We start from the raw sequence: 230686 nt of genomic DNA on the forward strand, positions 1-230686 counted from the left end.
GATGTTTGCTACCCCATTTGATCAGTTTAAACTCAGGGGTAATGATCCGAAATACGTGATGATTAGTAAACAGGCTGTTGATGCATTTTTTGCCACAGTAAGTCCCGTTAGAAATATCGCCTCTCAGAGTACATACAGTGCTTATTTTTCGGATGTATTTAACATCACACCAGATTTTATGGCTATGGCAAGCCTAAGGGTTGACCATTTCAGATCGGGTGGATCGTATGATGTTGCGGCAGATACGACCACTGGAAAATATGATCAGACCAAATTATCTCCGAAATTAGGACTGGTTTATCAGCTTATTCCTGAAAAGGTATCCTTATTTGGGAATTATATGAACGGATTTGCTAATAATGCGCCTGTAATACAACCAGATGGAGTAAGAAATGCTTTTAAACCCAGCAATGCAAACCAGTGGGAACTGGGTTTTAAAATTAACCTGTTGGAGGGTAAACTGAATTCAACCTTCAGTTATTATGACATCAAGGTCAATGATATGGTACGTCTTGATCCCATGCGTGCTGGATTTAGCATCCAGGATGGCGGACAAATGAGTAGGGGTTTTGAATCTGAGCTGATTGCTAATTTTGCGAAAGGCTTCAATGTGATTGCAGGTTATGCTCATAACAACGCTTATACGATAAACACAGATGCAGATATTGATGGATTGAGACAATGGACAGGACCAGCAGACATTGCTAATTTATGGGTCAACTATGCCTTTCAGGACAAATTGCTGAAAGGTGTATCACTGGGAATCGGAGGAAATTACAACAGCAAAAATTACATCAGTCAATCCCGTAAAAACGGGGAGTTTTATATTCCGGCCTATACTGTATTAAATGCGGTAGCGGGATATGACAGCAAAACTTTCCGTTTGAGTTTCAAACTGGATAACTTGATGAATAAAGTATACTGGGGAAGTTATGTGAACCAAATGATGCCACGCAGGTTCAGTGTGAATGTGGCGGTTAAAATATAGCTTTCCAATCGCTGGAGAATTAGAATAATCAAGTATTAAATGCGGGTGGGTACATCCGCATTTTTTGTACTTTAGCAGCTCAATTATGACTGTATTGCTGACGATCGGGATTTTTATACTCACTTTGTTGTTGATCCTGCTTCGTCCGGGAGGTTTGCATGAGGCATGGGCAACGGTAATTGGAGCAGCTTTAATGCTGTTGACCGGTTGTGCCACTTTTGCGCAGGCGGTAGCGGTTACTGCCCGGGGCGCAGATGTGCTGATTTTTTTGTTTGCCCTGATGCTGTTGTCACTGCTGCTGGATCGTTCGGGCTTTTTTGAATGGGCAGCCATCCGGGCCGCCCGCTGGGCAAAGGGAAATGGGCGGAACCTGTACCGGAATGTGTTTGTTCTGGGTGCACTGACCACGGCCCTGCTTTCGCTGGATACCACCGCAATCATTTTAACCCCAATTGTATTGTCCTTTGTACGCAGGCTGAAGCTCCGGCCGCTGCCATTTTTAATGGCTTGTGCTTTTGTTGCAAACACGGGGTCCTTATTGTTGCCGGTGAGCAACCTGACCAATTTGCTTTTTCAGGGAAGCTTTCATTTTTCTTTTGCCGCCTTTGCATTAAGAATGCTGGTTCCCCAGGTTGTTGTGCTGGTGCTGAATTATGTTTTTTTTAAGTATCGCTATAAAAAAGAATTGCCCCTGCATTTTGATATAGAAACGCTGCCCCAGCCAATGGAAGTGGTTCCGGACCGGGGCTATTTTAACATGGCTGTTGGGGTGATGGCCGGGGTAACCATAGGTTATTTTGCAGGTGCTTTACTGGGGGTCCAGCCTTATGTGATTGCTTTAAGCGGTGCCTTAGTGCTACTTGGCTATGGGCTGCTGAAAAAGCAAATTGGTTTTTCTTTGGTTAAAAGTATTTCCTGGTCGCTTTTTCCTTTTGTTGCCGGGTTGTTTGTTGTCATTCAGGGGGTTGAAAATCTTGGGCTGGCAGGTTATGCTGCCCGTGCAATGGTTTCAGTGCAGCAGGCGCCTGTTTTTGTTCAGTTGCTGGCGACCTGTTTTGGAACGGCCCTGGGTGCCAACATCATCAATAACATTCCAATGGCCTTATTGTCTATATCGGTACTGACAAAGGCACATGCACCAGATCTGATCCGTTTTGCGGCCCTTATTGGTTGCAATGTTGGCCCTAATTTAACGGTGGCCGGATCTTTGGCAACCATGCTGGTGATCAGCACTGCCCGCAAAAAAGGGGAAGACATCGGGGCAATGGATTTTTTTAAAACGGGATTATGGGCCATGCCCTTGCTTCTTATAGGGACTGTTGTGGCTTTGTACGCAGTATCCTTTCTGTTTTAACAGCGTTTAGGGCATAAAAAAACAGCAGAGGGTTTATTTTCTGCTGCTTCCTACAGAGGGTGATTACGGGTATTGTCGTTTATTTCTTTTTGACCAGGTTCAGGGCAATTTTTCCTTCTTCCAGGCCCTCGAGGTTCTTGTCTGCAAAAAGTTCTTTTGCATCTGATTTTTGAATGAGCTTTAACAGGTCTTCTGAAGAGCCCTCATGCTGGACCTGCAGGGTTGATCCACTTGCGGCATATTTTATTTTGGTGCTTTCCACACCTTTACATTTCTGAATGTGTTCATTAAGGGTTTTCAAAGTGCTGAAATCAATGCCATTGATGGTAATCAGTGTATTGTTTCCTGCGGCCGGATCCCCCGGCTTTTTCTTTTTGGAAAGGAAACCAAATAATTTGTCACCCGTTCCTTTGGCCTGGTCTGCGGTATTGGCTGCTTTATCAACCTTGTTTAAAGTGGCGTTAATTTTATCAAATACATTTTGTGCTTTTGATACCGTGCTGCCAAAAATGAAGATGGCGAAACACATTACTGTAATGGTTTTCATGGTTTTTGGGTTTAACAATTTGTTTGTTGTTGTTACCCAAAATTATCAAGGAAAAAACAAGGGATCAATACCAGAAAACAAGGCTTTATTTCTGCCGGTTTTCCAGTAGAAGCCTTTGTTCCACAGTGGCTTTGGTTGCTGAACTTCAAATAGTTTGTCGTCGTGCTTTTTAAGAAAGGGCCATTTTCTGAATTAAAAAATCCTGGAGTACCAGGGCATGGTTGTACTGCTGTTCCCTTGCAGCATAAAGAAGGGTCATGTTGGGGTGTTTTTTGTACGCATCCACCAATTGTTTTACGGCTTTGTTTGTTGACAATTCCTGTGTATAGGAGTTTTTAAAAGTAGCCCATTTTTCGGCTTCATGGTCAAACCATTTACGTAATGCAGCTGAAGGTGCAATTTCTTTTAGCCAAAGTTGGATCTGGGCCTGTTCTTTTTTTAATCCCCTTGGCCATAAACGGTCTACCAGAACACGGAACCCGTCGTCTTGTGAAACTGCTTCATAAATTCTTTTGATCCGGATCATATATTTTATTGAAATGATATTAAAAATGACTTCAGGGGATGGTCATAAAGAAAGGTATGGAATTTATTTGTTTAAAGCGCCTGGTATTGCGAATTTTACGTTTACAGGTGAAATTAACAAAAGCTTAACGCCACAAATTATTTATTTATGGACTTTAAGCTTAAAATTGGGGCCATTTTAATCAGATCGTTTTATGTCCAGCCGCAGGTTTTTTTTAAAAAGTAGTTTAACAGGTTTAGTATTGGCAGGTGTTGCGCCCGTTGTTTCGGCCGTAAGCCCTATAGCGCAGGACCTGCTCCCCCAGCCGAGCGGGAAGCTTAAACTTCGTCTGGCAATTGCTTCCGATGGTCATTATGGACAGCCGGGTACTCCTTATAAAAGAGATCATGAAAACATGGTGAAATGGTTAAACCAGGCCCATGAGGCCAGCCCGCTTGATTTTGTGATTATTAACGGTGACCTGGTCCATGATCAGCCAGAGCTCCTCTCAGAAGTGAAAAAGGATTATTACGACCACTTGAAAGTTCCTTTTTATGCGATTCCCGGAAACCATGACCATGCCGATACGGCCCGCTGGAAAGCGGTATTTGGCTATGAGGATAATTTTTCTTTTGAAAAAAATGGCATTGGCTTTATTCTGGCCAACACTTCTGATACAAGTGGAAAATACCTGGCGCCCAATGCAGATTTTATGAGCAGGGAACTGGAAAAATTTAAAGCCTTGAAAACCGTGTTTGTGGTTTTGCATATTCCGCCACATTCCTGGGTCCCGGAAAACCCGTTTGTAGATTCTCCGGAAACGATTAGCCTGCTGCACCGTTACCCAAATGTGAAAGCTGTTTTTCATGGACATGACCACAGTCTGGATGCGGTATTTTACACCAGTAAACTGCCCCATTTTTTTGACGCCCATATTGGTGGCAGCTGGGGGACCAGCTACAGGGGCTACCGCATTGTAGAGGTGGACCAGAACGATAAGATCAGGACTTATCAGGTGAAGGCCAGCGCGGAACCTGTGCTGAACCAGACGATGCTTTAGGCCCCTGTACTTCTGTACAGCCGACTGTTCAGGCTTAATTTTGTCCGCTTCAAAGTAAAAACGTTTTAAACAGCTGGCGTTGCTGCTCATTTTCGTGGAAAACCCCAATAGATGAGAAGTTTAGTACTGCTGATACCCGTTTTTGGAATGTCCATCGCCACACGTGCACAGGACAGTCTGAAAAAAACTGTTCCCAAAATTTATCCTTTGGTCCGTAACCTGAGCATTCAGAAAGATTATTTTGGAGACTCGGATTACAAATTGTATTCGAAAGATGGAGATGTACAGGGGGAAGGGCGTTTTTCTGAGCAGCGGCTGAGGATATCTGCCGCTTTACCGGTCTATACAAAAAACCGCTGGTCGATGACTGCCAGTCTGAACTATACGCGGGAAAACTTTAGGTATTATACCAAAAGTGGGGAAGACCTGTACCGTAAATCGGATTTTAACAGCAATAATTTTGATGCCCTGTTTTCTGTGGGCTACAGAAATTTTTTGTTTAAAAAACCGGTCGTCTATACCGCAACGCTAATTGCCGGGAGCAGGAATTTTTTTGATGTTAAAAAGCTGAGTGGTATGGTATCTGCCTCCCTTATTCTGAAAGCGACGCCGGTTACCGTTTCTACTTTTGGACTTTTGGTGAATATAGACCAGTCGAGTCTTTTTCCGTTTTTTCCGGTGTTTTCTTACTGGCATAAATTCAGTGGCAGTGCCTGGGAAATCAATACGGTAGTTCCACAGAAGGTCATTTTCAGAAGACCAGAGGTACTGCATGGCTGGCTGAGCGGGGGGATTGAACTGGGGGGCAATTCTTTTTTTACCGGCAGCACACTATCCGGGCAGCAAGGGAATTACCAGTGGGTGGCCAATGAAATGTACAGTCATGTGGGCTATGAATACCTTTTTGGAAAAAGTGTTTTACTGGGGGTAAAAGGCGGATTTAGAAATACCATCAGCAACCGTCTGGTCAAAGTCAATGAACGCATTACCAATTATGAGTCCAGAACAGCAGTCTCTTCTGCTTTTTTTAACCTGAACCTTGGTTTTATCCTTCCGGGTTCTAAAGCGGCGACCAGAAGACGCTGATCTGTTTCCAAAAGACAATGTTAGGCCAATACTGAATATATTTGCAGCGTATGAAACCGAAACCTCCTCTTAAAAATATGCTGAGGCTGAGCAGTTATTTCTCACTGGCCATTGCACTTTTTACCTTTCTGGCTTCTCTGATGGAAGAGGGGGCACTTGATGTTTCCCTGTATAAATTTGTGTTTTCCTTTCTGACCATTGGTCTGCTGAGCGGGATGAACATCGTTTTGATGGTGACTTTGAAAGAGAAAGATCCCCAGGATGCGGGAAAATGTGGTCCCTGGTTTTATGTGTGCAGCTATCTGGGAAGTATTGTGGTGGTGATACTGATCAACAAAGTCCAGAACTATCTGGTTGCCAATGCCTGGATCGGTCCGGTGGGGACCTTAAGAGTAAAAGGAGACATTGTGTATCTGTACCTGAGCCTGCAAACCCTGTTGATGAACGGGGTGGTGCTGCTGTTGCAGAATTTTATTATTGTACAGGATGCCAACAACAAAACACAGCTTGAAAATTCCCGTTTAAACGCCAGCAAATCCGAGGCAGTGCACCAGCTGCTGCTCCAGCAGGTACACCCTCATTTTCTATTCAATGCCCTGAATATTTTAAAATCACTGATTAAAAAGGATCCCCCGGGGGCAGAAGAGTACCTGGTCCGTTTATCTGGTTTTTTGAGGGCCTCCCTTTCCAGTCACAAAAGAGAGGTTGCTACCCTGCAGGAGGAGCTAAAACTGTGCAGGGATTACCTGGAAATGCAAAAAGTAAGGTTTGGTGAGGCACTGCTGTTTTCCTTCCGGGTTTCCCAGGAAAAGGAAAATTCGGGCGTACTGCCACTTTTCTCTTTGCAACCTTTACTTGAAAATGCCATTAAGCACAATGAACTGACCCCGGCCAGTCCCCTGCATATTGAAATTGGAGTGTATGATGGCTGGATCAGGGTGCTGAACAACATCCAGATGAAGGCGAGCACAGAAGATTCTACGGGAAGTGGCCTGGCCAATCTGGCCGAGCGTTACGCCCTGTTGTCGGGTGATGAAATTGAAATCAAAGATGACGGGAATACTTTTTCGGTCAGCCTAAAAATATTAAACCATGAAAATCGTAATCATTGAAGACGAGAAGATCACGGCAGAAGACCTGGCCGAACTGATTACCCGCTTACAACCGGAGGCACAGATTGTTTGTTGCCTGGGTTCGGTAAAGGAAGGGATTGAATATTTTAAAAACCATCCTGCCCCCGATTTGATTTTCAGCGATATACAACTGGGGGACGGCTTGAGTTTTGATATTTTTAAAGCGGTGGAGTTGAGTGTTCCCATTATTTTCTGTACAGCCTATGATGAGTATGCTTTGAATGCTTTCCGGACCAGCGGAATTGATTATTTGCTCAAGCCTGTGGTTTCTGATTCTGTAGAGCAGGCTTTTCATAAATACCACAGCTTGCGTAAAGGTTTTTCAGGTGCACAGCAAGTGTCTTATGATGCCATTCTTGATCTTTTTGCAGCCCGTGTACCGCAAAAGGCCTCGTCGATTCTGGTGAATTATAAGGATAAAATTATTCCGGTTAAAATGGAACAGATCGCCATGTTTTACATTCGCAACGAAGAAGTCAATCTGCTGACTTTCGAAGATAAAAGTTACCTGCTCTCCAAAAAAATGGATGAGCTGGAACGGATTTCAGGGGATGATTTTTTCAGGGTCAACCGCCAGTACCTGCTCAACAGAAAAGCGGTGAAAGATGCATCTCATTTTTTTTCCAGGAAACTGGTGGTCAACTTGTCCGTGCCCTTTAAAGAGAACATTACGGTAAGTAAAGAAAAGACCCCTTTTTTTCTGAACTGGCTGGCCAGTAAATAGTTCGGATCAAATGGGTTGTTTTTACCCTCAAAAAGATTTAAATGCGCTTTTTCGGACCCGGTCAAATGATTATCTTGCGGGGACATAAGAACAACATGGAAATACCTGCCCACCGAAAAAAGATTGCCCATACTGTAACCCAGGCGATAGGTATTGAGCCCAGCGTGCGGACCTATCTGGATGAAAAGGAACAGCATTCTATTGACCTGCTGAGCCTGACGGACCCGGAAACACGGGCTATAAAAATTTATTGCAGTATTGGCGTTTCTGAAAGCAATAACCTGGTCAGACAACAGGACGGGAACTTTAAAAATGTGCCTGTTGAATTGTTGATGACCGGTTATGAGCCCTTTGATTCTATTCCAAATATTCTGGTGACCTGTGGATTTTACATCACCAAAAACCAGTGGGTTTGCCAGCCGGGTGCGGTGTTCCGGAAAATCATTGAAATTTACCACGGGGATAAGGAAATGAAGCACGTCATGTTTGTGCCGCCTTTTTTATGGGGGGACAGGCTACCTGCAGTGGAACAGGAAGACAAGACGGTTTATTTTTTGCTGGCCGTTCCGATTTCTGATCAGGAACTGGAATACCTGGAGCAGCATGGCAGCCAAAAGCTGGAAGCCTTGTTTGAGCAGCACAATATAGACCTGTTTGACCTGGACAGAAAATCCATATTGTAAATGGTCCGGGCCGCTGTATTTAAGGACAGGGACCAGGACCATCCAATCATTTTACTTTAGGGCCGGTCCAAGGGTTTCCTCAATGGTCCCGCAATTGAGCATGCTTTCTCCAAAATAAGGATTCCGGATTTCCGGGGTATTGCTTAACCAGAGGGCACCCTGATCATTCATGGCCATAGGACAATGGGCAATGTAAAGCTGACCCCTGTCCAGCCCGGTTTTTTTAAGCAGGCCAATAAAATCATTACTGAGCGTTGCAAAAAGCTGTCTTTGGCTTTCAATGTCTGTTGCTGCAGCGATTTTTGAGGCCGAGCTGGCCAAAGTACGGCTGTGTTTCATTTTTTCTGTACCGGCTTCTATGGCCAGTGCTGCAATTTTCGCTTCGGACAGGTTTCCATCGGTCAGTGCAGTCGTTAAATGACTGTACTGCTGATAAAGTGCATTCAACTGGTCATCTTTTAAATGCGGGTTTATTTTTGTAGCATGAACCTGCAGACTGTCTTTTGAGCTTTGCTGCTTTTTGGCCGGGGGAGTGCTGCTGTTGCAAGCGCTTAGCAGCAGGGCCAGACCTGTCATAATAAGTGGACTGATGATTGTTTTCATTTGTTTACCGCTTTTAATGGTTAGATCATTTTTAATCCGGTCAGTGGATTTTTTCCTTTTTTAAGCACATACTCACTATAAAGCAGATAGGCTCCACTGACCACTACCCGTTCTCCCTGCTGAAGGCCCTGGGTGATTTCTACCTGGTCTGCACTTTCTGTTCCGGTTTTAACCAGTCTGGGCTCAAATTTTCCTTTGGATTGTTCTATCCAGACATGGCTGCCTTTTCCATCGCGGATCACCGCATCTACAGGGAGGCTCAGTACGTTTTCCTGTTGTTTGACCGGGACAAAAATATTGGCCTGTAAACCGGGCTGCCACTGATCTGAAGGATTGGTAATGGCCCCTCTGATCTGCAGCAATTGGGTGTTTTGCTGTAGGGCAGGGTTGCTGAACTGCACTTTTACAAACTGGGCCTGGTCTTCCCAGCCCGGGACCACCACTTTTACCTGTTGTCCTTCTTTGATGTTGCCTGCTTCAGCTGCATAAATATCAGCTTCTACCCATAAGGAATGATACCCTTCCAGGCGCATAATGGGGCTTCCTTCGGAGACGTACTGCCCTTCACTGACAGATAACTCTGCGACTGTTCCACCGGCCTGGGCATTATAGGTGATGTAAGGACTTGTTTTTTTGCTGTTTTCCAGTTGACGGACCTGTGCATCGGACTGACCGTATAAAACCAGTTTCGCCCTGGAAGATTTGAGAATTCGTGCGAAAGTCTGGTCTTGTGGAAACTGAGCGGCCTGGGCAATGGCCAGCAGGTATTCCTGCTGCAGGCTGGCCAGCTGCTCGGAATAAATTTTGTACAAGGGCTGGCCTTTACGGATTTTTTCTCCGGTTTGGCGAACATATAGTTGCTCGAGTCGTCCGGCGATGCGGCTGGACAAAAAGGTTGTGCTTTCGGGGTTAACCACCAGGCGTCCGTTGAGCTGTTTAAAGCTCTGCATGCCATGTGCCCCAATAGCGATTACACTAATGTTGGCCAGGGCCATTTGACTTTCATCAAGGTGCAAAACGGCTTCTGTAGCATTTTTTTCAAAAGGGACCAGGTCCATCCCGCAAATGGGGCAGGTACCGGCCTTATCTTGTACAATTTGTGGGTGCATCGGGCAGGTATAAGTTTGTGTTTTTTGCCCGGCCCCTTTCTGGCCTTTGTTTTTACTTTCTGTACAGGCCGCAATAAAAACCGAGGGCAGGAGTGCTGCGATGGCAAATTTTCTGATAAAATCTTTTCTTTCCATAAAATTAAACGCCTTCTTTGGTGGTTTTAATAAAACTTTCGCTGTCAATCAGGTAATAGGCATTTTTAGCCAGTTCCCAATTTTCGATTTCATCCAGGATCTGGATCTGTCCGTTCTGAACGATTCCGGTTTTAACGGTCCTGGGCACAAAAACCTGGTGCTCTTTTTTAAAAACAATGGAGCGGTTGCCTAAAGAAAGTACCGCCTGCTTAGGAAGCCAGGTTGCATTTTCAGGGCTTACAAAGGGAAGTTGGCCCGTAAGCAGCTCGCCTACCTGTAGGTCTTTGCCTTGCAGGTATACCCTGGCCAGCACAAAGTTTTCTCCGGCATTGAACATGGGCTGGACCATGCCGATCCTGCCGCTGAGGCTTTGTTCTGGTTGGGCTGTTCTTTGGACAATCACCTTTGCGGTTTTGCTGAGCCTTGCAGCCTGCTCTGGCCTTAAGGCAAATTCTGCAAGCAGTTCCCCGGCACGGTAAATGGTAAAAATACTTTGTCCGGCGCTCAGGTACTGGCCTTCCCGGAGCAGAACAGGTACAGGGCCGGAAGCCTGGGCCACATCCGGAGAGGGGCTTGTGGGGGCAGCCATACCACCCATCCCATCACCTGTGGCCGCTGCAGCCGCGCCAGGTGCAGCCGCCACAGTTGTGGTATTGCCTTTTTCAAGGATATAACCCGAGGCATTACTGTATACGGGGATCCGGTAAGAAATCTTTCCGCTTTTAAGCACTTTTTGAATTTCTGCTTCGCTCATGCCCATCAGGGCCAGTCTTTGTTTGGCCCGGCCAAGCATTTGCTCAGTGTCCCCTGTTCTTTGGATGAGCAGCAGCTCCTGCTGCGCAGCGGCAAGTTCGGGCGAGTAGAGTTCTAAAATCAGTTGCCCCTTTTTTACAGGCTGGTAATTGTATTTGACATATAATTTTTCGATCCTGCCGGCTGTTCTGCTCGACAGGCTCCGTTCATTTCTGCTGTCATAGGCAGCCCTTCCCTGAACCTGCTCAATGTAAATCCTGGAGCCTTTTTCTGCGCGGATGAGCGGAATGCTGGCAATAACCTGCTGGTTTACCGGCTTGAGCAAATAGTTTAAACTGCTGTCCTGCATTTGCTGTCCGGAATGGGCGGTTTTGTCCTTTGTTTTGTGTTCAGAAGGAGCAGCTTTTTGCCGGCAGGCAGCAAAGGTGCCCAGCAGCAGGACCACCAACGCTTTAACGATATAATTCCTTTTCATAATCCACAATCATCTGATATAACTTCATTTTTTCATCCAGTACATTGGCCTGCATCATGGTTAATGCTTCCCAGGAGCCAATCACTGCATTGATCTGTAATTTGTTTTCCTGGTAGTTGGCAAAATCTGCATCGAGTGTCCTTTTTAGGGCAGGTACAATTTTGTCTTCCATGGCTGCGAGTCTTTTTTGCATGCTCTGGATTTCGTATTGCATCCCATACAGCATACCCTGACTTTCCTGGAGCATACCAGAACGCTGTTTTTCCATGGCTTTGATTTCATAGTCCATGGCCTTTACTTCCGACTTATACATTTTGGAAGCCCAGGGCGCAATCGGGATACTGATCATGCCCATTACACTATAGGCTTTAGGCATCATGCCGCCCAAAGGGGACATGTGGTCAAAACGGAGTTTAAAATCGGGCCTGGCCTGGGCCTGCATGGCCCCGATGCCCAGTTTCATAGAGCGGATGTTCTGTTCCATCTGTACAATGTCTTTGCGCTGGGTGGCCAGTAAAGCCGTGTCCAGCGTAGCCTCCGGAATAAAACGCGGTACATAAGCCGAATCGATTTGCAGCGGCTGATTGCCGGGAAGGTTCATCAGGCTGTTGAGCCATGCCCTTGCTTTGGCGATTTCACCTTCCTGCATACGGATCATGTTCTGGTTCTCTTCAATTTTTGCCCCAGCCCGGAACACGCCCGACAACTGCGACTGGTTATAAGGATAACGGATCTGCTCGATCTTTTTCATCATTTGCATGATCTTGTCATTTTCCTTCAAAACCTGTATGCGCTGGGTGGCAACGATCCAGTTGTAATACAGACTTTTTGCCTGGGCCTTAAAAGTGTTCATGGCAATGCCCCGTCCGGCCAGTTCTACATCGCCCTTGGAAGCAATGTAACGTTTCTGGGCATTTAATTTTGACGGGTTTGGAATATCCTGTTCCAGCTGCAGCATAATGGAACCTTTGTCTTTTTCATCCATTACTTTTTGTCCGGGATAGGGGGTCATAAAGGTCCCTGCCCCAACCATGGGTGCCATCCAGGCAGTGGCTGCCCTGGCTTTATAGGTATAACTTTCGGCCTTTAGGGCATAGGTTTGCAGTAAAAGGTTGTTTTGCTCAATGCGCTGTAAAATGTCATCGAGCGAAAGCGGCTTGTTTTGTGCCAAAAGCTGCATGGGCATCAGCAGGAGCAGCAAGGCTGTTTTTTTAATGATGGACATCATGTACCTCCAGTTTTCCATATTTTTTCAGTTCGTATTCTTTTGCCATTAAAAAGATCAGCGGGGTCACCAGCAGGATATGTGTTGAGGAAGTCAGTACACCGCCAATCATGGGTAAAACAATGGGTTGCATCACATCTGTACCTACACCTGTGGCCCAAAGGACCGGGATCAGACCAAAAAGGGAAACACATACGGTCATCAGTTTTGGACGCAGCCTTTTGGCGGCTCCACGGATCACATATTCCCGGAGGTCTTCCTTGCTGATGGTTGTACTGGAATTGCCTTTGAGTTTAATGAGCTGGGCCATGGCATCGTTTAGATAAATGACCATGACAATTCCGGTTTCCACAGCGATACCAAATAAGGCAATAAAACCAACTGCAACCGCTACCGATAAATTTACCCCCCAGAAGTAGATGATGTAAGCGCCCCCAATAAGGGCAAAGGGCACAGTGATCAGACTTAAAAAGGCTTCCCTTAAGGATTTAAAAGCAAAATAAAGGGAGAAGAAAATGATCAGCAGTACAATAGGAACAATCCACATCAGGGTTTGCTGTCCGCGGATCAGGTTTTCATACTGACCGCTCCATTCCAGAAAATATCCTTCAGGAAGGATGCCCCGGGAGCTGTTGATTTTATCAATGGCTTCCTTAACGGTACTTCCCAGGTCTCGGTCCCTGACATTAAACATCACGGCCCCCCTCAACAGGGCATTTTCGGAATTGATCATGGGCGGGCCATCTTCAAAACGGACATCGGCTATGGCAGAAAGCGGAACTTCACCCATCGTGGCCGATTGCAGGGGAATGCGCTTGATCCGCTCTACACTGTTGCGGAATTCCTGGGCCAGGCGGACGCTAATGGAAAAACGCTGACGCCCTTCGATGGTATTGCCAATATTGGCTCCACCGAGCGCAAATTCAACAGTTTCGTTGACCTGGTCTATGCTCAGCCCATAACGGGCAAGGTCATTTCGGCGTACCTCAACCGATAAGTATTTACCGCCTGTAATGGGGTCTACATACAGGTCACTAATGCCTTTTGTCCCTTCCAGGGCCAGCTTTACCCGTTCGGAAACTGCGGCCAGGGTATCCAGGTTTTGGCCATATACTTTTATACCCACATCTGTCCGAATTCCGGTGGCCAGCATATTGATGCGGTTAATGATGGGCTGTGTCCACCCGTTCACCACACCTGGAATTTGCAATTTTTTGTCCAGCTCGGTGATGATGTCTTTTTTTGTCAGCCCCTTGCGCCATTCAGATTTTGGTTTGAGCATGATGATCGTTTCGATCATACTGATGGGAGAATTGTCTGTTGCTGTACTGGCGCGTCCGGCCTTGCCCAGAACTTTATCTACCTCAGGTACCGATTTAATGATTTTGTCCTGTACCTGCAGAATGCGTTTTGCTTCGTTATTGGAAACATCGGGCAGGGTAACGGGCATAAACAAAATGCTTTGCTCATCCAGGGGGGGCATAAATTCACTGCCCAGGTTTTTGAGCAGGGGAATGGTGATCAATAAGGCGATGACATTGATGGCAATGGTGGTTTTTCTCCAGTTCAGTACCGTTCTGATCACCGGCTCATAAAAACGTTCCAGGAAACGGTTAATGGGGTTGGCATTATCGGGCCTGAACTTTCCTTTCATAAAAAAGGAAATCAGTACCGGGGCCAGGGTAAGCACCAGCAGGGCATCCACAATCATAATGAAAGTTTTGGTATAGGCCAGTGGATGAAAAAGTTTGCCTTCCTGCCCGGTGAGCATAAATACGGGCAAAAAGGAGGTGATGATAATAATCGTTGCAAAAAATACACCTCTTGAAACCTGTTTGCTGGATTTCTCTATAATTTGCAGCCTTTCCTCTTCTGAGATCCAGGAAGGGCTCTTTTTGAATAAATTTTTAAACCAGGTACTCATTGTTCAGTTGTTTTTTGTGTGTGGTTTTGCCATTGTTCGTAGCGTTCGGAGAGGTGTTTATAAGCGTTTTCGCTCATGACAATGCCATTGTCAACAATGACACCTATGGCCAGGGCAATCCCGGTAAGGGACATGATGTTGGAAGAAATGCCGAAAGCATTCAGCAGGATGAAACTGGCTGCAATGGTAATTGGAATCTGGATAATAATACTCAGGGCACTGCGCCAGTGAAACAAAAATATAATCACGACCAGTGAAACCACGATCATCTCTTCGATCAGGGTATGTTTAATAGAGTCTACAGATTCCTGAATCAGTTTACCCCGGTCATAGACGATGTCAAACTTGACGCCGGCGGGTAGGCCTTTGGAAACTTCTTTCATTTTCGCTTTCACTTTTTCAATCACATCGGCTGCATTTTCTCCGTAACGCATCACCACAATACCACCTGCGCGTTCTCCTTTGCCGTCCTGGTCAAAAATACCCAGACGGGTTTCTCCGGTCATTTGTACCGCGGCAACATCGGAAACCCTGATGGGGGTGCCCCTTTGGTTTTTAATGGGGATGTTGCCGATTTCTTCCAGGGATTTTAAATAACCGGAGGTTTTTATAATATAACCGATATCGCTCATTTCAAATTTCCGCCCGCCCGATTCGTTGTTGTTGGCACGCACGGCAGCAATCACTTCGGGGACAGACAATTTATAATAAAGCAATTTATTGGGGTCAATGGCAATCTGATATTGTTTCTGGAAACCACCAAAAGAGGCGATTTCACTTACACCGGGAACATTTTGCAGGGCAAATTTGACATACCAGTCTTGTATGGCCCTTTGTTCGCCCAAATCGGTATTTGGGGCATCCAGGGTATACCATAAAATATGTCCAACGCCTGTCCCGTCCGGTCCAAGCTGTGGGCTCACGCCGGTTGGCAGGGAGCGGGTAATGGTGCTTAACCTTTCCAGAACCCTTTCCCGGGCCCAGTAGGTGTCTACATTATCCTCAAAAATGACATATATAAAGCTCATACCGAACATGGACGAACCTCTTACGTATTTGATTTTCGGAATGCCCTGCAGATTGGTGACCAGGGGATAGGTAATCTGATCTTCTATCAGTTGCGGTGACCTGCCCATCCATTCTGTAAAAACGATCACCTGGTTTTCGGATAAATCGGGGATGGCATCGATCGGGTTCTTTTTGATGGAAATTACTCCCCAGACAAAAAGACCTGCCGCCAGTAACAATACGATCCAGCGGTTTTTTAAGGACCATTCTATAATTCTATGTACCATTTTATTTTTTTTCAAAAGCCGGTGTCCTTTTGCTCAGGACACCGGCAGGATGTTAATGTTTATGCGCGTTTGCCGAAGGGGCTTTGCCGGTCCTGTCGTACTGGCAGCAAGACGGAAGTTTTTCATAAGCGGCTTCCGTTGCCTTGAATTTTGGCGTGTCATAACCTACATCGGCTACTTTTTTCTGAACCTGATCGAGGTTGATTTTGGATGCGTCGTAGTTTACATTTAACATTTTGGTTTTTACATTCCAGGCTGCAGAAGTAATTCCGGGAACTTTTAAAGCACTTTCAATGGTTTTTTTACACATGCCGCAGTTGCCCGATACTTTAATGCTGTCTGTTTTGGTTTGTGCGGATGCCGCAGTTCCCAGGAAAGCCAATACGGCCACCGCTAAAAATCTCAATGATTTCATTGTTGATAAAATTGGGTTTGAAAAAAATGGTTATATAAAATAGGGCGCAGGACAAGGTCCGGGCCGGTACACGAATGTGCAGGGTATTGGAAAGGAAATCTTAAATTCTGTAGTTACAGTTGCGGATAAAAATAGGAATGTCTCCTGTTAAGGGGGGCGCATTGCTTAAAGCCGCTTTACCTGTTTGTATAGGCAGGGCAACATATTCGGCATTCCTTAAGTTTGTATTTAAATCCAGGCAGGCAATTTGTTTAAACTGATAAACTGAAGCGGCTGTTTTTTGTGCTTTGTCTATTTTTGCCTGTTTGTAATCGTCTTTGCAGCAGGATTTGCCGCTGGTTTTTTTTGGGGTTTTGCAGAAACCGCAAATGGACTGGTCGGGTTGGCTTAAACTCCACTCCACCAGTTTTCCCATACAGTAATGAAAATGCACCGTCATCCCGCTGGAGGTCCCCAGGTAAAATATGGCCAGGATGGTGAGCAATGTTCTTTTCATCGAATGGCAAAGATTAAAAATCGGCACGAGAAATTTTTATATAATTCTGATTATTTTTTATATCTCTGTTTTTGAACGCAGGAAAAGGGGATAAATTTATATCTTGGGTATATTCTGTTTGAATATGCATTATTCTCTGACTCTTTTTGATCTGGTGGTGCTTGCCGGGATGGGCCAGGGACTGATATATGTAATTGCCATTTGTTTTTCAAGGCAGAAATCTGCAGGCAGGACTTTGTTGGCCATGCTGCTGCTGACACTGGTCCTGTTAAGTTTTAAGATTTTACTGCATACCATGGGGTTTTGGGAATACCCGGCTTTCCGTTATTTTCCTTTGGCTATCGACTGTCTGGTACAGCCCCTGATTTATTTATATGCATGTTCGTTAACCAGCAAAGTCTTTAGGTTCCGATCTAAAATGCTGAATCATTTTATCCTGCCCGGCTTGTTCATGTTGCATGCCATTGTCGTTTATGTAAAGACGATGGGGCAGCAGGGCAATGTTTTAAAAGATGCAGTTGCGCAAGGTTTATGGTACAACCCGGTTAAAAGGGCAGAGGACATCGCCGCCCTTTTAACGGCGTTGATTTACTGGTTTATGGCCTTTAAAAGGATTAGAGTGTACCGAAGATGGTTGTTTGAAAGTCAATCTGACACGGCCATTCCCGAGTTGTTGTGGTTAAAGAACCTGCTTGTGGTCACAGGCCTGCTGGTGCTCAGCCTTGCGCTTTCTTCCTTACCTCAAAATATACTGGGCGTCCGCTCTTTTTCATTTATTTATACCCAGGTATTTTATCTCTATCTGGCTTTTCTGACCTGTTTTCTCGCTTTTAAAGGATATTGGTTGGAAACGTGGGCAGGGAGGCAAAGGACTTTAGCTGAAAACGAAATGTCTGTTGAGGCGGCGATTAAGCCTCCTTCAAAAGATGTTCCTTATGCGTCCATCCAGGCAGCCATTAAAAAAGCGCTGGAGGAACAGAAAGTTTATCTGGATCCGGAACTGAACCTGCAGCAGCTGGCAGCTGTTATTGCTTATCCGGTGGCGCAGGTCTCAGCAACAGTTAATCAGCATTTTGCACAGAATTTTAGAAATCTGATTAATGGCTACAGGGTTAATGAAGTAAAGGAACGCCTTAAAAATCCGGCATACGCAAATTTGACCTTAATGGGAATTGCGCTGGATTGTGGTTTTAATTCGGAAGCCAGTTTTTACAGGATTTTTCGTCAGCATTACGGGGATTCTCCCAAAAACTATATGAAGTCCTTTCAAAAAGACTTTTAATTGCACTCAAAACTTGTTTTGAGTGGTCCTTTGGTATTTCCTTACAGTTCTTTGAGCAAAAAAGTATATGAAACGAAATGTTCTGTTATTACTATGCCTGATGATATACAGCCGGCATACTGTGGCCCAGTTGAGTGAAAAGCAAATTGCGAGTCAAAAACCTTTAGCCCTTGCAGGAAATTTTTTATTAAAGACCAGTTGGGACCAATGGGGGATTTATGCAAAATACAGTCCGGAAAATCAGGTTTTGGGTTGCTGGAGCACTGCATTGGCTCAAATTCTGTATTACCACCGGTTAAAACCACATGGCATTGTTGGCTACACCTGTAGTAAAGGTTATCAAATTAAGGATACTTTGTCTAATTATTACATGGACTGGAGGGACTTTCAACCCCTGATCAGCCAAAGCAGTGCCGCTAAAAATATAGAAGCCGTGAGCCGCTATTCTTATTTAACTGCAGTTGCGATTGGTAAAGATTTTGGTACCCCAAGGTATCAGGAAATGATCAATCCCGGGCCGGTGGCAGAGCGCCACTTTGATTGTGTAACTGAATTTTATGCCTGCTTTACAGGGGACGTCCCCTTTTCAAAGGAGCAAATGATGGCCATCTCCAGAAAAGAACGCATCAATCATATTGTTAACCAGAACTCTATTCAGGACCTGATCAAAAAAGAAATTGACCAGAAACGTCCCGTCTATTTTCATATGGGAAATTTTGGCAGCTATGGGCACTCAACGGTAATAGATGGTTACCTGATGCGTGATGAATCTTTTTTTGTGCACATCAATTATGGTGCAGGGGGTTTCCGTACCGGATGGTACAATTTATTTAAAGCAATTGATGTGGATGACGACATCAGGCTGCGGGCTTTTGTGACGGTCCGGCCTAATGGGAAGTAAAGACTTTACCATCCGATGCCGTAATCCTCCCCATGGTTGCTGGAACCGCCCCAGAGACTGCCGTGTTTCCAGTCAAAATAAACGGCATTAATTGGGCCGCTGGTCCGGTCACCGAAGCTCAGGATATAACCCATTTTCTTTAATTGTTCACGGGAAGCCTCTGTGGTGTTGCTGTTGAGTAGAATCTGACCGGGTTTTGGCCTGCGGTCTTCTGTTTTGGTGCCGCCAAGGGAAAGCCAGAGTTGGTTGGTGTTAAAATTAGGTGCTTCGGAAGCTTGTTGTACATTCATGCCAAATTCGGCCATATTTAAAAAAAACTGCAAAAGGTTTTGGTCCTGGGTATCGCCACCCTGTACAGCAGAGGCAATATAAGGTTTACCATCTTTTAGCGCCAGGGAAGGAGATAAGGTTACCCTCGGTCTTTTACCTGGTGCAAGTACATTAAAAGGGTTTAAAGCCGAATCCAGTACAAAACTTTGCATCCTTTGGCTCATACCAATTCCGGTATTTCCTGCAATGCAAGCCGGCAGCCAGCCACCGCTTGGGGTAACCGAAACCACCCAGCCTTCTTTATCTGCCGCCTCAATAGAGGTGGTGCCCAACCAGAGCCTTTCCTGGTAAAGTTCAGCAGGACTGGTGTTGATCATACCAAGATCATGTTTGGGCGCAAAATTTCTTTTTGTGGTATCCATGCTGTACCCTCTTTTTTTCAGCAGGTCCAGGTAGGGGTTTTTTCTGCCTTCAAAGGGATATGGATCGCCCGGACCGATATCGGCATCGTTTTTCTCGTAGCCGATCAATCCGGCACGTTGTTTTGCATAATCCTTGCTCAACAGGCCTTTAATGGGGCCTTTTGTTCCCGAATAAGGATCGCCGTAATAAAAATCACGGTCAGCAAAAGCCAGGTTCATGGCCTGATAAACAGTATGGATGTATTTGGGACTGTTATAACCCATGGCTTTGAGGTCAAAGTTTTCCAGAATGTTCAGGGCCTGCAGCATAGAGGGGCCCTGGGTCCATTGTTGCAATTTATACACATCAATACCTTTGTAATTTACAGTCAGGGGTTCTTCTTCAATGGGCTTCCATTTGGCCAGGTCTTCCAGGGTGATGAGCCCGCCTTGTTCCTGACAGCCGCGCACAAATTCCTTTGCAATGTCTCCGGTATAAAAACGGTCATAAGCAGCCATAAGGGCCTGTTTTCTGTTTTTACCCTGTTTTAAAGCTTTTCTTTCTGCTTCCACCATTTTTTCAAGGGTTGCCAGCAAGTCTTTTTGCACAAAAATTTCACCGGCCTCTGGAGCTTCTCTTTTTTCACCAGGGTGGGTAAGCAATACTTTTTTGCTGTAAGGCCACTGTTTGATCTGGTTTTTTCCGCGTTCAATGGTATTGGCGGCCTGGGCTTCTATCGGATAACCGGCAGCCATTTCCATAGCCGGTTTAAGCACTTGTTCCAGGCTCATGGTCCCGTAATTGACCAGCATATAAATCAGCCCGCCAGGAGTTCCCGGGGTAGTAGCGGCTAAGGGGCCATATTCGGGCGGAAAATTATAGCCTTTATTTTTAAAGAAACTGACTGTGGCGCCGGTTGGGGCAACACCCATGGCATTAATGGCAATTACTTTTTTAGTTTTAGGGTTATAGATGAGCACCTGCGTTTCCCCGCCCCAGCTTAAGGTATCCCACATGGTGCAGGTGGCAGCGAGCATGGCGCAGGAAGCGTCTATCGCATTTCCGCCTTGCTGAAAAATCATGGCCCCGGCGGTTGCAGCCAGTGGCTTACCGGTAATGGCCATCCAGTTGCGCCCGTGCAGCACGGGTTTTTGGGTTTGCTGGGCAGATAAGGAAAGGGCAGAAGCTGCGAGGAGGCAGAGGGCTGAGATCAGGTGTTTCATCTGTGGTGGTCTAGGTTGCCTAAAATTAGTTAAAAATACAGCTCCACCCAAGGGGATTTTGGGTGGAGCTGTCACAATGTGGATACCGAATGCAGCATAATGATAAATAAACGGGATTCTTTTTGGTGGCTTTTTTTATAAAATTGCCATGTGAACTGAAACGAATTTTAAAAAGTAGTGTCTTATATAGAGAATTTTGAATTATGTCAGAAGGAACGGCTGTATTTTTAGGGGAAACTTATTTTATGAAGCCTGCGCAGGGTTTTCAGGTTGCCTTTAATGGTTATTCTGGTAATGCTGCATTTGAAGAGTGGCATTCGCATGAAAATCCCAGCTTTAGCCTTCTTTTAAGCGGTACCTATGAAGAAGAACTGCATTTAAAACATTATAAACGTGTTCCCGGTGACCTTAAGTTTGTACCTGAGAACGAGGTTCACCGTTGTAGTCACTATGTTCAGGGTACCCGTAAAATAAATCTGGAACTGAGCCGGGAATGGCTACAGCAAATGGAAGTTTCTCAGCAGCAGCTGGACCTGTTAACCACTCAGGCCATGCCTACCAAATTCAACCTGCTGAAAGTGTTTCATGAAATGCAGGATCCTGGTGAGCAGTCCAAAGCCTCTGCGGAATTGCTGTTGTATGGTTGGCTGCAGGGGCAGCATGCCTTACAAAAGACCGCAGTCAGAAACCCACCGGCATGGGTAGGCTTGCTCAAAGAGTACCTTCACGACCAGTGGGATTCTAAGTTTGTACTGGAGGTTATTGCCCGTGAGGCAGGGATACATCCGGTAAGTTTATCGAAGTATTTTCCCAAGTATTTTTCCGCTACGCTTGGAAATTACATCAATCAGATTAAAATAGACAAGTCCCTGTCTTTGATCAGAACAAGCTCCGGCTCTTTAACGGATATTGCCTATCGCTGTGGTTTTGCAGATCAGGCCCACTTTACCCGGACTTTTAAAGCGGTTACCGGTTATCTGCCAAAAGACTTCCGTAAAATTTAAAGCGGTTAATCTGGTTCAATTTTAAAGCTGTGGTCCGGATTAGTTTTGCCTTAAGTTTTTAATTTTATTTTGATGAGAAAAAAAATAGCATTTCTGGTACTGAGTTTTGTAGGGACCTTTTGTTTTGGACAGCAATCTTTGTATTTGCAGCAACTAAAACTGGCTGGTCATTTTACAAAATCCGGAGACCATAAGAATGCCGCTTTGGCCTATACCAGGGCCCTTAAACTGACAGAAGAAATGGATGCAAATGACCAGTATAATGCAGCATGTTCCTGGTCACTGGCCGGCCGCCCGGATTCTGCCTTTTATTTTCTGGAGCAAATTGCCGGAAAAAGTTATTTTGATCTGGAGCATTTAATAAAAGATAAGGACCTGGAACTATTACATAGGGACCACCGTTGGGGCGCTTTAGTGAACAGGATTAAAAATGTGAAGCTTTACAGGATGAAAAGTGAGGCTCTTTATCAGGATTTTGACCTTATGGTTTCTGCTTTAAAAGAAGCGCACACGGGCTTGTACTGGTACAACACCAAACCCGCGTTTGACAGCATCTGTGTTCAGCAGCGGGCTAAAATAAAATCAGGCATGACTGCCCTTGACTTTTACAATGTTCTGGCCCCTGTTGTAGCCTTTACCAAAGAAGGTCACAGCTTCCTCAGACTGGACAAAAGGAGCCAGGCTTACCTTAAATTTAAGGGGAGTTTTTTTCCCTTTTATATAAAAGTCCTGGACCATAAAGTTTATCTGATCAATGACCTGGGAAATCTTAAAACCAGAGGCAAGCTTTTGTCAAAGGTTAACGGAAACAGTATTGAAAGTATTATGGAGAAATTTCTGAGCTATGAGCCCTCAGATGGTTTTAATACCACGAGCAAATACCGCTGGATAGAGGAGGAAGCTAAATTTAACATTTATTATAGCAGGGCCTATCCTCAAACGGCATATTTTGACATAGAGGTCACAGATCCTTTAAATGGTCAGACCAGCACCTATAAGAATATTCCAGCCGTAGGATCAAAAGAATTTAATGACAACTATAAAAAGGTAGGCAGCGCCATTCAAGGAACATTTTATACCGCTCCGATCATTTTAAAAACAGACAGTATCCCAAATACAGCCTTACTGACCATTAACTCTTTTTCTGAAAAAAAATACAAGACGGCCAAAATCAATTTTAAACAGTTCATAAAGGAGGCTTTTGAGCAAATTGATAGAAAGAACCTGCAAAACCTGATTCTGGATATTAGAAATAATGGTGGGGGGAACGAAGGTTATGAAGAATATGTGATGTCTTATCTGATCGAAAAGGATTATAAAAAATACGATTATGTACAGGCTTCTGCATTTTCTTATTCCTTTTATGCAAATTCTGATTACAAATACGACTACCAGACACTGGATAGCATTATGGTGGCCGAACATTACAGGGCCAATGATGGCCGTCTGCTTAGGAAAGAAGGGGTTTTGCCGCATTACGGCCCCCGGGATAAAGCTTTTAAAGGGAAAATATTTGTGTTGACCACTGGCCTGACCTATTCGGGCGGGGCGGAGTTTGCAACCTTGTTGAAAAACTATACCAATGCAGTTTTTATAGGAGAGGAAACAGGTGGCGGTTACTACGGGAACACAAGTGGTATTCGTATTACGCTTAAACTGCCCGCTTCAAAACTTGAAATCGGGATACCATTGTTAAAATTTGCGGTGCACACAGAAAACCAAAGCCAGGCATTTGGACGGGGCTTAATACCGGATTACAAAATTGAACCGACTATTGTCGAGTATTTAAGCGGTTTTGATCCCTTAATGCAAAAGGCTTTGGATTTGGTCCGATGAATGTGTGTTGAAACACCCCTGGTTTTATTTGGCAGGGCTCAATTGGCCCTGCTGCTTTCGGCTTGTCCGGTCTGTTTATTTCTGAATGCCGAATTTTTTAGACGTCCAAAACGATAGGTGACCATTAACCTGAAATAGTTGGTGCTGTAAGTGCGGTTAAAGTAAATATCTGTTTGCCCAACACTATAATTTCCGGCGGCATTGGTGCGATGAAAGATGTCGTTCACTGTAAAACTGGTCTTCAGGCTATGGTTAAAAAAATCTTTTTCCAAGCCAGCAGTGACCGTAGAGCGATGGACATTATAGTAGAGGCCATAATACCTGTCACCAAGGTACCAGGCCATCAGCTGAATTTTAAACCAGTTCCTGATGTTAAAGGTATTGCTGGAGTATAAATAAACCTGTGGTTTTGGTTCCATTTGTACAAAATCGAATTTGTTGTCTATAGATCTGCTGTAAGTCAAATTGACTGTGTTTACCGAATTCCACCAGGAGGTATTAAATGAGGCAGAGAGTGCCGCATACCAGGTATGGTCTTTGTCGAGATTGATCGGCTTAAGCACATAACTGTTCGGACTACTGCCCCTTAACGCGGCTGAGCTTAAAGGATCGATGGTATAATTGTACCCCACTTTAAAGTCAAAGCTTTTATAAATGGCGCCCAGTTCAAAAGAATGAACTTTTTCGGGAACCAGGTTTGGATTGCCTTCAATGGTGGTAAAAGGATCCTGATAAATGACAAATGGGTTGAGCGCCTGATACCTTGGTCTTGTGATTTTGGAAACATAAGAAGCCCGGAGTTTAAACTCTGGTGATAAAGCAGCGCCCAGAAACAGATTTGGAAACAGGTTAAAATAATAATCACTTAGCAATTGTCCTGTGCCAACGCTTGTATTGAGCTCATAGCTTGTCCATTCACTTCTTAAGCCCAGACCATAACTGAGCTTTTCATTAAAGGAGCCATTGTAATTAAGATAGGCTGCAGGGATTTTTTCCGTGTATTTAAAATCATTTGATAAAACATTATTGCGTTTAAAATCACCTCCATTTTCTGCAATGAAAAATTCTGTTGCAGAATTGGTCTGTACATAGCTGAATTTAGCACCCATTTCCAGTTTGGCCCTGGACGGAAATACTTTTGCGTAATCGGCCTGGGTGCTTGAAATGGAAAGTTTGCTTCCGACATTGTTCTTTAAAAAACGATACGCCTCCGAAGCGTTAATTTTGCTGTTTTCATTTATAAAGTCATGAATATCGGTATTGTAACGGGAGTATTGGCTTCCGGCAAAAAAAGAAGAGCCGAGACTATCTATGGTCCTGTTGTAGTTTAAGATCAGGGAATTGTTGTACCTGAGGTCATCTTTGGCAATGTTACTGGTATAAAAGCTATTGTCTTTTTTTGTGGTGATGGCATTTTGGCTTTCCTGACTGCCGCCCAGATTTTCCAGATTACCCGAATAAGCAAGGGACAGGTTACTGTTTGAGTTGAACATGTATTGGGCACCAAAGCCATAATTGGAAAAATTATTCATTTTCCGCATCCAGTTGGTGGTCAGTTCTGAGCGTAGGTAATCGGTCTCTGCAGGCCGGGTCCTGGTGGTGTACAAACGTTCCCTGGTTCTTCCAAGCTGCAGGTTGTAATTACCGGCCAGAGAAAACTTACCTTTCATATAATTCAGGTCCATCATGCTTTGTTCATTTTTTCCTCCGAATTTCGAACTGGTGAGATACTGGCTTATGGACCCGATTATGCCTTCGCTGCTGTTCACTTTGGTGATGATGTTGATGACTGCTTTTCCTTCGGCATCGTATTTTGAAGATGGATTGGAAATGATCTCTACTTTTGCAATCTGGGCACTGGAAACCCCCGCCAGCTGTTCGTAAGTAATTTGTTTGCCGTTCAGATAAATAATGGCGTCTCCTTTACCAAAAACAGAAAAGCGGCCATCGGTTACGATTACGTTCGGTGCCCTGCTGAGCAATTCTGTAGCAGAATTGCTGCTGGCAAGAATGGTGTTGGCCACATTGACTTCAATGTTTCCATTGCTGGTGTATTTTATCTGGGGTTGCTGACTTCTGATCTGGACTTCAGCCAGCTGATATTTGTTTTCCCGGATCGTAAGAATGCCCAAATTGATGTCGGCCTGACCATTGTATTTAACCTTAATAAGGGTGTCGGGAAAAAGCAGGGAGCTTAATTTAAGGAGTATTTCGGAATGATGGAGGCCGGATAAAGTAAAGCTTCCGTTTGTAAAACTGACGGCCTGGATTCTGCTGGAATCTGTTACTGATAAAGCAAACGCATTGCCCATCAGGGCTTCTTGCTTTACATCGAGTACTTTTGCAGAGATGCTCTGAATGTTTTGGGCAAAGGTTTGGGCAGTGCAAAAAAACAAAAGGATACTGCAGATAAAAAGGGAAATGAAGGTTTTCATAAAACGGTTCAGGAATTTGATTGGGTTCTTTTTTGACAAAAGTCCGGATCAAAGTCCAGCAAGAAGTCCCGAAATGCGAAATCAGGAGTACGGATTTATAGATTTGTACCTGCCGGAACTACTTTAAGCGCGTTTTGCTGGTAACTTAGGGGAGTGGTGCCGGTTTGTTTTTTGAAAGCAGCAAAAAAAGTAGACTTGGAATTAAAACCGACTTCATAACCTATGGCCTCCAGGGTAAGCCGGTCATCGGAAGCAATGATCTGGCAAGCTTCGTTTATTCTGAATTCATTGACAAAGGTGGTGAAGTTTTTGCCCATATTGTCATTGAGTAACTGCGACAACTGGTGGGCCGAAACATGAATGCTTTTGGAAAGCTCATTTAATTTCAAGTCTGGGTTCTTATAAAGTTCCTGTCCCTGCATCAGGCTTTCCAATTTTTTGATCAATAATGCAGCTTCTGTATCAGATAATCTTTTACCAACATATTTGACTTGTCCGAAAGCAAACAGATCGTCTGTTTTTTTTCTGTACAATAAAATCGAAATGACCAGATACAGGATCAAAGAAAAAACAATACAGCTCATGATATAGGGATAGGAGCGAAAGCCTGCAAAAGTTAGAAAGTAAGAAATCATGATCAACAGGTTCCCCAGAAATATAGCCAAAAGCCATATCTCGGAGGTCTTTAAAGGATTTTTCCTGCTAAATGATCTTTTAAAGATCCCTCTTAAAAGAAAGGCAGAAGCCAAAACATACAACAACCATTCAAAATAGATCAGGTTGACCATACGATGGTTCCAGAACCAGGGATACTGCTGGAAAGGATAGAGGATTCCGGCTGCGGCAATAAATATAAACAGCAACAGCAAGACCGGTTTCCAGGAGTTGCTGATCCTATTTTCGGGGCTAAGGGAGGATTTGAAAAAATAGTAAAGGAATGGGCCTATAAAAAAGCAGGCCGATAAGCCAATCTGAAGATAAACCCGTGGCAGGTCGTGATTAAAATAGATAAGAACAGATTTTCCGACACGGATACTCAAGGAGAGGAGCAGGGCACCCAGGAAATAATTGGACAGGTGTTTTTTTTTCGTGAAAAAGAGAAAATAGGCACTTAAAACCAGGCCGTTAAAAGCACCCAATGCACTGAAGAAAAACAAAACCTCCCTGTGGATATCCATAAATTTATAAAACTGGTCTGTTTATTTTTTTGACCTAAAGATAATTAATTGCAAGAGTTAACTGGAAATAAAGGTGTTAAAAAAACAGGGACATCTTTTTTACTTTTTTAAAATCAGTTTTTCTACAGCTTCTTTGAGTTGTTTTTTATTTTTTCCGGTTTTTTTGACGAGCATCTCCAGGAAGTTGTTGCTTGTAATTTCAGGATCATAATACAGTTTGTAAAAATAATCAAGGCCGTAATTTTCAATTAGATATTTACAGAAAACAGCTGCAAAGGTATAAGTAAGGCTGCTGCTATATTGTTGTTTTACTTTTCTGAAATAAAGGTCATCAAAGCTGTATTTTTCAGTTTTATAGCCCTCACGAAGTTCTTCCAGTCCTTTTTGATAGCTGATTGCTCCTTTGTTCATTCCGCCATATAAAGACGCGATGCCTTCCTGCAGGAAAAAACAATTGGCACCTTGGCCCAAAATAGCATGGATAAATTCGTGGGTATAAATGGGGTTGTCATTTATGGCCACTACATACGCTTCCGGAATATTTGTAAAGCCCCCCAGCCCGCCATCCCAGATAACAATGTTAGATAGGTTGTTCAGCTCTTCTTCGCTGGAACACATATAGTAGGCAATAGGTTTTTTAAGGTTCGGGCGTTTTAATAGGCTATACATTGTATCCAGAACTTTGCTGGCTGCTTCCATTTTATTTTTTTCAATTTTATAAAAAGGAGAAATATAGAATTCGAGGTTTTTAGTACTATAGCGCCTAAACCGGTCTGAGTCATATTCCTTGCAATTGTCCAGATAATAGGTGTCACCGATTTTTACAATATAGTATTTGTAGACATTACAGTGGCTGTTTTGATTTTTGTCAGATTTGCTTTTTGTTGAAATTTTGAAATAGGAAAGGGTGTCGTTAATACATTGAAGTTCTGATAACTCTATGTCAAAGCGTTTACTGATTTGTCTGGGTGTAAATTCTCCCCAGGTCCAATCCATCGTATAGTCATGTATTTTTCTGTTTTTATATTTAGGGTGCCACATTTCATTGTTTATCGTATCCTTTTGCATATATGCATTAATGAAATTGTAAAGGACTTTGATCTTTTGTTGCGAAGTATCAATTTTAACTGGTACCCTGACCTGGGCAAAAGAAGAATGATGGAGCAAAAACAAACCCATCAAGACACAAAATGTTTTGATGTTTCTGAAGATAAATGCGAAAAATGAATTTTTAAAAAGGAAGGTTGTGCCCATCTTCGAAGATAGAAAATGTTCCGTAAATGGATTAGATTTTAATCTGTATTGTTGATCTGCTGATGAATTGTTTATTCTTTGCTGATCCGTACCTTTCTTATACTTCCTTTATCGTCTTTTAAGGTTAAAACAGCCGCTTCTTTACCATAAAGTACCGGATGATTTTGCATCAGGTTGCAAATGTTAATTTCCGAATAGTCTTTGTCATCTATGGCAAGAATTTGCTCACCTGCTTTAATCTGATCGGTCATTTTATCCCAAACTAAGCCAACGATAAACTTTTTACCGCTGACGGTTGGTTGAATAGGCCATTGTTTTTCAAACATTTCATTTTTTTCCTGTTTGGCATCAAAGTAAAATTTACCATGTATGAAATCGAGCGTCACTATTCCATACTCCAGCAATTTGGCTCCTACTGCTGGAATAGCACCTTTGTCCGTTGAGGTGATGACCTCGTTAAAACGTGCATCGCCGACCTGGATAAAAGGAATTTTGATCAGGTATTTTTCGGCATTTTTTTGAAGTCCAAAAACACTAATTGTACTTGAACCATAACCTTGTTGCAGCACCTGGTAAACATTTAGTTTGCTTACCCTTTTCATAAGCTCCTCGGACATGCGCAGAAAGGTATTGTCTCCGGTATCGAAACCCAGGGTCAGATTGACTTTATCTTTTAGCTTGATCTGGATTTGCGGATCACTCTGATAATTGGTTTTTGTGATTAGCGGGATTGCTTTTTTAGGGTTTAGGTTTAGTTTTTCGGGCTGATCCGTGAAAATGATCAAATGCCTGGAAGCATCAATCCGGACAATGGAATTCCGGAGTAAATTACTTCCGATAACACCTTCAATACCCCAACACCTGTAAAAATCAGGAAAGATGTCTATGGCAGGAATACCCATAAAACGGAGGTCGCCAATTTTGATTTCATCGACCAGAACCGCCGAGAGCGAATCCTTATCTCCAACGGCATCCCTGACCAGGTCTTTATGAATAATGGTAGCGTTTAATTCGGAGACCAGTTCCGGACTTAAAGCACAGGGGGCCCCTGTATCGAAAAGAAATTTATGCGTTTTACCGGCGAGCTCAACTTGTAGAAATATTTTTCCGTTGATGCTTTCATAAGGTATTTCCTCATAATAGTTACTCACCTGCAAACCACCCAGGTTATAGCTGAAGCTTTGGGCAAAACAAGTAACTGTGCTGAAAATCAGCAGGACAAATAAAAGGCTGGAGCGTTTCATAACAGGGGGCTTCTTTAAAAATGCAAATTACTAATTTTTCTTAAAATGAGTTTTTACCCGATTTTTTAATAAAACATTTGCATGCCTGATGCTTTCCAGGCCAACATCTTTTCCTGTAACGTAATTAAAACCTGTATAACTCCAATAAAGGGTTGCAATTGACCAGCCGGTAATTTGACATTTCCAATAAAGGGGCAGCAGGGGTTTTTGATTCATTTGCCAGATCCTATCAGCAGATCAAAGCAACAAAATTTATAATTACTTTAAAAGGAAAAGTACAGCAATGCCCAATTTTTGGGGACCAGTACCTGTAACAGCTGATCTTAAGATCAGCTGTTTTGAATTCGGTCATCGACAAATTTTCCGATTTTCAGGACAGTTTCACTGTCCAGCGATTTGTTTGCTGAACTGGTTGACCATTCTCCGAAGAAATCTTTTTCCATGGTGTAACGATCACCGTAGTGGCTTACTGTAACACTCAAAGGGTTTTGTTTTTTTAACGCCACAGTATATACTGCGTTTCCAGCTCTTAAATTAAATGGTTCCATAGGTAGGGATATGTTTTGATATACAGTTGTTTAACAAAATTCCTGCCTCTTTTTGGAATTTTACTATAAGCATTGGATTTTAATTTCAGGGAAATCGGCCAGGTGATATTTTATTTTTAATATTCTATTTTAGCTATGAAAATTGTTAAAGAGCCATTATGCCGGTTATACATTTAGAAACTTTTATAGAAGCAAAACCGGAAAAAGTTTTTGATCTGGCCAGAAGTATTGACATGCACGTGATTTCTACCCAAGGTACCGATGAAAAGGTTGTTGGGGGTAGGTCGTCGGGCCTGATTGAACTGGGTGAAAGTGTTACCTGGCAAGCGCGGCATTTGGGGGTAGTTCAGCGCCTAACCAGTAAAATCACCGCATTTGATTATCCGCAATATTTTGTTGATGAAATGCAGCAAGGGATTTTTAAATCCTTCAGACATGAACATCTGTTTTTACCGCAGACCGGTGGAACATTAATGACAGATGTGTTTACTTATGTGTCTCCCCTTGGGCTGCTTGGAAAACTTGCTGATAAATTGTTTTTGTACGGCTATTTAAAGCGTCTTTTGATCAAAAGAAATGCGGTGATAAAGGCTCATGCAGAAAACTCAATTTTTTGAAAAAATACTGGTATTTTTTGTAACTAAATAAAGTTTAAGTATTCCAATGGTGTAACCTGCTGAATCAGCCGTGTTTATCTATATTTAAATAAAACCTAAAAACTAATGAAAAAATACCTGTTCTATTTTTTACTTCTGGCTGGAGCTAGTCCGGTTTTTGCCCAGAAGAGTACCACTTCTTATCAATACAGCCTTGATTTGAATAATGTAAAGGAGGATAAATTAGAAGTGACCTTACTGACACCAAAACTGAAGACGGCCGAAACAACTTTTCATTTACCTAAAATGGTACCCGGCACTTATGCGATTTATGATTTTGGACGTTATGTGTCTAACTTTAAGGCTTTTGATAAGAGCGGCAAGGAGTTGAGTGTTGTTCAGGGAGATGTAAATTCCTGGAAAATAGCTGACGCAACAAAATTGGCAAAAATTACATATCTGGTAGATGATAGCTGGGACAGTCCGGAAATTAAAGGGCCAGAAATTTTTCAACCGGCAGGAACGAACATCGATAAGGATAAAATGTTTGCGATCAATAATTTTGGTTTTTTTGGTTATTTCGATGGACAAAAGAGTGTGCCCTTTGAAGTAACGATCACCAAACCGGCAGATTTTTATGGCTCGACCTCTCTTAAGGCAAAACATGTAAATGCGACAACTGATCAATACCTTGTTCCGGATTATTATAGTCTGGCAGATGCCCCGATCATGTACAATAAACCGGATACAACAATTTTACACATTGGTGGTGCTGAAATTTTAATTTCCCTTTATTCCCCTAATCATAAGGCAACTTCAGCAATTATTGCAAAAGAACTGAAAAGAACAATTGAAGCCCAGAAGGAATATCTGGGAGGTAAATTGCCTGTGGATAAATATGCTTTTATCATCAGTCTGACTGACAATCCTAAAATAAGAAGTTACGGGGCCCTGGAGCATTCTTATTCTTCTTTTTATTTTCTTCCCGAAGGATTTACGCCTGAAAAACTGGCGCAAACGGTTAGAGAGACTGGTTCTCACGAATTTTTTCACATCGTGACCCCTTTAAGTATCCATAGTGAAGAAATTGGTAATTTTGATTACGATCATCCTAAAATGTCTGAACACTTGTGGATGTATGAGGGGCTGACTGAATACGCTGCCCATCACATGCAGGTTAAATATGGTTTGGTAGATTTTAAGGATTATTTGAAAACACAAGGCCAGAAACTGAACAACACCAGACGCTATAACGATACGCTGGCTTTTACCAGGATGTCAAAAGGAGTTTTAGACACTTTTGAAAATCAATATGGCAATGTTTATGAAAAGGGAGCATTGATCGGACTTTGTCTGGACATCAAACTCAGGGAATTATCGAAAGGTAAATATGGCACCCAAAACCTGATGAAGGATTTGTCGAAAACTTATGGAAAGACAAAATCATTTAAAGATGAAGAGCTTTTTGCAACGATTACCAAATTAACCTATCCTGAAATCGGAGCTTTTTTAAATACCTATGTGGCTGGAACAAAAAAACTCCCTTATAAAGAAGTTTTTGCTTCAATAGGAGTGGATTATGAGCCCGTTGTGAACATAAAAAGGGCAAATATGGGAGATGTTCGGATGGGCTATAACCCGGCAACAAAAAACCTGTTCGTTGCCGATACAACAATGAACAGTTATGGTAAAAAATTGGGTTTCCAGAAAGGAGATCAGATTCTTGCCATTAACGATGTTAAACTTCCTGAAATATCACAGGTACAGCAATTTTTAGATAATGTAAGGCAGAGTGCAAAAGCCGGAGATACCTTTAGCGTACTGGTGTTAAGGAAAGATGCAAACGGAAATTCATCTGAAGTGAAACTGAGCCAGCCAGTAGAACTTCAGGATGCCAAACTGTATAATGTTTTAAAGGAGTTTCCAACATTAACTGAAGATCAGAAAGCTTTACGGGCAGCCTGGTTAAATACAAAGAACAACTAAAAAATTGAATTCAAAAAAAAGCGCGGTTTATAAAAAACTGCGCTTTTTTTATTTATAGGCCTGAAATAATTGTTCCCGGTTTGAATTTTAAGGGTAGAAAAAGACAGGTGGGTTTCTTTTTTAGAGATAAAATTAATATTTTTAAAACAGGAGGATTGCTGAACATAATTTATTAAACATATGACAGATAAGGAAACCACACAATACATCATTTCCCATTACGGAACGCTTTTTAACATCAACGAAAAACTTGCTTTTAAACATCAGCAATCACTATTAAAGTTAGATGACCCCAGTGGTGGCTTATCTGAGGTTCAAAAAGAAAGAAGAAGAGACTTGTACCTTCGTCAGGGCTGGCTCACCAACAATGCAGAAATTTTGAATTTACTACAAAATGGTTATGAGCATTTTGAACTTAAGGTGGCTTCCAGAATATTGACAGAGCATAAAGACCAGGTGTTTTTTAACTTTTGCCCTCAATGTGCGAAACTGGCCAGGACACCACAGGCCAGGCAATGCAGGCATTGTAACCACGACTGGCATTAAGCGGCTGGAATCAATTTAACCGTTGTGATTATTCGTCTTTTATAGCACTATACTGTAGCTTTGCGTAAAGCACTGTTTACAGGACCATGAAACCTCAAAAGAAACCAATATCCCCTCAAAAAACTGCTGCCGGTAAGGAGTTGTCTGTGCGCAACAAATACCTGCGGAGCAGAATTGTCATTTTGATTTTAATTCTGGTTTTGTATGGAATTTTACTTGTTGACAGCAAAACCGGATTTATCAAGTCCTGGGTTGGAGATAAGACAATTGAAATCCCGGTCCCAAAATGGCTGAAGAATATTATCGGCTAAGTGTTTTGATGGCCCTAAAGAAACAAATCCTTTTTATCAAGCTGCTCTAACAGGTTTGCTGAAGGATGGTTGGCAGGATCAATAAAACGGTTCATTTCGGGATTTTTATCTACAAATAAAACATCAAAACTTAAACGGTCATTGCCATAGATACCCCGATGGATCAGATTTGCAGAAAAGACCAGTAAGTCAGACCTGTTTAAGGAGATTTGTTTCCCCCTGCTGAGCGGGTCACTTGGGTTTTTACCATTTAAAGACATCCTTACGTCGTATTCTTCAGCAAGGTCCCAGTTGTTATGACTGCCTGGAATGAGTTCTATACCCTTTTCTGCTTTTAATGGGATCCTGAAATGAATCACATTTTGTTTTTTGATGGCTTTTTTCTGGTCATCCAGGCTTAAGCCAGTATATTGAATGTCACGGTGCCAGTAATTATGCTGGCTCTGGTTAAAAGGATCAAAAAATAATTGTGTGTTTAAAAATACAGCTTCAGACGGAAAAATTCTGGTCATGATCTGGTATAGGTTATCACTGGAAATAAAGTTAAACAATTCCAGTTTTTCCTTCTGATGAAGCGTATTTCCTGAAGTGAGACTATGACTATTGATGAGGCCATTTTTATAATAAGCTTCATTTTCTGCCAACCAGATTTTATGGAATTTTAACAGGATGTTTTCGAGCTTAAGCAGCGAATGTTCATCAAAAAAATTCTGCAGCAACAGGTAGCCTTGCTGTTCATATTTATCTTTGATTTCCTTTAGGTACCGCATATACTCAATTTTACAAAAATTAAACCATAAAGAAGTGTGTAATCGCTTTTAACTTGTTATTTTCGTGCATCTGACAAATCAATTATATATCAACTACAAGATGAACAGAAGATCCTTAAAAATAATAGGTTTGGTACTTATACTTGCTTTTACCGCTTACGAAGAATTGAGTTTAAGGCCTTATCTGTTGAAACATAAGGTGCAGCCCGAGTTTATAGGGGGCTCATTACCAAATTTTCTTGCAGTACTGATTGTTGCCTTTCTTTTTTCTGTTCTTAAGGACGGAACGGTTAAAGGTTCTGCATTAAGGGTAAGTATTCAGGGCACTGCAGCCATGGTCCTTTACGAAGTGGCCCAGCTTTGGATGCCCCAAAGAACATTTGACTGGCTGGATATCGCTGCTTCTTTACTGGCCGGTCTGGTTTCATTTTTTTTATTAAGCATTATTGACCATTCGGACGTCAAGAAACCTGTAAAATGAGGATACTTTTTTATAGTTTTTTAATAACTGCAGCGGCAATTTTTAATTGTAGTGCGCAGGTGACTGGCAGGCAAAAATTTATAGCCTATTACATTACTGATGGCCGTAATGCCTCTTTTAAACTGCGTGATATTCCTGATGGGGTTGATATGGTGATTTTATTTGGGGTGAAATACTGGCAATACCAGGATACACTGAAATACCCGGCCGGTCAGGGCATGATGGGCAGTTATAAATCTTATGGGGCATATTTTAAGGATATAAAAGCCTTGCAAAAAAGGGGGATTGCGGTTTTACAGAATGTCGACGATGCGGCGAACTGGCAACAGGCAAAACCAGATGGATACGCTAACCCTGAAGTCTGGGCATCTAATCTGCAAAAAATACTCGTTGAACAGTATCATTTGGATGGGATCAGTTTGGATATTGAGCATTCAGGTAAGGCGCCGGACCTTATCCCTTCCTTTCCCAGGTTTGAAGAGATTGGATATCATGGATGGTACAAGGGTGCTATGGAAGCAAACCCTAATTTTCTTTCCTGTATAGCGGCCCTGACTAAGTATTTTGGCCCAAGGTCTGGTACAAAAAAACAATTGCAAACAGCAAGCGGCCTTGATATTTATTCCTGGGATAAAATAGCCACCCATTTTGGAGATGCTTTTGATTATTTTCAGATTCAGTCTTATGATAGATCTGTCTCCACTTGTCAGCTGATGATGAATTATGTTTTTAATGTGAATAAAATACCCGCTTCCAAAATGATTTTTGGAGCATATCCGGAAGGGCATAAATCTTTACTTTCAGATATAGCCCTGGCAAAATGGAAACCGGTACAGGGTGTTAAAGGAGGAATCATGGTTTACACTTTTAATTCTGACCTGTCTTATTCCAATGCTGTTTTAAAGGCGCTAAGAGCTGCCGAGTAAGTTTGTTCCTGATTCTTTTTAGCTGGGCCTTTTTCTTTTGGATGCTAGATACTCCAGGCTGGCGGAAAGGACGATTAACAAAAGCACGTCGGATAAAAGTGCTGAGAAATTAAAGACAGTACGGTTTTGTGGTTCGGGATCTCTTTTACCTCCAAGATATTCGTAAAAAGTAAATGGAAAACCGATGGTGTCGTTTCCGTCTGAAGGGCTGTTATAGGAGCATGTTGCAATACTGGTTACAAGAAAAAGAATGATTAGAATGCAAAGAAATCTGACAGGTTTCATAACAGATGTTTTGTATGCAAGGTAAAACCTTTGGTTTAACCTTGCATTTCCCTTACTTCAGCGTAACCGCCAAACTGGTATATAGGGCAGGATAATGCAATGCGTACCGCCTGGTTAAGGTCTTCGGCCTTTAACAACAAAAAGCCCCCCACAATTTCTGTCCCGTTCTGGTGGGTTCCGGAGCTGATTTGTTTACTGGGGCTAATGACAGCACCTTCAAGGCTTAAACCACTTCCTCCGGCCAGTTTGCCTTCTGCACTCCATTTGCCAAACCATTCTTTCCAGTGTAGCTGATGGATCCTGGTTTCTTCTTCACTATGTTGTTGTTTTCTTCCGTCTGGTTCACGGAAAATGACAATAAAATTTTTCATGATGTATGGTCTGGCTCTATTTTAACTTCATTTCTATCGTTTGCCCGTCACGGGTAATTTCTACAAATTCTTCAATCCGATCGGTATAATTATTTACATACCGCTGCTGTTGGTAATAATCTGTTCCACCTCCATAACCATTACGGTCCGAGCCGGTATATACATTTCTTGTCCCCTCTATACTATAACTCGCCATGGCTTGCAAAAAATATTTACCAGGTTTCATGTTGTAAAATTTAAAACGTCCATAATTGTCTGTACGAACAACTACCCGCCACCTGAAGGCTTCATTGGACATAAATACACTAGTGTTTTTACCCTCCTTCTTTTTTCTGAGGTTATACCATTCGGTAAAGTAAGTAGTAACAGGAAAGAGGGTTACGTCGGTATTTACGGCCAGGACCTTTCCAAGTATGCGCATCCCATATCCATTTTTTTGTCTGGTAAAGGCAACGCCTTCTATAGTGGATTTACCTACGCCAAGCATATTTTTAGCTTCCAGGGAATCAAAGGGCACCTGTGGGAGTAGTTCTGTTTTTTGTGCTTTTACTTTAAGAAAAGCGCAGGTTAAAAAAAGGAGTAAAAAGAATAATTTTGATGTTTTCATGGCAGGGTAATTGTTGTTGTCAAAAAAGTAGGTGATTTATAGTAAATTTAGCTTGAAAGTATAAAAAAATGAAAAAAATTGCAACCCTGGTATGTTTTGTTTTATATGCATTGACTGCATTTTCGCAGAAAGAAAAACCATTTGGCTTAAAGGATGGATTGCGTGAAGGAACTGCTAAAAATTTTTACGGTGATGGGAAAATAGAATCTGTGATTAATTGGAAAAAGGATAAGCAGGAGGGGACCTCTACTTTCTATTTTCAAAATGGGAAAGTGAAGGCGGTTGGGAATTTTACCAAGGGGGCTAAAAATGGAGTTTGGAAATACTACTATGAAACTGGTGAGCTGGAGGCCGAGGAATATTTTGTTTACAGGGATTTTATGCAGATTAAGGAAGGGGTTTTTAAGAAATTCTATGCCGATGGTAAACCTAAGGAAAGTTATTCCTATGTAGATGATAAATTGGAAGGCCCGTATGTCCGGTATTATGCAAGTGGGGCTATCGATGAGAAAGGACAGTATCTTCATGATCAACCCGATGGAAATTTTATAGCCTATCACCCCAATGGAAATGTCCGGGCAAGTTCTACTTATGTAAATGGAAAAAGAGAAGGGGAACGGATCCTGAGAGATGAAAATGGAAAGATTACATCGACGGAACTTTATAAAAACGGAGTGAAGATTAAATAGCTTAAATCCCAGTATTATACTCAGGTTATGACCCCTTTTAGAATTTGTTAATTTTCCTATATTCGTAGGGAAAAATCTCCATGCGTTACCTGTTGTCCTGTTTATTAAGTCTTGTCTTTTTTTCTGCTTTCAGCAAAGTGGAAGTTATTGACATTGACCAGCAGCCTTATGAAAATATAGGCCGGAAAGTTGGCATACTGAAGGATAAGGATGCGCTGATGACGTTGCAGCAGGTGATGAAACTGGACCAGGCTGGTCAGTTTCGGCCTTCGACGAGTGAAATTCTTAATTTTGGAAATACAAAGTCTGCCTTCTGGATAAAGGTAAGCTATCTGGCCCCGGTTAAAGACGAGGCTTATCTGATTGCAGATATCCCAAATATAGAGCAGATTGATTGTTATGTTTTAAGGAAGGATGGGGGCGTTTTGCAGATGCATTCGGGAAGTTTGTCCCCGCCTGAAAAAGGTGTTACGGCGACAAACAGTTACAGATTTCTTTTACCTGATCAGCTCAGGTCCGAAGGCCCGCAGACCTTGTACCTTCGTATAAAGTCGAACAACATTATGCTGCTCCCCTTAAAATTGGTGAATAGTGACCGGCTTTTAGAAGATAGTTCAAAATTGCAGCTGGAAAGTGTTTATATCGGGGTCATTTTGAGTTTATTTCTTTTTAACCTGTTTCTGTTTTTCAGTCTTGGGGATAAAACTTATTTGTATTACAGTCTGTACCTCTTTTTTCTGTTTGCCTATGTCGTTTTATACCTCAGGGGCTATAGTTATCTGTTTGGCTATCAATTTCGGACCTGGTTTAACTTATACCCACATATTTTTCATAGTCTTTCAGCGATTTCAGCGATTTTGTTTTCAAGGAAGTTTCTTAACCTTAGGGTAACGGCCCCTTCCTGGTTAAAGGTGTATAATTTTGCTTTTGCCCTGTGTCTTATAGAGCTTGTGATCAGTGCGCTGGGTTATAAGTCTTTGGCTGCTTCCTGTGCCCAGAACCTTGGTTTTATAGAAACCGCGGTACTGGTGGTTACCGGTATTGTCCTCTGGAGAAAAGGACTCAGGGCGGCCAGATATTACATTTATGCCTGGGCCATCATGGCGGCCACAATTTTCATCTTTACCCTTAGCCTGGGCAATGTACTGGTGACCAAAGATTATAGCTTCCACCTTTTGCCTATTGGCTCTACAGTTGAGCTGTTGCTCCTTGCTTTTGCCCTGGGTGACCGTTACCGGAGCCTGATGGTGAGCGAACGCAAAGCAAAGGATGAGAATTTTAAGATGATCAGAAACCACAATGAAAATCTGGAGCGTGTGGTTAAAGAACGGACCATCCGGTTGAATGAAAGTATTGCGAAGCTGGAGGCTTCCAATGAAATGAAAAACAAATTGTTTTCCATTGTTGCGCATGATTTAAGAAGTCCTTTTAACAGCCTGGTGAGTATTTTTACCTTAAGCGATATGGACATGCTCAGTTTGGAGGAACTTAAGGAACTTTTAAATGCAAGCCGTAAAAATATAGATGAAATCCATCATACCCTGGATAATTTATTGTACTGGGCCGCGAGCCAGATGGAATCTTCAGGAAGTAATTTTTCTGTATTTGACCTTAAGGCCACCGTTGAAGGTTTGCTGCCGGTTTATGAACCCCTTGCTGCCTACAAGGCTATAGTTTTAAAAGTGGTCACCCAAGAGGTTGGAATGGTGGAGGCAGACCAGAACCAGGTCCAGCTTATTCTTCGTAACCTGATCGATAATGCAATTAAATTTACGCCGCGCAAAGGGACAATCCATTTGCGCTTAACAAAGGAGGGTGATCAGGTGCGAATCGGAATACAGAATCCGGTTATTGATCCTCAGGTTATAGACCTGGAAGCTTTGCGTTCCACGCACAGCCAAATCAGTACCCCGGGTACGGCCGATGAGCGGGGCATTGGGCTGGGTTTACAACTTTGCCATGAGTTTGCAAGGATGAATGGAAGGAAACTGGAAGTGAAGCTGGAGGAAAATGAAATTGAGTTTTACTTTTTTCTGAGATCTTCCGAATAATTTTTTTTCTAAAAAACCGGTTGCCTTCAACGCAACCGGTTTTCAGATCTATTCGCTTAATTTAGCTTTTGGCCCTCTTTAATTTCATCATTTGCCTGCTTAACCAACGCGTCTCCGGGTCTCAAATCCCCGAAAACTTCTGTGGAATCTTTAGAAATCAAACCTTCTTTGATGTTCACCAGTTTAGCCCTGCCGCTTTTTACAAGAACCACATACTGGGCTTCGGTAGAACGGACAATTGCCGTGTTTGGAACCAGAAGTGATTTTGCCCCCGATAAAAGAGGAATTTTAACTTCTGCATACATTCCTGGTTTTAATTGATTTTTTTCGTTGCGAACATCAATTTCTATAGCTTCTGAACGCATGGAGCCAAGTGCATTTGCCGAGCGGCTGATTTTTGCCTGCTGCACCAGTGAAGGCATGGCATTAAAGGTAAAACTGACCGGTTTACTGAGGTCAACTTTATCTACATAATTTTCCGGGATGTACACTTCAAGACGCATTTTTTTGGTGTCCTGAAGGACAAGCATGGGTTGATCTGTGGATTTACCTGGTGAAACCAGGGCACCGGGAGAAACGTTCCGTTGAACAATGGTGCCATCAAATGGTGCATAAATATTCAGATAACCCTGTAAAGTTCTTACGGATGAAACATTGGAGTGTTCGGATAGGGAAATGGCCTGATCAGCCTTCATCCGGGAAAGTGCATTGTCAAGTTCCAGTGGGGAAACTGCACCCGGTTCTTTGGCGGCTTCTTTCAGGCGCTGGTATTTATCCTTACTGGCGGCAGCATTTTCCTGGGCCTGAACAAAACGGGAATTGGCTGCCTGTAGTTGGGATTCCATTTCAGGGGCTTCCAGACGGAGCAGCAGTTGCCCCTTTTTCACTACAGAACCGCGGTCTGCATAGATTTCTTTTACAAAACCATTGGCCCTGGGGAAAATATTTACTTCATTATAGGCCTTTAGGTTACCAGATAAGCGGATATCTCCGGAAAGTTGTTTTTCGCACACCTGACTGAATTCTCCTGTTTGTTTTTTTTGATGGGCTCCTGTCAGATCTGCTGGTTTTTCAGTACCCGAGCAAGCGGAAAGAAGGCATGCAGCCAGAATTGCCACAGCTATATTTTTATAATTCATGATTGTCAGTATTTAAAGTTTGAACGTTTTTATGGGTTTGGTTATCGGGTTCGGGCATTAAAGAAGGGGACTGGTAACCTGTTTTTTGTTGTAACCAGGCAAAAACCTGTGGAAGAACAAATAATGCGGCCAGTGTAGAGGCAAAAAGCCCACCAATGACGGCTCTACCCAGGGGGGCGGTTTGTTCTCCTGCTTCACCCATTCCTGAAGCCATTGGGATCATCCCGGCCATCATGGCCAGACTGGTCATAAGTATGGGCCTCAAACGTATGGATGCACTGGTAATCGCGGCCCTGGACGCATCCCGGTAATCCAGCCGAAGGTTTTCTGCATTGGTGACAATGAGTATGGCGTTGGCCACTGACACCCCGGTGGACATGATCATTCCCATATAGGATTGCAAATTTAGTGTAGAGCCTGTTAGCATCAGGGCAGTCAGTGAACCCAGAATAACCGCAGGTACGGTTGATAAAACGGTTAAACTTAGTTTTACGGATTGATAGTTTGCCGCCAGGAGTAAAAAAATCACCAGAATAGCAAACAGCAGTCCATTTTGCAGGCTGGATAAGGTTTCTGTTAGCAAGCTGGACATTCCTTTCATTTCCACAACCAGACCTTTAGGCTTTTCGCCAATAGCATTAATGGCTTTTTGAACATCACTGCTGGCTGTTCCCAGATCTTTTTTATAGATGTTGGCCCCAACGGTCAGGAACCTTCTGGGACCTGTCCGGTCATATTCCCCGGGTACATATTTTATCTTAAAGTCGGCAACATCGCCAAGAACAGGGCTGCTTTGACCGCGCAGTAAAGGAATCTCCCTCAGTTCGTCCATAGTTGCCATTACATATTCGGGAACCTGTACCTGTACCTGGTAAGTATAGGATTTATCTTCGTCGAGCCATTGGTTTTTTTCGGTGAAACGACTGGATGAGGTGCTGGCCGTAACAGAACGGGCAATATCACTTACGTTTAAACCCAATTGGGCTGCTTTGATCCGGTCTATACTGATGGCTACTACAGGCAGTTTTAAAGGCTGGGCAATTTGAACGTCCCTCAGATAGCTGATCTTTTTAAGTCTGGAAAGCACCTGATTAGCATAAGCTTCAATCTGGTTCATGTCTTTTCCAGCTACCCGGACTTCAATTGGTGCAGATGCACCCTGGCTCATGATCTTTTCGGTCATGTCTATGGGTTCAAAAGTTACCTTGAGCTCCGGCAGGCGATAGGCAATGTTTTTTCTGAGTACATCTTTTAACTCATCCATATTCACTTTGTAGTGCTCGTCCAGATTTACCTGGAGTACTGCTTCATGGGTACCGGTATTAAACACATACAGATTACTGACCCCATAGCTGCTGGGAATTAAACCAACATAGGCAGAGGTAATGGCCACTTGCTGATGTACAGTGCTGTCAATGATACCAAGTACCTGTTTCAGTTTTTCTTCTGTTCTTTCCAGTCTGGTTCCGTCGGGTTCTTTAATCCGGATCTGGAACTGTCCGTTGTTTACCTTGGGCATCATGTCTTTACCTATGAATACAAAACCAGCACCGGCAAGAAGCAGGACCAGAAAAAGGTAAACAGGCACAATAGTCTTTTTATAGGGCATCCAGGCGCTGATCAGCTGCATGTAGCGGAGTTTAACCTTTTCAAACAGGTCGTTTTTTTCCGGTTGTTTTTTCTCTTGCTGAAGATGTTTTTCAATCTGACCTTCTTCCTGAGCATCCAAGGCCTCTCCGGCATGAGCATGTATTTTCCCATGTTGGTAGTGCTGGTAACGTTCTGCCCTGATCATCCAGTTGCTTAGAATGGGGACCAGGGTTTGCGCCAGAACGTAAGATACAATCATGGTAAAACCTATCGACATGGAAAGTGGCAGGAACATGGCCCTGGGTACTCCGTTCATCATAAAGGAAGGTGCGAAAACAGCCAGTATACACAGCAGGATCAACAGCAGTGGAAAAGCAATTTCCTGGCAGGCTTCATAAATGGCCTGTTGTTTTCCCTTGCCCATTTCCAGGTGCTGGTGAATGTTTTCTATGGTAACAGTGGCCTGGTCAACAAGAATACCAATGGCCAGGGCCAGACCACTCAGGGTCATGATGTTAATGGTTTGTCCGAACAGGCCCAGCAACATGACCCCAATAAGAATGGATACAGGAATGGTGATGACGACAATCAGACTGCTGCGCAGGTCCCTTAAAAAAAGCAAAACCATTAAACCAGTGAGCAGTGCCCCAAGGGCCCCTTCGGTAATCAAACTTTTTACAGCATTTACCACAAACACGCTTTGGTCAAATTCATAGGATATTTTAACATCGGGGGGCAACAAACTCTGCATTTCCGGCAGCTTGCTTTTTAGGGTTTGGACCACCGACCAGGTGGACGCATCTGCAGTTTTCACAGCAGGAATATACACCGAACGTTTACCATTGATCAATGCGTAATCTACCGTAATGTCTGCGGCATCACTGACCCGGGCAATGTCTTTGATCAGTACAGGAATGCCGTTTTTAACAGTTACAGGGATATCCTTAAACTCATCTGCCTTTTTAACAAGGGAATTCATAGTGGTCACAAACATCGTGTTGCCCATACGCAGGTTTCCTGATGGGGCCATCACATTAAATTTTGCGAGGGCCGATACCACCTCATCAGGTGTTAAATTGTAGCTGCGCAGTTTACTGGGATCAATGTTTACCGTAATGGAACGGGAATTGGCTCCAAAAGGTGGAGGGGCAGAAAGCCCAGGGACACTTGCGAACATAGGTCTTACCCGGGTTGCTGCAAGGTCGTAGATTTCCTTGAGACTTCTTGTTTTGCTCGACAGGACCAGCTGGCCTACAGGAAGGGAAGAGGCATCGAAGCGCACCACCTGTGGAGGCAGGGCACCCGGCGGGAAAAACTTCATTGCCCGGTTGACCTGTAAGGCAACCTGGGCAGAGGCTTCGGCCATATTGGTGCTTTCATAAAAACTGAGCTTCAAAAGGGTTAAACCCTGAATGTTTTTACTGCTGATATTTTTAACTCCATTCACGTAAAGGAACTGGTCTTGTAAGCGGGTAGAAAAAAAACCTTCCATTTGTTGTGGTGACATTCCTCCATAGGATTCAATCACATAAATGGTGGGCAGGTTAAGCTGGGGAAAAATATCTATAGGTATTTTGATTGCACTAAGCACTGCGAAAATCAGCAAGCTTAAAGTAATCACAACTGTTGTGATTGGCTTTTTGAGTGCGGAGGTGACCATTGACATCGTTTTTAGTTTAAAAGTTTTAAAAGTGTACTGACCTGGTTCTCCATGGCTGCTTTTTCAAATAAAGCCCTGCAGTAGGTATTTCTGGCAAGGGCAAAATCTGTTTCCGCCCTGTACAGAATATTCAATGCGGCGTTGAGTTCTATAATGTCTGTCAGTCCGTTTTTGTACAAAGAGAATTTTTGACGATAGCCTGCATTGGCAGCCTTAAGTTGATTTGGAATTTCCTTCAGCCTTTGTCTGGCTGTACTGAGTTCAGTGTCTGCCTGTCCATTGCGTAGAGAAAGTAATTCCTGTTGTTCAAGGTATTTTTTTCGATCATAACTGGCGGAAACCTGTTGTGTATGAAGTTTCAATTGCCTTCGTTTCAGGTCTGTGAGGTTATATGAAACACCTATACCCAGCAAATAATTGTTCCGGTCAAAACCCCAGCCAGTGGACAGGTTACGGAACTGATCTTCGGCGGTGATGCTGGACCCTCTTCCCCAAAAGGCGGCTTCCAGCAGGATTTTAGGGTTATATTGTTTTTTGATCATTTCCTGTTTTTGAAGGGCGTTTTGATAGGCGGACTGATAGTAGCGCAAAAGCGGATGAGACAGACTGTCTTTAAGCCCGGAGCTTAATAAACCAGATTGTTGTAACAGGATAGATTCTGCAGTGGTATCTGGCTGAATGGTGTGATAAGACAAACCTGTAAGCGCGCCCAGTTGTAATTGTACCTGCTTCATTTGGTTGGAAAGTTCCAGATAATTGAGTTTTGCCTTGGAAAGCTCTGCTGCTGCGATGCTAGTGTCTACCCCGGCCCGGACACCACTTTTAGCCAATGCGCGGATGGAACGCTCAATATCCTGGTTTCTGTTGATATTGGCCTTTTGGATCTGGAGCAGGTCGTGGTCGAGCATTAACTGCAAATACTGGTTGATGGTTAGAGTTTGCAGTTGGAATTTGGAAAGCTGGTATTGGTTCTGCTGAACTTCGACAGCTGAATTTGCCGTTTTACGTTCGGCCGAATAGGCGCCGAAATTATAAATTTCCCAATCCAGGGCAGCGATTCCCAAATTGGATAAGGAAGCATTGTTGTTGCTTTGGCTCCGCACGCCCCTGGAATTAGAAGGGATTAAACCAAAGCCAAAATAGGGACCGGCAACATTGTTGTTTGAACCCAGGTCGGCCTGGTAGTTGAGTTTAAGATTGGGAAGCCAATTGTTTCTGGCTTCAAGGGCCTGGGCCTGACGGATCAGGATGGCAGCTGAATCTGTAATCAGTGATGGGGCATTGTTCTCCAGCCGGTTTAAAATTGTATTTAAAGAAACGGGGTTTTCCTGAGCGCAGGCATTAAAGACGACAAACAACAGTAATGCCATACAGAAGCCCCTTTTTAAAAGCAGCATAATAAAAAATGTTAAATGATCGGAATGAACAGGATAAAGGGGGAGTCCCTTATCTGTTCTGACAACTAGGGTATTTGGGTTGCCGGGATCAAATGATCAGCTGCCTGGTATTCAGGTAAGTATCCTCTTTGTGGAGCAGGATACAGCACACCTGTTCAAGGACTGTATTACTGAGTTTGCAGAGAAGTTTTGATAGGGCAAAAAACAAGGCCAGGAAACCTGTAAAGGTAAGAACAACCCTGCCCGGATTGGATAATTGCTCTTGTATGGCGATGACTTCAATCAGATCTTCTTCCAGGTACTCCTGTTTGCGTTTGCTAAATAGTTTTTGGAGCAGGAAGACATTAATTTCCTGATGCTGACGGTTCCGGTCAAAGATGTTAAAGCCCAAAAAGCTTTTCCCCGCAAATAATATTGCGGCCATAAAGAACAGAACCCGGACTATTTTAAACATGGATTGATCAATAACCTTAGACAAAGCAAATTTTGCAAGAAAAATTTAAGATCCGTGGAGGTAACAAAAAAGTTGCAAAAACAGTCTTCAGCTAAAACAGGATGTGACATTTACTTTTTCTGTGGCGAAAGGTCTTTAACTGCAATCCTTTGCATTTCTACATCCATTGCATAGAAAAAACCATTGGCATTGCCCGATATGTTTCCTTTAACCTGCCCTGGAACAGTAGATAATATACCCCTCCAGTCTGTTTCCTGAAATACGTTGTACAGAAAGGTCGCATGAGCAGGTGATAGGGAAAATTTGTAAATGCTCAAACTGTCTTTCAGATCGGTCGTGATGATGGTATTTTGTTCGGTTAATGGGTTCAGGGCATTAGGGGAACCAAAAGGATGAGAGTAGCTGTAAGGATAACTTTCGCCAAATTTACCTGGTGTCCACAACCTTTTTCCATTCATGATTAGCCATTGTTGTGCAGAAAGTACGCCGAATGTATGTTTCGGAATGGTAATTTCCGCTTTGTTCTGATTGACCTTTATGGAAAGTGGGATATAGCGTTCACTAATAGGGAATACCTGTTGTAAGGTATCATTTGCGGTATACTCCTTTTTATTGTAGATAATTTTTAAGGTATAAACGCCATCATAATTTTTGTTGTTTTTCATGCTGGCCGTATAGATACCAGTTTTGCCAAGCTCTTTGAAAGGAATATCACTTTCACCATCGTTTACGCTCAGTACCGCACCGTTTATGGGCTGGGGAGCACCTCCGCTAAGCAATACAGGTTTGGTTAGCCGGATATATTGCTGTGGGATAAAGGTATTGATACCACCCTCTACAATAAGGTCATAAGGCACAGGAAGGGCGCTTTCCTGTTTTTTGCAGGCAGAAAGTACCAGGCTGAACAAGAGAATTAGGGTATACTTTATATTTGTCATTTTCATCGCCTTAAAATTTAAAGTTATAAGTGATTGCCGGTGTAATTCCTGGAAAGGCTTGTTCTTCAACAAGGTAGTCTGTTGCAGGGTTTTGGTTGACCCTATAAAAAAGAGAGTTCTTTTTGCCATATACATTATACACACCCAGGCTAAGGCTGCTCATCCAAGGCCTTTTGCGGTTGGTAGCCGGAGAAAGATCCCAGGATACGCTCAGGTCCAGACGGTTATAATCAGGCATTCTTGAGGAGTTCCGGTCTTTGTAAATGGGAACTTTTAAACCTTGCTGCAAAAAATAACCAACAGGAAGTGTTACCGGCCGGCCAGTTGTATAAGTGAAAAAAGAGCTAAAGAGCAGGCGGTTTGTAATCTGATAATTGAGGCTAAGTTTTAGTACATGCGGGATGTCATAATTGGCCCTGTACTGTAAACTGTTGTTGATCTGGTTGAATTTACGGAATGCCCTGGACCAGGTATAAAAAAGAGTACCCCGAAGTCTTCCGATGTCTTTTGAGGCCATGAATTCAATGCCGTAAGCGTCGGATCGCCCCGAACGGAGCTGATCTTCTATAACGGGGTTTAAAATCACCTGAGCATGATCTATGAGCTGCAACTGGTCAAGCATTTTTTTATAATAAGCACTGAGTGAAAAGGTCCAGCCCAACACCTTACGTCTGTATTCCAGGGAAAAAAGGTCTGATTGCTGAGGTTTAATATTCGGACTGGAAGGAATCCAGGTTTCCAGGGAAGAAAAAGCAAGTTCATCATTTTGTACCAGCTGAAGGTACTGATAGTTCCGGTTATAGGTAAACTGCAGGTAAGCCTGCGGCTCAAGAGCATACTGTATGGTCATCCGGGGTTCCAGTCTGAGATAACTTTGATAGCCTTCTTTAGGATCTTGTCCCAGCTCAGCAGCAAGAATGTCATCGTCTGGTGTATATAATCTTACTTTAGAGATGTTTTGAAGCATGCTCGCGCGAAGCCCATAAAGTAACCGAAAATGCTGTCCAAGGGAGAGTTTATGACTGGCATACAAACCATACTCCCAGGCATTGGCTTTGGGGATACTGGAGGAACTTGTCGTATTGGATTCACCAGGGGTAAAAATGTGATTGGTTCCATTAAAACCAAACTGAATTTGACTGTGCGGTTTCTGGTAATAAATAAAATCGCCTTTTAAAGTAAAATCCCGGATACCAGTGATCCATTGATCCATACCCTCAGAAGCATCAGCGTTAATGTTGAGTCTGTTTTTATAATTGCTATAAATGGCTGACAAGTTTGAAAATAGCCTGGCATTAAAAATATGATTCCATCGTAAAGTAGAGGTTTGGTTTCCCCAACTGTTAAAATAACCATTATTGGATTTTAAACGGTCATTTCCAAAATAAGCAGAATAATATACCCGGTCTGAGGCACCAAATTTATAATTGACTTTGAAATTTAAGTCATAGTAACTTGCGCCGAGATTAAAGAGGTTAAAATTTTTGTTTAGAAAATTAAGAAGACTTTTACGCCCTGTAATCAGAAAAGAACCTTTTTCTTTGACTATTGGTCCCTCCAGTGCAAGTCTGGCTGCCAGTAAGCTTGCTCCTCCCTTCACATGGAAGGTTTTATCGTCCCCGTCTGCCATGCGGGCATCGATTACAGAGGACAGACGCCCTCCGAAATTTGGGGGGATCCCATCGGTATAGATTTGGATGTTCTTAAGGGCATCGGGATTAAATATAGAAGTCAATCCAAATAAATGCCCGGGATTATACACGGTTGCCTCATCAAAGAGGATCAGGTTTTGATCTTTGTTTCCACCTCTGATGAACATATTGCTACTCTCTTCGGTCATACCAAGTATGCCATTCTGCATTTGGAGGGCTTTGATCACATCTGGTTCTCCTTTGTAATAGGGCTGTTTTTTGATTAACTCCCATTCCAATGCCTGTCCTGGAAAAGATTGCGCGGTAGAATCGGTACTGTTTTGGGAATTTACAACAATTTCATGCAGGTTAATTTGCTGTTTTTCAAGCTCTATTTCCTGTGACTGGGCCGAGAACTGCAGGTCGATTGTTATTTTTTTGGAAACATAGCCCACATGGCTGATCCATAGTTCATAACTTCCGGCCGGAAGGGTTAAGGAATAAAACCCATAGTTATTACTACTGATTCCTTGTTTGAGTATGGGAATGTAAATACCGGCCCCAATAAGGTCTTCGCCTGTTTTTGCATCATGTACATGTCCGCTAAGGCTTACCCTTTTAATTTCCTGGGGAACAATGATGATTTCTTTGTTAATGTATTTGTAACTTAATCCGGTTCCTGAAAGTAAAAAATCAAGTATTTCTGTAAGTGGTGTTTTGGAGAAATTCCTGTTGATTTTCCTTTTGAGAGAAACCAAAGAGGGGTCAAAGGACAGCAATATCCCTTGTTCTGTTGACAATTGGGAGAGGGCCCCCTCAATGCTGCTGTTTGAGAAATTAATACTTAGTTGCTGGCTGGGAACAATATTTTGGGCATGCGCCGGACCGGATCCTGTAAGGAACAAAAAAGTCAGTATGATAAAAAGACAGGTCTTTCCGATGGCTGGCATAAATTATTTATACAGCACAAATGTATCGTCTTTTTTGGTAACCTGTAGTTGTAATGAAGCTGCAATAATGCGGATAATTTCTTCTTCGCTTTGCTGATCAAAATAAGCACTTAATTTCCGGTTTTTTAGATCGGCATCCTGAAGAATAACTGCTTTTCCAAATGCATCTTCAAGGTCCCGTGCAACCTCTTCAAGCGGTGTTTGTATAAACTGAAGTTTGTGATCGCACCAGGATTTGTAATTTAGCCAGGTGTTTTTTTGTGAACTTAGGGTTTTGGTTTTTCTATTGAATATGCCTTTGTCCTTTTCGGAAAGGAGCAGGCTTTTTGATGTGACCGAGTCCACTTTGGAAGAATTGGCTTCTAAAGCAACTTTTCCAGAGTTAACAATGACCACGATTTGTTCCTGTTCAATTTTTAAATTGAAACTTGTGCCGATGTCACGGACATTTACTTCATCCATTTTGACCAAAAAAGGATGTGCTTGCTGGTGTTTAACTTCAAAAAAAGCTTCACCTTTTTGCAAATTTACTTTCCGGTTCTTTAAAAAAAGCCAACTGTTGTAAGAAAGAGTGGTGTTTTCGTTCATGTTGATTTCAGAACCATCCGGAAGTATGACTTTTTGATACTCGTTTTTTGCTGTACGAATGGTTTTGATCCCGGTAAAGAACTCAGGTTTGTAAAAATATAATATGGACAATACTATAGCAGCTGCGGCAGCCCATTTGTAATAGGTTGTCAGCTTTCTGACGGAAGATTTCGGTGACTGTTGCGTGGTGTTTTCCAGTGAGGGCGCAAAATTTTCCCATGCTTTTTGCGGATCAATATGTTTGGAAAGGGCAAGCAAACGGAGCTGGTCCTCCAGTAGAAGCAGCTCATTGTATTTTTTTAAATGCTCAGGACTGGTGTTTTTCCATAACTCAAGCTGCTCAAGGCCTTCAGCAGAAATATTTCCTTCTGCCTGGTCAGCAATGAGTGAATAAGGGATATTATGGAGATGATTAATATTTGTCATGGTAATTATAAGACAGCGTTTAAATGGATAAGTCCTATCTGAACAATTGATTAAAAAATAAAAACAAGAGAAATACCTGTTCCTTGCTAAGTATTACCCTTATTTTTTCATAGCCCTGGGTCAGGTGGTTTTTAACGGTTTTAATAGAAATATTCAGTCTATCGGCAATTTCCTGTTGTTTGAATTTATCAAATTTACTCATCATCATCACTTTTTTACATTGGGGCGGAAGTTGGTCCAAAGCCATTTCCAATTGCTGGAGCTGTTGTTCCAGTACCAGCGCTTCATCACTCTGATGTTCTTCCTCCTGAAAGCCCATCAGAAACTGTTCCTGTTTCTGATGCTGTTTTTTTTCTCTGGAAATCAGGTTCAGGGCATTATTGACGATGCATCTTGACAAATAGGGGCCGGGAGACTGTATCTGATTCAGCAGGGCCGGGTCCGTCCATATTTTAAGAAAGACATCATTGACCACTTCCTGAGCCGTTTCTTCCTTCCTAAGGTATTTAAAGGCCAGAAGATACAATCTTTTGTAATAAATTTTATATAGTGTCTCAAAGCCTTTGCTATCCTGTTTGCGGACCAGCTCTATTAGCTCTTTATCTGTCATAAGGTTTTCGCTGTGATAAAATTAGCATTTATATCCTTGAGGCGTTGACTTAAATGTTTTTCAGCGTATAAAACCATCCTGTTTTAAAGAACATTTTCTGATCTGGTGCGAGGTAGGCAGATTATACATTATAGTTTAAGACAATATATACGCGCAATAGTCCTATGTGGTTTTGACTATTTTTTTTAAATATTTTTTGTGTAGGACCTTTTAAAAAAAAGGCTGTCTTATTAGCAAAAGCCTCACAATGACCCCGGGGACAGGATGTAGAGATTGGCTTGAAAATTAAATACGTAAAATTTATGAAAACATATATTTTTTTAACAACGGTGGTGCTTTTTACGGCTTCGCTAATATCCTGCAGTAAAAAGGAGGAGCAGCCACCACAAAAGGTAAGGTTTGATGTAAGCGCACAAATGGATGCCACTGGAACGGGATCGGCTTCAACAGCAAAAGGTAACCTTTCGGCAGAATATTTAAGCAATACCAGAAAACTAACCTATACAATTACCTATACAGCAATAGATGCAGACCAGGTTAATTTGCATCAGGGGACAGCCCAGGTGATTGGTAACCCCATCGTAACCCTTAAACCCACAACAACCAAGTATAGTTCGCCTGTAAAAGGTTCCATAACCCTGGATGCCGCATCGGCAGCAGCCCTTTTTAAAGATCAACTGTACCTGAATATTACTTCTTCCAAATTTCCAAAAGGAGAAATCAGGGGACAACTCCTTGTAAAAAAGTAAAAACGTAAAATCACATAGTAATTAACAATTAAATTAAATCAATTATGAAAATCAATTTTAAATCCGCTGCTTTAGCTCTTGCTTTTTTGAGCTTTACTGTTGCAAGTGCTAATGCACAAAATAAACCTGCTCAGCATCCTGCAAAAAAGGACACTGTAAAAAAAGAAGCTGCTAAAGACAATAAAGCAGGTAAAAAAGACCAAAAAGGAGGAGTACAGCCTGCTGCTAAACCAGCTAAAAAGTACTAAGCATATAATGTAGAGGTTATAGGAACAGGGGGCTGAATTTCAGCTCCCTGTTTTTTTATGACATTTTATATTGTGAATTTGTCTTAATGGGCGTAAATTAAATTTTTTAAAGACCAATTATGATCAGTGTTAAAGTCACCTATACCGTAAAAGAAGAGTTTTCTTTGGAAAACCAACAGAACATTAAAACATTTCTGGAAGATTTCAGACAAATGAACCCCGAAGATTTCAGGTATTCGATTTATAGGTTAGGGGATAAAAAAACATTTGTGCACATCTCCCAGTATAAAAATGAGTTTATACAGCAAAAGATACTGCAGACTGGTTCTTTCCTTTATTTTCAGAAAAAGAGGGATGAAAGCGGGCTGGAAGCTGCACCCCAAATTGAAGTGATGGAACTGATTGGGGCATCGGCAGATTTTTAAAAGTAGAGAATTAAATGTTAATCAGGTACATTCGGAAACGGGATGGGCCAGAGAAGAATAAAAAAGCCTGGACAGATTGGTCCAGGCTGAATAGAAATCACTTATTTTGATTGTTCCAGATAAATATCTGCTGGTTCGCTTACCTCAATTTCTGGTTTGTCTTTGTATAGCTGGGGTATTCCTGAAACGGAAATCCTTTTGCCTTTTAAGTCTTCAGGGTTTAGTTTAATTTTAGAACCTTTTAAGGCAACAGTGAGAATTTGCTGCGGATAACGGCCTCCAATGTTTAACAGGGTAAGGTTATTGTTAATGACCTTGTAATCAGAAACCACATCGGTTATGGTAACAGATTTACCCATATAATTGACAACATCGGCTGTATTTTTTAATTTAACAGATCCGCTTTTATTTTCTGCCGTAGTTTTTTGATCGTCTTTAATTTTTGGCTCTGGTTTGTAATTTTTTAATACTTCGTTTAAAATTCCGGCAAGTCTAATTCCGCCCTGTTCTAAACGCAGTTGTACTTCGGGAAGGTGTTTTGTATAGTATTCTTCAGATAGTTTGCTTCCGCTTTGAACCTCTGCATAAAGTTTGGAACTAATCTGATAGCTTTCAAACAGCCATTTAAGGATGGGGTCTTTCTGCCACTGAAGGATTTGTGCCGGATTTGTTTTGTTAAATTTTGTGGCCATTTCATCGGCTGTCAGGCCCTGGGCATCCAAAAGCTTTCCATCCCATAAGGAATGGAGATTGGTGCCCTTTCCATTAAATTGAACCTGAATGGTATTGCCACCTTTGTCTTCAGCACGGCTAATGTGCATGGGCTGATGGGCGTCTCCTACCAGGTGGACCATAAATTTCAGTGCTTCTACTTTTTGGGCCCTTGAACTTGAAGGGTCTGAAAGCGTTTTTCCGCATTTAAGGATTGCAGTATAAATATTGTCGCCGCTAAGCCCCTTAACTGTTTGGGTAAATGAATTGTAATCCAAACCATCTGGAAGGTTCAGGAAATGCCAGGAAGAGGTATACCTGTATTCCGGCTGGGACCTGACCTGATCTGCCCAGCTGCTGATTTGGGTTAAAGATTCATCAGGAAGTAAATCTTTAACTGCCGCTTTGGCCCGGATGTTTAAATTATTCTCGGCAATTTTTGCGACCGTTTGGTGTCCAATTACACCCCATGAACCCAGTAAGATGGCAACAGGGATAAGAATGGTAATAAGAATATTTCTTTTCATGAGCGCAAAAATACTGTAGTTATGTAAACTGTTTCTACCCGATTGGTAAAAAATTGAATACCATTATAAAAAAATAAAAAGTAGATTTTTTTTGCTTTAGCCCACTAATTAAAATGGATATATAGAAAAGAAATTATCAAATTGGGGTTAAAATTGACATTTATGAAAGTTAAGCGTATCGTTTCCAATATTTATAGTCCTGAACCTTTAAGGGCAAAAAAATTTTACCAGGATATCCTGGGCCTTGATCTGCTCATGGACCATGGATGGATTATAACCTATGGCAATACTGAAAAAATGAATGTCCAGATTAGTTTTGCAGTAGAAGGTGGTTCAGGTACAAGTGTTCCGGATTTGTCCATAGAAGTTGATGATGTGAATGAAGCTTTTTCATTAATGCAGGAAGCTGGTTTTAGGACCGAATATGGACCTGTTGATGAAGCCTGGGGTGTCAGACGTTTTTTTGTCAGGGACCCTTTTGCTAAACTTGTTAATATATTGCAACATATTTAATGAAAAAGGCCTCATAAAAGAGGCCTTTTTCATAGGATAGATGTTTCTTATTAGAGCGCAAGAAGAAAATCAGCATAAAAATCCGGTACTGGACTATCTTTTATGCCTTGTACGGTTTCCATAACGTTATATTTTACTTTTCTGATCGATGCCTGTATTTTAGAGTCATTTTCAAATAGGTTTAACTGGAGGTAACTGGCCTTTTGGTCTTTTTCTTTAGTTCTTCCTACAGAACCGGTATTGATAATCAAGGTTTGTTTTGATGAATCGGTTCCCTGGAGCTCACGGATATAAGACAGGTGTGTGTGGCCGGTAATCAATACATCGGTTTGATATTCTTCCATCATTTTCAAAAGAACATTCGGGTTATGATCTTCATAGAGGTATTCGTCATTGCTGTCCGGACTGCCATGTACCAGCATAAAATGCGAATCCTGAAACTGGAACCGGATAGAGGAAGGTAGCTTGGCAAGAAACTGGCGATTTGTATTAGTTATGGTAGATTTTGTAAAGTTAATTGCTGCCAACCTTGCTTTTTGTTCGGCTGGACTGTGTTTGCTTAGTGGCAATACCGGAAGATCAAGCGCAATGCGTTCATCATGATTTCCCATAAGGGTAGGAATAGCAAGACTTCGGATCAGGTCAATGACCTCATTGTGCCACGGTGCTGCATCGGTAAGGTCTCCCAGGCAATAAATGTGTTGTGCACCAAAGGCTTCAATATCTTTTAAAACCGCTTTTAAGGCGGGCAGGTTACTATGGATATCACTAATCACCGCTATTTTGCTCATAGGGCAAAGTTATCAGGTGTATTTAAGAGCCGGATGGTGTTTTTTATTGATTAAATGGTATTAATCAATGGTATAGTTTAGGTTTTTAAGGTTTTTTGCTTGTTTTGAAGCATTGTTAATGCTTTATCCGCCCTTGTTTTTCTGGTGGTTTCCTGTTTAGCAGAACCCACCCAGTCACAATAACCTTGTTTATAAGATTTGGCCAGGCTGTCAAAAAATAGTTTAGCCTCTACATCTGCTTCAAGCAATATCTGTAATTCCCCGGGTATTCCTTCAATATGTTCACCTTTTTTTAGCATTCTAGTATAATGTTCAAATGAGAGGGCAAGATAAATAATTATTTAAAGTAGGGGGGCTAGTTATTGTTGATAAATTTTAACTGTGCCGGACTATTGACTTTCAATACACTTTGCTGGCGAAAGAGCTGAATATATTTCAAAGCAACACTGTCCAGTCTGAGTGTTCTGGCTTTTGTGGGCCGGCCAATAAAAGTGACTACTTTTGTTGGCTCGCTTATGGTTTGTTTGGTGCCGGTATCACGCCATTTTCCAGTAGCGTCCCATTCGGTGTAACCTTCAGGAAAATACGGGGTAATTACACTGTCTGTAAACATTTTCCACTGTTGCTGGGATACCTGTCCGCCTCCAGGAATATTCATGCCAAAATAAAGATCTGTTCGGATCGCTTTGGCGCAGGAAAATAATAACATACAGCAAAAACTAAACAGGATAAGGGTTTTGAAGTTTTTCATCGGACTGGAAATAGAACTTTAGCAGATCCAATAAAATTATAGAATTTACGCAAAAATCCGGTAAACTCTCTTGCAATTTACCGGATTTTAATTTGTTGGGCTCAACTATTTAGATTTCATATCTGTTATTGTAATACTTTTTCGCTGTACGGTGTGGGCAGAAAAGAATCCCCTTGCACCACCACTGATGTTGCTGATCGGATTGGAAGGAGCAGCGCCGTTATCTGCACCACCAGCCCCTAGAAGGGTAAACAAATAGGTGTAAACAGGGGCCTCAATACTGTGCATTTCGACCATCAGCTGATCTCCTCTTTTAAAATCGAGGTTGCGGTTTTTGGTTTCATTGTGGTAAACCAGATACTCGTTGACTTCCTGTCCGGGCGTAAAATCGTCATTCATCACCTTGTATTCTTTTCTGATTTTACCATTAAGGTATTGCTGGAACCAGTAATAGTTCTTCTGGTCCAGTGGATCTTTATATTTAACCTTGGGGGTAACACGAATGGAATCGGCATCTTCACGTTTCAGGCTTAGGTCTAAAAAAGGAACCGGCTGTGGCATGGTACTGGATGCGGTAAATTGTTTTCCTTTAATGTCTACACTCAGTTTATAAGTTTGACCCGGCGTGCCATTGATTTGAGTAGTGGTATAAAAACCAGTACTTTGCTCATTGAGTAATGTAGTTTGGCCGTTGTTTTCTATTTTAACGATTGCCCCGCTAATGCCGTTAAATTGGTTGTCATCACTGAAGTTTTTTGTTTGGCTAATGTAAACGGTGCAAATACCCGTTTCATTGGTAATTGTTCCTTCAATGACATATTTAGGTTCATTGTCTTTTAATTTAAGGTCAATTGCTTTCTCGCAGGAACAAAGTGTTGAAATCAGAGCCAGAAAGACTAAATAAGGTATTCTTTTCATAAATTAAAATTTAAAATTGTAAGTAACAGACGGTACAAAGCGGAATAAGGTCGTTCTGACGGCTTCAGTCCTGTTTGGATCCGAAGGGTTGTCCCTAAAAGTAATTCTATAGGCATTTTCGCGTCCATAAGCATTGTAAAGACTGAAATTAAGCTCGGAAGAGAATTTCTTGGTTTGTTTTAACAGGCGTGTTGCCCCCAGGTCCAGGCGGTGATAGCTTGGCATCCGGTCTGCATTACGCTCGGCAAAGTCAAAATAGCTGTGTCCGAGTAGTTTGTATTTCCCAACAGGAAAGGTTACCGCATTTCCTGTGGAGTATACCCAGTTTGCAGAGAGGGTCCACTTACTGCTCAGCTGGTACATGGCAACAATAGAGATGTCATGTGTTCTGTCCTGTCTGGCATTGTACCAGTTATTGTTATTGATCCCATCAATTTTTCTTTCTGATTTGGAAAGGGTGTAACCAATCCAACCTGTAAGTCTGCCTGTTTTCTTTTTGAGTAGAAATTCTGCTCCGTAAGCCCTTCCTTTCCCGAATAAAAGCTGTGTTTCTATGGGTTCATTGGTAAATACATCTGCTCCGTTCCGGTAATCGATCTGGTTCTGCAGATTTTTGTAATAGGTTTCAACGGTCAGCTCATAAGCGCCTTCAGCTAGGTTTTTGTAATAGCCCAGAGAGAACTGGTCACTGATTTCTGGTTTAATGAGATTGGTGCTGGCTACCCAGCGATCTGTAGGGGAAGAAGCATTAGAGTTGGAAATCAGATGGAGGTTTTGTGCGTTTCTTACGTAAGAAGCTTTTAGGGAAGTGCTGTTGTTTAGTTGGAAAGAAGCGGCAAGCCTGGGCTCGAGGTTAACATAAGTTTTTACAATTTCACCACTTTTATAAGTTGTTGTGCTGTTTACCTTGCCGCTTTGGTCCAGGGTGTAGTAATCTCCTTTTCCAAGAATACTGAAGGCCGAAACACGCAGTCCGTAGGTGAGGCTGAATACATCGCTCGCTTTCCAGGTATTGCTGACATAGGCCGCATTTTCTAAAGAAAAACGATTTTGCAAACTCTGGGAAATTACGCCGGAATTGCCCGTTGCCCGGACTTCTCCTGGTTTAATCGTATGGTAAATGGAATTGATCCCAAAACTTAACGTGTTTTTCTCATTGGCATACCACTGCAGGTCTTCTTTGAAATTCCAATCTCTGATTTGAGAGAAAAGGCTTAAAGAGCTTTCCTCTTCGTTAGATTGGATGGTATAATTGTAATTGCTGAAAATAATGGAGGTATTGGAAAATAACTTACTGTTGAAAACATGGTTCCAGCGTAAGGTAGAAGTGGCATTGCCCCAGTTGATGCCTGATAATTTATCGCCTGCAATTACATCTTTTCCAAAATAACCGGATAAGAACAGGCGGTCTTTGTCTCCCAGTATGTAATTGAGTTTTGCATTTACATCGTAAAAATAGAGTTTCGCATTTTTAGTACTGGAATCTTTAGACAATTTAAGAAACATGTCTGCATAGGTCCTTCGGGCAGAAATCAAAAAGGACGACTTTTCTTTTTGGATAGGGCCTTCTACATTAAGCCTGGCAGCGATCACGCCAACCCCTCCGCTTACCCCAAATTTTTGGTTGTTTCCATCATTCATTTTCACATCCAGAACAGAAGAAAGCCCACCGCCATATTGTGCGGGCATTCCTGTTTTATATAGGGTTGCATTTTTTACGGCATCTGAATTGAATGTCGAAAAGAAGCCGAGCAGGTGAGTGGCATTGTAAACAGGGGCCTCATCCAAAAGGATCATGTTTTGATCGGCACCACCACCACGAACAAAAAATCCGCCCGAACCTTCACCTGCCGACTTGACACCAGGTAATAGCTGCATGGTTTTAATTACATCTTTTTCTCCAAGTAATACTGGAATATCTTTTGTTTCGGCTATACTAAGCCGTTCCATACCCATTTGAGGGTTTTCCAGGCTTCTTTTTCCTGTACCCGCACTTATAGTTACCGTTTCCAGCTGGTTTTCATTATCTTCCAGAGATAGGTTCAGTAAAGTGTTTTTTTGAAGGTCTACCGTTGTTTTAAAGGGTTTAAACCCTACCGCACTCACATCGAGGGTATATTTGCCTGTTGCAAGGGTTAAAGAGTAAAAACCATATTCATTGCTAATGGCTGCTTGTTTTGTGCCTGTCACCCTAATGGTGGCCGCAATTAGTGTTTCACCGGTTTTGGAAGATTTAACCGTTCCGCTCAGTGTGTGTTTCTCCTGACTTTTTGCACTAAGCGGAAATAGGCTCAGTCCGGTTAATAGTAGGGCAATAAATGCCTGGAACCTTATAGGCTCGAGTTTTTTCATGCGAATGTGTCGTTGATTTGATGGGCCCGCGAACGCTTACCCTTAATAAAGGTGTATTTTAAGCAGGCAGGTTACAATTAGTGAATATGCACCGGAACTTTATGCCATAAGGTATCCGGTTAAGATGTTCTTGAATTGCTGAGTTTAGATGAGCATATCATTATCCTCCATTTTTGTTGCTTTAAGCATTATGTTTTTGAATTATTTAGGTAATCAGGTTGTGCACTCCTTTTAATTATAATACAATTGCGGACAAGACAGGGACTAGTAGGCGGGTAAGTATTTTTTTTAAACTCTCATTTTAATTACAGAATTTGCATTTTTTTGTAGTGCTCGGTTAAAATTATTGCCGATTTAAACTCGCTAAAATGGAATTAAAAGCGAAGTATTTGATAAAGGAATAAAACAGATCGTTTTTCGGGGTTTGGAATAAAGAAAAGGAGGCTTTGGATAATATTTTTAATCTAATCGTTTTCCATGTTCATATTGCCTCAGATTTATGGTTAACATTAAATTTTATAGCAAATGAAATTAAAAATACAATTCCTGGCAATCTTATTATTGCCATTTTTGGTTCGGGCACAACAGCCTGATCCCGCAGATAGTGCGAAACGTCTTGTTGATACCGTATTGATATTTTCTAAAAAAAACTCTATGTACCGGAACAAAGTGAACTGGACAAAACTAGAGGACAGTGTAAGGATTAAATCTTCCAGAGCCAAAACGATTAAAGAGGTCATCCCTGCGATAAAGTATTTGTTTGAAAGTCTCGGTGATCATCATGCCTTTATCACGGAAGGTCGCAGATATCATTATGGAAATTTTCCTAAAAAAAAATTGGATACCGCTATATATCATAATCTGTTGTTAAAACTAAAGGAAAAAAACACGGAAGCAGTGGCGCTGATGCTGGAAAATGACTATGGGTATTTATTGGTCCCACGGAACAATCCGACAAGGAAAGGTGATAATGAACGTTTGTGTAAGGCTCTTCAGGATTCCTTATGCAAACTTAAGCCGGGAGAACTTAAAGGACTGATCCTGGATTTAAGATTAAACTCGGGAGGAAACATGAACCCGATGATTGCTGGGCTGGCCGGTTTACTGGCAGAAGGAAAATTAGGGACATTCATGGACCCGGTAACCAAAACCGGTGAAACCTGGTCCTTGAGGAATCATGGGATATACAGCAACGATGACCGTGAATTTGAAATTACAGGTACCTGTAAAGGAAATCCTGCACTTAAACTTGTGATCCTGATCGGACCGGTTACAGCAAGTTCCGGGGAAGTCACTGCAATTTCTTTTAAAGGACGTAAAAATACCTGGTTCATCGGAGAAAATACAGCGGGCTACACCACAGCCAACATTTCTTTTCAGTTCAATAATCAGATCGGAGTTTTCTTGTCAAACTCTGTAGAAGCAGACCGTAACGGTCGTCTTTATGAGGCTTTTGTAAGTCCGGATGAATTTGTTGAGGGGGGAGATAATTTTGAGAATCTTCATAAAGACAATAAAATTATTGCGGCCTTAAAATGGTTGAAGAGTAAAAAGCACTAAGCCGGAAAGGGTTGCATTTTTCCGCAGGAGCAATTGCATTTTTCTTCCCGGACCCCCAATAGTTTTAAAAAGTGCAGGTAAAAATCTATTCTGTTTTTCATGGCTGGGAGTGTTTCCCCTTTATTGCACTCTATGCTTCCGTTAATGATGTTAATGGTCATACCAAAGCCGGGTTTATAACCAGATTTGATTTCCTTTTCTGAAGGTTTCCAGTTACCTGTCATTACAGCATGAGCAGAAGGTTTAAGGCTTTGTGGGGTCATCCAAAAATAAATCGCTGTTTTAAAAGCCAGTACAGGATCTGTTACTAAAAGGGAGGGCTTTTCGAGTAAAATGTTTTTATCACCCAGGATACAGTCTGAAGCGAATCCGTAATTTCCATTATAACTCAACTGTAATGGCCCTCTGCCATAATATTTTTCGCCTTTTGAGGGCGGATAAATTTTATTAGGAATAATATAAGGGGAGTCTGTGTTTAATTCCTGTTTAAGCATTAAACCATCATCAAAACGGCCGTTGACTCCATTTCGGGTCTCATGCGCGATATGTGCAAAAAAAGCGGCTGCTTCTTTTTTATTTTGAGCAGGGTCTTTTCCATTGCAAAAGTCTGCATAATCTATTTGAATCAGGGTGTAAGGCATAACTTTTGCCCAATCGGTTTCCCAATCGGGATCCTGCCGGATAACGGTTGTTTTGCCAGTTCTCAAATCCGTTCTGCTGAGTTTATAAATCCAGTTTCCCCTTTTCTCAATTTTAACTTTAATGAGGGACATTTCTTTAATGGCTTTTTGAAAAGCCGTATAATTAAAAAAAGGATCATGTTTTGGGAAAAAGGCATTGAATTCTTTTTCCGAAAAAAATGACAATATGGAAGCATGACTTGCTGGTAACAGGAACAGGATCAGGGAAACGGTAAAACAACAGGCCCTGGAAAACTGGGATTTCATATTTCTATTTTAAGCAGATAACTAACAATAGTTGTGCCTGTAAACTTAAGAAGATTTCGTTCGATCACCCGTTAAATTCGAAAATTAATTCGAGCTGATTTAAAAAAATAAGATGTTGGTTTTTGTACTTTTATGGTGACGGTTCTTGTAAACTATTCCTACACCTTTAGGGTGTACAAATCTTTTTTAATTGCATCCGAGAAAATTAGCGTGATTGATGGGTACCGTTTTTTTTTGAAAAATGTACCTTTGGAAATCCCTTTGGGTGATGTTTATAAAAGTACTTTTCTGGAACTGATGAAAAAAAAGATGATGTAACCCATAACCCCTTTGAACATGGAGATCCGCTATCAAAATATGACGCCTGAAATGGCAACAAAACTATCCGATATTGACCGTTCTGAAACCATAGAGCGGCTTTATGAATTAAAAGATGACCGGTTAGTGGAAACAGAGACCCTGTTGGAAAGTAAGGGTTGGTCTGCCCAGGAGTTGAAAGAGATCGAGGACAGATATCTTTTGAATTTAAAAAACGGAGCGGCCGCCGCAGGTGCATTTTATGGCGAACGTTTAATTGGCTTTGGTGTTTTGGGCTATGAATTCCTGGGTAAGGAAAAAAATCAGCTGGCACTGGACCTGATGTATGTTTCCAGGGATTTCAGAAGGAAAGGTATTGGGGCAGCTCTTTTAAAAATACTGGAAACAGAAGCAAAAAAGAAAGGAGCGGTATATTTGTATATCTCCTCTTCAGAGACACAATCTGCAGTTTCCTTTTACAAAAAAAGTGGAGGTGCTGTAACAAAAGAAGTGGATGATGAGCTGTTCAAAAAAGAACCCAAGGATATTCACATGCTCAAAAAGATTGATTAAGCGCAGCAAATGAACCGGATAATTATAGCTCTATTTTTGTAGCCTTTCCGGCTTTTTCAAAGGAAACAGCCTGCACATCAAGTTTGGCATCAAAAGTAAACGCCTTGGAAGGAATAGTGGTAAAAGACCTTTTTTCTGGTGACTGTTTTACAGAGTAAACGATGTGCAATGTTTTTTCATGCACATAAGTGCTGTCTATCCGAATGTCGGTTTCGAATACCGTTTCGGGCAACACAATAGCTGCTGTTTTTCTGGTGTCGAAGTTGATGTCCGTCAAAGGGCTCCCCATTGTTCGGGCCGGATGAAAATTTCTGCTGAAGGAAGATTTGTTTAAGATCAGAACGGTGTCCTGGGCAGGTTTCAGACTAGAGAAATAGCCTTCAACTTCACCAAGCTGCACCATTCCATGAGCCATTCCGGACTTCTCTTCAGAACCAAAATTGGTTGTTTTGGAAGAGCAGGCAAAAAGTGTGCTGGAAAGGGCAATTAAACAAATGGATTTTCTCATTATATTTCCTCTGTAACAAAACACAATTTACGGAAATTAATCGGCATTTGTACAAGATGCAGATCGTCAAATGAATGTTAAAAAATGTAAATGACTGTGGTATAGATAAAAAAAAGACCTTCAACAGAAGGTCTTTTTTTTAAAATTTATAGGTCAGGCCGGCTCCGAAAATTTGTTTGACCTGCAAAGCCTTTTTCGTTTGAGGATTACCTGCATTGTCTTTATATGGAATTTTGGTTTTATCATCATAGATCAGCTGTACTCCGGCATTTACACTGACAAATTTGTTAACCTTCATAAAAAGGTTGGCTGTATAGTCTGTGTAGATGTTTCCAGGTTTATCCAGGTAATCGGAATAGAGTTTTAAGATGTTCTCAAAGGCAATGTTCTCCATCAGGTTAATTTTGTAATAGGCATCCAGGGAAGCACCAAACTGGTACTTGATGTTTTTTCCGGCATCCACTCCAAAAGATGGAGCTAAGCTGTCGTTTCTGACAATAATGATCCTGGAGGCAAATGGCGAAATATTGACCCTAAAATTGTCTGATTTTTTATAGGCGAAACCAGGTCCGAAAGTCAGATAAGCTGGGGCAAGGAAATCTGAAATTAAAGTTCTGGAGTTCCCGCTATAGGTATAGCCTTTTGCGAACTGGGTCTGGAAATTCATGTAAAAGGTGTAAAGCCAGTACTGTGCAGCCTTATAACCGAGTAAACTATTTAAAATAATCCGGTCATCATTTTTACGTACACCAACATCTTGCTGTTTACTTAAGCCGTAACCCAGAATCACTTTATTGTCCCAGCTCCATTTATCCAGTTTATAATTAAAGTCATAATTGAACAGCAGGTTTCCTGCAACAGAATTGACCCCTCCGGAGGCCCAGTTGGAAAAGGAGCTTTGATTGATTAAAAAAGTGTTTTCTCCATGTATGGTCCACCTCTTTGTGGTGTCTGCGGTGGTTTTGTCCTGGGCATAACCAATAAGGCCCAGGCAAGAGAGTGCCAAAGTAAATAAAGTAGATTTTTTCATTAGGGTAGGGTTTAAAATGTACTCAAATATCATTATTTATCAGAAGAACAGTTAAAGAACAGGCTTTTATTTCTATTAATTTAAGGATTAATTCTCAAAATGAAAATTATTTTACACTGCAATCGCTCTATTCTTTAATCATTAACACCTTGCTTTGTTTATCTTTATGTGATATATCTATAAAAATATGTTTACAGAAATACCCGCAGTCTTATCAGAAAGAATGGCTTACCTGGAAAAATTGGATCAGAAAGACCGTAGCGATGGGACACCCCGAAACAAAAGACTGCGTCAAATCACCAGGGATACGGGTAAGTTTCTTTCCCTGTTAACGATCAATATACCAGAAGGCGAAATTATAGAAATTGGGACCAGTGCAGGTTATTCTACCTTATGGCTGGCCTTTGCAGCAAAGGAAAAAGGAAAAAAAGTGAAAACTTTTGAACTCGATGAGGCTAAAATTAACCTTGCAAGGGAAACATTCCGGATTGCGGGTCTGGAAGATACAATAGAGCTGGTGCAGGGGGACTTTCTGGATTATGGCCATCAGCTTGGACAGGTTGCATTGTGCTTTCTTGATGCCGAAAAAGAGGTTTACGAAAAATGTTTTCGCCTGGTATCTGGCCACATGGTAAGAAACGGACTTATTGTTGCAGACAATGCGATTGATCATTATGAAGGGATTAAACCTATGATTGACCTGGCTGAACTTGATGAACGCTTTGACTGCCTGATGGTTCCGGTTGGTAACGGGGAATTTATCTGCAGGAGAAAATAGATGAGCTGAAACTAAATTAAGGTTTAGATGTTGTATCAGCAACAACTGATAAAACAAACCTGTTCCATGAAAAGACTGATCGTTTTTGATCTCGATGGCACATTGGCCGAAAGCAAAGCTGCCTTAGATAAAGAAATGGCCCTGTTGCTGAGTACCCTGTTGAAAGTAGACAGGGCTGCAATCATTTCTGGGGGTGACTGGCCACAGTTCGAAAAACAAGTCATTTCCCAGCTTCCTGAAAAGGCCAAACTCGCTCATTTATCTATTCTTCCAACCTGTGGAACCAAATTTTTTAAATACGGAAGTACCGGCTGGAAGAAAATATATTCTGAAGATTTTACGACCCAAGAGCGTAAACAGATCATTTCGGCTTTAGACAAGGCCGTTCTTGAATCTGGTTTCAAAGCTTCAGAAACCTGGGGTGCGCAAATTGAAGACCGCGGCAGTCAGATCACTTTTTCTGCACTTGGTCAGCAAGCTCCTTTGGAACCTAAAAAAGCCTGGGACCCTGACTTTGAGAAACGAAAAAAAATTAAAATACTGCTCGATAAAATGATCCCGGATTTCTCTGTCCGTTTAGGGGGAGCAACTTCTATTGACGTAACCAAACCCGGAATTGATAAGGCTTATGGGATGTTTAAGTTGCGGGATATCCTTGATATTTCTATACAAGAGATGCTTTTTATAGGAGATGCCCTTTTTGAAGGTGGGAACGACTATCCGGCCAGAACGACCGGGGCCGATTGTATTCAGGTAAGAGATCCTCAGGAAACAAAAAGAGTGATTGAAACTATAATTGCTTTAAATAAGGATAAACATGGAAAAGTTTAAATTAAAGCGTCTTGGTGTAATTATGGAACCCGAACCGGGTAATATTCAGGAAGCTGGAGGGGTATTAAACCCGGCTGCTGCCAGGGGCAAGGATGGAGAATTGTACCTTTTTCCACGTATAGCAACAAAGGAGAACTATTCCAGAATAGGCATTGCAAAGGTGAAGTTTAACAGCAAGGGTGATCCGCACAGTGTAGAGCGACTTGGAATTGCCCTGGAACCGGAGATGCCTTATGAGAAGCGTCCAGATGGGGCTGGGGGTTGTGAAGACCCCCGTGTCACTTACGTAGAACCTTTAGGACATTATATAATGACCTATACCGCATTTTCTCCTGAGGGGCCAAGGATTGCCATGGCGCGTTCTGCAGATCTGCTAAACTGGGAAAGATTAGGCCTGGTGAGTTATTCCCCTTATGAGCATATCGAATTTAATGGTATAGATAATAAAGATGCCAGTCTTTTTCCGCTGGCCATTCCAAGTGCCCATGGAAATGCTTCTTTAGGCATGTTGCACAGGCCTCTTTTTCCAGGCACAAGACCGGAAGAAAAAAGACGTAGGCCCTGGGACAAAGAACTTGATTTGCACCGGGAAAGCATATGGCTTTCTTACAGCCATATTCACCCCGAAGCGAAAGAAATTTGTCATGAAGCTAAATTCACTTCCCATCGCCCCCTGGCAATACCTGCAGCAACCTGGGAAGCCCTAAAAATAGGTGCGGGGACACCGCCTGTTTTGACCAGGTTTGGCTGGATGTTTCTTTATCACGGAGTTCAGGAAAGTGAAAGGCCTTCTTCCGGGGGTAAAAAGCAGTTGTGCTATGCAGCAGGTTTAATGATCTTGTCTGAAAAAGACCCCTACAACGTTCTTTACAGAAGTCAGGAACCTATACTAAAACCCGATTTGCCTGAAGAAAAAGTGGGTGTGATAGCCGATGTGGTTTTTCCTACAGGCATAGACCGTAGGGATGATCTGGGACAACCGGAACGTTTTGACGTATACTATGGAATGGCCGATGACCGAATAGGGGTTGCCCGTCTGGACCTCCCTAAAGAACTTTAGGCCCGTTGCTGCAGGCTAAAATAGACCTGTATGGCATCAGAGATCTCTTGTGGAAATTCGGCCGCTTTAAGGTGCTTAAGGTCATACTGTCCGGAATTGTATTTGGCGATATAAGTGCCTTCGGTATTACTGAATTTTAAAAAGCCTTCAATAAAAAACCTTTCTTCCAGTACAGAAGAAGAATCCATGGAACGGAAAGTTAGTCTTTGAATCTCCTTACGTTCTTTATGATAGATCATCCAGAAAAAAACGTCTTCCAGAGGGCTGTTTAGCGGCTGGTCCAGTCTTTTAATCTCAAAAATGGATAGATCCGGGGAGTCCAGAAAATAAAGAGGCTCAAAATTGATCTGCATAGTTGTTTTGTGTGTGCGGACAAATTTAAGCTTTCTGTTTAAAAGATAAAGACCAGATCTTTTAAAAAATGTTAAACTGTAAAGCTATCAGGACTTTATTATTTAAAAAGGGCAAGCCGCAAGTGGCCTGCCCAAAACATTACCAATCCATTTTATGACAATCATAACCGCAAACCCTGATCAGTGTGGTCACCTCAAAGCGTAAAAGGGTATCGGTTTCTACTCTGAGAACTTTTTCCTCATCAGTCAGGTCTACGGTCCAGTTAATAATGTCCTGATTATGGTCCAGGTAAGGTTTTAACCGGTTGATGTCTCTTTTTGTATTGATGTTGGTCACGAAAATAAAAACAGCCATTCTCTTTTTCCGTTAAATCAGCTTTACCAGTATTTAACTCCGGTTAATCTGGCCATTTCCACTCTGGCAAGACAAAGCTGATATTCATATTGTAATTTGGTTAATTCTGCTTTTTGCACATTTGTGCTGGCACTGGTCAGTTCCAGATTGGTCCCAATGCCGTTTTTATACCGGCTTTGTGCAAGCTTTTGTGCTTCTTTGGCTTCTGCAACCTGAGCAGCGGCATGGACCAGACTGGAACGGTTGCTGGCCATATCGCTCAGGACCTGCCTGATGTTGCTTCTGAAGGTGTTGTTCAGGCTTTCACGGGCAAGCCTGCTTTGCTCTACCTGGCTTTGTGCAAGTCTGACTTGTTTTTTTGCTTTCCCTCCCTGGTAAATCGGGATACTTAAGGTAACCCCGGCGGTATAGTTATACCTGAACTGGTCAATATCGGGTGCATAACCATTGGTATAACCCGTTCCTGCATTGAGGCTAAGAACAGGTTTTCCTCCTGTTTTGCTAAAGGCAAGTTCAGTTTCTGCCTGTGCAATTTTATCTTTTAACAATTTAAATTCAGGATTATAATTCCAGGCCTGTTCTAGAGCCTGTTCTAAACCATCTTCCAGCCCTTCTGCAGGAAAGTTAAAACCTTTGGGCTCTGTGATCATTTTTGTCCCGGTGGTATATTCCATTAAAATATACTGTTTATTAAGACTGGTCTGCAGGTCAATTTTCCGGTTGCTCTCCTGATCAATGCTCGATTGAATAGAAAGTACATCATATTTTAAAGCATCCCCGTTTTTATATTTGATCTCTGTATCCTTTTTATTGCTTTCCAGAAAGTCAATGACGCTGTTCTGGATTTGTATGGCTGCTTTGAGGTAGGTAATTTGGTAGTAGATACCCGATACCTGTGCGGCCATCTGGTTCCGGTTGTAATCCAGATTGTCTTTTGCATACTGCAAGCCTGCTTTTGCCCGGTCTACACTGGCCTTGACCACACCGAAATCCAGTAAAGTATAACTGCCGTTTACCGAAGCCTTATAGTTACTTTTAGGCATAATCTGGAAGGCTGGTCCTGCGGGCAATGAAATTTCTGAGACTGGATTAAGGTAATTGTAACTACCCGTAGCCTGAACAGAGGGCAGTCCCGCAGATTTAGCCAATAGGATGCGCTGTTGTTCTACATCTATGGCCTGGCCCAGTTCTTTAAACTGTGGAAAATAATTAAAAGATTGCTGAATGAGTACCGGAAGATCTCCGGGAAGCTGCTGGGCCCGTAGGGCAGGGGCAGCGTTGAAAATAAAAAGTATGATGAATAAACGTTTCATGATGTTCATTTTTAATAATTAATGGGCAGCAGCAGCCACTTTGGCCCTGGTTTCTGCATCCATTGTTTCGTTTTTAAGCAGAAGCATAAAAGGGATGGTGCACACAAAAAAAATAGCGATTAAAAGAAAACCATCCAGGTAAGCCTGCATCTGTGCCTGATTGGATAAACTATGGTCTAAAACCCCATAAGCGGTTTGTTTGGCGGTGATGGGATTGACCCCTTTGGCAGCCATTGCCTGACTGATCCCGTTGAGCCTTTCGGTTAACATGGGATTGTTGGCCTGCAGGTTAGAAACCAGGTCTGAACGATGAGTGGCGTAGCGGTTGGTGGCATAGGTATTCATAATAGCGATACCAAATGCGCCTCCAAGCTGGCGGAACATATTGTTCAGAGAAATTCCATAAGGCATGTCCTGCGGCTTTAGGCCAACCACAGCCTGGCTTAACAGGGGCACGGTTAAACATCCTGTGCCTACACCTCTGAAAATCTGTGGCATACTGAACCACCAGTTGTTGGCATCTTGTGTGGCGAGTGAAGAAGTATAGCCATGCAGGATAAAAAGAATAAAACCAAGGATAACGAAATAGATGGGTTTAATTCCTTTACCAAGGCCGGCACCTATAAAAGGCATGGCAAAGATGGTCACCAATGCTCCGGGAACCATAGATAAACCGGCCTCAGTTGGTGTATAACCCATTACCCGCTGGACCATAACCGGAAAAAGGTATACAGAACCAAACAATCCGAAGCCACAGACAAAAGTCAAAACATTGCTTCCAATCAGATTTCTGTTTTTCATTACCCTCAAATTAATTGCGGGATTTTTGGTATGCAGTTCCCACCAGATAAAAAAGCCCATTCCCAATACCGCTGCTATAGTCAGGTAACGGATGGAGGCCGCCTGGAACCAATCGTCTGATTGTCCTTTTTCTAAAACATACTGCAATGCACCTACACCAATGGCGAGGGATAAGATGCCCATGTAGTCAATTGGAATTGTTTTTTTATTGATGTTGTATTCATCTGGCTTTTTATCTATAAATTTCCAGGTCAATAGGGCTGCCGCTATGCCGATGGGGATGTTAATATCAAAGATTAAGGCCCAATGGTAATTGTCTACAATATAACCGCCCAGGATGGGGCCTATGGTTGGCCCTATAACTATACCCATTCCGAATATCCCACCGGCAATGCCTTTTTCTTCGGGTTTAAACTGATCAAAAAGAATACCCTGGGATACCGAAAGCAGTGCTCCTCCACCAATTCCCTGTACAAAACGCCAAAAGACCAGCATCCATAAAGAAGAGGAACTTCCACACATATAAGAGGAAAGGGTAAAAAGGATAATTGAAGCCAGATAATAGTTTTTCCGTCCAAAATAACGGCTTAAAAATCCTGTCAGGGGGATAATGATGACGTTGGCAATGGCATAGGCCGTAACCACCCAGGAAGCATCTTCCAATGTAGCACCCAGCGTGCCACTGATGTTATTTAATGCAACATTCACAATGGAGGTATCAATAAGCTCCATAATGGCTGCGGTAATCGTGGTGATCACAATGATCACTTTTACGAATTTATTGTTGTTTGCGGCCATGAGAATGGTTTAATGTACTTTTACATCGGCCTCTACACTTAAGCCTGCTTTTAATATTCCGGCATAAGTTTCGGGGCGGTCTATTTCTATGGTAACGGGGACCCTTTGAGTGACCTTTACAAAATTCCCTGTAGAATTATCAGGAGGGAGCAAAGAGAATTTAGCTCCTGTAGCATCACTGAAACCGGAGATTTTACCTGAAATTTTATGGTCAGGATAACCATCCACTTTGATTTCCACATGCTGACCAATTTTCATGTGCTCGATCTGTGTCTCTTTAAAATTGGCCACAATCCAATACCTGTCATTGCTGATCAGGCTGAACAAAGGCTGTCCGCCCTGAACATACTGTCCTTTTTTTAAATTTGTTTTGCCGATTTTGCCGCTGGCAGGCGCAATAATATGCGTGTAGGAAAGGTTTAGCCGGGCTTTAGCCAGAGCGGTTTCCTTTGCAGCGACTGTTGCCCGTGCTTTTTCAATTTGCGCCTGGGCTGTACCAGTTTGTACGCCTGCCTGGGTAACCTTACTCTTACTGGAAACCACCTGTTTTAATGCGGTTTGATAAGCCGACTCGCTGTTTTCATATTGACGCTGGGTAATGGAACCTTCTTTGAACAAGGCGGCATCTCTGGCCACATCTCTTTTTGCCTTTTGCAAGGCTACTTCTTCCACACTCAGGCCAGCAGAGGCCACTTCTTTATTTGAGCCAATGGTGGGAATCTGGGATTCTGCTGCGGTCAGGTCTGCTTTTGCGGCAAGCAGGTCAGCTTCGGCCTGTTTAACGGCAAGCACATACTCGCTGTCATCAATAAGGGCAAGTGTATCGCCTTCTTTAACCAGTTGATAATCGGAAAGCGTAAAATGATCTATGTAACCAGCAATACGGCTTAACACAGGTACTGAATTCGTTTCTATTTGGGCATTATCTGTACTTTCAAAATTCAAGGCATGATTGACCTTGTTAAATGCAAAGTAACACACCACAATGGCAACGATGCCTATACCTCCAATTTTTGCTGTCCTTACAGCTGACGATTGTTTTTTTTCTTCTTTTTCCATGACATTATTTATGGGTACAAATGTAAACTAAGTTGACTATATTTGTCAACTTAGTTTACTAATAAAATTATCCAATAAAAGAAAAAGACATTGTATTGACAATTTATAATCTCTAAAAAAAACTTAATTTTACCCTTATGGAAAACAGAGTGAATGAAAACGAGCGGGTCCTGTTCAGGTTATTATATCTTTTGAAACGTTTAACAGACAAATGGGTGTCCAGGAATCTTTCGAAAATTGCTTCAAAAGAGTTCAACGCGACTTTTCTACCTTATTTTATGAATATTGGCGCTTCTGGTATTTCTAACCACGAATTGGTTAAAATGATCCAGGTGACCAAACAAGGTGTAAGCAAAACGATAAAAGAACTGGAAAACCTTGGCCTGGTTTATACCGTGAAAAGTGAATCCGATGCCAGGTCAATTATGATTTACCTGACTGATGAAGGAAAGGTTTTATTTAAGGAAACAAAAGGTTACGCCGATGACCTTCATGAGGAATATAGAAAGGTGGCGGGGACGAAGAATTTTGAACATACCCTGGATACACTGATTAAACTGATCGCTTTTCACGAAAAAAAAGAAGAAGAAGAGGGATGAACGCTGTCCGTATTGCGCTGGTCGGGCGAATCCGGACAGGTTCCCAAAAAAAAGATTAAGCCAGCCCGATTTCTTTACTCAGATAAACATCCTGTATGGTATGCAGAAAATCCACACCTTCTTTAAAAGGTCTCTGGAAAGCCCTTCTGCCAAGAATCAGTCCTGTTCCGCCAGCACGTTTGTTGACGACGGCATTTTTTACAGAGTCTGCCAAATCAGAAGCGCCTTTGGATTCACCGCCTGAATTGATGAGACCTGCCCGCCCCATATAACAGTTTGCAACCTGGTAACGGCAAAGGTCTATTGGGTGTTCTGTACTAAGTTCCGTATACATTAGCGGGTCTGTTTTTGAAAAGCCTATTTTAGTGAAACCCCCATTTACGTTAGGCATTTTCTGTTTAATAATATCTGCCTGTATGGTTACCCCGATATGATTGGCCTGCGCAGTAATATCTGCTGAGGATTCGTAATTTATACCCTCTTTAGTGAAAGCGTTGTTGCGGCAGTAACACCACAGCACAGTAGGCATTCCAAGCTGGTGGGCTTGCTCAAATGCTTTTGCAACTTCAACAATCTGACGGTCCGATTCTTCAGAACCAAAATAAATGGTTGCCCCTACTGCTGCGGCCCCCAGGTTCCAGGCTTCACGTACAGAGCCAAACATAATCTGATCATACTTGGTTGGATAGGTAAGCAGTTCATTGTGGTTTAATTTGACAAGAAAGGGAATTTTATGGGCATACTTCCGGGCTACACTGCCCAAATTGCCAAAGGTAGTGGCTACTGCATTTGAGCCCCCTTCAATGGCCAGTTTGATAATGTTTTCGGGGTCAAAATACATCGGGTTTTTAGCGAAAGAGGCCCCCGCTGTATGCTCTATTCCCTGATCAACTGGTAAAATAGAAAGATAGCCTGTTCCGGCAAGCCGGCCATGGTTAAACATGGCCGAAAGGTTCCGTAAAACCTGTGGATTACGGTTACTGTCTATAAAGACCTGGTCGATGAAAGAGGGAGAAGGGACGTGGAGCAATTCCCTGGAAAAGGTATGACAGCTGTGATTTAACAAATGGTCTGCATCATTACCCAGCAGTTGAAGTATTTTTTGAAAAGCCATGTTTTTGTTTTAAATGATAAACCAAATTAAAGAGAATTTGTTTGTTGGGTTTCACCCTTAAAATTTAACTGCAGATTTAAAAGCATTTAGCTTCCGGACTAAACAAATTATTAGATAAATTTCAAACTTTTCTTAAATTGGTAGAACTAAAAAAGAAAGGATATGGCTAAAGAACATCAATATCAGGCAAACATTATATGGACAGGTAATAAAGGTTCAGGTACAATGGATTACCGGTCTTATGACAGAAGCTATGTGATTTCTGTAGAACATAAAAGCGATATACAAGGTTCATCTGATTCTGCCTTTCTGGGAGATAAAACCAAACATAATCCGGAAGATTTATTGGTTTCTTCTTTATCATCATGCCATATGCTTTGGTATTTGCATCTGTGCTCGCAGAATGGCATTGTTGTATTGGACTATAAAGATACAGCAATTGGAAAAATGACTGAAGAAGCGAATGGAAGCGGGAGGTTTACAGAGGTATTGTTACAGCCAGTAGTGACCATTGCTGATGCTGCCCATACAGAAAAGGCAAATGCCCTGCATGAACAGGCGAATAAAATGTGTTTTATTGCAAACTCCTGTAATTTTCCGGTTAAACACCAGCCCAGCTGTATTGTAGAGCGCGATTAATTTTTCAGATGAAAGAAGAAGATATTTTAAATATTAAAACCAGCAGAATGGCTTCTAATGCAGCCATTGCAAATAAAGATGTAGATGGGGTGTCTAAATTCTGGCTTCCTGATTTTATCCAGGTCGCAGGTGATGGCAGCCATACGGTTGGTAAAGCCCGTATCGCTGCCGACTGGAAATATATGTTTTCTAAAAGCAGCCCTGTTTTTGAACGCTTACCAGACGAAGTACTGATCAGTGACAGTGGGGACCTGGCCTGGGAAAAAGGAAAATGGTTTTATAAAAATGAAATGCACAGGGGAAATTATTCGGCCATGTGGCGTAAAAAGAAAGGGCAGTGGCTTACCCAATGCGAATTGTACGTTTCTTTAAATTAAATCCTCAGATTTAAAAGATACTGCTAAGGACAGCGATTACAGGAAGTATCAAGATTAATGCGGTCCACCAGTAAGCAGCCTGGTGTGCATAGTTTAATGTCCAGCCAAAACCGTAGCGCTTTGCTACCCAAACTGCGGGGTCGCTAGGGTTGTTGTAAAGAATGCCCCACTTCCAGAAATCCTGATTATCCCTGTCAAATTGATCCATATTCTAAATGTAAGTAATTATTTTTTCTTTTGCCAGACCACCTGCTGAAAAGACTGATGCGCTTTTCCGATGATGTTTTTGTACAATTCGGGGCGTCGGGCATTGAGGTAACGAAATCCCCCTGCCTGTTGTAATTTTTCCCTGGTCAGAACGGCTGTGACGACCTGATCACCAAGCGCCCTGCATTCTGAAAGCACGTCACCAAATGGATCGATGATCATGGAACATCCATTTTTAAGCTGATCGTCGTCCATCCCAATCGGATTACTGAATACACAATAAATGGCATTGTCATAAGCCCTTGCAGGTAACCACTTCATCAACCATTGACGTCCTTTTAAACCATCAAATTCCATGCGTAAAGAATCCGGGTCATTTTTACGATTTTCCCAAAGTTTAGGATCGACAAAACCTGCACCAGGTCTTGTGGAAGGTGTACACATGGTGACATGAGGCATAAAAATAATTTCTGCGCCCAAAAGTCTTGTGGCCCTGACATTTTCAATGATGTTATTGTCATAACAAATCAAAATGCCACATTTCCAGCCCTGCAGGTCAAATACGCAATACTCCGTTCCGGCATTTAGATGAGGATTGATAAAAGGATGAAGTTTTCTGTATTTTGCAATAAGTCCATCAGGGCCTACGCAGACATAAGCTTTGAAGAGTTGGTCATTTTCATCCTTTTCAAAAAGACCGGCAAGTATGGTGATGTTGTACTTGCCTGCAATTTGGGTAAGCCTTTTTATGCTTGGTCCATCAGGAATATGCTCTGCGAGATCCAACATTTGGGTTTTAGAAAGCTTTTGGGCAAAAGTATAACCGGTAATGGAGCACTCGTGAAAAGTAACCACCAAGGCCCCATCGGCCGCTGCTGTTGCGGCTAGTTTTTCTATGACAGAAAGGTTGTAGTTTTTGTCTCCGCTTTTGTTTTCAAATTGTGCAGTAGCAATTTTTAAGTTATCCATTCTATTGTCGTTTTAATAAAACAAAAATAGCCAGGTATGCAGTCCAGAAATTGTACAATTCCGACTTTTACGCTTACAGTACTTTCAGGAAATTGACCGCAAGGGTTGTACCCGCGTTTTGATACTGGGAGGGGGTAAGTCCGGTAATCTTTTTAAACTCCCGGATCTGGTGGCTTTGATCGTAATAGCCGCTGCTGTAGCCCATTGTAGTGAAATGATGATCTGGTAAAGTATTTCGCAGTTGTTTGATAAAGTCGTGCAGCCTGATGATGCTGCAGAATTTTTTTGGACTCAGGCCAATATATTCGGCAAATTTACGCTCTATTTGACGTTCCTGATAACCGGTAAAACGGGAAAGTTGCTCAGAACTGAGCTGGCCCCTTTTTTGAACAATCAGTTGAACGGAAGCTTCAATAAATGAAGGGGAAGAGTGATTTTTTGCTGCCAGTTTCAGGAGAAAACTTTCCAGGATAGGGATGAGCTGAGGAATTTTACTTTCTGACAAACTGTCCTGAAGTTCTTTTCCTGCAGGACCGAATAAAAATTCAATGGGAATGATTTGACCGTGGAGTTCCTGGGCAGGTATTCCGAGAAGTTGTCTGATGCCATGGGGATGAAAAACAACAATTAGCAGAGCTGTTTTTCCACCACTGTACAAATTCTGGTAATTTTCCAGCTGTCCGTATAAAAAGGAACCAGGCAAAAAGTTTTGTTCAGTGGCTTTTTTTTCTTCTGAACGCAGTCGGTTTTTAAAGGAAAAAACAAGGCCTGCGCTGCCATCAGAAAACAAACGGAGTTTTTTTATACCCGGATCATCACTGTCCAGGAACAAATAATGCCTGATATAGGGTGATAAGGGAAGGGATGGCAGAATTTGCATACGGAGTGCCAAAGTTACAGCTTGTTTGGATAAATAACGTATCTGGCTCTGAATTTGTTATCTTTATGACTATGCAAAAACAGGTACAAACAGGCTTTGAGATGAAAATCCGGCAATTATGGCCTGTAATGTTATTGCTGCTTAATTTTTTTACTGTTGCTTTAGGGCCCGGTCCGGCCATTCGGGTAGAACAACAGGCATTAAGCATAGGGGCAAAGGCTGCCGTATATACCAGCCGGAATACCCGTATCTATTACAAAAATATATATAGCAGACTCAGGGCCCTTCGTTTTTTTTGTGATTTTTTAAAATCATCTCTTGCCCAGGTATTGCAGGGTGTCAGCGCTATTCTCCAGGTACAACTCCATGCAAACAGACAATTGTGCCTGAAGCTGAATGCTTTAATATGGTGGCCAATTGTAAGTGCTCTTTTTCCGCTTTCGCGCGGGCGCATCATTTTTTCCTTAACCTGATTTTTCAACAGGTTTAATTCATTTTTTATACAAGCATCGGGAACCAGTTTCGGGTGCTGCTAATTTTTGCACGATGCGTTTAAAGAAAATTTTAAGGACGACCGGAATGGTTTTTCTTATCCTTTTGGCTTCTTTTGGAATTGGAATTGGCGGAGCACCGCCAGTACCGCCCAGGGGAAGGGAACAATCACCGATTGAATGGGTAGAAAATAAAGAGGAAAAAGAAGAAGAAACAGAACAGGAACTGTTTAAAACATAAAGAAAAAAGCCGGTACCTAATGGTCCGGCTTTTTTGCAGAGATCAAATTTAACTGTTGCTTCCGCCATCAATGGTGAAAAGGGCTCCTGTGCTGTAATCTGCTTCTGGTTGCGCCAGAAAGGCCACCATATCTGCAATATGACGGGGCCTGCCGAATTTAGGAATGGCCATCAGACTGCGCTGGTAATCTGCATGTCCGGAGTTTTCGGGGTTCATATCTGTATTAACAGAACCAGGTTGTACCAGATTGACCGTTATGCCTTTGGGGCCGAGGTCTCTGGCAAGTCCTTTGGTTAAACCAATTAAGGCCGATTTGCTCATCGCATATAAGGTGCCTTGTGCAAAAGGAAGCCTTTGGGCCATATTACTTCCAATGTTTATGATTCTTCCTGAGGAATTCATGTGTTTTGCGGCTGCAAGACAACTTTCAACAACTGAACGAACATTGACCGCAAAGATCTGATCATAATCTTCCAGTACATGTTCTTCAATCGCTTTACCAATATAAATACCAGCACTGTTGACCAGAATATCAAAAGCTCCATGAGTTTTAATCAAAGTCTCAATGACCTGACCGAGTTCCCCCGCTACGGCATTATCTGCCTGTACGCCTTGTACTATTAAACCCTCTGCTAGCAATTCTTTTTCCAGGGCCTGGGCAGCTGCCTTTCCTTTTACATAAGTAAAGGTTACGGTTGCACCATCTTTTGCTAAACGTTTTACAATTGCAGCGCCAATGCCCCTGCTTCCCCCGGTTACCAGGGCAATTTTATTTTTCAGTGTTTTCATGTTTTAAATGATTTAATGGCACGAATGTAAAGTCAAAGCCTTAATTTTGTCTATACCGATAAAATTGTTAAGTACTCACATAAATGTAAGTTATGCGTAAACTGACTTCCAGAAACCTTGAAAATGAAATGGCCATCAATGCGGGCTGTGGAATGGCCCATACCTTAAACCTGATTGGCGGACGCTGGAAACCTTCTATTCTTTGGCGCCTGGTGAAAGAAACACTGCGTTACAGTGAACTCAAGGCGTTGCTTCCCGCCATTTCAGAACGGATTTTGGTATTACAGCTTAGAGAATTGGAAAAGGACGGCTTGATTTTTCGTAAAGTATACCCGGAAGTTCCTCCTAAAGTAGAATACAGTTTAACTGCGCTTGGGGAAAGCCTGAAAACTGTTTTACAGGTGTTGGCAGAATGGGGGGATGAACACAGGGAAGACGATGGGACCTTGCTGCATGAGCAAACTACTCAGTTGTGATCCCTGTGTTTAATTTAGTTTTACTGAGCTCTGGTTTTAAAGCTGATCACATAAGGCTTTAAGGCATAACCTTCGTCAGATTTGAAGCCCCGGCCTGTAACCACAAATTGGTACTCCTGATTGGGTTTCAGATCCAGATTTAAGGTAATTCCCATTTTATCTTCAGAGAATTTACCGGGAGTGCCCAGGGGAAAATGATTTTTACCTTTTTCACCTAAATCGAAAGAATAACGTTCGGTACTCATTACTTCCGAAAAGATAATTTTCATCTGCTTAAGTCCCGGATCAACATCCTGGTCTCCGTTTTTAAAGGGTTCGAGCTTTGATACGGTCGGTTTTTTGTTTTCAAGGGCAGCAAGTAAGGTGGTTTTGTCAAACCCTTTCGGATAATAACCAGACCTGGTCAAAAAATCTTCGACCTTGTTGCTGTCGGAGTAGTCCAGTTCAATAATGTCTTTGATGGCCTTTTGTTTGTCTGCTGCATTTTTGTAATAGGATTTACAAATGGCATAGCCCATAAAATAACCCAAATCGACTACCGTTTTTGTGGTGGAACCATTGTACAGCCAGCGGTTATAAGCATTACTAAACATGTCTTGCTCAAAAGCCCTGGCAACTTCGGCCTGGTGTGCCAATCCATAATCGATGTAAACTGCTTTTAAGGGTTTTCCCATTACCAGCTCTGCAATAAAATCACAGGAACCCTCGCTGATACACTTACTCAAAACGTCGTAGGAAGAGCCCCGCTGTTGCGTATGCACGTACTCGTGGATGTTGAGTGAAACCAGGTTATCCAGGGACTGTACTTTAAATACGTTGGGTAGCCAGCTGGACTCAAATTCGGTAACATTGGTGGATGGGGTACCGGTTGCAATTTCGGTACCGATCAGGACCATGTTGCCTTTTACTGTTCCTCCCGAACGAAGTCCGCCCACGGTAAAATACATTTTTGCCTCCTTGAGTTCCGGATACAACTGCTGGAACCTTAGGATGCTCTTGTCAATTTCTTTGCCCTTTGATTTCACGGACAGAGTATTTGCCCGGATGGAATTCCAAAATTTTGGGTACTTGCGGATCAGTTTTACCCATAAGGGAGCGGAATAATCCCTTGCAACCATAAATGCTTTTAAACCCTCAGAAGCTTTATCTACGTATAGGGTCTGTATATAATTTAATTGTTTAAGGCTATCGGTTGTGCTTAGGCTCATGTCGTAGGCCTTCCAGAAGTTATCGACATCAGAAGTGAAAACTCTTTGGGTATTGTTTTGGCCATAAGATGCCCCGGTTATGGCCAGCATAAGAGCCAGGGTAGAAGAGAGTTTGGAAAACATATAAAAAGGTTTATTTATCAAACGAATATAATACAAAAATCCCGCTGATGTTTTCAGCGGGATTCTTAAAAAACAATTATTTATTTGCCAGATTTGCTGCCGCTACTTTTAACATCATCATTGTTAATGCTGCGCTGATTTTTCTTGATTGCATCTTTCAGTTGCCCGAATTTCCAGTTTAAACTTACATTCCAGCTGCGGTTGTAGTTCTCGCCCAGGTAGGTCTGTTTAAAATTAGCACCTTCTGTGGTCAATCTGTAATAACGGAATTTTGAAAATGGATTACTGATCCCGGCAGAAAGGGTGAGTTTATCTTTAATCAGTTCCTTGCTTCCGCTAAAATTACAGTACACATAGGTGTTGGATTGTCCCTGCAGCATGACCTGTGGTGCGCTAATGTTGAAACTTCCATTTGCTTTCCAGCCATGTTCAAATTTATAGCCCGTATTCATATAAGCATAGCCCGTGAAGCCGCTATTTTTAACAATACTGCCATCAATAGCACCTTGAATCCATTTGTATCCTACATTTCCGCTAACCGTCAGGTTCCATTTGTCTGAAATTGGGTAGTTCACGTTAAAATTGGAAATCAGGGTCTTGTCCTTACCAATATTCAGATAAGTAGAGCGGGTTGTTCTGTCCTGCTCGTTGTAAACCGAAACCTGCTGAATGGTATTGTTGGCAAAATTATAGCTGGCACCAACTGTAATGGAACCCTTTTTAAAGGTGCTATAGGTCAGGTCAAAGTTATTGCTCAAGACTGCTTTAAGGTTCGGGTTACCGGTAGATTCTATATTCGGAATGGAACGGTCTACAAATGGGTTCAAGGTCTCAATATCTGGCCTTTGAATCCTTTGGGTAAAACCAAAATTAATGCTGCTGGAGTTTTTAAACTTTTTGCTAAATGACGCCGTTGGAATGACATTAAAATAATTGGTATTGACATTAGAGCCGGTACTGACAAAATTTGCTTTTACAATGGTTCCTTCTGCACGTACACCGGCTTTTAAATTCCAGCTTCCTAGCGCATAGGAATAGGAGTTGTAAGCACCAATTACATCCTGATGGTTGTCAAAATTATTGGTCCTGCTGGGATCCGTTTCATAAGCACCTGTAGCAGAATTAAAGCTCTGGTACTCAAAATTACTGGAGTTTTTTCTGAGGATCCCTTTCAAACCACCTTCAATGTTCAATTTTTTGACCGGATGTACATAATCGACTTGCATGGTTTGTTCCAGGGAACGGCTCACGTTATTTTGTATATAATTCGGATCCGTAAAGTTTTCCCTGTTGCTGAAGTTCAGGTTGTTTTCCTGAGGATTTCTGGAATTACTGTATTTATAGGAGAAGGTCAGTAAGTGCTCTTTATTGTCTTTAAAACCATGCTGATAATTGAAGGACGCATCAAAACCGCCCCAACCAAACCTGTTTTTACTCAACAGGTCGTAATTGGTGTGTTTTGTACCATCAAACAACCTGGAAAACTGTGTCACGGTTTGTTTATTGTAGCCACCATAAGGATTTAATTCTGCATTTAATAAATTCAAGGTATCGATCTCATAACTTAATTCGGTACCGCCATAACGGTAGTTGTTGTTGAATTTTCTGTTACCATCATTAAAAAGGGTGGTTGGAGAATCTCCTGTGGTGACCCTGGTGGTGGTCCTTTGCGTTGCCGGGGAGCTCCAGAAACCTGTTCCCCCATAAACGGTTGCCCCAAATTTACCTTCTTTAATGGTTGCAAAGCCACCTATACCCGGCCCTCCGACGGGGCCCTGCATTCTCAGGTTCAAGCTGCCATTATAACCGTTGTCAATCTTTTTGTTGGTAATGATGTTGATGATCCCCGCCAGTCCTTCACTGTCGTATTTAGCAGGAGGGGTGGTGATGACTTCTATTTTTTGTATGGAAGACGCCGGCATACTTTTTAAAATATCTGCGGGATTTCTCGATACCATCCCGGAAGGTTTCCCATTGATGAGAATTTTATAATTGCCACTTCCTTTAAGTTTGATGTTGTCCTCTCCATCTACCGAAAGCAAAGGAACTTTTCGCATCATGTCCAGTGCGGTGAGGATTTTATTTTCCGGATCGGCCTGTATGTCATAAGAAATCCGGTCAGATTCCTGTTTAATGATTGGCCTGTCTGCTGTAATGGCGACTTCTTTCAAATTGTTAACCTGCGGTGCCACAGAAATGCTTCCCAGATCGGCAGGGTTGTTTTTAGCGCTGAGCTCTACAGGTACATGTTTTGCATTATAACCAACCGCCACTGCAGTGATGGTATATTTTCCGAAACTGATTTTATTAAAGTTAAATGTTCCATTGGCCTCAGTAACGACCGTTTTGATAACAATGTTGTCTTTTTTAAGGGCAATGGTCATGTAGTCTGCAGGTTTTTTAGTCAGGGAATCGATAACGGTTCCTTTAAGACTTCCTTCACTGTCCTGAGCAACAGCCTGAAAAGCTGTAAAACTGAAAAGTAGGGATAGGAGCAGTAAAAGTTTGTAATTTTTCTTCATCTGGTTCTGTTTGTTTGCATGTAAATTCTAAAATGGTTCGGGTCCTGCTATTCTTCTGTTGTGTATGTAGGTAAGCAACAGAAAACTGATCTGCTAGCCATAAGACAGTAGAATTTTTAGATTGTTGCACAGAGTGAAAAAGAATTTTTCAGGGGCGAAAAACAGAAATTGAACTTAATGCCAGTTCACGTCAAGGATACTGATGTTGTTTTTTGAGGAAGAACTAACGGCTATACCATTTAAAAGATTCGGGCTTAGGGTAAAACCTTCCAGTTCATCGGCTTTGTCCAGGTCCACCGTTTTTAACGTTTTTTCGGTTCCACTATCCAGGGAGGCTTGAAGGTCCAGAAAGCTTAGTCGCCATCTGCGGCCTTCTACCTGGTTTCGGATAAGGACCAATATTCCCTTTTCAGGTATCCAGAGTAAATTCTGTACCCAGGGCGAGCAGCGGAATTTTTTAAAAAGCACTCCTTTTTCACTGGTTTTAGAGGCTTTCAGGAGCATCTGAGGGTCATATAACCTAACTTCATTTGCTTTATTGCCATAATCGGCTGTGGCTACATAGTATTTGTTTTGATAGCGGACGTATTCGGGCCTGGTTCCCTGTATGCAGGCATCATCTTCAATGGTCCGGATCAGGTTGTGGTCCAGTGTTCGGGTTTTTAGAAAACCTTTCCAGTCTATCGCATAAATCATGGCCTTCCAAATGGTTCCCGCTGCATTCTGGCGAACTGAATTTCCAATGAACACCGGTAGGTTCTGCTGATAAGCAATGCCAGTGGGATGTTTGATGATATTTTCTCCTGCAATGGTAAAACGGTATTCTTTATGTTGATAAAACATTGAATCTCCCTGGAAACGGTATTCCCGCATCACGCCCACTTCCCGGTCCCCGTACAGAAAATAACGTTCTTTTTGTCTGGAAATGCCCTGGCAGGCACCAAGGGAGTCGAGTGTGAAGTTTTTTCTGATCCTGACTTCAGGTTCTTGTCCCTGAAGAAACAGCAAGGGAAATATCAATATGAATACTGGTAATTTCATGCTTAAGGATCTAAAGGTTCATCAAAATCAATTTGTAAGGACAAGCTGCCCGGATAAAACTCCAGTTCAGTATCAGATAATCTTTTGCCATTTTTATAGGGCAGGTAACCGAGTTCCTTTTTTGAACGCTCGGGGACCAGCTCACTGATGTAATAACTTTGGGATTTGCTGGTGGAGGTAATGGCTGCTTTGTCCATAGGGAAGCCATACCTGAACATCAGGCGTGCAGCATTACGCATGTTTGTTGTGGTATGGCGTGCATGCGGTTCCATTAGTATTGCAGACTCTGGAATATGCAGGGTATGCATGAGAAATTTTTTCATTTCATAGGCCTCACTGTACTTGGTTTTGTAAGGGTGTACCCTTCCGCCAGAAACCATAATGAAAGGGGCAAGACCCTTTTTGTATTGGAGGGCCGCCAGTCTGCAACGCAACATTCCGCCTGCACTGAGTTCTGTACCAGATTCCTCAGGACCTTCTCCAGGTACCAGGATCAGGCTGTAACGGTAAGCAGGCCAGTTGGTCTTTTTTATCTGGATTAAAGCCGCTTTATTTACTGTTGTGGCCATAGGCTCATAATCGGCGGCATCGTTTCTTTCATTCATTTCCAGGGCCTGCAGGGCAAAGGTCATTGAAGGTTCAAAAAATAAATCGGGTTGGCCGCTAATGCTCAGTCCCGCACTGGTGGCCAGCAGTTCAGGATAAGCCTTATCCTTTATGTTAAAGCTAATGGAGTCAATTTTAGGATAATTTGGCTTTTTGCCTTCTGCATACACTGCAATGGCATAATTAACCGCTTTGGCATCTTGGGCCCATGCTTGCAATAAAGTTTCTTCAGGGCCTTGGGAAGTGTACAGACTGTAACAGCCCGAAGGCACCAGGTGCCGGCTGACCAGTTCTTTCAAAACGGTACCGGATTCAAATAATTTAGCCAGGCGCTGGCTTACGGTACTGATCTCGTTTTCTGAGAATTTCAGTGCCTGGGTATAACAGCTTACATCTGTTGCACAGTTTTTTAAAGCAGCAGAAATCTGAAGCTGTTTATTGCTTAGTACGGTCTTTAAAATGGGGTCTTCTTTAATCAGTTTTCTGACCGCAGGCAGTTCCTGAAAAAGGGTCAGCAGGTAATAGTTTTTGTACTGAACATAACCATTAGGGCCAGTGATGAGGTGGTAGCTGGGATCGGGTGCATTTTTTTGGGCAAAGGAAAATTGCGCATAAGAGGCAACGAGCAGCAGGAGGAACAAACGTTTCATCTGTTAATATTTTTACAAACTAAAGGTAACACGTTTAAGTGAATGTTAAGCCGGTATTATGTCTGTTTAGTCTTACTTTCTATGGACTGAAAAAGGCCTTGTATTATTGTTTTAGAGTTAACCTTCAGGACACATAGTGTTAAAGGTACACCTATAGCTTTGCCGCCATACAGAATTGAATTTTGCAAGCTGTCCTGGTTAATGCCCTCCCTTATAACCTAAATCTGTTCATTATTAGAAACTTTTACAAACAAAAAAATGAAATCATTTCTTCTAGGAGCGAGTACGAAGCGTATTTGCCGGAAATTGCTGTTGCCACTCGGTCTTGCAGTATGCTGTAATGTGCCTGTAAAGGCCCTGGATGGGCATCAAAAATCCATAACCCAGTTGGCTGAAAAGGCAGGTATGACCATTCGGGGAATGGTGGTAGACGAAAAACAGCAGCCTTTGCCAGGGGTAAGTATTCTGAACAGGCAAAGTAAAAAAGTAACCATATCGGATTCAAACGGAAAGTACAGCATCGAGGCTGAAGAAGGTGCCGTATTGACTTTTTCCTATATCGGTTATCAGAGCCATGAAGTAAAGGTAGGGTCCAACCAGATGATTAACGTTGTGCTCAAAGAAAACAACAATACGCTGGAAGAAGTGGTTGCCATTGGCTATCAGAAAATCAGAAAATCGGATGTTACCGGGGCCATCAGTAGTGTTAAAGCCAATGAACTCAATTTAACCGCGCCAACAGTAGGACAGGCACTGGTTGGAAAAGTTGCCGGTGTACAGGTTTCCCAAACCAGTGGCGCACCTTACTCCGGAACCAAGATCCGGGTAAGGGGTGTAGGTTCTATCAATGCAAGTTCAGATCCCTTATATGTCATCGATGGCTACCCAGCAGGAAATAACGTTTCCATTAACCCTGAAGACATTGAAACCATAGACATTTTAAAAGATGCAGCCTCTGCAGCAATTTATGGTTCCAGAGCTTCCGGAGGAGTTGTACTGATTACCACCAAAAGAGGAAAAGATGGGAAAGGAAAGTTTGAATACGATGTCCAGGGCGGGATTTCACAACTGGCCAAAAAAGTTAAATTACTGGACGCCAATCAGTTTATTCAGTTGCTGATTGATGGTCGGAACAATGCTTATAAGGACCTGGTGGTCAATGCCGGGAAACCCTGGAACGATGCCATGTTTTCGGACAACAATGCGACCAGAATAGCCAATGTCGGAAACGGCAGCAGTGTAAGTATTCCAACTGATCTTTATGATTTTAGCAAACAACAGGCGATTCCTGCCGCTTACAATACCGACTGGCAAAATGAGCTTTACAGAAATGCAGCATTTCAGCGTCATAACCTTTCTTTTTCTGGTGGAAATCAAGACGTGCGTTATTTTATGAGCGGCGGTTACCAGAACAATGACGGTATTGTACGCAGCACCGGTCAAAAAGTGATCAATTTCAGGGCAAATATTGATGGTAAGGTCAGTGAAAAACTACGGGTAGGCGCAAACATTTCCTATACGCAAAATGACAACAGAGAGGTCGAAGAGGGCCGGTATAACCTGAGCCCAATGATGTCTGCTTTGTTATATGCACCTTTTCTACCGGCAAGAGATGCGAATGGTACGCCTATACAATTTGGTATGGGAAGCCTCGCATCAGCTTATGGTTTACAAAATCCTGAAAATCCGCTGGCTACCGTAGAGCAAATGAAAATTACCAGGAAGGGCAACAGAAGTACCTATAACGCCAACGCCACTTACGAAATTATTAAGGGGCTGGACCTGAAAGCCAATATTGGTACCCAAACCTATGATGAAAAATATGACTATTACCTGCCCACAAGTTTAAGTAGCGGGAATACCCCTCCATATTCTCCACCCTCGCTGGCTGCAGCGAATGCCATAGCACAAACCCTAAAGCAGGTAGATCAGCTCGGTGAGCTGACCCTGAATTACAGTAAAATGTTTGGTAAACATAAAATTGATGTATTGGGTGGTTATTCTGTACAGAAAACAACCAGCGACCTGATCAGGGTTTCGGCCAAAGGGTTCCAGAACGACTATATCGGGGAAATTACCGATAAAGGAGCAGATCCGAGTTTTTTCTCCCTTTCGGATAAAACCGCTAAATCGGTAACCACTTTATTGTCTTATTTTGGACGTTTTAGTTATAACTATAATGGAAAATACTTTTTAACGGGATCCTTTAGACGCGATGGTTCTTCCAGATTTGGACCAGTGAACAAATGGGGGAACTTCCCCTCGGTAGCTGCTGGCTGGAATCTTTCAGAGGAAGATTTTTACCATAGTTTTTTGGGGGAACAATCGACCGTTAAACTCAGGGCCAGCTGGGGCTTGAGCGGAAATAATAATATTCCCAATTACCGGACCGAACAAGTAATGGGTACACCATCGGGCGTGGTTTTTGGTAATACCATTACCACTGGAATCTCTCCGGGCAACCTGATGTACAATAAGCTCGGTTGGGAATCTACTTCACAATATAATTTTGGTACAGACATTACCTTGTTCAAAGGCCGCATGTCGGTAATTGCCAATTACTATTTAAGCTATTCCTATAACCTGCTGTTCAACCAGCCGGTCTCTGCAATTTCAGGAACTTCTTCGGTACTGGTCAACCTGGCCAACAGTAAAATCCAGAATAAGGGTTTTGACCTCCAGCTGGACGGCAGACTGATCCAGAAACAGGATTTTACCTTAGGGTTGAGCGGAAACATCTCGGTAAACCGCAATAAAGTATTGAATATGGGCGGAGCAAGTACCATTTTAACCAATGGAGCAGAACGTTCTTATATTACACACATTACCCAGGAAGGACAACCAGTAGGTATGTTTTACGGGTTTAAAGTACTTGGCCGGGTAACGGCAGAAAATATTGGCAAGGTTGCCCCTTCCGCTTCCTCTACAAACCCACTGAAAGTAGGTGACCTTTATTTTGAAGATGTTGACGGAAATGGTATTGTTAACGATAACGACAAAAGGGTTATTGGTACTCCTTATCCTAAATTTACCTACGGCTTTGCCTTAAACACAAGTTACAAAACATTTGATTTCAGGGCTTCTTTTAATGGTTCTTACGGTAATCAGGTTCTGGACGGACAGGATTACTACCTGTTCAATATGGAAGGTTCGGGAAATCAGTATGCAGAAGTGGCCAATCGTTATCGTTCTCCGTCAGAACCAGGTTCTGGTTTGATTTACAGGGCTTCCCGTGCAGGCACGCAAAGCAACAGTACCCGGTTATCGAGTTTTTACATTCAAGATGGATCTTACTTCAGGTGTACAAATATTACCCTGGGTTACACTTTACCTAAATCTGTTTCTGAAAGCATTAAGGTTAGCGGTATCCGATTGTACGCCAGTGTAGACAACGCTTTTACCCTGACAAAGTACAAAGGGTATAACCCGGAAGTGGATTACAGTGGTGGAGCAAACCTGACCCCTGGTGTGGATTATGGCAATTATCCATTGGCCAGAACCTATAATCTTGGTCTTAAACTTACTTTTTAAAATTCTGATGATGAAGACATATATTTTTAGATTATTTGCTATGGTGGCCCTGTTTTGCATGTCTGCCTGTAAAAAAGATTTTTTGGGACAAACTGATCCCAATGCGGTTAGGGTTGTTGATTATTACAAAACCGAAAATGACATTCTGCTTGCTGTAAACGGAACTTATCAAGCCTTAAGAAGCAGCAATACTATGGGCGAGAACAGCGGGCTTTTTACCGATGAACGCTCGGATGACACCGGTAGGAATGATAACCAATCTAATGCCGGAGAACCATTTCAGTTTAACGATTTCTCCCTGTTGCCAAGTAATTCCTATTTAAAGGCACATTGGCTGGCTCTTTTTCAGGCCATTTCCCGGTGCAACCTGGTTATTGGCAGTATGGATAAAGCAAGCTTCAGCAATCCGGCCAACAAAATTCAATACACTGCGGAGGCCAAATTTATAAGGGCCATTATGTATTTTGAATTGGTCCGTAAATGGGGCGCAGTACCACTGGTTACCCAACCACTGCCTACATTGGACGATGTAACGGCCAATACCTTCCGGGTAGGGGAAGCAGAGGTTTACAAACAAATTGTAGCCGACCTGAAAGATGCACTGGGCAGTAACCTGCCTAATTTTCAGCCGACCGGGACTTTAGGCCGTGCCTCAAAAGCAGCTATTAATGCTTACCTGGGAAAAGTATACCTGACCATGGCCAGCACCCTGGCAGATGGGAAAACCGAAAACCTGAATAATGCAAATACCTATCTGATGGCCGCTTACAACATGCGGACCTTTGGCAATTTATCGGAAATCCCTTATGCAGACGTTTTTGATGTTAAGAAAAAAACAAGCTGTAAAGAGTTGATTTTTCAGATTGCCAATAAACAGGGAGACCTCAATTACAGTTCCAGTATTGCAGCAAACAACCAGGCCAAAGGGGAAAATATCAATTCTCTTAAAGTATCAACGGGAATAGGTGGAAATGTGAAACTGGACCTGATCAATGATTATGAAGCGGCTGATCCAAGAAAGGACTTTTCGGTTAAATTTGCCAATGATCCTACGGTGAAAGACTGGTTTATCACCAAGTTCAGGGACAATAGTCCGGAGGCAGGCGTAAATGGTTATGGCGGTAACGATTGGATCCTGATGCGTTATGCGGATGTGATCCTGATGCTCGCTGAGGTAAATAATCTTCAGGGCAATGACCCTGTAGCGATACAATATCTGGATATGGTCAGGGCAAGGGCAGGCATGCCATTGTATGCCGTGGCCAGAGCAGATGCAGGTTACAATAGCAAATATCCAACGTTAAAACTGGCTATTCTTCACGAACGACGTGTGGAGTTGGCTTTTGAACACCACCGTTGGTTTGATCTTTTGAGGGCTTTTAATACTACAGAACTGGTGGCTTATTTTAAAGCTAAACCGCAAGCATCCTATGGAAATGCAAAACTGGCCAACTTTAGTACCAAGGACAGGTATTATCCAATTCCATTTGATGAGGTTAAGCTGGATCCTGTTAAAATGTACCAGAACCCTGGTTATTAAATGACATAAAACAGAGGTCAGGGGTGGGTGCCGGAAGGATACCTGCCCCTGACCTGTTATAGAATAAAAATGAGAAATCATAAGATATTTAATACTTTCGTGCTTCTGAGTATGGCATTACAGCTCAGCGCGCAACAAAAACCAATGCAGCATGAACCCGGTCCTGCCGGACAAGTTAATGTATTTCTTGGCGCTTCGGGTGACCACGGACAAATGTCACCGGCAGCATCTTATCCCTTTAGTATGCTGAGCATTGGACCTCAAACCTATCCCACTACCCATATGGGCTACGAATACCTGGCCAAAAAATTTCTCGGTTTTACACATAACCGCTTTGAAGGAGTAGGCTGTCAGGGCAGTGGCGGGAATATTCTGATCCGGCCCTTTTTAGGAACAGAACCATCGAAGTCGGTCCTGATGAAAACTGCAGATCGAGGTGAACCGGGTTATTATGAAGTTGCTTTTGAAAACGGGATTAAGGCACAGTTTAGTGTATTGGGCAATTCCGGTAAACACCTTTACAAGTTCCCCAAAGGAGAAAAAGGAATTTACATAGACCTGAGCCATTGCTTTGTGAACCGCTTTGTGGCCGAGGCGCACCAGATAGAAGGGAACAGTGTTAGCGGGTGGATTGAGGCTAAAACCACCTGCAATGCCGGTAAGTATAAATTGTATTATTATCTGGAGCTTGAGGGAGGTGGAACCTGGAAAAACACTTCTGCGCATGAATTGCAACAGCAACTGGAAAGTGGAAAAACCACTGCAGTCATCCATATTGCTTTGTCTGCTGTTAGCACCCAGGCAGCAAAAGCCTCTCTGGACAAAAGAAGCTTTGAAGAAATGAAAAAGCAAAGTTTTGCGGATTGGAATAAAGAACTTGGAAAAATTGCCGTGGAAGGAGAAAGTCAAAGCAGCAGTTTATTTTATTCGCTGCTTTACCGGACCATGCAGTCTCCCTATGTGATTTCGGAAAAGGACGGGCAATACCGGGATACAAAAGGTGCAGTACAAAAAGATAAGATGATCCGTTACAATGGCTGGGCCATATGGGACAATTACCGGACCCAGTTGCCATTACTTTCCATTGTGGCACCAGAGCGTTATACGGGAATGGTTAAATCTATTGAAGATCTTTACCGGTCTGGTAAGAAAAACTATGCTACTCAAACCGAGCCTTCCAATACCGTAAGGACCGAGCATGCTGGGGTGGTTTTACTGGATGCTTACCGGAAAGGTTACCCGGTTGACTTTAAATCCATCGCAGATTCTTTGGAAAAGGACGCGGAAAGACTGGATTATAAATCTCCGGATAAGGCATTGGAATCCAGTTATGACCAATGGGCCCTTTCGGGAATTTTTGAAATCATTGGGGATAAAGAAAAAAGCAGTTTCTATAAGACCAAGGCCCTGCAGTATAAAACTTACTGGTCAAAGGACTTTAAAGACATGAAGCGTAAAGATGTGGACCAAATGCAGGCAAGGGGTCTGTATCAGGGCACGATCTGGCAATACCGTTGGTTTGTTCCTTATGATGTAAAGGGGCTTATGGAACTCGATGGCGGGGAAGAGGCCTATCTGGCGAAACTGGATGAGTTTTTTGACAATGATTATTATAACCATGCCAATGAACCCGACCTGCAGGTACCCTTGATGTACAACCCTACCGCCCAGGTTTGGAAATCACAGGATTGGATGCATCGGCTGGCAGTGGACACGGTGGTACAAAATTATTTTAACGACAACAGCAGGGGCATTGGTTCTAACATCGGAAAGATTTACAGGAACCAGCCCGAAGCCTATCTACGGACCATGGATGATGATGCAGGGGCAATGTCGGCCTGGTATGTATTTACGGCCAGTGGTTTTTCACCAGCCTGTGTGGGCTGGCCAGTCTATTACCTCAATGTTCCATTGTTTAAATCTCTGAGTTATCAATTGCCGGCAGGAAAAAAATTCAGGATTGAAGTAGAGAACTTTGATCCCTCGTATAAGTACATCAGTAAGGTTTTCCTTAATGGGAAGGCAATACACCGGAATTACCTCAGTCAGCAGGAAATTACTTCCGGTGGCCTGCTTAAAATTATAGCTTCACCAGTACCGGTTCATGATCCGAATTTAGAAAAATGGATTTCATCCTTTCAATAACCCAACATATGAAAAAGAGTACATATTCTAGCATTTTATTTCTCCTGGCTTTTGGTTTTTGGACCCTGCAGTTACAAGCCCAGGCCCCGGCCGAAAAGTTAAAAGCTGTTTATCATTTAAAACGTGAACAGGTGTTGGTGGCGGCCCACCGGGGAGACTGGCGCAACGCACCTGAAAACTCCTTACAGGGCTTAAAGAACAGTATAGAAAAAGGATTTGACCTGGTGGAACTGGATGTAAAAATGACCAGGGACAGCCAGCTGGTGGTGATGCACGACAATACTATTGACCGGAGTACCAATGGAAAAGGAAAAGTAAGCGACTATACACTGGCAGAATTGAGAAAATTCCGTTTAAAAAACGGATTGGGAAGACCAACCGCGCACCAGATCCCTACATTAAAGGAAATGATGGAAGTTGCCAAAAACAAGATTCTGATTAATGTAGATAAAGGAAATCCCTGGTTACCACAAGTCTATGCGGTTTTACAAGAAACCGGTACGCTTGATCAGAGCATTGTAAATGTAAACGATAATCAGGAATTCGGGGAACTAAACGCGCAGTTCAGTGTACCCGAAGAAATGAACCTGATGGTGGTGGTGGGAATGAAATTACCAAATGCCTTAAAGGTTATAGAAAGTTACAGAATGCATAAAAAGAGCATTATACAGCCTGTTTTTGATACAGACAGCCTGGAAAGTTTGGGGATGCTTCCAAGGATAGCCGCTCGCCAGGTGATTTGGTTAAACAGCCTTTGGCCTTCGCTGAACGGAGGGCATGATGATGACCGTGCAGTAGAACAGAAAGAAGAAGGAGAAAGCTGGGGCTGGTTGCTGGATAAAAAAGCAACATTTATTCAGAGTGACCGGCCGGCAGAGCTGTTAAAATATCTAAAAAACAAGGGGCTGCATTTATAATCCTTTCTATAAAACACAGCACATTTGTTTCTTCACAAGTTTAAGCTTTCTTCACACCTTGCTCACACCTTGTTCACAGCTAACCCACAAAAGAGTACCTTTTTGTGAACAAAGTGTGGCTGAGGTGTGCACCAGGTGAGCACCAGTCCTACAACTCTTAGGGTCAGGCTTTCACTATAATACGGTATTTTCCTTCGTCTATATAACCAAAACTTACATTAATGGTGTTCTTATCTACAATCCGGATGCCCGGCGTATGAACCTGTCCGTTAGATTCCTGGTAAACGGTCCATACAATGTCCCTGGTTTGCAGGTCATGAACAATATAATAATTCCCGTTTCGCTCAGCTTTAATGGTTTCAGCGTATTTAGTTTCCATGTACAAAGATAATTTAATCTGCGCTTTTAGCTATATTTAGTATATTAAGGTTGTTTTAAGATATGGAAGGCTGGAATTGTCATCAGAAGTTAATAAAAAGACAATAAAATAAAAAATAAAAATAAATACTACTGTTTTGGTAGGAAATGTATACATTTGCTGCTGTTATACATTTGTTCTTTAAAAAACTTATCCAGAAAGACAGAGGGAAGGGCCCTATGAAGTCTTAGCAACCTGTATCCTACCTATAGATATAAGGTGCTAATTCCTCTCCTGAAAAGGAGAAAGATAAGATGACAGGTTTCACCTGTTGTAAGCTTATACCTGTTATGCTTTCTGCATAGTTTAAAAAGAATAAAAATTATTCATTAAACCATACAGAAATGACCACAACCAACAAAACCACCAGTTTATTTTTAAAGCTCCTCTTGTTTTTTTCAGTGGCTGCCAATGCGCAGAACACGGTTAGTTCCAGTGCTGCTGTACCTGCTAAAGATGATGACAGAGGCTATATTGTCAAAGTCGGAGACCAGGCACCGGACCAATTTGAACTGGTGCTGGACAATGGAAAGAAAACCTCTTTAAAGCAGCTCAGGGGAAAAATTGTGATTCTGCAATTCACGGCCAGCTGGTGCGGCGTTTGCCGCAAAGAAATGCCACATCTGGAAACGGAAGTATGGCAGGCCTACAAAAACAAAAATGTAGTTTTAATCGGTGTTGACCGTGATGAACCTCTGGAAAAAGTACGAAAATTCGCCAAGGATATGAAAATTACCTATCCGCTGGCACTGGATCCGGGTGCAGACATTTTTGGCCTTTTTGCGTTGAAACAAAGCGGGGTCACCAGGAATGTGGTCATCGATCAGAAAGGAAAAATTGTTTACCTGACCCGCCTGTACAATACCGAGGAATTTAACCAGATGGTAAAGGTGATTGATGGATTGGCCATTGCAAAAGCATCTGCGTCGAAATAAAATAATCCCCTAAGACTTATTCTTTTTAAAGCTACTGAGGCCTTGTTAAGACCTCAGCAGGCTTTCTTATGCCCAAAAATCATGAATCAGAAACAAATTTTAACCAGGCTGGCGCTGTTTCCCTTACTCCTGGTTGCAACAGGGGCTGCCGGACAGTCAAAAGCCACTTACTCCTTTCAGAAAGAAGGGGCAAAAAATACAGCATTGGAAAGTCAGTTCGATGGGCAGCTCAGCAGCAGTCATATCGGACAGACCATTAAAGAATTATCGTCCAAACCCCATGAACTTGGCTCTGCCAATGGAAAGGCGGTAGCCGAGTCGATTCTTTCCCGCTTTAAAAGTTATGGCTGGGATGCACAAATTGAAACCTATTATGTGCTCTTTCCTACACCAAAAAACCGTTTACTGGAACTGACCTATCCCCATACCTATACCGCATTACTTAAAGAACCCCCGTTAAAAGAAGATGCAACATCCGCCCAGGAAGGCCAGCTACCCACTTATAATGCCTGGAGCGCTGATGGAGATGTAGAAGCTGAACTGGTGTATGTCAATTTCGGTTTGCCGGAAGACTACGAGCGGTTGGATAAGCTGGGCATCAGTGTGAAAGGGAAAATTGTGATTGCCAGATATGGACGGTCCTGGAGGGGAATTAAACCGAAAGTCGCCCAGGAGCACGGGGCCATCGGCTGTATCATTTATTCGGACCCTAAGGAAGATGGCTATTATCAGGGAGATGTTTATCCAAAGGGTGCTTTTAAAAATGAATATGGGGTACAACGGGGTTCGGTTATGGATATGGTTGTTTATCCCGGGGACCCGCTTACCCCGAACATTGGTGCGACTAAAAACGCAGAAAGAATCAGCAGGGCAGACGCAAAAAATCTGCTTAAAATTCCGGTGCTGCCCATTAGTTATCATGATGCACAGCCATTGCTTGCGGCCATTGAGGGACCTGTTGCACCAGAAGAATGGAGAGGCGCATTACCCATCACCTATCATATCGGACCAGGTAAGGCAAAGGTGCACCTTAATTTGTCTTTTGACTGGAAAACAGTACCTGCTTACAATGTAGTGGCTACGTTAAAGGGAAGTACCTGGCCTGAGGAATGGATTATCCGGGGCAATCATCACGATGCCTGGGTAAATGGTGCCGGAGACCCTATTAGTGGATTGGCGGCGGAGCTGGAAGAAGCGAAAGCCATTGGTGTTCTGGTTAAAAATGGTTACAAACCAAAACGCACCCTGAAATATATTGCCTGGGATGGGGAAGAACCCTCTCTTTTGGGATCAACAGAATGGGCAGAACATCATGCTCCAGAGCTACAGCAAAAAGCAGTAGTTTATATTAATTCTGATGGAAATGGACGTGGATTTTTAGAAGCGGGAGGCTCCCATGCACTAAGCAACCTGATTGCAGAAGTCGCAAAAGATGTAAAGGACCCTCAAACCGGGGTGAGTATTTACGAACGGAAAAGGGCCGGGGAAATTGCAAAAGCAAGCGCCAAAGCAAAAGCCGAACTGCTGAAAAAAGATGAATTTTCTTTAGGAGCTTTGGGCACCGGGTCAGATTATTCTGCTTTTTTGCAGCATTTAGGTATTCCTTCACTGAACCTTGGTTTTGGCGGGGAAGACAGTGGAGGGGAATACCATTCCATATATGACTCTTACGATGACTATTCCCGTTTTAAAGATCCGGGCTTTTCTTACGGACAAAGTTTATCGCAAACTGCCGGAAGAGTAGTTTTGCGTTTAGCCGATGCGGCCATATTGCCTTTCGATTTTCGTTCACTGAAAAAAACAGCCGACACTTATGTAAAAGAAGTGGTCAGTTTGAATGAACAATTACAGGAAAACAGGTCATTGGAAAACCAGCTTCTGAAAAACCGGATTACTGAACTGGCCAGCGATCCTCAAAAACCTTATCAGGCCGCTCAGCCTAAACCCGAGGTTCCAAAACTCGATTTTACGCCACTTCAAAATGCTTTGAAGGCCTTGGGCCTGGTGACCGATGAACTGGCGTCGAAGCAAAATGGATTAGACAAAACTAAAGCCGGGCTGTTGAATACGGCTTTATACCGGGCAGAACAGCAGTTGCTGCTTAGTGATGGTTTGCCCAAAAGACCCTGGTACAAGCACAGCCTTTACGCACCTGGCTTTTATACAGGTTATGGGGTGAAAACTTTACCCGGCATCAGGGAAGCCCTGGAGCAGGGCAACTGGACAGAAGCCAGCCAGCAAATTACTGCCGTAACAGGTCAAATCGAGCAATTGACTAGTTTTTTGCAAAAAACAACGAACAAACTTTAAGGCCATCAAGGCTATATACATTTAAATTTTAAAGAGATAATGAAAATTTTACTATCAGTTTTTGTGTTTATTATAGGTTTTCAGACCGTAACAGCACAGGAAAAAAGGGTAAGTGGTGTCGTCACACAAGCATCTGACGGCATTCCGCTACCGGGCGTAAGTGTCTTTTTTAAAGGCAGTAAAAAAGGAACTTTTACAGATGTGAACGGGCGCTATAGCCTGCGGGTTCCACAAGGGGAAAATACACTGACCTTTACTTTTGTGGGGTATGAAAGTAAAGAAGCCGAGGTAAAGACAGAGATTCTGAACGTAAAGCTGTCTTCTTCTTCCAAGTCCCTGAATGAGGTTTTGGTGGTGGCCTATGGAACGGCAAATAAGGGTACTTTTACGGGATCAGTTTCTACGCTTTCTGCAAAGGATATAGAAAAATCATCTGTGTCGAGCATCAGCAGGGTTTTACAAGGAAATGTACCCGGCGTGCAGTCCGTCGCACCCGCCGGACAACCCGGAAGTGATGCCAGTATCCGGATCAGGGGCATTGGGTCCATAAATGCCTCCAATGAACCTCTGTATGTTGTAGATGGTATCCCTTATACAGGAAGCATCAATGCGATCAATGCTTCGGATGTCCAATCCATTTCGGTTTTAAAGGATGCAGCTGCCAGTGCTTTGTACGGTTCAAGGGGCGCTAATGGGGTAATCATCATCACCACCAAGCAGGGGAACCTGAATGCCAAGCCCGTTTTAACCTTAAACCTGGTTTCCGGGGTGTCTTCCAGAGCGGTCAAAGATTATGATAAGGTAAACAGCTCGCAGTATTTTGAGCTGACCTGGGAGGCCTTGCGAAACAAACAGCTGGATTTGGGTAAAACGGCGGCTGTAGCTGCCCAGTATGCCACTGATAATGTGGTCAATTCTTTGAAAGTCAATCCATTTGGTGCTGCTAATCCTAATCCTGTGGGGCTGGATGGAAAATTATTGCCTGGTCTGCAACCCCTTTGGGAAGACGACTGGGGTAAATCGGTCGAAAGGACAGGCTTTCGTCAGCAGGCCAACCTGAGCATCAGCGGGGGTGGGGCAGATTCCAAATATTTTGTCTCGGGCGGGTACCTGAACGATAAAGGTTTTATCATTGGATCTGATTTTACCAGCTATAATGCCCGTTTAAATTACAACAGCAAAATCAACAACTGGTTTGAAGCAGGGGTAAACCTGGGTGCCAGCAGTACTTCACAAAATGCACCCCCCCAGTCGGACAGTCAACAGGGAAATTACGCCAATTTTGGCCGGCTGGTGTCTAGTATCTATCCGGTGTATGTCCGCAATACCGATGGTTCTTTCCAATATGACAGTAACGGACAAAAAATATTTGATTTTGGAAATTACCGTCCAAGTGCTGCAGCCACAGGAAACAACCTGCTTGGTTCTTCCAAGCTGAATAAATATAACAACAAACAGGACAATCTGATTTTCAGGGCCAATACCCAGATCAGTTTATTGCCAGGATTAAAAATAAAAAGCAGTATCAATGCCGATTACAGCAATACCAATACCTTTAACTACAGTAACCCTTTATATGGTGGTAGTGTAAGTACCAATGGATCGGTGAGCAAAGGCTCTAACCGCACCGTGGCCTATACCTATAACAACTTTGCAGATTATACCCTTCAGTTTGGGAAAAATCGCTTAAATGTCCTGGCGGGACAGGAGGTTTACATCCTAAACTATTCTGATGTTTCGGGAAGCAAAAGCAATTTTGGTTTCCTGGGCGTGGAACAGCCTGCTGCAGCTTCCCTGATTACCGGTTTTAACGGCTCAGCGGACAATTATAAGTTATCGAGCTTTTTAAGTAAAGCGGAGTACGAGTACGACGGAAGGTATTTCCTGACTGGAAGTTTCAGAAGAGATGGTTCTTCCCGTTTTTCACCTTCTTCGCGTTGGGGCAATTTCTGGTCTGTGGGGGCTTCCTGGAACATCAGTACTGAAGAGTTTCTTAAAAACACCAGCTGGCTTAACTTCCTGAAACTGCGTGCCAGTTATGGCGCGCAGGGGAATGATAACCTGGGCAGCTATTACCAGTACCAGGCCTTGTATTCCATTTACAACAGTTTAAACAATGCAGGGCTGATCAGCTCCACTTTGCCAACCCCAAATTTAAAATGGGAAACCAATTTGAACCTGAATATTGGACTGGATTATGCGGTTCTGGACAACCGGATCAAGGGCTCCTTTGAATATTACATCAGACGTTCAAAAGACCTGCTTTTCCAATTGCCTTTGGCGCCTTCTCAGGGTTTTAGTTCCATCAACAGCAATACCGGTTCCCTGCGTAACAATGGTTTTGATGTGAACCTGGAATTGGTCCCTGTGGTTAATGAGCGTTTCAAATGGACCTTTGGTATCAATGCAGGGCATTATAAAAATGTAATTACCTCTTTACCGGTACCTTCTATTATTGTTGCAAATTCCTCGGTCATTGGCCCAACCAAACAACTTGCTGTTGGCAGGTCTGTTAATGAATTTTATATCCGGGAATGGGCTGGTGTAGATCAGACCACGGGTTTGCCTTTATGGTATAAAAATGTTTACGGTACAGATGCGCAAGGAAAGCAGGTCATTACAGGAAGAACCACCACGAGTGTATTTGCCAATGCAGACCAGTACTATCAGGGCAGCTCCCTGCCGGTACTGACCGGAGGGATTTCCAATAATTTCCGGTATCAGCAGTTTGAACTTTCTTTTTTACTGGCTTATAACCTGGGCGGTAAAATTTTGGATTATGACCAGATTATGCTGGAAAGTAATGGTAACGCACCTGGCAGACCTTTAAGTACAGACCTGCTGAGACGCTGGACACCTCAGAACACCAATACAGATGTGCCGCGTTTAAGTACAGATGCGACCAATTGGAACAGCACCTCGACCCGCTTTTTATACAGTGCGACCTATGCAAGGTTAAAAAATGTCAATTTCAGTTATACCCTTCCGCAAACTTTCAGGGATAAGCTGCGTCTGCAGAATGCCCGTGTCTTTTTACGCGGTGAAAACCTGCTGACCTTTTATGGACATAAAGGAATGGATCCCGAGCAGGCCGTTGATGGGGTAACCTTTTACCGCTATCCGGCCCAGCGGACAATTTCCATAGGTCTTGATGTCTCTTTTTAAATGAATTTTAAGAATAATGTTATGAAAACTATTAAATCTGCAATACTAAGCCTGTTTTCTGTACTGCTATTGTTCAGCAGCTGTAAGAAGGAATTTTTTGATACATCACCCTCGGGAAGCCTGACCGACGACCAGGTCTATTCTTCGACCAGTAATATTGATGCCCTGGTGAACGGAACGATCCGCTACCTGATGGAAAATGCAACTTCTCAGGACAACCCTGGGTACGGCGCCATTTTGCTTTCACAGGAAGCGATGGGCAACGATGCGGTGTTAAGGGATGGCGTATATGGTTATTATGCCACCTACAGTTTTACTGATCCTTTTGACAATACCACCCGCAGGGCTTTGTTTTTTTGGACATTGCAATATAAAGTGATCGATAACTGCAATAACATTATTGCAAAAGTAGATGCAGCCGCGGGACCGGATGCAGATAAAAAATACCTGAAGGGGCAGGCCCTGGCTTTAAGGGGTTTTGTATACCTGAACCTGATCCGCCAGTATCAGTTTACTTATGCAAAGGACAAGGGAGCAAAAGGGGTACCTTTATATACTGAGCCTACAACATCCGGCAGCACACCTAAAGCCAGGGCAAGTGTAGAGCAGGTTTATAACCAGGTGCTGGCCGATCTTAAACAAGCGGAAACCTTATTGAACGGTTACAAAAGACCGTCGAAAGACCGCCCGGATCAAAGCGTTGTCAGGGGACTGCTGGCACGCACTTATCTGACCATGGAAAACTGGGACCAGGCCGCGGCTTATGCTGCACTGGCCAGAACGGCTTACCCAATTATGACCCCAACGGATTACCTGGCCGGTTTTAATGATGTCAGTAATGTAGAGTGGCTTTGGGGACACCCTCAAACCTCTACCCAGAACCTGGGCGGTGCCTCCTTTTTTGCTTACATTGATGTTACACCAGCGACAGGTTACCGGAGCGTGATGGCAGATCCTAATTTCAGAAAATTGTTTGAGGATAAAGATGTACGGAAAAGTCTGTTCAGCCCCGTCACAGATACCACAAATGCCCTGGTTGGCTGGTTAAAATACACGAAATTTGTCAATAAGGCCGATCAGTCGGGACATATCCCTTTAATGCGTTCTTCAGAACTGGCTTTAATACAGGCCGAAAGTAATGCCCGTCAGGGAAAACTGCCCGATGCGATCAACGCGCTGAATGAGGTGAGGCTAAAAAGGGGACTAGTGGGGTTAACGCCGGATGCTTATACGCCGGCAAGTCTGACAGAAGAAGTTTTACTGGAGCGTCGCAGGGAATTGTGGGGAGAAGGCTTCCAGCTCCCGGACCTGCTGCGCCTACAACGTTCTGTGGTCCGCAAGGCTTCTACAGAAGTATTGGAAATCAGGCGCAGTAACGGAACCATTAAAACCATTCCTTTAAAAGGGCATTTGCAGCTGAATTTTCCCGATAAAAGTAATTTTGTGGCCAATAGCCCATATTACCTGTTTTCTATCCCGATAAATGAACTGAACAACAACCCTCAATTGTAAATAGTTTGCAGATCCGGCTTTAATTCAGGGGCCGGATCTGTAATTGTATTCCGGCATCAGAAAGGGCTTTTTTGGTATCTGTCATCGCAGAGGAGCGTGCACCACCCGCCACGCCTAAGTCTGCCACCCAGACCAGAATACGTATACTGATCGCATATTCCCCAAAATCCTGTATAATAATAACCGGAGCAGGGTTTTGGAGGATATTTTCATTCTGTTTGAGTTTTTCTGCAATGATCTCCCTGGCCTGGTCCAGGTCTGTACTATAGGGTACCCCAATCATAAACTCCACTCTTTTACTCCGGTCCTGCATGGTCCAGTTGATCAGGTGCTGGGAAAGCAGGTCTCCATTAGGAACAATAATATCGGCCCCCTCTGCATTGTGTATTTTGCTGGACCGTACACCAATTTCCTTTACTGTACCGGATTTGTTTCCAATTTCAATCTGGTCCCCAATCTGTATGGGTCTTTCAAATGCCAGTATTACACCTGAAACCAGGTTGTTTACAATGTTTTGCAAACCAAAACCAATACCTACGCCCAATGCACCCAGCATAATAGACAGTTTATCTATAGGAATGCCTGCTGCTGCAACAGCAATCAAAAAGCCGACTGTCCAGATGGCCAGCCGGATCAGCAGCATCATGGAATTCAGGCTGCTGCGTTTGCCCCCGGCGGTGGCTTTTTCATGACCGAAAAAGAAGCTGATAAAGCTGGAAATAAGAGAGGAAAACCAAATGATACAAAAGAAAATGGCAATACTGGCAAAGGTAAACTGGTAACTCCCTATACTTCTGGGCTCATGAAAGAACAAATCGGTTACCTTCATCAGCACATCATAAAGGGTCAGGTTACGGATCAGTCCTATAGCCCAGACTATACAGGCCAGTATCCAAAGGTTTCGAAGAAAACGATGTTGTAACTCCCTGTAGTTGATAAAGTCAGAAAAGCGGCTTTCGTGGTAAGCTTCTGTTTGCAGGTATATGGCCTCGAGCACCATGGTACAGAATACTTTAAGTGAAATACCCAGCATGAGGCATTGTATGGCACTGACCCCAAATATTTTTGCAAGGGCAAGGCAACCGCCAAGGTTAAACAAAATGGAAAGAATGACCTGGGCCAGGGTGAAAATGATGAGCATTTTTGCGGCTGGTGATTCCTCTATGTGTCTGAAAAAAGAAAGCCTGGTCCTGAGCATTTTGATGCAAAGCAATAGCAATAAAATACCGGCTATAAACAGTCCCCAGCGTTCTCCGAATGCCGTATCTAAAAGAACATCATCAATGGCGTAAAATAGCCATAACAGTAATAATGCAATCCAAACAGGCCGGGAAGAACGGTTTAAAAATGGAAGCAGCAGAAAGGCAATTGCCGCCATACGGAAGGCTTCGGTCAGGTGCAGAAAAGACATAGGTGGATTGGCAAAGAATAAAGGAGCATAGGTGAAAAAACCAGCTAAAGAACCGATTAACACACTTCTTCTTAAAAAGTGCACTTGCTGCAATACGCTTTTTGAATTGTCTTGTTTGCGGACCCTGCGCATATTGGACATGAGCCAGGTGGTAATAAAAATGAAGGTCAGCAGGGCCAGGGTCACCAGATGCATTTTTCCACCCAAAAAGATAGAGATGATTTTAAAGGAGCGCTGAATTCCGGAAACGATAATTTCGGCATAGCTTTGCTGGAACTGGCTTGCTTTGACCTTAAAAAGGGGTGGTTCCTCTCCTGAAAACATATCAATTTTTTTGGAGATGGACAGGTAACTCATGTCAGAGGAAAGGTCGTGCAGCTGCAGCAGGTCAACAGAAAGCCTGTTGCGAAGTAAATTTACCTTGGAGAGCATTTGTCTTTGCAGCGTATCCAGGGATCTTCCTTCATTGAGCAGGTCATGGAGCTGATCGTTAAGGACGGAATCAGGAATGAGTACATTCAAGTCCGGATCACCCAGAATTTTTTTGATCTCTACATTGCTTTTGGTCAGCTGGTCATTATAAGTCGTGAGGATTTTTTTATAAACATTGAGGTTGTCCGATTGTTCCTGAAGCAGAATTACTGCACTGTTTAAACTGCGCAGGTTCATTTTTTTGCCTTGCTGCTCAAACTTTAGTTTAAAAGCTTTAAGTTTTTTCTCTATTCCGGGAAGGGTATCTTCTATAGAACTGAAATCAAAGCCTCTTTTAAGAACAAAATTATTTTTGTCTATGGTAATGGTATAATTTTCAACCTTATTTACCAAAAGTGGGATTTCGGCTTCGGTGGCAACGTGACGTTGTTTTTGCGCTTTGGCAATCTGCTGGGCAAAAACATTTTGTAAACAGAACAGCAGGCAGGCCAGCAACAGCCAGCGTAATTTTTTTGGATAAAAAGCCATTAAACGTATATAAGTTGTATATATAAATATAAGAATTTTAGCGTTTAGCAGTATTTATGCCAAATTCCTTCGATATCAGATGAGCAAATGGGTTTCTTTGAGACTGGCCATCACAAAAATGCTTTTGGTTTGTCCTATGCCTGGAACTTCGCCTAATTTGTTTAAACAAAACAGATGATAACTTTCCATGCTTTCTACCACAATTTTTAGCATAAAGTCGAAGTCACCCGATATGTTATAACACTCGGTTACTTCTGTAAACTGAAGTACAGCATTTAGAAATTCCCCTGCCGTTTTCTTATTACTTTCTCTAAGTGAAATCTGGCAAATGACCATAATGCCCTTGTTGATTTTTTCCGGATCCAGAATAGCCGCATATTGTTTAATCACGCCGGTTTTTTCCAAACGCTTGATCCTTTCGTGTGTCGGGGTAGGGCTCAGGTGTACTTCTGCAGCAATTTCACGGATGGTCAGTTTGGCATTTTTTTGCAGGAGTTTCAGGATCTCATAATCTTTGGCATCCAGGCTAATGGATTTGGATTGTTCTGCTGTACTGTTCATTGTTGGTGTAAAATATGTATTTTGTTCTGTAAATATCTATTAATTTAGTGATTTGTTCTAAATAAATAAGATTAATTTTATTAAATGTACTATTAATTACCTTTGTGCAGAAAAATTGTCTAATTTATGACCAGAAAGAAAAACATCATCCTTATTATTGCCTCCATAGGTATCTTCGTTGAAGCACTGGACATTGCCATCATCAATTTGGCAGTACCCTCTGTGCAAAGCCATTATGGCTTAAGCAGCGATACCGTTCAGTGGCTGCAGACTTTATATGTACTGCTTTATGGTGGTTTTTTGATTATTGGTGGTAAACTTTCTGATGTAAAGGGCCGAAAAACCATTTTTATTACTGGTGCGGTATTATTTCTGCTCACTTCGCTGGGGGCCGGTTTTTCACCGACCTTTGGTATCCTGGCTTTTTTTAGGGCCATTCAGGGCTTGGCAGCTGCATTGATTATGCCAGCGGCATTATCGATCGTGACACATACGTTTACCGAAACCCGTGAAAGGGGTAAGGCGATTGCAATTTTTAGTTCTTTTGCGGCTATTGGTTCGGGCAGTGGTTTATCGATTGGAGGTTTGATTGCAACGTACTGGGGCTGGCAGTGGGTGTTTTTGATTAATGTTCCGGTTTTATTAATCGTTATCCTGATTGCCTGGGTGTATCTGGATGCGGATGTGAAACCGGCAGTAAAGCAAAAACCCGATGTGATTTCTGGTTTGGTACTGGTTGCATGTCTTTTGATGTTAAGTTATGGGGTGCATGAACTGGGTAGCATCTCTGAGCATTATCTGATGTTATTGGCCTTGTTTGCTGCGGTTGGTTTGGGTTTGATTTTTCTAAAAAAGAGACTGGCCGCTGAGAAGGAACCTTTGGTAGACCTGAACTTATTGCGCTTGCCTTCCATTGTCATGGGGATGGGTGCTTTTCTGTTGCTTGGTGCCTTTTTTACAGGTTTTTTATTTGTACTGTCGCTGGTGCTTCAAAAAGACATGCACTTTAGTGCGGCAAAGGCAGGTTTACTGCTAGTGCCTTTTAGTATTTTATCGGCATTGGTGGCCAAGTTTTTATTGCCGGGCATTATGAAAAGACTGAGTATTAAACAAACTGGAATTCTTGGAATGTGCTTAATGGTTTTGGGAGGGATTTTACTTACTTATTCTATGATGTCAGATCATTATCTGCCATTAATCTTACTAGCGGTTGCCTGTGTAAATGGTTTAGGGATGACCATTTGTTATACCAGTTTCTCTGTGTTATCGGTGCATGGCATTCCGTCCGAGCATTATGGAGTGGCTTCGAGTGTAGCCAATACGACATACTTTTTAGGTGGGGGGCTTGGATTGTCTGTTCTTTCCTTATTCTTACAGCAAGGCGGATCGGGGAATTCGGTCAGCACACTTTCTGCAGTCGTATTGTGTTTATATGCCTGTATTGGTTTGGCCTGGTTATTCATAAAAAAACTGGATCATTAAAAAAAGACCTTATTCCTCGCTGCGGCAAATCTGAAGGGCGATTTGAATCACAGCTCGGCACAAGATCTTTTTTTAAAGAAATTATTCAGGGAATTCTGAAGTCTGCTGAAGGGTCTTTTTCAATTCTTCTATGCCTTCGGTTACATCTTGTTCTGTGGTTCTCCAGTTTACAAATGCAGCCCTTAAGCAGGGTTGACCATTGTATACCGTTGGACTGAGAAACAATTTGCCGCTTTGATTTAGTTTAAGCCAAACCTGATCGAGAAAAGCTTTGGGCTCTGCCTGATCTTTAACTGTAAAGCACACAATATTTAAGCGTACCGAGGCAGCCAATACAAAAGGGCTGGTTTGTTCCAGTAAATGGGCAAAGAGGCGAGCGTGCTCCAGGTTATTTTCCACAATCGATTCATAACCTTTTTTGCCGTAGGCTTTTAAAGTGAACCAGGCAGGCAGTGCTCTTAAACGGCGTGAATTTTCGGGCCCGAAATTGAGATAACTAAAATTGCTTTCCGGATCGCCCAGATAAGGGGCATTGCTGTTTTGGAAAGTAGCCATTTGCAGTTTGCTGTGTTTTTTATGAATCAGATAAATGGCACTGTCATAAGGCACGTTCATCCATTTGTGACAGTCAACGGTAATGCTGTCGGCCTGTTCCCAGCCTTTTAGTAAATATTTACTTTTTTCAGAGCAGGCAGCAAAACCACCAAAGGCGGCATCGATGTGCCAGAAAAAAGGGAAATCCTTTTGCAATGCGGCAATGGCCTCCATGTCATCAAAATCGGCTGTGTTAACGGTTCCGGCACTGCTGACCACCAATAAGGGAAATTCCTGGTATTCCTGGATACATGCTTTGAGGTCTTCTATATCCATTGCCTCACGGTTGCCCGGAAGTGTTTTAACAGGAATAATGTTACTGCTGCCTATACCCAGCATAGAAAGGGATTTCAGGGTAGAGGAATGTGGCATAGCAGAAAGGACCTTTATGGTGGTTTGCAAACCTGTTCTGGCAATGTCATTTCCTTTTTGCAGGCCCCCCCATTGGCGGCCAACCGCCAGGCAAGTGAAATTGGCCATTGTGGCTCCGCTCACAAAACCTCCGTTAAAGGCATCTGGCAGGCCAAAGAGTTCTTTCATCCAACCGATGGTTTCAATTTCGATCCGGGCAGAAAGGTCGCCATTTCCGGAAAGTCCTTGTGGGTTCTGGTCAAAGACGGTACTCAGCCAGTCGGCAGCAATGGCCGCAGGGGTAGTGCCCCCGGTTACAAAACCCCAGTATTTTGGTCCCGAAGAGGCCACAATATGTGCCCCATGTGTGCGGTAAAATGATTCCAACGTATTTTCCAGACCTTTTCCTTCTGTTTCCAGCGAACTGGTTTCTATTTTGACCGGAGTAGTATTGCTGGTCTGGGTTTCTCCCAAACTGCTTAAATAGTGCAGGGCTTTTTCACTGGTCAGGCTGAGCAGTGTCTGGATATGGTCGAGATCGTGTTGCAGGGCTATGTACATAATGAATGGGTTGAACTCAAAGATGCCCATTCATTTGCTCAGTTCTGTCTGTGTCGGGTAAAAATGAAGGATTTAAACCTCCATTTTTACCTTGAAATCCAGCCAGCCGGATTTTGTGCTGAAATGCCTCTGAAGATCTGGAATTGCAGTTCCGGTGAGCCGGAGGAAGACATGGTTCCGATGGTTTGTTTTGTGGAAACGGTTTCTCCGGGAGAAACAGATACCGAGTGCAGGTTCTGGTATACCGTAAAATACTCTCCATGTTTGATCAGTACAAAATAACTGCCCATGGCAGGTCTTACGGTGGTTACTTTTCCACTGAATACCGCACGGACAGCGGCACCAGGTGCAGTAGTAATGGTAATCCCGCTATTGTCGTAGGTAGCTTGTCCCTGTTTATGTCTTCCAAATCCCTCTGTAATGGATCCGCTGGCCACCGGCCATGGAAGTGAACCTCTGTTGTTTTGGAAAGCCGAAGACAGTTTTGCCGATTCAGGTGTAGCTGTTAATGGGTTTCCTGCTACTTTTTCTGGTTCTGCTTCCGGTTCCTTTACTTTTGGAGCCTTTGGAACAGGTTTATTTTCTGCGCGGGCTTTGGCCTGGGCCCTCGCTAAAGCTGCTGCTTCGGCTTTTGCTTTAGCCAGTGCTGCCGCCCTGGCCCTTGCAGCTTCCAGCCTCGCTTTTTCCAGGGCTTTTCTTCTGGCGATTTCAATTTCTCTTCGGATCGCATCTTTAATGCTTCTGTCTATAGCCGCCCGTTGTTTCATTCTGGAAGCCAGGTCCTGTTTGTATTGCTTTTCCTGTTTGCTAATTTTATTCAGCGCTTCGGCCTGTTGCGTTTTATCTTTGGCAAGTTTGTGCTGCTCATTTTCCTGTTCGGCCAGCAGACTGCTTTTTTCCTTTAAGTTTTTATCCAGAACAACAATTTTCTCATTGAGGTTCTGTTCTTTTCCCATAATAAAATTTGCCTGTTTTTTGCGATACTGACTAAATTCCTGAAGGTACTTAACACGTTTATAGGCCTGATAAAAATCTTTAGAAGCGAAAACAAACATCATTTTTTCATAGCCATTGCGGTTTTTCTGGGCAAAGCGCACCATTGCAGCATATTGTTTTTTTAACTGAGCGAGCTGCTCCTTTAGCGAAAGTACGGTGTTCTTATTCTCCGTGATCTGACTGTCCAGTCGTTTCATCTCCGTATTGATGACGGCAATTTTGTCCTCCATGAGGGTTATTTTTGCCGTCAGGGCATTGATCTGGCTTTGGGTCAGTTTCTTGCTTTTGGAAGTCTGGTTAAGGCCTTTTTGCAGCAGATCAATTTCTCTCTGCAAAGCTTGTTTCTTTTTTTTCAGTTCCGCGCTGCTTTGTTGGGCAGTTGCCTGAAGGGTAAAGATGGCCAGAAAAAATAACAATAGGTATTTGTATCGCTTCATTGCCTCAAATCTATGAAATTTAAACAGGCTCTTAAAGCCTGTTTAAATTTATGTTGGAAAAATAGTCCTGAGGATATTTTAAATAGTTTAACGGAGAATATTTAACAGAATATTACCCTGTCAATTGATTAATTGCAGATATTCACAGGATTAAAACTTATTCTTTCTTATGATCCATCATAAACATAAAATTTTCCTGGTGGCCCTTGCGCTTGGACTTTGCCAGTACTTGCCTGGCCAGTCTCAGGTTAAAAGCGCAGCACCACATGTTAAAAACACTAAAACCCAGCAAAATGTAGATGCTGCCTTGCCTTTGAACCCGGCAGTGCGTACAGGAAAACTGGCAAATGGTTTTACTTATTACATACAAAAAAATAAAGAACCCAAGGACCGTGTAGTGCTGTACCTTGCCAATAAGGTAGGCTCTATTCTGGAAAACGATGAGCAACAGGGCCTGGCTCATTTTATGGAGCACATGAGTTTTAACGGGACAAAACATTTTCCGAAAAATGAACTGGTTAATTATCTGCAGAAATCGGGGGTGCGTTTTGGGGCAGACATTAATGCCTATACCAGTTTTGATGAAACGGTGTACCAATTGCCACTGCCAACAGATAAACCAGAAATTTTAAAAAACGGTTTACAGATTATGCGCGACTGGGCGCAGGAGGCAAGCCTGGACCCTGAGGAGATCAATAAGGAACGTGGGGTAGTCCTGGAAGAAAAACGTTTGGGAAAAGGGGCTTCCGAACGGATGCAAAGGCAATTTCTACCCATGATCCTGAACAATTCCAGGTATGCTTCCCGTTTGCCTATTGGAAAAGAGGAGGTATTGCTGAACTTTAAACCTGAAGCAATTAAAAGTTATTACAAGGACTGGTACAGACCAAATTTGCAGGCCCTGATTGTGGTAGGTGATATCAATGTGGCAGAAATAGAACAAATGATCCGGGCCAAGTTCTCAGACCTGAAAAATCCACTGAATGAAAAAGTAAGGACCAAATATAGCATTCCGCTTAGTGGAAAGAACCAGTTTATATCGGTAACGGATCCCGAAATGACAGCAACGGTATTACAGGTGATGATCAAACATCGTGAACCTGAATTGAAAACGGAAAGGGATTACCGGGCTTCCCTGGTCCGGGGATTGTTTAACCAGATGCTCAGTGACCGCTATACCGAATTATCCAGGCAGGCTGACCCGCCTTTTATACAGGGAGGAGCTTCCATTAGTGGTTTACTTGGTGGTCTGAATAGCTATGGTGCTACGGTAGTGGCCAAACCCGGAGAACTGGAAAAAGGTTTCAAAGCCCTTTGGAGGGAAACACGCCGGGTAGAAAAATTTGGTTTTACGGCCACTGAACTGGGCAGGGCCAAACAGAATTACCTGAGCAGTATGGAGGCTGCCCTGAAAGAAAGGGATAAAACGCCATCTGAAAACTATGTGCAGGAGTATCTTCAATATTTCTTAAACCAAACGGCTGCACCAGGTATTGTAAAAGAAAATGAACTGGTTGTCCGGCTGTTGCCTGGTATTTCCCTACCAGAACTCAATGCGCTTAGTGCAGAATACATTAAAGACAGCAACCGGGATATTGTACTGATGGCACCAGAAAAGGATAAAGCCACATTGCCAGACCAGGCAAAGGTACTTGGCTGGCTGGAAAGTGTAAACCAGGAACCCATGGAAGCCTTTAAAGATGAGGTCAGTAAATTGCCATTGCTGGCTGTTATACCTAAAGCCGAAAAGATTTTTAAAGTGGAAAAAGACGACAAACTTGGCTTGCAAATTCTTAAGCTGAGCAATGGAGCTACAGTACTGCTTAAAAAAACAAATTTTAAAAATAACCAGATCCTGTTTAGCGCTTATGCAGAGGGTGGTTCTTCTTTATATACCGACGCCGATTTTCAAAGTGCCAATAATGCAGCCGGAGTAGTGGCCTCGGGAGGGGTGGGCAATTACAACGCCACGCAACTGGATAAATTCCTATCGGACAAACAAGTTGGACTTGGACCTTATATCGGTGACAGAAGCCAGGGATTGAGTGGCAGTTCGACATCAAAAGATCTGGAAACAGCCTTTAAACTGATTTATGGTTATTTTACAGAACCGCGTAAAGATGGGGACATTTTCAAAGGACTTATTGCCAATGCGAAAGCAGGCCTGGCCAATAGGGCAGATGATCCGGGAAAAGTGTTTAGTGATACGGTCAATGCCGTTTTAGGAAATTACAGTATCCGGCGTACGGGGCCAAGTATTGAAAAAATTGATCAGATCAGCCTGGACCGTTCTTTTGAAATTTATAAAGAAAGATTTGCCAATGCCTCTGCCTTCACTTTTTTCTTTGTAGGCAGTATAGAGGAAGAAAAAATTTTACCGCTGATTGAAAAATACCTCGCTTCTTTACCTGCAAATGGGGCAAAAACAGAAGCTAAAGATTTGAACATTCATATTCCTGCGGGTAAAATAACCAAAACTGTTTATAAAGGCACTGAGCAGAAGGCAACCGTCAGGCTGGTTTTTTCCGGTCCTTATGAGTATAGTTATGAAAACAACCTGAAAATGGACGCCTTAAAAGAAGTATTGGAAATCCGTCTGCTGGAAAGGTTGCGTGAACAGGAAAGCGGGGTATATTCTCCGGGTGCCTCCATTAGTGTAACCAAATATCCAAAGGAACGTTTTAGTTTAACCATTTCTTTTGGTTGTGCTCCCGAAAATACAGACCGCTTAATTGCTTCTGCAGTAGACGAGATCAATAAGCTAAAAAATGCAGGTCCCTTGCAGCAGAATATTGATAAATTTAAGGCAGAGGATAAAAGATCCAGAGAAGTAGAACTGAAAACGAATGATTTCTGGTTGGGCTATCTGGTTGGCCAGTATGCCAACAAGGAAAAATTAAGTCAACTGGATAACTACGATGCTGCTTTAAATAAAATTACCGTTTCCAGTCTGAAAGAAACGGCGAATAAATTTATAAAAGACGACAATTACATCCGTTTGGTCTTATTGCCTCAGCAGGGCCAAAAAGCCGCAGGCAAATAGTACCGACTAAAATGACTTAGCGCCCGGACATTTCAGTTATAGTGTCCGGGTTTTTAATATTCTACAAATTGCTCGTCGGGATAACACCAGAGCCAGCGTTCTGTGGGTTCCGCCGAGGCTACCACAGGGTGGTGACTTTGCTGATAATGCTGGGTCATGTGCTGCTTAGGGGAGTCGTCGCAGCATAAAGTGGCGCCACAGGTTTGACAGGTCCGCAGGTGTACCCAGCTGCCATGCTCCTTTACGCATTCTTCACAAACATATGCTTCGCTTACCTTTACTGAAGTGATACCGGCCAGGTGCCGGCAAATTTGCTCCGTTGCCATAAAGTTCAGATTAGTTTTTTTTATCATCCTTAGCTCCAGATGTCGGAGGAGGATTATCCAGTCCAAGAGTGAAGGAACTTTCTGAGGCCCTAAAGGCCTGATTCAGCAAATCTGTATCTGCTTCTTCATTTTCCGTTTCTTCAAATCGTTCGTCCAAACCAATGGAATGAATGTCTTTCTGACTTTGTTGATCATCGGCTTCTGCATTTGTCGAATCATCGGGGGCAAGGTTATCTTCTGGAGTTATCATCGTGTTTTTATTTAGCTTAACAATTCTGAGGGCCAGATGTTTGAGCTGATTTTTTTAAAAAGGATAGAAAACTTTTCCCCAGGGTTGCTGTTGTAAAACGGAGCCCATTTATGAAAATCAGGGTTTTATGGAAAACTTAAAATCAAAAAAGGTTGCCCTTGTTGTTGCCCATCCGGACGATGAAACCCTGTGGGCAGGAGGCACAATAATGGCACATACTGAATGGGATTGTTTTGTGGCTTGTCTTTGCCGTCAAAGTGATCCCGACCGGGCCCCGAAATTTTATAAGGTTTTGGAAAGCTTAGGGGCAACAGGTGCAATGGCCAATCTGGATGATGGACCTGAACAAAAACCACTAAATGAAAAAGAACTGGACGCGGCGATTTTGAAACTTTTGCCGGAGCATCAGGTTGACCTATTGCTCAGTCATGATCCGGGCGGAGAATATACAAGGCATCTGCGACATGAAGAAATTGGCGCTGCTGTGATCCGTTTGTGGGAGAAACAACTGCTTGTTGCATCAGAACTCTGGACTTTTGCCTATGAAGATGGAAAACGGTCCTATTTACCCAAAGCGGTACAAGGAGCTGATGTTTATTTTAAGTTGCCGGTGGTTCTATGGGAAAAAAAATACCATCTGATGAATGAGTTGTATGGTTTTCATGCAGATGGCTGGGAGGCACAGACGACGCCGGAAACCGAGGCTTTCAGAAGGTTTTTAAACCCACAGCAGGCAATGGAATGGCTTTACCAAAGAAAGGTATTATGAAAGTATTGCTGTTATATGATTACCCGCCCTCTCCAAGCGGACTGGCCACACAGGGAGATTTACTCTATAGGGGCCTGTTGGAATTAGGGGTAGAGGTACATGCGGTGCACCAAGAGTCGGAGCTGGAAAAAGAATGGTATTACAGGTGGTTTAAACCAGATGTAGTGGTCGGGGTAGGCTACTGGGGACATGTTCCTGAAATTGTCCTGCATCCCCAACGGAATGGTATGTTGGCCGTTCCCTGGTTGGTGGCAGATGGGTACATTGCCAATTACCAGGAAGTACTCAATGCGCTTCCCCTGATTCTGGTGACTTCCAATTGGGTAAAGGAAATGTATGTGAGGGATGGAATTGACGCTGCGAATATTGAGGTATTGCCAGTAGGCTGTGATACAGATGCATTTTTGCCATTATCAAAAGAACATCCAAAAGTACAGGCCGTAAGAAAAACCCTGGGTGTGGCCCCTGAAGAATTGCTGATCCTGACCATGGGCGGAGACGCAGCCTCCAAGGGTGGTAGAGAAGTGATGCAGGCACTTGCCGCCATACAGGAGCCTGTTCCAAAATGGAAATATGTTTGTAAGGTATGGCCTCAGCCCAGAACAGCTAAACAAAATCTTTCCGACCAGGAACTGGCACAATCACTTGGTATTGCTGATCGGGTACATTTTGCCACCAGCATCATTTCAAGAAATTTTGTACCCTACCTTTTAGCTGCATGTGATGTTTATGCCGCGCCTTCCCGTTTGGAGGGTTTTGGTATGCTCCAGGTAGAGGCAGGGGCTTGCGGGAAACCGGTAATCGGCATCCGTGCGATGGGGATGCTGGACACCATGCTGGAAGGAAAAACTGCTTTTCTGGCTGGTGTTGCCGAAAAAATTGTGGTTAATGAAGTTGTACTGGGCCCTGAAAGTGGTTATGAGGAAAACCGGAAGCTGATTTTTGATGTACCCAGAACCGTAGATTACCGGGCCGACTTTACCGATATTAAAACGGCAATGGTACAATTGCTTCAGCAAAAAATACTAAGGGAGGAAATGGGGGCAGCAGCCAGAGCGCATGTAAAGGCACATTTTGACTACAGGGTGGTTGCAGCCCGTTTTAAAGAGATCGTGCAAAGAAAACTAAACATTCAATAAATTCAGATCATGGAAGCAAGGGATTGGAAAGAAATAGAACAAGCAAGACAGGCGGCATTGGAGGTTTTAAGACATAATGCAAAGGGGCCTTTTCATGGCCTCCCCCGTACAGCCGGTTGGGGCTACCCTGAACCCTATACCCGAGATCTAATGCTGGCTCTTTTAGGAATTGGGGTTTCAGGGGATGAGGCATTGCTGGAAGTGATGCGCAAAACGCTAAACTGCCTGGCAGAGCACCAGTCACCAAGGGGACATATTCCCTCATTGGTGCATGATGCGGATGACCGCGGAGCAAGTGATACCACGCCGCTGTTTTTATTAGGCACCGGAATTTTTCGCAGAATTACCGGAGAGTGGGATTTTCTGGAGGCGGCTGTTGGTAAGGCCTTGCGTTGGATGGAATACCAGAGCCCCTCTGATCATTATCTGGTGGCCCAGCTGCCCACCAGTGATTGGAGAGATGAGCAATGGGTGTTGGGTTATGGTCTTTTTGTAAACACATTGGTTTACAGTTATCTGCGGATACTGGGGGATAATGAACGCGCGGCAAGGATGAAAGAAGACATGCATCATTTTACCATAACGGCTAAAGTGATCCATCACCATGTTCATGAAGGTCTGGTGGTAAAAAACAAACCTTACTATGCTTTATGGTCTTATAAAGTATATAGCAGCGAACGTTTTGACCTGCTGGGTAATAGTCTGGCCATTTTGTCGGGATTGGCTCCTTCGGGCCGCGCAGAAAAAATGGTGGCCTGGATAGAAGAAGAAACTGCCGGAATGAGAAATAGAGGGGAATTGGCCATTGACTTGTCTCCTAATTTTTTTCCTTTTATTCTTCCCGGACAACCGGACTGGATTGACCGGTACAAAGATTTTAACCTGCCAGGAGAATACCACAATGGTGGCATCTGGCCATTTATTTCTGGAATACATATAGCAGCATTGGTTGCAGCAGGAAAACAACAGCTGGCTTTGGAAAAATTGTTTATTCTGACGGACCTGATCAAAAAATCGGTAAATCCGGAACTTGAATACGGTTTCAATGAATGGTACAAGGCACAAGACGGAACACCCAGGGGCCAGGACTGGCAAACCTGGTCTGCAGCACTTTATATATATGCTGCAGACTGTGTAGAGAAAAAGCATACTGCTTTTTTTGAAAGGGCTACAGAAAATTAAGCCAGGGGTAAGGTAAAATAAAAAGTGGAACCTTGTCCTGCTTTACTTTCCACACCAATTTCTCCGTGGTGGCGGCGGATGATTTCTGCACAGAGGTATAAACCAATTCCAAACCCCGATATGGTTTTGGTTTCCAGGTTCTCGACCCTGTAAAAACGCTGAAAAAGTTTTTTACTGTCTTGTTCATCAATGCCAATGCCCTGGTCTTTGACGCAAACTTTTAAGGCCTGGCCTTCCTGTGTACAGCTCAGCTCTATGTCTTTGCCCTGAGGGGAGTATTTAATGGCATTGCTTAAAAAATTGTTAATCACCTGTCCGATTTTATCTCTATCGGCCTCAGGTCTGAAATGCGGAAAATCGAAGACTTTGATCTTATGGCTGGTGTGGGTCATGGCAATTTCATCTGCAATTTCATGGACCAATTCGGAAAAATCAAAGGCATGTTTGTTGAGTTGTATTTTTCCTGTATCCAGACGGCCTACATTTAAAAAGCCATTGATCATCGCTGTCATTCTTTTGACCTGCGTATTGGCCTTATCCAATGCCCCAGTGGCAAAAGTATCCTCATTTTTCTGTGACTTGGCCATTAGCAGTTGAATGTAACCTTTAAGAGAAGTCAGTGGCGTTTTGAGTTCATGGCTAACCATTGCAATAAAATCGTTTTTTCGGATTTCATCCAGTTTCTGTTCAGTTATGTCCACCAGGGTACCCATTACATAAGTCCGTTTGCTTTTATCCAGGTAGGCTTTTCCACTTGTCCGGAGCCATTTAGCCGGTGTTTCGTCCAGGGGATTGATCATATATTCCTCATTAAAGGAACCTTGCTGGGAATCAATGATTTCTCCTATAGCGCTTTCCATTTGTTCCCGGTATTCTGCTGCAATAAGGTCCATGGCCTGCGAAAAACTAAGCTGCCTCTCTTCAGGAATACCGTGGATCAGTTTCCCCCGGTCTGAGATCATGAGTTCATTGGAATGCGGATAAACACTCCAAATGGCAATACCCGCATCTTCTATCGCCATTCTGAGCGTATCTTTAGATTGTTCCAGCTCATGGAGGGTATTGCGAAGATCTTCATGGGTGGAAGCGAGCTCTTCATTAATGGTCATGAGTTCTTCATTGGCAGCAGCGAGTTCTTCTACTGTTGTGCTCAACTCTTCATTTAAGCTCTGTTGCTCTTCTTCGCTTTCTTCCAATGCTTTTCTGGAATGAACAATTTCGGTAATGTCATTAACCGTTGCCATTATGGCTTCGACCTCTCCATTAAGGTCAAACATTGGACTGTATTTAAAGTCTACATAATAATTTTTGAAACCTTCGGGAGTAGAAATTTCTACTTCAATTTCTGAAATGGATACCGTTTCGCCAGTATTAAATACACTTTCCAACATTTTGGGAAAAGGCTGATCCTCCAGTTCAGGAAATTCACTCATCAGCGATTTACCCAAAATTTGCGCAGCTGAACGGTTCCAAATGTCATACATAGGCTGATTGGCCATTTCCACGATCAAATCACGTCCACGGAGAATGGTCATCCCAACAGGAGCAGTCATAATCAGGTTCTGCAGTTTACGTTCGCTCTCCTGAATTTGTCTGCGGATTTGAATTTGTTCGGTAATTTCATTGGCCACAACCATAATGCTGTTGGTTGTACCCAATTCATCCTTTAATGGATGGTAAACAAAATTAAAATAGGCTTCCTCTGTACGGCTGTTTCTTTCCAGCATAACCTTTGCCTCACTTCCATAATAAGGATTGCCACTAACGCGCACTTGCTCCAGAAGCTGCAGATAGGGCTGGCCTTTGAGTTCCGGAAGGGCTTCATGTAAAGGAAGTCCGATAACTTTTTTGTCTTTTCCCCACACTTTCAATAGCTGATCATTGGCAGATTCTACAAACAAATCTTTGCCGGTCAGAATGCCAATGGCCACCGGAGCCTCAGAAATGAGGTGGCTGGTTTTATATTCGCTTTCGGCCAGTCTGGCCTTTGTGCGGTTTTGATTTTCTGCTTCTTCTATTGCCGAAAGACGCAGTTCAATTCCATCCATGACCACCCGGGCCAGACCCTTCAGAATTTCCTTGTTCTGATCTGAAAAGTCTCTTGTTTTTTTGTCGACAATACAAAGTGTGCCAATTAAAAAACCGTCGTGTGTAACCAAAGGGGCACCCGCGTAGAATTTTAAACCAAATTCTCCGGCAACCAGCGGATTGCTCAGTAAGCATGGCTCCTGGGGTGCATTTTCAAAAACAGTAAGCTCAGGTTGCAATATGGCAAGGGAACAAAGGCTGCGTCCCCTGGGGGTATGCCTCGCATCGCCCATGCCGACATTGGCCTTAAAAAAGACCCGGTCGGAGTCTACAAGGGAAATTAAGGCAATGGGGGTATTAAAAATCTGTGCCGCCAGTTTGGCTATATGGTTAAAAGTGTCTTCAGAAGGGGTGTCCAGTATCTTATACCTTTTAAGGACGGCTACGCGTTGCTGATCATTTTCTGGAATAATATTAATCCCAAAAGTATTCTCCATCAATTTAAATTTGATTTATAGCTTCATTGCAAATAACGCCTTAAATATATAGTAAAATCCCTTAAAAATCTACATGTATCCTTGCTCTTATTCCCCATTTAGCCACATGCGGATTGTCGAGGTAATTGAACCGTCTGACATAGTCCACCCTAAGGATTTTGAAAATGTTAGAAATCCCTATACTTCCTTCCATATAAGGTGTTTTTCCCAGGGGGAAGGAAGATTGAATACCCTGTTTATCTGTTGCAAAACGATAGGCATCCGGATTGTTTTCGGGCAGGTTTTTGGAAGAAATACCACCATAAAGTATTTTAAAAGAAGCGACCTCCCGGAGCTGCAATTTTTTCAACAAAGGGATTTTGTTTAAAAATATTCCGTTAAATGCATGATCGATGTTGGCACTTGCATATTTATCGCTCATAAATTCCATAAAATTCATCAGGTTATAGGCCTGAAGCTGATAGGCATAAGTTTGGTTGGCACGGTGTATATTCAACAAGGGGAAGGGCACCTTGCCCAGTACCATTCCACCTTCCAGGGTGATGTCCGAATAACCAAAAGGAGAGAGGTAAAGCCTTTTATATATGTTCATTGATATGTTCTGGTAATTGTAGTCTCCGCCAAGGAAATTTTTAAAACCGGCAGAAGCCCTTAAGGTAAAAATGGGATAAGGATTTTTAATTGGTCTGCGGAAGCGTTTTCCCTGGTAAAACTGTTCATGAGGGGCCCATCTGATTTCAGAAGTAAATTCCGATAGCTGTAAAGATTTAACCGGATCTCCACCCGCTGCAGGTTGAAAAACCAAGCCTCCAGTGGGATCAAGCTCCTGATTGCGGTAACCAATCCGGAAGGACAGGTGATCTTTTGTTTCCTGGAAATATTCTGCAGACCATTTCCTGTTGTACATCCACTTATCATTTATTCCTCTTTTAAAGGAAAGCAGGAAGTTGTCTTCTTCCAGAAAAGCCAGGTCCTGGCCCGGAATTTGGGTTTCGTAACTGTGGCGAAGGGTAAAAGTACTGACCGGAAACCGAAAAAGCCCGCTGGGTTTGAAAGAATAGGCAGCAGCCATGGCGTATTTCCAGGTTTTATCGCGCATCCCATAGGCAACATGTCCTTCCAATAAAACCTTATCGCTGAAATCTTCATTGGTCCTTCCGCCAATGCGGAACCTTTTACCTTCAATATGGTTGAAACTGTAAAAAGAAGTAACCGGACCTATATCTATGGGCCCTTCTTTGAGGTAGCCCGATATCACCAGGGCACCAAGCCCCATCATGCGTTTGAATTTTGGGGAATTTTTAAGGCTGTCAATATTGTTGTAGGCATTTTTTTCCATGGCCGACAGCTGCATCGGTCTTTTAAAAGTGTCGAGCGGGGATTTGGGCATCAGGCTGTGCAAGTCAGTTAAAATGAGCTCTTTTTTCCTCAGCTGGTAATCGGTTGTTAAAATGGTTTTTTCGCCGAATACACTGGCTTTTCCCTTAAAAAGACCAAGGTCCATGGCCATGACACTTTTGGCAATATAATACTGGCCTGCTGCATTTTGTTCATAACTGATCTCTGCCTGAAAATCGTTTACCCAGTTGAGGTTAATCTCTTTGTTAACCGAAAGGTTTACCCGCTGCACGGCATAATGCCCGTCCAGCGGTACAAAAAGTTCACCCATAAAAAGCATATCCTGCTTACTTCTGGGACTGAACATCAGGTGTACCACTTTTAAGCTGCCCTGGTTCAAGGTATCGATAATAAAATACTTATAGAATTCGGGTGCAATGGAGGATATCGGGCTCAAAAATTTCTGGCTCCCAAGACCAATATCATGGTCATAAACATCTACATGCTGGTAAATGCGTTTGAGGTATTCATTGATCCCGTCTTCATCCAGATACTGATCAATTCTGGATTGTTTTTCGTCCAGGATCTTTACGTTACGGTGCTCCATTGTTTGGCTAAACTGACTAAGTTTTTCCTGCATGAAAATGGGGATCAGCGACCTGCCACTTTTTTTTGTGGTATCGGCAGTTTTAAGTAAAAAAGAAAATTTTCTGAGTAAAGAGGATTTGTGCGCCTTATCGGTTGCCATGTTAAGCGCTAAATTTAATTTTTCATATTGTCTGAAGGAGATATTGGTATCTCTGCGTGCGGTGTTTTTATCCCGGTTATCGATGACCTTTCGGATCAGTTCTACAGCGGGATTGTTTTTGTTTCTATAAGGTGGCCTTTTAGGTGCCTGGATACTTACCCCCTCAAGCTGGTGGCTGTTTTCTTCCAGCTCTATAAAAAGTTGGTGGCCGGTATTTTCCGTAAAACGATAATGCAGGGGTTTATACCCTACAGCAGAAAAACGAAGGCCCCTGATTTCCTTATCGGTACTTATTTTGAATTGTCCTTCGCCATTTGATACCACGGCACCTTTCATTTCCATAAAAGAAACGGTAACTGAGGGTACAGGTTGTCTGCTTATTTTATCCCTGATAATGCCTGTAATCGTGGTTTGCGCAAATCCGGAAAAACTGGAAAACAAGATCAGCAGCAGGGTCATAAAACATCCTTTAAAAAAAATGATGTTGGCTTTGTGCTTTAAAGGTGAACAGAGAGATACAGCGTTAGAACATAATTTTACATAAACAGGCATAGATTTTAATTTATGGGCCCCATCAAATACAGGGGCCCTTTTTTGATCATAGGTAAATGGTACAACTTAATTTTCTTTCCACCTTTTATGTGACCATAACCAGTAAGCAGGGCTAATGGAAATGGTTTGCTGCAGTTTTTTGGAAAAAGCAGCAGTGATTTGGCCGCTACTGGTTTGGGGGGCAATTTCTGTAATTGGTGAAAAATTGACCCTCCAGCTGTTGTGGCCTAAAGGAAGAATATCGATGTAAATGACAACGGAATTGGTGGCAATGGCCAGTTTTTCAGCCCCGTTGAACATTAAGGTAGACTGGTTCATGAAATCGACCCTGCACTTGGCTTGCAGGCCCGGAAACTGATCGGCAATAAATAAAGACAATTGTGGTTGTTCATGTGTTTTTAGAAGCTGCCTGAGGGCCTGAGAGGCAGGAATCATACGCATGCCGAATCGGGTACGTATGCGGTGAACCAGTTTGCCCATGATTTTATTGGAAAGCGGCTTGTAGATTGCATTGACCTGAAATGGCAAAAGCATAGGTAAAATGTTCAGACATTCCCAATTGCCATAATGTCCCAATACGGCAATCACATTTCTGTTTTGCTGATAATAGGTGTCGAGTAATTCCGGATTGGAAATTCGCACCTGTTTGAGCTGTTCCCGGCTGCTGATGGAAAAGAAACGGGTAATTTCAACGGCCAGGCCGGCAAGGTGCAAATAAAACTCCCTGGCCAGCAGTTCGACCTCTTCGTAAGTTTTTAAAGGCAGGGCGCGGGAAAGATTTTGCAGGACCACATTATACCTGTACCTGAAAACCCTGTAAGAAAGAAAAAAGAGTAGCCTGCCAATTAAAATATTGGAAAGATAATAAGGGAGCATACTGAGCAGGTAGAGGGGAGGATAAACTAAAAAATAAAGCAGGTCGTATCTTGCTTTTCTTGTCATCATATCAATAATTGTTTTGGATTAGGACAACCTGAACGGTTTATACCCCTACCTCTCTAAAAAAAATAAAATCACTTCAGAATGACTGGTCTTTGCCTTAAATGACGGGGAAGGAAGTTTTTTTAAAGGCAAAGGATGGTTTTGAAAACACATTTTATCTGAAATATAATTTAGCTGCATATACATAAATACAACCGCCAGGGACCTAAGGACTAGTGGAACAGAAAATAATGGCATTTCTAATTGATTTCTAATAATATTCTAATTGATCTCTAACGATTTTTTTACAGGCCTGCCCTTACTTTTGTGGCACATTAAAAAAAAGAGAAATTATATGGATAAGCCTCCGTGTTATAGCCCATTATTTATTCACCTTCTCCTTTCAGTATAGCTTTTAAGCTGTCCCTGAAAGGGGAGCAGCAAGACAAAAGCTATGTTAACTACATTAGACTTTACAAGCCGCCTTTTACTGGCCCTGACTTTGGGTGCAGGTATAGGTATTGAACGCCAGTGGCGTCAAAGAATAGCCGGATTAAGAACCAATACCCTGGTTTCGCTCGGCGCAGCAATTTTTATTACGCTTTCTGTAAAAATCGGTGGCGATGCCAGCGGTAGGGTTGCCTCTTATGTGGTGAGCGGTATTGGTTTTCTGGGTGCAGGTGTCATTATGAAGGATGGCACAAATGTCCGGGGACTGAATACCGCAGCAACCCTCTGGTGTTCTGCGGCCATTGGTGCCCTGAGTGGAATGGGCTTCATGGCAGAAGCGGTAATTGGTGCTTTCTTTATTGTGTTTGCCCATTTGATGTTACGGCCTCTAGGTCTTAAACTGGGTAAAATTTCCATCTTTCAGAAAAGTGAATCGGAAGAAACAGAATACCTGATTTCCATTAAATGTAAAGAGACTGTCGAAAACCACATCCGTGTTTTATTACTGCAATACCTTGGAAATTACGATAAAGTCATGCTCCGGGCCCTGGCCAGTAGCGACAATGGCGATCCGGCCAATGCCATTATTACAGCAGAAATTATTGCCGCAGGAAATCAGGATGAACTGATGGAAAAAATAGTAAGCAGACTAACCATTGAAGCTGAGGTGATGAAGGTGAGCTGGGAACTAACAGGACAACAATCGGAGTTATAGCGCATAAAATAAAGAACAACAATAAATACATACTGGGATGAAAAGAATGAAGATCTATCAAAAAGCTGCTTCCAGCTTCGACGAGGCAGCAATGACCAAACTCAGGAATGCAGCAAGGCTGGAAAGCGACGCCTATTTTGCTATGCTGCACAGCGGTGAAGAAGGACTGGGCCCTTCTATGGTCCATAAAAAAAGAAAAAGCTTTGGACTGAATGAAATCCAGCACATTAAGGCGCCCGCCTGGTATGTACAGTTGTTGCAGGCTTTTGTGAATCCTTTTATTGCAGTACTGTTGGTACTGGCAATTATTTCGTCCATCACTGATGTATGGATGGCTGCACCCCAGGACAGGGATTACAAAACTGTGCTGGTGGTAGGAATTATGGTGCTGCTCAGCTCATTGTTGCGTTTCTGGCAGGAATACAGCAGTAACAGAGCAGCAGAACAACTCAAAAGCATGGTTAAAACCACTGCTACGGTATTGAGAAAAGTGGGGGGTAAAAAAGAAATTGACATCAAAGAACTTGTGCCTGGAGACCTGATTTTTTTAAGTGCCGGGGATATGATCCCGGCTGACATCCGGATTATGCATTCCAAAGATTTGTTTGTAAGCCAGGCCATGCTTACCGGTGAATCCCTTCCATTGGAAAAACGTGGAAATGCAATTGCAGATACGGATCATAAATCACCGCTGGACCTGGATAACATTTGTTTTATGGGAACCAATGTTGTGAGCGGAACAGCTACAGCGATTGTGGTCACTACAGGTAACATGACCTATTTTGGTTCCATTGGAAAACTGATTACCGGAAAACGTGCAGAGACCAGTTTTGATAAAGGTGTAAATAAGGTCAGCTGGCTGCTGATCCGTTTTATGCTGGTTATGGTCCCATTGATTTTTCTGGTGAATGGCTTTACTAAAGGAGACTGGTTTGAAGCCCTGCTTTTTGGTATTGCTGTTGCAGTAGGGCTAACCCCTGAAATGCTACCTATGATCGTTACGGCAAATTTGGCGAAAGGGGCCCGGAACATGAGTAAACGGAAGGTCATCGTTAAACGCCTGAATGCCATTCAGAACATTGGTGCCATGAACGTACTTTGTACCGATAAAACAGGAACACTGACTATTGACAAGATCATTCTGGAAAGGCATCTGAATGTTTTTGGAGAAGATGATGATGAAGTTTTGAAATGGGCATATTTTAACAGTTATCATCAGACTGGTCTGAAAAATCTTTTGGACGTAGCAGTACTGGAGCATATTGAACTGCATGATTACCTGAAAGTTGAAGAAGATTACAAAAAAGTAGATGAAATTCCTTTTGATTTTCAGCGCCGCCGTATGAGTGTGATTCTGGAACAAAAAAATGGAAAACACCTGCTGATTTGTAAAGGAGCTGTAGAGGAGATGCTGGATTTATGTTCCCATGCCTTTGAACCGGGTGAAGACCATAAAATGCATAAAGAAAAAGACCTGGTTGTACCTATGGATGAACGCATGCGCAACACTGTACTTGAAACTTCCAGAAGGATGAATGCCGATGGCCTGAGGGTTTTACTGGTAGCCATTAAAGAATATGACCAGCGCCCGGCAAATTACAGTATTGCAGATGAAAAGGATATGGTACTCACTGGTTTTATGGGTTTTCTGGATCCGGCCAAACCTTCTGCAAAACCTGCTATTGAAGAATTGCAGCAATTGGGGGTGGAAGTGAAAGTCCTGACCGGGGACAATGAAATTGTCACCAGAAAAATTTGTAAAGATGTAGGTATTCCCTTTGAGCAGGTATTACTGGGTAATGAAGTGGAAAATATGGTGGATGAGGAGCTTTCTGTGAAGCTGGACCAGGTGAGTATTTTCGCGAAATTAAGCCCTGTACAGAAATCCAGGATTGTGAAGTTGCTGCAGTCCAAAGGTCATACCGTTGGATTTATGGGAGATGGCATTAACGATGCAGCCGCATTAAGGGATGCAGATGTGGGGATCTCTGTAGATACTGCGGTGGATATTGCCAAAGAAAGTGCCGATATCATTTTACTGGAAAAAGACCTGATGGTGCTTCGCAAAGGGGTCATTTATGGCCGCAGGACTTTTGGAAACATTATGAAATACATCAAAATGACTGCGAGCAGTAATTTTGGAAATATGTTCAGTATGCTTGGGGCAAGTGCTTTTTTACCTTTTCTGCCTATGCTACCCATTCATTTACTGATCCAGAACCTGTTGTACGACATTTCGCAGATATCAATTCCCTGGGACCGTATGGATGCAGAATTTTTGGAAAAACCACAAAAATGGGATGCAGGGAGCATCAGCCGCTTTATGCTTTTTATCGGGCCAATCAGTTCTATTTTTGATTATGCCACTTTTGCGGTGATGTTTTTTGTCTTCAAGGCCAATTTACCTGAACATCAGTCCTTGTTCCAGACCGGTTGGTTTGTGGAAGGCCTGTTGTCCCAGACTTTGATTGTACATATGATCCGCACCCGGAAAATTCCATTTATTCAAAGTTGGGCCACTGCACCGGTGATTGCCCTGACCACAGCGGTAATGCTGGTCGGAATAGCCATCCCTTTTACACCTTTTGCACACCTGATTAAACTGCAGGCCTTACCCTTGAGTTATTTTCCATGGTTGGCCGCGATCCTTACGGGATACTGCCTGCTTACTCAATTGGTTAAAAACTGGTTCATTAAACGCTTCCAGCAATGGTTATAAAATAAAAACGATAAACAAGTAAACATCCATGAGACATTTAATTTTAACAGGCGGTTTTATACTGCTTATGGCTTCTTGTGCCCAAAAAAAAGAAAAAGAACAGGCTGCCGGCCATCAGATTATGGGCGATACCCTGATCATTGCAGAACATTCGCCCCTTGGCAAAAAATTAAAAACAGATACGGTGCATATTGCGCCTTACCGGATGAAATTATCCAGTGCAGCAACGGTAAAAGCCATTCCAAATTTTTTCGCTGATATTGCACCGCCTTTTTCAGGAAGGGTGACCAAAGTGTATATGAAGCTGGGGATGAACGTAAACCCAGGCAGTCCTTTGTTTGAAATGGTTTCCTCGGACTTTATGGAAAGCCAGAAAAACTATTTCTCCTCTAAATCTGAACTCAAAAAGGCCGAACTGGATTTAAAGCGCCAAAAAGACCTGAAGAAAAATGGGGTGGCTTCATCCAAAGACCTCGAAGAAGCCGAAAGTACTTTTGAAGTGGCACAAAAGGAATATCAGAACAACCGGGCTGCGCTGAAAATTTTTAATGTAGATCCTGACCACATGAGCCTGGGCCAGCCCCTGATTATCCGCTCTCCAATAAAGGGACAGGTGATTACCAATGAGCTGGTTACAGGTCATTACATTAAAGATGACGATGCCCCTCATGCCAGGGTGGCCGAGCTGAATAAAGTATGGGTTGTGGGCCAGGTAAAGGAGAAAGACATTCGTTTTATACACCCTGGCGATGAAGTGGATATAGATGTTGCAGCTTATCCGGACAGCAGGATCAGTGGTAAAGTATATCACGTTGACCAGCTGGTGGATGAAGAAACCAGGAGTGTTCAGGTACTTATTGTCTGTGAAAACCCGGGTTATAAACTCAAACCAGGCATGTATGCAACCGTTAATTTTACCGATAATCCTCTTCAGGCTGCTTTTGTACCTGTTAAAGCGGTACTTCAGATGAATGACAACAGTTTTGTGTTTGTGGAAATTGCCCCTGGCCGTTATCTGCGCAGAAAAGTGGTAACCGGGCCGGTTGAAAATGATCAGATTCTGATCCGCTCGGGCCTTCAGGCGGGAGAACGCATTGTTGCCCAGGGTGGTTTTTATCTGCTGCAGGCAAAATAATCCCCTAATCAAAAGAATATTAAAAACTTAAATAGAGCGCAATGAGAACAATTGTACTTACTGCAATACAAAAACGCTGGCTGATGCTGGCCCTGTTTATACTTCTGGGCGTATTTGGCTATTATTCCTGGACAAAACTTTCGGTTGAAGCTTATCCGGATATTGCCGATGTCACCTCGCAAGTGGTCACGCAAGTACCGGGACTGGCCGCAGAGGAAGTAGAGCAGCAGATTACCATTCCCGTTGAAAGAACACTTAATGGTATGCCGGGTATGCATGTCATGCGGAGCAAAAGCACATTTGGCCTTTCTGTTATTACCATCGTATTTAAAGATGGAATAGATGACTATTTTGCCCGGACCCGTATCCAGGAAAGGCTGAATGAAGTGGTGCTTCCTTATGGCGCCGCTCCTGGCCTGGACCCTTTGACCTCACCAACCGGGGAAATATACCGTTATGTAATTGAAAGCAAAGGACACGACCTGCGGGAACTGACTGATTTGCAGAACTGGGTGATTATTCCCAAAATCAAACAGGTAGCGGGTGTTGCCGATGTAACCAATTTTGGAGGGATTACAACCCAGTATCAGATAGAGCTGGATCCTGCAAAGCTGGAGCAATATCAGTTGAGCATTGCCGATGTGGAGGAAAGCATTGGTAAGAACAATGCAAATGCCGGAGGCAGTATCCTTAACCGGGGGGAACAGGGCTATGTGGTCAGGGGAATTGGCCTGGTTAAAAACCTTAGTGACATTGGCAGAATCGTTGTTAAATCTGAAAAAGGCGTACCGGTTTTGCTGAGGGACCTGGGGACCCTTAAATATGGAAACCTGGAAAGAAAGGGTGTTTTAGGTTATACAGACCGAAAAAGGGAATATAGTGAAAGCATAGAAGGGATTGTATTGCTTTTAAAAGGAGAGAATCCATCTGTAGTGTTAAACGGGATCAATAAAACCGTAGAAGAGCTGAACAATGGACTGCTTCCTGAAGGGGTTAAAATACATACCTTTCTGGACCGGACAGACCTGGTGAATACCACTTTAAATACCGTTTCACATACCCTGATAGAGGGCATGGCGCTAGTTATTGTGGTACTGATTATTTTTCTGGGAAATTACCGGGGCGCTTTGCTAGTGGCCATTACCATTCCAATTTCACTACTCATTGCCTTTATTTTGATGAAACTGACCAATATTCCGGCCAATCTGCTGTCTCTTGGCGCAATAGATTTTGGAATTATAGTCGATGGTGCCATTGTAATGATGGAAACCATTTTAAAGAAAAGGGAAGATCACCCAGAGCAAAGCCTGGAAGAAGTTTCGATTGCAGAACGTGCCGCGGCAGTTGCCAAGCCCATATTTTTTGCGACCCTGATTATCATTACCGCTTACCTGCCTTTGTTTGCCTTTGAAAGGGTCGAGAAAAAACTGTTTACACCAATGGCTTTTACAGTAGGTTATGCCTTACTTGGGGCCCTGGCGGTCGCTTTGCTGCTGATTCCGGGGCTGGCTTATCTGACCTATAGAAAACCTAAAAAACTATACCACAACAAATGGCTGGAGAAACTGACACAGGCCTATGACCGCAGGACTGCTAAAATTATGGAGCGGCCAAAACAGGTGTATCTGCCACTGGCTTTATTGCTGGCTGCTTCAATTGGTCTGAGCATTCTGGTTGGAAAAGATTTTTTACCGCCTTTGGATGAAGGCTCTATATGGCTGCAGGTTCAGCTGCCTCCGGGAATCACTGTAGAAAAATCAAAAGAAATGAGTGACGCTTTAAGGGAAAGAACCATGAAGCATAAAGAAGTCACTTACATGATGGTACAGGCAGGAAGAAATGACGATGGTACAGATCCCTTTACGCCATCTCACTTTGAATGTTCCATTGGTATTTTACCTTACAGCGAGTGGCCTGCCGGAAAAACCAAAGCAGACCTGATTGAAGAGTTGTCTAAAGAATATGAGCAGATGCCGGGCTATACCGTGGGTTTTGCTCAGCCCATGATTGATGGGGTAATGGATAAAATTTCGGGAGCACATAGTGAACTGGTGGTTAAAATATATGGAGATGATTTTAAAGAAACCAGGAGGATTGCCGAAGATGTAGAAAAAACGTTAAAAACAGTAAAGGGGGCAGTGGATATAGCCATTGACCAGGAACCTCCTTTACCCCAACTGCAGATTCATGCAGACCGGGAGAAAATAGCCCGATATGGTTTAAACGTAGCTGATGTCGGGAACCTGATTGAGATCGCTATTGGAGGAAAAGCAATTTCACAAGTGTTTATGGGCAATAAAGTGTATGATGTCATTTGCCGTTATACCGAAGACAGCCGCAATACACCTGAAAAAATCGGGAACCTGATGCTGAGTAATGCAGAAGGGGTTAAAATTCCATTATCCCAGGTGGCAGAAATTAAACTCAGTACCGGAGAAAGTACCATTACAAGAGAAACCAACAGAAGACACTTGACCGTAAAACTCAACATAAGGGGTACGGATCTTTCGGCCTTGCTGAAAACGGCGCAGGACAAGATAGAAAAGGATGTAAAATACGACCATAGCAAATATTCTATACAGTGGGGCGGTCAGTTTGAAAACCAAAACCGTGCCTATGCGCGCCTAATGGTTATTGTGCCGCTTGCCCTGGCCATTATGTTCTTATTGCTTTATGCTGCCTTTGGTAAATTCAGTCAGGCTGGTCTGATCCTGACCATTGTCCCTCTTGCTTTATTTGGTGGCATGCTGGCCCTCAATGTCAGGGGAATGACCCTTAATGTTTCTTCTGCTGTAGGTTTTATTGCCTTATTCGGGGTGGCCATACAAAATGGTGTGATCATGATCTCTTACATTAACGGCTTGCGGAAAAAAGGAACCGCCTTGAAAAAAGCGGTGATCACCGGAGCAAAACACCGTTTCCGTCCGGTTCTGATGACCGCAACGGTGGCTGTGCTGGGCTTGCTACCCGCATCTCTTGCTACAGGGATCGGCTCAGATGTACAGCGTCCGCTGGCAACTGTAATTGTTTACGGACTATTGTTTTCGACCATTATCACCCTTTTCGCATTACCTGCATTGTATTATCTCCTGGAAAAAAAGGAAGAAACAAAGACAGGTTCTGAAAACATTATTAATCCTTAAAAGAATAAAGATGAAATTATTTAATCCTTATAAAATTTCCTTTGCCCTGCTGGGGCTGCTATTTGTTCTGGCTCAGCAGGGTAAGGCACAGACGGATACGACCATGAACAAATTGAAAATCACTTTTCCGGCTTACATTCAGCTGGCGGTAAAAAACAATCTGGGTTATGCAGCAGAGCAATTTAAAGTGAGTATTGCCCAGGCCGATGCGATGAGCGCAAAGGTATTCCGTGACCCCGATTTTTCTATCGGGGCTGTAAATCATGGTCAAAGAAGAATGAAAATGGGCTATGAACTGAGCACAGAGCTGGGTTATACCTTTGAACTGGGAGGAAAAAGAAAGGCCAGGATCAGCCTGGCCAACCGCCAGGCAGAGCAGGCACAATTGCTGCTGAATGATTATTTCAGAAATTTAAGGGCAGATGCAACCATTGCTTTTTTAACTGCAATGAAAGAGAAAAGCCTGCTGGAGGTAAAGCAGGATTCTTATGAACGCATGAAGCAACTGAGCATTTCGGATAGCATCCGTTTAAAGCATGGTGCGATTACTGAGATTGATGCCAGGCAGTCCAGGTTGGAATCTGTTTCCCTGTTGAATGAAGTGTATCAGCAGGAAGCGGTATGGAAAGCCGCTTTGGTGAATATGAATATGCTAAGTGGTTCAAAGCTGGAGGACATTTTATACAATCCCAGTGGGGATGTGATGAAATTTAGCCGGGAGTTTAATTTGGCAGAGCTCATTAGGAATGCACAACACAGCAGGCCCGATTTGCTTGCAGCGGTTAAAAACAAAGAAATTTCTAAAGACATGCTTCGCCTGGCCAAGGCCAACCGGGTCATCGATTTGGGGGTAACCTTTGGTTTAACCGCAAATTCTGTCGTTGCCAATGCGGTAGCACCTACGCCTTCCTCCGGAAATGTTTCTGTAGGACTTTCTATTCCCCTTAAATTTTCAAACAACAACATGGGGGCTTTAAAGTCAGCTAATTACACTTTGCAGCAATCCGAAGTGTTGTATCAGCAGGCCCTGCTTCAAATACAGGTAGAAGTGACCCAGGCTTATTACAATTATCAGGCAAGCCAAAAACAGCTCAAGGAATTTGCATCGGGTATGTTAACAGACGCGAATAAAGTACTGGAGGGGAAAATATACAGCTATAAAAGAGGAGAAACCTCTTTACTGGAGGTATTGGTTGCCCAACGCAGTTTTAATGAAGTAAGGCAAAGTTACCTGGAAACATTGAACGCCAATGCAGTTGCCCTGATGGAATTGGAACGAACTGCAGGCATCTGGGACATTAATTTCTAAGCAAAAAATCATGAAGAAAGTTATAATTACACTAATTTGTCTGGTCCTGGCAAAAGCAGGTCAGGCTCAGTATACCGAAAACACCAACGATCAGGTGAGTTTTGGATTTAGGGCAGGCTACACCAATTTTAACATCGCAGGGAAAGATGTGGCTAACCTGTCCGATGGAGGATCCCACAGATCTATTGCCAGCTTTTTTGCCGGAATAGAGGCCAATACGAAAATAAAACCCTACTTCTGGTTGAAGCATGATGTTTCTGTGGTCGGAAAAGGCAGCGTACTTCAACGTTTGGACGATAAGGACGAGGTGTTTGAAAGTAAACTGCGCAGTCTGTATGTGGAAATTGCCCCGGTTAGCCCAACACTTCATTTTAAAGGTATTGAGCTCTTTGCCGGCCCTTATGTGGCCGTATTGCTACAGGCTTCAGTTCAGGAGCGTGCAGAAGATGGACGTTTGTATAAAAGCAGGCTTATTTACGGAGATGCCAAACAGGATGGGGGATATATGCAAAAACTTGATGCAGGACTGCTTGGCGGGCTGTCGTATAGATTCTGGAAAGGCTTTAGTATAGAAGCCAGATATATGTACGGGCTTACCCCCATTATTGAACATTCGGATCGTCCCGATGGCCAATTGAAAATATTTAACAGAGGTTTTTCGGCAGGAATAGGTTATCGCTGGTAGGTAGTATATGGCTTTTCTTTTACAAAAAGAAAGGGTGTTTTTTTTGGTAAAAAATGATCTGATTGAAAAAATTAATTTTTTTTACATTTCCAACATCCAAGGTTTTTTATAAATCGTATGTATGCCTTGAGAGCGTTAATTAGGCTAGCGGGACAAGTCGGAGGACGAGTTCCGCTGCCGTTTTTAGACCCTTGGTAATTTATCCAATACTTCCAGTAATCTTTGTAAATCGTCCTGAGTATTATAAAAATGGAAGGATACCCGGGTACCTCCGCCTCTGTAGGAACAGATAATGTTTTGTTCCAGTAATTTATTTTCAGGAACATTCAGGCTGAATATGGTAGAATGTTGTTTTCTTAATCCAATACTTTTATGAATCAGTCCGCGTTCAAGCAGTGCAGATGTTGCTTTCCGGCCAAGGTCTTCAAGATGTTTTTGAATGAAGTCTATACCTGTTTTTTCGAAAAAAAATAAGGATTGCTGCAAGGTCCCAAAAGCCAGGGTGTCCTGATGTCCGGGTTCAAAGAAAAGGGACAAAACATCTTTGCCTAATAGAAAAGGCTCGGTGGGCCGTTCTGCTTTTTGTGCTTCAGTATACAGCAGGGAGCGGACCTGGTCTTTGATAAATACAAAGCCATTTCCATAGCCGCCCAGCATCCATTTATAACCACTGGCAATCAATACATCCAGGCCAGATTCTTCGAAGTTGAAGGCTGAAGTGCCGCAAAATTGTGTGGCATCGCCAACGATAATCAGATCCGGGAAATCGCGTTTTAGTTCTTTGATAAAATCCAGGCTGATCCGGATGCCGCTGATGTACTGGATCAGGCTCAGGGCAAGCACTGTCGGTTTAAAGGTTTTTATTTTTGCCAGAATGTTTTCTTCTATATTTTCATCTATAGGTAAATAAGCACATTCAAAGCCCCTGCTTTGCACCGGGTAGTTTACAGAAGGATAATCTTCCTGGGTCAGCAGAAAACGATGTTTGCCTGAAAGACCTTCTAAAAAAGTATTGAAACCAAAAGAAAAATTTGGAACAAGAAAAGTGTTTTCCGTTTTTACCCCAAAAAAAGCAGAAAGGCTAATTCTTACCGATTGCAAAAAGCTCGCCTGGGTATTTCGGAATATGCTGCCATTGTTAAAAAAATCCTGATCGTGTGTTTTGCGCCAGTCGAGCAAAGACCCGGATAAAATCCCGGAACTCGCTGTATTGAGATAGGTTGTTGTGTTAAGTAATGGGAACTGATCTTGAAAATTCATGGCCAAAGTTATCGTTATAAATAGAATCGGCCTTATTTTTTTAAAAATCAGATTTCAGGGGACAGCAGCAGATGCTACTGCCCCTAAAATCACACGGAAAAAAAAATTATTTGAGGATCAGGACAGGTTTATTTGCATCTAAAGACAAGCCTTCTGTAATGCTCTGATGGGTCAGTTTATAAAGAAAACTATGTACCCCTGGCAATGCAATAATCATTTGTATGGCGTGTTCATCTGCGAAATTAAGCACGCCATGAAGGATATCGGTATCATCTGAATAATAAAGCTCGTACTGGTAATCGTTGAGAACTTCTTTTACAATGCCATCGATTTCCAGGGTAGGATGCTCTGGTAAAAGGTGTTTATGCTCTGGGTCAACATTCAATAAGGCGAGTTTGGGATGTGGCCAGTGTTTAATTTTGTGTATGCGTTTAATCAGGCTCACATGGTTTAAAGTCCTGAAATCGCAGGCGATTAAAGCGGTGGCCACCGACTGGTAACGGGCTTTAGGTGGAATAATCAGAACAGGGACCGGACTGACTTTGGCAATTTCTATCATATGGTTCCCGATAAAACTCTCTTGTCCTTTGTGATTGGCATTACTGCCCAGGATCAAAACATCCGGATGTTCTTCTTCAATGACATTTAAAACCGAACGCAATAAAGGAAGTTCTTTCAAAACGACTTTGATTTCAATTCCGGGTTTAGGACGTAGTTTTTTTAATAACTGTGTTTTAAGTTCATTTAGCCTGGCCAAAATTTCCTGTTTCTGTTCCAGCAGATTGTCCTCAGTAGGTTGTATAAAGTCTGCTGAAGGGTAGATCTGTTCAAACAGGCTCACATAAAAATGACTAAAAAGCACAATTTGCTGTATGTCCTGGTGATTGCTCAGGTCTGCTGCATAATCAGCAGCATTAAAAGATGGTGTGGTAAAATCGATGGGTACGAGAAGTGTTTTCATAATGATTCACAATTAAAAGAGCGCGGGTTCCAGATTTTCTTTAAGATTTCCGCTCAACTCCCGGATCAGCCTGGTGGCGGCAATAATATCTTCGGCTTTTAAAGTTTCCGAAGCAGCAGTGTACATTTCCATAGCCCAGGGAAAAAGTTTTTCCTGAAGGTTTTTTCCTTCGGAAGTCAAATAAATGAGGTTGTTTCTCCTGTCATTTTCATCCTCCATGCGTTTGACCAGATCACGTTTAACCAGATTGTCGATCAGATAGGTCATACTGGCTTTCTCTTTAGTGATCCGGCTGGCAATTTCCTGCTGATTAATGCCATCTTTATCCCAAAGGCAAATCAAAACTTCGAGCATTTCATAGGTAATGTTCAGTTTGTGTTCTTTAATCCTGGCCTGGATAAACTGACGGGAGCGGCTTCTCATTTCAATGACTGCACGGCCAAGTTCAAGGGCCAGCAATGCTTTGTTTTTTTCTGCCATAACAAATGGATTGGTTGTCTATACAAAGTTAAGGAATAGATAGTAAAGTATTTAACTATTTTAAAGAGAATTTGTCATTTTTTAATACCGAAGTATAGGTTGAAAAAGTAAAAAAATATTTACCTTTAGCTGCCGAAGCCAGGGAACGATGAAATGGAGTGAACTGCTTAAGAAACTCAAACAAGCTGGATATATGTACTTGAGGGATGCAAAAGGAAGCCATGAGTATTGGCACCATCCCGGCAAAATGAATGAAGTACCAATTGTAATTGCAAAACATGGAGCTAAGGAAATCGGAACAGGACTCGCAAACAAAATTTTGAAACAAGCAGGATTAAAATAATTTTGTTTTTAAAAGCATGATATCTTTATAAAATGATTGCAAAATGAAAAGGATTGTATTTATTGTAGAGAAAACCAGTACCGGCTATTCAGCCTATGCCAAAGACTTCGAAAATATTCCTGCTGGTACAACAGGCGATACAATGACAGAGCTGAGAACAAATATTGTAGATGCTTATAACTCGGTAGCTGAATTTAAAGGTTGGCCAGAGGTTACTATTGATGAAATTACAGTTCAACTGGATTTACCTCAATTTTTTCAGTTTTACAATGTAATAAACATTAGTGCTTTGTCTGTCAGGATTGGTATGAGTAATACCTTGTTGTCTCAATATATTCATGGACAAAAGAAAGCTGGTCCTAAACAAATTGCAAGGATCATGACAGGAATTAAGGATTTGGGTAAGGAACTGGCCTCTTTGGAGATTGCAGTCTGAAGTGCGATTTTCATGCTTTTGGCATGCTGTGGGGCGAAATGCTTTATGGACGTAGTTCTAATTATTTTTCTTTAAACTACAGATTTCATTTTTCTGTACTTAAGTGCAAAAAATAATATCTTTATAAAAAAAAGCTATGAAATCGACCTTGTTGGCATTTGCCCTGATCCTTACTTCTTTTGGTCTTAAAGCCCAGTCCAATGCGGCCGACATGTCGGTGGTACCTTTAAAAGAAATTTCCGGTAAAACGGGTCAGGAAGTGGTGGTGGTTGATTCAGTATATAGTGGAAGGGCTTTTGATAACCGTACCCTGCTGAATATTGGAGGTAATTTTCCAAACCAGCTGCTTACAGTGGTTATTGATAAAAATGATTATAATAACTTTGAAGGAGATATTGTTGCCCTGTACCTTCATAAAAGGATTAGTGTTGCCGGTAAAGTGACGGTCTATAATGGGAAACCGCAAATTGCAGTGACTGATCCTAAAAAACAACTGAATTTAAATCTGAAATGGGAGCGGGGTTTATATTCTAAAACCCAGTAAACCTTTCTTAAAATGCCCCCTTTGCTTTGATGGTGGGGGCCTGTAAACACTATTAATTTTTTAAACATGTCTAACCGTTTCAAGTCCGCATTTTTCTTTTTTACATGTCTTATTACAGGTTTGTCCGGGGCCTATGCCCAACAGGTTAATCCTTCTCGTTATAACCTGATTCCTTATCCCCAAAAGCTAGAGGAAAGAAAGGGAGAATTTGTAATTACAACGAAGACAATTCTTGTATTGCCTGAAACTAAAACGTTTTTTCAAACGGAAATACAACAACTACAAAGCCTTGTTAAAAGCAACACCGGGCAGGTCATGCCGGTGCAAACAAAAGCAGTAGCCGGGGCTATAGTCCTAAAAAAAAATGATCAGTTAAAAGGGGAGGAAGATTATACATTAGAGGTTAGTCCAAAAGGAATTGAAATTGCTGCCCGCAACCCTACAGGTATGTTCCGCGGAATAGAAACTTTAAGGCAATTGATGCCTGTTGCAGTTGAAAATGGCGGGCTGAAAAAAATCGCCGTACCAGCGGTAAAGATTTTTGATCATCCGGCCTACAGCTGGAGGGGAATGCACCTGGATGTTTCCAGGCATTTCTTTTCTGTTGCTTATCTGAAAAAATTTATCAATCTGCTGGCCCTGTATAAAATGAATAAACTACACCTGCACCTGACCGATGACCAGGGCTGGAGAATAGAAATTAAAAAATATCCTTTGTTGACAGAAATGGGCGCCTGGCGTGAATTCAACAACCAGGATTCGGCTTGTATGAAAATGGCAATAGACAACCCCGATATGGCCATTGACCAAAGCCATGTGATCCATAAAAACGGAAAAACTTTGTACGGAGGCTTTTACACCCAGGCGCAAATGAAAGAGGTCATCGCTTATGCCCTGGAGCGTCATGTAGAGATTATCCCTGAAATTGATATGCCTGGCCATATGATGGCTGCAATTAAAGCCTATCCTTACCTGAGTTGTGAAGGCGGTTCTACCTGGGGACCTTTATTTAGTGAGCCCATTTGTCCTTGTAAGGAAAGCACCTTTCAATTTGCAGAAGATGTGTTTTCAGAAATAGCAGCACTGTTTCCTTCAAAATATATGCATCTGGGTGCCGATGAAGTCGATAAAAGCAGCTGGAAAAAATCGGCTGAATGTGAAGCGGTCATGAAGGCAAACAACCTGAAGAGCGCTGAAGAACTGCAAAGTTATTTTGTAAAGCGGATGGAGAAGTTTTTTAATTCAAAAGGAAAAAAACTTATTGGATGGGATGAAATTCTGGAAGGCGGGATCAGCCCGACAGCGATTCTGATGTATTGGAGAGGTTGGGTACCAGATGCACCGGTTAAAGCGGCAAGAAATGGGAATCAGGTGATTATGACCCCGGGAGATCCTTTGTATTTTGACCGAATCCCAGACAGAAACTCCATAGCAGAGGTGTATCGTTTTAACCCGGTACCCAAAGGACTTGGCCAGGCAGATGCGAAATTTATTATTGGTGCCCAGGCAAACATATGGACCGAACATATTCCTTCTGAAAGAAGGGCCGATTTTATGTTTATGCCCCGGATGACAGCTTTGGCAGAGGTATTATGGACACATCGTGCCAATGAAGACAGTTATTTTTCGAGATTGAAAGCCCAGTACAAAAGACTTGATCTGTTAAAGGTCAATTACCGTTTGCCCGACCTGAGCGGATTTACTGATGATAACGTTCTGGCGGGAAAAACCCTGTTGAAAATTGAAAAACCACTTGCCGATATGACCATTAGGTATACCAGTAACGGAACTGTTCCAAACCTACAGTCTGCTGAACTGTCTTATCCATACCTTGTTCCTGGGCCAGGTACTTTAAAAATAGCCGCATTTAGTCCTGGGGGAAGCCGTACGGATATTTATACCCTGAACTATAAACAGCAAAGTTTCTTTAAACCTGTACAGGAGAAAGATTTAAAAAGCGGGCTGCATCTGGATTTTTACAATGCGAGCATTAAAGGGGTAACCAATCTTCCGGCCAAGCCTGATCGTGTACTGACGGTACCTAATGTAATTATACCTGATGGTCTGGAAACCGGAGGTAAAGCTTTTGGTGCAAAACTAAGCGGTTATATTGAGGTTCCGCAAACCAGTGTCTACAGTTTTTTCCTGACTGCAGATGATGGGGCCAACCTGTATATAGAAGGCGAAAAAGTAGTGGACAACGATGGTTGGCATGCCCCCTTGCAGAAAAGTGGTCAAATTGCTTTACAGAAAGGCCTGCACCCTATAGAAGTGAAATTTGTAGAGGGTGGCGGTGGTTATACCCTTAAGTTGGAGTATAGTGTCAACGGTGGGAAAATACAAGCCATTCCGGACCATTGGTTTAAAAAGTAACATCTTGATGGAATTTATTAATTGTTAGTGATTTATACGTAAATTGAAAAATAAATTTATCCCTTAACCTAACCTTTATCTGTATGAAATTGATTTCCAAAATTCTGCCTGTGCTGGCTTTAGCCGCCATTTCTGTTTCCCTTGTAAGTTTTACCCCTGTAAAAAAAGCAGAAAGGCTACTGCATGCTACATCAAAAAATGTGCTTGATGAAAGTATTAATGTGTATTCCAGTGACATCACAGGTGCAAATGATGTATTGATCAGGTTCGAAAGGACCGGACCTGAAGCGGGTCAGGGTGATGTGACCATTACCTATACCGTACGCTTTAACCAGGGAACCATACACGAAGGTTCAAATACCTATACCAAAGTAATGAGTGCCGGTGAAACAAGTTCAATAGAGCATGTTCAGGGCCCTAATCCTACGGGTGATGCTGAGGTTACGAGTTATAGCTGGACCTACTAAAAAGAAAAAGGAGCCTCAGGGCTCCTTTTTTAATGGAACAGTATTGCCTGTTAACCTTTTGTTATTGATGTAAACAGAAGACTTATTGAGTTCTATACAGTATTGGGTAACCCATTCTCCAGCGTCGTCTACATATAAAATGTTAGGTTTGTTTTGCTGGTTAATGGTGCCGTCTTCTAACCATTTGGTGATCTGTTTTTTCAGGACCTTATTGGCAGAACGGGCATGACTGATAATGCTTTTATGTCTGGAAAGTACATTGGTTAACAACAGTGCCCCATCAAAAAGAGGATTGGGCTGATCGGATTCAAAGGCATTGCACACCATGGCTGCTTCTTTTGCACTTTGGGTAAGTTGCCAATCCAGGCGGACCAGGTCATTGGGGTTCAACTGGGTTTTCAGGCCAGTAAAAAATACAGTTTCGGTTAGGATCAGTTTATTAAGGTTGTTGGTCGCTGCATAAGCCCTTTTGAAATTCAGCATCAAATCAGAACGCTCTGTCATGGAGTTGATCACAATTCCGGGGTCTGAAAATTTTGGGCTTTCAAAAGCCAGCAATACTTTGCCCGAAAGTTCATTAATGGTAATGTCTTCCAGTTTTTTATTTCCTGCAACAAAAACGTGTTCTTTTCCCAATGCAGCAATGACCTTTTTTGCCAGCGTTTCTACCGCAATTTCCTTAGGGCAAAAATGGCTAAATGAAAAGATCAGGAATTCAGAAGGGTTTTGCTGCAAAAAGTTTTTGCTGGCAGCTAAAACAGGCAATAGTTTTTCACCATAACCACCACCAATGGCATCTTCCATGCAATCCGAAGAACTGTGTTTAAGGTAAAGAGTATCTTTTAACACACCAGGGCGCAAATCGAACATCCGGATGCCCGCTTTCATTTGTTTTTCAATGCTCAAAGACTGGGTTAGGGTATTGCATTTGTTGATGGTGCCTTTCTGACTGCCACCTGTTGCGGTGAGTACCGACATCCCCGCATCATGGGAGCCTGGAATTACAATATCTTTGAGGGTCAGCTGTCCTTTTTCGGGCAAGAGTTCATTCCCTATCCAACGGGAAAGATCGTTACTGTTTACATCGGGGAGCACTGTTTTTACAGAGTTTTGGGCATTTGCTGTATTGAAGAACAGGAAAATTCCCATTATTGCCGGGTTAAAAATGGTTTTAAAAGATATGTTAGTGGTGTTTTTTACTGGGCCCATGTATGCTTTACTGTATTTTCGTTTTTAGCAAAGATAAAAAATCCCCGCTGAACAGCTATTGAACGAAAGTTTTAGTCATTAATTTTAGCAATATGTGAAAATTTGTATTTTCACGCTTAAAATCACTGCCTGCTTATTCTGCCTTATGAAATACTTTTTACGTTTTTTTTTAGTGATCAGTTTGTTTTGTCCGGTGTTACTGAAAGGACAAGATGCCCATTACTGGTCTTCTAATTTTTCGCCGGCTGGCTTTTTGACCCCGGGCGCTGCCATTGCAAATACATTGGACAGCGGAGTGGTTTACCTGAACCCTGCTGTGATGGCCTGGTCTAATAAAACGGCAACCTCTATATCGTCCAATATATACCGTTTTGAACGGATCAATATTAAAAATGCGGTGGGCGAAAAGAAAAGTTTAAATGCCAACAACACGAAAATTGTTCCACAGATAGCCTCAAAGACCTTTAAATTGAATAAAGAAGACCCTTTGACCATAGGAATTGCGCTGATCCAAAACCCAATGCAGGACTTTACCGCTTCTCAGCGTTCTGATAAAATAGCCAATGTGCTGGATGACAGTTACAGTCCGGGGGCAGAATCTTTTATCGGGCAAATTAATGGTCAAAGTAAAGTGACAGAAACCTATGCGCAAATCAGTGCAGGTAAAAGGTTAACCGACCGTCTGGCTGTGGGCATTACTGCAGAAGGAACTTTAAGAAAGGTTTTTTTGAGTAATAGACTAACTTCCAGGGCTTTATATAATACGAAATCCGACCCTGATATTGCTTTTCCACCTATAGCCAGAAATGAAGCCTTTTCACAAATAGAATATACCCATGTAGGGCTGCGTTTTAAGTTCGGACTGGCTTATGATTATGGTAAACACCATGCCGGTTTGCTGATCAGCAGCCCTTTGGCAAAACTGTATAGTAAAGGGACTTACATTAGTGATGTTGACTTTTCGAACCTGGTTATAGAGGGTACAACATTTAACCTGTTGGCCAGTACCCGGCAAACAGGGTTAAAAGCCACCTGGAAAATGCCCCTGAGTATTGCCGGAGGTTATGCTTATGATTATGATAAGGGCCAAATTTACATCGCAGCTGAATTTTTTAATTCTTTAAACCCGTATTCTATTTTAAAACCCGATGATGCCGACTTTGTCAAAACAGGGACCGCACCCACTGGAGCCAATACCGGGTCGCTGAATGTATTGGACGACCGGAAAAGTGTGTTGAATATAGGGATTGGTTACAGCCGGAAAATGAATGATGTTTTTACCCTGATGTCCTCCATCCGGACCGACTTTAACTATTTGAATACGAAAACATCTGAAGACGGACATATTGCTCTTTGGGATAATTATCATGCCCAGATTGGTGGGAATTTTAAACGCAGAAAGTTTAATTTAAGAGCCGGAATACTGTTTTCATATGGCAGGACAGGTAATTATGTACAGCCCGCCAATTTTGACAATGCTTCGGATCAGAACTTTTTAACCGGTGTTCCCGGAACAGTTCCGGCCAGACATTTTGGAACAGGCCTGCTACTGGCTTATGTGCATAATTTTTAAGGCGGCCATTTGTTAATTAAGAGTGACAACAAGTAAATGGAAAAAAATTCTATTTTTACGGCCATCTTGGTTAACCGCAATTCATGAAACAAAAACTCCTCTTTTTCTTTTTTTACAGTTCCTTTTTTTTTACTACTGCCTTTGCCCAGCAACGATATACCTTAAGCGGTACTATACGGGATGCCTCTACCGGAGAAACCCTTATCGGGGCTACCGTGAAATTGCAAAATGCCAGTTCGACTTTTGGAAAGGCCGCCAATGACTATGGATTTTATTCCATAAGCGGGGCACCAGGTGAATACAACATGACTGTAAGTTACGCCGGTTATCAAAGCCAGGTCCAAAAGATCAACCTGCAAGCCGATTTGAAAATGAACATCAGCCTGGAAGCCGCAAACTCTTTACAGGAGGTGGTCATCAGTGCTAAAGACCGTAAAAACGATAACGTTAAAAGTGCACAAATGGGGCTTGAAAAACTAAACATGAAAGACCTGGACAATGTACCGGTACTGTTTGGGGAAAAGGATGTTTTGAAAACCATTCAGCTGATGCCAGGTGTAAAATCAGGTGGAGAGGGCAATACCGGTTTTTTTGTCAGGGGTGGGGCTGCCGATCAGAACTTAATTCTTTTGGATGAAGCAACTGTATATAATTCTTCGCACTTGCTGGGTTTCTTTTCAACCTTTAATGCAGATGCCATAAAAGATGTCAGTTTATATAAAGGAGGAATGCCAGCCCAGTTTGGGGGGCGTTTATCTTCTGTACTAGATGTTAAAATGCAGGATGGGAACAGTAAAGAATTTGGGGTTGAAGGCGGTATAGGGTTGATTGCTTCAAGAGTAAAAGTAGAGGGACCGATTGTAAAAGATAAGGCCTCCTTTATGGTCAGTGCCAGACGGACTTACATAGACCTGTTGCTAAAGGCTTCTTCAGATTCTTCTCTGAACAGCAACACCCTTAATTTTTATGACATCAATGCCAAAGTGAATTACCGCTTTGACGATAAAAACACCCTTTACCTGTCTGGTTATTTCGGACAGGACAATATTGGGATTAAGGACCTGTTTTCAAATGACTGGGGCAACACCACTGCAACCATCCGCTGGAACCATGTCTTTAACAGCCGGTTGTTTTCCAACACTTCATTGATTTACAATAAATATCATTATGCGATAGAACTGGTCGATAAGGACAACAATGCCAGGGTCACCTCCCTAATCAGGGACTTCAACTTTAAAGAGGATATGCAGTATTTCAGCAACCGTCATATTATTCGTTTTGGTTTACAGGCTACCCACCACCGCATTGCACCATCGGACATTACTACAACAGGAAATTCGAGTATCAATAACCTGGCTGTAGAGAACCGTTATGGTCTTGAAATGGCGGCCTATGTGTCGGATGAATGGAAAATTACCGACCGCCTGGAGTTTCTTTACGGCCTTAGGTTAAGCAGCTTTTCCTTGCTCGGACCAGGGGCCATTAATACTTACGATGCAAGCGGTCAGACCAGCAGCAGTTACCAGGCTGCAAAAGGGGAGTTCGTGAAAACTTATGTCTATGCAGAACCCCGTTTTTCGGCCAGCTATAGTCTAAATGAACAAAATTCCATTAAGGGATCCTATAACCGCAATACCCAAAACATACACATCCTGACCAACGCGAACACCAGTTCACCCACGGATCAGTATGTGATGAGCAGTAACAACATTAAACCAGAAATTTCAGATCAGGTGGCATTGGGTTATTTTAAAAATGCACAGGATAATGCGTACGAATTTTCTGCAGAACTTTATTATAAGTGGTTGCAAAATCAAATTGATTATAAAAACGGGGCCCAGCTAATTGCAAATGCCGAGGTAGAATCGCAGCTTTTATATGGCAAAGGCAGGGCTTATGGTTTGGAGTTGTATGCAAAAAAAACCAAAGGGAAATTAACCGGGTGGCTGAGTTATACACTTTCTAAAACGGAGCGCCGTTTTGAGGGCCTTAACAACGGGAACTATTTTCCTGCCAGACAAGACAGGACCCATGAACTTTCCCTGGTGGGCATTTATAATTTCAGCAAACGCTGGACTTTTTCGGCAAATTATATTTACAGCACCGGGAATGCGGTTACTTTTCCGGCCGGAAAATACAGTACCGGAGGTTTGACTACTTATTATTATACCGAAAGAAATGCAAGCAGGATGCCTTATACTTCCAGGCTGGACATCAGTGCTACTTTAAAAGCTAAAGAAACAAAAAAATACCAGTCGAGCTGGAGTTTTGGTTTGTACAATGCCCTGAACCGTAAAAATCCTTATGCCATTTCCTTTAGGGACAATAAACAAGATCCAAGCCGTACGGAGGCTGTACAAACAAGCTTGTTTGGAATAATCCCTTCGGTCACCTATAATTTCAAATTTTAAGCATTATGATCAAGAGACTTTTATACATCGGCATACTGACGGCGACAGGACTGTTTTTTTCATCCTGTGAAAAAGTAATTGACGTACACTTGGATACTGCACCAAATCAGATCGTTATAGAAGGAAATATTACCGATCAGAATGAAGTTCAGAGTATCCGGATCAGTCAATCGGTTCCCTACACAGATCCGAGTATTTATCCTGCTGTTAAAGGCGCTTTAGTTACAGTGACAGACAATATTGGTAATTCCTGGACGTTTACAGAGAAACAGCCGGGAAGTTATTCTTTTGGACCTTTTAAAGGAATTACCGGCCGGACCTACTCCCTGAAAGTAATTTTAAATGATAAAACATATACGGCCAGTTCTCTGATGCCTGTACGTGTTCCTATGGATTCCTTAAGTTTAAAAGTGATTACTTTTGGAGGAAAGGACCTTAAACAGGTACAGGTGCATTACAAAGATCCTGCAGGAATGGAAAATCAGTACCGTTGGGTGATGAGGATCAATGGGGTACAAACCAAAAGGGTATTCGTAGCCAATGACCGTTTTACCAACGGAAATATCGTTGCAGATGTGCTGTATTACAGCAAAGATGACGATAATAAGGAACTGGTGAGCGGTGACCAGGTGCAGGTAGAAATGCAATGCATAGATAAAAGCATATTTACCTACTGGTTTACCCTTAGTGAGCAGACTAAAAATGGTCCGGGAGGAGGCGTGACCCCAGCAAACCCGCCTTCTAATATTAATAATAATGCTTTGGGTTATTTTAGTGCACACACTACCCAAAGCCTGGCATATATGGTTAGATAGTAATTTGAAATCAGATGAATAATTATTACAGGAAAGGCGCAATGGGTGCATTGCTGGATGAATATGAAAAAGCGGTTGAGGAGTTTAAAACCGTTGTTTCGGGGATATCGACCGAAGAATTGTTAAACATAAAAGTAAAAAATGACAGTACAGCTTCCGGTTTGTGGTCACTTCAGGAAATACTGGCGCATGTGGTCAGTTCGGGTTATTCCTATTGTGTATATATTATAGGTAGCAGGGGGGTGGTAATAGAACGTCCCGAACGTCAGCTCCGGTCTTCTGCCAAAGAATACCTGAAAGATATTAATGAAATGTTTAAATACAGCTGTGGCCACCTAAGCCTTTTTGGGGAAGATGAGCTGGAAGAAACAGATCCTTCAAAAAAAATCCTGACCAGCTGGGGCCAGGTCTATGATATAGAACAAATGATGGAACATGCTATTGTTCACATTCTTCGTCACCGCCGGCACGTGGTCAGGTTATTGTCGGCGAACCGCGGGGAAAGTTAAAAACAAAGCCCTGGTTTTGCCAGGGCTTTGTGGTTATTGTGATTTGTATTTTACCATTCAATAGGGGTATTTCCATTAGAAGAATAAACGAAATACCAGACATTGGCAGAGCCTGTTGCTGCATCAATACTCACAGAGAAATTATTATAACCCTGATAAGGATTATAATCGGTTCTAACCACGACAACACTCGTGCCCTGACCAGATACAATGGTTCCGCCGGCTACTGTCCAGGTACCATCTACATCAGAAGTAAAGGTGTATTCTGTAGAAGGATACAATGGGTTATAGCCAGGCCCGTTGATTTGAGGTTTGGCAAAAGCCAGTTTAGCTGTTGAGGAATGGTTTTCTGTAGCATCAGAGCTTTTAACGTATACCAGTGCAAGTAAAAAGAAAGACAGGGTTAAGAGTGTTTTTTTCATGAGATTGTTTTTTTATGAAAATTAAGCAGTTAATTGAACTCAATCTACTGATAAATTAGCGCATTTCCATGGGTAGAATTTTTTTATCCAAAATCCTGAACATTTTCTCAAAACAAAAGTTTTTTTATTTCTAAAATCTGATATAGCTTTACAAAGCCTGAGCTTCAGGAAATTATAGTTGTTTTTATATGCATTTAAAATATGTCCTATGGTTGTTAATGCCGGGTTTGCAGAAACCGAATTGATTTCCCTGCTTAAAGGAGGAGATGAGCAAGCTTATATGCAAATCTATGATCATTATGCGCCACCCTTGCTAAATTATGCGGCCTCCAGATTAGCAGATCTACAGGATGCAGAAGACCTGGTGCATGATGTTTTTTTAAAACTCTGGACCTCCCGGGTACAGGTTAAAGAAATTAAACCCTATCTGTATGCCTTAATGCGCAACCGGATCATTGACTTTGTCCGCAGGAATGCAACCAGAACAGTGTATTCCAATATGTTGCAGGCACTGGCCAGTGAGCCTGAGTACAATATGGAACAAGAGCTTCATGCAAAAGAACTCGAAAAGATGGTGGAGCATGCCCTGGGCCAGTTGCCAGACAGAATGCGGGAAATTTATCTTTTAAACCATAAAGAGCAGCTTGGTATTTCACAGATTTCCAGCTTGTTGAAAATTTCCGAACAGACGGTGAAAAATCAATTGAGTATGGCACGGAAGCAATTGCGTCAGGCAGCAAAGGACGCTTCCTTACTGGTGATCCTGTATTTGCTGTACTAGCCAGGCAAAGGCCGTTAAGGCCATTAAATAATAATTTGATAACATAGAGTAAACCTCCATCCTAAACGGGCGGGATATTTTTGGAGCAAATTTATTTGATCCATGCAACCGTTTAAAAGTGATTTTGAGGCCGCCAAAGCATTAAAGTGTGGAGACATGCGGGCGCTTGAACATTTTTACAGACAGTATCAGCAGGCCATGTTTCAATTTTTAAAAGCTTATTGCCGTGATGCATCGGTCGTTACAGAAATGATACAGGATGCCTTTCTCCAGTTGTGGGAAAACAGGGCAAAAATCAATGAGCAACAAAATGTTAAAAACCTGCTTTTTACCATTTCTAAACATAAAGTTATTGATCAGCTGCGCAAAAGTCAGCAAAGGGAAAAAATCCTTAAACTTAAATACAAACCACAAGAGGAAGTATTCAGTACACTGGACCAGGTAATTCTGGCCGATTACCAGCGTTTGCTTTCCAGTGCTTTGATGCAATTGCCCGAACGGAACAGGGAAGTTTATAGCCTGAGCCGCAATACCCATTTGAGCAATGCCGAAATTTCCAGCCGTCTGAACATCTCGGTGAAAGCAGTTGAAAAGCACATTACCAAAACCCTCCGGTTTTTAAAGGTTTTTCTTCAAAAAGAACAGGTCCTGATCTTTTTTTTACTGCTCCATTCTATTTTATTTTAAAATATTTTATTTCCGGGGTAGGGTTGAGGTACCACTTGTGCGTATAGCTGGTATATCACATGAAAACAGATCCTTTTTCCGCAGAAATTATACAAGGTTTTTTTGAAGGGCAGCTTTCTGAAAAGCAGCACCAGGAAATTTTAACCTGGTTGTCGTCTTTAACAGAACAACAGCAGCAGGAATTTATGGAGAAACACCAGAATTTCCTGGAAAGTACCCCGATGGATCCTTTGACAGGCGAGCTTCCCGGTTTTCAGGTTATTGAAAAAGAAATTCTCCGGTCTGGAAAAAACCGTCAAAAGTTCAGGTTGTGGAGCCTGAGTGCTGCGGCAGTATTGCTGTTGTGTTCTGGTTTATGGTTTTTGAGCAATACCGGGAAACAAAGTCCAGTGGTGCTGGTTGTCCGGCAAGCCGGGGCACAGGTACGAATGCTGCACATCCGTAACGAGCAAGCTCAAATTCAACATGTGGTATTACCGGATTCAAGTACCGTAAACCTTTATCCCGGAGCGAGCCTGGAATATCCCGAGAATTTTCATCCGGCAAAACGGGAGCTGAAGCTGTCTGGAAAAGCATTTTTTAAGGTCAGACACCAGGTACACCGTCCTTTCAGTGTAAAAACAGCTGCCATTACAACTGTTGTACTGGGGACCTCTTTCTGGATAGATGCGCCGCTCAATCTGGGTACAGTTAGCGTAAAAGTGAAAACCGGAAAAGTAGGGGTGGTTCATCGTCAGCAAACTTTATTTCTGCTGCCTTTAGATCAGGCCACCTTCAACCCTGTTAAGGGGACTTTGTTAAGTGTTAAACGGGCGGTGGTTAAACCTGTTAAAGCAATAGGGCAACCACTGTCTGAAGCCCTTGTATTTAATGGAACGCCACTGGAACAAGTGGTAAAAGTATTAAATGAAAGTTTTAAGCAACACATCGTATTACAGGAAAATGTAAATGCGCAGTTTCCAATTAGCCTGAACACCAGAGGAAAAACCTTAAAAGAAATTTTAGAAGAAATTAAATCACAAACTCCAGTTAAATATGAAATAACCAGGCATCAGATCAACATCAGTAAACAAGAATAGAAAAAAGAGTTCCACAAGTGGGACGAGCACTCGTGGAACCGGAAACCCTTAAAACCAGGTCTTAAAGGCCTCCTTATTTAAAAAAACTAAAATATGAAAAAAAAATCTACATCAGTCAATTGTATCTTCAGATTTGCTGCTGCATGGCTTTTGTTCGGTATGCTGTTGTTTGCCCAAAATGCCTCGCGGGCACAGGGCACAACTTCTTCTGGTATTAAAGGTTATGTTTTTAACAACCAGAATCAGCCCCTGGCCGGGGCAAGTGTAAGCGCAACTTATTTACCAACCAATGCCCGTTTTGTGGCAATGGTAACAGAAAAAGGCGCTTTTAACCTGCAGAATTTACCTGTAGGCGGACCTTATACCATTGAAGTGAGCCATGTGGGCAACCGGAAATATACAGAAAACGGGGTTTCATTACCTCTTGGGCAAGTTTACGCCATGAAAGTATTTCTGGACAGCGAAAATCAGCAGCTGAACACGGTGGAAGTCCGCAGTACAAAAGCAGGCTCTTCACGGAACTTGTCTAAAACCGGAGCTTCTAAAAACATCAGCCGGACAGATATAGACCGTTATCCTTCACTTAACCGTTCGCTTTCTGATTATACCCGTTTTACCCCACAGTCCTCCGGATTGTCTTTTGGAGGCCGCAACAACCGTTACAACAACATTCAGATTGATGGATCGCAGAACAATGACATTATGGGTTATGGTGTAGGTGGAGGAACAACCACCGGCGCACCAGGAGGGCAGGCCGGAACACAGCCCATCAGTTTGGATGCCATTGATGAAATTCAGGTTGTACTGGCGCCCTTTGATGTAAAACAAGGCAGTTTTACGGGTGCGGGAATCAATGCGGTAACCCGCCGGGGAAGCAATACAATAAGCGGATCGGTGTACGGTTATGGAAAAAACCAAAACCTGGTTGGCAAAAGCCCCGATCCGACCCGTAGCCGCTACAACGATTTTACAGATTACCAGTACGGCTTCAGGCTGGGAGGACCCATTCTGAAAGATAAACTGTTTTATTTTGTCAATGCAGAGATCAGCAGAAGAAACGAGCCCCTGCTTTACAAAGCCAACAGAAATACCGGGGCCTCAGATGAGTCGCTGATTTCAGCGACAACAGCCCAGCAGATTTCCGATTACCTGAAAACAAACTACAATTACGATGCAGGTAAATTTGATGACATCAGCAAGAAAACCAACAGTGAGAAGTTTTTTGTACGCCTGGACTACCTGATCAACAATAAAAACCGGTTGACCCTGCGGCATAATTACGTACACGGTATCCGTGATGACATCAGCAACGGGATCAATGCCTTAAGATTTGAAAACAACAAATACATTCAGACCAGCACCACAAACATCACCGTGGCCGAGCTGAATACCTACTTTTCCAATAATGTAGTAAACAATTTAATTGTTGGCTATTCCAGTGTTAGGGATAACCGCGAAATACCGGGAAGCCCTTTTCCGCAGATTACCATACAACTGGGGGCTTCCGGAACCGTAACGGCAGGAACAGAGGGCTATTCGCCCTCTGCAAAACAGAAACAGGATTTGTTTCAGCTGACCGATAACCTGGATGTGATTCACAATGACCATCATTTTACTTTTGGTACCCAAAATGAGTTTTTCAGATTTGATAACCTGTTTATCCAGAACATTTGGGGAAATTACACCTACAGCAGCCTGGCTTCATTTCTGGGCAATCAGGCGCCATCTATTTACCAGCTCACTTATTCAAAAATCCCGGATGTTAAAGTTCCAACCTCTATTTTCAGGGCCATGCAGCTTGGTTTTTATGCACAGGATGAATATACTGTGCTGGAAGGCTTAAAAGTAACCGGAGGCTTAAGGGTGGACATCCCTGTTTTTCTGGATAAGCCCCTGGCCAACCCTCAGTTTGCAGCTTCTTTCCAGTCCCAGGGTTTAACAACCGATACCAAACCGAAGTCCCAGCTGCTGTTTTCACCAAGACTGGGCTTTAACTGGGATGTATTTAAAAATGGCCAAACAGTTTTAAGGGGCGGTTCGGGGATTTTTACCGGAAGACTGCCTTATGTATGGCTTGGAAATGCTTACAACAACTCGGGTGCCGATTTGGGCCGGATCAATGCAACCGGTACCGCTACAGCACCCATCCGGTTAAGCGGCGATGTGAACAACCAGCCCCGGACCCAAACGGTAGCAACCTCTGAAATTGACCTTACAGACCGGAACTTTAAAATGCCACAGGTATGGCGTTCTAACCTGGCTGTGGATCAGCAACTGGGCTGGGGTATTGTTGGAACATTAGAAGCCATTTATGGAAAAGAGCTTAATGCACCCTACATCCAGGATTTAAACCTGGTGCAGCCTACAGCAAAACTGGACGGAGATGGAAGGGATTTTTATCCTGCAGGTACGGCCCGTTTAAAATACCCTGAATATACCAATGTGTTTTTACTGACCAATACCAATAAAGGCTATCAGTATAGTTTTACTGCACAATTGCAGCGTAATGTAGCCAAAGGTATTTCGGGTTCCATTGCCTATACCTATGCCCATTCCAAAGACATTTCGAGTATGAACTCGACCATTGCTTCTACAAATTTCAGGAACAATACGGTTACCAATAATCCAAATAACCCAGGACTGACTTTTTCAGACTGGAACCTGGACCACAGGATTATCGGAACCCTTTCTTATCGCTTTGAATATCTGGGGCACCTGGCAACAACCATTGGCCTGGTCTATAACGGGCAATCGGGTTTACCCTATACCTACAGACTTAATTCCGATATCAATAACGATGGGCAAGCCCAAAACGATGCCATGTATATCCCAAAAAGGGAAAATGATATTGTATTGCTTCCAACCAATGCCCAGGATACCCGTACCCCCGCACAGATTTATGAGCAGTTGAATGCCTTTATTGATCAGGACCCTTACCTGAGCAAGCACCGTGGAGAATTTGCAGAAAGAAACGGAGCAAGAACACCGTGGTCACATATTTTTGACCTTCACCTTGCCCAGGATTTTTTCATCAACAGGGGGGGTAAAAGGCATAACCTGCAAATTACTTTCGATGTATTTAATGTGGGCAACCTGCTGAATAAAAACTGGGGGCTAATTAAACTGCCTTCTATCACCACGGCACAATTGCCTGCGACTTTGAGCGGTTCAATTTTAACCTTCAGAGGATTTGAAAACCCTGCAACCTCCGGTGGCCGGTCCAGGGCAACCTATAGTTATACCCCGGTTAACGGTTCTTTTGTCAATGCCCCATTCGATTCCAGATGGAGAGGACAAATTGGTCTTCGGTACAGTTTCTAAGGTCAACAGGTTTCATGGAGCCAGCTGCTTCATGAAACCTGTTTTTTGTTTTAATGGTCCAGGTGCCCCAACCAGCTAAAGGGCGAATATTGATCCCCGATACAAGCTTTAGAAATCTGTGCAGAAACGGATTCGAAATTTTCACTGTTGCTGAGCAGTACCACTGCAATCCCTTTGGCAGGAAAAGCAACAAAATAATTCTGATTGGCTTCGCCATGACCGGTATGGAAAAAGCCCAAACCGGCATTGCTTTGAAAAAGTCCAGTGCCCAATCCCCAGGCCAAATGAATTTTATCGTTGTCATGGGTCAAACTGTCTTTTAACGGCCCAAATCCACGTTTACTTTTTACCTCAATCTGGGCAGAAAGCATTTGCGCATATAGCCTGTGGGATAAACCTTTTTGCAGCATCAGTTGACTTATAAATTTGGCATAATCAGCCGCTGTTGTGCTCATAGAACCTGCGGCACGGCTTTCCGACCTTCTTTCAGAACCATAAACCTTTCCGTCTTTGTAATAGGCAATTGAATAATTATTTTCAAATGCAGTATCCCAGACCATAGCGGTATGCTCCATGTGCAGGGGGCCAAAAACTTCTTCTTTAGCCAGTTGCTGCAAGTCTTTGCCCGTGTATTCTTCTATCATAAAACCAAGAAGGTTTAAACCTTCATTAGAATAATAGAATTTTTCTCCCGGAGGGGCAATCAGGTTTACCTTACCCCGGTACAATCCCCGGAGCACCGGTAAACCAGCACTGTGGCTTAAGAGCATTCGGGGGGTGATTTTATTAAATGCTGTAGCGTCATCACCCAGGTCTTTCCATTTAGGGTACTGACCAATGGCTTTAGGAAGGTAATGTTGCAGGGGAACATCCAGATCAAAAATACCTTTATCGACCAAACGCAAAAAAAGATAGGCACTTAGGGTTTTGGTTAGCGATGCCGCATACATGACCGTATTGTTTTCTATAGGCTGTTGCTTTTCTATGTTCCGGTAGCCGAAATTTCCAGTCCAGACCGTTTGATTGTTGTTAATAATGGCGACCTGCAAACCAGCTATTTTTGCACTGTCTACAAGGTAAGCCAACCGTTTTTTTAATGCATTTATGGAAATGGTTTTGCCATTTAATTGTTCAACTGTTTTAGTTTCTTGTGCGTTAGTGCTTAAATAAAGACAGCTGATCAGAATGATAATTAATTTTTTCATGACTTGTTTTTTTTACCAAATCTCTGACGAAATTAAAAAGCATACAACGACACCTTTGCGTCACCTGCACGACAAATTGGCCTTAAAACAGACTTAAAGTTGGTTTTTTGAAAATCCGGCCTTAAATTTTAAAAAAAGTATAAGAAAAAGGATACTTCACCTGTTGCAAATTCACCGAGCGGAATAAGTTGATCAAAGTCATGAGCACCATAAAAGCATAGATCAGAACGGTGAGTGGAAAACCAACAGGAAAATAATAAATCATTAAGACAATAGACGGAAAAAAAAGAATGGTCATGGTGAGGTGAAAGTTGAGCACCTGTTTGGCCTGCAAATCGGAATCGGGGTTTTCATCTTTTTTCAGGAGCCACAAAACAAAGGGGAGGATGATGTTTAAAATGGGGAGTCCCAGACCGATAAGCGCCAGCAAATGAAAAAGCGGAATGACCGACGAGGGTTTTGTTTTTTCTTTAGGATCTGAATTCCCTTCAGGGGCATCCATTAAAAGTTCAGTTTCAACATCCAGACAGCTGGCCAGCATTTTAAGGGTTTGGATGTGCGGAACTACGGCACCCTTTTCAATACGCTGAATTGTTCTTGTGGTTACACCGGATAATTCTGCCAGTTGTTCCTGGGTCAGACCTTTTTTCCGGCGGTAAACAGCAAGTTTCGATGAGGGCATAATTCATTTGTTTCTACTAAATTCGAAAAAATATCTGATAATCCCATTGAAACCTGTTGCTGGTATTTTATCCCGATATGGATAAATAATATTCCAGCGGATCTGTTTCCTTTACCTGTAGGGGACCATACTCTGCTGCTTTTATTTGATGTGGCCAATTGCAGGTCATGACCTGATCGGATAAGTGTAATTCCGCAATGCGGCGTTTTTTAAAATAGGGGGTGCCATTTGGGGCAAACTCAATATCAATGGCAAATTGTTCTGTAGGGTTTTTCATGAGATCTTCGTTTTAAATTGTCAAGCCGGCTAACAAGCCGGCTAATAAACTGATACAAATATACCCTGCGGAAAAGCCTGTCCGTTTACAGGAATCAAAGGAATACTTGCGAAATTCAAACAATGTGAAAATAAAGAGCAGTGTCTTTAGTTAGGAGTATAACCTGAAAGATCATTTGGGCAATGAAAAGGTAAGTTTTTTATAAGAACCCTTCAATATAGCTAACGAAAGTTTTGCAACGTGATGATTATTGTGCGTTCGGAAAATAAGCCATTGTGAAACCGGGGACAAACAAATATCTTTATTACGGCAAGGAATTGCAAAAGGAAAAGGGACAGCTGAATTGTGATCCAAGGTTTTATGACGTGGTAATACTTTGTAGTTTTCAGGGGTCGTTAGGGGGTAGGCGAAATGATAAACCGAAAATCCCAAAAACAAGTTTTATTCTATTGTATAGAACTCCAGGCCGGGTAAAAGCAGAGGAATACAATTATACCGATAATTAAGCCCATAAAAATAAGAAGATGAGGAGATTATTCATTATTTGTACTGTGCTGTGTATTTCAACAAATATTCTTTATGCTCAGAGTAAAACAATTAAGGGAAGGATAGTTGATGATCATTTGGAAACTTTAGCCTATGTATCAATTGTCATTAATGATACAGTTAAAGTTGGTAAAACAGATTTAAATGGCTTTTTTCAAATAGATGTCCCTATTTCAGTGAAAAAAATATCATTTGAATCTGTTGGATTAGATAAAGCAACTATAAAACTTGCAGATAAATGTAATGAAGTGGAGGTTGTAATGATGCTAAGGGGTACTTACGATTTTATAACGATTAAGAGAGTAGATAACCTTCGAAGGAAAACATTCATGAAACTTCCCAAATTACATAAGGAAGCATTTGAGAAAGGTATATTCAAAACGGATAAAGCTTGTTATGTACAGGAGTTTACCCCTTACAGCAAAAAAATATAAAAGTGATATTAAAGATGGACCACTTTATTGTAATTGGAATGGCTGACTTGTGATTTATGATGAAGATAAAAACTATGTTACTGGTTCTTTGCTTTTTTATAAGCCTAAGAGCGAATGCTCAATCAGAGAAAATAGTCTACATCTTATCTGATAGTGTAGAAATTGAGCTTAAAAAGCAAATTGATAAATCCAGGCAGAATAATCCGGACATATCCTTTTCCTGTATGCTATGGACTAAATCAGATGGTTTGTATTGTGTTTCATTGTTTAAAAATGAAGAGAATTCAGGAAATGATTTTGTTAAGGTGCTTGTAAGGAACACTAATAGATATTTACTAATTGAAAAAGATAAGTTACCCTTAATTTTTGATTACGACTTTAAATTTAGTTCATCTGATTTAAAGCACATTGGTGATTTTGGCGAAAGAGAGGGGAATATAAAACGTTCAGAATTCTTATTTCACGGATATACGATTTTTTTTGATTCGCAAGGGAAAGTTATAAAGACTTCAAATTATTGATTCAGGAGTAAATTGAGTTCGATTATGAAGTGGGGTTTTATGATCCGGAGATTGGAAAGTCTAATGTAGTGAATCCATTGGCAGCGAAAGACCGGGCTTGTGGCCTACTGATAATTATTCCAGAAATAACCCAATGCGTTTTTATTGATCCACTTTCAATACCGACATGGATTAGATATGTAGGGCCTACTTTAATGACAACGGCTAAATAAATAGTATTAGAATAAATGAAAAAAAGGCATTTTAAATGGATATGGTATAGTCTTCTGGGAGGATTCGTGATTTATAAAATGTTCTGGTTTTTTTCTTCTGTAAAGAAGTTTGGAGAATCCGATGGCCCTATGCCATACGTTGGAAATATAGTGTATAAAGAGTTGTTCAACAATATTGACAGTACGAGTACTAAGTGGAAGGGCATAATTCAACCATTCACATATCGTAATCCTGTGAATATGGTAAAGTATGAAGAGAAATTTGATTTGTTTATTTATAATATTGGAAAAACGAAAGCAGTTTCTTTGAAACAACTATTGAACGTTGAAGACAAATCTGTTGCTCAAAGTGGTGGAATTGTTTATACCAAAATGTCACCCTCTTTATATTCTTTTCTTATTCAGTCAGGTAAACCTGATCCCATCGCAAAGCTTTTTCTATCAATAAAAGGAGATTCGTTAAAAACGATTGTTCAAAATGATACGCTCGTTAGCTATAATTTTAAACTGAAAAACTTTTCATTGAGGTATAAGGAAAATGGGGACCGGGATATAGTGGGTGAAGTTGAAGGAATACTTGCGCCAAAAATACCTTACTCTCTAGTGATCTATAAAAAACAAGATGCAGTTTATTTGTTGACAATGTCTCCTAAGGATCGAAAAACAGTAATGGATCCAATGTTATTAACTAATCTGGTATTGAATAAAGAGAAGAACTAAAAGTAAAATGGATTAAAGACACAAAAGCCCGGCACTTCACCGGGTGTTTGTGTTAAAGTTTTTCTTTATAAAACTGGCAGCTGTTAATTTTTTGCAACAAAATTCCTTGTAAATTGTCTTAATAAGAGATTTAATCCTAAACAATGAAAAAACAACTCCTTACCCTTGCGGTGGCTTCCATTTTATTGTGGAGCTGCCATTCAGAATCTAAAAGAGTTGCTGCTGCAGACAGCTCCAGAAAAAGCATAGATACTGCCAAAAGAGATATGCACAGTGCCCAGATTTCCCTGGACTGGGATGGTACCTACAAAGGAACAGTACCTTGTGCCGATTGTCCGGGCATAGAAACCATTATTACCCTAAACAAAGACCAAAGTTATTCGATGGAAACCAAATACCTGGAAAAAGGCAAAAAAGTGTCTGTTGAAAACGGAACATTCAACTGGGATAAAACAGGTTCAAAAATTACCCTTGAAGGTTTAAAAGATGCCCCAAATGCTTACATGGTTGGGGAAGGACAATTGATCCAGCTGGACATGCAGGGCAATAAGATTACTGGAGATTTAGCAGCTAAATATATTTTAACCAAAAAATAGCATGGCCTGGAACCCGGATACCTATAACAAGTTTAAATCGGAGCGTTTTGCACCTTTTTACGACCTGTTGGCGCTCATTGACGTAAAACCCGCAATGAAAGTGATAGACCTGGGCTGCGGAACAGGAGAGTTGACCGGTAAACTGGCGGATAAACTGCCCGGTGCACAGGTTATTGGAATAGACTCCTCTGCTGAAATGCTGGAACAGGCCAAAGCATTTGGCAACCAGCGGCTTCATTTTGTACAAAGGACCATTGAAGAGCAGGTGGCGACAGAAGAAAAATGGGACCTGGTTTTTTCCAATGCGGCTATACAATGGACCGATGACCATGAGCAGCTGATCCCAAAAATAATTAAGACCTTAAAACCAGGCGGTCAGCTGGCCATACAAATGCCAGAGCAAAATGAAAATATCTTGAATCAGATGCTGGACGACCTGGTACAGGAGGAGTCATACCGGAACGCGCTGGGAAACTGGCGAAGGGTTTCACCTGTATTGAGCCTCGACGATTATGCCCAGCTTTTTTTTGAAAATGGCTGTAAGGACATGACCATTTATAAGAAAATTTATCCCCTTATTGTTCCCCATCAGGACGAACTGTACAAATGGATTTCAGGTACAGCGTTGATTCCTTATCTGGACAGGCTAAAGGGACAAATTAAAGAAGATTTTATTCAGGAATTTAAAAACCGCATCCATAAGCGCTTTGTGAAAACCCCTGTATTATATGCCTTTAAACGGATCATTATGGAGGCCCGGTTTTAGTGGTTTGCCCTTACATTTCTGGAAGCAAGTTCAACGGTTTGTATCATTCTTTTTTCGCGGGTTTCCTTTTTTTTGGCATTTGAAACCCATTCGAGGATCAACCGCCGGGAAGAAGGAGGAAAAGCACTGAAATTGCTCAATGCAACCGCATTTTGGTCAAACATTTTTTGCAGGTCATCGGGAATAATGGTGTTCTGGGCATCGGTTAACCTGTCCCATGTTCCTGTCTTTTTGGCGATGTCAATAAAAGCCTGTCCGGCAGGTGTCATCAGGCCCTGTTTGATCATTCTTTCGACACGGACTTTATTGGTGTTGCTCCAATTGCCCCCGGGTTTTCTGAGGCTAAAAGTCAGGTAAGAACTTTCCTCGTCCCGTTTCATGGCTTTATTGTCTATCCAGCCAAAGCACAGGGCCTGTTCAACGGACTGCTCATAACTGATACAAGGCTTACTGCTTTTTTTATTGTGCATAATGAGCAGAACAGTCTTTTCGGATGCGGCATTTTCTTCCAGCCATTTGCGCCATTGCTCGGTTGAGCTGGCGTAAAATGCAGGAATATTGTTTTTGGTCTCCATATTTCTTCTTTTTGTTAAATTAAGAAATTAAATCTTTTCATAAAAATGCGGAGACCCGGTGACAGCCTTATGTCAGTGAAAGAAAAAAAATTAAGAACTTTCCCTGTATTTCACCTCCCACAATTTATTTGGCTTCATGTATAAATAATCTTGTTCAAAGTCCAATACGATATTAAAGCGCTTCAAAAGGTCATTGCCTAAAAAGTTGATTTCAAATCTGGTTGGATTTTGACTGCCCAGCATATAAACCGGAATATTGCTTAATTCGAAGTTGTTGATCTTGTACCTGGGCGCAAGTACAATGCGGGTTTCGTATTTAACACCCCTTGGATCTTTTAATGCCGATGTTTTGATCAGTTTCAGGTCTTTTGGGAAATGCTGTTTGCTGGCCCAGGTGCTGTCGACAATAAGAGCCTGGTCTGAGCCGGTGTCAAAAAGAAAATTACCCGTATATTTTTTTTGTCCGATTTCAAAACTGCCCTTTACGCAAACAAAAGACTGGATAAACTCAATTTTTTGTTTGTGATAGCCTTTTAAGGCTTTAGGTAACCTGGAATGCACAATAATGGCATTGAGGTCGTAATTAATTTCTACCTGTTTACCTTCAAAAAGGTTCCAGCCAAAGCGGCCGTCCATTTCTCTGGCCGTAAAACCTGTGGGAACAATTTCGGGTTCATTAAAAGTGATGTTTCCCATTTGTACCTTAAACACCTTGTTTAGTTTGTTGTAATTTGGGTTTACCTTACCGGCCAAAGCTTCGGGTTGGCCCGACAATAATTTGGTCTTTTTTAAAATGGCATCCTTTGTAAAACGAAAATCAAAAGAGCCAACATCAAAATGTACCATCAGGGTATCGGTATCATTTACAATGGCTTTAACCTTTATGGCATTATAGGCGGTTAAAGTGAAAGGGATGGTGTCGTGGGTTATTTTAGGGCTCCTGACCAGGTTTTGGGGGCCAATTGCACTGACCACCCGGGTATAACAGGAATCTTTTCCGTTCAGTAAAATCACAAAATCAGTGCTCGATCCGGGTTTAACCTTAATACGGATCGAATCAAGATCTGTATAAAAAGTAACCCATTTGGTTTCCCGGGTCCGGTCGGCGGTAAAAACATCGGGCTTTGCGGCAGGAGATAGGGTCCAGCGGTTTTTGTCTAAATAACCGCCGTCGTTAATGGCTACTTTATTTGAGGTGGCCCTGATTACAGGAAGTTTGGATTGTGCAAAAACAGGCGTTAGCCCCAGAAAGAAGCAGAAAAGAAAAATATATTTCATTGGTCGCGAAAATTAAACCCATATCAATTAGGGCAAGCCAATGTAATTAAAATATTTGAAGCGCAACAAGCTAACTTTGCTGGTTAGGCGCTGCTTTTCATAAAAAACAGGGTATAACCAAAATTCAGCTGATCATACACCTGAAAACCAAATTTCTGGTACCAGGGAACATTTTTGGAAGCAGAAGTTTCCAGGTATAATGGGCAATTGTCCTTTGCGCTTTCGGCCAGTATTTCCTGCAGCAACTTAGCGCCAATGCCAAAGTTCTGGTGGCCAGGGCTTACACCTATAAACCAGAGGTAGTGCATGGGCCCCTTACCCTGCAGTTTTTTAATTTTATTTTCTTTACTAATGGCTTTAAAAATATTTCCAAAACCAATAGAGCGGCGAATGAGCTTTAAATCGAGCCAAAATGCCTTTAGTGAAGCTTTTTTTTGATCCGGATACAAGATCAGGGCGCAAGCGTTCCGGTCTTCAGAAATTACCACTTTGCCAAATAGCTGGCAAACTTCAAACGAATAATCCATCAGGTAACGGATGCGTTCAACTCTTTTGGAATCATTGGGGATTAAGTAATTGACACTTTTATTGTCATGAAAGGAGGCGGTGAGGATATCCACAACCAGGTTTTTGTCTTTCGGCAGGGCATTTGTCATCGGCACATTTTTTAAAGGTAGTTTTACCAAAATACTAAATAAGCTGTTAAACAACGACTTAAATAAATGATTTAATGAAATCGTAACGCAATTGCGCCAAAATGCAATAGTGGCATATGGAATTCTGATAAATAATTTGGAGAATGGACTTTGACTTTTATCTTTGTTTATAATTGATCTAAATAAACAGCCTCAATAAGTTTTTTCTGATCAGACCATATGATCAAATTCTCAAACTTAAAACTCGCCTGGGCAAAACATCAAAAAAGATGGTTTGGAAAATGGCATTTGTACCTGGGCATTATAGCCGGATTTATTGTTTCCATCGTAGGACTCACAGGAAGTATTTTGGTTTTTCAGGATGAAATAGACCATGCATTAAACCCCACCTTTTTTAAGGTCCTCGAGCAGCAGCATAAAATGCCCCTGGAAGAGATTCTGCCTGTGATCCGGAAAAATTATCCGGACTTAAAGCCAATGTATATTGGTTTAACAGATCAAACAGCCAATTCTACCTACCGTTTATACGACCCCAAGCAGGAAAAAGAAATTTTTATCAATCCCTATACAGCCAAAATATGTGGTAAAAGAATGGTAGGCTCTTCCTTTATTGGACTGGTGACCAATATTCACCGGACCCTGCTTATTCCGGCCATAGGGCGGTATATTGTTGGTTTGTCGGCTCTTTGTTTGCTTATTTTAACCATCAGCGGATTAAGGCTCTGGATTCCGAAAAAATGGAAACAGCTTAAGGAAGTGCTAACGGTTAATTTTAAGGCGAGCTTTAAACGCCAGAATTACGACTGGCATAACGTTTTGGGTTTTTACACTTCACCAATTGTTGTTTTACTTTCCCTTACCGGATTTTGCATCACCTTTTCCATTATTGTGATCCCATTGCTGTTTTTGCTCAATGGCCAGTCACCGCAGGGGGTAGCCAAATTACTGGGGGCCAAATCGGCTTATGCAAAAGGGATACAACCCATGCCACTTCCACAAATTACAGAACTGGCCAAAAAACAAGTGCCTGGTGCCCGATTGGAGTTTATTTCTTTACCGGCCGACAGTACAGGTTCTTACCGGATGGATTTTATAGGACCTTATGTGGCCAAATCCGGTAAAAGACAAATGATTATTTCAGACCAGTACAATGGTAAAATACTGCTCAATTCCAATACCGATTTTCCAAATACTGGGCAAGCCTATTTAAGCTGGCTGACCCCTATACACTATGGCAGTTTTGGCGGTATGCCGACTAAAATTCTGGCCATTATAGGCGGTTTGACCCCGCTGGCCTTATTTATTACCGGGTTTATCATCTGGTGGCCTCGTTATAAAAAACAGAAAAGAAAACGCAGGCGTAAGCTCGGGCAGCCAGAAAAAATAACAAAGCCGGTTGTCGCGGAAAGCTCTGTACCCAGAACGGGTGCCTGGAAATACATTGCTTTGCATTATAAAAAAGGCATAAGCTATGCGCTCTGGACCATTCTGTTTGCTTTTTTAATGGGAGGGCTGTATGGCCTGGTTTCTGGAATAGTGCTTGAGCCCGCAGTTTTTTCGCTGATTTTTACCGGAATACTGGTGACGGCAAACTTTCTGGTTGCTTTTATCGTCATGCTCTTTAACCTGATTTTTTTAACCCCTTTCAAAAAAGGCCGCAGGCCTGTCTTAAAATATTTTAGTCTTTCCCTGGCTTTTGTATCTGTATTTATACTAGCGGTTATGCTTATTACTTTAAGCGGTGTTCGAATTTTTTAAAGGAACGAAACCAGAAAGCAAGGTTAACCAGGGCAATTAATGCAGGCACTTCCACCAAAGGACCAATCACCCCGGCAAAAGCCTGTCCCGAATTGATTCCAAAAACACCAATGGCAACCGCTATGGCCAGCTCAAAGTTATTTCCTGTAGCGGTAAAGGCTATAGAGGTGCTTTTTGAGTAGTCGGCCCCAAAGTACCGGCCTGCAAAAAAGCTCAGCACAAACATAATGGCAAAATAAATGAGCAGTGGCAGGGCAATTCGAAGTACATCCATAGGGATTTTAAGCATCAGTTCCCCTTTGAGGCTAAACATAATCACAATGGTAAACAGCAGGGCCATCAGGGTGAGGGGCGAAACAAAGGGCACAAACCTGCGCTCAAACCATTCTTTCCCTTTTAGTCCCATCAGGGCATAACGGCTCCCAATGCCTAAGGCAAAAGGTATACCCAGGTAAATGCCTACACTTTTTGCAATTTCTCCAATGGTAATCTGTACAGGAAGCCCTTTGATTCCAAAAACAGGAGGCAAGAGGGTAATAAATACATAAGCATAAACGCTGTACAGCAATATCTGAAAAATGCTGTTCAGTGCAATTAGCCCGGCAGCATATTCCCTGTCGCCTTCGGCCAGTTCATTCCAGACCACCACCATTGCAATGCAGCGTGCCAGACCAATAAGAATCAGGCCGGTCATGTATTCCGGATAATCCCTTAAAAAAGTAATGGCCAGTAAAAACATCAGCACAGGACCAATAACCCAGTTTAAAAACAGGGAAGTGGCCAGTACCCTGGTGTCTTTAAAAACTCCGGCCATTTTTTCATACCTGACCTTTGCCAGGGGTGGATACATCATTAAAATTAAGCCCAGGGCCAAAGGAATATTGGTTGTTCCCTTTGAAAAGGAACCAATAAAACCGGCCGAGGAAGGAATAAAATGACCAATTCCAATTCCGGCCCCCATAGCCAGAAAAATCCAAAGGGTGAGATAACGGTCTAAAAAGCCGAGTTTTTTTCTTTTGGCAGCAGGACTGCATTGCATCGATGACATGAAAACGGTTTTTAAGAATTTAAATGATCTTTAACAAAATCAAAAGCATAAGCTTTAATCATGTCCCTTACTTTTCTGAACTCGTCCATGACTTCCTGTTCTGTTCCGATGGCCCCAGCAGGGTCAGGAAAATTGTAGTGGAACTTTTGGGCCTGAGTAGGAAAATAAGGACAGCTCTCTTTTGCGTTGTCGCAAACGGTAATCACATAATCAAAATGGACACCACTGTACTGCTCAATATGGTTAGAGGTATGTGCCGAAATGTCAATGCCACTTTCGGCCATAGCCACAACAGCCCTGGGATTTAGACCATGCACCTCTATACCGGCACTATATATATTTGCTTTTTCTCCGGCAAAATGCCTTAAAAAGCCTTCTGCAATTTGACTGCGGCAACTGTTGCCGGTACACAATACCAAAACATTTTTCATTGTCAATAAATTTAGCAGCATTTTCCCCGGCCAATGGCTTTACATTGCGTAAAATCGGGATTAAGGTTAACGATAAGGTTGTCTTGATTTAAAATAAAAGCAGCAGGATACATTTGCCGGGTATCAAATTGAGAATTTCCAAACTCTATTTTAACTGTGGCGAGTGGATCTAGGCTTAAACTTTTTTCTACCAGTTCTACAATAGACAAAGCTTTACGAACCTGCATGGCCCGTTCGGCCTCGGGTTTTGGTGGTTCCCACAATTGAACAACAACTTCTGTCCATTGGTTCATCACACCACCACAATCTACAGATACTATTGGGGCCTGTTTGATTTCTGTGATGTGGTAGGAGGCGTCTACCCATTTTTGTTCTGCGTACTGAAACTGAAGTATCCGTTCGGGATATTCCTGAAGTTTGGCCTTAAAAACAGACCAGGTCATTAAATCTGAATTATTCATATATTGCAATTTTACGATTGATATAAGCAAAAAATTTTAACAGCAGTCCGGACTGGCTTTATACGAACCAAAAAAAGCGCCCAACTGATGCTCCAGTAATTTCCAGGTGACTGGATTGATGCAATAACAAACCGTTACACCCTCAATGGTCCCCTGTATAATGCCTGCGTTTTTAAGTTCTTTTAAATGCTGGGAAATGGTGGCCTGGGCCAGCCCGAGTTCTTCCACCAGGTCTCCGCAAATACAGGCGTTGGCAGAAATAATTTGCTGCAAAATAGCAATGCGTGCAGGGTGGGCCATTGCCTTTAGCAATTGCGCCAGTCTGTTTTGCTCGGCGGTAAATATTTCTGTTTTAGTTAAGCCCATAATTGTATCGCAATATTACGATGTATAAAAGAAATATCCAAATTTTTTGGAAAAATAAATGGAAGGGCTACTATAATGAAGATCACAAAAATCAGTTGTCCGGTTAAGCAGCCACTAAAAGCATTTCCTATATTTGAAAATACATTTGAAAAAAAATGTCCCCCTTAGGCAGGTTCAATCGTTAAGGGGTAAAAATATCAAAATGAAAGAATTCGTATTAATTTTCAGACTAGACAATGCTGCTTCGGCGGTTAAACCGACACCGGAACAAATGCAGGAACGCATGAACTGGCTGGGCAGTATTGCCGCCCAAAACAAACTGGTAGACAAAGGAAATACCCTGTCTACTGGAAGTGCCAGAACAGTAAAGCCGGGTAACCTGGTTACCGATGGTCCTTATACCGAAATTAAGGAGTTTATCAGCGGCTACATTATCGTAAAAACAGAAGATATCGAAGAAGCTGTTGAAATGGCAAAAGCGAATCCAATTTTTAAAATTGGGGGCAGTATAGAAGTGCGGGAAGTTATTAAACGTGACTAATGCATAAAACCCAGCCAACTGTACATGAGCTTTTGCCTCAATTGTTCCGTTTGGAGTATGCTAAAATGACGGCGGTATTGTGCCGTCATTTTGGTTTGAAACATATTGAAATGGCAGAAGATCTGGTGAGCGAAACTTTTTTAAAAGCTGCAGAAAACTGGGGCTTAAACGGCATCCCAGAAAACCCTTCTGCATGGCTGTACACGGTAGCCAAAAACAAAACCAAAGACCAGCTAAAAAGGGCGCAGCTTTTTGAAACGAAAATAAAAGCAGCTGTACAAAACCAGGACTTTGAACCCGAAAGCAGTTTTGATTTCAGCAATCAAAACATTACAGATAGCCAGCTGGCTATGATATTTGCGGTTTGTAATCCCGAAAATCCGGTTGAAGCACAAATTTGTTTGGCTTTGCAGGTACTTTGTGGTTTTAGTGTAGAAGAAATTGCAGATGCCTTTTTAAGCAAAACTGAAACCATAAAAAAACGCCTGCTGCGGGCCAGGGCAAAACTACGCAAAGACAGGTTTCAGATGAGTGCTTTAACAGCGGAAAACATTTCTGCCCGCCTGGATGCAGTGCTGAGCACCTTGTACCTGCTGTTTAATGAAGGTTATTTTTCCAAGTCAAATAACCAGCTCATTAGAAAGGAACTTTGTGCAGAAGCCATCCGCTTAACGCTGTTGCTTACCGAAAGCCCTTTAACCAACAGCAGCAAAGCCAATGCTTTGCTGGCCCTGATGTGTTTTCAAAGCTCACGGCTCGAAGCCCGTGCCAATGAGGCCGGAGAGTCTGTTTTGTTTGAACAACAAGACAAAAATTTATGGAGTAAAGAGCTGATTGAAAAAGGAAATTATTACCTGGTCAATGCCTGTAGCGTAGAACAGGTGTCTAAGTACCATTTGGAAGCAGGTATTGCGTACTGGCATACCAGCCCTGCAAATGAGCAGCGCTGGGGACATATTTTACAACTTTATAACCAGCTGATCCTTATTGAATATTCCCCTGCCACGGCATTAAACAGGACATTTGCCTATGCGAAGGTCTATGGTTATGAACAGGGGATCCGGGAAACCGAACAACTGGGGCTGGAAAACTTTAAAGACTACCACGCCTTGCTGGGCTATTTATATACAGCCATTGATGTAGAAAAAGCCCTATCGCATTATCAGAAAGCCATTGCATTAACCAGGTCAAAAACTGAAAAGAAAACCCTGGCCAAAGAAGTAGAGCGGTTAAAAAAAGAATTTAAAATTCATTAAGCTTTATTGTTTTTCAATTCCAAAAAATACCATTCAAAGAATTTAAAAGTTTCTGCTCTTGGGTAAAACTGACCTCTTTCATCTCTGTTTTTTTCTAATGAGGCGGCATTTTTCATTGCAGTACTAATCAATTTCTCTTTATGTGTTCCATAAAGTCGGGCCGCTGTTAAGAATTTTTCTGATTTATTGTAACCGGGTATATAATTTTTTCTTCTAATCTCGCCACTCACCTCATTACAATTGCTGAAGTTTTTTCCAATATCTATAAAATGCAGTAAAAACCAAACTTCGAAACATGGATTATTTTCTAACACAGTTATTCCATTGTTTTCAGCCCTGATTTTATATTCCCTGTATTTATCTTGTTGATGATCCTGGATAATTTTATCCATGTCTATTAGCGCGTAAACCCTGGAATGGTTTTCAATAAGTTGCATTGCCCTGTCCAAAACACCACGGTAGCTGCCCAACTTTTTTGGAAAATCTGGCGCAAGTGTTAAGCTTTTTGGTCTGTCGGTCTGTTTGACATCTGAAAAATAAATACGTTCTGTTTCTCCATCTCCAACTAGTGCAACGGATTCTCTAACATTTATAAGCTTCCTTTCTCTTCCCATAAGTAATTTATTAATTGGAAAGGTAAGGGGAGCCCAGATTTGGTTTGGCACCAAGTCTTCCAGCCTTATAAGCATTAATCAGACTTGCATCCTTTCTTAATGTTGCTGTATCAAAGTCAGCTGCGGAATATAGATTGATGGTTCCGTCTTCATTTTTTTCACTGAACCAAAGCGCATCCCATCTGATAAAATCTGTATCGGCCATTAAAGAGAAATTATGTGTTGTAATTAACAATTGAGATCCATTTGAATTCATTAAAAACATTTGGAGAAAGTATTTCATTAAATCAGGGTGTAAGGAACCTTCCAGCTCGTCAATCCATTTAAATTGATTTCGATAGATCAAGTCATACAACTGTCCTCCCAGGCTAAAGTATTTTTGCGTGCCGTTGCTTTCTTTTTGCAAAGGAAGCAGGTATTGTTCACCTTGGCTGGTTTGATGTATAAAATCAATTTCAATTTCAGATGTTTTTGAGTTTCTGTTGTTAAAGTTGCCGTATACATTCATTAAATCCTTTTCTGAAAGAATATTTGAATTCAAGAGATTTTTAACCTGGTTTTGTAAACTTGGTACATTTATAGAAAGGATTTGATTGTCAGCCCTATTCATGAATTCGTTCATCCATGCCTTAAATTTTTTACTGGATTCTATTCTAAAGGCATTGGATATAATCGCATCGGTACCAAATTTTAAGTCCTCGGCAAAAGTATCGGTAGCCCATACCCTTAATTTTGAGAGTTCGGGAATGTCTACATTCGTTTTTGTAAAAGCGCCAAGTACAGTGTTATTATGAAGTGTATTACTTTCTAACAAATCCTTTTCTCTAACCGGCGCTTTAATGGTACTTCCAAATTGAATTTTGGTTAGAAGTTTTTCTGTATCTGTGTCTCTGGAAAAGAGTAAAGCGGGTTTAGCAGTTTTGTAAAAATTAAGTTTTTCCTGTAAAATAACCTGCTTATTAAATGTAAGGTCATAAACATACCTGATGCCGTTAAAGTAGAAGGAAAGCTCAAAAAATGAATTGTTTATTAAAGGATCTTTACAAAACAAGAAAGGATCAAAATCCAGTTCTTCTGATTTTGTGGTCAATGGCTCCGATAGTAGCTTTTTAATAAATGCAAAAGCATTGAGTATAGTGGTTTTTCCAGAAGCATTTGCCCCGTATATATAGGCGAGTTTTAATAGCCTTCTTCCATCAGGCATTTCAATTTCATAAGCATCTTTTTCAATGCCATCAGCAACTTCAAAGTTGATTTCTATTTCATCTTTGATTGGACCAAAATTCATTATTTTTAAATAATGTATCATTATTTTTATTTATTTCGTAGGTTATATTCAAATATAGCTATTATAATTTGTTTTTACTGCAATATGGTAAATCTTGTTTTTAACTGAATTTGCATGAAGTACCAGGGTCTAGAGAAAAGAAAACCCTGGCCAAAGAAGTAGAACGGTTAAAGCCTTAAAGTTTTTCTTCCTCTATCTCTCCCGGAAAAACCCTGCCGGCTATTAAAGACTCAATATCAGAATAAGGTGTTTGCTCAGGAAGCTCTAAGTTCTTCTTTTTCATCTCACCAAGAATATCCTCTTTAGAAGGACTGAATTCCTTGTCACCACCATCTATTGCTTCTGGCTTGATCACATCAATGTCCGGAACATTGACCCGCATCATTCTCATGGTCTGGTTGGGTTTGGGTATCCCCGATAATTCAGGGGTACTGGCAACATATTCCGAAACCTTTCTTTCTTTGGCAAAAGAGTGGAAAAAATCTTCCCCTCCGGAAATTTCGCCCTGAAAAGTTTTTCTCCCCATGCCTTCCACCTGTAAAGCAGTGGCCCTGGCCAGCGGGCGTGTAGCCGTCCGGATGTGTCTTTTTGCTTTCTCGAGTTCAGACAGTTTGATAAGAGATTTTACCTGGGGGGCCAAAAGGGAATGCATAGGATCATTACCACCCTGATAACGGAGCATGGTTGGGTCCATACCATGAGTTAATATATGCTTTGTTTCCTCAGGAGTTAGGTTCATGCCCCGGTATAAACTGACTTTTTTTCTCGACTGACGGAAAGCTTCCAGGGTTTTCCAGATGTCATCAGGTTCTTTTTCCTCGATCCGGAGTTGTTTTACAAAATCTACAAAATCGTTTACTCTTGTATCCTCATGGGCCAGTCCCATATCATGAACCAGCGGAGTATATTTTTCGCCAAGTACAGTTAATTTTTCGACGAGTTTGGCACCCCGCTCTTCCCCATATTTTAGTACCGCATAATCCAAAGGCGTCTGGCCTTCTTCGGTACTTCTGTCAGAGATAAATTTATACATTTCCGAGCGGTTGGCGCTGCCTTTCATTCCGTGCAGCATTTTTTCGTCCTTAACAACTTCTTTAAGCCGTTCTGTATTTTCAAACTGTTCGGCGTTAAGAGTTTTTTGGTTTAGGGCGAACGTTTTTTCTTCTGTGGTTTTCTGTGACTCTAAAATGCCACGCACATCCTTGTGCCAGTCGCCTTCTTTAGAAGTAAGGTCAAAGTGGTCGTCCTCATTAATGCCTAATTTCAGGGTGTAGCCACCTGCGGGCTGGCCCTGGGCTTTTAAATTTATATGCTCTTCACCCGCCTCTGTAGCATCGAAAACCATTCCGGTTTTGATCAGTTGGGCGCGGGTTTTGTTTTCTCCAATACTTACTGTAAATTTTTTCTGTTCACCAGTGTAGCGGTAGGAGCTGTCTGGCTGAAATACAGCCTGGATAACCTCACTGCTGTTTGCCATTTGTTGAAATTCCCTTATTCTAACCGCTTCGGGACGGTGGTCTTTAAATTGCAAAGCTTGTCTGTTACTGCCCGTTTTTTGGCTAACAGACGTTGCGGCAGCACTGCTTTTATGTTCCTGTGGCTTTTCAGTTTTTAAATACATGGTGTAATCAAGATACAGAATTTCCCGTATAAAAAATATTTTCAAAAGCACCGGTACTTTGCGCTATTTTAGTAATTTCAATATTAAAATACCACCGGACCAAAAAGCAACATGACTTCATTTAATTTAAAGGCTATTGCCCTTATCTTTTTTCTGCTGAGCCCTTGCCTGGCAGGCGCGCAGGAAAATTCTGCTAAAATCGATGAACTTTTAAGTGCCTATGCAAAACTCCACCAGTTTAACGGAACGGCACTGGTGAGTAAAAATGGCCAGGTGATTTATCAGAAATCGTTTGGGTATAAAAATGCAGCAACAAAAGAAGCCATTACCCGGAACAGTATTTTTCAAATCGGCTCGCTGACCAAAAACTTTACCGCTGCATTGATTTTAAAACTGGCCGAGCAGCATAAACTTTCTGTTGAAGATACCATTGGCAAATATTTGCCAGGTTTCCCCAGGGGAGGGGAAATTAAAATTGAGCATTTGCTGACCCATAGTTCGGGTTTGTATGAGATATTCAGAAGCCCTGCTTACCTGAAAGACCTTAACAGCAGGGAAAAGGTGAGTCCTGAAAAATTAATCTCCTATTTTAAAAACGAACCTTTGGATTTTCGTCCGGGAACGGCATTTTCCTATTGCAATTCGGGCTATGACCTTTTGGGTTTTATTATTGAGAAGGTTACGGGTTTAAGTTATGGAAAAGCAATGGAAAGCTATATTTTAAAACCCTTTAAAATGGACCATAGCGGGTTTGATTTTCAAAGCCTGTCTGATCCCGATAAAACCATTGGTTATTCCTATGTATCGGAGAGCAAACAGCGTTTAGCCCCATCCTGGAACCCTTATGCCACTTATTCCTCCGGTGCATTGTACAGTACCGTCGATGATTTAAAAAAGTGGTACCAGGTGTTGAGAAAAAACCAGTTTATTTCGGCCAAAAGCTTTGACGAAGCCACCAGGGACCACATCAGTGGTTATGGTTATGGCTGGTTTATAGATTCTCTGAAAGGAAAAAAAATTATTAACCATTCGGGCAATGTAGAAGGCGGTACCAGTTGTTTTATTATGGAGCCCGACAATAACATTTCCATTATACTTTTAAACAATCTCACCACCCGAAAACTGGAGCCTATAGGAAATGCAGTGCTGGCCATTTTGCTTGATGCCCCTTATAAGGTGCCACAGGCTAAAAAGCCTGTTGTGCTCGACGACGAGGCTTTAAATACTTATGTTGGAAAATATAACATATCGCCCACTTATCAGGTAAGCATTAGCCGGGTTAAAGATCAGTTGTATTTTCAGCTCAATGACCAAAAACCGGTGCCCATGTTTGCCGAAAAGAAAGACGTGTTTTTTTTAGATGACGACGATATGGAGATCAGGTTTAAAGAACTTTCGGGAAATAAAATGAACGAAATTAAAATAAGCCAGGGCGTGTCCAACAAAAGCGGTGAACGGTTGTAGGGCTTGAAAAAAATTGTGTATTTCGGGAGCTGTTGGTTATAATTCTAAGCTTTCGATTTCTTCAGCGGAAAGTTTGGTCACTTCTTTAATGAAAGCATTGTCCATACCTTTTTTCTTAAGTTCAAGTGCAATACCTAAAGCTTTTTTGTGAAATCCTTTTTTCTCACCTCTAATATAAATAGGGTCCTTTTCAATGTTGAAAAATTCGTTTACTGATACCATAATTTCATCTAATTGGTCTTCTAAGTTACGCAATTGAACGAGCACGTGCAATTGGTATATATGTTTGTCTTGTAAAAGTTCACCGGTAGTTTGGTTTTTAATGTCCATAACGATTTGTTTGAGAATTTGTTTTGGATCTTCTATTCCCGGATTGCCTAATATGGCTAATAGTTTTTGCTCTATTCTATCTGACAAATTTCATTGTTATTTAATCTTTTATTGTTTTTTAAGTACTTGTAATTCATTATATTAGGGGTATTAATTAACCTCTCAAATTTGAATTATGCTCAAAAAACTTAAAAAGGCTGTTCTCAAAGTCCAAAAATCAGACGAGGTCAGCCCCTCGGCGTACTTTTACCACAAGTACCCTTCAACCGGAGAAAAAAACAAAATTAAAATTGTTCAACCCTTAGCCGGAGCGCTGGAATTCCAGCTAAGTATACCCGATGATGAACTTTTGGCAGCAGTGAAAACCGCGTACAGCAATTTACTGCAACTGCCAGGGGTTTCCATTGGAGATATTGTGCTGCTGCTGGCCGTAGGCCCGGAGCTTTTGGCAGGCACCAAAGTTTGGCTGCAGGCCGGTATCGAATATTTTTCTATGAACCACGGACCCATACTCTGTCATGGAGAAGACCTGGGCGACCGGTTCCATGCAGTGTTTATCCGGCGCTTTCCTGCAAGGTGCGCTGCAGATACCCCTACAAGTTATTACGATGAATTTAAACTGATTTACTGATGAACAGAAAATTTGTTTTGAACTTACTTGCCGGTATGGCAGGTTTGTTCATTTGTTCCTGTGCGGCAAAACCCATACTGACCAATTTCCATGAAGGGGTTTACGGTTACGATTCTACAAAAATGGATGTGTTAGAGGTGACAGTAACACCAAGGCCCGTTATTGTACCCAAAGAAGACAAGCCAGTGCTGCGGACTTTTGTCGATTTTCCCGATTCGTTGAAACACTTGTATCTAAAAACCATGGCCGCCAGAACCAAAACTCCGGAAGAACTGGTTAAAGCATTACAAATTCCACTTGTCAAGGAAGAAAAAAAAGAGGCGGCAGCACGCCCGACTAAGTTTGACGAGTTTAAATTGGTTTTTGAATTTTCGAACACCAAAAAATATTACAACAGTAAACTGATGATGCATCCGGGAACAAGAATGGAACTTTTAAATACCACGTTAAGCATTGCCCCGGATTCCTATGCCTCCTTTTATTCTATAGATAAATTGCAAAATGAAATTGAGCAGGCCGATTTTGGGGCCCTGAGCAGAATGCAAAACGTTAAATACGATTTAAAGTTAACCGGCGAAGGCAGCTTGGGCAGCGGGACCACGCAAAAAACGGTAAACGGATCTTCCAATTCCAACAGCAGGAAAAACGACTATACGGGTACCGCATATAATGGCAGTGATAAAGAGACCGGAAAAAACAATGCCGTAAACAGTTTCGAAAATGGAAGCACCAGCAACAGGGAAACCAATACCACAGCTGATGCCAAAGCAACGGCAAAGGCCGAGGCGGCTTATGCAAATGAGCAGGTCATAAACGAAGCCAGGGCCGTTAAACTGGAAAGAATGCGGCTTGGTTTTGCAATGAAGGAAAAATCTTTAAGCATCACCCAGGGGGCCCTTCCAGGCGGGGACATTAGTTTAAACGTATTTGTAACGGCAGTTTTGCAATTTAAAAACCCAAAGGATGCCCATCTGGTCGATACACAGGACGTTTATTATTTTGAAAACCTTTTTGACGCAGACAATCAGGCAACCCCGGCAAAAGACCTGAGTTTTAGCAAACGAAGGGTAACCTATGTGAATTGTAAAAATGCAACAGACATCAATTTAAGCAGCAGTTATGAAGGCTCGGTTAGAATGGTTGGCAATGAAAAGGGAAAAAGCGGAAACAACATGCTCGAATACGACGACCATGTTACCTACCGGAAGCTCATTAAAGGAGTGCCTCAGGAACTTAAAATTGATGCCCAAAGATTTTGTAAAAATACCTATAGGGTGGTGGCCAATATAGACGAAGGCAAAGAAGACTATGTGCTGCGCATTAGCGCACCGCTGGACATGAAGGTCACCCTGTTCACAGACGACGAACCCGAGCTGTTTTTACAGTGGTTGCGCAACGTGATCAGCCAGCCTAAAGTTGCAGCATTGACATCAAAAAAAATCAGGTTGTATTTTTACAGTGCCAGCTCGAAAAAAAGTATCCTGGTGGTGGGCAGTGAAGTGGCTAAAAGCTTAAAAGATTTAGATCGTTTAAGCAACATCCGTTTGGAAGAAGTACTGCCACCGGTGGCACCAGTGGTGGATAAATCTTAAAGTTAAATTTTTTTCCAATACCACCGGTACTTTTGCCCTGGTCAAACGTTCTTCCTAGTATAAGCCAAATACTATGAACCACCACCAGGTGATCCGATTACTTGAAAAATACAACAGCGGTTTATGCAGTTCAGCAGAACAACAACGCATAGAACAATGGCTGGATAAGCAGCAGCTGCCAGAAAACCCCTGGGCAGGCTTTGACCAGGCTACCCGCCGGCAAAGCCTGTTAAAGGTGCGCAGCAGGCTAAAGCACAGCATTGGCCAAAAGAAAAAACATCAGCTTTGGAAAAGCCTGCTGCAAAGTGCCGCCATTTTGGTGCTGCTTGCCGGGGCTGTGTTTTTTTACCATAAAGCTAAGCACAATGCACCGGACCCCTTAAAACAAAACCTGGCGCAAAACGATGTAAAGCCCGGTGGCAACAAAGCCTACCTGACCCTGTCTAATGGCAAGCGCATTGCCCTAAGCGATGCCGCCAACGGACAGCTGGCCACAGAATCCGGGGCGCAGATTACCAAAACAAAGCAGGGTGAAATTACATACACGGACCTGCAACCTGCAAAACCAGGCGCCCGGCAGTACAACACCATAGAAACCCCTAAAGGAGGCACCTATCAGCTGCGTTTGCCCGATGGGACCAAAGTGTGGCTCAACGCCGCTTCAATGCTGCGGTATCCGGTTTCATTTGCCGCGAGTGCAAACCGTGTGGTAGAATTGAGCGGCGAAGCCTACTTTGAAGTGGCTAAGGATAAACAGCACCCCTTTAAAGTGAATTCTGCAGGGCAACAGGTAGAAGTGCTGGGCACACACTTTAACATCAATACCTACCCGGACAACAAAAGCCCCAAAACCACTTTGCTCGAAGGCGCCGTAAAAGTTAAAGCCTTTGGCGGGCAGAAAGTATTGCAGCCCGGAGAAGAGGCCAGCTTGTACAGCGGCAACATCCATATTGAAAAAGCCGACCTGCAGCAGGCCCTGGACTGGAAAAACGGTGACTTTATGTTTCGAAAAGAAAGCCTGTTGCACCTGATGCAAAGGGTGGCCCGCTGGTACGACATTGATGTGGTGTATGCAAAAGACCTCGATACCGGCCAAACCTTTAGCGGTCAGGTGTCCAGAACAAAAAACCTAAGCGAAGTACTTAAAAGCCTGGCCTTAAGCGGACAACTCAAATACCAGGTTCAAGGGCGTACCGTAACCCTGTACCTTTAACAGCCGGTTAAAGCATTGTATAAAATAAACCAAACACAAAAACGAACATGAAAGCAGCACATCCGCAGTAAAGGAAACCAAGCCCTATGGATGAGCCAAAAAAACCGGATAGTGTTCGTAGCACCATCCGGAAAGATTTTGGGTCACACCCTCCCGGGGTAAGGGAGAAAATCAATTTGACAAGACTTTATGTATAAACCCAACACAGACAAAAGTATGAATTTAAATGCTTTTAACCTAGGTGTGCCCAGTCTGCGCATACCTCCAACATTACTATTGATGATGCGATTAACCATCCTGATGCTCTGCGCAGGTATTTTACAGGTGAGTGCCCGTACTTACGGGCAAAAAATCACTTTAACACAACGCAATGCCCCGCTGGTGGCTGTACTTAAAGAACTCCGGAAACAAAGTGGCTACGATTTTTTGTACAGCGACAAAATTATGGAGCAGGCCAAACCCGTTAGCCTGGATGTTAAAAATGCCGGGCTGGAAGAAGTGCTGGAACGCTGTTTTGAAAACCAGCCTTTAAGCTATAACATCGAAAACAAAATTGTAACCATTAAAGCGAAAACGCCTTCCTTTCTGGAAAAGCTGGCTGCTGCCTGGCGCAATGCCGATGTGCATTGCCGTGTGGAAGATGAAAAAGGGGAGCCCTTGGCTGGGGCGTCGGTAAGGGTAAAGGGAACCAACAAAGCCGTAGTGACCGACGATAAAGGCGAGTTTACCATAAAGCAGCTGGAAGAAAATACGGTGCTGGTCATTTCGTACCTGGGCTATAAAACAAAGGAGATTTTAGCAAAGGAAGTTTCGGGCTCTTCGGCCATACAGCTGGAACCAGCGGCAGGAGAGCTTAAAGAAGTAGGGATTATCAGTACCGGTTACCAGAACCTAAATAAAGAAAGGGCCACGGGGAGTTTTGTACAGGTCGATAACCAGCTGCTCAACCGCGACCTGGGCAGCAACGTACTGGCCCGGCTGGATGGGATCACCAGCGGGGTGATTTTTAACAAAGCGGCCAACCGGGTAGGAAACGACCCGACCATAAGCATACGGGGCCGGAGCACCATTTTTGCAAACACCAACCCGCTTATTGTACTGGACAATTTCCCTTATGAGGGAGATGTAAACAACATTAACCCCAGCGACATCGAATCGGTAACGATATTAAAAGATGCCGCTGCGGCATCCATTTGGGGCGTACGGGCCGGTAACGGGGTCATCGTACTGAGCTCAAAAAAAGGGAAATACAACAGTGCCCCATCGGTTGCCTTTCGTTCGGTATACAGCATCAATGAAAAGGAAAACCTGTTTGCTGTACCACAACTCAGCTCGGCACAGTTTATCGAAGTGCAAAGGTTTTTCTTTGAAAAGGGCTATTATGATAGAGAGTTAAGCGCTTTTCCTTATAATCCACAATCGCAGGCAGTCGACCTGCTGGAGCAGCAACGCAAAGGTTTAATTAGTATGGCCGAGTTAAACAATCGTTTGGAAGCTTTAGGGAAAATTGATACCCGCACCGATTATATTAAATATTTTTTACGGCCGGCCCAATTGCAACAATATGCTTTAAGCATTAGCGGGGGTGGGCCGCATAACCAGTATTACTTTTCAGCAGGCTACGACCAGAACCTGGGCAGTAAAGTGTCAGACGATAACAACCGCTTAACTGTCAATGCCCGCAATACCTATAATTTATTTAAAGACCGCTTGGAGCTCAGTACCGGCTTATTGTTTGTTAAAACCCGGTCCCGGTCTAATGCCAATTCTTATGGCATTGAATATCCTTATGAGCAATTGACCGATGCTTCGGGCAATGCTTTGGCGGTAACCAGAGATTATAGTCAACCAGCTAAAGATGCTTATTTGGGCAAAGGTTTACTGGACTGGAACTATTACCCCCTAAATGAAAGGTTTAACCAGGGCAATGTAAACAAAAACACAGAATACACTTTAAACCTGGGGCTTAACTATAAAATTTTACCCAAACTGCTGGACATACAAGCCACCTACCAATACCAGCAAGGCAATAGTGAAGGGGTGAGTACGAATGCATTAAATGACTATTCGACAAGGAAACAGATCAACGGTTTTAGCCAGATTGATCCTGTAACAGGCGTAGTGTACCGCCCCCTTCCTTTAGGTGATATTGTAAGCACCAATACAGGAACTTACAGCGTTCAAAACGGCAGGTTGCAACTCAACTACCATCAGGTTTTTGGAACAGCACATGAAATCACGGCATTAGCAGGAACAGAAATTAGGGATTATAATACTTTTGCCAGTTCAGGAGGTTTTTATGGTTATAATGGAAGCACAGCCACAGATCAACAGGTAGACTATTTTAAATACTATCCACTGTTGATTGAAGGATATAATTCCATAATTGACAGGCTTGGAGGAAGCCAATCCGGGACAACAGACCGCTATATTTCTTATTATGCCAATGCAGCCTACATTTACCAATCTAAATACATTTTGTCTGCCAGTATCCGAAAAGATGAATCCAATTTGTTTGGGGTTAATGCCAATCAAAAAGGAGTGCCATTATATTCGATGGGCCTGGCATGGGAACTAAATAAAGAGAAATTTTACCATTTGGCAGCCTTGCCCAATTTAAAATTAAGGCTCACTTATGGTTACAACGGGAATCTGGACAAAAGACTTTCTGCTTATGTCACTTCTAGTCAAGAAATTTATCCGAATCAATTCAGTGAACTTTATCAAAAAATTGAAAACCCACCAAACCCCAATTTAAGCTGGGAAAAGATACGGAACATTAACGTAGCTGTAGATTTTGCTTTAAAAAATCAGGTGCTAAGTGGTAGCATAGAGTTTTATTCAAAAAAAGGGACAAACTTAATAGGGGATAGCCCTATGGCTCAACAGTCCGGTATTACAACATTTAGAGGGAATACGGCTGATGTGTTGACTAAAGGTTTGGAACTTACCTTAAATAGCATAAATCTAAAAGGGAGTGTAAGTTGGAGGACTAATTTTCTGTTCAACTATGTGAAAGATAAAATTACGGGTTATAAAATACAAGGAGCAATTAACGACTATTATGTAGGCAATGATATCCCTATTATCGGCAAACCTTACGCTGCACTTTTTGCCTACCGTTGGGCAGGGCTAGATAACCAGGGCAACCCACAAGGCTATTTAGACGGTCACGTCAGTAAAGATTATAAAGCCATGGAACTCACTGCCCGAGCAGATCAACTGGTATATAAAGGTTCGGCCAGTCCAACCATTTTTGGAAGCTTACGTAATGATTTTTTTTATAAAGGCTTTGGGTTTTCGGTGAATGTCATTTATAAAATGGGTTATTATTTCAGGCGACCATCTTATGTAAGTCGTAGTCCGGTTTATGCAAGCACCACAGATTACGAGAAACGTTGGCAAAAACCGGGTGATGAAAATTATACCAATGTGCCTTCTGTCATTTATCCTTCAGACGGTTTGAGAAGTAGCTTTTTTGAGAGATCAGAAGTCCTCGTAGAAAAAGGCGATCACATCCGCCTGCATGACCTGCAATTCAATTATACGTTTAGTCACATCGCTAAATCCATTTTGAACCACTTTAAATTATCCTTTACAGCCAGCAACCTGGGGGCTATTTTGTGGCGGGCCAATAAATTGGGATTGGATCCAGACAATGTAGGAAAGAACCGTTTTTATGCTCCTGTACCTAGGGTTTATGCCATAGGCGCAACAGTTACTTTATAAAATATCAATCCCATACAAATGAAACTAAAAAATACCTTACTAATCCTTTTAATGCTATTTGCACTGCAAGGCTGTAAAAAGGCTGAATTTTTAGATAAAAAACCAAATACAAAATTGGTGGTGCCCGAAACTTTAGCCGATATGAAGGCCATTTTGGATAATTTGGATGTTATGAACGGCTGTAGTCCAGGCCTCCCGGTTTTATCAGCCGATGAATACTTTTATCCAGCACTTTCCGATTGGAATTCGGCTTCAACCGCTACAGAAAGAAATGCCTATATCTGGGCAAAAGACATTTATGTGGGAACGCAAATCATCGGCGATTGGAACAAGCCTTACGGGGCTATATTTTATGCCAATGTGGTTTTAGACCAATGGAATAAACTACCGACTGATCAAAAGAATAGTCCTACTGGACAATTTGTAAAAGGATTTGCACTTTTTCATAGGGCCTATAATTCTTATGAGTTATTACAAACCTTCTCGGTAGCGTATGATCCTGCAACAGCAGGTTCAGATCTGGGCATTCCATTACGGTTATCTTCAGACATCAATGATCGCCAACCCCGCGCTTCTGTTCAACAAAGTTACCAGCAGGTAATTTTGGACCTAGAAAACGCAGAAGCTTTGCTTGCAGGTACTCCTTTTCCAGAGAAGAATAGAAACCGTCCTTGCTCTGCAAGCTTAAATGCTTTAGAGGCCAGGGTATATTTAAGTATGCGAAATTATCCAAAAGCACAAGACGCCGCCAAAAAATCTCTGGCTTTATACAATAAACTGGTGGATTACAACTCTCTGGATCAAAATAGTGATTTTCCTTTTGGCTTTGATTACCTAAATATTTTTCTAGAGGTATTATGCTTAAAGTCATCCAGTATTTATAATAATACGGTTATGGGGTTTAATGCTGGGCTTCCAACTGAACAGTCCTTAATTGATCTGTACGAATCAAATGATTTACGTAGAACCATTTTTTTTAGTGTGTATCAGGGAAATTTTTACCTGAAAGCTGGATATGTGTTTAATGGATTTTTTTTTACTGGTCTTGCAGTAGATGAAGTCTACCTAATCAATGCAGAGTGTTTAGCCCGAAAGGGTGATCTGGATAATGCTCTAAAGTTTTTAAACCAGCTATTGGAAAAACGTTACGTAACAGGTAAGTATGTGGCTTTTCAATCTACTTCTAAGCAGGAAGTAATAGACAAGATCCTTTTGGAACGCAGAAAAGAACTGGTTTGGAGAGGGCTCAGGTGGTCTGACATCAAACGCCTCAATAAGGAAGGTTCGAACATTACTTTAACCCGTAACCTTGGCGGCCAAACTTATACTTTACCGCCTAATGATCCTCGCTATGCTTTACCTATCCCTGATGATGAAATCGCTTTAAGCGGTATTCAGCAAAACCCACGCTAAAGAACTTAAATATTAACTCAAATAAATCAGTACTAATCAACAAAAATATACTATGAGACAAATTATATGGTTATTCCCGGTATTTCTTCTGTTCTACACAGTCAAACTGAAAGCCCAGAAAGCTATTGGCACTTTTATCCTGCACGGAGAAATTGACCCCAAACTAAAAGTAGACTCGGTATACATTGCCTTTAACAATTATTATTCAGACTACTTATATCAATCTGCTTATATGCAACAGATATACTGTAAAGTGAAAAATGGAAAATTTGAATTGAAACTCGATAATGTAGATGAGGTTGGGTATATGCGAATGTTTGCCTATGGCGATAAAATATACGAAGGTAGGGATCTTTTTTTGGTAGAAGCGGGTGATGAAATATGGCTAAAGGCAGATGGAAAATACCTTGCATTTAGTGGTAAAGGTGCTGAGAAATACAATTACATTGTACAGGCTGAAAACAAAATAACTGCTTTTCGAAAAGAACACCCAATACCAAAATTTACTTCAAAAATAGAAAGACTGCGTTTTTCCCGTAAGCTAGGAGCAGAAGAAACGAAGGAACGACAAATGATGTTGGAACAATGCAAGGGAAAACTGACTGAAAAGAGTTATGCTTTACTGGAATTTGACAATATAAGCCGGCCAATTTATTCAGATATTGATCAGTTGTTTGGAGTAAATGGCTATGATCCTGCTCCATATAAAGACCATTACAAGGAAATTTTAGCTTATTACGATTTGGACGCGCCCTCGGAATTTATTGCAGAGCGGTCCCAGTATTATGCAGACCTGCTTTATAGAAAAGAACTGATGGAGGTGCTGAATGAAGATCCTGATTACGATTTGAAGAAGAGCTATAACATCGATTACGGGAAATTAGTAAATAACATTTTAAAAGGATATTCCGGTCCTTTAAGAGATAAAATTTTTGCCATTAGCAGAAGGTTGGGTGGCCAAACCAAAAGCTATGATCAGTCTTTAAAACAAGTTTTAAACATAATGGACACCAAAAGGTATAAAGGCGTTTTAACAGCAGAATGGAATGCTTTTGGGAAAGGAAAAGATGCCTTTGATTTTCATTTAAAAGATACTACCGGTAAAATGATTAGCCTGAAGGATTTAAGGGGAAAGGTAATTGTCGCTGAATTGTACTTTACAGGTTGCCATTGGTGTATTGTTCAAAACGATGCAATGAAACCTGTGGTCAAGGAGTTTAAAAACAACCCCAATGTGGTTTTTTTATCTGTGAACCTCGATAAAACGATGAAATCATTTCGGGAGGCTGTCAAAGGAGGCAAATACACCCATCCGGAATCCATCAATGTATATACCAATGGCAAAGGGGAAGATCATGAGCTCATGAAACATTATGGTTTTTCAGGAGCACCTTATGTTATATTAATTGATAAAAATGGAAAGATGCTGGATGGCCATCCGATTGTACCCTGGGTAGGAGATGAAAATGGTATCAATCAGGAGCGTCAGGATATTTTTGTGAAAAGTATCAAAGACTACCTGGCGGCCAACCCCTCCACCACACCAGCTCCTATAAAAATGTCCAAAAACTAATACGCTCCATATTAGGTTAAGTATTCCGGGGCCTGTGGCCACAGGCCCGGTTTACCCCTGTAGCGTTTTCAAAACAATAAAAATTGTAAAACTTAAACCCAGCAAACCATGCACAAGAACCTTAAAAACAGCCTGAACCATTTTGGCTGGCTGCTCTATGTATCGGGCAGTACCAGCATTCCCTTTCTCAAAGACCCTGCACCCGACATAGAACGGGCCTACAAAACCTTTACCGACCAAATGTTTGCCGACATTTTAAACGATCCGCAAAAGGCCCGTAAAAACTGGTTCCCTTTAAAAAGGGAACTGATTAACCTGCTCGACCAGGCTACTGAGGTGATCTGTGCCTTTAAAGATGACGACCCCAGGCGCTGCAATGCGGCCGTAAGCATTTACAACAAGCTGTGTATGATCATCGACTTTTTAGACGATTTTCAGGAGCAGCCCGCCTAGATTTTTTTGTCACCCGGGACATCAAAATTTTTATAATCCATACTTTATTTTGTATAACACTAAACCCTTAATCATTTCTCTTTATGAATTTTACCAGTAAAGATCTGGAAAACTATTTCTGGACATCCGGGAACCACATTACCACCACCAGCGGTGTAGAAATTGTCCTTCATGCCAGCGCCCTGGTTGAACTTTCTGTTTTACTGCGCAACGAGCTGGACTATCCCGAGCGTTATCAGGTAAGTGCTTCTTTTTACTCTTTAAGCGCTTTTATGGCCTTTTTTGCTTTTGAAAATTACCAGTCCATTGAGCAGATTTCCGTGCAGGACCTGCTCGCTTTGTACAGGCTGGGTTATGCGCATTTGGAAAGGGTGTAGGGAGGCGTTTTTAGCTTGGTTTGCATTAACCTTTATTAACGTTTTTGCAAGCTTGGTTTAGGTTTAAGTGGCTGTTTATCTGGTATTTTTGTTCAAACAGAGCCAATGAAATTTAAATAGAGAAGAAATGAAAATATATGTATAAAAACCAAAAACTACTACTTACTGCATTACTTGCAGGAATAGGTCTGCCGGCGCTTACCACTGCGCAGGTTACAAAAAACAGTCCGCCAAAAAAGCAGGCGAGTGTTCAGACGGTAAAGGCGCAACAAGTCCTTCCGCTTGACCCTACGGTCAGGGTAGGTAAATTACCCAATGGCTTTACTTATTATATCCGTCAAAATAAAGAACCGAAAAATAGAGTGGTCATGTACCTGGCCAATAAGATAGGCTCTATTTTGGAAACAGACCAGCAGCAGGGACTTGCCCATTTTATGGAACACATGAGTTTTAACGGAACAAAACACTTTCCTAAAAGCGAACTGATCAATTATCTTCAAAAATCGGGGGTACGATTTGGTGCCGACCTGAATGCTTATACAGGCTTTGATGAAACCGTTTACCAGTTGCCCTTACCAAGTGACAATCCGGAAATACTAAAGAATGGCTTACAGATTATGCGCGACTGGGCACAGGACGTCACGCTTGATCCGGTGGAAATTGACAAAGAGCGTGGTGTGATCCTGGAAGAAAAACGCTTGGACAAGGGGGCTTCTGAACGGATGGATAAACAAACTTTTCCTATCCTGCTGAATCAATCGAGGTATGCATCGCGTTTACCCATTGGAACCGAAGAGGTTTTGTTGAATTTTAAACCCGAAGAGATCCGCTCTTATTACAGGGATTGGTACCGGCCAAACCTGCAGGCACTGATTGTTGTGGGAGATATAGACGTTAACAAAATGGAGCAAAGTATTAAAGCGAAGTTTTCAGACTTGAAAAACCCGGTCCGGGAAAAACCAAGAACAAAATACCGCGTTCCTTTAACGGGTAAAAACCAGTTTGTGGTGGTTACTGATAAGGAAATGCCTTCGACTGTTGCGCAGGTGGTTATTAAACATACAGCACCCGAACTGAAAACAGAAAGTGACTACCGCAGCTCGCTGATCCGTGGGTTGTTTAATCAAATGTTAAGCCATCGTTATAAAGAATTGTCCAGGCAAGCAGATCCTCCATTTTTGGAGGGTGGTGCCGGTATAGAAGACCTTTTGGGCGGGCTGGATAATTATACGGTCACCGTGTCGGCCAAGCCTGGTGAACTGGAAAAGGGCTTTAAGGCCGTTTGGCGGGAAAGCCGCCGGCTACAGCTTTTTGGTTTTACCCAAACAGAGTTGGATAGGGCCAAACAAAACTACCTGAGCCGCATGGATGCTGCTGTTAAAGAAAAGGATAAAACAGCTTCCCAAGCTTATGTGGAAGCGTATCTGCAGCATTTTCTGAAGCAAATTGCAGTTCCTGGTCTGGTAAAGGACAACGAACTGGTCCATAAATTTATTCCCGGCATTACGCTGGCCGAATTGAACGGCGTAAGCAAAGAATACATACAGGACACCAACAGGGATATTGTGATTATGGCCCCCGATAAAGACAAAGCCACAATGCCTGCTGAAGCCAAAGTACTTGGCTGGATCGATGCTGTAAATGCAGAAAAACTGGAAGCTTATAAAGACAATGTAAACACTTTACCTTTGTTGGTCAACCAGCCTGTAACCGGAAAAATTGCGACAGAAGAAAAGGATGTTCAACTTGGAATAACCAGGTTAACCTTAAGCAATGGGGTTAAGGTCATTTTAAAGAAAACAGATTTTAAAAACAACCAGATATTGTTTAGGGCATTTTCTAATGGGGGTACTTCTCTGTACAGTGATGCTGATTTTCAAAGTGCATCTAAAGCAGCCGGTCTGGTGGCCGCAGGTGGACTGGGTAATTATACAGCCACCCAACTGGATAAATTTTTGTCTGGTAAACAACTGAAAGTAAAGCCATATATAAGCGAACGCAGCCAGGGTTTTAGCGGCAGTTCGACACCCGGGGATTTGGAAACAGCTCTTCAATTGGTATATGGTTATGTAACTGAGCCCCGTAAAGATCCGGAAATTTTTAAAGGGATTATAGCCAATGCAAAAGACGAGCTGGCCAACAGGTCAGATGATCCGGAAAAAGTTTTTGGGGATACGGTAAATGCGGTATTGAGTAATTACAATGTTCGTCGTACCGGACCAAGCCTGGAAAAAATTAGTCAGATTAGTCTTGACAGGGCCTTTGAAATTTATAAAGAACGTTTTTCCAATGCGGCAGACCTTACTTTTACCTTTGTGGGCAGTATAGATGAAGCGCAAATAAAACCTTTGCTGGAAAAATACCTGGGTTCACTTCCTTCGACCGGAAAAAAAGAAGAGGCAAAAAACCTGGGTATCGGTATTCCTGAGGGGGTAATTTCTAAAACTGTACATAAGGGATCGGAGCCGAAAGCCACGGTTTACCTGATATTTTCGGGGTCATTTGATTACAGTTATGAAAACGACCTGAAATTAGAGGCCATAAAGGAAGCGCTGGAAATCAGGATGACCGAACGACTGCGGGAAGAAGAAGGTGGTGTATACACACCAGGGGTAGATGTGGGGACTTCCAAGTTTCCTGAAGAAAAATTTAGTCTGGTTGTTTCTTTTGGTTGTGCACCTGCCAACGTTGAACGCCTGATTGCTTCGGCTGTGGATGAGGTGAATAAACTGAAAAAAGAGGGGCCTTTGCTGGAAAATGTCAATAAATTTAAAGCTGAAGATGTAAGGAGACGGGAAACAGAATTAAAGACAAATGTTTTTTGGCTGAATTACTTAAATGAGCAGTTGTTAATCAATGAGCCATTGAACAAGCTGTTTGATTACGATGCTACAATGAATAAAATTAGCGTTTCGAGCTTAAAGGAAATTGCAGCCAAATACCTGACCGGAAAAAATTACATCAGACTGGTTTTATTGCCTGAGACTAAATAACAGGCTATTTATTAGCTTATATTTCATGTGTGATATTTCATTCATATGAGGTGTTCATAGCCTAATATGAATGAAATATCATTCTAGTTAATAACCCTCCATCATTTTCAGGCGGGTTTTTGTTTTTGAAGGAAGCCCGGTAATGCTTTTCTAGTTTATGTAAATATACTTTAAGTTTACTTTGTTTTTCTGTGTTGAATAATTGTTTTCTAATTATATAGATTTAAGTAAATTTGTAAAGAAAGAGGCTGAACTTGAAACAGGTCTTGACATCTGGCTGTATTCATTGAAGCATCTGAGCGAACAGGATGATATACCGGCTCACCTGAAACAAACTATATTTGAAAAGCTATATGATGTAGCGAATTATTTTAATATGCCAAAAGAGGAACAGGACATGTATAACGAAAGTTTAAAAAGGAAATGGGACCAGGAGGCGGTGCTGGCCAGGAAACTGGAGGCGGGTTTGGAGCAGGGTCGAGAGGAAGGGATGAAAGAAGGTAGGGAAGAAGGACGCGAGGAAGGGATTCAGGAGGGTAAGTTAGAAGTAGCTCTTGAAATGAAAAAGAATGGAGTGCCATTACAGGACATTGCTAAATATACCGGGCTTTCTTTACCCGAGCTGGAAAAGCTATCTTAATACCGTTGCAATTTAAAGGATTGGCCTAATCCGGATGTTGGCTCCCGTAACTTAAAAATAAACTGAGCGCTTGCCATGAATCATAAAGAAAAACAAGCTGCACTTGAAAAGTATAAGGCTATTGCAATTGCAACATTGGACTACTTAATTAAAAATTATACGGGAAAATTGGTTTTTGATCAATATGATCCTCATGTAATGGTTTATTCCACGCAAAAAGAGCAGGTGGAGCGATATTTTAAGCAACGCAAATTAGACCAGCTTAAACGCCACAGTACAAATTTTCAGAGGATCCTTTTGCATAACCTGGATGTAAAGTTCAAAGACTTTATTAAAGAACAGACGGGGTATGAAATAGATATATTTAAGGACTTGCAAGACAGGATAGAGGCCATTGTTGCCAGCAAGGAGATCACTAAGGATCGGGAATTGTATGATGTTCGCCTGATGAGTGACATATATGAAAAGACCAACGGTGACCAAAAGAAGCTGGCCGTTTTACAAAATTTAGTTGTGGCTTTTACTGATAAAATTCCTGTTGAAAGAAGTTCCAAAGTGATCTCCGAACAAAAGTATAAGGAAATGAGGCGTAGATCTGGCTTTCTTTTAGATCTGGCCTCACCGGATAAAAAAAACAGACTGGAACTTTATACAAATGGGAAGGATGGCTGTGCCCAGACCTCTGTTAATGTTTATTTGAAGGATGGTAATGGTGGAGCTGTTTATACTGCAAAGGGACAAAGTTTACCCATTAAAACGTATTGGAAAGATAACCGCACGGTGGTGATAGAAACGAAAAAAACTTATGAAGTAACCACACGTTATGAAAAGCTAAGTTCGTTAAAAAATGTTATTCGTATTGAGTATACAGAGGACTGATTGTCGTTCGGTAAATGATTAAGAAATTGTGCAATGACCATAAGTCATTGCACAATTTCAGCAGTTTATCTGTTTTTTTTGGTCATACTATCGGGTTTCATCATTTGCTGTTCCCAGACCAATTTGCCTGTTTTATCAAAGTATTTAACGCCTGTAAAGTTCTCTTTGCTTTTAAAAAACTGAGTATCTGGTTTGGCCATTCCAATCATCAGTTCTCCATGTTTACCTTTAATAAAAAGCCCTTTGGTGTTGTTGTCACCAGCCATTAGGTGCACTGCTTCGCCTTCAGAGTCGTCAAGTCCTACGACTGCTCTGGCTTTGCCATCCGCTGAAGAATTTACCCCGGCGCCCCCCAGTTCAAGCCCCATGCTGTCATTCCAGGATATGCCCGAAAACTCGAAGATGCGATGGCCCACGTTAGGATCGGATAGCTTTTCACCAAACTGTACCCGGTCAAAGCCATTTTCGTTCATCACCACAACGCCTACCGCACTGTGAACATAATTGCGATACCACTTCATATACTGGTCGGGATTCTTTTTATACATTTTGGCCGACCAGTATTTGCGGACTAAAGCGGTATCGGTTCGTACCCTGTCTTTAGAAAATGGAATTGGAGCCCCGATTAGAATGCGGTCTTTACCCAGGCTGTCTTCAATTACTATACCTTTTGCCCTGATGATGTCAAATTTATCTTCTTTTTTAAAAGAAAGGCCTGCTATGCCTATAAAAGCAAAGCCTAAACAGGTTATAAATGCAAACTTGAGTTTGCGGTGTTTTTGTTCCAGTTGTTGCAGCCGGATAAGTAACTCTTTTTCCATTGTCTTGGTTTTAGTTTAAACATGGGACAAGGCGGTGTTGAAGAAGTTGCATTTAAAGGGTTAAAATACTTGGAAACCAGTAGGTTTTGTTGGTTTAATCTATGCGGTAACGCAGGGAAACCAGTCCGGTTTCATAAGTTTTACTTTCCAGCAGGGTCAGTGCGGTACGGTTATCATTGTTGTGAAATAAGGGCTTTCCGCTACCCAGCAGCACTGGATGTACAGACATCCACAATTCATCCACCAGGCCGGCTTTCATTAAGGCTTCTGTAAGTGATGCCCCGCCAAACAACCAGATGTCTTTGCCGGGCTGCTCTTTTATGTTTTTCGCCTGTGCAATACTGTCACCGGATATCAGTTTAGCGCCTTCCTTTACCGATTTTAAGGTATTGGAAAATACATATTCGGTTACTGCAGGCATGCCGGGAATCATGCCGTCATTGGGGTTCTGGGCATGCTTCAGTGCTATTTCGTAGCTTTTTCGGCCAATAAAAATAGCGTCTATGCGATTGAAAAATTCATTGAGGCCATAATCCTGATCGGTAAAGCACCAATCGTACTCGCCATTTGGTCCTTCAATATATCCATCCAGGGTTACGGCCAGTCCCAGTATTAATTTTCGCATAATAGGTATAGGTTAAAATTTTAAACGAATATACAATTGTTACCAAAAAAGATACAAAGGTTATTGCAGTCAGAATGGATGTCTTTAGCAAAAAAACTATCTTTACCCTAGTCAAACTAAAACCAAATATGGGTAGCAAAGAGCGGATTGAGCGTTTAAAAGCTAAGGTCTATCAGGATATTCTTGATGCGGCAATGACCATCATTAAGCAGGAGGGCTACGATGCACTGAGCATCCGGAAAATTGCCGATAAAATAGAATACAGCACAGCCATTATATATTCTTATTTTTTAAATAAAGAAGCCGTTTTAATTGAACTCTCCAGGGAAGGTTTTTCCATGCTAATGGATTGTATGAAACAAAAGCTTGCCACAGTAACCGAGCCGCACGACAGAATGGAAGCCATGCTAATGGCCTATCTTCTTTTTGCAACCAAAGAGAATGAATTGTATCAGCTGATGTACCAGGTTGGTACGGGGGTGGCCGACGTTGGCGAGGCTTTCCCTGCCCTGGCTACATTTATGGGCCTGTTTAGGGAAGAAATGCAGGGCCTGGTTAAAGGAAAGCCATTTACCGAAGAAACCTTCAGGTGCAATTACCTCGTTTGTATTTCTTTTGTTCACGGGCTGGTGGCGTTGAACCGCTATTATAAAAATATTGATCCTGCCATGAACGATATGGTGTTAAAAAGGGCCATTGGCGGGATTATCCATACCATTGAACTTTCCTGAGCTTTGGGTTTACCTGCTCGTTGTCGTCACCTTTTGGAAATCACTTGGCCGCATATTGACCAGTTGCTGAAAAGTATTGCTAAAGGCTGCAATACTGGAATAACCAACCTGGTAGGCCACTTCACTTATATTTTTTTCTGTACCCATTAACAGCTCCATGGCTTTGATCATACGGAGCATTTTAAGGTATTGAAGAAATGAAATGTTCAGGTGCTGCTGAAACAGGCGGGTCAGGTTTCTTACACTAATGCTAAACTGTAGGGCAACCAGGGGCAAGGTTAAAGGCTCCTGCAGGCGTTCATGTAAATAGGTGGTTATTTCCTGTAAACGTTTCTCTTCTGTAGTGGGCAAAAGTATAGAAAACTTTTTGCCCGGAGAATGTGCCAGCAAATGTTTCATGGTACTCAGAAATTCGTATTCCCAGCTTCCGGGAAAAATTAAGCCCTGCCAGTTTTCAGAAAAACTGATCATTTCACGAAGTAAACTGCTGACCGGATAAATACCCAGTTCTTCGTAAAGCTGGTGTGCCTGGGTGGGTTCATCTGCAAAATAAATGTTTAAAATGGTCAGCTCACCGGTGTTGAATTTTACATTGTGCACCATGCCTTTAGGAATCCATACGTAATGCTGGGAGGGAATGTAATATTCTTTCTCCAGGGTTTTCAGGTAAGCGATGCCCCCCGAAACCAATAAAAGCTGTCCTTTATTGTGCTTGTGCGCCGGAAAACGATGTTCCAGCTGTTCCTTCATAATGTAAATCGCATCCTGATGAAGGTCAATTTCTTCTTCAAACTTTTTGAGCAAATTCATGATGGCCAAAATAAGTAAAATATTGGCTCATTATATAAAACCTTTAAATGAACGGCGGGATAATTTTGTGGTGCATCATTAAAATCAAAAATGAGACATCAATTAGCAATCGTATATTTTTTTGGACTACTGCTTTATGGTCCACTGGTAAATGCCCAGGACAGCCTGTTTACTTTAAACCAGGTTTGGGGAAAAGCAAAAGAATACAACAAGGAATTAAAGTTAAGTAAGCTGGAAACCGGACGGAGCCAGGCGCTGCTGAAAGACGCAAAGGCCGAAAGGCTCCCTGAAATTAATGCAAGTGGTTCCTATTCCAGGCTAACCAATATGCCGGTTTATAAAAACGGCATTTTTCACAGCCCCCAGGTTACCCCGGTTATTGGCCAGTCGTACAGCGTGGGTGCGGAAGCTTCCCTTAACCTGTACCGGGGCGGAAAAACCAGCCGGGAAATTAGCATTAAAAAAGTAGAGCTCGAGGCCGCACTGAACTTGCAGGGACTTTCTCTGGCAGAACTGAAATTTAAAAGTGCTTCGTACTTCTATGAGCTTATAAGAAATCTGCAGTTCAAAAAACTGACCATACAGGAAATTGCTTCCGAAGAAAAGCAGTTGACAGAAATTGGCAGTTTATATAAAAATGGAACGGTATTGAAAAGTGACCTGTTGCGTGCGGAGCTCAAAATATCTAACCAAAAAATGCTGCTTACAGAAATAGAAAACAATATTTTATTGTCGGTTCAACAGTTAAACATCATTATGGGGCGTCCCGATGCGGCACCATTAACGCCTTTGGTGAACAATATTGAAATACCGCAGCCCTATGCTTTAAGTTACGAGGATTATCTGTCCATTGCTTACCAAAATGCCTTTGAATTTAGGCTTTCGGAAAATGCAGTGGCCTTAAGTAATTTAAACCTGAAGCAGGTGAAGTCGAATGTTTTGCCAAGAGTAAACTTGTTTAGCTCCTATGGATATACTTATCCTCAAAGCCAGTTTTATCCTTATGCCGATGCGCTTTTTTCATTCGGACAGGCAGGCGTAAAAGTAACCATGCCCATTTCGGGTTTTTATTTAAACAGGTATAAAAAAGAAGCTGCCGCCATAAAAAGGGATCAGCAGGTTGTGCAGCATGAAATTAAACAAGACGAAATTAGAAATGGGGTACGGGCAGCCTACTTGCATTATACCGAAGCATTGGAACGGATTGAAATTGCAAAGAAAAATATTGTACAGGCAAGCGAAACGCTAAGGATTTTAAAGAACAGTTATTTCAACCAGCAATCGCTCTTAACGGATCTTCTGGATGCAGAAACGCAGCTTCTTCAATCGAAGTTCGACCTGACTTCAGCACAGGTAAGGGCGCAGGTTCAGTTCTATCAGTTACAAAAAATAACAGGAAAAATTTAAACGCAATAAAATGAATACGACACCAAATAAAATAGATAAAATCGTTGTTGGAACGACCAAAGTGATTGGCATTGGGGTGTTATGCGCCTTAAGTATATGGGGCATTAGCCTGATTATGGCCATGTTAAAGTACGAACGGACCAACGATGCGCAGGTTGAAGAATATGTAAATCCGATCAATACAAAAGTTGGGGGCTACATAAAAAAAATCTGTTTCACAGAAAACCAGCAGGTCAATCAGGGAGATACTTTACTGCTTATTGACAACAGTGAATACCGTATGCAGCAAGACGAAGCAGAAGCTGCATTGGAAAATGCCAGGTCACAAACCGGTATTCTGGAAGCAAACATTGCTACGCTGAAAAGTAATGCCCAGGTGGCCTTATCGCAAATTGATGCGGCAAAGGCTAAAATGATCAGGCAGCAGCAGGAGTTTAAACGTTATCAAAACTTACTTAAAGAAGAGTCGACCACCCGGCAGCATTTTGACAATGTAAAAACGGCATTGGACATTGCGGTTTCAGAGCACCAGGCCACGGTGAATGCCTATAAAGCAGCCTTGTCAAAAATTAAAGATGTGGAGGCACAGAAACTATCTGTGTTGGCCGAAATCAGAAGGCGTCAGTTTATGCTGGGCCGGAACAAACTCGAGCTGGGTTATACGGTGATTACTGCACCCTATAAAGGAAAAGTGGGTAAAAAGATCATTCAGGAAGGACAATTGGTGCAGGCCGGACAGACCATGACATTTATCATTAACCAGCAGGGGGGGAAATGGATTGTTGCCAATTTCAAAGAAACCCAGATCGGTCAGTTTAAAACCGGACAAAAGGCATTGGTAACGGTTGATGCTTTTCCGGATGCCAAATTTAATGGTGAAATAGAGTCTGTTTCCCCGGCAACAGGTTCCAGATATTCTTTGTTGCCACCGGATAATGCCACCGGAAATTTTGTGAAAATTATACAACGGATCCCCATCCGCATTAAACTCACCGACCAGGACGCAAAAATTGCCGGGTTATCGGCTGGAATGAATGCCAATGTATCCATTAAAAAAGAAAGCTATGAGTAATAGTCAATTACCCATGTTTAAAACCTGGGCCCCTGAATGGCTCATCCGGTCGACCATTTTTCTGGTGCTTTTGCCTGCCTTGGCTGTATTTGCACTTTATTTCAGTAATACTGCCGAAACGGCCGGTTATTATGGTATGGAACCTGCCGATGTGCAATATTCGAGTGTAATGATGTACGCAACACTGGTGACCATTTTGCCTGTGGATGATCGTTTTGTAAAATATTTTACCCCTAGAAAATACTTTATCCTGGGCATCACCCTGAACACCATTACTTACCTGATTTGTGCTTTAACCAAAAATATTGCAGTTTTTATGGTTTGCCGCTTTATTCAGGGTGCGGTATGTGCATCATTCTGCAGCATCTGTATGAATTTGATTTTTCCCAGGCTGCATTCTGCGCGTGCAAAAACAATAGGATATTCTATTTTTTATGGTGCCTTGCAGGTGTCAATTCCGGGCTGTGCGCTGTTGTGCAGCTGGCTGCTGTATTATTTTAATTTCAACATGTTGTTTTACACTTTAATTGTTCTGGAAGTACCTGGGGTAGTGCTGCTGCTGCTCATTACCAATAATGTGCGTTTTAGAAAAAAGTTTCCCTTGTATCAGCTCGATTGGGTGAGTTATATTTTTTACACCATTATTTTCTGTGCAGCTGGTTATGTTTTTGTATACGGGCAGCAGCTGAACTGGTTGGATAGTCCGCAAATTGTTAACCTTTGCCTGGTCATCCTGGCTGCAGCAGCCTTGTTTATTGTGAGGCAGTTTCATTTAAAAAGGCCCTTTGTAAATTTAAGGTTGTTCAGTTTTGTGAATTTCAGAAACGGTTTATTGCTGCTGGTGGCTTATTATTTTTTCAAAGGGACAACTGGTTTTGCTTATGCATATTTGCAGGGCATACTGGGTATAGACCCGGTTCACCTTACACCGATTTGGATAATTAACATCATTGGAATTGTTTTGGGGATGTTTATTTCCTCGAGGTTTGTTCTTTATGGGACATCTGTAAAGGAAATTCTAATTGCTGGTTTTTCCTGTCTTTTATGGTATCACGTACAGATGTATTTTCTTTTTTCGAGCGTCTCTTCGACCAGTGATTTTTTTGTGCCTTTCTTTTTACAGGGCCTGGGATCCGGGGCTTTATTTGTGCCTATTGTTTTGTTTACCGTGTCGTCGGTTCCGGCACCAATGGCGGGTTCGGTTTCGTTTTTGGGTATTGGTTTTCGTTTTATAGGTTTTTGTACCAGTATTTCAGTGGCCAATTATTTTCAGTTGTATAACAGGAGTACGCATTACAATCGGTTTAGGGCAAACATTACCGAGCTGAACCCCGCAATGGGTGAAACCATGTCGCGCATACAGCGCAGCATTGCCATGGGCGGGCAGGATGCAAAAACGGTAAAGGATTTATCCTCAGGTGTTTTGAGTAAAGTGGTTGCCGGGCAGGTTTCCCTGCGGGCGTCAATGGATTATTATGCTGCTGTAATTTGGGCAATGGTCATTTTAATTTTGGCCATATTGTTTGTGCCGCAGGCTAAAAAGGTGGTCATTTCTTTCAGAAAAAGGTTTATACCCTATTAGTGAAGTTAAAAGAGCGTTTTTCTGAAAGGAAAAACGCTCTTTGATGAACCCCGTTTAAATTACAATACTTTGCTGATGACCCCTTCAATTTTCTCTTTGTCAAACTCAGAAGAATAGATCACCGTTCCTGTTTTGTTAAGTATAATGACATGTGGATAGCCATAAATCCCGAGCTTACCAGCCAGTTTTTCTCCGTTATAAAGCATGGTATAGCCGGGTTTTTCTCTTTTGTAAAAAAAGCCGACATCCTCTTTTTTTTCATGGGCATTAATGCTTAAAATTTCGATGTTTTTTCCATACTTCTGTTGTAAATCTTTAAGCCCCGAAAAAGCCTCCATGCAATAGCCACAGTCTTTGATCCAGAATTCCATTAATACAATTTTATCCTGAACATCGGTTGATTTTAGAGTGTCCTGCTGCTTCAAATCAAATTTAGGCAATGACCATTTTGGAAAGGTGGCGCCCACAGCGGCAACAGGATTGCGTAAGGGCTTTTTGTAAGGTTTATAGCTTTTATAGTTAAAGGAATTCCAGGTTTTTTTTTCGGGTGCTGCTGGTTTTGTATTAATTTTTGTAAAAATGGTTTTGGTATAATACTGGTCTTTGTTAATGCTGTTGCTGTCAAAAAGCATGTAAGGCAATGCCGTGTGCTGATCAATAACTAATTTGTAGTACTTGGTGACCTCGGCATCAAAAGTGGAAATCCCTTCGGGAAATTCAATTGATTTTTTGTGCAGCTCAAAGCGTACCAAATGATAGGTTTTACCTTCAATTAAAGTGTCTTTTATAGATTTTGGGCTGTTTTCGGCCAGAATTAACGGGAGGGCAATGCGCAAAGCGGCTATAGAATTGTAAAGCAGGGACAGGCCTTTGATCTGCTGGATGGTCTTTTTTTCCAGTTCAATGGTTTTGTCTTTATGGTCCAGCAAAAAGTATTCATTTCCGTTATAGACTTGCAAATAATCTGTCGAACGCATTTGAAACCTGGCTACATTACTGTTGTTGTATTCAAAGTAAGAATCACCGCTGTTCTTCGCAAAATAATTGTCCGCAAAATTATTAATTTCCCGGTAGCTTGAATAGGAAATGACTTTTAACCTGTTTAAGGTTTCACTGGTTTTTTGAAGTATTTTTTCAGCTTCATTTTTCTCTTTGCAAAATGAGGATGCACTTAAAAGTAACAGCAGGACTAAAATGGTCGAATGTCGTTTCATAATGTTTAGTTTGATTTGTTCAAAACTACCCAGTACCATATTAATTTTTTGAACTATTAGACTGAGGTTTAATTTATTCGACGAGTTACAGCAAAATTGTATTGGTCGAAAAAAAATGAATTTTAGTCGAAAAGCATGTGGTAAAGAATTTAGCGTTGCAATTAATTTTTACTTTTAGGACATGGCATTGTTTAGGTTTACAAAATACTTTAAAATAGAGCTCCTTTTTTTTATTGTTTATTTCTATGTTTTTAGGTTTTTAACCGATTTAGAATATAATTTTTGGGAAAGAAAAATTACTGGAATTGCGGCTAAGGAAATAGAATATTCTATACTTTATGGTACGGTGAACATTATTGCTTATTCTTTTTTTTATAAAATTGTTAGGCAGTATTTAAAAACGAAACGGTTATTACAGTTCCTGCTGTTGATTGTTCTGTTTTTATTCTGTTATTCTATATTCCAAAAAGCGACTGATTTTTTATTTTATCACTTAAGTTTTATATCCAAAGAAAACCGCGACTTTGCCTATAAGGCTTATATGTCAAAATCAATTGGTTATAGTTTTGCTTACATTTTTAAAGAATGGTTGGCGGTCAGTTGTCTGGCTTATTTTATCTACTCCGATCAGCAGAACGAACAAATGAAAGTATTAAAAGAACAGCAGCTGATGTCGGAAATTAAATACTTAAAAGCACAGCTGCACCCTCATTTCTTTTTTAACACCTTGAACAATATTTATAGCCTTGCCCTAAAGCAGGCTAAAGAAACAGCCCCTTTAATTGCAAAGCTGGCAGAAATGATGCGTTATATTTTGTACCATACGAACGATAAGCTGGTGTCCTTACAGGATGAAATTGCATTTATACAAAATTATGTAGAGGTAGAGCGCATACGTTATCGCAGTGCCATAAATATTGATTTTGATACGCAGGGAATTACTGCCGAAAGCAAAATCAGTCCGCTGTTGTTATTGCCTTTTATAGAAAATGCTTTTAAACATGGGATTGAAGATGAACTGGTGAATGGCTTTGTGAAAATAATTGTCTGTGAATCGGAAAACGAACTGAGTTTTGAAGTGAGCAATAGTATTGCAGGGCACAAAAAGGCTAAAGGAGGAATCGGCCTGGAAAATTTGAACAAGAGACTGCAGATTCTATATCCCGGTAAACATAAACTGGAAGTCTCAGACCATGAAGATGTTTATCACGTAAACCTAACATTGAAATTAAAATGATCAATTGCCTGATTGTAGACGATGAGCCATTGGCCCAGGATATTTTAGAAGGTTATGTGAATGACCATGAAAAACTATTTTTGGTGAAAAAATGCAGTACTGCTTTTGAGGCCTTTGAAGTGTTGCACCAACAGCAAATAGATGTTTTGTTTTTAGACATCAGAATGCCGGCCTTAAACGGGATTGATTTTCTTAAATCACTAAAAAACCCACCTGCTGTAATATTTACAACTGCTTTTTCGGAGTATGCGGTAAACAGTTACGAGCTGGATGCAGTGGATTACCTGTTGAAACCCATTACCATTGAGCGCTTCCAGAAAAGCCTCGAAAAGTTATTTAAATTGCCACAGCTTGAGGTGAAGGAGCAAATAAAAGCCTATACTTATTTTAAAGTATCAGGACAACTTCTGAAAGTTTTGCACAATGATATTTTTTATGTGCAGTCGATAAAAGATTATATGATGTTGTATACCCGAAATGGTAATTTAATGGTGCACATGACTATGAAATATTTGTGCGACCTGTTACCGGAAAATCAATTCATCAGGGTTCATCGTTCTTATCTGATCAATACAAATTACATCGGGAGCATTGGAAAAAGTAAAATTCACATTAACCAGGTTGAAATTCCTATTGGTACAAATTACAGAAAGGATATTTTAAACCTGGGTGTTTGAGCACCATATTGGCTCATTTAACAGTAAAGGCCACTTTTGAGGTATAAGATGCGCTGCTCGTAAAATAAAACCATATAATTTAACAGAGTTGGGCTAATTTTATTTGGTTTTATTTTTTACATTGCAAAGTAGTTCTTTGCATATTACATCAAAAGGAAATGGTTTTACTTTATTGTAAATTAATAGGGAATCGTGTGTAAATCACGAACTGTCGCGCAACTGTAAGTAACTAAAAGGGTTTTCATCAATATATGTCCACTGTTCTGTATCTGGAATGGGAAGGAGGATGAAAACTGTTACAAGTCAGGAGACCTGCCTCTTTCTAATGGACAATGCTTTCGCGATTCGAAGCTTTTAGTCTGACAGATGTTTATTTTTACATGGAAAACGCGTCCCTGATGATGGGGTTATGCGTTGCTGTGCATTTGTATTCATCTTTCCTTTCTTAAAATTTTCCTGTCAGTAGCATTGTGTTAAAATCGAAGAACTTTTAACTAAATAATCTAATTAGAGGGAATGTCAAGTGACAACAGAAGAAAAAATTGATCAATCTGAAACACGTGCTTTTAAAGTCGTCTTTCCTGAAACCACCAATCATCATAATACGATGTTTGGTGGAAGAATATTAATGATGATGACCGAAACGGCCTTCATGACTGCAACCCGGTTTAGCAGAAAAGATTTTGTGCTGGTGAGTAGTGGTAAAATTGATTTTACAAAACCCATTCCGGCTGGGACTTTGGTTGAACTGGTTGGACGGGTGGCGCGTATTGGCAATACCAGTATTGAAGTTCGGGTGGAAGTTTACCTGGAAAAAATGAATGAAGAATTCAGGGAAAAGGTGGTTGGCGGGACTTTTACTTTAGTGGCAATTGACCAAAACAGCAAGCCTGTTCCGGTTTGTTAAACCACAATCATGACCCGGCCATACAGCCGGGTCATGATTAGAAACTGATGTTGTAAGTGTTTTTTATTTCTGCCATGGCAAAAGTACTGTGGGTACTTCCAATGCTTTTTACAGAACCCAGTTTATTGAAAACAAAGTCCTGATAGTGTTTCATGTCTTTTGCATAAACTTTTAATAAAAAATCGAAATCGCCCGAAATGTTATAACATTCCACTACTTCATCGATTTTTAAAATATCCTCCACAAAACGGTGGCCTATTTTCCTGTCGTGTTCTTTGAGCTTAATGTTGCAAAAAACAATAAACCCCTGATTGAATTTTTCGGCATCCAGTATGGCAATATACTTTTTAATGTATCCATTGCTTTCCAGTCTTTTTACCCGCTCAAAAACAGGGGATGGTGATAGTTTTACTTTGGCTGCGAGCTCTTTTATGGTATAGTTTGAATTGTTGCCTAATATTTTAAGCAGCAATAAATCGGTGTCGTCCAGTTGATCCATAGAATAATTTTCTTTAGCGAAGGCTAAAATAAGTAGTTGTAAGCATAATATGCTTATGTTGATTGCTTAAAAAGTTATTTATGCTTATTTATTGGGGTTAAATAAGTTTTAAAATCTGCATACGTACCTTTGTTTAGAATTTAGTCCTGTTGGTGGGCTAAATAAAAACGATAGTTCTTTACTTTAACTTTATCGACTGGAAAAGGTTTCCGGGAAACCGGAATTAAAAGGGAACCGTGTGAAAATCACGGACTGTCGCGCAACTGTAAGTAACGCAAAAGTTTTAGCCGCACATGTCCACTGTCTGTAATGCACAGATGGGAAGGATGGCTAAAATGTTACAAGTCAGGAGACCTGCCTGTTCCGGAAGGACGATGCTTTCGCGAAATAGAGCAAATGGTCTGATCTGATGGTTTTTTAGAAGGATGGTATGGCTGTCCGGATGCCTCTGTATGCCTGTTTTTTTGCGGAACGTTGTGAAGTTTTTAAAAGCAATGTTAACAGTTTTTTTAATTAAATCTTTTAAAGAAATGCAAACGCAAAACCTCGGCTACCCGCGAATTGGTAACCAAAGACAACTGAAAAAAGCCTGCGAACAATATTGGGCAGGGAAAATTGATCTGGCTGAACTTAACCTGGTTGCCCGAAAAATAAAAGAAGAAAACTGGCAGACACAACTCGAGGCCGGTATCGACCTGATTCCATGCAATGATTTTAGTCTCTATGACCAGGTGCTGGACACCAGTTTACTTTTGGGGGCGATTCCCCAGCGCTATTCACCGATACTTTCACAAATTAAATCCAACAGCGAGGTTGACCTTTACTTTGCAATGGCACGGGGTTACCAGAAGGATGGCCTGGACATTACAGCAATGGAAATGACCAAATGGCTGGATACCAATTACCATTACATTGTGCCCGAATTTACCGCGGCTCAGGAATTCAGAATTTTTAATGAAAACATATTTAGTGAGTACAACAGTGCAAAATTAAAACTTGGGGAAAAGGCCAAGCCGGTACTGCTTGGGCCGGTGAGTTATTTGCTGTTGGGTAAAGAGAAAGAGGCGGGATTTGAAAGGGTCGATCTGATAAAAAAACTGGTGCCCGTTTATGTCGAGATCATCAACCGCTTAAGACAGCAGGGGGTCAAATGGATCCAGCTCGATGAGCCTTGTCTGGGGCTTGACCTTTCTAAAAAAGAAAAGGAAGCCTTTGAGTATGCCTATAGGGCTATTGCCAATCGTGTGAGTGGTATTAAACTGCTGGTGGCCACTTATTTTGATGCCTTGCTTGACAACACCCAGCTGGCGGTAAACCTTCCCGTAGCCGCGCTTCATGTCGATCTGGTGCGCGCCCCTGAGCAACTTGATGAAATACTCGAACTGGTCCCCGATGGACTTCAGCTTTCCTTAGGGATTGTTGACGGGCGTAATGTTTGGAAAAACGATTACGAAAAGTCTTTAAACCTGATTGGTAAAGCGGTAGCGAAGCTTGGGGCCAGTAACCTAATTATTGCGCCTTCCTGCTCGCTTTTACATAGTCCGATTGACCTGGACCTGGAAACTGCACTCGATCCGGAAATTAAAAACTGGATGGCATTTGCCAAACAAAAATTAAAGGAGCTGAATGAATTAAAACAAATCAGTGAAGGAAATCACGATTTACTGGCGGCCAACAAAAATGCCATTGACAGCAGAAGGTCCTCACAAAAGGTGCATAAGCAGGCTGTAAAAGACCGTCTTGCAACCATTACTGAGGCCGACGCAACCCGGAAAAGCGCTTTCCCTGTTCGTCAGAAATTGCATCATGAACGTTTCAATTTACCTTCTTTTCCGACAACCACTATTGGCTCATTTCCTCAAACAGACGACATCAGGCAGTTACGTGCAAGGTTTAAAAAAGGTGATTTAACAGTAGAACAATATGAAAAAGCAATTGAACAGGCTACTGTGGAGACCATTCGCTGGCAGGAAGAAATTGGTTTGGATGTTTTGGTTCATGGCGAGTTTGAGCGGAACGATATGGTGGAATATTTTGGTGAGCAGCTCGATGGTTTCCTGTTTACTAAAAACGGATGGGTTCAAAGTTATGGAAGCCGTTGCGTAAAGCCCCCGGTTATTTACGGCGATGTAAGCCGTCCGGCAGACATGACTGTGCGTTGGAGTACATTTGCTGCTGCACAAACCGAAAAACCAATGAAAGGGATGTTAACCGGTCCTGTGACCATTTTGCAATGGTCATTTGTCCGTGACGATCAGCCAAGGGATGTGACCACAAACCAAATTGCTTTTGCCATTCGTGACGAGGTGTTGGCGCTGGAAAAAGCAGGTATTGGTATTGTTCAGATTGATGAAGCAGCGATCCGTGAAGGCCTGCCTTTAAGAAAATCCAAACACCCACATTACCTGGACTGGGCGGTAAAAGCTTTCCGCATTACTGCAAGTGGTGTACAGGACAAAACGCAAATACATACACACATGTGCTATAGCGAATTCAATAACATCATTGAGCATATTGCTGCCATGGATGCCGATGTAATTACCATTGAAACCTCCCGTTCTCAAATGGAGCTTTTACAGGCGTTTGCACATTTTGAGTATCCAAACGAAATTGGTCCTGGAGTGTATGACATCCATTCACCGCGTGTACCCGGTACCGAAGAAATGGCCTCCCTTTTGGCAAAAGCGGCCGATTTGTTGCCTGCCCGTAACCTTTGGGTAAATCCAGATTGCGGACTTAAAACCCGTAAATGGCCCGAAACAAAAGCTGCGCTCGAAAATATGGTAGCTGCCGCCAAACAGGCCAGGGAACAGATCAGTGTAGAAGGTGTGATTTAATTGTAAACCTGCGGGTTTGTTGGCCCGCAGTTTTATTTTTACCCTGGCTAAAAAAGATAAGCCTGCCTTTTGATTTAAAAGTTCGTTTTTTTGCGAATAGTGCCTACTTTTGCATCGGTGAAGCGATGTATTCTAATCATTTTAATGATGGCCGTTGTACAGGATCAGGTACCGGTCCGGGAGTTTTTAAAGCTGCCTGTATTAATTGTGCACTATCATCAACATCAGTTAAGGGATCATAAACTTAGTTTTTCTAAGTTTTTGTCTATGCATTACAGTCAGGAGGATGATCACGACAATGATCGTTCCCAGGATATGCAATTGCCCTTTAAACACATTCATGCTGCAAGCGGGGTATTCAGCAATATCCCTGCGCCCTGCAAATTTGAATTTAAACCTAAATTGTTTGATTTAAACAGAAAGGTTAAAGTACAGGAGCATTTCTTATTGATCCCCCTTTGTTTTTCGGGAAAAATCTGGCAGCCTCCAAAATTAACGTAAGAATCCTTTTTACCTTAATTTTTCAGGCCACGGGTAATTCCTTGCAGCAGTTTTTTACCGGTATTAGGTCTGGTACCAAGATGGCTGAAAAACAAAAAAAACTCATTTTTAATAAGAAATCACATGAACGATAACATTTCTGCCGGGCAGCCTGTTCAGAGTAAGCAGCAGATCACCACCATATCTATAATTGCCAGTGCCAGTCTGGCCACCATTAAATTTATTATTGGTGTTTTAACCGGAAGTCTTGGCTTAATTGCCGAAGGCATGCATTCTCTTTTAGATCTTTTATCGACAATAGTAACTTTTATTGCAGTCAGGATAGGTGCCAAGCCACCTGATGCCAACCACCCTTATGGACATGAACGGGCAGAATCTCTGGGGGCACTTGCCGGAATGGCCCTGTTGGGTGCAACAGCTCTTTTTATCCTTTACCATGCCATAGTTAAAATCTTGTGGGAACCTGGTGCTCCTGAAGTGACCCTATGGTCATTTGCAATTATCCTGATCAGTATTGTGGTTGATTTTTTAAGGGTCCGGTCTTTAAAAAAGGCAGCTAAACATTATAAAAGCCAGGCCCTGGCCTCGGATGCAGAGCATTTTAGTAACGATATGCTGGGGGCTTTGTCTGTTTTAGTTGGGCTTTTGTTTATTTTTTTATCAAAATATATCCCCCTTCCGGTTTGGCTGGTTGAAAGGGCAGATGCCATTGCTGCCCTGGGTGTTGTGGTTATTGCTTTTAAATCGGTAATTGGTATTGGTGGGCAAGCTTTAAAATCTTTAATGGACGATGTGCCGGAAGATCTGGCGCCCAGGTTACAGAAACTGGTTGAAAATTTACCGGATGTTATGCCGGGTACGGTAAACCTCAGGGCCAGGGTAGTGGGTAATAAAACTTATGTCGAAACCACAGTTGGAACTTCCAGGGACCTCACTTTCGAAAAGGTCCATCTGCTCACAGAGGAAATTGAAAGGACAATTATAGATCAGTTCAATGGAGATGCCGAAGTTATTGTGCATCCCGAACCGGTTGTTTTGGCAAATGAACCTTACAGCGCAAAAATACGGGCAATCGCAGAAAGATTGAGTTTAAGGATTCATAATTTAAACCTGTATATGGTTAGTGATGAGGTTAGAATTGAACTTGATCTGGAATTACCAGATGGTTTGTGCTTGTTTCAGGCCCATGAAAAATCGGAAATGCTGGAGCAGGAACTTTTTTCGGAACTTGGCCCATTGATAAAAGTGGCGGTTCACATAGAACCAAGAAATGAAATGCTCAAGCCCGCAATAAGAAGGGAAAAAGATGCCAAACAAGTAGGGGATGCTTTGTCGAATATTTTGGATTATGAACATGTGTGGTTACAGGACGTTTTATTGACAGATGAAGGTTTGGTGGTTACGCTGGTTATTGGAATGGATGACCAAACGCCCTTGGCAGAAGCCCATGTAACCATGCACAATTTGGAACGTTCGTTGCGAAAACTCATTCCAAATTTAGTGCGGGTCCATATTGATCCCGAACCGATGTCGAGGTACCTGACCACTCATAAAATAAATACATAGGTTTGGTGTTTTGTAAGCATCTTAAAAAAAAATGCTCAAGGTTTCTTTAGGATGTACACGTTTTGATCCTTCAAATAGGTGGCTTCAATATTGTTTAAATAAATTTTATCCAATTCATTTAAGCTGCATTGGCTTGTGGCCTTTTTAGTGGTATATATAAATTTATCTTCTGCGGTATTTGCAATTTTAAGTATTAAGGTGTCTCTTGATTTTGTGAAATTTAATGGGAGAATAAATGCCTGAATAGTTTCTTTTTTTCCAAAAACGATGGGTCTGATGGTATCATGTCTGGCCAGGTCCTTAGTCTTAAAGGCGTAAATATCCTTTAAGGAATATTTTGGATGGTCAGCAAAAAAGAGATCGGTTCCGGTGCTTTGGTCTACAATCCGGAAGGCCCCATAAGTGGAAACAGGATCTGCAGCACAAATAATACGTTCCTTTTTTGAGCAGGAATAAAAAAATGCTGTTAATGTGCTGCCAAGAATGACTGCTGTTATTAGTTTTTTCATAGCCAATTGTTAATGTGTTGATGGGTAAACGATGGTGCGGCTATAAATGCTACAGTGGTTAGGTTTCTTGTCACTAATCGGAATACTAAACAAATGGCAGGTTTAATCACCTGCCATTTTATTTATAAAGAATTCAGAAAATTCACATATGGGCCAACACTTTTTTCAATCCATTCCGTAGAAGTGTTGAATTCCATGCCGTAATAGGCGAACAAAGGCTGGTAGTCTGCTTTTACGTATTCGAAAGTAAGTGCTAAGGGGCGTGTTAACTCTTCTAAAGTATATCTGTATTTTTCATTAGGACCATACTCGTGTTCGTCAATGCCTGCCGACATGGCCAGTGCGATTTTTTTTCCCGACATTTTGTATCCGCTTTTACTGCCATAAGCCCAGCCATGAAGGAAAACTTCGTCAATCCATTTTTTGAGAAATGATGGGCAGCTGTGCCAGAAAACCGGAAACTGAAAGACGATTTTGTCATGGGCTTCCAGAAGTTGTTGCTCTTTGGATACGTCAATTTTTTCATCAGGATACTTGTGGTACAGGTCGTGTATTTTATATTGTTCCGGATATTTTTTCAATTCTTCAGTCCATCTTTTGTTGACTTTTGAGTTTTTAAGATCGGGATGTATTACAATAACTAAGGTTTTCATTTTATCATATTTTTTGACAAAATTAATAGCATAACAGGCTGTTATGTATATTAGCGACCAATTGTAATGTACTATAAAAAATGTAAGTAATGTCTAAAATTAAAACTACATCTACCAATTTTGCAAATAAACAAACATTGGCCGACGAATGCTCAGAAGCTTACGCGGCAAACATTATTGGCGGACAGTGGGCTTTGGTAATTTGCTCCTGGTTATTAACCGGAAAGCTTAGGTTCGGGGAGTTGAAAAAAAAATTACCCAACATTACCGAGCGCATGCTTACCCTTCAATTGCGAAAGCTGGAGGAAAACAAAATCGTGGTGCGGACAGTGTTTGCAGAAGTGCCGCCAAGGGTAGAATACGAGTTAACTCCAATTGGATACGAGTTGCGGCCAATCATTAAACAACTTGAAAAATGGGGCCAAAAACATAAGGATCTAAAAGGCTAGGAATTGGTTTTTTCTGCTATTTTTATATTGTTTTATTTTAAACCCAATCAAATATGAAAAAAGTAACGGGCCTGGGTGGCGTATTTTTTAAATGTGAAGATCCAAAAGGCATGAATGAATGGTATGCCGAAAATCTTGGATTGCCTGTAAGTGAATACGGCGTTACCTTTGAGTGGAAACATACAGATGACCCTTCAAAAACCGGATCTACAGCATGGTGTACTTTTCCAAAAGATACTACCTATTTCAAGCCTTCCGATAAGCCGTTTATGATTAATTACCGCGTAGAAAATATTGTTGCACTGGTCGATGAACTGAAAAAGAGCAATGTGACCATTGTTGACCAGATTTCAGAGTATGATTATGGCAAGTTCGTTCATATACTGGACCCGGAAGGAAATGTAATTGAACTCTGGGAACCCATAGGAGAGTAACCAGAGTGAAGTAAAATTAAGCGCCTTGCTGGGCCTTAAGCTTTAAAAGCTTAATTGCTCTTTTTATAGAGGCGATATTTTTTAAATTTTGTGTGGCCTGTTGCATATTTTTATGCATCAGGTCTTCTTCTTTTACTGATCTTTCCAGTAGTTTCTTTTCTTTTTCTAGTAATTGAATTGCATATTCCATAATTCCGGTATTGGTTTATTCTGCAGGTTTTATCTGAGGCTAAACGATAGGTAAATATAAGTTAGATTAATCTAAAAATACAATTGGATTAACATTTTTTAACAGAATTATACCGGGTAAATGTAAAATTACATAGTTTGATACCTGTGTTTTTAAGGTTTCTTTTGCCATTTTCTTGGGTGCAGTAAACGGTCTGAGGCTTCTTTGAGCTCATTTAATTTCTGGGTTACCAGCTCGAAGCGCCTTTGTATGGACTCTTTTTTTTCAGAAAGATCTTTAAGATTTGGACCAGGATCTTTTCCTTGGGTTGAAGATTTTTCTTCAGGACTGAGGTTCTTCATTGTTGTTTGTTTGCGAGAATTTAGAATTTAACATTTTTAAGAGCGTCCTGCAGAACCCGCCGCTGCGGGTACAGTATGAAAATAGCAAACAGAATTATAAGTTTAAACATTCATTTTGTTCAGTTCTTGATCAAAAAGAAAATACACTGCCATAAAGCTGTCACTGGGATGTATCTATTTTACAGGATAAACAAAAAAAAGATGGAAAAATTAAATTTATCAAAGAAGTACAAGGATTACTTTACAGCAAAAATAGCCCCTCAGTTGTTAGATACCGGTCCGGCACAATATGTATCCCTTAGGGGAAAAGGAGATCCCTCTGATGCTGGATTTATGGAAAAAATACGGGCTTTGTATGCAACCGCTTATGGTATTAAGTTTATTTGTAAAACAAAGGAGAAGGATTTTGTGGTATCCAAACTGGAAGGGTTGTGGTGGTTTGATGAACAAAAGTTTGGTCATTATTCTATGTCTGAATCTGCTCAGAAGGTTCCACGAAAAGAGTGGGAGTATCGCTTAATGATCCGGATGCCTGATTACATAACAACATCCGAACTCGGGGAGGCTATTGAGAATGTGGCTACCCGTAAAGGAATAAAAACAGCAAACGAAATTGTATGGTTCGAAATGGACGAAGGTTTGTGTATCCAAACGCTTCATATTGGACCTTTTTCTGCAGAGCCCGAAACATTGGAGCGGATAGATGCTTTTTCGAAAAATAACCAGCTGAGCAAAAATGGGTTACATCACGAAATTTATTTATCTGACTTTAACAGAACAGATCCCTTAAAATTGAAAACGATTTTAAGAGAGCCTGTAATCAAATATAGACGGTAAATTATGGGGTATCTTCCTGTCTTACAATAGGAAATAGAAGCAGCCACATCAATAAAATACCCAGGCCTATACCAGTTAAAATAATAAGGTAAAGAACCAGGAAAGGCATATCAATACATTCTTTGTCGAGACCAAACCAGGGAATATTGGGGTCCAGGAAAATCCAGGCAAAACCAAAAGTGATCAGTGTAAAAGTCATTAGGCCGGTAATAATAAACATTGTTTTTTTTGCTGGCCATTCATCTCCTCTGGTCCTTAACCTGGAAAAACAAAATATGGCCAGGCCTGCGCAAATGACAATCAGGATAATGTTAATGTAACTCAGCAAGGTACGGTCGACATAATTGTGTGCGGTATCGCATGGGTGGCCAAGAACAAAGTAATAGGTTTTCAGGTTTCTGATGATGTATTCCCAGCCAAATTTCTGGTTCTGCAGGTTGAGGTCTGTTACCCGCGTGGTTATGGTATCGGGTACAAGAAATTTATAAGCCAGTTCATCGGCCAGTTCGCCGTATCCGATGTCTGCGGTCAGGTCCCAGATGGCTACCCCGGCAAGGCCTTCACTAAGCGCAAAATCGAATTTTTTGCCTAAAGTATATTCGTTGTCAAACCATATTTTCTCATTGACTTTTCCGGTGGTATCGCTGACTTCAATAATGGCGCTTGCGGTTTGTTCATCATAACTGATGGGGGCAAACTGATATCTTGCCCTGATTTTGTTGTAAGAAAGTGAAATGGGGTTTTTGCCTTTGCCTTTTTTGTCAAAATCCCATTTGATGCCATAATAAGGCAGTAAAATGATCAGTTTTGATGGCAACAGGTTATAAGCGTTAAGGTAACGGGAAACACAGGTTTCAATACTGTAATCGCTTTGTTGTTTTAAGGGGGCAAGCGGCCCGGGACCGCCCGGAAGTTTCTCCCTGAAATCAATTAAAAATCTGTCTGTGAAAGGAGCAAGGGCTGCAAGGTTATAGCCCCGGGCAATATCAAAAGCTGGAATTGTGAGGCTTAAAATGAAGTTTCTGTTGTTCTTTTTGCATTCTCTGGAAAGTGCGCTTATAAAATTTAACAGATGTACAGAAAGTTTGTTGTTTACCCCGCTAAACTTGATGTTTAATCCTTCCATGTTGTTTTGGGCGAGGATAGAAATGATTTTAGAGGTAAACTGGGTCTGTGCAAAGCTACTTTGAAGAAAAGTATTGGTGTTGACATTGTCGGATGTAATACCCATAATCAACCTGCTTCCCATTACTTTTGCCCGCCGGGAAACTTCAAAATTTTTCAGGTCGAGGTCGTTCATGCTTCTTCCGTTGCTGCCGTTTAATACAAAAGCATCAATAACAATTGTGCTGAAAACCCTGTAATTAAGATCTATTTCTCCGCTGTTGTAGGGGTGAAAGCCCCATACTTCCGCTGCCTGTTTGAGTTTGACCATCCGTTCACGCTCAAACTTCTTGTTGAGGGTGTCTTTGAAAATATGTGATTGCTGGGCCAGTTTCCGGATTAAAGCAAGTCTTTCGGGTTTGGTATCCGGGGTTGAGGGCGGTTGGTTTTTCTCTGTCCCTAAAATCGCTTTTATTAAACCGTCAATGTATTTGTCGTTGTTGAGCTTTTCCTGGTCGGCCGCTTCCTTCTGGGGGTCCGGTGTTTTATTTTCTGAAGGGCATTCATGGCATTCCGGAATAATTACCGGTTTATTTTTTTCGTAATCAGACTGTATTTTTCTTAATATTTCATAAAAACTGGCAAGCCTGCTTTCTACCGAGTCTTTTAAAGACAACTGGTCTTTCGTGAAGGCTTTTCCTGATAGTAAAACGGAATCTTTAATCAGGGTGTCGATGATTCTGATGACCCTTATTTTTTCCCTGGCATGAGAATTTGCGCGGAATTTAAATGCATTGGCCAGTCTTTTTAAAAGACTTATTTTCTTTTTACTGCTGTCTTGTTGGGTGGATTGTATTGTGCTTCTGTGGTTTAAATCTACCTCTTTTGCCGCGAAAGAGGATGTGGAGAGAAACACCGCGAGTAAAATAAAAAGTAAAGTCCGCATTTGAGAATGTTAATAAGTTTGATCAAAATTGTTTAAAAGTTTTCAAAAATTGTTCAAAAAAAAATATTGGCTTATTTATGATTCAGAGTTTTTTTTCATAATGTTACATATACAAAGCGCGTTCGTTTTATTTTAGAAATAAGTATTATATGATTATCCTGTTTTATTGTCATATAATGAAAACAATGTACAGATTTTTTTATACTAAATTTAGTAAATGATTTTTGAAGCATTATCTTTCTTGTCTGAGGAAATTAATGAATATTTCCGAAATAAGCTTAAAATCAAAGATGATAAGGTTGTATTGTCTTCGATTGTTGATGCTAAGGGAGATATTGCCATTGAAGGTTCAAATAAGATCATTATTACCCTCATTAATATTGAAAAGGAAACCTCACTGAGCAATGATGTTGATTTGAGGCGCTCAGGATCCTCTGCTACCAGTCCTTTAAAGGTTAATTTGTATTTAATGTTTTCAGCTTATTTTAACCGGGGGAACTATGGGGAATCGCTTAGGTTTATTTCTTTTATATTGGCCTATTTTCAACATAAAAATGTTTTCAATCATCAAAACTCTCCCGGACTGGATGAACGGATTGAAAAGCTAATTTTCGACTTGCAGGTTCTGTCTCAGGATCAGCTAAATAATGTCTGGTCAAGTCTGGGGGCTAAGTATATGCCTTGTGTAATTTATAAAATGCGCATGCTGAGCATCAGTGACTCTATTATCCGGGAGTACAGACCACTAATTACTTCTATAGAAAATAACCCTTCGATAAACTGATGAATATTAACTACGAAATATTAACAGAGGTTCGGTTTGAACATGAATATTTCAGTAGTATGTTTTCTGCTTTTAATGTCTGTCCATCAGAAGATTCAAGAAAAAAACTCCGCGATTTTGGAATGGAATTCAGGGAACAGTATGGCAGGTTTTTTATTTTCTTTGATGTTTTTCATGGAGGGGAAAAACGATCTCGGGAAGCGGTTTTGAGCAAAGCCCTTTGTTTGGTTTTTACGCTTGAACTTACTGATTTAATGTTTTTTAATTATACAGCCGTATTGAATATGAACGTTCAGCAGTCTGTGTTTTACTTTAGTAACCGCATTGTTGGCAAACAAACACTGCACCGGCAGGAACTGGTTAGCGATAAAGATGTATATGCTTATCCCTTAACTTTTTTTCGTGAAGATGGAATGGTGAAGCCTTTTGGTAAAATCGTGTTAAAAATAGCACCGGGTCTGCTGGATGTATATCTGATCCGCTTTGAAGCGATGGCAACTTATTGGCGCTATATTTTGGTGAGTGATTATTTAAAAACAATTAAAAACCCGGTCGTTCTCGATCAGCAGACACAGGTGATTTTTAAAGGTCCAAATCCTATTGAACTTCCTTCTGGTTTAACAGGTGTTGCTTTTGTTTCTCCTGAACCTATAAAGCTTTCCAGTAAAACAGCAGCCAGATATCAGTTGCTGGAGAATTCGGAAGACAATCCCGAAAAAAGAAGGGTAATTGTCCGCGCATTACAAAATCCAAATCCCGTTTACATATCCTCGCTTCCTGTGGAGCAGGAGCCTAATATTAAATCTAACTATTCAGAAATCATTATTTAAACCACAACGCTTTTATGACAAATTACGCATCACCCGGTGTTTACATCGAAGAAAAAAATGCTTTTCCCAATTCTGTGGTGGCGGTTGATACTGCCATTCCCGCATTTATTGGTTATACTTTTAAAGCAGAAAGAAATGGGAAATCCCTGGTAAGGGTTCCTACAAGAATCAATTCATTTGCAGAGTATGTAGAAAGCTTTGGCGGGGCATTCAGTCCGGTTTTCAAAGTAACTGCTGCCAATGTACCTTTGCCGGCCCAATCCTTTAAACTCGGAGCTAAGGACTGGACTTTAGATTTTGACACGGACAATAAGCTTTACTTTTTCAACAGCATCCGTTTGTTTTATGCCAACGGTGGTGGTTCTTGCGTAATATTGTCGGTTGGGGTTTACGGAAACAGTGGTCCTAAAACAGTTAAACTTTCGGATTTTCAGGCAACTACTGATGTTCCGGAGGGGCCACTGGACATCCTTAAAAATGAGCAGGAGCCGACATTGATCCTTATGCCCGATATAGCGGGGCTTGGGGCAGCGGCGTATCCGCTTTATAAAAATGTATTGGCACATTGTGCCGGGATGCAAAGCCGTTTTGGTGTGTTTGACCTGAAAAATCACGACGTCACTGAAAAACCAGATGCTGTACTTAAAGAATTCAGAGAAGCAATTGGTACTAATTTTTTAAACTACGGGGCAGCTTATTATCCCTGGTTGAATACGGGCATCGTAGATACAGATGAGCTCACATTTGAAAATCTTCCAGCCACATTAAATACCCTGCTGGAGCCCGAGGTTGCCGATATTTTTACAAACTACAACACCGCACTTGCAAAACTCAATGCCGATGCGGCTAAATTAAAGCCTGCTGACCCTAAGCCGACCGACGACAAAGATACCAAAGCCGATGTTAAGGCCGATGCTAAACCAGATGCTAAACCAGATGTTAAACCGGACGCCAAAGCCGATGCCAAGCCAGACGCGAAGGCCGACGCTAAAGCCGATCCTACACCAATTGTTGTTCCGGAAACTTATCAGGATAAATTAAACCAGATTAGTAATTTAAAGAAAAACCATCACCTGGCATTGAAATCATCAAGTGCCTATTATCGTACTATTTTAAATCAGGCAAGAAATCTTTCCAATCAATTGCCACCAGCTGCTGCCATGGCAGGTCTTTATACAATGGTTGACAATACAAGAGGGGTGTGGAAAGCACCTGCAAATTATTCACTTAACAGTGTTGACAGCCCAATTGTTAATATTTCAAGCCAGGTGCAGGAGCAATTTAATGTTGACCCTTTTACCGGAAAATCAGTAAACGTAATCCGTCCATTTCAAGGCCTTGGAACATTGGTTTGGGGTGCCCGTACACTTGATGGCAACAGCGCAGATTGGTGTTACATTAATGTCCGCAGAACATTGATTATGATTGAGCAGTCTGTAAAGGCAGCAACCAGGGCCTATGTGTTTGAACCAAATGATGCAAATACCTGGATTACTGTTAAAGCAATGATATCTAACTTTCTGACAAACCTTTGGAAACAGGGGGCATTGGCCGGGGCAGTTCCTGAGCAGGCCTTTGATGTTCAGATTGGGCTTGGAGCGACCATGACCCCAACAGATATCCTGGAGGGTAAAATGCTGATTACTGTTAAACTGGCTATCGTCAGACCTGCAGAGTTTATCATCATTACTTTCCAGCAGCAATTGCAACAATCGTAATTAACAATTAACGGATTATTTAAAGACATTTAAAATATACAATCATGGCAGATGATGGATCAAAACAATCAACGGCAACCTACGCTTTAGTTAAATTTGCATTTCAGGTAAAATGGGACGACAAAGAATTTGTATTCTCGGAGGTTACCGGACTTACAGCAGAGGCGCAAGTCATTGAATACAGGGGAGGCAGCAGCAAAACAAATTCTACGGTAAAAATGCCCGGGCTTTTAAAATATGGTAACGTAACCTTAAAAAAGGGAATGTTCAAAGACGATAAGGCCATGTGGGAAAAATTCAAAGCCCTTAACATGAACACCATTAAGCGCGCAACCATTTTGATCAGTCTTTTGGACGAGGCGAAAGAGGTTGTGATGAGCTGGACGCTCTTAAATGCTTTCCCGGTGAAACTAACGGTTACCGATATGAAATCAGATGCAAACGAAGTTGCACTGGAAAGTATAGAATTGGCACACGAAGGGCTCTCACTTACAAAATAAAACATAATTCGTGAATGAGTACACCTATTTCCCACCGGTCGCATTTAAGTTCCATGTTTTTGCAGATGATATTGAAGGCGATAAGGAAGGGAGTTTTCAGGAAGTGCTGGGCTTAAACGTTAAAATGGAAACGGAGGATATTCAGGAGGGTGGGGAAAACCGATTTATTCATAAATTTCCCAAAGCCCCTAAATATCCAAACCTTATTCTTAAGAGGGGAATGCTGTTTAATTCCCCTCTTATAGAATGGGCCAGTAATTCTATAGGCAAATTTTCCTTTAAACCAAAAACAATACTGGTTGTATTGCTCGACGTTAACAATCAGGCCCTAATGGGATGGAACGTGGTGAATGCAGTGCCGGTTGGTCTTCAGTTATCAGATTTGAAGGCCGAGGAAAACAAGCTGATGATTGAAAGCCTGGAGCTTGCTTACGATTATTTTGAAAAAGTTAAATGGTAATTTATGCCTATTGAAATCAGAGAGCTTGTGATCAGGGTGGTTATTGAAAAACATCCGGTTGGGGAAACCTTTAATCCAGAAGTTATTCATCACCTTAAAAGCGAAATAATTAAGGAATGTACAGCGAAAATTATACAGAAAATTAAAAAAAGTACTGAACGCTGATGCTGGTTAAATTAAAAATTGAGGCCTATGAAGATCCTGCATGTAAAAGCAAAAAAAAGGGTGAAATCAATGCGTTTTTGAATCCTTCTACGTACCAGAGGTCTTTTAATGTAAGTTATACAACAGATAATACACTTGGAGCTACGGATATTACCCAGATTTTCAAAGGAATTGGAGTAAGTGATTTAAACCTGAGCTTTTTTATTGATGGCACGGGCAGGACACCATTGGAGTCAAGATATAAAGATATCGATGATTACATTGATAAATTCAATAATCTGGTTTGTGGTTTCCATGGCAATATTCACAGGCCGTATTACCTGTTAATTACCTGGGGCAAGTTGATTTTTACGGGTGTATGTTCAAAAAACAGCATAAAATACACGTTGTTTTCCCCTGAGGGAAAGGCTTTAAGGGCAGTAATGGATTTGACTTTTTCCGAAAGTGTTGATTATAAGACCAAAGCAAAGGAGGCCGCAAAATCTTCTCCTGATCTTACCCATGTCCGTACGGTAAAAGCGGGGGACAGTTTACCAGTAATGGCTTACCGGATTTATGGCAGCATGGGCCACCATATTGAAGTAGCCAGGCACAATAAGCTGAGCAGTTTTTATGCAATAAAACCAGGGGACCAGATCCAGTTTCCACCTATAAAAAATGTAAATGACAATTAAATCACCTGCTGATGTTGAAGATCTTACCCTTTCACTTGTGGTTAAAGTGTCGGGTACGGTAATACCTGATTATTATCCCCAGCTCTCTGTGGAAATCAGTCATCAGGTAAACCGTATTTCCTATGCAGAGCTTGTTTTTGCAGACGGAACGGTTGAAGGTGGTACTTTTCCAATCAGTGACAGTAGTCATTTTGTGCCTGGAAATGATATTGAAATTTTGGCCGGATATGGAGGGGAAGATAAAGCATCCATATTTAGCGGGGTAATTGTAAAACAGCGTATTGAAGTCAATTCAATAGATGTTTTTAGTTTGGTGGTGAGTTGTAAGCATAAAGCGATCGGGATGACTTTTAACCGTAAGGATGTAGAGTTTACATCGCTTTCCGATAGTGACATCATCAATAAAATTGTTAAGGCAAATGGCTTGAACCCGACGGTGACCAGCACCTCTGTTGTACAAGAAACAGTGACGCAAAAAGGAGCTACTGATTGGGATTTTGTACTTTCCAGGGCAGAGTTTTATGGATTTCTAATGACTTGTAAAGATGGGGATAAACTGGAAATTGCAACACCTGAGTTTAGCAGTACCCCTGTCTTGCGTCTTGCTTTTGGGGAGTCTATTATCAGTTTTAATGCCGAACTGGATGCGCAGATGCAACCCCCGGAACTCGAGGCCTTTGCCTGGGACATTAAGAGCCTGGATGTCCTGACAGCCAATGCTTCGGAACCTTCCCTCAATGATCAGGGTAACTTTTCAGCAAAGAAACTTTCCGGGGTGCTCAATCAAACAAAAAGGACTGTTTTTACCGGAGCACCTATGGAAAAGGCCGAAATCAAAGCCTGGGCAGATTCTTCCTTGCTCAAAATGAGGTTATCGGCTCTGAAAGGAAAAGTAAGCTTTCAGGGGAGTGCATTGGCACAACCAGGCAAGCTGGTCCAGCTGGAAGGAGTAGGTTCCCGTTATAGCGGAAAAGCTTTTGTTTCATCAGTGATTCATACGATTGAGGAAGGAAACTGGAAAACTACCGTAGGTTTTGGACTGGACGATATCCCTATTGCAGAGAAGGACAATTTTAATTTTCCACCAGCTGCAGGTCAGCTCCCGGCCGTAAGTGGCTTGCAGATTGCTACAGTTAAAAATCTTTTTGAAGATCCACAGTCTTTGTACCGCATCCAGCTCACTTTAAATTCTGGTGCAGACAATCAGACCGGGACCTGGGCAAGGGTTTCTAATTTTTATGCAACGGCGAATGCGGGTGCAGGCTTTCTTCCGGAGGTTGGGGATGAAGTGGTGGTTGGTTTTTTGGATTCAAATCCGCGTTACCCGGTAGTACTGGGCTCGCTTTACAGCACCTCAAAAGCACCGGTGAATTCTGCAAAGGACAACAACAATTATATAAAATCCATCATCACTAAAGGCAACCTTAAAATGTCTTTTGATGATGAAAAAAAAATAACGACACTGCTCACGCCTGCAGGAAATTCTTTTGCCCTGGATGATGAGGGCAAAAAAATTGTAATCACAGATCAGCATGGTAACGTAGTTACAATGGATTCAAAAGGAATTGAGCTCAGCAGCAGTAAAGACATTAACCTGAAAGCATCGGGTGACATCACATTGAATGCCGGAGGAAAAATAGAAATGACGGCTACCCGGGATGCGGTTGTATCTGCAATGAACATCAGCAACAAGGCCAAGGCAGGTTTTTCTGCCAAAGGGGAAGCGACCGCAGAAATAAATTCTTCTGGTCAGACAACAGTTAAAGGAAGTATTGTAATGATTAATTAAACAGATATGGGAATGATGGCAGCCAGAATAACAGATATGCACGTTTGCCCGATGGTCACCCCCGGATTGGTACCCGTACCACATGTTGGTGGGCCGTTGATTGGTCCCGGGGCACCCACCGTTTTAATTGGTGGCTTGCCTGCGGCAGTGGTAGGGGATTCGGCAGTTTGTGTAGGGCCACCCGATTCACTGATTAAGGGCTCAGCAACAGTTTTGATTTGTGGAAAACCTGCGGTAAGAATGGGTGACAGTACGGCCCATGGGGGTTCTGTGATTTTAGGATTTCCAACGGTATTAATTGGGGGCTAAGGATGGAAAGAGATTCAATTTTAGGAACAGGCTGGAGTTTTCCCGTATCATTTGATACCTTAAACCACCGGACGGTAATGGCCTCGGGGCTTGAAGATGTTAAACAAAGTATTTTTATCATTCTCAATACCACGCCCGGTGAGCGGGTCATGGAGCCGGAGTTTGGTTGTGACCTTAAACAATTGGTATTCGAAAATATAAATGAATCACTTAAAACGAAATTGGACCATATTGTATACCATGCACTGCTGAACTATGAACCCCGGGTAAAATTTATAGGAACCGAAATTATCGGAAAATCTGAACCCGATGGTATTTTGCACATAAAAATTGAGTTTTCACTCATTATAACCAATACGCGTCACAATTTAGTTTTCCCTTTTTACTTTACAGAAGGAACAAATATTTGATCATTAACAACCGGAAATGGGTAAACAGCTTGGATATTTATTAGAAGGCCTGAGCAGGGATGAACGCCTGATCAGGGCGCTGTTGCCTGAATCTGTTCAGCTCGAGGACCGCGATAGTCCGGCCCTGCTTAAACTTTTATCCGATCTGTCCAGGCATATCGTTTATTTTAATGACAGCAACAGGCCTGAGGGGAACTGGGAAGAATTTTTTAAAACAGATTTTAACATCCTGAACAATCTGGTTACCAGGTTCGACTTGCAGGGTTATCTGAACCATTTTTATCAGCTGGAACTTAAACTGGAAAGATCGGTTAATGACCATGATGTTCTGGATGCGTTAAAAAAAATCTTCTACTTTATTTTTGCAGCGGCTATAAAAATGCATGAACTTTCTGAACGTCTGCTGGCCGTGCAAAGGACCCCGGTTTTTACCGTCAAACTAAAAGACATTCTTGTCAATTTAAAAGAAGATATTGCACTTTTACGCGAATACAATAACCAGGCAATAGCGGCTTTTGAGGTTCCCTTTATTGAAAAGGAGGCCTTTGTACAACTGGGCTTTGATCAGGAAAAAGCCTCAAAAAATATTTTTGAAAAGGGAATCGGCATCAGTGAAAAAACAGGAAATGCCTTTAAAGATGTCAAAATCATTTTTAATTCATTAAGAACGAATTTTAACCGCGTTCTCAACGCATGCAAATTTTATGTAAATGAAAATCCGGTACAGGAGCAGAGTTATAGTCCTCACCTGGCCCTGGTGGTTACTTTTCTGGAACTTTATGATTACCTGAAAACCGATGTCAATAAACTCCCTTCCAAGCATCTTGAATTTTATTATCAGAACATATTGGGTTTTAACAGGCTCCCTGCGGTGCCGGATAAAGTCAACTTATTGTTCGAAGCCCTGCCTGATGCCAAACAGGTCATATTACAACAAGGGGAACTGGTAAGTGGAAATATACCAGGTCACAAAGACAGTCTGATGTACAGGATTAATGAAAAAATTGAACTGAGCAAAGCACATATTTCTTCGCTTAAAACACTTTTTACAGTTCAAAATGTACGTATTGCGCCCAAAATGGATGCGACTAAAACCATTTCTGAGGTGCAATTGTATAAGGCAGAGTACAACAACCCCGAGCCAAAGTTTATTGTAAAAAATGCAGACAACATCACCTCGCTGTCTATGCTGGGCCAGGACATCAATGAACTCAGTCCTGCCGAAAGGAGCAACCTGATGGCAGACACCGGATTTCTCATTGCCTCACCTGTGCTTTATCAGCAATATGGCTCCAGGAAAATTCTTTTGAAACTGCATATTGAACCCGATTCCTTTGGAAGCGTAGTAGATTATTTTAACAATTATCAGGGGCTGAGTGACAGTGTTGACAATGTGCAGTATATGCTGCTTGATAACGCCTTTGTGATTGAATTCACCGGGCCTTCCGGCTGGGAAAAAGCAGGTTTTACAAGGGTCAACCTGAACCAGGACGATAAATCTCTGGAAGTAGAATTGATACAGGGAACAACAGATTTGCCTTTTACCTGTTATGCTCCTGTTCATGGGGCATTGCCTGGTTTGAAATGGCCTGCCATTCGTTTACTGATCAATAATCAGGCAAATTTCAATCCGCTGGCTTATTTAAAATACCTTAAAATAGAACGTATAACGGTACGTGCAGAAGTGAAAGGACTGGTTGATTATACCCTTCAGAACAATATTGGGAACTTGAGTAATGCCACAGCTTTTCAGCCTTTCGGGCCTCTTTCTCCGGCGGGAAGTTACTTTGATATTGTAAATGCGAATGTATTTAACCGTTATCTTTCCAGTGCAGCCCTGAAATTGGAGTGGGCCGGACTTCCTGATGTTGTAGGGGGCTTTGAAACTTATTATGAACAGTACCTGGCCAATATTAAAAACAGCTCCTTTAAGGTCAGGTTGCTCAGTTTAAAAAATGCCGATAACGTTGCTGCCGGGATTAAAAATGAATTTGCCTTATTCGAGTCCGATCTGGATGCTAATTTTGAACCGGTATTAAAGCACAGCACAACTTTTGAACAGGAAGATATAGATGTTAAAGAACTGGCCTATACCAATGATCCTGTGCTGGACAGGGTGCCTGCGCCATTAAGTGGTGAGATGAGCGAGGGTGCCTTAAGAATTGAATTTTACAGCCCCAGATTTGGTTTTGGGCATAGTTCATTTGCAGGTGTTTTTTCGCAGACGGCCCTGCATAACTCAAAACGTTTTGTGAAAAAAAAGACCTTGCCCGAGCAACCCTATACACCATTGCTCAACAATGTTTTTATAGATTATGTACAGAGCACAGCCGAGCAACTGGACAACGCAGCGGGAAATATGGAAGGGTTCAGCAGTATTGCATTTATCCATTTACAACCTTTTGGTTATGAACAGGTTTTTCCAGGCAAAATAAGGTCTTCTTATTCCCTGATTCCTTATGAGGATTACGACAATAACTTCTATATAGGCTTCGACAAAATTGTGCCGGCCGAGGAAATTTCCATTTTGTTCCATCTTGAGGAAAAGACCTTTCACGAATCAGCGGTGAAACTTCAGTCCTTGCAATGGAGTTATCTTTATAACGATTCCTGGCTGAGAATGAATGAAAAGTATGTGCTTTCAGACACGACCGAAAATTTAATAAAAACCGGAATTGTTCGTCTGATTGTTCCACCGGATATCAATACTGGAAACACATGCATGCCTGCCGCATTGTACTGGATTAGAATTTCTTCCTCCGGGAAAAATATCATCAGGTCCAAAATAAAAGCTTTGTACATCAATGCGGTATGTGCCACGCGTATCATTGAACCGGGAGCACCAGGCCTATTGGAACTGCCGGCCGGTATATTGAAAACTTTTGTAAATCCTGTTAAAGGTGTTCAGAACATCTGGCAGTTGTTTCCATCTTTTGGTGGAAAAGAAGCCGAAAATGAGGTTGAATTTTACATCCGGGTCAGTCAGCGGCTAAGACATAAAAACCGGTTGTTGATGTCAAAGGATATTGAGCAGGCCGTGCTCGAAAATTTCCCTGACATCTTCATTGCAAAGTGCATCAGGTCTGGAGAAGACGATTCAAGGGCTGTACCAGATTCTTCAAGTCTTAAAATTGTACTGGTGGCCTTAAATGAAAATTCCGGCAGACCGGATATGACACCTATGGTTTCACTTGACACCCTTTGTAAAGTGAAAGATTTCCTGCAGACAAGGCTTTCTCCGCAGGTGAATATAAGTGTAGAGAATCCGGTTTATGAGCGTGTTAAGGTAGTGTGTAAAGTGCGGCTGGTTTCCGAAAGCCATTCCGAAGAACTCTTTTACATCAGGCTGCTTGAAAACGACATTAATGAATTTATAAGTCCATGGTACTTCCGGGCCGACGTGAATTATCGCATTGGCGGAAAGCTATTTGTATCAGAGATGTACAATTTTATCAAAACAAAGCCTTATATCTCCTCTGTTGAGGAATTTGGCCTGGCCCATTTTTACAATTATGAAAGTACCGGACCCGAAGAGGTTCTTACCGCTATGGATGCAGCGAACACCATTACCTCGGGCTTCCTAACTGCCTCGGTACCGGAAGGTATTTTTATACCCTCCCAAAACCATTTTATAGAAATTGCCGACGCACAGCAACAACAGAATGAAAATGAGTTTGAAGCCATTGGCCTGAATTACCTGACAGTAGGGGAAGAGTTACTTGTGGGGGAAGATTCCGGAACCGAAAAGAAAGTTCCGGCAGCGGAAAAGAAAGAAAATAAGCAATATTACAATTGGGTCATATCCAAAAAAGATAACTAAAAAATTATGCCGTTCTCAAATAAATTTAGTCAGACCAGGGACCAGTTGAAGGAATATTTCCGAAAAGGAAAAGTACCTACTGAAAAACATTATGCAGATCTCATCGACTCGGTGGTGAATAAGGTTGATGATGGTTTTCTGAAAAACGAAGAATTTGGGTTTAACATCCATTCTACCGGGAAATCCAAAACGTTTGTTTCACTTTATCCCGAAAATAATTCTGCAGATCCATTTTTTGTCATTACAAAAGATCAGGCCAAACCCAAAAGCCTCAAGCTGCAACCCTATGTTGCAGGAGACGATAATGTAGCCAAAAGCTTTTACTTCGGTGCAGATGGGAATCTTGGACTGGGGAAACTTGCAGATAATGGATTGAAACTGGATGTGGCCGGTTTTGTAGGCATGCAGGGCCGGGTGGGGAATTTCCGTTCCGGAAAATTTCCGGCAGATGGCCAGTGGCATACCTTGGTTAAAGACCTGGACAATTGTCACGCCTATGAGGTTGTTGCAAGAACTGGTGCCAAGGGAAAAGGGAAATTTGCCCTGATGCATGCTATTGCGCTTGGGGTTTATGGAAAAAGGGGCAGTAAAGTAAAAAAGAACAGGACCTGTTATGGTTTTTTCTGGAACCATTTGAATTTGAGGTGGATAGGTACAACGCATAATTATGCCTTGCAAATCCGTACCAATAGCAATTATGGGACCGGGGTACAAATCTTTTTTAAGGTTACCCAGCTCTGGAATGACCACGCGTTTCTGGAAGAAGACTATTTTTATAAAAATGACTGAACAAAGCAGAACGGAACAGTCCAGGGCAATGGATTTTGATTTTCTCCGGCGGGAGGGGACCAGGTTGTTGCAAAAAATGTCGGGAGAGGAATGGAGTGATTATAACCTCCACGATCCTGGCGTGACCATTTTGGAATACTTATGTTTTGCCATTACAGATCTCGCTTACCGCACCAATTTCGATATTGCCGATTTACTGACACAAAAGGATGGAACAATTGATTATCAGGGCAATTCTTTTATCAAGCCTGCAGAGGTCCTGAGTTCCAATGCGGTTACGATTAAAGATTTCAGAAAAATCCTTCTGGATGAAATTCCGGAAATCTTTAACGTTTGGATCCATTCTGTGAATTCCCGCTTTTCTTCTGATTCAATAAAAGGTTTATATAAGTTTTACATCCAGGTGGGCAGGGATTATGTCCCTTTATTAACGGAGGGCAAGGATCCCGCCTGGCAAATGGAGCTGAAGAAAAATGTGCAGCGTCTTTTTGTATCCAACCGGAACCTTTGTGAAGATGCCAGCAATCAGGTGTACATTCTGCAGCCTCAAGATGTGGTCGTGAATGCCAGGGTGGTGATTAATCAGGATACTCAACCTGAAAACATCATGGCCGTGATTTATTATAAAATTGAAAAGTTTTTGAATCCCGGGGTAAGGTATTATACAGAAAAGGAACTTTTAAACCGGGGCTACACTTTCGATGAAATTTATTCAGGCCCTTTGCTCAAGGGAGGCTTTATCCCGGATGAAGACCTGAAACCACGGAACCTATGGATTGATCCCGCAGAACTGGTCAGGGTAATTTCCACCATACGGGAAGTGGTTGTTGTACAGGATCTGACCATAAATGGTTCTGCCAGTCCAATATCCATTGATCCTTTGAATTTTCCTTATTTCAACATAGAAAAATCGCGCAAAGGATTTCATGTCTTTAGTGATGAATTTGAACTTTCTGTGAAACAGTCCCTGCTGGATGATATGCTACACAATTTAAGGGAAAGATCTGATAAACGTTACATACACAGTTTTAACGAAATTGTGGCTAAAGATCTTCAGGGTACCTATAAAGGGGGAGAATATCATTCCGTACAGCATGTTTTTCCGGCAATTTATGGGATAGGGGAGCAGGGCCTATCAGGTTCCGAAAATGCATTGCACCTGGCTTACTCCAAACAACTGAAGGCATATTTGATGTTTTTTGAGCAAATAATGGCCGATTATCTTGCCCAGGTGAATAGCCTTAATGAGCTCTTTTCCAACAAAATTTCTTCAGCCGCCCCTAAAACATATTATACCCAGGCACTAAGCGACGTTCCCCGTTTTTCAGAAATGGTGAATGACCATCCGGGTAAAAACAAAGGCAGCTGGAGGGAATATTTTGACGATTTATCTGCGGATTCCTATAGTGATTTCTTAAAAAAAGGGGCAGAAAGCAGAGAAGTTTACTTTGATCGTAAGAATAAGATGCTGGACCATCTTTTGGCCAGGTTTAACGAAGTTGTGACCACCTATCCGGTACAGCTCTTTGATAAATTATATGGTAAAAATCAAAAAGGGTTGTCTGCCGAAAATGAGTTAAAATGGAAAAGCGGAATACTTTTGGACATCAATAAACTTTCTCATTCCAGATCCCTGGGGTTTAACTACCTCAGTGCTGAAAAGAAAACTGCCGGCTACGACTTTATAGAAAGGATGTACCATCTTTTGTATATAAAAAGCAAACCCGGTAAAAGTCTGGTGCAGGTATTTACAAATGAGCTTAAAGTAGAGCGGAGTATAGACGATGTATCAGAAGCTGCACAGGACAAAAAACACTCAAAAACAGAAGCTGCTGTGGAATCCGGAATCCGGAAGATCCGGATCCTGACAAAAAAGAAACTGCAGGAGATTCTGGAAAAAAACAACATCAAAGAATATCCTGCAGATCAGGGACAAGGCAGTGCTGTTTTCGGGCACCAGCCCGTTTCTTTTTTAAAACATGCACTGAATATCGATAATTACCGGCTGGCCAATGACCAGCAGGACCAGGACAGTTATCTTTTACTTTATCATGAACCCGAAGGCCATAGTTGGTTAACGGTAAACAGATATGACAGTTATTCGCAGGCCATAAAGGGCCTGGATACCATTATTGATCTTCTAATTAAAACCAGCACAGATTCCGAAGGGTTTTATTTGATAGAACACATACTTTTAAGGCCGCTGATCACCTCTGAAAACTTTGGTTTCAGATTTTATAATGAAAACAATCAGGTGCTTTTGGAAAGCCGTTTCTGGACCACTTTTGAGCAAAGAGAGCAGAAAATAACAGACCTGATCCGTCTGGTCAGGAAAAACAGCATGCTGGCCCCTGAAAAATTAAAAGAAGGCTTATCCAGTGAATATAAAATGCCGGCCCGGACGGACGGAACAGATATGAAGGATTTGATGTCTGGTATAAAAATGTATATCCAGGGGCAAAAAAGAGGGCAATGTCGCTTCGAAATGATTTTGAAACGTGATGGGAAAGTCATTTTGGAAGATGATTTCAACTTCAGAATGAGTGTGATTTTACCCGAATGGCCGGCCAGGTTCCAGGATAAAGTTTTTCAGGAATTTATTACCGAGCTTTTCAGGGTCAGGACCCCTGCACACATCCGGTTAAAATTTTATTGGCTTAACATTCATCAAATGACGGTTTTCGAAGAAATGAATGCGAACTGGCTAAAGGAATTAAAGCTTAATAACGAAAATGAAGAGCGGGTTGCCTGTTCAAATTTGTCTTATTTCTTAGAAACTTTAGATTAAAATGAGTGGCGGTAATCAGCAGCATATAATTGAAAGGCAGGTGTTTGAACTGGAATACTTTTCCAGAGAAAAAGTGCCCATGCTGCAAGACAGGTTAAGTAAACTTTTTAAGGAGAAGATTATTTTTTCACTGGAAAAATTATTTGACAGAATGATAGATCCTGCAGAACATTTTAATATGAGTTCCCTGGAAGTAGATATTGGTAAACTGAATGAAAACTGGGACGAAGAAGAGTTCGTAGAGCGGATCATCAGGGCTGTGGAGGAAGAGTTGTCATTTAAAATAACAAGGGCGTTAAATGATTCTGGTTACAGGTCCAGTATTCAGGGGCAGGACCCAGGAAACAGGTCTCTGCGCTTACTGGACCATTTTCTTTTAAATGGCAGTCTGCCCTGGTGGGCTGCCGCCGTAGAAAGGCCCGATTGGAAAAAGCTGTTGAGCGGATTGTTTTTTTCCGCAAAACCAGAACTTAAAGCCTTGATTTTAAAATCAGCCAAACTTCCGCACGTTCGTTCCCGACTTGTTTATCAGTTTGATGAGCCTTCTATTCATATTGCCCTGCAATTGATTGAACCTGATCATTCAGATTACATCATTGCTTTTCATAAAGACCTGACAAAGACGCAAGAAGAACAACAAATTGTTAAAAACGATACCCAATCGTTTGAAAAAGCGGTATGGGAGTTTATTCTGGAATATTTACTGCTCGAAAATCAGTCTGTTTTTAACAAACTCAGTTTTGCTGAAGCAACTTTAAAACGGTTGGCGGCCTACTATAATATTTCTTTTGCACAGGTGTTGTCTTTATTTGTCAGTGCCATTCCAAAGCTGAGCCGAAAAGTAACAACAGACTTATTTGAATTGCTTTTGACCCTTTCTGTTGAGTACGACTCAAAAGCTTTTCCTTACGGACCGGGGGCTACTAAAGAAGTAAAAGCTTTTGCCACTGAGCGGATTTCCGAAAATCAAATCACTGATGAGCTGGTTTTAGAATTAATCGGTTACTACCTGGTTTATGGAAGTATACCAGCGGTTCTGGGCTGGGCCGATGCCGCTTATTTAAAAAAGAACATCCAGTACTTGATGAACAAACAGGAGCAAGGCTTGCTTCATTTGTTTTCGCAGCAGCTCAGCGCTCCGCTGGTGTTTCAAAGATTATTGAAACTTTTTACTTTTGATGAACTGTACAGTTTGGCAAAGTCGATGCATGCTCCGCTCTGGCTTCCACCGGTTGGTTTTTTTGCAGAGCTGATAAAAATGGCCAGCTTGGAATATGAGCTTCATCACGACCATTCCCTGGAAATCGTTCTGGGCACCTTATTGCTCAATGGCCTGCCAGGCAAAAACAGACATTCCGTTAACGACTTTAGTGATTATATTGAATACCTTTTCCTGCACCTTCCTGTTCCCAGGTCCAGAATAACAGATTTATTAGAGCCATATAAAAGTGAGGTGCTTAACCTTCATGATTTGCTTAAAAAGGCGGCATCTGAAGGGGTAAACAGCCTGGAAAAAGACAGGTCAGAAAATGACATTGAAGCGTTTTCCTCTTTTTGGGCTGAAGCAAAAAAAATATACAGACAGGATCTTTTCAGATACAGTTTAGAGCATGGGTATTCGCCCTGGTGGATCGGTAAAGATACCTTACAGGACTTTGATCAGTTTTTTGAATCCATAACGGAATCTGACCCGGGTTTCGTCATAAGCATCATCAGGTATTCAGGAGCCAATGATACTGCAAAATGCCATTTGTTGATGCTGGTGAGTACTGAAAACCTGCTGGCTGGATTTTCAAAACTGTTTCCAGGATCAGAACAGGGAAAGCAGGCCTGGCTTTACCTCAGAAAAAGCTTATTGGAAATACATATGGCCAGCTCCAATGATTTTTTAAGAATAGAAAAAAACCTTGCCGGTCTGTTTTGGGAGGCGCTTAAATCTTCAGGTTATGCTGGTTTTAATGTCCGGAATTTTTTGAAAAATGTCATTGACTACCTGGCTGTTTTTGAGCGTGTTTCCCTGGAAAAATTAATAATGGCGATCCGGATGAGCTCCGGGGCCATGGCACAGGAATTTAATGGTCAGGTGATGGATTCCCGAAATAAGGGGCGCATTCTTTCTGCCAGTGTTTTGCAGCAAAAATCTTTTTACGAAGTGATTGGTCAGTCTGTTCAATCATATTTTGCAGTACATAATTCCTGGCTTCAATACAGTTTAACCCATAATGCGAAGCAGCCAGATGGGCAAATTTTAAAAATTTATGCCCATTTCCTGGAATCTGGTCATTTGCCTTTTGAATATGGATTTACCGAAAAGGACAGCATGTTGTTTCGGGCGGGCATCAGGTCTTACCTGAAGGACCCGTATTTTGCAGATCATCGTACGAAACTGTTGTCTGCTGAACAAGACTTGCGCTTGTTTGAACAGTTGTTCCTTGAAAAGGGTGTTACACCCGATACCATAAGGTTAAAGTCAGGTGTTTCTGTAGGGGCAGAGTTGTTGAAAAGCATTTTAAGCAGTACCGCCCTGGTTATTCCACAAGGCCTTTTGGGCAATGATGCCCAGCTCGCTTTAAGGGCAATCCGCCACTTTATGCTCGGTGGATCACTACCTGCCCATTATACTTTTAGCAACGAAAGGCAGGAACTGGCCTTGCTGAAACAATTGATAAAAAAAGGAAATGAGGAAGATCACAACTTGCTTTCCGAAATTTTTCAAACAGCTGCTTACCAGCCGCAAGCCTTAATGAAACTCATGCAGCTGGTTTACCTGCCACCCGCTGACGATATCCTTTCGGGTATGCTGGAAAATTTTGTCCATCGACATTTTATCCGGGCCTTTAGTGATTGGGGATTTATTCATAAAATGTGGGAAAATGAGCAGACCCATTCTGTTTTTTCCGGAATTAATTCCAAACGGATGGGGGCTTTTGTTAAATTACTGGCAAATGGCCAGCTCCGAGTGTACGTAGCCAAAAATAGTTCCATTGAAGAAATAACGGAACTGATTTATAAACAGAATACCAGCTGGGATAAGTTTCATTTACAGGAAATTAGATCTGGCTACCAATGGATGAGCAACCAGATGAGCGATGCTCTTGAAAAAGAACATCTGGCCGTTTTGTTTAAAGAGTTTTTGCTCCTTCAATTGGTAGCTAAAGAGACTTTTCAGGATTCGGCCTGGTTTTTTGGGAACTTTTTAAAGTTTGTGTCTTCCAGACGAAATGTAATCTTTAAACAACTTTTGGAGGCAACGGCCAAAAAGGAAGCAGGGGGGCTTAGGGATCAGGAACTGCCCGAGGGCCTTGAAGAGAAGCTGACCAATATGGCAGGGGAGTATTTTGCCAATAGCAAAGTCCGGGAAGAATTTGCGCAGGCGGAACTTCGGCTGCTTAAACAGTTTAATAAACAAGAGCTTTTTGAGCAGCCGGAACTGTTGAGTGATTACAATACGTTTGAAGATGATTTAGAATTATCCGGGGCCTCTTTTTTTATTCAAAATGCAGGTTTAGTGATCCTTCATCCGTATCTTAAAACTTTTTTTATCAACCTGGGCCTGGTCAAAGAGGGAAAGTTTATCTCAAAAACAGCAAGGTTCAAAGCCATTCATGCTTTAGAGTTTTTAATTGATGGCTGCCTGGAGCATTCTGAAGATACATTGATGCTCAATAAAATACTATGTGGCTGGCCGGTAATGGCTCCTGTTCCTTTATCTGTAAAGCTGACAAAAGCACAGATCCAACATTGTGAAGATTTCATCAGTGCGGTGCTTTCCATGTGGGAGCAAATGAAAAATTCTTCACATTCAAACTTCAGGGGGGCATTTTTAAAGCGCGATGGCGTATTGAGAAATGAACAGGGCGACTGGAATTTAAGGATAGAACCGACCGGATATGACGTTTTGCTTCAAACCCTTCCCTGGGGTTATGGAGTGATTAAAAATGCATTTATGGAAACAACAATATATGTAGAATGGATATAACACAGAGAGAAAAAAATGCCTGGGTAATTGATCAGGAACTCCTATGGCTTTCCAGGGTGATTGAAACCAGAATGCTGCTGTATTGGGGCAAAAAAAGCGAATTTTCCGATGTTTCGGAGCTTGAACCTAATGACCTGACCGGGGATGAATCACAATACGCCCTACTTATAAATGAACTTAAATTAAATGCGGTGCAACGGATTTGCCTGTTGATTGCATTGGCCCCACATTTTAAACCACATCTTCTGGATGTATTTTTTATAAAAAATGCCGATTACGATAGGGGCTTTACAGAGTTTGGTGGAATTAAAGGCAATAATCACGGAGGGTTTTTGCCTACAGGCGAAACCGCTGCCTTTATTATTGCCGGTAACGACATGGAAAAGAGGTTTGAAGTGCTGGGCTTTTTTATGCAGGACCCTTTGTTTAATGAACTGAATATACTCGGTATTCAGCGCAGTGTTCCGGGTGAGCCTTTTTTAAGTGGCTTTTTGACCGTTTCCGATGAATACCTGAACTATTTTATTACCGGCATAAATCATAAACCTTCTTATAGTACTGTTTTTCCTGCAAAGTTGTTGACTACGGCGCTCGAATGGGAACATCTTGTACTGGAAGATCGTGTGATGGAGGAAGTGATGGAAATTTGTGACTGGCTGACGTATAAAGAGACATTGTTGTCAGAATGGAACATGGAGGGTAAATTAAAACCTGGTTTTAGGGGATTGTTTTATGGCCCTCCGGGAACGGGTAAAACCCTTACGGCAAGTCTGCTCGGAAAAAAAACGGGTCTGGATGTTTACCGTATTGATTTGTCTATGGTTGTTTCCAAGTTTATTGGTGAAACAGAAAAAAACCTCTCCAATATTTTTGACCAGGCAATCAATAAGAACTGGATCCTGTTTTTTGATGAAGCAGACGCCTTATTTGGTAAACGGACCCAAACCTCCAGTTCAAATGACAGGCATGCAAACCAGGAAGTTTCTTATTTACTGCAAAGGGTAGAAGAATTTCCGGGAATGGTAATTCTTGCCACCAATTTCGAAGCGAATATTGATGAGGCTTTCAGCAGAAGGTTTCAGGCAATGATCCATTTCCCCTTACCAGGGCCAAAGGAGCGTTTACGATTATGGAAGCAATCCTATTCAGAAAAAGCCGTATTTGAAGAAAATGTTCACCTGAAGGAAATCGCGGATAAACACGAACTATCGGGCGGGGCATTGATTAATATTGTGCGTTATTCCTCTCTGAAGGCCGTTAAAAGAGGCTCGAATATTATTCTTTACGAAGACATTCTGAACGGTTTGAGGAGGGAATTTAATAAGGATGGTAAAACGATTGTGATCTAATGTGAAGATGTGGCTAAAAGCCACACCCTTAGATAAAATGATAAAGGAATACCACATCACCGCTATATGCCGGTTTTTGCTGACCTTTAATGGCAAGAGTGGCTTCAATAACCACCTTGGTTACTCCTCTTAAATTTGCAATTGAAGTCAGTTTAGCTTTGAGCTGTACTTCGTCATTGACCAGTACAGGCTGGCTAAACTTAAAGCGCTCAATACCATAGTTGATTTCCATTTTAATGTTACAGACATTTGCAATCTGTTTCCATAAATATGGAATTAAAGACAGCGTTAAATAGCCGTGCGCAATAGTGGTTTTAAATGGACTTTCTACGGCAGCCTTTTGCTGATCGGTGTGGATCCATTGATGGTCTAAGGTTGCATCTGCAAATTTATTGATTTGTTCCTGGTCTATTTTATGCCAGTTGGAAACGCCTAATTCTTTGCCTAAATGCGATTGGTACTCTTCGAAATTGTTGATTATTAACATGTATACATTTTGCCGGGTAAAAAAATAAAATCTTGCCGCCGCTTCCCCCTCTTCAGTGTACGAGTATACGGTATATTTGATGAATATCAGTGATAAATTTCTTAACGTAATAATAATTAGGAGTTTAGCTGTCAAATTCATAACTTTCTAAGAGTTGAAAAATGTTTTTCAATCCTTAATTAAAAATTATGACAACCCCATTAACCTCTCTTGTCGTCAAAATTTTAAATGGCGATGCCAAAGCCCTGCTTGCTTTTAATCTCGATGAAAAAGACACCAAAGATCTGGCCGGTTTTACCATTTTGTGCCAGCCGGGAAACAGTGAACCTTATTATCTTTTTAACAAACTGCAGTTTGCCGACCCATCTCTCCACGCCCAGGTTGCAACTGAACCTGCAGCCTCGACCATTAACGCTCCTATCCAAAAATTCCGCTGGTTACATGTACCTGGTAATATTCATCAAAAGGATAAAGTGTTTTATGGAGACTATACTTATACTGTTACCCCACGATATTTTAATAAGGGACAACTTTTGCCTATTGACAGAAACTTAAGTGTAACCATAAGTACGCAGATTTTAAAATTCGCAAAAGGAAATATAGAACTGGGCTTTACAAGAGGGTTTACCCAATCCCAGGCTTTTATCAAACATTTCGGTCCAAACTCCACATTCCGCCCAAAAAAGGGGGGCTTACTTTTTGATACCAGTGCCCAGGCCGGGATCAATACAGAAGGAGTGGCCTACAGCTTTCAGGATGAATACATTTGGTCGGGTTTCACCGCAAGGGAAAAGATCTTTGACCTGGTCAATGAGGTATTGCAGGACGAGTCTTTGTTTTTGGATGTATTTGCCTATGATTTGAACGAACCGGATTTAATGAGTTCTTTTTTGCAATTGGCCAAAGAAGGAAGGATCCGTTTTATATTGGATGATGCAGCCTTACACCATGATCCTGCAAAACCCAAACCTGAAGATCAGTTTGAAGTTCAGTTTCGTAAAGTAGATGTAAAGCCGGGTGGGATAAATGCAATCCAGAGGGGCAATTTTAAAAGGTATCAACACCATAAAGTGATGGTGGTTTCTAAAGGAGCAAACCGTAAAGCGGTTAAAGTACTTAGCGGCTCAACCAATTTCTCCGTCACTGGTATGTATGTAAATTCTAACCACATTATTCTGTTTAAGGATCAGGCAATTGTAGCGCTTTACCAGCAATTGTTTAATACCGTTTGGGCACAAAAAGTTCAAATTTCACCTTTTATTGACTCGGTACTTTCTCAAAAAGAATACCCGCTGCACTCAGGGGACATCAGTTTGTTTTTTACTTTCGCTCCCCACAATGGCCAAAATGCTTTGGCAAACCTCAATAAAATTGTAAACAGGGTCAATGCCGAGCAGAGCAGCGTATTTTTTGCAGTGATGGGCACCGATCCGACAACTACCGGACCAGTGGCGCCCGCCCTGATTAACCTGCACAAAAGAACCGATATTTTTTCGGCAGGTATTACAGATTCCAGCAACAGCCTAACCTATTACAAAGCTTCTTCGACCACGGGGATTCGGGTAACAGGTAAACCGGGGAATACCTTATTGCCTCCGCCATTTGATAAAGAATTGTCCATTAGTTTCGGACACCAGGTGCATCATAAATTTATAGTGTGCGGGTTTAATACACCCAATGCAGTGGTTTGGTTAGGTTCCAGTAACCTGGCATTGGGCGGGGAAATGGAAAATGGCGATAACCTGATTGAAATCAGGGATAAAGACATTGCAACTGTGTTTGCATTGGAAGCAATTGCCCTTGTAGACCATTTTCAGTTCCGCAACAGACATGCTGCTCCAAAAAAAACAGCGTCTGATCCTGTGGAAAGTCTGCCAAAATCAAAATTGGCCGCTTATAACCTGTATACCGATAACAAATGGGCAAAATCCTATTATAAGGATGGTGATTTGCACAAGATGGACAGGGAATTGTTTGCACAATAACTATCTTTAAGAAGAGTTCAATTAAAAGAGCTCCGGGAATATGGAAA

Annotated in this window: 207 protein-coding genes and 3 riboswitches (2 of these 210 running past the window's edge); of the genes, 116 read left to right on the plus strand and 91 right to left on the minus strand. The window is 42.0% G+C overall.

Going from position 1 to position 230686, the window contains the following annotated elements:
- Both B0O44_RS10045 and B0O44_RS10050 read left to right on the plus strand, forming a co-directional pair.
- Positions 1-988, plus strand: partial view of a TonB-dependent receptor gene (locus B0O44_RS10045; RefSeq protein WP_110829840.1) — the end only. Its footprint begins 1373 nt before the window's first position; the window shows 988 of its 2361 coding nt (coding positions 1374-2361); its start codon lies beyond the left edge, outside the window; its stop codon occupies positions 986-988.
- Between the two features lie 85 nt (positions 989-1073).
- Positions 1074-2342, plus strand: coding sequence for an ArsB/NhaD family transporter (locus tag B0O44_RS10050; RefSeq protein WP_110829842.1), 1269 nt, complete (start codon positions 1074-1076; stop codon positions 2340-2342).
- A 79-nt stretch (positions 2343-2421) separates the two neighbouring features.
- Here B0O44_RS10050 and B0O44_RS10055 read toward each other — a convergent pair whose 3' ends face one another.
- Positions 2422-2889 carry a hypothetical protein gene (locus B0O44_RS10055; RefSeq protein WP_146229806.1) on the minus strand — a complete coding sequence of 156 codons (468 nt, stop codon included), beginning with the start codon at positions 2887-2889 and terminating at the stop codon, positions 2422-2424.
- A gap of 169 nt (positions 2890-3058) precedes the next feature.
- Positions 3059-3415, minus strand: coding sequence for a DUF488 domain-containing protein (locus B0O44_RS10060; protein WP_110829847.1), 357 nt, complete (start codon positions 3413-3415; stop codon positions 3059-3061).
- A 193-nt stretch (positions 3416-3608) separates the two neighbouring features.
- On the opposite strand from B0O44_RS10060, the gene B0O44_RS10065 reads away from it, so the two are divergent.
- From B0O44_RS10065 to B0O44_RS10085, 5 genes are all read left to right on the plus strand, one after another.
- Positions 3609-4454 carry a metallophosphoesterase family protein gene (locus B0O44_RS10065; protein WP_110829849.1) on the plus strand — a complete coding sequence of 282 codons (846 nt, stop codon included), beginning with the start codon at positions 3609-3611 and terminating at the stop codon, positions 4452-4454.
- Positions 4455-4565: 111 nt separating this feature from the next.
- A complete protein-coding gene (locus tag B0O44_RS10070) occupies positions 4566-5540 on the plus strand; it encodes a hypothetical protein (protein WP_110829851.1) in 975 nt (324 codons plus the stop codon).
- Positions 5541-5590: 50 nt separating this feature from the next.
- Complete coding sequence (locus B0O44_RS10075; RefSeq protein WP_110829853.1) at positions 5591-6652, plus strand: sensor histidine kinase; 1062 nt, start codon at positions 5591-5593, stop codon at positions 6650-6652.
- A complete protein-coding gene (locus B0O44_RS10080; protein ID WP_110829855.1) occupies positions 6633-7397 on the plus strand; it encodes a LytR/AlgR family response regulator transcription factor in 765 nt (254 codons plus the stop codon). Before B0O44_RS10075 ends, B0O44_RS10080 begins: the two co-directional genes overlap by 20 nt.
- Positions 7398-7438: 41 nt before the next feature.
- Positions 7439-8080 carry a suppressor of fused domain protein gene (locus B0O44_RS10085; RefSeq protein ID WP_110829856.1) on the plus strand — a complete coding sequence of 214 codons (642 nt, stop codon included), beginning with the start codon at positions 7439-7441 and terminating at the stop codon, positions 8078-8080.
- A 51-nt stretch (positions 8081-8131) separates the two neighbouring features.
- Here B0O44_RS10085 and B0O44_RS10090 read toward each other — a convergent pair whose 3' ends face one another.
- The 8 genes from B0O44_RS10090 to B0O44_RS10125 all read right to left on the minus strand — a co-directional run bounded on the left by B0O44_RS10090 (position 8132) and on the right by B0O44_RS10125 (position 16510).
- Complete coding sequence (locus B0O44_RS10090) at positions 8132-8683, minus strand: DUF3347 domain-containing protein (RefSeq protein ID WP_110829858.1); 552 nt, start codon at positions 8681-8683, stop codon at positions 8132-8134.
- Between the two features lie 20 nt (positions 8684-8703).
- Positions 8704-9927, minus strand: coding sequence for an efflux RND transporter periplasmic adaptor subunit (locus B0O44_RS10095; protein WP_110829860.1), 1224 nt, complete (start codon positions 9925-9927; stop codon positions 8704-8706).
- 4 nt (positions 9928-9931) lie between these two features.
- Complete coding sequence (locus B0O44_RS10100) at positions 9932-11155, minus strand: efflux RND transporter periplasmic adaptor subunit (RefSeq protein ID WP_110829862.1); 1224 nt, start codon at positions 11153-11155, stop codon at positions 9932-9934.
- Complete coding sequence (locus B0O44_RS10105) at positions 11133-12383, minus strand: TolC family protein (protein WP_245943637.1); 1251 nt, start codon at positions 12381-12383, stop codon at positions 11133-11135. The genes B0O44_RS10100 and B0O44_RS10105 overlap by 23 nt, the downstream gene beginning before the upstream one ends.
- A complete protein-coding gene (locus B0O44_RS10110; protein WP_110829864.1) occupies positions 12367-14304 on the minus strand; it encodes an efflux RND transporter permease subunit in 1938 nt (645 codons plus the stop codon). The genes B0O44_RS10105 and B0O44_RS10110 overlap by 17 nt, the downstream gene beginning before the upstream one ends.
- Positions 14301-15599, minus strand: coding sequence for an efflux RND transporter permease subunit (locus B0O44_RS10115; RefSeq protein ID WP_110829866.1), 1299 nt, complete (start codon positions 15597-15599; stop codon positions 14301-14303). Before B0O44_RS10115 ends, B0O44_RS10110 begins: the two co-directional genes overlap by 4 nt.
- 52 nt (positions 15600-15651) lie before the next feature.
- The gene (locus B0O44_RS10120; RefSeq protein ID WP_110829868.1) at positions 15652-16014 is read right to left on the minus strand and encodes a heavy-metal-associated domain-containing protein; all 363 of its coding nucleotides are present in this window, start codon (positions 16012-16014) and stop codon (positions 15652-15654) included.
- Between the two features lie 100 nt (positions 16015-16114).
- Positions 16115-16510: an HYC_CC_PP family protein gene (locus B0O44_RS10125; protein WP_110829870.1), complete on the minus strand. Its 396-nt coding sequence runs from the start codon at positions 16508-16510 to the stop codon at positions 16115-16117.
- Between the two features lie 124 nt (positions 16511-16634).
- Here B0O44_RS10125 and B0O44_RS10130 point away from each other — a divergent pair, with 124 nt between their 5' ends.
- Together B0O44_RS10130 and B0O44_RS10135 are read left to right on the plus strand one after the other, a co-directional pair.
- Positions 16635-17792: a helix-turn-helix domain-containing protein gene (locus tag B0O44_RS10130; protein ID WP_110829873.1), complete on the plus strand. Its 1158-nt coding sequence runs from the start codon at positions 16635-16637 to the stop codon at positions 17790-17792.
- A gap of 67 nt (positions 17793-17859) precedes the next feature.
- Positions 17860-18693, plus strand: coding sequence for a C10 family peptidase (locus tag B0O44_RS10135; RefSeq protein WP_110829875.1), 834 nt, complete (start codon positions 17860-17862; stop codon positions 18691-18693).
- A 5-nt stretch (positions 18694-18698) separates the two neighbouring features.
- Here B0O44_RS10135 and B0O44_RS10140 read toward each other — a convergent pair whose 3' ends face one another.
- Complete coding sequence (locus tag B0O44_RS10140) at positions 18699-20588, minus strand: gamma-glutamyltransferase family protein (protein WP_110829877.1); 1890 nt, start codon at positions 20586-20588, stop codon at positions 18699-18701.
- A 203-nt stretch (positions 20589-20791) separates the two neighbouring features.
- Here B0O44_RS10140 and B0O44_RS10145 point away from each other — a divergent pair, with 203 nt between their 5' ends.
- Both B0O44_RS10145 and B0O44_RS10150 read left to right on the plus strand, forming a co-directional pair.
- Complete coding sequence (locus tag B0O44_RS10145) at positions 20792-21592, plus strand: helix-turn-helix domain-containing protein (protein ID WP_110829879.1); 801 nt, start codon at positions 20792-20794, stop codon at positions 21590-21592.
- Positions 21593-21664: 72 nt separating this feature from the next.
- Positions 21665-23428 carry a S41 family peptidase gene (locus tag B0O44_RS10150; protein WP_110829882.1) on the plus strand — a complete coding sequence of 588 codons (1764 nt, stop codon included), beginning with the start codon at positions 21665-21667 and terminating at the stop codon, positions 23426-23428.
- Positions 23429-23466: 38 nt separating this feature from the next.
- Here the strand turns inward: B0O44_RS10150 and B0O44_RS10155 are convergent, their stop codons facing one another.
- The 5 genes from B0O44_RS10155 to B0O44_RS10180 form a co-directional block, all read right to left on the minus strand.
- A complete protein-coding gene (locus tag B0O44_RS10155) occupies positions 23467-25863 on the minus strand; it encodes an outer membrane beta-barrel family protein (RefSeq protein WP_110829884.1) in 2397 nt (798 codons plus the stop codon).
- Positions 25864-25958: 95 nt separating this feature from the next.
- On the minus strand, positions 25959-27041 hold the full coding sequence (locus B0O44_RS10160; RefSeq protein ID WP_110829887.1) for a helix-turn-helix domain-containing protein: 1083 nt from the start codon (positions 27039-27041) through the stop codon (positions 25959-25961).
- A gap of 99 nt (positions 27042-27140) precedes the next feature.
- A complete protein-coding gene (locus B0O44_RS10165; protein ID WP_146229807.1) occupies positions 27141-28223 on the minus strand; it encodes a hypothetical protein in 1083 nt (360 codons plus the stop codon).
- A gap of 143 nt (positions 28224-28366) precedes the next feature.
- A complete protein-coding gene (locus B0O44_RS10170; RefSeq protein WP_110829891.1) occupies positions 28367-29539 on the minus strand; it encodes a retropepsin-like aspartic protease in 1173 nt (390 codons plus the stop codon).
- Between the two features lie 329 nt (positions 29540-29868).
- The gene (locus tag B0O44_RS10180) at positions 29869-30087 is read right to left on the minus strand and encodes a hypothetical protein (RefSeq protein ID WP_110829895.1); all 219 of its coding nucleotides are present in this window, start codon (positions 30085-30087) and stop codon (positions 29869-29871) included.
- Between the two features lie 158 nt (positions 30088-30245).
- Here B0O44_RS10180 and B0O44_RS10185 point away from each other — a divergent pair, with 158 nt between their 5' ends.
- From B0O44_RS10185 to B0O44_RS10205, 4 genes are all read left to right on the plus strand, one after another.
- Entirely contained in the window at positions 30246-30704 is a 459-nt protein-coding gene (locus B0O44_RS10185; RefSeq protein ID WP_110829897.1) for an SRPBCC family protein, read from the plus strand.
- Positions 30705-30809: 105 nt separating this feature from the next.
- Positions 30810-32669, plus strand: a complete 1860-nt coding sequence (locus tag B0O44_RS10190) for a M61 family metallopeptidase (protein ID WP_110829899.1) — start codon at positions 30810-30812, stop codon at positions 32667-32669.
- Positions 32670-32849: 180 nt separating this feature from the next.
- On the plus strand, positions 32850-33215 hold the full coding sequence (locus tag B0O44_RS10200) for a hypothetical protein (protein ID WP_110829903.1): 366 nt from the start codon (positions 32850-32852) through the stop codon (positions 33213-33215).
- An 86-nt stretch (positions 33216-33301) separates the two neighbouring features.
- Positions 33302-33526, plus strand: coding sequence for a hypothetical protein (locus B0O44_RS10205; protein ID WP_110829905.1), 225 nt, complete (start codon positions 33302-33304; stop codon positions 33524-33526).
- Between the two features lie 14 nt (positions 33527-33540).
- Here the strand turns inward: B0O44_RS10205 and B0O44_RS10210 are convergent, their stop codons facing one another.
- Positions 33541-34296 (minus strand): phytanoyl-CoA dioxygenase family protein, encoded by a 756-nt coding sequence (locus tag B0O44_RS10210; protein ID WP_110829907.1) that lies wholly within the window; start codon positions 34294-34296, stop codon positions 33541-33543.
- Between the two features lie 100 nt (positions 34297-34396).
- Here B0O44_RS10210 and B0O44_RS10215 point away from each other — a divergent pair, with 100 nt between their 5' ends.
- A complete protein-coding gene (locus B0O44_RS10215; protein ID WP_110829909.1) occupies positions 34397-34777 on the plus strand; it encodes a hypothetical protein in 381 nt (126 codons plus the stop codon).
- The gene (endOF3, locus tag B0O44_RS10220; protein ID WP_110829911.1) at positions 34774-35703 is read left to right on the plus strand and encodes an endo-beta-N-acetylglucosaminidase F3; all 930 of its coding nucleotides are present in this window, start codon (positions 34774-34776) and stop codon (positions 35701-35703) included. The genes B0O44_RS10215 and endOF3 overlap by 4 nt, the downstream gene beginning before the upstream one ends.
- Before the next feature lie 18 nt (positions 35704-35721).
- Here endOF3 and B0O44_RS25080 read toward each other — a convergent pair whose 3' ends face one another.
- Genes B0O44_RS25080 through B0O44_RS10235 form a run of 3 tightly spaced genes read right to left on the minus strand, consistent with a single transcriptional unit; the run spans position 35722 to position 36966 of the window.
- Positions 35722-35988 carry a hypothetical protein gene (locus tag B0O44_RS25080; protein ID WP_110829913.1) on the minus strand — a complete coding sequence of 89 codons (267 nt, stop codon included), beginning with the start codon at positions 35986-35988 and terminating at the stop codon, positions 35722-35724.
- 35 nt (positions 35989-36023) lie between these two features.
- Complete coding sequence (locus B0O44_RS10230) at positions 36024-36359, minus strand: YciI family protein (RefSeq protein ID WP_110829915.1); 336 nt, start codon at positions 36357-36359, stop codon at positions 36024-36026.
- A 16-nt stretch (positions 36360-36375) separates the two neighbouring features.
- On the minus strand, positions 36376-36966 hold the full coding sequence (locus B0O44_RS10235) for a hypothetical protein (RefSeq protein WP_110829917.1): 591 nt from the start codon (positions 36964-36966) through the stop codon (positions 36376-36378).
- A gap of 68 nt (positions 36967-37034) precedes the next feature.
- Between B0O44_RS10235 and B0O44_RS10240 the strand changes: the two genes are divergently transcribed.
- Positions 37035-37655, plus strand: a complete 621-nt coding sequence (locus B0O44_RS10240) for a toxin-antitoxin system YwqK family antitoxin (RefSeq protein ID WP_110829918.1) — start codon at positions 37035-37037, stop codon at positions 37653-37655.
- An 80-nt stretch (positions 37656-37735) separates the two neighbouring features.
- Positions 37736-39706, plus strand: coding sequence for a sensor histidine kinase (locus tag B0O44_RS10245; protein ID WP_110829920.1), 1971 nt, complete (start codon positions 37736-37738; stop codon positions 39704-39706).
- 56 nt (positions 39707-39762) lie between these two features.
- On the opposite strand, the gene B0O44_RS10250 is transcribed toward B0O44_RS10245, so the two are convergent.
- The 8 genes from B0O44_RS10250 to B0O44_RS10285 form a co-directional block, all read right to left on the minus strand.
- Complete coding sequence (locus B0O44_RS10250; RefSeq protein ID WP_110829922.1) at positions 39763-40845, minus strand: efflux RND transporter periplasmic adaptor subunit; 1083 nt, start codon at positions 40843-40845, stop codon at positions 39763-39765.
- Positions 40835-44101 (minus strand): efflux RND transporter permease subunit, encoded by a 3267-nt coding sequence (locus B0O44_RS10255; RefSeq protein WP_110829923.1) that lies wholly within the window; start codon positions 44099-44101, stop codon positions 40835-40837. The genes B0O44_RS10250 and B0O44_RS10255 overlap by 11 nt, the downstream gene beginning before the upstream one ends.
- 5 nt (positions 44102-44106) lie before the next feature.
- Entirely contained in the window at positions 44107-45465 is a 1359-nt protein-coding gene (locus B0O44_RS10260) for a TolC family protein (protein WP_245943638.1), read from the minus strand.
- Between the two features lie 115 nt (positions 45466-45580).
- Positions 45581-45946, minus strand: coding sequence for a hypothetical protein (locus B0O44_RS10265; protein ID WP_110829927.1), 366 nt, complete (start codon positions 45944-45946; stop codon positions 45581-45583).
- Between the two features lie 110 nt (positions 45947-46056).
- Positions 46057-46890, minus strand: coding sequence for a hypothetical protein (locus tag B0O44_RS10270; RefSeq protein WP_110829929.1), 834 nt, complete (start codon positions 46888-46890; stop codon positions 46057-46059).
- A gap of 4 nt (positions 46891-46894) precedes the next feature.
- Positions 46895-49465, minus strand: a complete 2571-nt coding sequence (locus tag B0O44_RS10275) for a TonB-dependent receptor domain-containing protein (protein WP_110829931.1) — start codon at positions 49463-49465, stop codon at positions 46895-46897.
- Positions 49466-49468: 3 nt separating this feature from the next.
- Positions 49469-50479 carry a FecR family protein gene (locus tag B0O44_RS10280; protein ID WP_110829933.1) on the minus strand — a complete coding sequence of 337 codons (1011 nt, stop codon included), beginning with the start codon at positions 50477-50479 and terminating at the stop codon, positions 49469-49471.
- Positions 50480-50513: 34 nt separating this feature from the next.
- Complete coding sequence (locus B0O44_RS10285; RefSeq protein ID WP_110829935.1) at positions 50514-51089, minus strand: RNA polymerase sigma factor; 576 nt, start codon at positions 51087-51089, stop codon at positions 50514-50516.
- Between the two features lie 302 nt (positions 51090-51391).
- Here B0O44_RS10285 and B0O44_RS10290 point away from each other — a divergent pair, with 302 nt between their 5' ends.
- The 3 genes from B0O44_RS10290 (at position 51392) to B0O44_RS10300 (ending at position 52511) form a co-directional block, all read left to right on the plus strand.
- Positions 51392-51838: a CHRD domain-containing protein gene (locus B0O44_RS10290; RefSeq protein ID WP_110829937.1), complete on the plus strand. Its 447-nt coding sequence runs from the start codon at positions 51392-51394 to the stop codon at positions 51836-51838.
- Between the two features lie 44 nt (positions 51839-51882).
- Entirely contained in the window at positions 51883-52086 is a 204-nt protein-coding gene (locus B0O44_RS10295) for a hypothetical protein (RefSeq protein ID WP_110829939.1), read from the plus strand.
- A 119-nt stretch (positions 52087-52205) separates the two neighbouring features.
- A complete protein-coding gene (locus tag B0O44_RS10300; RefSeq protein WP_110829941.1) occupies positions 52206-52511 on the plus strand; it encodes a hypothetical protein in 306 nt (101 codons plus the stop codon).
- A 101-nt stretch (positions 52512-52612) separates the two neighbouring features.
- Here the strand turns inward: B0O44_RS10300 and B0O44_RS10305 are convergent, their stop codons facing one another.
- The gene (locus B0O44_RS10305; protein ID WP_110829943.1) at positions 52613-53749 is read right to left on the minus strand and encodes a S1/P1 nuclease; all 1137 of its coding nucleotides are present in this window, start codon (positions 53747-53749) and stop codon (positions 52613-52615) included.
- Between the two features lie 162 nt (positions 53750-53911).
- On the opposite strand from B0O44_RS10305, the gene B0O44_RS10310 reads away from it, so the two are divergent.
- On the plus strand, positions 53912-54262 hold the full coding sequence (locus B0O44_RS10310) for a VOC family protein (protein WP_110829945.1): 351 nt from the start codon (positions 53912-53914) through the stop codon (positions 54260-54262).
- A 50-nt stretch (positions 54263-54312) separates the two neighbouring features.
- On the opposite strand, the gene B0O44_RS10315 is transcribed toward B0O44_RS10310, so the two are convergent.
- From B0O44_RS10315 to B0O44_RS10335, 5 genes are all read right to left on the minus strand, one after another.
- The gene (locus tag B0O44_RS10315; RefSeq protein ID WP_110829947.1) at positions 54313-55053 is read right to left on the minus strand and encodes a metallophosphoesterase family protein; all 741 of its coding nucleotides are present in this window, start codon (positions 55051-55053) and stop codon (positions 54313-54315) included.
- A gap of 77 nt (positions 55054-55130) precedes the next feature.
- Positions 55131-55352 carry a YdeI/OmpD-associated family protein gene (locus B0O44_RS10320; protein WP_110829948.1) on the minus strand — a complete coding sequence of 74 codons (222 nt, stop codon included), beginning with the start codon at positions 55350-55352 and terminating at the stop codon, positions 55131-55133.
- Between the two features lie 56 nt (positions 55353-55408).
- Complete coding sequence (locus B0O44_RS10325) at positions 55409-55762, minus strand: DUF3574 domain-containing protein (protein ID WP_211321358.1); 354 nt, start codon at positions 55760-55762, stop codon at positions 55409-55411.
- Positions 55763-55909: 147 nt separating this feature from the next.
- Positions 55910-56722, minus strand: coding sequence for a DUF4249 domain-containing protein (locus tag B0O44_RS10330; protein ID WP_110829952.1), 813 nt, complete (start codon positions 56720-56722; stop codon positions 55910-55912).
- 3 nt (positions 56723-56725) lie between these two features.
- A complete protein-coding gene (locus tag B0O44_RS10335) occupies positions 56726-59074 on the minus strand; it encodes a TonB-dependent receptor (RefSeq protein WP_110829954.1) in 2349 nt (782 codons plus the stop codon).
- 525 nt (positions 59075-59599) lie between these two features.
- On the opposite strand from B0O44_RS10335, the gene B0O44_RS10340 reads away from it, so the two are divergent.
- Positions 59600-60634, plus strand: a complete 1035-nt coding sequence (locus tag B0O44_RS10340) for a S41 family peptidase (protein ID WP_110829957.1) — start codon at positions 59600-59602, stop codon at positions 60632-60634.
- On the opposite strand, the gene B0O44_RS10345 is transcribed toward B0O44_RS10340, so the two are convergent.
- On the minus strand, positions 60631-61581 hold the full coding sequence (locus B0O44_RS10345; RefSeq protein ID WP_110829959.1) for a chitinase: 951 nt from the start codon (positions 61579-61581) through the stop codon (positions 60631-60633). The genes B0O44_RS10340 and B0O44_RS10345 overlap by 4 nt on opposite strands.
- A 336-nt stretch (positions 61582-61917) precedes the next feature.
- Between B0O44_RS10345 and B0O44_RS10355 the strand changes: the two genes are divergently transcribed.
- Positions 61918-62451 carry a GNAT family N-acetyltransferase gene (locus B0O44_RS10355; protein WP_110829963.1) on the plus strand — a complete coding sequence of 178 codons (534 nt, stop codon included), beginning with the start codon at positions 61918-61920 and terminating at the stop codon, positions 62449-62451.
- A 22-nt stretch (positions 62452-62473) separates the two neighbouring features.
- On the opposite strand, the gene B0O44_RS10360 is transcribed toward B0O44_RS10355, so the two are convergent.
- Both B0O44_RS10360 and B0O44_RS10365 read right to left on the minus strand, forming a co-directional pair.
- Positions 62474-62959, minus strand: coding sequence for a hypothetical protein (locus tag B0O44_RS10360; RefSeq protein WP_110829965.1), 486 nt, complete (start codon positions 62957-62959; stop codon positions 62474-62476).
- Between the two features lie 139 nt (positions 62960-63098).
- Positions 63099-63989: a DUF3078 domain-containing protein gene (locus tag B0O44_RS10365; protein WP_110829967.1), complete on the minus strand. Its 891-nt coding sequence runs from the start codon at positions 63987-63989 to the stop codon at positions 63099-63101.
- A 187-nt stretch (positions 63990-64176) separates the two neighbouring features.
- On the opposite strand from B0O44_RS10365, the gene B0O44_RS10370 reads away from it, so the two are divergent.
- From B0O44_RS10370 to B0O44_RS10380, 3 genes are all read left to right on the plus strand, one after another.
- A complete protein-coding gene (locus B0O44_RS10370; RefSeq protein ID WP_110829969.1) occupies positions 64177-64767 on the plus strand; it encodes an O-methyltransferase in 591 nt (196 codons plus the stop codon).
- Positions 64768-64833: 66 nt separating this feature from the next.
- Positions 64834-65598 carry an HAD-IIB family hydrolase gene (locus B0O44_RS10375; protein ID WP_110830433.1) on the plus strand — a complete coding sequence of 255 codons (765 nt, stop codon included), beginning with the start codon at positions 64834-64836 and terminating at the stop codon, positions 65596-65598.
- Complete coding sequence (locus tag B0O44_RS10380) at positions 65585-66658, plus strand: glycoside hydrolase family 130 protein (RefSeq protein WP_110829972.1); 1074 nt, start codon at positions 65585-65587, stop codon at positions 66656-66658. Before B0O44_RS10375 ends, B0O44_RS10380 begins: the two co-directional genes overlap by 14 nt.
- Here B0O44_RS10380 and B0O44_RS10385 read toward each other — a convergent pair.
- From B0O44_RS10385 to B0O44_RS10405, 5 genes are all read right to left on the minus strand, one after another.
- Complete coding sequence (locus B0O44_RS10385) at positions 66655-67011, minus strand: hypothetical protein (protein WP_110829974.1); 357 nt, start codon at positions 67009-67011, stop codon at positions 66655-66657. The genes B0O44_RS10380 and B0O44_RS10385 overlap by 4 nt on opposite strands.
- Before the next feature lie 139 nt (positions 67012-67150).
- Positions 67151-67366: a hypothetical protein gene (locus tag B0O44_RS10390; RefSeq protein WP_110829976.1), complete on the minus strand. Its 216-nt coding sequence runs from the start codon at positions 67364-67366 to the stop codon at positions 67151-67153.
- A gap of 23 nt (positions 67367-67389) precedes the next feature.
- Entirely contained in the window at positions 67390-68679 is a 1290-nt protein-coding gene (locus B0O44_RS10395) for a TolC family protein (RefSeq protein ID WP_110830435.1), read from the minus strand.
- Between the two features lie 18 nt (positions 68680-68697).
- Positions 68698-70278 carry a DHA2 family efflux MFS transporter permease subunit gene (locus B0O44_RS10400; RefSeq protein ID WP_110829978.1) on the minus strand — a complete coding sequence of 527 codons (1581 nt, stop codon included), beginning with the start codon at positions 70276-70278 and terminating at the stop codon, positions 68698-68700.
- Positions 70279-70287: 9 nt separating this feature from the next.
- Positions 70288-71337 (minus strand): HlyD family secretion protein, encoded by a 1050-nt coding sequence (locus tag B0O44_RS10405; protein WP_110829980.1) that lies wholly within the window; start codon positions 71335-71337, stop codon positions 70288-70290.
- A gap of 137 nt (positions 71338-71474) precedes the next feature.
- Here B0O44_RS10405 and B0O44_RS10410 point away from each other — a divergent pair, with 137 nt between their 5' ends.
- Positions 71475-71936, plus strand: coding sequence for a MarR family winged helix-turn-helix transcriptional regulator (locus B0O44_RS10410; RefSeq protein ID WP_110829982.1), 462 nt, complete (start codon positions 71475-71477; stop codon positions 71934-71936).
- Positions 71937-71991: 55 nt separating this feature from the next.
- Here B0O44_RS10410 and B0O44_RS10415 read toward each other — a convergent pair whose 3' ends face one another.
- Positions 71992-73050, minus strand: a complete 1059-nt coding sequence (locus B0O44_RS10415) for a class I fructose-bisphosphate aldolase (protein ID WP_110829984.1) — start codon at positions 73048-73050, stop codon at positions 71992-71994.
- A gap of 162 nt (positions 73051-73212) precedes the next feature.
- Here B0O44_RS10415 and B0O44_RS10420 point away from each other — a divergent pair, with 162 nt between their 5' ends.
- Positions 73213-73689 carry an OsmC family protein gene (locus B0O44_RS10420; RefSeq protein WP_110829986.1) on the plus strand — a complete coding sequence of 159 codons (477 nt, stop codon included), beginning with the start codon at positions 73213-73215 and terminating at the stop codon, positions 73687-73689.
- A gap of 8 nt (positions 73690-73697) precedes the next feature.
- On the plus strand, positions 73698-74066 hold the full coding sequence (locus B0O44_RS10425) for a YybH family protein (protein ID WP_110829988.1): 369 nt from the start codon (positions 73698-73700) through the stop codon (positions 74064-74066).
- A 10-nt stretch (positions 74067-74076) separates the two neighbouring features.
- Here the strand turns inward: B0O44_RS10425 and B0O44_RS10430 are convergent, their stop codons facing one another.
- From B0O44_RS10430 to B0O44_RS10440, 3 genes are all read right to left on the minus strand, one after another.
- On the minus strand, positions 74077-74274 hold the full coding sequence (locus tag B0O44_RS10430) for a DUF5808 domain-containing protein (protein ID WP_110829990.1): 198 nt from the start codon (positions 74272-74274) through the stop codon (positions 74077-74079).
- A gap of 17 nt (positions 74275-74291) precedes the next feature.
- Positions 74292-75242: a nitrilase family protein gene (locus B0O44_RS10435; protein WP_110829991.1), complete on the minus strand. Its 951-nt coding sequence runs from the start codon at positions 75240-75242 to the stop codon at positions 74292-74294.
- Between the two features lie 73 nt (positions 75243-75315).
- Positions 75316-76122, minus strand: coding sequence for a helix-turn-helix domain-containing protein (locus B0O44_RS10440; protein WP_110829993.1), 807 nt, complete (start codon positions 76120-76122; stop codon positions 75316-75318).
- 71 nt (positions 76123-76193) lie between these two features.
- On the opposite strand from B0O44_RS10440, the gene B0O44_RS10445 reads away from it, so the two are divergent.
- Complete coding sequence (locus B0O44_RS10445) at positions 76194-76595, plus strand: hypothetical protein (RefSeq protein WP_110829995.1); 402 nt, start codon at positions 76194-76196, stop codon at positions 76593-76595.
- A 73-nt stretch (positions 76596-76668) separates the two neighbouring features.
- Positions 76669-76854, plus strand: a complete 186-nt coding sequence (locus B0O44_RS10450) for a hypothetical protein (RefSeq protein ID WP_110829997.1) — start codon at positions 76669-76671, stop codon at positions 76852-76854.
- Positions 76855-76902: 48 nt separating this feature from the next.
- Here the strand turns inward: B0O44_RS10450 and B0O44_RS10455 are convergent, their stop codons facing one another.
- A complete protein-coding gene (locus B0O44_RS10455; protein ID WP_110829999.1) occupies positions 76903-77643 on the minus strand; it encodes an SDR family NAD(P)-dependent oxidoreductase in 741 nt (246 codons plus the stop codon).
- A 92-nt stretch (positions 77644-77735) separates the two neighbouring features.
- On the opposite strand from B0O44_RS10455, the gene B0O44_RS10460 reads away from it, so the two are divergent.
- Positions 77736-78119 carry a winged helix-turn-helix transcriptional regulator gene (locus B0O44_RS10460; RefSeq protein WP_110830001.1) on the plus strand — a complete coding sequence of 128 codons (384 nt, stop codon included), beginning with the start codon at positions 77736-77738 and terminating at the stop codon, positions 78117-78119.
- A gap of 20 nt (positions 78120-78139) precedes the next feature.
- Here B0O44_RS10460 and B0O44_RS10465 read toward each other — a convergent pair whose 3' ends face one another.
- From B0O44_RS10465 to B0O44_RS10480, 4 genes are all read right to left on the minus strand, one after another.
- Positions 78140-79450 carry an Ig-like domain-containing protein gene (locus B0O44_RS10465; protein ID WP_110830003.1) on the minus strand — a complete coding sequence of 437 codons (1311 nt, stop codon included), beginning with the start codon at positions 79448-79450 and terminating at the stop codon, positions 78140-78142.
- Between the two features lie 80 nt (positions 79451-79530).
- Complete coding sequence (locus tag B0O44_RS10470) at positions 79531-81972, minus strand: outer membrane beta-barrel family protein (protein WP_110830004.1); 2442 nt, start codon at positions 81970-81972, stop codon at positions 79531-79533.
- 174 nt (positions 81973-82146) lie between these two features.
- Positions 82147-83013, minus strand: a complete 867-nt coding sequence (locus B0O44_RS10475; RefSeq protein ID WP_110830007.1) for a hypothetical protein — start codon at positions 83011-83013, stop codon at positions 82147-82149.
- A 2-nt stretch (positions 83014-83015) separates the two neighbouring features.
- Entirely contained in the window at positions 83016-84269 is a 1254-nt protein-coding gene (locus tag B0O44_RS10480; protein ID WP_110830009.1) for a YdcF family protein, read from the minus strand.
- A gap of 258 nt (positions 84270-84527) precedes the next feature.
- Here B0O44_RS10480 and B0O44_RS10485 point away from each other — a divergent pair, with 258 nt between their 5' ends.
- From B0O44_RS10485 to B0O44_RS10500, 4 genes are all read left to right on the plus strand, one after another.
- Positions 84528-87800: a SusC/RagA family TonB-linked outer membrane protein gene (locus B0O44_RS10485; protein WP_211321359.1), complete on the plus strand. Its 3273-nt coding sequence runs from the start codon at positions 84528-84530 to the stop codon at positions 87798-87800.
- A 7-nt stretch (positions 87801-87807) separates the two neighbouring features.
- Complete coding sequence (locus tag B0O44_RS10490; protein WP_245943639.1) at positions 87808-89340, plus strand: RagB/SusD family nutrient uptake outer membrane protein; 1533 nt, start codon at positions 87808-87810, stop codon at positions 89338-89340.
- A 69-nt stretch (positions 89341-89409) separates the two neighbouring features.
- Complete coding sequence (locus tag B0O44_RS10495; protein WP_110830439.1) at positions 89410-91485, plus strand: glycoside hydrolase domain-containing protein; 2076 nt, start codon at positions 89410-89412, stop codon at positions 91483-91485.
- 8 nt (positions 91486-91493) lie between these two features.
- Positions 91494-92402, plus strand: a complete 909-nt coding sequence (locus B0O44_RS10500; RefSeq protein ID WP_110830441.1) for a glycerophosphodiester phosphodiesterase family protein — start codon at positions 91494-91496, stop codon at positions 92400-92402.
- 163 nt (positions 92403-92565) lie between these two features.
- On the opposite strand, the gene B0O44_RS10505 is transcribed toward B0O44_RS10500, so the two are convergent.
- On the minus strand, positions 92566-92781 hold the full coding sequence (locus tag B0O44_RS10505) for a hypothetical protein (protein WP_110830013.1): 216 nt from the start codon (positions 92779-92781) through the stop codon (positions 92566-92568).
- A 186-nt stretch (positions 92782-92967) separates the two neighbouring features.
- A riboswitch (SAM riboswitch) is annotated at positions 92968-93076 on the plus strand.
- Between the two features lie 88 nt (positions 93077-93164).
- On the opposite strand from B0O44_RS10505, the gene B0O44_RS10510 reads away from it, so the two are divergent.
- The 4 genes from B0O44_RS10510 (at position 93165) to B0O44_RS10525 (ending at position 100742) form a co-directional block, all read left to right on the plus strand.
- Entirely contained in the window at positions 93165-93755 is a 591-nt protein-coding gene (locus B0O44_RS10510; RefSeq protein ID WP_110830016.1) for a TlpA family protein disulfide reductase, read from the plus strand.
- 81 nt (positions 93756-93836) lie between these two features.
- Positions 93837-96065, plus strand: coding sequence for a transferrin receptor-like dimerization domain-containing protein (locus tag B0O44_RS10515; protein ID WP_110830018.1), 2229 nt, complete (start codon positions 93837-93839; stop codon positions 96063-96065).
- Between the two features lie 39 nt (positions 96066-96104).
- Positions 96105-99230 (plus strand): SusC/RagA family TonB-linked outer membrane protein, encoded by a 3126-nt coding sequence (locus B0O44_RS10520; protein WP_110830020.1) that lies wholly within the window; start codon positions 96105-96107, stop codon positions 99228-99230.
- A gap of 21 nt (positions 99231-99251) precedes the next feature.
- A complete protein-coding gene (locus B0O44_RS10525) occupies positions 99252-100742 on the plus strand; it encodes a RagB/SusD family nutrient uptake outer membrane protein (RefSeq protein ID WP_110830444.1) in 1491 nt (496 codons plus the stop codon).
- A gap of 19 nt (positions 100743-100761) precedes the next feature.
- On the opposite strand, the gene B0O44_RS10530 is transcribed toward B0O44_RS10525, so the two are convergent.
- On the minus strand, positions 100762-103113 hold the full coding sequence (locus B0O44_RS10530; RefSeq protein WP_110830021.1) for a mechanosensitive ion channel family protein: 2352 nt from the start codon (positions 103111-103113) through the stop codon (positions 100762-100764).
- Between the two features lie 75 nt (positions 103114-103188).
- On the minus strand, positions 103189-103674 hold the full coding sequence (locus B0O44_RS10535; protein ID WP_110830023.1) for an Lrp/AsnC family transcriptional regulator: 486 nt from the start codon (positions 103672-103674) through the stop codon (positions 103189-103191).
- Positions 103675-103800: 126 nt separating this feature from the next.
- On the opposite strand from B0O44_RS10535, the gene B0O44_RS10540 reads away from it, so the two are divergent.
- Entirely contained in the window at positions 103801-105156 is a 1356-nt protein-coding gene (locus B0O44_RS10540; protein WP_110830026.1) for an MFS transporter, read from the plus strand.
- 81 nt (positions 105157-105237) lie between these two features.
- Here B0O44_RS10540 and B0O44_RS10545 read toward each other — a convergent pair whose 3' ends face one another.
- Positions 105238-106662 (minus strand): pyridoxal phosphate-dependent decarboxylase family protein, encoded by a 1425-nt coding sequence (locus B0O44_RS10545; protein WP_110830446.1) that lies wholly within the window; start codon positions 106660-106662, stop codon positions 105238-105240.
- A gap of 86 nt (positions 106663-106748) precedes the next feature.
- Positions 106749-108095, minus strand: coding sequence for a murein hydrolase activator EnvC family protein (locus B0O44_RS10550; RefSeq protein WP_110830028.1), 1347 nt, complete (start codon positions 108093-108095; stop codon positions 106749-106751).
- 169 nt (positions 108096-108264) lie between these two features.
- On the opposite strand from B0O44_RS10550, the gene B0O44_RS10555 reads away from it, so the two are divergent.
- Positions 108265-111138, plus strand: coding sequence for a M16 family metallopeptidase (locus tag B0O44_RS10555; protein WP_110830029.1), 2874 nt, complete (start codon positions 108265-108267; stop codon positions 111136-111138).
- A 53-nt stretch (positions 111139-111191) separates the two neighbouring features.
- Here B0O44_RS10555 and B0O44_RS10560 read toward each other — a convergent pair whose 3' ends face one another.
- On the minus strand, positions 111192-111464 hold the full coding sequence (locus tag B0O44_RS10560; protein ID WP_110830448.1) for a UBP-type zinc finger domain-containing protein: 273 nt from the start codon (positions 111462-111464) through the stop codon (positions 111192-111194).
- Positions 111465-111474: 10 nt separating this feature from the next.
- Positions 111475-111714 (minus strand): hypothetical protein, encoded by a 240-nt coding sequence (locus tag B0O44_RS10565; protein WP_110830031.1) that lies wholly within the window; start codon positions 111712-111714, stop codon positions 111475-111477.
- A 127-nt stretch (positions 111715-111841) separates the two neighbouring features.
- Between B0O44_RS10565 and B0O44_RS10570 the strand changes: the two genes are divergently transcribed.
- From B0O44_RS10570 to B0O44_RS10580, 3 genes are read left to right on the plus strand one after another with little or no spacing between them, the layout of a single operon-like run.
- Entirely contained in the window at positions 111842-112483 is a 642-nt protein-coding gene (locus tag B0O44_RS10570) for a PIG-L deacetylase family protein (protein WP_110830033.1), read from the plus strand.
- Positions 112480-113622 (plus strand): glycosyltransferase family 4 protein, encoded by a 1143-nt coding sequence (locus tag B0O44_RS10575; protein WP_110830449.1) that lies wholly within the window; start codon positions 112480-112482, stop codon positions 113620-113622. The genes B0O44_RS10570 and B0O44_RS10575 overlap by 4 nt, the downstream gene beginning before the upstream one ends.
- 9 nt (positions 113623-113631) lie before the next feature.
- Positions 113632-114804: a glycoside hydrolase 100 family protein gene (locus B0O44_RS10580; protein WP_110830035.1), complete on the plus strand. Its 1173-nt coding sequence runs from the start codon at positions 113632-113634 to the stop codon at positions 114802-114804.
- Here the strand turns inward: B0O44_RS10580 and B0O44_RS10585 are convergent.
- From B0O44_RS10585 to B0O44_RS10595, 3 genes are all read right to left on the minus strand, one after another.
- The gene (locus tag B0O44_RS10585) at positions 114801-117329 is read right to left on the minus strand and encodes an ATP-binding protein (RefSeq protein WP_110830036.1); all 2529 of its coding nucleotides are present in this window, start codon (positions 117327-117329) and stop codon (positions 114801-114803) included. The genes B0O44_RS10580 and B0O44_RS10585 overlap by 4 nt on opposite strands.
- A 61-nt stretch (positions 117330-117390) precedes the next feature.
- Positions 117391-119874 (minus strand): DUF5686 family protein, encoded by a 2484-nt coding sequence (locus B0O44_RS10590; RefSeq protein WP_170123307.1) that lies wholly within the window; start codon positions 119872-119874, stop codon positions 117391-117393.
- A 159-nt stretch (positions 119875-120033) separates the two neighbouring features.
- Positions 120034-120912 (minus strand): lysophospholipid acyltransferase family protein, encoded by an 879-nt coding sequence (locus tag B0O44_RS10595; RefSeq protein ID WP_110830040.1) that lies wholly within the window; start codon positions 120910-120912, stop codon positions 120034-120036.
- A gap of 430 nt (positions 120913-121342) precedes the next feature.
- Here B0O44_RS10595 and B0O44_RS10600 point away from each other — a divergent pair, with 430 nt between their 5' ends.
- From B0O44_RS10600 to B0O44_RS10625, 6 genes are read left to right on the plus strand one after another with little or no spacing between them, the layout of a single operon-like run.
- Entirely contained in the window at positions 121343-122053 is a 711-nt protein-coding gene (locus B0O44_RS10600) for an MgtC/SapB family protein (protein WP_110830042.1), read from the plus strand.
- Between the two features lie 37 nt (positions 122054-122090).
- Positions 122091-124772 (plus strand): magnesium-translocating P-type ATPase, encoded by a 2682-nt coding sequence (mgtA, locus tag B0O44_RS10605; protein WP_211321360.1) that lies wholly within the window; start codon positions 122091-122093, stop codon positions 124770-124772.
- Between the two features lie 28 nt (positions 124773-124800).
- The gene (locus B0O44_RS10610; RefSeq protein ID WP_110830044.1) at positions 124801-125907 is read left to right on the plus strand and encodes an efflux RND transporter periplasmic adaptor subunit; all 1107 of its coding nucleotides are present in this window, start codon (positions 124801-124803) and stop codon (positions 125905-125907) included.
- Positions 125908-125948: 41 nt separating this feature from the next.
- Entirely contained in the window at positions 125949-129050 is a 3102-nt protein-coding gene (locus B0O44_RS10615) for an efflux RND transporter permease subunit (protein WP_110830046.1), read from the plus strand.
- A 10-nt stretch (positions 129051-129060) separates the two neighbouring features.
- Complete coding sequence (locus B0O44_RS10620; RefSeq protein WP_110830048.1) at positions 129061-130359, plus strand: TolC family protein; 1299 nt, start codon at positions 129061-129063, stop codon at positions 130357-130359.
- A 10-nt stretch (positions 130360-130369) separates the two neighbouring features.
- Positions 130370-131044, plus strand: a complete 675-nt coding sequence (locus B0O44_RS10625; RefSeq protein ID WP_110830050.1) for a porin family protein — start codon at positions 130370-130372, stop codon at positions 131042-131044.
- 183 nt (positions 131045-131227) lie between these two features.
- Here B0O44_RS10625 and B0O44_RS10630 read toward each other — a convergent pair whose 3' ends face one another.
- From B0O44_RS10630 to B0O44_RS10640, 3 genes are all read right to left on the minus strand, one after another.
- Complete coding sequence (locus B0O44_RS10630; protein ID WP_110830052.1) at positions 131228-132304, minus strand: aminotransferase class V-fold PLP-dependent enzyme; 1077 nt, start codon at positions 132302-132304, stop codon at positions 131228-131230.
- Positions 132305-132410: 106 nt separating this feature from the next.
- Positions 132411-133265, minus strand: coding sequence for a universal stress protein (locus tag B0O44_RS10635; RefSeq protein ID WP_110830054.1), 855 nt, complete (start codon positions 133263-133265; stop codon positions 132411-132413).
- A 12-nt stretch (positions 133266-133277) separates the two neighbouring features.
- Positions 133278-133745 carry a MarR family winged helix-turn-helix transcriptional regulator gene (locus tag B0O44_RS10640; RefSeq protein ID WP_110830056.1) on the minus strand — a complete coding sequence of 156 codons (468 nt, stop codon included), beginning with the start codon at positions 133743-133745 and terminating at the stop codon, positions 133278-133280.
- A 148-nt stretch (positions 133746-133893) separates the two neighbouring features.
- Between B0O44_RS10640 and B0O44_RS10645 the strand changes: the two genes are divergently transcribed.
- The 5 genes from B0O44_RS10645 to B0O44_RS10665 all read left to right on the plus strand — a co-directional run bounded on the left by B0O44_RS10645 (position 133894) and on the right by B0O44_RS10665 (position 137908).
- The gene (locus B0O44_RS10645) at positions 133894-134088 is read left to right on the plus strand and encodes a type II toxin-antitoxin system HicA family toxin (protein WP_110830058.1); all 195 of its coding nucleotides are present in this window, start codon (positions 133894-133896) and stop codon (positions 134086-134088) included.
- A gap of 43 nt (positions 134089-134131) precedes the next feature.
- Positions 134132-134524, plus strand: coding sequence for an XRE family transcriptional regulator (locus B0O44_RS10650; RefSeq protein WP_110830060.1), 393 nt, complete (start codon positions 134132-134134; stop codon positions 134522-134524).
- 136 nt (positions 134525-134660) lie between these two features.
- Positions 134661-135068 carry a hypothetical protein gene (locus B0O44_RS10655; protein WP_110830061.1) on the plus strand — a complete coding sequence of 136 codons (408 nt, stop codon included), beginning with the start codon at positions 134661-134663 and terminating at the stop codon, positions 135066-135068.
- Positions 135069-135134: 66 nt separating this feature from the next.
- Complete coding sequence (locus B0O44_RS10660; RefSeq protein WP_110830063.1) at positions 135135-137441, plus strand: family 20 glycosylhydrolase; 2307 nt, start codon at positions 135135-135137, stop codon at positions 137439-137441.
- A gap of 83 nt (positions 137442-137524) precedes the next feature.
- Positions 137525-137908, plus strand: a complete 384-nt coding sequence (locus B0O44_RS10665) for a hypothetical protein (RefSeq protein ID WP_110830065.1) — start codon at positions 137525-137527, stop codon at positions 137906-137908.
- 15 nt (positions 137909-137923) lie between these two features.
- Here the strand turns inward: B0O44_RS10665 and B0O44_RS10670 are convergent, their stop codons facing one another.
- Complete coding sequence (locus tag B0O44_RS10670) at positions 137924-139057, minus strand: PI-PLC domain-containing protein (protein WP_146229808.1); 1134 nt, start codon at positions 139055-139057, stop codon at positions 137924-137926.
- A gap of 205 nt (positions 139058-139262) precedes the next feature.
- Between B0O44_RS10670 and B0O44_RS10675 the strand changes: the two genes are divergently transcribed.
- From B0O44_RS10675 to B0O44_RS10690, 4 genes are all read left to right on the plus strand, one after another.
- Positions 139263-140690, plus strand: coding sequence for a hypothetical protein (locus B0O44_RS10675; protein WP_110830069.1), 1428 nt, complete (start codon positions 139263-139265; stop codon positions 140688-140690).
- 83 nt (positions 140691-140773) lie between these two features.
- The gene (locus tag B0O44_RS10680; protein ID WP_110830072.1) at positions 140774-143101 is read left to right on the plus strand and encodes a TonB-dependent receptor; all 2328 of its coding nucleotides are present in this window, start codon (positions 140774-140776) and stop codon (positions 143099-143101) included.
- A 5-nt stretch (positions 143102-143106) separates the two neighbouring features.
- Positions 143107-143916 (plus strand): DUF4249 domain-containing protein, encoded by an 810-nt coding sequence (locus tag B0O44_RS10685; protein ID WP_110830074.1) that lies wholly within the window; start codon positions 143107-143109, stop codon positions 143914-143916.
- Between the two features lie 14 nt (positions 143917-143930).
- Positions 143931-144425: a DinB family protein gene (locus B0O44_RS10690; RefSeq protein ID WP_146229809.1), complete on the plus strand. Its 495-nt coding sequence runs from the start codon at positions 143931-143933 to the stop codon at positions 144423-144425.
- A gap of 50 nt (positions 144426-144475) precedes the next feature.
- On the opposite strand, the gene B0O44_RS10695 is transcribed toward B0O44_RS10690, so the two are convergent.
- Positions 144476-144847, minus strand: a complete 372-nt coding sequence (locus B0O44_RS10695) for a hypothetical protein (RefSeq protein ID WP_110830076.1) — start codon at positions 144845-144847, stop codon at positions 144476-144478.
- Positions 144848-145055: 208 nt separating this feature from the next.
- Between B0O44_RS10695 and B0O44_RS10700 the strand changes: the two genes are divergently transcribed.
- The 4 genes from B0O44_RS10700 to B0O44_RS10715 all read left to right on the plus strand — a co-directional run bounded on the left by B0O44_RS10700 (position 145056) and on the right by B0O44_RS10715 (position 150715).
- A complete protein-coding gene (locus B0O44_RS10700; protein WP_110830078.1) occupies positions 145056-145628 on the plus strand; it encodes an RNA polymerase sigma factor in 573 nt (190 codons plus the stop codon).
- 102 nt (positions 145629-145730) lie between these two features.
- Positions 145731-146315, plus strand: coding sequence for a sigma-70 family RNA polymerase sigma factor (locus tag B0O44_RS10705; RefSeq protein ID WP_110830080.1), 585 nt, complete (start codon positions 145731-145733; stop codon positions 146313-146315).
- Positions 146316-146374: 59 nt separating this feature from the next.
- Positions 146375-147394 carry a FecR family protein gene (locus B0O44_RS10710; RefSeq protein WP_110830082.1) on the plus strand — a complete coding sequence of 340 codons (1020 nt, stop codon included), beginning with the start codon at positions 146375-146377 and terminating at the stop codon, positions 147392-147394.
- Positions 147395-147487: 93 nt separating this feature from the next.
- A complete protein-coding gene (locus tag B0O44_RS10715; protein WP_110830084.1) occupies positions 147488-150715 on the plus strand; it encodes a TonB-dependent receptor in 3228 nt (1075 codons plus the stop codon).
- 50 nt (positions 150716-150765) lie between these two features.
- On the opposite strand, the gene B0O44_RS10720 is transcribed toward B0O44_RS10715, so the two are convergent.
- The 3 genes from B0O44_RS10720 to B0O44_RS10730 form a co-directional block, all read right to left on the minus strand.
- A complete protein-coding gene (locus B0O44_RS10720; RefSeq protein ID WP_110830086.1) occupies positions 150766-151920 on the minus strand; it encodes a serine hydrolase domain-containing protein in 1155 nt (384 codons plus the stop codon).
- Between the two features lie 121 nt (positions 151921-152041).
- Positions 152042-152602, minus strand: coding sequence for a helix-turn-helix domain-containing protein (locus B0O44_RS10725; protein ID WP_110830088.1), 561 nt, complete (start codon positions 152600-152602; stop codon positions 152042-152044).
- 67 nt (positions 152603-152669) lie between these two features.
- Positions 152670-152879, minus strand: a complete 210-nt coding sequence (locus B0O44_RS10730) for a hypothetical protein (protein WP_110830090.1) — start codon at positions 152877-152879, stop codon at positions 152670-152672.
- A gap of 524 nt (positions 152880-153403) precedes the next feature.
- On the opposite strand from B0O44_RS10730, the gene B0O44_RS10735 reads away from it, so the two are divergent.
- From B0O44_RS10735 to B0O44_RS10755, 5 genes are all read left to right on the plus strand, one after another.
- Entirely contained in the window at positions 153404-153859 is a 456-nt protein-coding gene (locus tag B0O44_RS10735) for a carboxypeptidase-like regulatory domain-containing protein (protein ID WP_110830092.1), read from the plus strand.
- A gap of 56 nt (positions 153860-153915) precedes the next feature.
- On the plus strand, positions 153916-154380 hold the full coding sequence (locus tag B0O44_RS10740) for a hypothetical protein (protein ID WP_110830094.1): 465 nt from the start codon (positions 153916-153918) through the stop codon (positions 154378-154380).
- 227 nt (positions 154381-154607) lie between these two features.
- A complete protein-coding gene (locus tag B0O44_RS10745; protein WP_110830096.1) occupies positions 154608-155312 on the plus strand; it encodes a hypothetical protein in 705 nt (234 codons plus the stop codon).
- A 143-nt stretch (positions 155313-155455) separates the two neighbouring features.
- Positions 155456-155908 (plus strand): copper resistance protein NlpE, encoded by a 453-nt coding sequence (locus tag B0O44_RS10750; protein WP_110830098.1) that lies wholly within the window; start codon positions 155456-155458, stop codon positions 155906-155908.
- Position 155909: 1 nt separating this feature from the next.
- Entirely contained in the window at positions 155910-156674 is a 765-nt protein-coding gene (locus tag B0O44_RS10755; protein ID WP_110830099.1) for a methyltransferase domain-containing protein, read from the plus strand.
- Here B0O44_RS10755 and B0O44_RS10760 read toward each other — a convergent pair.
- The 3 genes from B0O44_RS10760 to B0O44_RS10770 form a co-directional block, all read right to left on the minus strand.
- Positions 156671-157249 (minus strand): YdeI/OmpD-associated family protein, encoded by a 579-nt coding sequence (locus B0O44_RS10760; RefSeq protein WP_110830101.1) that lies wholly within the window; start codon positions 157247-157249, stop codon positions 156671-156673. The genes B0O44_RS10755 and B0O44_RS10760 overlap by 4 nt on opposite strands.
- Positions 157250-157339: 90 nt before the next feature.
- Entirely contained in the window at positions 157340-158527 is a 1188-nt protein-coding gene (locus B0O44_RS10765) for a hypothetical protein (RefSeq protein ID WP_110830103.1), read from the minus strand.
- An 83-nt stretch (positions 158528-158610) separates the two neighbouring features.
- Positions 158611-159183, minus strand: a complete 573-nt coding sequence (locus B0O44_RS10770; protein ID WP_110830455.1) for a GNAT family N-acetyltransferase — start codon at positions 159181-159183, stop codon at positions 158611-158613.
- Between the two features lie 219 nt (positions 159184-159402).
- Here B0O44_RS10770 and B0O44_RS10775 point away from each other — a divergent pair, with 219 nt between their 5' ends.
- Positions 159403-160941 (plus strand): PepSY-associated TM helix domain-containing protein, encoded by a 1539-nt coding sequence (locus B0O44_RS10775; RefSeq protein ID WP_110830105.1) that lies wholly within the window; start codon positions 159403-159405, stop codon positions 160939-160941.
- Here B0O44_RS10775 and arsB read toward each other — a convergent pair.
- The 4 genes from arsB to B0O44_RS10795 are packed head-to-tail and all read right to left on the minus strand — an operon-like array spanning position 160913 to position 163247.
- Complete coding sequence (gene arsB, locus B0O44_RS10780; RefSeq protein WP_110830106.1) at positions 160913-161989, minus strand: ACR3 family arsenite efflux transporter; 1077 nt, start codon at positions 161987-161989, stop codon at positions 160913-160915. The genes B0O44_RS10775 and arsB overlap by 29 nt on opposite strands.
- 11 nt (positions 161990-162000) lie before the next feature.
- On the minus strand, positions 162001-162420 hold the full coding sequence (locus tag B0O44_RS10785; protein ID WP_110830457.1) for an arsenate reductase ArsC: 420 nt from the start codon (positions 162418-162420) through the stop codon (positions 162001-162003).
- Positions 162421-162431: 11 nt separating this feature from the next.
- A complete protein-coding gene (locus tag B0O44_RS10790) occupies positions 162432-162881 on the minus strand; it encodes a DUF6428 family protein (protein ID WP_245943640.1) in 450 nt (149 codons plus the stop codon).
- Between the two features lie 36 nt (positions 162882-162917).
- A complete protein-coding gene (locus tag B0O44_RS10795) occupies positions 162918-163247 on the minus strand; it encodes an ArsR/SmtB family transcription factor (protein ID WP_110830108.1) in 330 nt (109 codons plus the stop codon).
- 202 nt (positions 163248-163449) lie between these two features.
- On the opposite strand from B0O44_RS10795, the gene B0O44_RS10800 reads away from it, so the two are divergent.
- Both B0O44_RS10800 and B0O44_RS10805 read left to right on the plus strand, forming a co-directional pair.
- Positions 163450-163788: a YciI family protein gene (locus tag B0O44_RS10800; protein WP_110830459.1), complete on the plus strand. Its 339-nt coding sequence runs from the start codon at positions 163450-163452 to the stop codon at positions 163786-163788.
- Positions 163788-165044 carry an RNA polymerase sigma factor gene (locus B0O44_RS10805; RefSeq protein WP_110830110.1) on the plus strand — a complete coding sequence of 419 codons (1257 nt, stop codon included), beginning with the start codon at positions 163788-163790 and terminating at the stop codon, positions 165042-165044. The genes B0O44_RS10800 and B0O44_RS10805 overlap by 1 nt, the downstream gene beginning before the upstream one ends.
- Here the strand turns inward: B0O44_RS10805 and B0O44_RS10810 are convergent.
- From B0O44_RS10810 to B0O44_RS10820, 3 genes are all read right to left on the minus strand, one after another.
- Positions 165041-165658 (minus strand): RloB family protein, encoded by a 618-nt coding sequence (locus tag B0O44_RS10810; protein WP_170123308.1) that lies wholly within the window; start codon positions 165656-165658, stop codon positions 165041-165043. The genes B0O44_RS10805 and B0O44_RS10810 overlap by 4 nt on opposite strands.
- Positions 165659-165668: 10 nt before the next feature.
- Positions 165669-166967, minus strand: a complete 1299-nt coding sequence (locus tag B0O44_RS10815; protein ID WP_110830114.1) for an AAA family ATPase — start codon at positions 166965-166967, stop codon at positions 165669-165671.
- Positions 166968-167121: 154 nt separating this feature from the next.
- Positions 167122-168567, minus strand: a complete 1446-nt coding sequence (locus tag B0O44_RS10820; protein WP_110830117.1) for a hypothetical protein — start codon at positions 168565-168567, stop codon at positions 167122-167124.
- 111 nt (positions 168568-168678) lie between these two features.
- Here B0O44_RS10820 and B0O44_RS10825 point away from each other — a divergent pair, with 111 nt between their 5' ends.
- The gene (locus tag B0O44_RS10825; RefSeq protein ID WP_110830119.1) at positions 168679-170031 is read left to right on the plus strand and encodes a serine hydrolase; all 1353 of its coding nucleotides are present in this window, start codon (positions 168679-168681) and stop codon (positions 170029-170031) included.
- A 36-nt stretch (positions 170032-170067) separates the two neighbouring features.
- Here the strand turns inward: B0O44_RS10825 and B0O44_RS10830 are convergent, their stop codons facing one another.
- Positions 170068-170448, minus strand: a complete 381-nt coding sequence (locus B0O44_RS10830; protein WP_110830122.1) for a hypothetical protein — start codon at positions 170446-170448, stop codon at positions 170068-170070.
- An 88-nt stretch (positions 170449-170536) separates the two neighbouring features.
- On the opposite strand from B0O44_RS10830, the gene B0O44_RS10835 reads away from it, so the two are divergent.
- The 11 genes from B0O44_RS10835 to B0O44_RS10885 all read left to right on the plus strand — a co-directional run bounded on the left by B0O44_RS10835 (position 170537) and on the right by B0O44_RS10885 (position 185854).
- Positions 170537-170992: a hypothetical protein gene (locus B0O44_RS10835; RefSeq protein ID WP_110830124.1), complete on the plus strand. Its 456-nt coding sequence runs from the start codon at positions 170537-170539 to the stop codon at positions 170990-170992.
- Positions 170992-172584, plus strand: coding sequence for a hypothetical protein (locus B0O44_RS10840; RefSeq protein ID WP_110830126.1), 1593 nt, complete (start codon positions 170992-170994; stop codon positions 172582-172584). The genes B0O44_RS10835 and B0O44_RS10840 overlap by 1 nt, the downstream gene beginning before the upstream one ends.
- A 73-nt stretch (positions 172585-172657) precedes the next feature.
- Positions 172658-173797: a FecR family protein gene (locus tag B0O44_RS10845; RefSeq protein ID WP_110830129.1), complete on the plus strand. Its 1140-nt coding sequence runs from the start codon at positions 172658-172660 to the stop codon at positions 173795-173797.
- Positions 173798-173986: 189 nt separating this feature from the next.
- Positions 173987-177526 carry a SusC/RagA family TonB-linked outer membrane protein gene (locus tag B0O44_RS10850; RefSeq protein WP_110830131.1) on the plus strand — a complete coding sequence of 1180 codons (3540 nt, stop codon included), beginning with the start codon at positions 173987-173989 and terminating at the stop codon, positions 177524-177526.
- Between the two features lie 18 nt (positions 177527-177544).
- Positions 177545-178939, plus strand: coding sequence for a RagB/SusD family nutrient uptake outer membrane protein (locus tag B0O44_RS10855; RefSeq protein ID WP_110830134.1), 1395 nt, complete (start codon positions 177545-177547; stop codon positions 178937-178939).
- 52 nt (positions 178940-178991) lie between these two features.
- Entirely contained in the window at positions 178992-180512 is a 1521-nt protein-coding gene (locus B0O44_RS10860; protein WP_110830136.1) for a TlpA family protein disulfide reductase, read from the plus strand.
- 108 nt (positions 180513-180620) lie between these two features.
- The gene (locus B0O44_RS10865; protein WP_110830138.1) at positions 180621-180965 is read left to right on the plus strand and encodes a hypothetical protein; all 345 of its coding nucleotides are present in this window, start codon (positions 180621-180623) and stop codon (positions 180963-180965) included.
- Positions 180966-181048: 83 nt separating this feature from the next.
- Positions 181049-181342, plus strand: coding sequence for a hypothetical protein (locus tag B0O44_RS10870; protein WP_110830141.1), 294 nt, complete (start codon positions 181049-181051; stop codon positions 181340-181342).
- Positions 181343-181479: 137 nt separating this feature from the next.
- Positions 181480-184335 carry a M16 family metallopeptidase gene (locus B0O44_RS10875; RefSeq protein ID WP_110830143.1) on the plus strand — a complete coding sequence of 952 codons (2856 nt, stop codon included), beginning with the start codon at positions 181480-181482 and terminating at the stop codon, positions 184333-184335.
- Positions 184336-184537: 202 nt separating this feature from the next.
- On the plus strand, positions 184538-184975 hold the full coding sequence (locus B0O44_RS10880; protein ID WP_110830146.1) for an Rpn family recombination-promoting nuclease/putative transposase: 438 nt from the start codon (positions 184538-184540) through the stop codon (positions 184973-184975).
- A 75-nt stretch (positions 184976-185050) separates the two neighbouring features.
- Positions 185051-185854 carry a hypothetical protein gene (locus tag B0O44_RS10885; RefSeq protein ID WP_110830148.1) on the plus strand — a complete coding sequence of 268 codons (804 nt, stop codon included), beginning with the start codon at positions 185051-185053 and terminating at the stop codon, positions 185852-185854.
- Between the two features lie 65 nt (positions 185855-185919).
- On the opposite strand, the gene B0O44_RS10890 is transcribed toward B0O44_RS10885, so the two are convergent.
- Both B0O44_RS10890 and B0O44_RS10895 read right to left on the minus strand, forming a co-directional pair.
- On the minus strand, positions 185920-186675 hold the full coding sequence (locus B0O44_RS10890; RefSeq protein WP_110830151.1) for a hypothetical protein: 756 nt from the start codon (positions 186673-186675) through the stop codon (positions 185920-185922).
- A 94-nt stretch (positions 186676-186769) separates the two neighbouring features.
- On the minus strand, positions 186770-187300 hold the full coding sequence (locus tag B0O44_RS10895; protein ID WP_110830153.1) for a dihydrofolate reductase family protein: 531 nt from the start codon (positions 187298-187300) through the stop codon (positions 186770-186772).
- 128 nt (positions 187301-187428) lie between these two features.
- Here B0O44_RS10895 and B0O44_RS10900 point away from each other — a divergent pair, with 128 nt between their 5' ends.
- Positions 187429-188031, plus strand: a complete 603-nt coding sequence (locus B0O44_RS10900; RefSeq protein ID WP_170123310.1) for a TetR/AcrR family transcriptional regulator — start codon at positions 187429-187431, stop codon at positions 188029-188031.
- Positions 188032-188040: 9 nt separating this feature from the next.
- Here the strand turns inward: B0O44_RS10900 and B0O44_RS10905 are convergent, their stop codons facing one another.
- Entirely contained in the window at positions 188041-188841 is an 801-nt protein-coding gene (locus B0O44_RS10905; RefSeq protein ID WP_110830157.1) for a helix-turn-helix transcriptional regulator, read from the minus strand.
- Positions 188842-188931: 90 nt separating this feature from the next.
- Here B0O44_RS10905 and B0O44_RS10910 point away from each other — a divergent pair, with 90 nt between their 5' ends.
- The 3 genes from B0O44_RS10910 to B0O44_RS10920 are packed head-to-tail and all read left to right on the plus strand — an operon-like array spanning position 188932 to position 192902.
- The gene (locus B0O44_RS10910) at positions 188932-190248 is read left to right on the plus strand and encodes a TolC family protein (protein WP_110830159.1); all 1317 of its coding nucleotides are present in this window, start codon (positions 188932-188934) and stop codon (positions 190246-190248) included.
- A 10-nt stretch (positions 190249-190258) separates the two neighbouring features.
- The gene (locus B0O44_RS10915) at positions 190259-191320 is read left to right on the plus strand and encodes an HlyD family secretion protein (protein ID WP_110830162.1); all 1062 of its coding nucleotides are present in this window, start codon (positions 190259-190261) and stop codon (positions 191318-191320) included.
- The gene (locus B0O44_RS10920) at positions 191313-192902 is read left to right on the plus strand and encodes an MFS transporter (RefSeq protein WP_110830461.1); all 1590 of its coding nucleotides are present in this window, start codon (positions 191313-191315) and stop codon (positions 192900-192902) included. Before B0O44_RS10915 ends, B0O44_RS10920 begins: the two co-directional genes overlap by 8 nt.
- Positions 192903-192961: 59 nt before the next feature.
- Here B0O44_RS10920 and B0O44_RS10925 read toward each other — a convergent pair whose 3' ends face one another.
- Positions 192962-194116, minus strand: a complete 1155-nt coding sequence (locus B0O44_RS10925) for a TlpA family protein disulfide reductase (RefSeq protein ID WP_170123311.1) — start codon at positions 194114-194116, stop codon at positions 192962-192964.
- 541 nt (positions 194117-194657) lie between these two features.
- Between B0O44_RS10925 and B0O44_RS10930 the strand changes: the two genes are divergently transcribed.
- The 3 genes from B0O44_RS10930 to B0O44_RS10940 all read left to right on the plus strand — a co-directional run bounded on the left by B0O44_RS10930 (position 194658) and on the right by B0O44_RS10940 (position 196937).
- Positions 194658-195353 carry a sensor histidine kinase gene (locus B0O44_RS10930; RefSeq protein WP_170123312.1) on the plus strand — a complete coding sequence of 232 codons (696 nt, stop codon included), beginning with the start codon at positions 194658-194660 and terminating at the stop codon, positions 195351-195353.
- Positions 195350-196030 (plus strand): LytR/AlgR family response regulator transcription factor, encoded by a 681-nt coding sequence (locus tag B0O44_RS10935; RefSeq protein WP_110830170.1) that lies wholly within the window; start codon positions 195350-195352, stop codon positions 196028-196030. Before B0O44_RS10930 ends, B0O44_RS10935 begins: the two co-directional genes overlap by 4 nt.
- Positions 196031-196172: 142 nt before the next feature.
- A riboswitch (cobalamin riboswitch) is annotated at positions 196173-196364 on the plus strand.
- A 189-nt stretch (positions 196365-196553) separates the two neighbouring features.
- The gene (locus B0O44_RS10940) at positions 196554-196937 is read left to right on the plus strand and encodes an acyl-CoA thioesterase (RefSeq protein ID WP_110830173.1); all 384 of its coding nucleotides are present in this window, start codon (positions 196554-196556) and stop codon (positions 196935-196937) included.
- A 37-nt stretch (positions 196938-196974) separates the two neighbouring features.
- Here the strand turns inward: B0O44_RS10940 and B0O44_RS10945 are convergent, their stop codons facing one another.
- Positions 196975-197436, minus strand: coding sequence for an Lrp/AsnC family transcriptional regulator (locus tag B0O44_RS10945; RefSeq protein ID WP_110830175.1), 462 nt, complete (start codon positions 197434-197436; stop codon positions 196975-196977).
- A 186-nt stretch (positions 197437-197622) separates the two neighbouring features.
- Positions 197623-197812: riboswitch (cobalamin riboswitch) on the plus strand.
- Positions 197813-197966: 154 nt separating this feature from the next.
- Here B0O44_RS10945 and metE point away from each other — a divergent pair.
- From metE to B0O44_RS10960, 3 genes are all read left to right on the plus strand, one after another.
- Complete coding sequence (metE, locus tag B0O44_RS10950) at positions 197967-200273, plus strand: 5-methyltetrahydropteroyltriglutamate--homocysteine S-methyltransferase (protein ID WP_110830463.1); 2307 nt, start codon at positions 197967-197969, stop codon at positions 200271-200273.
- 144 nt (positions 200274-200417) lie between these two features.
- Positions 200418-200774 carry a hypothetical protein gene (locus B0O44_RS10955; protein ID WP_110830177.1) on the plus strand — a complete coding sequence of 119 codons (357 nt, stop codon included), beginning with the start codon at positions 200418-200420 and terminating at the stop codon, positions 200772-200774.
- Positions 200775-200897: 123 nt separating this feature from the next.
- Positions 200898-202340 carry a cation diffusion facilitator family transporter gene (locus tag B0O44_RS10960; protein ID WP_110830180.1) on the plus strand — a complete coding sequence of 481 codons (1443 nt, stop codon included), beginning with the start codon at positions 200898-200900 and terminating at the stop codon, positions 202338-202340.
- 35 nt (positions 202341-202375) lie between these two features.
- Here B0O44_RS10960 and B0O44_RS10965 read toward each other — a convergent pair whose 3' ends face one another.
- On the minus strand, positions 202376-202849 hold the full coding sequence (locus B0O44_RS10965; protein WP_110830182.1) for a hypothetical protein: 474 nt from the start codon (positions 202847-202849) through the stop codon (positions 202376-202378).
- A gap of 122 nt (positions 202850-202971) precedes the next feature.
- Positions 202972-203502, minus strand: a complete 531-nt coding sequence (locus B0O44_RS10970; protein WP_110830185.1) for an NAD(P)H-dependent oxidoreductase — start codon at positions 203500-203502, stop codon at positions 202972-202974.
- Positions 203503-203591: 89 nt separating this feature from the next.
- Here B0O44_RS10970 and B0O44_RS10975 point away from each other — a divergent pair, with 89 nt between their 5' ends.
- Both B0O44_RS10975 and B0O44_RS10980 read left to right on the plus strand, forming a co-directional pair.
- Entirely contained in the window at positions 203592-203951 is a 360-nt protein-coding gene (locus B0O44_RS10975; RefSeq protein WP_110830188.1) for a winged helix-turn-helix transcriptional regulator, read from the plus strand.
- 53 nt (positions 203952-204004) lie between these two features.
- Positions 204005-204385 (plus strand): VOC family protein, encoded by a 381-nt coding sequence (locus B0O44_RS10980; protein ID WP_110830190.1) that lies wholly within the window; start codon positions 204005-204007, stop codon positions 204383-204385.
- Between the two features lie 16 nt (positions 204386-204401).
- On the opposite strand, the gene B0O44_RS24975 is transcribed toward B0O44_RS10980, so the two are convergent.
- Entirely contained in the window at positions 204402-204575 is a 174-nt protein-coding gene (locus tag B0O44_RS24975; protein ID WP_170123313.1) for a hypothetical protein, read from the minus strand.
- 152 nt (positions 204576-204727) lie between these two features.
- A complete protein-coding gene (locus tag B0O44_RS10985) occupies positions 204728-204916 on the minus strand; it encodes a hypothetical protein (protein WP_110830193.1) in 189 nt (62 codons plus the stop codon).
- Positions 204917-205117: 201 nt separating this feature from the next.
- Between B0O44_RS10985 and B0O44_RS10990 the strand changes: the two genes are divergently transcribed.
- Entirely contained in the window at positions 205118-205753 is a 636-nt protein-coding gene (locus B0O44_RS10990; protein WP_110830466.1) for a GyrI-like domain-containing protein, read from the plus strand.
- Between the two features lies 1 nt (position 205754).
- On the opposite strand, the gene B0O44_RS10995 is transcribed toward B0O44_RS10990, so the two are convergent.
- Positions 205755-207803, minus strand: coding sequence for a glycoside hydrolase family 18 protein (locus tag B0O44_RS10995; protein WP_110830196.1), 2049 nt, complete (start codon positions 207801-207803; stop codon positions 205755-205757).
- A 217-nt stretch (positions 207804-208020) separates the two neighbouring features.
- Here B0O44_RS10995 and B0O44_RS11000 point away from each other — a divergent pair, with 217 nt between their 5' ends.
- From B0O44_RS11000 to B0O44_RS11065, 15 genes are read left to right on the plus strand one after another with little or no spacing between them, the layout of a single operon-like run.
- Complete coding sequence (locus B0O44_RS11000; RefSeq protein ID WP_110830199.1) at positions 208021-208587, plus strand: DUF4255 domain-containing protein; 567 nt, start codon at positions 208021-208023, stop codon at positions 208585-208587.
- The gene (locus B0O44_RS11005; RefSeq protein ID WP_146229810.1) at positions 208587-209417 is read left to right on the plus strand and encodes a hypothetical protein; all 831 of its coding nucleotides are present in this window, start codon (positions 208587-208589) and stop codon (positions 209415-209417) included. The genes B0O44_RS11000 and B0O44_RS11005 overlap by 1 nt, the downstream gene beginning before the upstream one ends.
- Positions 209418-209431: 14 nt before the next feature.
- Complete coding sequence (locus B0O44_RS11010) at positions 209432-211135, plus strand: phage tail sheath family protein (protein ID WP_211321361.1); 1704 nt, start codon at positions 209432-209434, stop codon at positions 211133-211135.
- Between the two features lie 44 nt (positions 211136-211179).
- Complete coding sequence (locus B0O44_RS11015) at positions 211180-211635, plus strand: phage tail protein (protein WP_110830203.1); 456 nt, start codon at positions 211180-211182, stop codon at positions 211633-211635.
- Between the two features lie 10 nt (positions 211636-211645).
- On the plus strand, positions 211646-212095 hold the full coding sequence (locus B0O44_RS11020; protein ID WP_110830206.1) for a phage tail protein: 450 nt from the start codon (positions 211646-211648) through the stop codon (positions 212093-212095).
- Positions 212096-212098: 3 nt separating this feature from the next.
- The gene (locus B0O44_RS24980) at positions 212099-212260 is read left to right on the plus strand and encodes a DUF5908 family protein (RefSeq protein ID WP_170123314.1); all 162 of its coding nucleotides are present in this window, start codon (positions 212099-212101) and stop codon (positions 212258-212260) included.
- Positions 212260-212934 carry a CIS tube protein gene (locus tag B0O44_RS11025; protein WP_110830208.1) on the plus strand — a complete coding sequence of 225 codons (675 nt, stop codon included), beginning with the start codon at positions 212260-212262 and terminating at the stop codon, positions 212932-212934. The genes B0O44_RS24980 and B0O44_RS11025 overlap by 1 nt, the downstream gene beginning before the upstream one ends.
- On the plus strand, positions 212924-214723 hold the full coding sequence (gene vgrG / locus B0O44_RS11030) for a type VI secretion system tip protein VgrG (protein ID WP_110830211.1): 1800 nt from the start codon (positions 212924-212926) through the stop codon (positions 214721-214723). The genes B0O44_RS11025 and vgrG overlap by 11 nt, the downstream gene beginning before the upstream one ends.
- A 12-nt stretch (positions 214724-214735) precedes the next feature.
- Positions 214736-215032 carry a PAAR domain-containing protein gene (locus tag B0O44_RS11035; RefSeq protein WP_211321362.1) on the plus strand — a complete coding sequence of 99 codons (297 nt, stop codon included), beginning with the start codon at positions 214736-214738 and terminating at the stop codon, positions 215030-215032.
- A gap of 2 nt (positions 215033-215034) precedes the next feature.
- Positions 215035-215442, plus strand: a complete 408-nt coding sequence (locus B0O44_RS11040; protein ID WP_110830216.1) for a GPW/gp25 family protein — start codon at positions 215035-215037, stop codon at positions 215440-215442.
- A 16-nt stretch (positions 215443-215458) separates the two neighbouring features.
- Entirely contained in the window at positions 215459-219262 is a 3804-nt protein-coding gene (locus tag B0O44_RS11045) for a hypothetical protein (protein ID WP_110830219.1), read from the plus strand.
- A 6-nt stretch (positions 219263-219268) separates the two neighbouring features.
- Entirely contained in the window at positions 219269-220051 is a 783-nt protein-coding gene (locus tag B0O44_RS11050) for a hypothetical protein (protein ID WP_110830222.1), read from the plus strand.
- Positions 220044-222839, plus strand: coding sequence for a hypothetical protein (locus B0O44_RS11055; protein WP_110830224.1), 2796 nt, complete (start codon positions 220044-220046; stop codon positions 222837-222839). The genes B0O44_RS11050 and B0O44_RS11055 overlap by 8 nt, the downstream gene beginning before the upstream one ends.
- Position 222840: 1 nt before the next feature.
- Positions 222841-226818 (plus strand): contractile injection system tape measure protein, encoded by a 3978-nt coding sequence (locus B0O44_RS11060; RefSeq protein ID WP_110830227.1) that lies wholly within the window; start codon positions 222841-222843, stop codon positions 226816-226818.
- Positions 226809-228167: an ATP-binding protein gene (locus tag B0O44_RS11065; RefSeq protein ID WP_110830230.1), complete on the plus strand. Its 1359-nt coding sequence runs from the start codon at positions 226809-226811 to the stop codon at positions 228165-228167. The genes B0O44_RS11060 and B0O44_RS11065 overlap by 10 nt, the downstream gene beginning before the upstream one ends.
- A 28-nt stretch (positions 228168-228195) precedes the next feature.
- Here the strand turns inward: B0O44_RS11065 and B0O44_RS11070 are convergent, their stop codons facing one another.
- Positions 228196-228654, minus strand: a complete 459-nt coding sequence (locus B0O44_RS11070) for a MaoC family dehydratase (RefSeq protein ID WP_110830471.1) — start codon at positions 228652-228654, stop codon at positions 228196-228198.
- 188 nt (positions 228655-228842) lie between these two features.
- Between B0O44_RS11070 and B0O44_RS11075 the strand changes: the two genes are divergently transcribed.
- Positions 228843-230639 carry a phospholipase D-like domain-containing protein gene (locus tag B0O44_RS11075; protein WP_110830233.1) on the plus strand — a complete coding sequence of 599 codons (1797 nt, stop codon included), beginning with the start codon at positions 228843-228845 and terminating at the stop codon, positions 230637-230639.
- Between the two features lie 40 nt (positions 230640-230679).
- Positions 230680-230686, plus strand: the beginning of a protein-coding gene (locus B0O44_RS11080) for a hypothetical protein (RefSeq protein WP_110830235.1). Its footprint extends 500 nt past the window's final position; 7 of the gene's 507 nt are visible here — the first part of the coding sequence; it begins with the start codon at positions 230680-230682; the stop codon falls past the right edge of the window.

It is taken from the genome of Pedobacter nutrimenti, assembly GCF_003208655.1.
GTDB classification, from domain to species: Bacteria; Bacteroidota; Bacteroidia; order Sphingobacteriales; family Sphingobacteriaceae; genus Pedobacter; species Pedobacter nutrimenti.

Coding starts and splice junctions, on each gene's coding strand:
- B0O44_RS10050 (WP_110829842.1), top strand. CDS start 1,074: ATGACTGTATTGCTGACGATCGGGATTTTTATACTCACTTTGTTGTTG.
- B0O44_RS10055 (WP_146229806.1), bottom strand. CDS start 2,889: ATGAAAACCATTACAGTAATGTGTTTCGCCATCTTCATTTTTGGCAGC.
- B0O44_RS10060 (WP_110829847.1), bottom strand. CDS start 3,415: ATGATCCGGATCAAAAGAATTTATGAAGCAGTTTCACAAGACGACGGG.
- B0O44_RS10065 (WP_110829849.1), top strand. CDS start 3,609: ATGTCCAGCCGCAGGTTTTTTTTAAAAAGTAGTTTAACAGGTTTAGTA.
- B0O44_RS10070 (WP_110829851.1), top strand. CDS start 4,566: ATGAGAAGTTTAGTACTGCTGATACCCGTTTTTGGAATGTCCATCGCC.
- B0O44_RS10075 (WP_110829853.1), top strand. CDS start 5,591: ATGAAACCGAAACCTCCTCTTAAAAATATGCTGAGGCTGAGCAGTTAT.
- B0O44_RS10080 (WP_110829855.1), top strand. CDS start 6,633: ATGAAAATCGTAATCATTGAAGACGAGAAGATCACGGCAGAAGACCTG.
- B0O44_RS10085 (WP_110829856.1), top strand. CDS start 7,439: ATGCGCTTTTTCGGACCCGGTCAAATGATTATCTTGCGGGGACATAAG.
- B0O44_RS10090 (WP_110829858.1), bottom strand. CDS start 8,683: ATGAAAACAATCATCAGTCCACTTATTATGACAGGTCTGGCCCTGCTG.
- B0O44_RS10095 (WP_110829860.1), bottom strand. CDS start 9,927: ATGGAAAGAAAAGATTTTATCAGAAAATTTGCCATCGCAGCACTCCTG.
- B0O44_RS10100 (WP_110829862.1), bottom strand. CDS start 11,155: ATGAAAAGGAATTATATCGTTAAAGCGTTGGTGGTCCTGCTGCTGGGC.
- B0O44_RS10105 (WP_245943637.1), bottom strand. CDS start 12,383: ATGATGTCCATCATTAAAAAAACAGCCTTGCTGCTCCTGCTGATGCCC.
- B0O44_RS10110 (WP_110829864.1), bottom strand. CDS start 14,304: ATGAGTACCTGGTTTAAAAATTTATTCAAAAAGAGCCCTTCCTGGATC.
- B0O44_RS10115 (WP_110829866.1), bottom strand. CDS start 15,599: ATGGTACATAGAATTATAGAATGGTCCTTAAAAAACCGCTGGATCGTA.
- B0O44_RS10120 (WP_110829868.1), bottom strand. CDS start 16,014: ATGAAATCATTGAGATTTTTAGCGGTGGCCGTATTGGCTTTCCTGGGA.
- B0O44_RS10125 (WP_110829870.1), bottom strand. CDS start 16,510: ATGAAAAGAACATTGCTCACCATCCTGGCCATATTTTACCTGGGGACC.
- B0O44_RS10130 (WP_110829873.1), top strand. CDS start 16,635: ATGCATTATTCTCTGACTCTTTTTGATCTGGTGGTGCTTGCCGGGATG.
- B0O44_RS10135 (WP_110829875.1), top strand. CDS start 17,860: ATGAAACGAAATGTTCTGTTATTACTATGCCTGATGATATACAGCCGG.
- B0O44_RS10140 (WP_110829877.1), bottom strand. CDS start 20,588: ATGAAACACCTGATCTCAGCCCTCTGCCTCCTCGCAGCTTCTGCCCTT.
- B0O44_RS10145 (WP_110829879.1), top strand. CDS start 20,792: ATGTCAGAAGGAACGGCTGTATTTTTAGGGGAAACTTATTTTATGAAG.
- B0O44_RS10150 (WP_110829882.1), top strand. CDS start 21,665: ATGAGAAAAAAAATAGCATTTCTGGTACTGAGTTTTGTAGGGACCTTT.
- B0O44_RS10155 (WP_110829884.1), bottom strand. CDS start 25,863: ATGAAAACCTTCATTTCCCTTTTTATCTGCAGTATCCTTTTGTTTTTT.
- B0O44_RS10160 (WP_110829887.1), bottom strand. CDS start 27,041: ATGGATATCCACAGGGAGGTTTTGTTTTTCTTCAGTGCATTGGGTGCT.
- B0O44_RS10170 (WP_110829891.1), bottom strand. CDS start 29,539: ATGAAACGCTCCAGCCTTTTATTTGTCCTGCTGATTTTCAGCACAGTT.
- B0O44_RS10180 (WP_110829895.1), bottom strand. CDS start 30,087: ATGGAACCATTTAATTTAAGAGCTGGAAACGCAGTATATACTGTGGCG.
- B0O44_RS10185 (WP_110829897.1), top strand. CDS start 30,246: ATGCCGGTTATACATTTAGAAACTTTTATAGAAGCAAAACCGGAAAAA.
- B0O44_RS10190 (WP_110829899.1), top strand. CDS start 30,810: ATGAAAAAATACCTGTTCTATTTTTTACTTCTGGCTGGAGCTAGTCCG.
- B0O44_RS10200 (WP_110829903.1), top strand. CDS start 32,850: ATGACAGATAAGGAAACCACACAATACATCATTTCCCATTACGGAACG.
- B0O44_RS10205 (WP_110829905.1), top strand. CDS start 33,302: ATGAAACCTCAAAAGAAACCAATATCCCCTCAAAAAACTGCTGCCGGT.
- B0O44_RS10210 (WP_110829907.1), bottom strand. CDS start 34,296: ATGCGGTACCTAAAGGAAATCAAAGATAAATATGAACAGCAAGGCTAC.
- B0O44_RS10215 (WP_110829909.1), top strand. CDS start 34,397: ATGAACAGAAGATCCTTAAAAATAATAGGTTTGGTACTTATACTTGCT.
- endOF3 (WP_110829911.1), top strand. CDS start 34,774: ATGAGGATACTTTTTTATAGTTTTTTAATAACTGCAGCGGCAATTTTT.
- B0O44_RS25080 (WP_110829913.1), bottom strand. CDS start 35,988: ATGAAACCTGTCAGATTTCTTTGCATTCTAATCATTCTTTTTCTTGTA.
- B0O44_RS10230 (WP_110829915.1), bottom strand. CDS start 36,359: ATGAAAAATTTTATTGTCATTTTCCGTGAACCAGACGGAAGAAAACAA.
- B0O44_RS10235 (WP_110829917.1), bottom strand. CDS start 36,966: ATGAAAACATCAAAATTATTCTTTTTACTCCTTTTTTTAACCTGCGCT.
- B0O44_RS10240 (WP_110829918.1), top strand. CDS start 37,035: ATGAAAAAAATTGCAACCCTGGTATGTTTTGTTTTATATGCATTGACT.
- B0O44_RS10245 (WP_110829920.1), top strand. CDS start 37,736: ATGCGTTACCTGTTGTCCTGTTTATTAAGTCTTGTCTTTTTTTCTGCT.
- B0O44_RS10250 (WP_110829922.1), bottom strand. CDS start 40,845: ATGAATTATAAAAATATAGCTGTGGCAATTCTGGCTGCATGCCTTCTT.
- B0O44_RS10255 (WP_110829923.1), bottom strand. CDS start 44,101: ATGTCAATGGTCACCTCCGCACTCAAAAAGCCAATCACAACAGTTGTG.
- B0O44_RS10260 (WP_245943638.1), bottom strand. CDS start 45,465: ATGGCATTACTGTTGTTTGTCGTCTTTAATGCCTGCGCTCAGGAAAAC.
- B0O44_RS10265 (WP_110829927.1), bottom strand. CDS start 45,946: ATGTTTAAAATAGTCCGGGTTCTGTTCTTTATGGCCGCAATATTATTT.
- B0O44_RS10270 (WP_110829929.1), bottom strand. CDS start 46,890: ATGAAAATGACAAATATAAAGTATACCCTAATTCTCTTGTTCAGCCTG.
- B0O44_RS10275 (WP_110829931.1), bottom strand. CDS start 49,465: ATGCCAGCCATCGGAAAGACCTGTCTTTTTATCATACTGACTTTTTTG.
- B0O44_RS10280 (WP_110829933.1), bottom strand. CDS start 50,479: ATGACAAATATTAATCATCTCCATAATATCCCTTATTCACTCATTGCT.
- B0O44_RS10285 (WP_110829935.1), bottom strand. CDS start 51,089: ATGACAGATAAAGAGCTAATAGAGCTGGTCCGCAAACAGGATAGCAAA.
- B0O44_RS10290 (WP_110829937.1), top strand. CDS start 51,392: ATGAAAACATATATTTTTTTAACAACGGTGGTGCTTTTTACGGCTTCG.
- B0O44_RS10295 (WP_110829939.1), top strand. CDS start 51,883: ATGAAAATCAATTTTAAATCCGCTGCTTTAGCTCTTGCTTTTTTGAGC.
- B0O44_RS10300 (WP_110829941.1), top strand. CDS start 52,206: ATGATCAGTGTTAAAGTCACCTATACCGTAAAAGAAGAGTTTTCTTTG.
- B0O44_RS10305 (WP_110829943.1), bottom strand. CDS start 53,749: ATGAAAAGAAATATTCTTATTACCATTCTTATCCCTGTTGCCATCTTA.
- B0O44_RS10310 (WP_110829945.1), top strand. CDS start 53,912: ATGAAAGTTAAGCGTATCGTTTCCAATATTTATAGTCCTGAACCTTTA.
- B0O44_RS10315 (WP_110829947.1), bottom strand. CDS start 55,053: ATGAGCAAAATAGCGGTGATTAGTGATATCCATAGTAACCTGCCCGCC.
- B0O44_RS10320 (WP_110829948.1), bottom strand. CDS start 55,352: ATGCTAAAAAAAGGTGAACATATTGAAGGAATACCCGGGGAATTACAG.
- B0O44_RS10325 (WP_211321358.1), bottom strand. CDS start 55,762: ATGTTATTATTTTCCTGCGCCAAAGCGATCCGAACAGATCTTTATTTT.
- B0O44_RS10330 (WP_110829952.1), bottom strand. CDS start 56,722: ATGAAAAGAATACCTTATTTAGTCTTTCTGGCTCTGATTTCAACACTT.
- B0O44_RS10335 (WP_110829954.1), bottom strand. CDS start 59,074: ATGAAAAAACTCGAGCCTATAAGGTTCCAGGCATTTATTGCCCTACTA.
- B0O44_RS10340 (WP_110829957.1), top strand. CDS start 59,600: ATGAAATTAAAAATACAATTCCTGGCAATCTTATTATTGCCATTTTTG.
- B0O44_RS10345 (WP_110829959.1), bottom strand. CDS start 61,581: ATGAAATCCCAGTTTTCCAGGGCCTGTTGTTTTACCGTTTCCCTGATC.
- B0O44_RS10355 (WP_110829963.1), top strand. CDS start 61,918: ATGGAGATCCGCTATCAAAATATGACGCCTGAAATGGCAACAAAACTA.
- B0O44_RS10360 (WP_110829965.1), bottom strand. CDS start 62,959: ATGAGAAAATCCATTTGTTTAATTGCCCTTTCCAGCACACTTTTTGCC.
- B0O44_RS10365 (WP_110829967.1), bottom strand. CDS start 63,989: ATGAAAAAATCTACTTTATTTACTTTGGCACTCTCTTGCCTGGGCCTT.
- B0O44_RS10370 (WP_110829969.1), top strand. CDS start 64,177: ATGTTTACAGAAATACCCGCAGTCTTATCAGAAAGAATGGCTTACCTG.
- B0O44_RS10375 (WP_110830433.1), top strand. CDS start 64,834: ATGAAAAGACTGATCGTTTTTGATCTCGATGGCACATTGGCCGAAAGC.
- B0O44_RS10380 (WP_110829972.1), top strand. CDS start 65,585: ATGGAAAAGTTTAAATTAAAGCGTCTTGGTGTAATTATGGAACCCGAA.
- B0O44_RS10385 (WP_110829974.1), bottom strand. CDS start 67,011: ATGCAGATCAATTTTGAGCCTCTTTATTTTCTGGACTCCCCGGATCTA.
- B0O44_RS10390 (WP_110829976.1), bottom strand. CDS start 67,366: ATGGCTGTTTTTATTTTCGTGACCAACATCAATACAAAAAGAGACATC.
- B0O44_RS10395 (WP_110830435.1), bottom strand. CDS start 68,679: ATGAAACGTTTATTCATCATACTTTTTATTTTCAACGCTGCCCCTGCC.
- B0O44_RS10400 (WP_110829978.1), bottom strand. CDS start 70,278: ATGGCCGCAAACAACAATAAATTCGTAAAAGTGATCATTGTGATCACC.
- B0O44_RS10405 (WP_110829980.1), bottom strand. CDS start 71,337: ATGGAAAAAGAAGAAAAAAAACAATCGTCAGCTGTAAGGACAGCAAAA.
- B0O44_RS10410 (WP_110829982.1), top strand. CDS start 71,475: ATGGAAAACAGAGTGAATGAAAACGAGCGGGTCCTGTTCAGGTTATTA.
- B0O44_RS10415 (WP_110829984.1), bottom strand. CDS start 73,050: ATGGCTTTTCAAAAAATACTTCAACTGCTGGGTAATGATGCAGACCAT.
- B0O44_RS10420 (WP_110829986.1), top strand. CDS start 73,213: ATGGCTAAAGAACATCAATATCAGGCAAACATTATATGGACAGGTAAT.
- B0O44_RS10425 (WP_110829988.1), top strand. CDS start 73,698: ATGAAAGAAGAAGATATTTTAAATATTAAAACCAGCAGAATGGCTTCT.
- B0O44_RS10430 (WP_110829990.1), bottom strand. CDS start 74,274: ATGGATCAATTTGACAGGGATAATCAGGATTTCTGGAAGTGGGGCATT.
- B0O44_RS10435 (WP_110829991.1), bottom strand. CDS start 75,242: ATGGATAACTTAAAAATTGCTACTGCACAATTTGAAAACAAAAGCGGA.
- B0O44_RS10440 (WP_110829993.1), bottom strand. CDS start 76,122: ATGCAAATTCTGCCATCCCTTCCCTTATCACCCTATATCAGGCATTAT.
- B0O44_RS10445 (WP_110829995.1), top strand. CDS start 76,194: ATGCAAAAACAGGTACAAACAGGCTTTGAGATGAAAATCCGGCAATTA.
- B0O44_RS10450 (WP_110829997.1), top strand. CDS start 76,669: ATGCGTTTAAAGAAAATTTTAAGGACGACCGGAATGGTTTTTCTTATC.
- B0O44_RS10455 (WP_110829999.1), bottom strand. CDS start 77,643: ATGAAAACACTGAAAAATAAAATTGCCCTGGTAACCGGGGGAAGCAGG.
- B0O44_RS10460 (WP_110830001.1), top strand. CDS start 77,736: ATGCGTAAACTGACTTCCAGAAACCTTGAAAATGAAATGGCCATCAAT.
- B0O44_RS10465 (WP_110830003.1), bottom strand. CDS start 79,450: ATGTTTTCCAAACTCTCTTCTACCCTGGCTCTTATGCTGGCCATAACC.
- B0O44_RS10470 (WP_110830004.1), bottom strand. CDS start 81,972: ATGAAGAAAAATTACAAACTTTTACTGCTCCTATCCCTACTTTTCAGT.
- B0O44_RS10475 (WP_110830007.1), bottom strand. CDS start 83,013: ATGAAATTACCAGTATTCATATTGATATTTCCCTTGCTGTTTCTTCAG.
- B0O44_RS10480 (WP_110830009.1), bottom strand. CDS start 84,269: ATGAAACGTTTGTTCCTCCTGCTGCTCGTTGCCTCTTATGCGCAATTT.
- B0O44_RS10485 (WP_211321359.1), top strand. CDS start 84,528: ATGAAATCATTTCTTCTAGGAGCGAGTACGAAGCGTATTTGCCGGAAA.
- B0O44_RS10490 (WP_245943639.1), top strand. CDS start 87,808: ATGATGAAGACATATATTTTTAGATTATTTGCTATGGTGGCCCTGTTT.
- B0O44_RS10495 (WP_110830439.1), top strand. CDS start 89,410: ATGAGAAATCATAAGATATTTAATACTTTCGTGCTTCTGAGTATGGCA.
- B0O44_RS10500 (WP_110830441.1), top strand. CDS start 91,494: ATGAAAAAGAGTACATATTCTAGCATTTTATTTCTCCTGGCTTTTGGT.
- B0O44_RS10505 (WP_110830013.1), bottom strand. CDS start 92,781: ATGGAAACTAAATACGCTGAAACCATTAAAGCTGAGCGAAACGGGAAT.
- B0O44_RS10510 (WP_110830016.1), top strand. CDS start 93,165: ATGACCACAACCAACAAAACCACCAGTTTATTTTTAAAGCTCCTCTTG.
- B0O44_RS10515 (WP_110830018.1), top strand. CDS start 93,837: ATGAATCAGAAACAAATTTTAACCAGGCTGGCGCTGTTTCCCTTACTC.
- B0O44_RS10520 (WP_110830020.1), top strand. CDS start 96,105: ATGAAAATTTTACTATCAGTTTTTGTGTTTATTATAGGTTTTCAGACC.
- B0O44_RS10525 (WP_110830444.1), top strand. CDS start 99,252: ATGAAAACTATTAAATCTGCAATACTAAGCCTGTTTTCTGTACTGCTA.
- B0O44_RS10530 (WP_110830021.1), bottom strand. CDS start 103,113: ATGGCTTTTTATCCAAAAAAATTACGCTGGCTGTTGCTGGCCTGCCTG.
- B0O44_RS10535 (WP_110830023.1), bottom strand. CDS start 103,674: ATGAACAGTACAGCAGAACAATCCAAATCCATTAGCCTGGATGCCAAA.
- B0O44_RS10540 (WP_110830026.1), top strand. CDS start 103,801: ATGACCAGAAAGAAAAACATCATCCTTATTATTGCCTCCATAGGTATC.
- B0O44_RS10545 (WP_110830446.1), bottom strand. CDS start 106,662: ATGTACATAGCCCTGCAACACGATCTCGACCATATCCAGACACTGCTC.
- B0O44_RS10550 (WP_110830028.1), bottom strand. CDS start 108,095: ATGAAGCGATACAAATACCTATTGTTATTTTTTCTGGCCATCTTTACC.
- B0O44_RS10555 (WP_110830029.1), top strand. CDS start 108,265: ATGATCCATCATAAACATAAAATTTTCCTGGTGGCCCTTGCGCTTGGA.
- B0O44_RS10560 (WP_110830448.1), bottom strand. CDS start 111,464: ATGGCAACGGAGCAAATTTGCCGGCACCTGGCCGGTATCACTTCAGTA.
- B0O44_RS10565 (WP_110830031.1), bottom strand. CDS start 111,714: ATGATAACTCCAGAAGATAACCTTGCCCCCGATGATTCGACAAATGCA.
- B0O44_RS10570 (WP_110830033.1), top strand. CDS start 111,842: ATGGAAAACTTAAAATCAAAAAAGGTTGCCCTTGTTGTTGCCCATCCG.
- B0O44_RS10575 (WP_110830449.1), top strand. CDS start 112,480: ATGAAAGTATTGCTGTTATATGATTACCCGCCCTCTCCAAGCGGACTG.
- B0O44_RS10580 (WP_110830035.1), top strand. CDS start 113,632: ATGGAAGCAAGGGATTGGAAAGAAATAGAACAAGCAAGACAGGCGGCA.
- B0O44_RS10585 (WP_110830036.1), bottom strand. CDS start 117,329: ATGGAGAATACTTTTGGGATTAATATTATTCCAGAAAATGATCAGCAA.
- B0O44_RS10590 (WP_170123307.1), bottom strand. CDS start 119,874: ATGACCCTGCTGCTGATCTTGTTTTCCAGTTTTTCCGGATTTGCGCAA.
- B0O44_RS10595 (WP_110830040.1), bottom strand. CDS start 120,912: ATGATGACAAGAAAAGCAAGATACGACCTGCTTTATTTTTTAGTTTAT.
- B0O44_RS10600 (WP_110830042.1), top strand. CDS start 121,343: ATGTTAACTACATTAGACTTTACAAGCCGCCTTTTACTGGCCCTGACT.
- mgtA (WP_211321360.1), top strand. CDS start 122,091: ATGAAAAGAATGAAGATCTATCAAAAAGCTGCTTCCAGCTTCGACGAG.
- B0O44_RS10610 (WP_110830044.1), top strand. CDS start 124,801: ATGAGACATTTAATTTTAACAGGCGGTTTTATACTGCTTATGGCTTCT.
- B0O44_RS10615 (WP_110830046.1), top strand. CDS start 125,949: ATGAGAACAATTGTACTTACTGCAATACAAAAACGCTGGCTGATGCTG.
- B0O44_RS10620 (WP_110830048.1), top strand. CDS start 129,061: ATGAAATTATTTAATCCTTATAAAATTTCCTTTGCCCTGCTGGGGCTG.
- B0O44_RS10625 (WP_110830050.1), top strand. CDS start 130,370: ATGAAGAAAGTTATAATTACACTAATTTGTCTGGTCCTGGCAAAAGCA.
- B0O44_RS10630 (WP_110830052.1), bottom strand. CDS start 132,304: ATGAATTTTCAAGATCAGTTCCCATTACTTAACACAACAACCTATCTC.
- B0O44_RS10635 (WP_110830054.1), bottom strand. CDS start 133,265: ATGAAAACACTTCTCGTACCCATCGATTTTACCACACCATCTTTTAAT.
- B0O44_RS10640 (WP_110830056.1), bottom strand. CDS start 133,745: ATGGCAGAAAAAAACAAAGCATTGCTGGCCCTTGAACTTGGCCGTGCA.
- B0O44_RS10645 (WP_110830058.1), top strand. CDS start 133,894: ATGAAATGGAGTGAACTGCTTAAGAAACTCAAACAAGCTGGATATATG.
- B0O44_RS10650 (WP_110830060.1), top strand. CDS start 134,132: ATGAAAAGGATTGTATTTATTGTAGAGAAAACCAGTACCGGCTATTCA.
- B0O44_RS10655 (WP_110830061.1), top strand. CDS start 134,661: ATGAAATCGACCTTGTTGGCATTTGCCCTGATCCTTACTTCTTTTGGT.
- B0O44_RS10660 (WP_110830063.1), top strand. CDS start 135,135: ATGTCTAACCGTTTCAAGTCCGCATTTTTCTTTTTTACATGTCTTATT.
- B0O44_RS10665 (WP_110830065.1), top strand. CDS start 137,525: ATGAAATTGATTTCCAAAATTCTGCCTGTGCTGGCTTTAGCCGCCATT.
- B0O44_RS10670 (WP_146229808.1), bottom strand. CDS start 139,057: ATGGGAATTTTCCTGTTCTTCAATACAGCAAATGCCCAAAACTCTGTA.
- B0O44_RS10675 (WP_110830069.1), top strand. CDS start 139,263: ATGAAATACTTTTTACGTTTTTTTTTAGTGATCAGTTTGTTTTGTCCG.
- B0O44_RS10680 (WP_110830072.1), top strand. CDS start 140,774: ATGAAACAAAAACTCCTCTTTTTCTTTTTTTACAGTTCCTTTTTTTTT.
- B0O44_RS10685 (WP_110830074.1), top strand. CDS start 143,107: ATGATCAAGAGACTTTTATACATCGGCATACTGACGGCGACAGGACTG.
- B0O44_RS10690 (WP_146229809.1), top strand. CDS start 143,931: ATGAATAATTATTACAGGAAAGGCGCAATGGGTGCATTGCTGGATGAA.
- B0O44_RS10695 (WP_110830076.1), bottom strand. CDS start 144,847: ATGAAAAAAACACTCTTAACCCTGTCTTTCTTTTTACTTGCACTGGTA.
- B0O44_RS10700 (WP_110830078.1), top strand. CDS start 145,056: ATGGTTGTTAATGCCGGGTTTGCAGAAACCGAATTGATTTCCCTGCTT.
- B0O44_RS10705 (WP_110830080.1), top strand. CDS start 145,731: ATGCAACCGTTTAAAAGTGATTTTGAGGCCGCCAAAGCATTAAAGTGT.
- B0O44_RS10710 (WP_110830082.1), top strand. CDS start 146,375: ATGAAAACAGATCCTTTTTCCGCAGAAATTATACAAGGTTTTTTTGAA.
- B0O44_RS10715 (WP_110830084.1), top strand. CDS start 147,488: ATGAAAAAAAAATCTACATCAGTCAATTGTATCTTCAGATTTGCTGCT.
- B0O44_RS10720 (WP_110830086.1), bottom strand. CDS start 151,920: ATGAAAAAATTAATTATCATTCTGATCAGCTGTCTTTATTTAAGCACT.
- B0O44_RS10725 (WP_110830088.1), bottom strand. CDS start 152,602: ATGCCCTCATCGAAACTTGCTGTTTACCGCCGGAAAAAAGGTCTGACC.
- B0O44_RS10730 (WP_110830090.1), bottom strand. CDS start 152,879: ATGAAAAACCCTACAGAACAATTTGCCATTGATATTGAGTTTGCCCCA.
- B0O44_RS10735 (WP_110830092.1), top strand. CDS start 153,404: ATGAGGAGATTATTCATTATTTGTACTGTGCTGTGTATTTCAACAAAT.
- B0O44_RS10740 (WP_110830094.1), top strand. CDS start 153,916: ATGATGAAGATAAAAACTATGTTACTGGTTCTTTGCTTTTTTATAAGC.
- B0O44_RS10745 (WP_110830096.1), top strand. CDS start 154,608: ATGAAAAAAAGGCATTTTAAATGGATATGGTATAGTCTTCTGGGAGGA.
- B0O44_RS10750 (WP_110830098.1), top strand. CDS start 155,456: ATGAAAAAACAACTCCTTACCCTTGCGGTGGCTTCCATTTTATTGTGG.
- B0O44_RS10755 (WP_110830099.1), top strand. CDS start 155,910: ATGGCCTGGAACCCGGATACCTATAACAAGTTTAAATCGGAGCGTTTT.
- B0O44_RS10760 (WP_110830101.1), bottom strand. CDS start 157,249: ATGGAGACCAAAAACAATATTCCTGCATTTTACGCCAGCTCAACCGAG.
- B0O44_RS10765 (WP_110830103.1), bottom strand. CDS start 158,527: ATGAAATATATTTTTCTTTTCTGCTTCTTTCTGGGGCTAACGCCTGTT.
- B0O44_RS10770 (WP_110830455.1), bottom strand. CDS start 159,183: ATGACAAATGCCCTGCCGAAAGACAAAAACCTGGTTGTGGATATCCTC.
- B0O44_RS10775 (WP_110830105.1), top strand. CDS start 159,403: ATGATCAAATTCTCAAACTTAAAACTCGCCTGGGCAAAACATCAAAAA.
- arsB (WP_110830106.1), bottom strand. CDS start 161,989: ATGTCATCGATGCAATGCAGTCCTGCTGCCAAAAGAAAAAAACTCGGC.
- B0O44_RS10785 (WP_110830457.1), bottom strand. CDS start 162,420: ATGAAAAATGTTTTGGTATTGTGTACCGGCAACAGTTGCCGCAGTCAA.
- B0O44_RS10790 (WP_245943640.1), bottom strand. CDS start 162,881: ATGAATAATTCAGATTTAATGACCTGGTCTGTTTTTAAGGCCAAACTT.
- B0O44_RS10795 (WP_110830108.1), bottom strand. CDS start 163,247: ATGGGCTTAACTAAAACAGAAATATTTACCGCCGAGCAAAACAGACTG.
- B0O44_RS10800 (WP_110830459.1), top strand. CDS start 163,450: ATGAAAGAATTCGTATTAATTTTCAGACTAGACAATGCTGCTTCGGCG.
- B0O44_RS10805 (WP_110830110.1), top strand. CDS start 163,788: ATGCATAAAACCCAGCCAACTGTACATGAGCTTTTGCCTCAATTGTTC.
- B0O44_RS10810 (WP_170123308.1), bottom strand. CDS start 165,658: ATGGGAAGAGAAAGGAAGCTTATAAATGTTAGAGAATCCGTTGCACTA.
- B0O44_RS10815 (WP_110830114.1), bottom strand. CDS start 166,967: ATGATACATTATTTAAAAATAATGAATTTTGGTCCAATCAAAGATGAA.
- B0O44_RS10820 (WP_110830117.1), bottom strand. CDS start 168,567: ATGTATTTAAAAACTGAAAAGCCACAGGAACATAAAAGCAGTGCTGCC.
- B0O44_RS10825 (WP_110830119.1), top strand. CDS start 168,679: ATGACTTCATTTAATTTAAAGGCTATTGCCCTTATCTTTTTTCTGCTG.
- B0O44_RS10835 (WP_110830124.1), top strand. CDS start 170,537: ATGCTCAAAAAACTTAAAAAGGCTGTTCTCAAAGTCCAAAAATCAGAC.
- B0O44_RS10840 (WP_110830126.1), top strand. CDS start 170,992: ATGAACAGAAAATTTGTTTTGAACTTACTTGCCGGTATGGCAGGTTTG.
- B0O44_RS10845 (WP_110830129.1), top strand. CDS start 172,658: ATGAACCACCACCAGGTGATCCGATTACTTGAAAAATACAACAGCGGT.
- B0O44_RS10850 (WP_110830131.1), top strand. CDS start 173,987: ATGTATAAACCCAACACAGACAAAAGTATGAATTTAAATGCTTTTAAC.
- B0O44_RS10855 (WP_110830134.1), top strand. CDS start 177,545: ATGAAACTAAAAAATACCTTACTAATCCTTTTAATGCTATTTGCACTG.
- B0O44_RS10860 (WP_110830136.1), top strand. CDS start 178,992: ATGAGACAAATTATATGGTTATTCCCGGTATTTCTTCTGTTCTACACA.
- B0O44_RS10865 (WP_110830138.1), top strand. CDS start 180,621: ATGCACAAGAACCTTAAAAACAGCCTGAACCATTTTGGCTGGCTGCTC.
- B0O44_RS10870 (WP_110830141.1), top strand. CDS start 181,049: ATGAATTTTACCAGTAAAGATCTGGAAAACTATTTCTGGACATCCGGG.
- B0O44_RS10875 (WP_110830143.1), top strand. CDS start 181,480: ATGTATAAAAACCAAAAACTACTACTTACTGCATTACTTGCAGGAATA.
- B0O44_RS10885 (WP_110830148.1), top strand. CDS start 185,051: ATGAATCATAAAGAAAAACAAGCTGCACTTGAAAAGTATAAGGCTATT.
- B0O44_RS10890 (WP_110830151.1), bottom strand. CDS start 186,675: ATGGAAAAAGAGTTACTTATCCGGCTGCAACAACTGGAACAAAAACAC.
- B0O44_RS10895 (WP_110830153.1), bottom strand. CDS start 187,300: ATGCGAAAATTAATACTGGGACTGGCCGTAACCCTGGATGGATATATT.
- B0O44_RS10900 (WP_170123310.1), top strand. CDS start 187,429: ATGGGTAGCAAAGAGCGGATTGAGCGTTTAAAAGCTAAGGTCTATCAG.
- B0O44_RS10905 (WP_110830157.1), bottom strand. CDS start 188,841: ATGAATTTGCTCAAAAAGTTTGAAGAAGAAATTGACCTTCATCAGGAT.
- B0O44_RS10910 (WP_110830159.1), top strand. CDS start 188,932: ATGAGACATCAATTAGCAATCGTATATTTTTTTGGACTACTGCTTTAT.
- B0O44_RS10915 (WP_110830162.1), top strand. CDS start 190,259: ATGAATACGACACCAAATAAAATAGATAAAATCGTTGTTGGAACGACC.
- B0O44_RS10920 (WP_110830461.1), top strand. CDS start 191,313: ATGAGTAATAGTCAATTACCCATGTTTAAAACCTGGGCCCCTGAATGG.
- B0O44_RS10925 (WP_170123311.1), bottom strand. CDS start 194,116: ATGAAACGACATTCGACCATTTTAGTCCTGCTGTTACTTTTAAGTGCA.
- B0O44_RS10930 (WP_170123312.1), top strand. CDS start 194,658: ATGTCAAAATCAATTGGTTATAGTTTTGCTTACATTTTTAAAGAATGG.
- B0O44_RS10935 (WP_110830170.1), top strand. CDS start 195,350: ATGATCAATTGCCTGATTGTAGACGATGAGCCATTGGCCCAGGATATT.
- B0O44_RS10945 (WP_110830175.1), bottom strand. CDS start 197,436: ATGGATCAACTGGACGACACCGATTTATTGCTGCTTAAAATATTAGGC.
- metE (WP_110830463.1), top strand. CDS start 197,967: ATGCAAACGCAAAACCTCGGCTACCCGCGAATTGGTAACCAAAGACAA.
- B0O44_RS10955 (WP_110830177.1), top strand. CDS start 200,418: ATGATGGCCGTTGTACAGGATCAGGTACCGGTCCGGGAGTTTTTAAAG.
- B0O44_RS10960 (WP_110830180.1), top strand. CDS start 200,898: ATGAACGATAACATTTCTGCCGGGCAGCCTGTTCAGAGTAAGCAGCAG.
- B0O44_RS10965 (WP_110830182.1), bottom strand. CDS start 202,849: ATGAAAAAACTAATAACAGCAGTCATTCTTGGCAGCACATTAACAGCA.
- B0O44_RS10970 (WP_110830185.1), bottom strand. CDS start 203,502: ATGAAAACCTTAGTTATTGTAATACATCCCGATCTTAAAAACTCAAAA.
- B0O44_RS10975 (WP_110830188.1), top strand. CDS start 203,592: ATGTCTAAAATTAAAACTACATCTACCAATTTTGCAAATAAACAAACA.
- B0O44_RS10980 (WP_110830190.1), top strand. CDS start 204,005: ATGAAAAAAGTAACGGGCCTGGGTGGCGTATTTTTTAAATGTGAAGAT.
- B0O44_RS24975 (WP_170123313.1), bottom strand. CDS start 204,575: ATGGAATATGCAATTCAATTACTAGAAAAAGAAAAGAAACTACTGGAA.
- B0O44_RS10985 (WP_110830193.1), bottom strand. CDS start 204,916: ATGAAGAACCTCAGTCCTGAAGAAAAATCTTCAACCCAAGGAAAAGAT.
- B0O44_RS10990 (WP_110830466.1), top strand. CDS start 205,118: ATGGAAAAATTAAATTTATCAAAGAAGTACAAGGATTACTTTACAGCA.
- B0O44_RS10995 (WP_110830196.1), bottom strand. CDS start 207,803: ATGCGGACTTTACTTTTTATTTTACTCGCGGTGTTTCTCTCCACATCC.
- B0O44_RS11000 (WP_110830199.1), top strand. CDS start 208,021: ATGATTTTTGAAGCATTATCTTTCTTGTCTGAGGAAATTAATGAATAT.
- B0O44_RS11005 (WP_146229810.1), top strand. CDS start 208,587: ATGAATATTAACTACGAAATATTAACAGAGGTTCGGTTTGAACATGAA.
- B0O44_RS11010 (WP_211321361.1), top strand. CDS start 209,432: ATGACAAATTACGCATCACCCGGTGTTTACATCGAAGAAAAAAATGCT.
- B0O44_RS11015 (WP_110830203.1), top strand. CDS start 211,180: ATGGCAGATGATGGATCAAAACAATCAACGGCAACCTACGCTTTAGTT.
- B0O44_RS24980 (WP_170123314.1), top strand. CDS start 212,099: ATGCCTATTGAAATCAGAGAGCTTGTGATCAGGGTGGTTATTGAAAAA.
- B0O44_RS11025 (WP_110830208.1), top strand. CDS start 212,260: ATGCTGGTTAAATTAAAAATTGAGGCCTATGAAGATCCTGCATGTAAA.
- vgrG (WP_110830211.1), top strand. CDS start 212,924: ATGACAATTAAATCACCTGCTGATGTTGAAGATCTTACCCTTTCACTT.
- B0O44_RS11035 (WP_211321362.1), top strand. CDS start 214,736: ATGATGGCAGCCAGAATAACAGATATGCACGTTTGCCCGATGGTCACC.
- B0O44_RS11040 (WP_110830216.1), top strand. CDS start 215,035: ATGGAAAGAGATTCAATTTTAGGAACAGGCTGGAGTTTTCCCGTATCA.
- B0O44_RS11045 (WP_110830219.1), top strand. CDS start 215,459: ATGGGTAAACAGCTTGGATATTTATTAGAAGGCCTGAGCAGGGATGAA.
- B0O44_RS11050 (WP_110830222.1), top strand. CDS start 219,269: ATGCCGTTCTCAAATAAATTTAGTCAGACCAGGGACCAGTTGAAGGAA.
- B0O44_RS11055 (WP_110830224.1), top strand. CDS start 220,044: ATGACTGAACAAAGCAGAACGGAACAGTCCAGGGCAATGGATTTTGAT.
- B0O44_RS11060 (WP_110830227.1), top strand. CDS start 222,841: ATGAGTGGCGGTAATCAGCAGCATATAATTGAAAGGCAGGTGTTTGAA.
- B0O44_RS11065 (WP_110830230.1), top strand. CDS start 226,809: ATGGATATAACACAGAGAGAAAAAAATGCCTGGGTAATTGATCAGGAA.
- B0O44_RS11070 (WP_110830471.1), bottom strand. CDS start 228,654: ATGTTAATAATCAACAATTTCGAAGAGTACCAATCGCATTTAGGCAAA.
- B0O44_RS11075 (WP_110830233.1), top strand. CDS start 228,843: ATGACAACCCCATTAACCTCTCTTGTCGTCAAAATTTTAAATGGCGAT.